The following is a 229671-nucleotide window of genomic DNA, read 5'->3' on the forward strand; positions in this document are numbered from 1 at the left end:
ACCTTAACGTCCTCCGCTGCTAGCGAAAATCCATACTTTGCTTGCAGCTGCTGATAGAGCTCTAGGTAGTTTGCTGCACTGGTTTGCAGCACTTCGCTGCTCCGCTGAGCCTGTTCCCGCAGCACTGCTACATATTGAATTGTTACGGTCTTACTTAGGACAGATTGAGTTACCATGGCTGCAACTACCCCAAACGGATTGGAAAGTGGCATACTCCTCGGCGGTATTGACGTTCATGAGCTCGACCTCATGGTTGGGGGTAACTAGGGTGCAGGGCTGCCTGCTGAGGATTTCCACAGGGCAGTACACCCCTTCCGCGTAAGCCCTTTCTAGTACCGCTGCAGCTTGAGGAGTATAGATGGCGCAAAGAGCTTCCGGGAAGCCGCGCTCGGGGTTAACATAGCAAGTTGCGATTGTTTCGGCTTGGTAGTGATCCAGCAGCTTTTGGATTGTTTCTGACCGAAGGTTCAGTAGATCACAGGCAACAACCAACCAGTTAGCTTCAGGATGAGTATTCAAGGCAGTCAATAGGCCACTGATCGGGCCAACGCTTTCTACTAGATCTGGTAGTGTGGGCAAGAGCTCTAGAGCTGTGCCCGACCACTGACCGGCACGCGCTGACAAGTAAACCTGCTGGCAGTAGGGCTGCAGCAGTTCATAGAGATAGGCGGCGTGGGGTTTGCCAAAAGGGTTCAGCAGCGCTTTATCGCGACCCATGCGCTTGCTACGTCCCCCTGTGAGCACCAAGCCATAGAGGGGACGTTCCAGGAGGGCGTTTTTGCCGCCGGACTTAGTTACTAGGCGGGTCTCCTGGATGCAGATATGGGGCGACACCGACTTGCACATGTCATAGATTGTCAGCGCTGCTGTTGCCGCACCACAGAGAGCTTCCATTTCAACCCCTGTCTTAGCGCTGGTCTTGACAGTGCAGTGGATGGTTACAAGCAAGTGATCATCAATTGTGATATCAAAGGTGCAGTCTTCAACAGGGATCTGATGACAAAAGGGGATCAGTTGGTCAGTTCTTTTAACAGCCATTGTACCGGCAATGGTTGCTGTCTGAAATACCGGTCCTTTTTTCAGGTGGATATCTTGGCCAACAACATAGGATCTGAGAGCAGGTGGCAGTTGAACTCTTGCCCGTGCTGTGGCCGTTCGCAAAGACACCGATTTGTGGCTAATATCTACCATATGCGGATGGCCTTGAGCATTAAGATGGGCCCATGTACGATCAGCTTTGTCCATAGAGCTAGCCCCCTAAGCCGTACATTGGGTGTGAGACCTGCTCAACCCGGCGCAGTGGTTTCATCCCCAAAAGCTGCTGGTAAATTTGCTGACGTTGGCCTGGTGTTTTGTCTCGAACCGAGAGACCCTCCTCACTAAATAGGCAGGCAAAGAGACGACCATCAGCTGTCAAGCGCCACCGGGAACAGCTGCTGCAGAAGGGCTGAGACTCAGAGGCAATAAATCCAACTTTAACATTCTCGTCGATTGTAAAGTAAAACGCTGTCGAATCAGGTGCCGCTGGAAGGGGGGTTAGAGTATAGCGTTCTTGCAGACGGGCAATGCACTCTTGTGCTGAAACGTAGTGTTCTTCATAGAGAGAGTTGGCATAGCCGACCCGCATCAGCTCCAGAAAGCGAACTGTCACGCCTGTCTTGCGGGCAAACTCAACGAAATCAAATAGCTCGCAATCGTTGATCCCCCGCATTACAACCGTATTGACTTTGAGGCTAAATCCCCGGGCAATACCCTCCTGGATATTACGGAGAATATCCGCCAGGCAGTCGCGACGGGCAATTGCAGCTTGGGTGGAGGGCTGTAGGCTATCGAGGCTAACATTAAGGTTGAGAACGTTGGCAGCCTTGAGAACGTCCCAGTAGCGGTGGAGCAGCAGGCCATTGGTTGTTAGGCTGAGGGACGGGATCTTCAGCTTGGCAAGTTCCTGAATGACTTCATCAAAGTCTTGCCGAACCAGAGGCTCACCACCTGTAATGCGAACTTCTTCAATGCCATAGTCCAGCAACTCGCCAATAATTTCTTTGTATTGCTGCGGAGTTAAGTAGCTACTTTTGTCCAGAAATTCTGGATGCAAAGGCATGCAGTAGCGGCAGCGAAGGTTGCATTGATCGGTTAGAGAAACCCTTAGCTTGCGAATGCGACGATTCCATTGATCCACTAGCTGCATCTTAGTACCACGGATAGAATTGGATGCTTTGCTCGGGGCTGAGGATAGTTTGAGCCGGGGGTAACTCTACAAAGCCATCGCTGTCTGTTAGAGCGATGAAGTCTCCGGAGTTGTTAGGCATAATCGGTGTAAAGACTCGGTTGGCGCTCATCTTAACGGGCACAAAAAGAGTGAGATTGGGTTTGAAGGTAATGACTTCACTTAGGTGCCCAGAGTCAGTGTTACGGTTGAGGAGATAACGATGCAAACATACAAGAGCTGAGATGGGGTTGCCTGGGAGGCCCCAAACTATAGTATTGGCCTGATGGTCGATGCCAAACCACATTGGCTTGCCTGGCTTTTGCGCCACGCCGTGGATGTAGGCAGTAACACCACAGCTTTGCCAGATGGCCGGCAAGTAGTCACACTTTCCCCTTGAAACACCCCCAGAGTAAATCAAGAGGTCGTAGTTTGGGGTATTGGCTTGGTAGTGGGTGGCAATGGCAGCAGGATCGTCCGGAAGGTGATCGGTCTCAACCTCGGTATACCCGTAGGCAAGAAGAGCCGCTCGGAGGGCCTCAGCGTTGGAGCGCCGCAGTTGGTAGGGTGCAGGGGTCTGCTCAATGGGAATCAATTCGCTGCCAGTTGCCACAACTTTGATGCGAGGAGTCCTCTCAACTTGGATGCGGCTGTAGCCAAAGGAGGCCAAGATCCCGACGTGGATGCTCTTGAGGGTAATGCCGGGGCGGAGAACCAGCGCTCCTGCAGAACAATCGCTACCTTGGGGATGAACAAAATCACCCCTGTTGCGTTCGACTTCCTGGGTGATGGTGGCAATTCCTCCCTCGATACGAATTTGCTCGTAGGGAATGACGAGATCACTACCCAGCGGCAGGGCACAGCCAGTCATCACTTCCAAGCACTGCTGCGGATCGGGCAGGGTGGCAGGGCTTGTCCCCGCAGGGGCTATGCCTGCAACAGCAAAGCTTCGCTGCCCAGCAGCATAAGCGGCATAGTTGATGGCGATACCGTCCATCAGGACCCGGTTAATTGGCGGGTAGTCCCGATCGGCGTAGATCGGCTCTGCCAAAACCCGGCCCACACAGCTTGCAATCGGGATCGACTCGGTTTTGGCTGGCAGCCAGTGGTCTTTAATAATGGCTTCAGCTTCCTGGACAGTGACCATAGGTGTGGGGTGCGGAAAATTCCTGAAAGGCGGGTAGGAAATTGCGGTTTTCGTGGCCAGGGCGACTGAGCTTAATGAGGGCAAAGCGCTGCAACGGGGTCAGCTTTTGCCATAGCTCAAGAGTCAGCACGACCCCCTTGGCTGCCGCCTGCTCAAGAACGCAGTCAGGGATGGTGGTAGCGTCTTCCCAGGCAGGGTTTGGATCAACAGTTACCTCAGCGGCCTGCTCTTGGCAGACACTTTCGATAAGGTGAATTAGGTAGGCGCGGTAGGCAGCTCGGTTGTCAGCGGTATCCGTTGGCAGGTCAACCAAACTTTGGCGCTGCTGGTAACTAAAACGCAGCCACTGATGTAACTTGAGCTTGATGCCGCACTGATCGAGCTTTAAGCGCACGATCATGGGAATGCAGCGAAGGCTGTCGGCAAAGTCTTGCTCAAACTTAAAGATCATTTTGGTGGCCGCTCGATGCGACTAAGCTTGACGGCACAGGCTTTGAGTTCAGGTTGCTTTGAGCTGGGGCAGGCAACCGGGTGGGTGAGAGCGTTACAGCTTGTATCATTGCCCCACAATGCCCCCCAGTGCATGGGCATGAACACTGTGCCAGGGCTGATGGCGCAGGTAATTTTAACCGGCAGGGTAGCCTTGCCGCGCCGTGATTCAATCCTCACCCAGTCACCCTCAGTTAGCCCTACCTTGCTGGCATCGCGGGGATGGATTTCGAGAAAGGGTTGGGGGTGCATTGCTCGGATTTTGGCGACATGTCCAGTGCGGGTTTGGGTGTGCCAATGGCCATAGAGACGTCCTGTGGTGAGGATGTAGGGATATTCAGGGTCGGGCGGCTCGGCAAGGCCGCGGGAATGGCTGGGGATAAAGCGGGCACGACCTGTGGGCGTTGGGAAACGGTGAAAGGACTCCGTCCCGCTGGCGCGATCGGTATAGAGGTTGCGGGTCTCCACTGAACCTGTGCGCGGATATGGCCATTGCTGAGGCCCCTGGCGCAGGAGCTCATGGCTGAGGCCAGACTGATCGCAGAGACGCCCGGCAGTTAGACCCACATATTCGGCAAAGACCTCAGCGCTATCGGCAAAGTCAAATGCCTTGGCAAAGCCCAGGCGGCGGCCTACTTCCGCCCAAATTTCCCAATCAGCCCGCGCTTCACCAGGAGGGTTACGCCAAGCTGGACAGAGGGTAACGCGGCGCTCCGAATTGGTCATGGTGCCTGTCTTTTCGCCTCACTGGGCAGCAGGGAGTACCAGATGGGCATAGGCAGTGCTTTCGGTGGGGAAGTAGGCGTCTTGGACAATCGTAAAGGGCGACCGCGCCAGAGCTGCTTCTACCCGACGTAGATCAGGCAGGCTCACCAGGGGATTGGTGGCGGCAATCCACAAAATATCGAGGGCATCGGCTTCGAGGGCACGGATCATCCCCAGCGCATCAAGGCCAGGTTCAGGGTTAATTGGGCCAAGCTGCCAGTGCTGCTCCACTGCTGCCCGATCCTCTGGATTCGTAACCTTGCGGTAGCCGGGCAATAGATGTGCCAAGCCGCCCGCTTCTCGACCGCCCATAGCATTGGGCTGACCTGTTAGCGAAAAGGGCCCTGCCCCTGCAAACCCTATCTGGCCGGTGAGCAAATGGAGATTGATGAGGCTGGTCACCTTGGCCGTGCCTTCGCTGGACTGGTTAAGCCCCATCGACCACATGGAAAGCGTTTTCTGCGACTGCTGCCACAGTCGCGCAACAGCAAGTACCTCCTCAACTTCTAGGCCACAGCGGCTGGCTACTTGCTCAGGGGTGTAGTCGGCAACCAGGGCAGCATAGGCTTCAAAGCCTTCGGTGTGCTGGGCAATGAAGTCATGGTTGATGGCGCCCCACTGAATGAGTAGGTGAGCAATGCCATTGAGCAAGTCAATATCGCTACCTGGAGTAATCCTCAGATACAAATCGGCCTCCTCAGCCGTCTGCGTACGACGGGGATCCACCACAACAATCTTTAGGCTTGGGTCGCTTTTGTGGCGCTTGCGCAAGCGATTGAACAGAATTGGGTGGCATTCAGCGGTATTGGTGCCGATCAAAAAAGCCAGCTCGCAGCTATCGAGATCCGTGTAGCTACAGGGGGGGCCGTCCGAGCCGAGACTCTGGCTGTAGCCCTCTACGGCAGAAGACATGCAGAGGCGGGAATTGCTGTCGAAGTTATTGCTTCCTAGACACCCCTTAAGTAGCTTTTGGGCAATGTAGTAATCTTCGGTTAGCAACTGCCCTGAGCCGTAGATGGCAATCCTTTCGGGAGAGGTCTGGCGAATGCGCTCGACAATTAAATCCAGCGCTTGATCCCAGCTCACCGGCTGGAAATCCTCGCTGAGGCTAGGGCGATAGAGAGGCACCGTAGCCCGATTGCAATCGAGGGTTTCCAGGAGAGTCGCACCCTTAACGCAAACCATGCCCTGGCTGGACGGATGAGCTCGATCGCCGCGAATTTTTGTGCCGTCGGCCAGAATTTCTAGGCCACAACCAACCCCACAGTAGGGACAAAGGCTGCGTACGTTATCCATGTTCCCCCTCTGTTGTTACTTGGCTTGGTGTGGGCAAGGCGGCCGTAGGGAAAGAAGCTAGGGGTGTTGGGCCTAAGGCCTGCTTATCTAGCTGTCCTTGCCGCGGTTCTCACAAGTTCCAACGCCCCAGCCTAGAGACATTGACCTGGAACTTTTGTAGCTTGCGTTACTTTTTGCTCCTCACTATGCGGAAACATCATAGGAGGAATGCTTGAGCAGCATAGCCACCTCCTGCCAACTGCGGTTAGGTCTCTAGGCAAAGCAAGAGAGAAACAGGCAAGGAGTGCTCCTAAAGGCTCCGTCCTGCTAGACGAGGCGAGGAAAGTTTTAGGTCTGTAAAGGGCAACCTGAGATCTGAGATCAAGCTGCATAGGGGAGAAAGGCCCCCGAGTCGTTTGCACTTGGATACTGACGCTCCAAAGGGGAAGCAGACGCTGCTATGAGCTGACTTTCTCTTCATAAAGCCTATCTAATGCTCTGCCGTCGAGCAACTAAAGCTCCGCACGTCATGACCTTGATCAAGCTGCTGGCGGTAATCGTAATTGTCGGCATTCTCTCTGCTATTAGCATTCCCAATTTTCTTAACCACATTCGCCGTTCCAGAGTTGCAGAAGCCCAGACAGCTCTAGCAGCTATCGGCGGTGCTTCAGAAGTTTTCCGAATGGACTTCATGGTTTATCCTCCTGCCTACGCCGATATTGAATTTGGCGGGATCCACAGGGATCGCTATTTGCAAGATCCTTGGCAAGCCCCCAACTATTCCTGGAGTTGTTCCTCCCACTGCCAGCTCAAGCGGCGTTCGTTGGATGACTGAGTCTCACACACATACAACTGTTAGTGGGGATCTCCTGCGCTGCGACCTTGGCTTAGGGGATCGCCAGCAAGAGGTTTTGGCCTCTGGCTACGACCTGCGCAGCTCTTGCAACCTCTATCGCTAGGAAGACAAGACTCGGGCAACTTGAGCTTGAGCTGCCGACTAGCTGTTCCATCGATTGGCCGGTTCTTAACCTGCTCGACAGGTGTTATCTTGAAAGCGCCTGTGAAAGGGGAAGCGGAGCTTTGGCCAGTAGCCTGCTGATCCGCAATGCCGAGCTGGTGGTACCGGAAGGGGATCCCTGGGTGGGAGATGTGCTGGTGCAGGAGGGGCGGATTGCCCAGATTGGCCAACATCTCTCCACAGAAGGGGTGGCTAGGGTCATCGATGCCAAGGGCCATACCCTGATGCCGGGGGTGATCGATCCCCAGGTTCACTTCCGCGAGCCGGGCCGGGAGCACAAAGAAGACCTACAAACGGGATCCTGGGCCTGTGCCCGCGGCGGGGTAACCAGCTTTTTGGAGATGCCCAACACTGACCCGCTGACGATCGACCAGGCAACGCTGGATGACAAGTTGGCCCGGGCCGCCAGCAAGTGTGTGGTCAATTACGGCTTTTTCATCGGCGCTACCGCCGATAACTTGAAGGAGCTGCAGACGGTGCAGGGGGCTTGCGGCATCAAGATCTTCATGGGATCCATGCATGGTCCCTTGCTGGTGGACGACCAGGCGGTGCTGGAGCAGATCTTTGCCGAGACGGATCCCCATTTTGTTATCGCTGTCCACGCTGAAGATCACTCGCGGATTCAAGCTCGGCGGGCCCTCTTTGCCGGACGCACGGACGTAGCCGTTCACTCGCAAATCCAGGACGAGGAAGCGGCGCTCATCGCCTCGCGGCGGGCTTTGGACCTGGCCACCCGCTATCGCCATCGCCTGCACATTTTGCACCTTTCCACCGGCTTGGAAGTGGAGCTGCTGCGCCGGCACAAGCCCGCCTGGGTCAGCGCCGAGGTCACCCCCCAACACCTGCTGCTCAGCACTGCCGACTACGCCCGCCTGGGATCCCTGGCCCAAATGAACCCGCCGCTGCGGGATCCGGCTACCCTCCCCCAGCTTTGGCAGGGGCTGCACGAGGGCATCCTGGATTGCATCGCCACCGACCATGCCCCCCACACCCTGGCCGAAAAAGCCCAGCCCTACCCCCACTCCCCCTCCGGCATGCCGGGGGTGGAGACGGCCCTGCCCCTGATGCTGACTGCCGCCCAGCAGGGCCGCTGTACCCTGCGCCAGGTGGTGCAGTGGATGTGCGAGGCGCCCGCCCGCCTCTACGGGATCCCCAACAAAGGACGGCTGCAGGTGGGCTACGACGCCGACCTGGTGCTGGTGGATCGCCACACGCCCAAGCCGGTGCGGCGGGAAGAGCTGCTCACCAAATGCGGCTGGAGCCCGTTTGAGGGCTGGGAGCTGGTGGGCTGGCCGCTGCTCACCATCGTGGGCGGGCAGATCGCCTTCCAAAATGGCCAGGTGGATCCCTCAGTGCGCGGCAGGGCCCTGACCTTTCGGCGCTAGGGGGATCCCCTTCGAGGTTGCACCTGTTCAAACCTTTCAAGATAGCGGTTGAACACTGGGCTGCTTTGGCTTCTCCCTACTTAAGCAAGAGGAGCAGAGCGCCGGATCCCATCTCAGTTTATACAAATAGCAGTGAAACGGTTCGTTACGTCGTTATTGCCACGCAACACTGTCGCGAACGCGCCGCTCTAACTCCCCTCTCCCTCTGGGAGAGGGGCTGGGGGTGAGGGCTGTCCCTCTGGGAGAGGGGCTGGGGGTGAGGATAGTGACGAGGAACGCTTGGGGAGTGTCTTACGCCCTTTCAGTAAGCCGTGCTACTTTGAAGGCGATAATCGATGATAATCAAGTTGGAAAACACCTAAGGAGCGACTATGAAAGTTGCCTACGTCTTCATCACCCCCCGCGGCGGCACCTACAAGCTGGGCCAGATGATCCTGCCCCAGCTAGAAGCAGGGGTACACGGCGCGGAAGTGGTGGGCATGTTCTTTTTCGACGACAACTGCTTTGTCTTGCGGCAGGGGGATCCCATCGGCGAGCGCCTGGCCAAGATTGCCGAAGCGCAGAACATTTTGCTGATGATGTGCGACATGTGCGCCCTGGAGCGCAACCTGGCGGAAGGGGAACCCAAGTGGTGCGACTCAAAAGGCCAGGGGCGCAAGGAGCCGGGCCATTGTGTTCCCAAAAACGTGGTCAAAGGGGTGCAGGTGGGCTGCTTCCCCGACCTCTACGCGGCCTTGCAAGACAACCCACCTGACCAGGTGATCAGCCTCTAGCCAACTGGCCTAGCTGACGGCTACAGCAGCAGGCGGCTCTTGGCGGGGCTGAGAGCCGATCTTGCGGAAGATCAGCCGCTCGTTGGCCACCTCCACCAGGATGCGGTCGCCGGGCAGGAACTCGTTTTCCAGCAGCTTGGTGGCGAGGGGGTTTTCGATCTCCCGCTGGATTACCCGCTTCAGCGGGCGGGCGCCAAACACGGGGTCGTAGCCCAGCTCGGCCAGGTAGTCCTTGGCCTCTTCGGTGAGGACAATTTCAATTTGCTGATCCGCCAGCAACTGCTCCACCCGCCGCATCTGCAGGCTGACGATCTGGCGGATTTGCTCTTTGGTTAGAGCGTGGAAGATGATCAGTTCATCCACCCGGTTGAGGAACTCCGGCCGGAAGTGGTGCCGCAGCATGGCCAGCACCTGGCTTTTCATCTCCTCGTAGCGGCTCTCGTCGCCGCCAATTTCCAGGATGAGCTCGCTGCCAATGTTGCTGGTCATGATGATGATGGTGTTTTTGAAGTCCACCGTCCTGCCTTGGGAGTCGGTGATGCGGCCGTCGTCCAGCACCTGCAGCAGGATGTTGAAGACATCAGGGTGGGCTTTTTCCACCTCGTCAAAGAGCACCACCGAGTAGGGGCGCCGCCGCACCGCTTCCGAGAGCTGCCCGCCTTCTTCGTAGCCCACATAGCCCGGCGGAGCCCCAATCAAGCGGGAGACGGAGTGCTTCTCCATGTACTCCGACATGTCGATGCGCACCATGGCCTCGGAGGTGTCGAAGAGGAACTCCGCCAGGGCGCGGGCCAGCTCGGTCTTCCCGACGCCGGTGGGCCCCATGAACAGGAACGAGCCGATGGGCCGATTGGGATCCTTGAGGCCGGCCCGGGCCCGCCGGATGGCGGCTGCCACCGCCGCTACCGCCTCGTCCTGGCCCACCACCCGCTGGTGCAAGTGGGCTTCCAGGCGCAGCAGCTTCTGCTTTTCCGACTCCATCAGGCTGGTGACCGGGATCCCGGTCCAGCGGGAGACGATCTCGGCAATGTCTTCGGGCGTCACCTGCTCCCGCAACAAGGGCTCGCCGTTGGCCTGCAGCTTGGCCAGGTGGGCCTCCTGCTCTTGGATCTGGCGCTCCAGCTCCATGAGCTTGCCGTATTTGAGCTCGGCAGCGCGGTTGAGGTCATATTTTTGTTCTGCCTGTTCAATCTGCAGCTTGACGGCATCCCGCTCGGCCTTGAGGTTTTGCAGCCGCTCGATGGCCTCTTTTTCCATTTGCCAACGGGCGCTCAGCTCCCGCTGCCGCTCCATCAAGTTGGCTAGCTCCTGCTCAATTTTGCCCAGGCGCTCTTTGGAGGCGGGGTCGTCTTCTTTCTTGAGGGAGAGCTCCTCCATCTGCAGTTGCATGATGCGCCGGTCGATTTCATCCAATTCGACGGGCTTGGAGGTGATCTCCATCTTCAGCTTGGCCGCCGCTTCGTCCACCAGGTCGATGGCCTTGTCGGGCAGGAAGCGCTCGGAGATGTAGCGGTTGGAGAGGACTGCCGCTGCCACCAGGGCCGAGTCGCTGATTTTGACCCCGTGGTGCAGCTCGTAGCGCTCTTTGAGGCCGCGCAGGATGGAGATGGTGTCTTCCACGGAGGGCTGATCCACATACACCGGCTGGAAGCGGCGCTCCAGGGCGGCGTCTTTTTCGATGTGCTTGCGGTATTCATCCAGGGTGGTGGCGCCAATGCAGCGCAATTCGCCGCGGGCCAGCATGGGCTTGAGCAGGTTGCCGGCATCCATCGCCCCTTCGGCCGCCCCTGCCCCCACCACGGTGTGCAGCTCGTCGATGAAGAGGATGATCTGCCCTTCCGATTCGGTGACCTCCTTGAGCACGGCTTTGAGGCGGTCTTCAAACTCGCCGCGGTACTTGGCGCCGGCAATCAGGGATCCCATATCCAGGGCGATCACCCGCCGGTTTTTCAGCGACTCCGGCACGTCTCCCCGGTTGATGCGCTGGGCCAGGCCCTCGACGATGGCGGTTTTCCCCACACCCGGCTCGCCGATGAGGACGGGGTTGTTTTTGGTGCGGCGGGAGAGCACCTGAATGACGCGGCGGATCTCGTCGTCCCGCCCAATCACCGGATCCAGCTTCCCTTCGCGGGCGGCCTTGGTCAAGTCGCGGCCATAGCGCTCCAGGGCCTCGTAGCGGGACTCGGGATTTTTGTCGGTAACCCGCTGTTTGCCTCGCACCTGTTGGATAACGGGCTTGAGGCGCTCGACCGTCAAGCCCAGGGGTGCTAGAACGCGCTTGCCCACCCGCTCGTCGTCCAGGGATCCCAAAAGCAAGTGCTCTACCGAGATAAAATCATCGCCATACTCTTTGCGAAACTCCTCGGCTCGATCCAGCGTGGTCTCCAGGCCGCGGCCTAGGTAGAGCTGATCCACCCGCGCCAGCTTGGGCTGCTGGTTGATAAAGCTTTCCACTCTATCCCGCACCAGCCTCGGATCGAGGCCGGCCCGCTGCAAAATGGTCTGGGTGAGACCCCCCTCTTGATCCAGAAGGGAGATCAGCAAATGCTCGGTTTCCAACTGTTGCTGCTGGTGCCGCCGGGCTACATCTTGGGATTGGACAATGGCGCTCCAGGCTTTCTCGGTAAATTGGTTGGGATTGGTGGGCTGCATAGGGGTTTGGCAGGAGTTTTTTTACAGTGTATAGGAAGACAATGCAGGGGGCAGCCAAGGGGCTCTCAGCCCTTGCTGCCGACTTGGGGAAGCGCTGCTGGCATCCTACGATCCAGGTATCGCCTATTTTGCCAAAGCCGGAGTTCGCAACAACCGTCCCCTCCTACCGCGATTGATGGACGGATCCCCGCCTTATTCCTCTTCTTCGTAGGGCCGTCCCTCGCCGATCACCGCCAGGTCAATTTGTTGGCGGTAGTAGTCTACGTTTTTAATCTGCACCTCCACCCGATCCCCCAGGCGGAACTGGCGCCGGCTTTTGCGCCCTACCAGGGCCTGCTGGCGGCTGCGGTATTCGTACCAGTCGTTTTTCAGGGTGCTGACCCGCACCAAGCCTTCCGCCAAGATGGGATCCACCTGCACAAAAAAGCCGTAGTTCTGGACGCTGACGATCAGGCCGGGGAACGTCTCCCCCAGGTGTTTTTGCATGAACTCGCACCGCTTCAAGCCCATCAGCTCCCGCTCTGCCTGTTGATGGAGCTGATATCCCGCCTGGATTTTGGGCAGTTGCGCTTGGAGAAAGGCCTGCCACTCCTCATGCACTTTTGGCGGCAGCACCTGCCAATCAATTTGGTCGTAGCTGCCGGGGCCATGCAGATCCACCACGGTTTTGGAGCGCGGGCTGCGGCGATCCCGTCCTTTGCTCAAGGCTAGGTGCAGAGCCCGCAAATTCAGCAAATCGGCATAGCGGCGCAAAGGGGCAGTAAAAGAGGCGTAGGGCTCTTTGAGGCCAAGGCCAAAATGGCCGAGCGGCTCCTGCAGCGGCTGCAGGCAATACTCGACGGGGGGCAGAGTAGCCAACAACTGGGCCACCAAGGCTGGGCTAGTCCCTGCGGCCAAGACATCGGGGGCGGTGATGCGGGCACAGATCCGCTGCCAATCGGCTAACGTCACAGCTTCTGGATCCTGCAAGTTCAGATCCAGCTTCATGGCGTTGGCCAGACGCAAAAAGTTCTGCAGGGCCTCAGCGGTGGGGGGCTTCTGCACGCGGGCCAACGAAGGGATCCCCAGCCGGCGCAAATGGTGGCCCAGGATTTGGTTGGCCAGCAGCAGAATTTCGGTCATCAGGGCGTGGGCGCCGAGGCGATCGCTGACCAGCAGGGGCCCATAGCCGCTTTCATCGGCAGAGTAGGGGGTGAGCAAATCCAACAGGGGCAGATCGAACCCGCCTGCCTGGTGGCGCTTGACTCGCAGGACTTGGCTGAGACGGAGCAGGTTTTGCAGCAGGGCCATCAACTCCGGCACCTCCTCATCGGGGCCCAGATCCGCGGCGGTGGCCAAGAGAGCCTGCACCTGACCATAGGACAGGTGAGCCCGCGATTGCACCAGGCTGGGGTGGATCTCGAAGTTGCGCACCACCCCTTCGGGGTCAATGGTCAGCAGCAGCGAGTAGGCCAGACGCTCCTGCTGCGGCAACAGAGCCAGGCGGCTGTGCACTTCCGGCGGGAAAAGGGGCAGCACCACGCTATCCAGGTAAACCGTGGCGGTGCGCCGCTGCGCCTCCCGCTCCAGGGGGTGATCCGGATCCAGCCAGTGGGCTACATCGGCAATGTGCACCCCCAGCAGCCAGTGGCCCTCTTCTTGCCGCTGCAGGGAGACGGCCACGTTGGGCTCGAGGCCGTGGGGGTGCTGCAAGTCCAGCGGCTCCAGCGTGACGCAAAACCAGTCCCGCAGATCGCGACGGTTCTTTTGGTCGGAGCGGCTCAGCTTTTTGGGCAGAGTTGCCGCAGCCTCCAGCACCGCCGGGGGAAACTCCTGGGGCAGGTCGTACTTGCAGCAGACCAGATCCGCATCGATGGACGCCTCCGGGCCATTGCCCAAGATCTTGCGAATCGTGCCCACGGGGGGCAAGTTGCCCAGCGGGTAGCGCTCCACTTCCACATAGGCCACCCGACCTTCCGCCAGCTCGGCAGGGGATCCCTCGGTCAAGGCCAGCTCGAACAGCAGCCGGTCATCCAGAGGCACCACCCGGAAACCCTCTTCCGTCTGTTTGAGGCGGCCCACGAGAGTGGGATTGGCCCGTTCCACAACAGCTACCACCTCTCCCTCTGGGCTGCGGCGGCGATTGCCTTCTTTGGTAATCCGGGCTATCACTTGGTCGCCGTTCCAAGCGCCGCTAAGGTTGCTGCCGTGGATATACACATCCTCTGCCCCCGGTTCATCCCGCACGGCAAAGCAAAAACCCTTGCTGGAACAGCGCAAACGCCCCACCACCAAGGATTCATCCGGCTTACGCCGATAGCGGGGCGGATCCCCTGTCCGTTCGAGAAACCCCGCCCGTACCAGACCATCGAGGGCAATCTCGAGCATTTCCGGCGCTTCTGGGTCTGAGGCTGGCAGGAGGGCAAGCAGCGCGTCTTTATCGGTCCATTGCTCGGCAGGTTGAGAGAAAAAGTGATGAAAAATCCGAGAGAAATCCATTGCGGGTATCCAGGGGGAATGAGAGCCGCGATTAAGGGACAGGCGCAGCCACTTGGATTAGTCGCGGTGGCCGGTGACGATAAAGGCTACTCGCTGACCGATGTTGGTGCAGTGGTCGGCCAGACGCTCTAGGTAGCGGATCGCCAGCAACATCAACAGGATAGGCTCGATCGATCCCTTGATGTCAGACTGCTGCGCCAACGTATTGTAAAGGTTGGTGTAGTCTTCATCAACGGCGTCGTCTTCCCGCTTCAGTTGTCGGCCCAGCTCGGCATCCAACTCCGTCAGGGCGGCCAGGCTGTGGCTGAGCATTTTCTGGCAGCGCTGCATCGTCAGGCGAATGCGGCCCAGCTCCGGGGGCGGCGGGTACATGACCAAGCGCAGGGCCACTTCGGCCAAATCTTTGGCGTAGTCGCCAATCCGCTCCAGATCGCGTACCAGTTGCATCAGGGTACTGATCCAGCGCAGATCCCGCGCCACCGGGGAGCGCAAGGCAATCAAATTAATACAGTCTTTCTCGATTTGGCGATAAAAGCGGTCAATTTGCTTGTCTTGGGCGATCACCTGTTCGGCGGCGGCCAAGTTCTGTTCAAACAGGGCCTGCTGGGCCAAGACCACCGACTTTTCCACCAGCGCCCCCATGCGCAGCACGTCCTGCTGTACCCGTTTGATGTGAAGTTGTAGCTCGGCTTGCCCCATGGCTTTCTCCCATGAATGTGGGCAGGGGGGAAATGTCTGCAGTCGTTTTGGATCACCAGAGCCAGTTGATCTCAATCATGGCAAACTTCGCCTGGAATAGAGGCAGGGAAGATGGCCAACTTGGGGGAAGATGAAAATAGCGGTTGCCCTTTGAGGGGGATTCGTCTGTCTGGAGTTCTCGGGTTGCTTTGTCATTGAGACGGTCTCATGGCTCTCCCCCCTATCGTTGTGTTGGACGATGATCCCACCGGATCCCAAACCGTTCACAGTTGCTTGCTCCTCACCCGCTGGGATCCGCAAACACTCAAGCTAGGGCTGCAGGATAGCTCGCCGATTCGCTTTATCCTCACCAACACCCGATCCCTGCCAGCGGCGGAGGCTGCCGAGGTGACGCGGTCGGTCTGCCGGGCCCTGAAGCAGGCCATGGGAGAGCTGGGGTGGGAGCGGGCCCTTTTTATCAGCCGCTCCGACTCGACGCTGCGCGGGCACTATCCCTTGGAGACGGATGTGATGGCGGCGGAGCTGGGGCCCTTTGATGCCCACTTCCTGGTGCCAGCCTTTTTTGAAGGGGGGCGCATCACCCGCAACAGTGTCCACTACCTACGGGTGGGGGAGCGCTGGGTGCCGGTGCATGAGACGGAGTTTGCCCGCGATGGGGTGTTTGGCTACCACCACAGCTATTTGCCTGAGTATGTGCAGGAGAAAACCCAAGGGCGGATCCGGGCCGAGCAGGTGGTGCGACTGACCCTGGAGCAGATCCGCGCCGGCTGTCTGGAGCGGCTTTTGAGGCTGGAGGGGAATGTCTGCTGTGTGGTGGATGGAGAAACCCAGGCGGATCTGGATCGTTTTGCCCAGGATGTCTGGGCGGCTCTGGAGCAGGGGAAGCGCTTTTTGTTTCGCAGCGCCGCCAGCCTCTTGACGGCTTTGGCCCAGTTGCCGCCACAGCCGGTTCTGCCAGAGCAGATGGGGCGGTTTGTCCGCTCCGACCGGCCAGGGGTGGTGATTGTGGGATCCCATGTGCAAAAGTCCAGCCAGCAGTTGGCTCGGCTGTTGCAGGAGCCAGGGATCCAGGGCATCGAGGTGGAGGTAAAGCGCCTGTTGGAAGCGGGGAGGGAAGCGGAGCTGCTGCCGGCCCTCTTGAGCCAAGTCCAGCGCGCCTACGAGCAGGGCCTGACGCCGGTGGTCTACACCAGCCGAGAAGAAGTGCGCTTTGAGGGCGCTGCCCCAGAGGCACGCCTGGCCTTTGGGCAGAGAGTTTCCCGCCTGTTGATGGCCATTGTGCAGGGGCTGCCGGAAGGGATCGGCTATCTCGTTAGCAAGGGCGGCATTACCTCCAACAACATCCTCAGCGTTGGCCTCAACCTGCCAGCGGTGCGGCTGCTGGGGCAGATCTACCCAGGGATCTCCATGGTGCTCACGCCGGCGGATCACCCCCGCTTTCCCAACCTGCCGGTGGTGCTGTTTCCGGGCAACGTGGGCGAGGCGGATACGTTGGTTTTAATCCACCGTCGCCTCCACAGCCGCGGGCTAGTCTAGCCTGGAGGAAATCACCATGGCTGAACTCATCTCCCCCCCTGAAGCTCTGCCTGCCTTGGAGGCCTGGTGGGGATCCCTGCGGCAGGGGCCAACGGTGTTGCCTCCGGCGGTGGTGCACCGCTGTTCTGAGCGCCTGGGCAGCCGGGATGCCGATGTGGTGATTGCCGGCGGCACCCTGGGGATTCTCTTGGGGGCGGCTTTGGCCCGGCGAGGCTGGCGGGTGATCCTGATCGAGCGCGGCATCTTGCGGGGGCGGGAGCAGGAGTGGAACACCTCGCGGCAGGAGCTGCAGGTGTTGTTAGAACTGGAGCTGCTCACCCCGACAGAGTGGGAGGCAATCCAGGTGACCCACTACCCCAGTGGGCGCATTGGCTTTGGGGAGGGTCCCACCTGGTGGGTGGAAGGGGTGCTGAATGTGGGCGTGGATCCGGTCGGCTTGCTGGAGTTCCTCAAGCAGCATTTCCTAGACTGGGGGGGCCAGGTGCGGGAGCAGACCGGGTTTCTCAGCGCCACGGTCCACCCCGATGGGATCCGCATCCAGACCACCGCCGGCCAGCTCAGCGCCCAACTCCTGGTGGATGCCATGGGGCACCGCTCCCCCATCGTGGCCCAGGCCCGCCAAGGGCAGCCGCCGGACAGCGTCTGTCTGGTGGTGGGATCCTGTGCCCAGGGGCTGCCCGACCAACCCACTGGGGATCTGTTCTACAGCTTTACCCCCGCCCAGAACGGCTACCAGCCCTTTTGGGAAGCTTTCCCCGCCCGCGATGGGCGCACCACCTACTTGTTTACCTACTGCGACCGGGATCCCCGCCGACCCAGTCTGGAGAGGCTGTGGCAGGACTACTGCCGGCTGCTCCCTGCCTACCAGGGGGCCGAGCTGGCGCAGATCCGCTGGGTGCGCAAGCTGGGTGGCGTTTTCCCCGCCTACCGCCGCAGCCCGCTGCAACTGCCCGGGGATCGCCTCTTGGCAGTGGGAGACAGCAGCGGCAGCCAGTCGCCCTTGAGCTTTGGCGGCTTTGGGGCGATGTTGCGCCACCTGGATCGCCTGCAACAGGGGATCCACGAGGCCCTGGCGCAGCGGCAGCTCGACCGGGCGGCCCTGGCCCTGCTGCAGCCCTACCAGCCCAATTTGGCGGTGACCTGGCTGTTTCAGAAGGCGATGATCCCCCCTTTGGCGGAGAAAAACTGGGATCCCAACAGCATTAACCGCTTGTTGAGCAGAGTGTTTGAGGCCATGATGGCCGCCGGCCCCCAGGTGGTGCAGCCCTTTTTGCAGGATGTGGTGCAGTTGGGCGGCTTGGCCCAAGCGCTGTGGGGCGTGATGAGGCGGGATCCGGCACTGGTGGCCGCGCTCCTGCCTCGGCTGGGGCTGCCGGAGCTGCTGGCATGGGCGGGCCACTTCGGCGCCCTCGGCCTCTACGAGCTTTTGCAAAGGCTAGCTGACCGCCCAGAAGCAACCCCGCAAGACTACTTTTGGAAGCGGCGGCGCGAGGCCTGGCGCTACGGCTGCGGCCGGGATCACCTCTCCTAGGTGTTCTGGCCGTACACCACCACCCCATAGGGCGGTATCTCAACGGGCTCCCCTTGGTTTTTTGCCGGCAGGGAGGATCCCTGGTCGCCGCTATCTAGAAGCTTCTGCCAACTGCCGCCGGGCCATTGGGCGTAGGTGACCACCTGGTCGGGGCTGAAGTTCAACAGGGCCAGGACAGCTTGGGATCCCTGGTGGCGGTGCAGGGCCAGGCCAGTTTGGGCAAACAGCTCCACCTCCACCGAGTTCCGCTCCAGGTTTTGCAGCGGCGCCAGGGTCTTGCGCAAGTGAATGAGGGTTTGGTACCACCGCCGCAAGACCTGGTGATGGCCGGCGTGGCCCAGTTCCCAGTTGAGCTTCGAGTGCAAGAAAGTCTCTTCCGCTTGGGGATCCGGCACCTCCCCTTGCCAGGCAAAGGCGCTGAACTCGCGGCGGCGTCCTTGGCGCACCGCTTCCACCAGGTCGGGATCCCCGTGGCTGACGAAGTAGAGAAAGGGGGCCACCTCCCCATACTCTTCCCCCATAAACAGCAGCGGCAACATAGGAGCTAGCAGCAGGGCAGCGGCGGCCAACTTGAGACCTTCAAAAGAAGTCAGCTGGCTGAGGCGCTCTCCCAGCCTGCGGTTGCCCACCTGGTCGTGGTTTTGGATGCAGATTACAAACTGGGATCCCGGCCTGCCGATGGCGGAATTGCCGTGGCGCCTGCCGCGGTAGGGGGAGTACTGGCCGGAATAGACGTAGCTTTCGCGGTAGGCCTTGGCCAGGTGCTCCAATTGGCCAAAGTCTTGGTAGTAGCCTGTCTTTTCCCCGGTCAGCAGGGTGTGAACCGAGTGATGGAAGTCGTCGCACCACTGGGCGTCTAGCCCGTAGCCCCCTTGCCTGCGGGGGGTGATGAGGCGGACGTCGTTGAGGTCGCTTTCAGCTACAAGCACCCTGGGCCAGCCCGTGCGCGCTTCTAGGGCATCTACCCGCTCCGCCAATTCTTGCAAAAAAGGGTGGGCGCTGAAGTCGTAGATGGCGTGCACCGCGTCCAGCCGCAGGCCGTCCAGGTGAAACTCCTCTAGCCAGTACTCGGCATTTTGCAGGAAAAACTCCCGCACGCCGTCGGAGGAGCGGTCGTCGAAGTTGAGGGCCTCTCCCCAAGGAGTGCGGTACTTGTCGGTGAAGTAGGGGCCAAAGTCCCGCAGGTAGTTCCCCTCCGGCCCCAGGTGGTTGTAGACCACATCCAAGACGACAGCCAGGCCCTGCTGATGGCAGGCGTTCACCAACGCTTTCAGGCCCGCTGCTCCCCCATAGCTAGTCTGCACGGCATAGGGATAGACGCCGTCATAGCCCCAGTTGCGCTCCCCCGGAAACTGGGCCACCGGCATCAGCTCCAGCACGTTGACCCCCAGCTCCACCAGGTGCGGCAGGCGAGGGATCAGGGCGGCAAAGGTGCCCTCTGGGGTAAAGGTGCCTACATGGAGCTCGTAGAGGATCCACTGGGAGAGCGGGATCCCCCGCCAGCCCTGATCCTGCCAGTCGAAGTGGGGATCCACCACCCGCGATGGGCCGTGGACGCCGTAGGGCTGGCAGCGGGAAGCGGGATCTGGCCGCTCCACCACCCCCGCTGCGGTGTGCAGACGGTAGAGGTAGTCCACCGGCCCCGGCGGGATCCCCTCCACCTCCGCCTGCCAATAGCCCTGCTCCTCCTGCTTGAGAGGGATAACCTGTTGGACAGGGCTGATTATCTTCAGCTCCACTTGTTCGACTAAGGGCGCCCATACCGAGAAGCGATAGCGGCCCTGCCCCAAGGGATAGGCGCCCATCCGTCCGAGCGGAGGAGAAGTCTGAAGCACGAAACCTGTCTGCACAACTTGGCTTCTACTATAGCGCCTTGCTCCCCTACACAAAAGGATAGCTTGGTAGCCCCGTACTTTAGTACGGGGCGGAAAAGCCCTTGAGCAACTTTAGTTGCTTCTTTTAGCTAGTACAGAGCTTCTCCAGGAAAACGACCTACTGCGGTGCAAAACCCGCGCGGCAATAACTAACCTGGAGGAACTTAAGTCCGAAGTAAGCAGAACTTTGAGGTTATGCCTCAAAGAACTGTCTAGGGGTGTGTTGAAAGCGCCTTCGCGAGTCCATTTTGAGCTGCGTAAGAATCCCCTGGGTGGGAGTGTCAAAGAACCTAAACTCTCCTGCTTCCCCTGCTGAGAAGGAGCCAGCCAGGCAAGAGGGCACCTGGCTCAAAAGAACCCTAGGGGAAGTTGCACCTGCAAACCCCCTCGGCGGATTCCCTTCTGGATGCAGGCGTGCTCAGCGCTATTCGGCGCTCCGCCCCCTTTCCTCCCTTGCCGAAGAGGTTTGCCGGCGAGAAACTGGTGCTGGAAGTTAAGGTGTTGAGCGGATCCCTGAAGGCTAGCCTCGTTGGGGATCCGAAAAACTAAGCCGAACCCTGGTTTGGCTACCTTGTATAGCCACAAGCCAAGTTCAGACTACTGAGAATTGCCTAGGCCATGGACTTACGGCGGTTGCGCCGCATGGCTACCGCTTTGCGCTTGCGCTTTTCCAGGTTGGTTTCAAAGTGGCGATGGTTGCGCAGATCCCGCAGAATGCCCGCCTTGGAGACCTGGCGCTTGAAGCGGCGCAGCGCCGATTCGATCCCTTCGTTTTCGCCAATCGTCACTTGAGTCATAAAGAAGCTATCTCCTCCGTCGATGAGTAGAACGAAAGCACAATCGGGATCCCTATCCTAAACCATCTCCGCCCTGCTGCTGACGGTTACAGGGCGCGGCTGCCAAAGTTGAGGCCCGAAACCGCCTCACCCTCTCTCAAATTTACGACAAACGAGGCCGTTGTTCCGGTGGAAGGCGGCGGAGAAGGCGTTGGCGCTGGGCTGGGGGCGCTGCCGATTACGGATTGTACAAAACCCACAAAGCTGGACACTCGCGTGTACACCCCGTAGAAATTGGGCTGGGCGCAACCTTGGCCAAAACTAGCAATCCCGGCTAGGGCAAAGCCACTGCTGGTAGGAACAACCAAGGGCCCACCGCTATCACCCTTGCAAGTATCCACACCCCCTTGAGGAAAGCCAGCGCAGAGCATGGTTTCCAAAATGGCGCCGTTGTAAGACTGGGGAGCATTGCACACCTCGTTGCTGACGAGGGGAACTTCGGCCTGCTGTAGAGCCCTGGGAAAGCCGCTGGGTTCTTGATCCAGGGCGCTGGGGAAGGTGGCTCCCCAGCCGAGGATGGTGGCGAGAGTACCAGGGGCTGTCAGGTTGGTTTGGTTGGGCTGCACCAGCGGCAGGGTAGGCAGGGCCACTGGCCGAGAGAGGCGCACCAGGGCAATGTCATTCCCCCCCTCTGTCCCTCGTCGGGGGTCGTAGTTGGGGTGGATAACAATTTGCGCAGCCTGAATTCGCTGGCCGGCACCGATTTGCAAGACGGTGGTACCCAACAGCAGATCCAGACTTTGGACATCCACGTCCGGCTCGCCTCGAGGGTCGAAAAAGCAGTGGGCGGCGGTAAGCACCCACTCCGGGGCAATCAGGGATCCCCCGCAAAACTGCGCCTGAAAAGGATCCGGTTCAGTCGCGTCTAGCAAGGCCACCATCCAGGGAAAGGCTCCCGGCTGAGCCGGCCTACCACCGACAATCCGCCCCGCTCCTGGGCGCGGCGTGGTGAACACTCGCCCTGGAGGCAAGATGGCAGTAACCCGGTAGGTGCCGGGGGACAAGTTGGAGAAACGAAAGTTGCCGTTGGCATCGCTGACAGTGCTGGGTTCCCCTGGATCGAGGCGTCCATTGCTGTTCAAGTCCAGAAAGGTGGTGATGCCCGGCAGCCCTGGTTCCCCTGGATCCCACAGACCATTGCCGTTGAGATCGTCGAAATGGGATCCCTCGATGCGTCCTGCAGGAGGGGCCGGGAGCGGCGGCAGGGGGCGACCGGAATTCCCTCCGCCACAGGCGCTGAGGCCCAGAGCCAGCCACAGCCCCACCACAGGAGACCAGGAGCGAGACTTTGAGGGATGGGCCATGCTCAGCTTCTCCGGGACGAGGAAGGGAGGTAGCGTCCGAGGGCGAGGGGCTGGGAGAGAGCCCGCAGTTCCTCAGCCGGCTTTGCCGACCAAGGATATCGTACCAGCGAAGCCCCTCGCGTGCGGAGAGAGGAAAACGTGATGCGGCGCTCGGATCCCCTCAGTTGCCCAAAACCCCAGGCTCCGGCGCGCGGATGCACAGCTTGCCTCTTTCCGCCTCTGGAAGTGGGCTGTAAAACCAGGTTGGGAGGGTGTGTGGCAGATGAATATCGCGGTCTTGGGGTTCAAAGGAGGTGTGGGCAAAACCACCACGGCGGTACACCTGGCCCTCTACCTTCAACAACGGTGCGCAGCCCAGGCAGGTACACCCCAGGTGTCGCTGCTGCTCGACGCCGATCCCAATCGCTCTGCTTCTCGCTGGGCAGAACGCGGCTCTCCCTTTCCTGTCTAAAGTGGTGGCCGGGGATCCCACCACGCCCACGCCCACGAGCTTTCAGCATACGCTGATCGACACCCCCGCCCGCCCCACCCCCGAACAGTTGAGCCTGCTGGCGGAGCGGTGTGAAGTATTGCTTTTGCCCTGTTCTCCAGATGCCCTGGCCCTGGATGCTCTGATGCTGACTGTTAACGCCCTGAACCGTTTGGGGGCAAAACACTGCAAAGTTTTGCTGACGCTGGTTCCCCCCTGGCCCAACCGGGATGGGGCCGAGGCCCGCAGCTTTCTCCAACAGGCCGGGATCCCGCTCTGCCACCATTCGATTCGCCGCACGGTGGCCTTTCAGCAGGCTGCCCTGGAGGGAGTCTGTGTCAACGAGATCCCGGATCCCAGAGCCAAGCAAGCCTGGTCAGACTACGTTGCGGTGGGAGAGGAAATCCTGTCATGAGCAAGTTTAAGCGCCTGCTCGACCGACAGCCAGAGGGGATCCCGGCTCGCCCTGCCCCCAAAAAACTGAGCACCCAAGCCTACAAGATCCCTGAGCCGCCGGAAGCAGGCGCCAAGCCCAACAGCTCTGAGTACGTCAAGCTGACGGCCTACATTTCCAAAGAGACGCACCGAGCTGTGAAGCGCCTCCTGCTGGAATCGGATCAAGACCTCTCGGAGTTGATCGAGGCTCTGCTCGCCCAGTGGCTGCGCTCTCAATCGGCTAAGGCCTGGCCCTCGGAGGATCCCTTGTCATCGAGAGGGCTGGCCTCAGGTGGAGCAGACCAGCCCAGATAGGAATAAGATGAGGGCGGGAGGCAGGCCTACCCCTCTGCGAGGTGGAGCGCTAGGGCACAATGCGCCGTAAGGGCAGCGGTTTTTTTGCGCTCCTTCTCCTCAAGTTGATTAAATTGACTGGTGCAAAAGGGATCCCTTATGCAAGCCATCACTCTGCTCGGCTCCACCGGCTCCATTGGCACCCAAACTCTGGATTTGGTGGCCCAGTATCCAGAGCGTTTTCGGGTTGTCGGCTTGACCAGCTACAGCAATGTTACCCTCCTGGCAGAACAGGTGTGGCGGTTTCGGCCCCAGATTGTGGCCATCGGTCGGGAGGAGCTGCTGCCGGAGCTGCGATCCCTGCTGACCGGGATGCGGCCGCTGCCGGAGCTGGTGGCGGGAACGGAGGGGCTGTGTCAGGTGGCGGCCCACCCGGCGGCCCAGCGGGTGGTGACCGGGATCGTTGGCTGTGCCGGCCTCTTGCCCACCTTGGCCGCTATCCGCGCCGGCAAAGACATTGCCCTGGCCAACAAAGAAACCCTGGTGGCAGGCGGCCCGGTGGTGCTGCCCCTGGTACGAGAGTACGGCGTCAAGCTCATCCCGGTGGACTCGGAGCATTCGGCCATCTTTCAATGCCTACAGGGGGTGCCGCCGGGATCCCTGCGCAGGATCTTGTTGACGGCTTCCGGGGGAGCTTTTCGGGATTGGCCTGCCGAAAAACTAGATCAGGTCACCTTGGCCGACGCCCTCAAACACCCCAACTGGGTGATGGGGCGCAAGATCACCATCGACTCGGCCACCCTGATGAACAAGGGCCTGGAGGTGATCGAGGCCCACTGGCTGTTTGGTTTGGATTATGACCGGATCGAGGTCCTCATCCACCCCCAGAGCATTGTCCACTCCTTGATCGAGCTGGCAGATACTTCTGTTCTGGCCCAGTTGGGCTGGCCGGATATGCACCTGCCCATCCTCTATGGCCTCAGTTGGCCGGAGCGCTTAGCCACCCCTTGGGATCCCCTCGATTTGGTCAAGCTGGGATCCCTCACTTTTAAGGCTCCGGATCACCGCAAGTACCCTTGCCTACAACTGGCTTATGCTGCTGGACAGGCAGGAGGAACCCTGCCGGCAGTGTTGAATGCCGCCAACGAAGCGGCGGTGGCCCTCTTCCTACAGGAGCGCATCCGCTTTTTGGACATCCCTCGCCTTTTGGAGCAGGTGTGCGAGCGGCACCAGGTCATCCCTGCCCCCAGCCTGGAGGACATTCTGGAAGTGGATGCCTGGGCGCGGCAACAGGTGGAGCTGCTGGCGCAGCAGGCCCCGGCCCAAGTTCTGGCCTGATCCCTACCGGGGGGATCCGGCACAGCGCTAGAGTGGGAAAAGGCTTGAGGAGCACCTGAGTGGCGGGATCCCATCTCCGACAACTGGCCCATTATCTGCGCCCCTATCGCCGGCAGGTGGCGCTGGGCATTGGATCCCTGCTGGTGGTAAACGGCCTGGGGGTGTTCCTGCCCTGGTACGTCAAGCTGGCCATCGACGATCTCAGCCAGAACTTGGCCGCCCTGTCGCCGCAGCGCATTGCACTTTACGCCCTGACGGTGTTGATCGTCTCCAGCCTGATGATGGGCATTCGCATTGCCTCGCGGGTGTGGATGTTTGGCGTGGGGCGGCAGGTGGAGTTCCGCCTCAAGCAGGCCATCTTCGAGCATTTGCTGACGCTGCAGCCTTCCTACTTTGCCCAGCAGACGCTTGGGGATATCCTCACCCGCATCACCAGCGATGTGGAAAATGTCCGCCGCCTGTTGGGCTTTGCCCTGCTCAACTCGACCAACACAATCTTTGCCTACGGCACCACCTTGCCGGCCATGTTTGGCATTGAGCCGCGTCTGAGCGCCCTGGCCCTATCGGTGTTTCCGGTGATGCTGGTGCTGGTGAAGTTGAGCAGCTCCCGTCTGCAGCAGGAGCAGCTCCAGGTGCAGCAGGAGCTGGCGGATCTAAGCGATCTCATCCAGGAGGACATGAACGGCATTGCCCTGATCAAGGTGTATGCCCAGGAAGAGCACGAGCAGAGGGAGTTTCGCCGCCGCAACGAGCGGCTGCTGCAGGCCAATTTGCGCCTGGCCCTCACCCGCAACCTGCTTTTTCCTTCCCTGGTGGCCTTGGTCAGCCTGAGCCTGCTGCTGCTGCTGGCGGTGGGCGGACCCCAGATTGCCGCCGGGACGCTGACGATTGGGGATTTTTCTGCCCTCACCCTCTACGTGGAACGGCTGGTGTTTCCCACCACTCTGCTGGGCTTTACCATCACTGCCTACCAGCGGGGCCAGGTCAGCCTGGAGCGGATTGACGCCTTGCTGCGGGTAGAGCCCACCATCCGCGATGCTCCCCAGGCTCTACCCCTACCTCTGGAACAGGTGCAGGGGCGTATCGAGGCCAGGGGCCTGACTTTTGCCTATGCCGACACAGGATCCGCAACGCCGGCGCTGCAGGATCTGCACTTTTGCGTCGAGCCGGGCCAATTGGTGGCGGTGGTGGGGCCGATTGGGGCGGGCAAATCCACCCTGGCCAATGCCCTTCCTCGCCTGCTGGAGATCCAGCCGGGGCAACTGTTTTTGGATGGGCAGGACATCACCCAGCTCCAACTGGGATCCCTGCGGCGGGCCATTGCCTACGTGCCCCAGGAGAGCTTTCTGTTCAGCGCCACGGTTCGGGACAACATCCGCTACGGCAAGCCGGATGCCGAAGACTGGGAGGTGGAATGGGCCGCCAAGGCCGCCCACATCCACGCCGAGATCCTCACCTTTCCCAAGGGCTACGACACTCTGGTGGGAGAGCGGGGCATCACCCTTTCTGGCGGCCAGCGGCAGCGGGTGGCCTTGGCCCGGGCTTTACTGGTGGATGCTCCCATCTTGATCCTGGATGACTCTCTCTCCAGCGTGGACAATCAGACGGCTCAGGCCATTCTCCGCCACCTGCGCCAGGCCAGGGCCCAGAAAACGGCGATCTTCATTACCCATCGCCTCACGGCGGCGGCGGAGGCGGATCAGATCTGGGTCATGGACAAGGGCCGCATCGTGCAGAAGGGATCCCATGCCCAGTTGCTGGCAGATCCCCAGGGGCTCTACGCCCGTCTCTGGGCCAAGCAGAAGCTGGAAGAGGCCCTGGCCTAGGTTTTCTCGGGGAGAGATCTGGCGGATCTATGGCCAGGAAGCCGGCTGAGCGGATACCGTAGGCGGCAAAGCATTGGGGTGAGAGGTGACATGGAGACTGCCGGGATCGTTGGCGTTAGCGGTGCGGAGCCTTCTCTAGGCCAATTGCTCAACCAAGCCGGGATCCAACCCCAGGTGGTTCAGGGATCCCTAGAGGGCGTGCAGGTCAGGGGTCTGTGTGCCGATTCGCGCCAGGTGCAGGCTGGGGATCTCTTCTTGGGCATGCCGGGATCCCGCGTTGACGGCGGCGAGTTTGTCCGCGAGGCGCTCACCCGAGGAGCCGTGGCGGCCCTTATTGCCCAGGAGGCTTGGGAGAAAGTTAGCGGAGAGGCTGGAGGAGGCAGTCAGCCCATTCTGGTTTTGCCCCGCAGCGGCATCAACAGGGCCCTGGCCCAGGTGGCGGCGGCCTTCTACGGCTTTCCCGCCCGCCAGCTTACCCTGGTGGGAGTTACCGGCACCAACGGCAAGACCACCACCACCCATCTCATCGAGCATCTGCTGCAGGCCGCCGGTCGCCCCACTGCTTTGCTGGGCACCCTCTACAACCGCTGGCCTGGGCACTGTGAAGTAGCCCCCCACACCACCCTGTTTCCGCTGGAGCTGCAGCGCAGCCTGAGACAAGCCAAAGAAGCCGGGGCGGAGGTGGCGGTGATGGAGGTCAGCTCCCATGCCTTGGCCCAGGATCGGGCCTGGGGGTGTAGCTTTGCCGCTGCCGTCTGGACCAACCTCACCCAGGATCACCTGGATTTCCACGGCAGCATGGAAAACTACTGGCAGGCCAAGGCCACCCTCTTCCAGCCGGAGTACTTGCAGGGGCGGGCGGTGGTCAACGCCGACGACGAGGGGGGACGGCGGCTGCTTGAGACCATCCCAGCCTCTCTGGAGCCCTGGGCCTATTCCCTGCAGCCCCTGGAAGGGATCCCTGCCCTCTGGCCCGGCGACGTTCAAGTTCACCCCAACGGCCTGCAGGCCACCCTGCACACCCCTCTGGGCACCTTGGCCGTGGCAGCGCCCCTGGTGGGATCCTTCAACCTGGCCAACCTGCTGGCGGCGGTGGGGGTGGCGCTGCACCTGGGGATCCCCCTTGAGCTCATCCAGGCGGCCCTGCCCCATTTTCCCGGGGTGCCGGGGCGGATGGAGCGGGTAACCTTGCCGGGGCAGGACATCACGGTAATCGTGGACTATGCCCACACCCCCGATGGGCTGGAGAACTTGCTCAAGGCCCTGCGCCCGCAAGTGCAAGGCCGGCTGATCTGCGTCTTTGGCTGTGGCGGGGATCGGGATCGGGGCAAACGCCCACAGATGGGCCGCATTGCCGCCACCTGGGCCGACCGGGTGGTGGTGACCTCGGATAACCCCCGCACCGAGGATCCACAGCAGATCTTGCAGGATATCCTGGCCGGGATCCCTGGATCCCCCTGGGCGGTGGAGGTGGATCGGCGCCAAGCCATCCGCCTGGCCATCCTAGAGGCCCAGCCGGGCGATACGGTGGTGATTGCCGGCAAAGGCCACGAGGACTACCAGATCCTGGGCAGGGAGAAAATCCACTTCGACGACCGAGAAGAAGCCCGTGCCGCCCTCGCCCTACGCCTCTGCTCCCCTCTCCCTTTGGGAGAGGGGCTGGGGGTGAGGGGCGGCTAACGCGAGCGGTTTTGCAGCATCAGCTCGACAAACTCCCGAAAGAGGTGGTCGGCATCGTGGGGGCCGGGGCTGGCTTCCGGGTGGTACTGCACCGAAAAGAGGGGCAACTGGCGGTGGCGGATCCCGGCCACGGTGCGGTCATTGAGGTTGAGGTAGCTGATCGCCACCCCATCCCCAGGGAGCGAAGCGGCCTCCACCGCAAAGCCGTGGTTTTGGCTGGTGATCTCCACTTCCTTCTCCAGCCCACAGGGGTGGTTGAGGCCGCGGTGGCCGAACTTGAGCTTGTAGGTGGATCCGCCCAGGGCCAGGCTGAGGATCTGGTGGCCTAGGCAGATGCCGAACATCGGCTTCCCGCTCTGCAGCAGCGCCTGGGTGGTGCGGATGGCCGTCGTCTCTGCCGCCGGATCCCCCGGCCCGTTGGAGAGGAGGATCCCGTCGGGGTTGTAACTCAAAATCTCCTCGGGGCTGGCGTGGGCCGGCAACACCATCACCCGGCAGCCGTAGCGGGCCAGGCGGCGCAAGATGTTGCGCTTGATGCCAAAATCCAGCGCCACCACCCGCAAGGGGGGATCCGGAATCGGGATCCCTTGGCTGCGGCCATAGTCCCAGTCGGCGGGGGTGGGCTCCAGCCACTCGTAGGGCTTAGGGGTTGTTACCTCTGCCACCAGGCTCAGCCCCTGCATGGAAGGGGCCTGGCGCACCCGCTCCAGCAACGCCTGCGGATCCAGGATCTCCGTCGAGATGGCCCCATTCATCACCCCCTGGGAGCGCAGCCGCCGCGTCAGGGCCCGCGTGTCCACCCCAGCAATGCCCGGGATCCCGTGCCCTTTTAGATATTCAGGCAGGGTTCCTGTGGCCCGCCAGGAGCTGGCCAGGCGCGACACGTTGCGGGCGATGATCCCGGCGGCCTGGGGCCGGGCCGACTCCTGATCCAGCTCGTTGATCCCGGTGTTCCCCAACTCCGGGCAGGTGAACGTGATCAACTGCCCCCGATAGCTTGGATCGGTAATCACCTCCTGGTAGCCGGTCATGCCCGTGTTGAACACCACCTCCCCCACCGCCGTGCCTGGCGCCCCAAACGACCAGCCGGGGAAGGCGGTGCCATCGGCCAGCACCAACAGAGCCGGCTGCCGAGCGTGCCAGGGGAAGACTTTTTCCGGAGCTTCAAGAGTTGAGGAGACCATAACCTGTGAACCTAGACAACCCCCCTCTCCCAAAGGGAGAGGGGCTGGGGGTGAGGGCAATGGACCGGGATCGGCAGCCTGCCTATCCTACCCCAACTAGACCTCCTCCGGCTCGTTGGCCACGTTGCCACACTCGGGGTTGTTGTCCTTGCGCAGGGTGCCGATCAACGTGCTCACCACCACGCAGCGGTTCTCGCCTTGGGAGTAGGTGCTGCTGACTACAAAGCGCCCCAACTGACGCGCCCGCCCCTCCGAGTCGAAAACGGCCCTTCCGCCGTTGAAGGTATTGCTGACAGTAACAAAATTATTCAGGCGCACCCACTGGCAAGGGGTGGGCTCATCGCAAAGGCCCTCCTCGTCCTGGATCACCAGCGTGGGGACATTGGGATCTGAGTTATCGATCCCGACCACCCAAGCGCGGCCCTGGAGAGAGGCTCTGGCGTTGGTGCGGGCGGTGCGCAGGGCTCGCTCCACCTTGTTTTGCGCGTCCTCCAGTTGGATGCGCGCCCAGATGTTGATCCCGGAGGGGACGGCCAGCCCGGCCAGAATGCCGATAATAACCACCACCGCCAGGACTTCTACCAGCGTAAAGCCCAGGGATCGAAGCGGCTGAGCTCGGCCAATTGTTTTTTTCTCCAAGGCCAACATACTGGACATTCCCCCTAGGAGAGCTGACGGTTGATAACGCCGCGGGCAAGAACCAGTGTTTGCATTGGCAGCAAGTAGCGCGACACCTCTGAGATATCGACGCTGGTGGCATTTCGGATGTAGCGACGGAAAAGGCCAGGGTTGGCCCGCTCCATGGCCGTGGCGGTGATGTTGATGATCACATCCTGCGGTCGGTCAGCGCCGACGCTTTGCCGCACGCAGACATAGAAGCCCACGTCGTTTTGGTTATCTTCCAGCTCTGGGAAGGTGACGCCGTTGGGCCTGCCGCCACCAAAGGCATAGCCCTGCGGGCAAGCGGGCGCAACCTGCGGACTTCCCTCTCGGCTGCTGAAGATGTTGGAGACTAGAGTTGTCAGGCGGGGGCCATCTGTCCTGCCGGCAATCGGGATCTGGCGTGCTCGGGCCTGCTCGGAAGGCCAAGCGAGAAAACCATCTCGGAAAGGATCGGGATCTTCGACAAAGAACGGGCTGCGCCCGGCGCAGTCGTTGTTCCCCTGCCTTGCAAAAGGTCTCAGCTCAAAACGCTCGATCCGCGCGTTGCCTTCCCAAGGGGTTGTCGAACCATCCGCCAAGTTGCCGGCGTTGTTGTAGTTGCGGCGCAGGTAATACACCACCAAGGTGTAGATGCCGCGGCGGCTGAGCAGCGTTTCCCAATCCGCATTTCTGCCGTTCTGGTCGCGCGGGAACCCATCAGGTGGTTGGTTGGGCAATCTAGCACGGCCTTCGCGAATCTGTTGCAAGGTGGGGTTGCCCGCGTAGCATCCCTGCGGGATCGGCTCCAGCTTCCAAAAGGCGACAACCGGGATAGCGCCCGCGGGTTGGCGGATCCAGCCGGGGGTGTAAAGCCGCTGGATAACATCCGGGATCCCGTCTCCATTGGGTTGTTCGGTGTCGTTGTAAATGTAGAGAGCCTCCGCCAGATCCTGCTGGATATATTCCATGGCTTGGGTCAGCTCCGCCTGCACCTGGGTGCGCCCTGTCTCCTCCCGATCCAGCCGCATCGTCTCGACGACGATCATCCCTGTGGCCAGGAGAAAGATGGAGGCAATCAGCAGCGAGACCAACAACTCAATGAGGGTAAACCCTCTGCTGGCTCGGCGGCGAAAACTCTTGAAAACCATAGGGAAACACCCCCATCTTCTCAACAGGTTTTGCGGGAAGGAACTTAGGCTCTACCTCACGGTGCAACAGGATTAACAGGCAGGGGGAAAGCCCGGCACCTCTCGACGGGATCCTCACCTCTGGCGATGGCTATCTGCCGGCAAACATCTCCCAAGTTGGCGGCGGGGTTGACTTCTACAAACGAGGCGGCCATGGGAAAGAGCCAGACATCGGCATTGGCCAAGTTCTGGTTGGCCGAAACCACCTCCGCCCTCAAGCCAGGCAGCGCTCGGCGAGTGTTTGGATCAAAAGAAAAGCGGTGGTAAACCCTCACACCCATGAGAAAGCTGCAGGGCACTCCCGCGATGATCTCATTTTGGCGCCGGTCGATGCAGGGTGCCCCCTCGTCGCGGAAGGTTTGGATGACGTACTCTTCCGGATTCCGCCCCGGCACTTGAACTTGGGCCAGGCGAAGAGAATACCTGTCTCTGTGCATGTAGTTGCCGGCATTTGCATCGGCGGGCATTTCGTCAGGGGGTGGGGTGTCTGCCAGCGGGTCGGCTCCTACCATAGGCAGTTGGGCCAACCGAACTGGATCCTGAAAAGCCCTTGGAGCAGCAGCCAGCTCGATATCCACCAGGGTGCGGATGCGATCCACCTCCTCCTGGGCCAGGCGATTGGCCAGCTCCACCCGCTCGCTCATGGCCCGCCGGTAGGCAACTAAGGTAAGGGCAGGGGCAAGAGCAGCCATGGCCAGGGCCACGAGGACGACCGAAGCCAAGACTTCAATGAGGGTGAAACCCTCCGCTTGGTGTTGCTGCCAAAGCCGCCACTTGTTCATGGATCCCTCCCTGCTTTGCCCCTACCTTGAATCTACCCCTGGCCGAACGGGTTGATATCAGTTGAACTCATTGCAGCCGCCAATCTGGGCAGACGGATCCAACGGCACATCCGGCTGGTTCTGAAGCTCGCAGCGCAGCCGCCGCACATACGGATCCTGTGGATCCAGCTCGCGCAAGAACTCGGTGCGCGTGTTGGAGGGGAATTGGAAGCGGGACGACACAGGGCCGGGGCGGCGGGCAATTTGCAAGCCCACGTCATAGCCGAAGCGGCGGTTGGGTGGGTAGTAGTAGTCGAAGCCCCGCACAAAGGTTGGATCGTCTACCAGAGCGGGTGGCTCAAAGCTGTGCTGCAGGAAGGGGCCGGTAGCATAGGTGCTGTAGTTGAGCTGGATCATCGAGCCGCTGAAGAAGAGGTTGGTATTTCTCCACAGCTCGTTGAGCCGCAGGAAGTTATGCATGCCGCCGGCAGTTTGATGCAGCCGCGAGGGCAGGGTACCGCTGATGGCAGTGGCGTTCACCCGCGTTTCCCTAGCTGGCTGCAGTTGATGGTTGTTTTCGCCAGTGTCGTTGCGGCGGCGCTGGTTTACATCCGCTGAGGCCAGCTCTTGGAAGCCGGGAATGGGAATAGGCCGGCGGGTTACTTCATCCAGGATCACCCCTAGCACTGGGTTGTCCCCAGCAAAGCCAGTGGTGGGCTTGTTCAGGTCCAGGGTGAAGGGCTCCACATCCACCCACTTCAAGTCGTCATTACTGCCACCTGCGCCACCGTTGAAGTCAATTTGCACCTGGATGGTGCTGCCGTTGGGCTTGACGTAGAAGCACAGGCCATTGCGGATATCTTCACTCCCTTTGTGGTCGATGTAGTAGCCGTCCGCGTACTTGGATGCGGGGGTGTAACCCTGCGCCGCAGCATTTTTGTTGACGCGGGCGTAGGGGTTGAGCGCCATCTGGGGCTGGATCTCTAGCCCTGGCTTGTTGGGATCCAAATCAAACCCAAACAGCGGATCCCGATCCAAAACGTTCGTCGGCTCGCCTGGATCCCAAGCGCCATTGCCGTTGAGATCCTCAAAGGTGGGATCAGCACCTCCGATGGTGCGCAACGTGCTGGGGCGGCTGGCACCGGTGTAGGCGGTGTACTTGAAGCGGTCGTTGAAGTTGGGGCGAAACACCCCCGGTACCCAGAAGCCACCGTCGGTGGGAGTGACCTTTTCTTCTGAGTCACAGCGAACAGTTCCATTGGGATTGAGCAATCGCCGCCGCAGTTGCCGCGCCCAGTCGTCGGTGCCTAGGCTAAGAGTTCCGGAAATCGGAGAAGCACCACTCTCGGCAGGGCGAATGCCGGGTTCTTTGCTGGGGTTGGCGATCTGGCTGGAGAGCAAATTGCCTCTCAGTCCGGCGCGGGCAGCATAGGCCGGTTCGCCAAACATCCAATTGAAGGCCGCCTGCAGAGCCTCGGCAGGGTTGGGCCACTTGGGCGGCTTGGGCACTCCCGCCTTCACCTCCAGCACCGGCGAGAGCTGCGGCTGCAGAGCAATGGTTACGCCCTCGGCAGGAGCCGCAGCCACCGTATTCACGCTGATGGTCTCCGGCTCCGGATCCGCTTGGATTTCCCAGACGGGGCGCAGATCCACCGTGTTGGGCTTGGCTGCCATCCACTCGCCCAAGGGGCTCTTGGAACGAGTTTCTGGGGCAAAGGTGCTCGACCCGCAAGGCCGACCTTGACAGGTCAAAGATTGTGTCTGCGTTGCAGTGCGCGAGCAGGTGGGGCTGCTGGTGCTGTCGATGAGGGTGCCCGTCCGGGTTTGGGTAAAGGTTTTGGTTGTGCCGCAGGCGATTTGGTCGATGACCTCATCGCAACTGGCCGGCGTCCAAGGCCCCCAGTTGTAGTTGCAGGTCTGCCGGCAGTCGACCGTCTGGGATTGCGTCTCGGTGTAGCTGGTTCCGCAAACTGCCACTGTGCAGGTGCGGCGGCGAGTTTGGGTGACTCTGGTGCCACCGTTGGCCACCGTACACTCAGGAGTCCATTCAGACCAAGCACCGCAGGTACCCCTCGGTTGGCAGGTAACCCGTCGAGGTGTTGGTGGCTGGCCTGGGCAGCCAGCAGGCAACGTTGCTGTTTGGTCAATGGTTACAGGCTGACAGATATTGGTCGGGCAGGGGGGATTCCAGATGGGATCGCAGGTCTTGCAATGCGCCTGGTTAGACTCAAGAGCCTTCTGAGGATCCGGCTGGCATGGCTTGTTGACCGGCGGCAGCGGCTTTAGGTAGCGCAGGTCGTAGTCTTCCCACTCGCTGCCATCGCGGGTAGCAAAGCGCAGCCGGGCGTTGCCAGTGTTTTCATAGGTTTGAATTTCTATCAAGTAGGGCGAGTCCTGGGAGGGATCCGCGCACTCCAGCTCCAATCGCAGGGCAACCTCGTTGGCGCGGCCATCTTGCCAGGCTTCGGCCCCTGCTGCGTTTGGCCCTAGGTTGAGGGGAGTTCCGTTCCAAACTCCGCGGTTCTCGAAAGTGGCATCGGAGCCGTCCCGCCGGCGAATGATCAGCCGCACACCATCATCGCCCTCGAAAATGCGGTAGGTCTGCAAGCCCGGCCAACGGGGATACAGCTCCCCTACCCAGCGCACCACGAAAAAGTCGTTGCCGTTGTTGTTGCCAGTCGGCCCTGCCCCACTTCTACGCCGCCAGCAGGAGCGCAGGAAGTTGAAGTGACCCGGGAAGTTGAGATCATCTGCGTCGGTCAGCAGATTCGTAAAGCCATTGTTGCCATCTGGCTCTCCGCAACTAGGCATCCAGAACCAGTCGCCGCGATCCCGTCGATCGGGGCTGACAGGCGGCACCGACAAGCGGCAAAGGGGCTGCAGGATGTCAACCAATGTGCCATTGCATTCGGGGGGATTATTGTACAGCCGCTGCTTGAAAGGCGAGTTGGAGTCTAGCGTTGTGCTGTTGCCGAAAAAGTACTGGAAGCCTCCCCACCAGGGAAAATCGCCGCCGCTGCGGGCAAAGCGGCCAAGGGGCCCTGAGTTGCTCGGGTCATTGATAGCATCGCGCACGCAGGCCCAGCGTTGGTTGGTGTTGGCGCTGCCCAGGTTGTCCTTGGGGGGGCAAGTGTGAGTACTGCTGGTAAAGCCGTTGTTAAACCGACCGAGGGCGTCAGGCACTCCTTGCGCCGGGAATACCGGATCGGGCCAGCGCACTGCCCGCAGGTAGGGCAGGTTGTCCCTTTGAGCCTCTTCGGCCAGGGGGCCTACGGCTCCGGTGTCCCCAAACCCTGTGTCGCGTTTGTACCGGTTCTGCGGGCTGGTCAGCCAGCCGTTGTAGTACTCGGCCAGCAACCCAGAGCCGCCGGGATCCGGGCAGGGTCCCAGCGGAGCCACCAGCACCCAGCGGGAGGTATCCAGCACCGGGTTGCCCAAAGCCGAAATGCGGGTGCCGAAGTTGGCATAGCCCACATCGGGTGCCCGCAAGGGCCGCACTGCCGGCACGCCACCGCCCGCCGTTCTGTCATCGTTATTGGGATCCGAATCGGCGTTGTTGAAGGGAGCCAGAATGGTGTCGCGGGCAAACACATCCGGCCAACCCGGTTGGTTGGTATTGTCGCCCAGGTTCTGGGCCCCGTTCGTGTTGTCGAAGCGCAGGACACCAGCACCATCTCTGTCGGGATCCGGAGCCGGCCAGTTGTTGCCGCGGATCACCAGCGCTTGGTTGAGGAAGGAGGTGTTGAATCCCAGGTTATCCCTGTCGTTCTCACCCCTGAGACAGCCGTAGTAATCCCACCGCCGAGGGGCTGATGCCCGCCCACCGTTGTAGTCCTGCCCGGGGTCGTAGTTAACGCCGCCGCCATTGAGGGTGCCATCCTGGACAAAGGCATCGTCGATGCTGCCATCGCAGAAATCGGCAGAGAGGATGTTCACCGCGTCGCCCAAGACCTCGCTGGGCCGCCAGAGATCCTCCGCCGCCCGGGCAAAGCGCCGGTCTTCCCGGTTTTCATTGGGTCCGGATCGCAGCCGCCCGTAGAAGTTTCTGTAGAGGCCAGTTTGCGGGTCGAACTCAAGGAGGGTGGTGAACTCCTCTAGCCGTCTCCCGTCCCTTGTCTGATGCAGGTTGAAGTCTCCTTGGATGTAGACGGGGTTATCAGAAACAAAGGAGAGACCAAAGACAGCTTCATCGAGGTTAAACCCGCCGCGGGCCAGCCTTGCTCCATTGCGCAGCCGGAAGCCGTAGGGCCGCCGATCCGGATCGGCATAGTAGTCCACCGGTTTGGGGCTGAGTCCACCTGGATCGGAAACAGGGGGATCCCAGACCGTTTGGCCATTGGCCGTGCCGCGACCCGGCTGGCCGGCGTTCATAATACCGGCGCTGCCCAAGTCACCGCTGGCATAGTCACTGCTGGCATTTCTGTTGCGCCAGCTGGTTAGGTAGCTATCAAAAGTGCCCAAGGGCGGGCGGGCAATGGCATCCTCCCGTACCGCATCTTCCCGGAAGGCGTAGAAAATGCCACCCTCGCGGCCTTCTTGCACACCGGCAGGCAGCCAAGTATCTCGCCAAGTATCTCCGTTGATCAACCCGTTGGCCTGTCCGTTGACGTTGTTGGTCAGCAGGGCCAGGTCGATGTTGAGGGTCCGCACCGCCATTGCCTCGCGGCCATCGTAAAAGACAGAATCTTTAAAGGGCACGCGGTAGCACTGGTTGCCAATCCGAATGAGATCAAATTGGTTGCTATTGGGGCCAGCAGCAGTGCAATTGGCTGGGGCATAGGGCAAAGCCCAGTTGCCAATTCCAGAACGGGGCTCCAGAGCAACCTCGTTTAAGTTGGTTACAGCCTGATAGCTGACTGTGCTCGGAAGGAAGGAGTAAGCGCTGCGCCGCTCCGTTTCCAGGGTATCCGTCTGGTTGAAACTGGTGGTCGGGAAGATGTAGCGCAGCGGCAGATAAAACCGATTGGCCGCCTCTCGGTTCCCAGCTCGGCTGGCTTGAATGTCGTTCCAGAGGGTTTGAGCCGCTGGATCCCCGGCATTGGCGGCCGCCTCAATGCGGAGCATGTTGTCGGCCAGCATGCCCAACATGCAGCCTGCCGTTTGCAGTGTCGATTGATCCGCCAAGCTGAGGTTTGTCGGGTTTTCAATGATTCGCCGCAGCTCCGAGAAGTTGCCAAAAGCCGTAATAAACGGATCCGGGTGAATGCGGCCCGCTTGTTGCTTGGGTGGATAGGCCCCGTCAGGATCGCCGGCAAAATTGGCCAGGTTGGTGAGGGCCGTCCACAAGGAGGTGCCCGGAGCTAGCCGAGCCTGCATCGGGGTTGGGTCATACTCCCAAACGTTGGTGCCCTCTCCAGTAAAGAAGTTGATGCCCAGTTGAGTACGCTGGTCGCCGGTAGGGAAGGTGGAAGCCCGCTGCAAGCTCCAGGGAGAGCCGGGGTGGGCTACCGTGGCCAGGCAAGCAATGGGGAAGCGCCCATCTCGGTGGCTGTAGTGGTAAACGGCTGTAGCCTGCACCGCCGCTGGGTTATCTCGCAGGGTTAGCCGTTGCCGCGCCTCGTTGCTGATGAAAATGGCCTGTAACTTGGTGGGATCGTTGGGATCCCCAGGCAGCACCAAAGGCAAAGGCAAAGAATCGGTGCGGGTTAGCTCCAGCCGCTGGCCCACGATCACCCGCAGACCTTCCACACGGGCCCGCCGCTCCCAATAGCCATCCAAGCCCACCTCGGAAAGGGCGCCTGGGGGTGGGTTGTCCTCGGTTAGAGATTCCCCCTGGTTGTTCCTGGCATCGGGAGGAATGGGATCACCGGCCTTAGCACGATACCTTTGCGCAAAGGTGTCCACGTCGCAGCCTCTCTGCGGGTCAGGAGTTACAGGCGGACGGTCGTAGCTGGCTTTGGGGCCAAAGCGGTTGTCAGCCCGATAGACATCGTCTACATAGGGAGGGCAGACCTGGTCGGCACCAGCCTGAAAACCACCGGCCTTGATCCGCCCAGGGCTGCGAGGGTTCTTGGCGTTGAGAGGAGATTTTGCCCATTCTCCTGCATCTTGCTGGTAATTCCCTCGGGGGCGGATGCGGCCAAAAAGGTGCAGCTCCAGCGGATCCAGGGCCACACTTTCCGGCTCTACCCCGTTTTGCACCGAGTCAGAGTTCAGGTTGTTTAGCTTAGGAGGCGGCTCGTTGGGCGGCACATCCGCCACGCCAGGGTGGGCATCGAAACTGAGAGAGTCGCTCACCCGCTGGCCGGCGTAGCCAATGGCTCCTGCCACCAGCTCCCCGAAGGCCGTAATCTCCGAGTTATCTGCAGGCATGTAGAAGCAGGATTCCTGGGAGCTGATCAGGAAAGCCCGGAACAAGTTGTTGGGGGCATAGCGGAAAAAGAGGCTGCCGCCGGCGTAGATGGCGCCGTTCCAGTTGTAGCCGGGGGTGAAAAAGAACTCTACATCGCCGCGGCTAAAGATCCCCCACTTGTTGAGCAGATCGCGCTTGCGATCCTGCTGGAATTGCAAAGCCGAGATGGCGCGGGTGGTGGAGTCGGCCCCTTGAATGGGCAAGGTGACCGCGAAGACCTGGAAAGGCTTGTACAGCGCCGATCCCACCTGGAACCAGTCTCCCACGTTGGGGTTGATCGTCTGCTGAAGGGGGTTATCGTTGCAGCCAGCCAAGGCCGAGCCCTGCAGGGGGCCACTGCGGATCATCAGGCGCCGCGCCCGCTCCGTATCCGTTAGCCGGCTGTCCTCAAAGTCCCTGCCGCCGGCCCGACGGGTGTTGAGAATGGTGTAGGCAGTTACGGAGTCGTCGACGCCGTTGTTGTCGGTGTCCACCAAAAACCACCAGGCCGGCGCCCGCACCGGCACGGGCAGGGTTTGCCCGGGGTTGTTGGGATCCTCTACCTCGATGTTGGTTGTAATTACGAACTGGGTTTCATCGGGGAGGATGTAGGGATCGTTCTCATCCCGCGGGATCAGCTCTCCCGCCCCATCGTTAATCAAAGCCTCAACCAATTGGGCATCGGTGGGGTTGCTTGCGGGCAGGCGGGGATCGCGTATCAGGTAGTCGATCTTGGCCCGTGCCCGGTCGATGGCGGCGTTCAGTTGCCGGCTAACCGTCTGCCCCGCCCGTTCCACCTGGGTTTGGATGTTGCGCTGGGTGGAGCGGGTCAGCAGGCCCACCGTGACCAAGCTCAACACCAGCACAATTAAGATGGCGACCGGCAGCACAAAGCCGCGCTCGCGGATCCTGCGCCGATCCACCGGGATCTTCAGAGAGCTGAGCAGGCGCAGGGCAAGTTTGAGCAACAGCGGGGAAGGAGCAGACATGGCTGTATCCCGGAGTAGGCGAGTGCCAAGATAGCAACAGTATGCAAGGGATCCCGAGTCTCAGACATCCCCACGGGTGGGGGGAAGGGACAGCCTGCTCTTTTCAGGATTCCCAAGCTTTTACAAAATCCCCAGTTGCTGCGCCTTGAGCAGGGCGGTGACACGGTCGCTAGCATCCAGCTTGCGGTAGGCGGCGCTGGCGTACTCTTTGACGGTTTCGATGCTCAGGCCCAGACGGCGGGCGATCTGTTTGTTGGCCAAGCCCTCTTTCATCAGTTGCAGCACACACAGCTCGCGGGGGGTGAGCTTGGGCAGCTCCTGTCGGGCAGGCAGCCAGTCTCGTTCGGGGTTGGACAAAATCTGACGGATGACGCGGGCCAATTCCGCCGGGTCGGTCTCTTTGGAAAGGTAGCCTTTGGCCCCGGCGCGGCGGGCTGCCTCAATCAGACCCGGCTCCTGAAAGGTGGTCATCATCACCACCACCACCGGCAGGCCCAGCTCGACAATCTGCTGGCAGGCCAGGATCCCGTCTCCATCCGGCATGCGCACATCCAAAAGGGCCACCTCGACGGGGCAACGGCGGCAGTACTCAACGGCCTGGGATCCCGTCTCGGCTTCGGCCACCACCTCAAATCCTTGCGCTTGCAGGGCAAACTTTAGCCCCAGCCGAAACAGGGGATGGTCGTCGGCAATCAGAACCCGGACAGGGGAACTCATGGCAGGGGATCCCGGCCTATGAGAGGGCTAAGCTTAATCTGCCCAAAAGAGGGAGCTAGCCCTCACCCCCAGCCCCTCTCCCTCAGGGACAGGGGAGCTAGTTTTTCACAAAGACCATGCCGCGGGCGCCGGGGTTCAGGGTGGGATCCAGTTGGGTTTGGGCGTTGTAGAGGGCGCCTGTCAGATCGGCTGCTTCCAAAAAAGCGCCGCGCAGGTCGGCCCCGCGCAGATCGGCCTGGCGCAGGTTGGCTCCTGTGAGGTCGGCACCGACGAGGACGGCCCCGCGCAAGTCGGCGCCGCTGAGGTTGGCCACCTGCAGGTTGGCGCCGGTGAGATTGGTCTGCTGCAGGTTGGTCTGGCTGAGATCGGCTTCCCACAGAAAGGCCCCGCCCTGATCCGAGCCGCGCAAGTTGGCGCCGCGCAAATCGGCCAAGTTGAGGATCGCCTGAGAGAGGTCGGCAGCTTGCAGGTTGGCCTGCCTGAGGATGGCTTCTTTCAGGTTGGCGCCGCTCAAATCCACTCCCGGCAGCTCGGCTCCCGTCAGATCGCAGGCGGGGCAATCTTTGCTGGGGGCAACAACCTGGGATCGGCCCAGTTGGGCATCCAGCTCCAGTTGGGCAAAAACAGGAAGTGCCGCGATCCCGACCACCCCGCCGAGGAGACCGACCCAGCACTGGGACCATGCCATTTTTTTCACGGGGATCCCTCCTGGCTGACCCTCACCCCCGGCCCCTCTCCCAGAGGGAGAGGGGAGCTGGAGATCAACCTAGAACTATAGCCGTTGGCGGGAGATACGCCATCAAGTCTCAACCCGGCCTGGAGGCGGCTGGCAGCGGGGGCAAAAGTGGGCCGAGCGGCCCGAGAGCTTACTCCGCTGAATGGGGGTGCCACAGAGGCGACAGGGATCCCCTTCTCGACCGTACACCCACGCCTGCCCCTGGTAGTTGCCGTTGAGCCCACGCAGATCCCGGTAATCCCGCAGGGTGGTGCCCCGCTGCTCCAGCCCGGCCCGTAACACCTGGATCAGGCTTTCTCGCAGGCGGCTCTTGGCAGCGTCGGAAAGCTGCGCGGCGGGTGTTGAGGGGTGGATGCCGCTCAGAAACAGGGCCTCGTCGGCGTAGATGTTGCCCACCCCCGCCACCAGCGACTGATCCAGCAAGGCGGCTTTGATGGGGCGGCGGCTCTTCTGCAAGGCAGCTTGGAAATAGGCCTCGGAAAAGGCCGGCGAAAGCGGCTCCGGCCCCAAGCTCTGCAGGGCAGGGATCACCGTCTCCGGCTCCACCCCGGCGGGCACCAGCCACATCTGGCCAAAGGTGCGCAGATCAACAAAGCGCAGCTCCCACCCCTGCTCCAAATGCAGCCGGACGCGAGTGTGGATCGGCAAAGGCGCGGATCCCTGAACCCAGAGCAGTTGCCCGGTCATGCGCAGATGCACGCCCAGAACCGCTCCAGAGTCCAGGGATCCCAGAAGATATTTGCCTCGCCGCTGCCACTGGGTCAAACAGCTGCCTGCCAGCCCCTGCGCAAACTCGTCTTTGCCGGGGTAGGCCACGGTGCGAGGGAGAAGCACCTCCACCGACAGGATGCACAGACCCAGGGTGAGGCGCTGCAGATCCCGCCTGACGGTTTCAACTTCCGGCAGCTCGGGCACAGGAAGAGGAAGCCAAAGAGCTTGGTTGAGTTGGCAGGGGCAGCCTTAGCTGGAAGCTTTGGCTTTGGGCTTGGGCTCCTCCACCACTTCCAGCTCATCTTCGCGGAAGTTGTTGGTGTTGATGTTGTAGTAGTTGATCTTGTCGAAGCGGACGATCACCGGGTAGAGAATGCCGCTGGTATCCACCGCCGCAACCGTTCCCACATCCCGATACCAGTAGGATTCTTTCCGCAACACCCGGACTTTGGCACCACGCTGAATCGCCATAGAGGTTCTCTCCATTGACCTGCCCTTCAGATTACCCTAGTCCGTGAGAAGGCTGCGATTTCCGAATTTTTGTAACGGGGATCCCTGTGGCTTCCCTGCAGGTGGGAATCTTCTGGACGCTGGTGCCGCCCCTGCGTTAGGGCAAAGCCCAGCCCCCAAGGCTGCCACTCCCCTGCTGCCGTCGGAAGCGGCTGGTGTTGCGATGTGAAGAAATGCAAACTATACTGAAGGGCAGGTGCTCCTCTTGTAGCCCTTCCCAAGCCCTAACTGGAGGTTTCCATGTCCAACCCCAACTTGTCTGAGCCCAAGTTTGGCTTTAACGAATATGCCGAGCGTCTCAACGGCCGCGCGGCCATGATCGGCTTTGTGTTGGCCATTGTCATCGAAGCGGTGACGGGCCAAGGCGTCGCCTCCTGGCTGGGCCTGATCTAGAAAACTCAGCTTGCCGCGCTATGGAGTCGCTCCCGAAGCGGTAAACGCGAGATTATGGGATCCCTGTGAGCAGAGAGGCAAGCTTGAAAGCCCTGCTCTCTCTGTTTTTTGTTGAGTTGAGGAAAAGCTTTGTTCTGGGGTCTGCCGGCCGGCAGGCCCTCATTCACAGAAAACATACCCGCACCCCTACCCCAATCCTTGCAGGAAAAGCGAAACCGGTTGCGCTCTCCCAACCCTCCTCTCCCTCTGGGAGAGGGACCGGGGGTGAAGGTCAACTGATCCCTTCCTGGCGTTTGGCAATGGGCATGCGCCAGCCGGTGCCAAAGGCGCGATCGGTCACGCGCAGGCCAGGGGGAGCCTGGTGGCGCTTGAACTCGGCACTCTGCACCAGGTGCAGCACCTGCTGCACCGTGTCAGGTTCAAACCCCTGGGCCACCAGCTCACCGGCCGACTGGTGCTGTTCGATGTGCCGCTGGAGGATAGCGTCCAGCAAGTCGTAGGGAGGCAGGCTATCGCTATCTTTCTGGCCAGGTCGCAGCTCTGCTGAGGGGGGCTTGGTGAGGATGGGGAGGGGAATCCGTTCCTGGTGGCGGTTGATCCAGCGGGCCAGGCGGTAGACCCAGGTTTTGGGCACATCGGAAATCACGGCCAGGCCACCGGACATATCCCCGTAGATGGTGCAGTAGCCCACCGCCAGCTCCGACTTGTTGCCCGTGGTCAAGAGCAGCCGGCCAAACTTGTTGGAGAGGGCCATGAGCAAGGTGCCGCGGATGCGCGACTGCAGGTTCTCTTCCGTGATGTCGGGGGGCAGGCCAGCGAAGGGCTCAGCCAGGAGGTGCTGGTAGCTCTCCATAATCGACTGGATGGGCAGCTTCAGGGTCGGGATCCCCAGGTTTTGCGCCAGTTGGTAGGCGTCCGTCAGGCTGCCGGGACTGGAATAGGGAGAGGGCATGAGCACCCCCAGCACCCGCTCTGGCCCCAAGGCGTCGGCGGCAATGACGGCAGTAACAGCCGAGTCAATCCCTCCCGACAGGCCCAGCAACACCTCGCGAAAGCCACATTTGCTGACGTAGTCGCGGGTGCCCAAAACCAGCGCCTCGTAGAGCTCCGCTTCCGGCTCCGCTGGCCAGCGGGATCCCTGAACTTCCGGGCCTTCCTCAGGAGGGTGAACCAGCGCCTCCACATCTACCATCAGGCAGTCCGGCTGAAAGGCAGCGGCTTGGGCCACCACCCGGCCCCGGCAGTCTAGGGCGCAACTGGCCCCGTCGAAAATGAGGTCGTCGTTGCCCCCCACCTGGTTGACATAGAGGATGGGCAGGGCGTGCTTGCGGGCCAGGGATCCCAGCATCTGCACCCGCAATTTTTGCTTGCCCAGGCTAAAGGGAGAGGCCGACAGGTTGATCAGCACATCGGCGCCGCAGCGGGCCATCTCTTCCACCGGATCCCGGTGGTAGCGGCGGTGTTGCCAAAAGTCGCGGTCGTTCCAGATGTCTTCACAGATGGTGAAGCCCACTCGGCGGCTACGGTACTCAATGGGCTGGGGCGGGGATCCCGGCTCAAAGTAGCGGTCTTCGTCGAAGACATCGTAGGTGGGCAGGAGCGACTTCTGGAACCAGTGGCGGATCTGCCCCCCTTCCAGCCAGGCCGCGGCGTTGTAGAGGGGTCGCCCCTCCGGCAGCGGGTTGGGCTGCACGGATCCCACCACCACCGGAATGCTCTCCCGCAGCCGGGCCGCCAACTGCTGCAAAACTTGGCCTACCCTCTCAATCAGGGCCGGGTAGAGCAACAGATCCCGGGGCGGGTACCCCAACAGGGCCAGCTCAGAAGTAATGGCCAGCTCCGCTCCTGCCGCTGCCACCGCCTCGACCGCCGCACGGATGCGCTCGGCATTGCCGCTGAGATCGCCAACGGTATAGTTGAGTTGCAACAGCGCTACCTTCACTTGGCCCCCTTGGCCGAGAATGGCGGACTCCACGATGATAGGCCAGCTCAGGTCGTTCGGCTTGCCCACAGGCGGGTCGGCTACTCCGCTGTTGCTGGCAACTCTGTTTCGGCTTCTGGATGGAAGTAGCGGTAGATCTGGCGGGCCAGCTTGGGGCCAATGCCTGGCACCTGGGCCAACTGCTCTTCCGTAGCCACTTGAATGCGGGCAAGGGAGCGAAACGCCTCCATGAGCAGCTTTTGCCGCTGCTTGCCTAGACCAGGGATCTCCTCCAGAACCGAAGCCTGTTGGCGTAGTTTCCGCTGCTGGCGATGGTAGGCAAGGGCAAAGCGGTGGGCCTCATCCCGCAGACGCTGCAACAGCAGGCGGGCCGGATCCTGGGGCGGCAGCCGCAGCGGCTCAGGATCCCCAGGCCGAAAGATCTCCTCTTCCCGCTTGGCCAGGGCAAAGACCGGCAGGTGATCCAGCCCCAGCTCTGCCAAGACGGCCATCACTGCTGCCAGTTGCCCCTTGCCCCCGTCGATGAGCACCAAGTCCGGCTGATCCTCGGAAGTCATCTTGCTGAAGCGACGCCGCGCCACCTCGGCATGGCTGGCAAAGTCGTCGGAGTGGCCAGGCCGCACCTGGGGGTTGCGAATCTTGTAGCGGCGGTAGTGTTGCTTGGCCGGCAGGCCATCGATAAACACCACCTGGCTGCCCACAGCGTCGGATCCCTGGATGTGGGAGATGTCGTAGGCTTCTAGGCGACGGGGCGGCTCTGGCAGATCCAAAACTTCCGCCAAGCGCTCCAGCGCTGCTGCCTCCCGCTCCGCCAGGCGCTGGCTGCGGGCTAGCTCTAGCTGGGCGTTCCGCTCCACCAGTTCGATTAGCTCGGCTTTGCTCTGCCGCTGCGGGGCAAGGAGGCTGACCTTGCGCCCCTTTTTCTGGCTCAGCCAAGATTCCAAAAAATCGCGATCCGGCAACTCATACTGGGTCAAAATCTCGGAGGGAATTTCCACCGGGTCGCAATATTGGTAATGTTCCTGCAAAACCCGCTGCAAAATAAGAGCCGGGTCGTCGCCGCGGTTTTCGGCCACAAACCCTAGCCGTCCCACCAACTTGCCCGCCCGCACCTGAAACAACTGGATGCAAGCCCGCGAGTCGTTCATGGCCAAAGCTATGGCATCGCGGCTGGCGGTAGAGTTGGGCAAAGAGACCTTCTGGGATTGGCCCAGTTGCTCTAGGCCGCGGATTTGATCCCGATAGCGCGCCGCCGCCTCATAGTTTTCTTGCTGCGCTGCCTGGGCCATTTTCTCCTTCAACTCACGGATAAGCTCGTCCGTCTGGCCTTGGAAGATCATCGCCACTTGAGCAACGGTCTTGCGATACGCTTCCGGGCTAATCAAGCCCTGACAGACACCAGGGCAACGCCCGATGTCATAGTTCAAACAGGGGCGGTCCTTGTAAAGCGGCTTGGGGCGCTGGCGCAAGGGAAAAATGCGCTTTACCAGACCGAGGGTGTAACGCAGCAGGCCCACATCGGTATAGGGCCCGTAGTACTTATCTTGATTTTGGTTGAGACGGCGGTGGCGGGTAATGTAAATCTGCGGGTAAGGCTCTGACCACGTAATGCACAAATAGGGGTATTTTTTATCCTCTTTGAGGAGAACATTGTAGGGCGGCTGATAGGTTTTAATGAGATTGTCTTCCAGGGCTAGAGCTTCGCTTTCGTTATCAGTGACGATAAACTCGATCTCGCAAACCTGAACTACCATGCGCTGAATACGAGGAGACAGGTCGCCGGTAAAGCGAAAATAGGATCGCACGCGAGATCGCAACTTTTTGGATTTGCCCACATAGAGAATCTGGTCGGTGGCATCCCGCATCAAATAGACACCAGGTTCGGCAGGAATCTCCTTAAGGCGGCTTTCTAGAACCTCAGGGTTTTGAATCAGAGGGACAGTCATACAGCTTCGCTCCAACAGGCAAAGCCAGGGATCCCAAGGCTTTCATTCAGTGATGACCAAGTCACTCCCATCTTAAAATCATCCCATCGCCCAGTTGGCTGCAGTTCATTTTCTGGCCGGCTAAGTGTAGCTATCACTCGACTGAAAAACCTCCCAAGCGTTTCGCAACGCTGCCGGGCCGCAGCCCTGCCGCCCCTAAGCCCGTTTCCTTCGGGGGAGGAGATGTGACAGACGGTTTCGCGACAGCTTGCAACGCTCCCACCGGGCACTTCCCCCTGGAGAAGGGGGAGAGGTTTTCTGTCAAGTTGTTAGAACTTGTTTGCCAAGGTCGCCTATTGAATGACTTGGCTCATGTAGTTTCTCCAAGTTTGGGCGGCGATGCTGCTGCTGCCGCGGGTGGGGCTGGCGTCGTCGTTGCCCAGCCAAATGCCGGTTACCAGAGGCGGATTGGGCGTGTAGCCGACAAAGAGCAGATCCCTGTTGGCGGTGGTGGTGCCCGTTTTGCCGGCCTCCCCGATCCCAAGGCGGGCGGCGGTGCCGGTGCCGGAGCGGATCACCCCTTGCAATACGGCGGTCATCTGCTGGGCGACGCTCTCCGACAAAACCAGCCGCTGCGAGCGGGGATCCTCGCGACCGGGGTAGATCTCGCGGCAGGTGCGAAAGTCGTCGGGGTTGGCGCAATCGCTGCTATCCAGGATGCGGCGGATGGTGTGGGGCCTAGACCAAAGGCCGCGATTGGCCAAAGGGGCAAAGGCCGCGGTCAGCTCCAGCAGGTTCACCTCCATCGTGCCGAGAACCAGGGAAGGATAGGGCTGTAAGGGGGATTGGATGCCCATTTGCCGCGCCATGGCCACCACCCGCTCCAGCCCTACCTGTTGGGCCAGCCGCAGGGCGATCACGTTTTCGGAGAGGATCAGGCCGCGGGCCAAGTCCATGGGGGCACTTCCCGAGCGGCAGCCCTGAAAGGTGAGGTTGCCCCAAGTAAGCGGCTCACAGGAGAGCACCTGCGACAGCGGGATCCCCTGGCTGAGGGCAGCGGCATAGGCGAAGACTTTGAAGGTGGATCCGGGCTGCCGTTGGGCTTGGGTGGCACGGTTAAAGGGGCTGGCGGTGTAGTCGATCCCGCCCACGAGAGCTAGGATCTCGCCGTTGCGGCTGTCGAGGCTGACCAAGGCGCCTTGGTTGAAGCCCAGGCGGGATCCCACCTCGCGCACCGTTTGGGCCAGGGCCTGCTCCGCCAGCCGCTGGTAGGGCAAATGCAGCGTCGTCTCGATGACGAAGTTGCCCTCTGCCGAGAGATCTTGCCCCAAAAGCTGCCGCAGCTCCTGGAAGACGGTGCTGTAGAAGTAGGGGGCAACTGTCGAGGTCTGGGAGCGCAGGTTGGGGTTGAGGGTGAGGCGGCTGCGCCGGGCCCGCCGAATCTCCTCTTCCGGGAAAACTTTGAGCTCGCTGAGGCGATCCAACACCCGATCCCGGCCCCGCACGGCGGCCTCGTAGTTGGCGACGGGGTTGAAGGCGTTGGGGGCGGGCAGAATGGCGGCCAGGGTGGCGGCTTCGGAAAGGCTGAGCTGGCGGCTGGGGATCCCGAAGTAGAACTGGGCGGCGGTCTCAAAGCCGTAGAGGCCGTTGCCCAGGTAGACGTTGTTGAGGTAGAGGGTGAGGATTTCGTCTTTGCTGTAGCGCCGTTCCAGCTTGAGGGCGGCGACGGCCTCCCGCAGCTTGCGGCCAAAGGTGTTGCCTGAGCCGGTGTAGTCGCGCAAGACGGTGCGAGCCAGTTGTTGGCTGATGGAGCTGCCCCCCTGCTGCACCTCCCCGGAGCGCAGGTTGACCCAAAAGGCGCGGGCAATGCCCAGCAGATCGACCCCGAAGTGGGAGTAGAAGCGGTGATCTTCGGCGGCCACCACCACTTTGGGCAGAATCGGGCCAAAGGCTTCCAGGTTGGGCAGCTCCCGGTAGAGATCCCCCTGGTGGCGGCGCAGCTCGGTTTGCCGATCCCCGGCCAGGACGATCAGGGGGTTGCGATCGGCGGCCAGCGGCGGTTCTACTGAGAACTTGCTCCACTCATGGCCGATCCAAAGCCTCGCCCCCAGCCCCAAGAGCGCCATCAGGATCAGGCAGCCGCGCACCCCGTACACCTGCGGCGGCGGTGGATCCAACACCTGAATAACCACGCTCTCCGGATCCCGGGGCGGGCCAAGGCTGAGTCGCTGGCCGTGGCGCAGGATCACCCGCCGCACCCGCTCGGCGCCGCCAAAGGGCTTGAGGCGAAAGACGCCGTTGGTGGAGTCTTGATCTTCCAGTTGGTAGCGACCAGCGTTCCACCCCAGCCAGTAGAGGAGGGGATGCAGAGGGATCCGCCACCCCAAGCCAGGCAGACGCCAGCCCGGACGCGGGCGAATGCGGGCGTGCAGATGGCTCACCGCAGGGGCGGGGATGCGGATGGTGGCCACCGTCTGGCTGCGACCAAGAATGTCGGATCCCTGCAGGACAAACACCTGGGGAGGCTCTCCTGGGCAGGTGATCTGCAGGCGCACCGGGCGTTTGGGGGGAGGGGGCTCGGCAGGCTTGAGGAGGGCCGTAGGCCCGACCGGAAAGGGCCTCGCCAGGGTCTTGAAGAAGCGAGCGACGGTGCCCCGTAGGGAATTCTTGTCTTCAGAAGCAGACATGGCTCAATCTCCCCGCAATTCGCGCGCGCGGCGCAGCAGCTCCTGCAGGGTCTGGCCGGGACGAGGGCCGGCGGCGGCTGGAGTGGCTCTGGGGGCTGGGCGGGGCTGGGCAACGGGGACGGTGGGCGGGGGATCCCAAACGGCCATGTAGAGGTGGCCCTGGGGGGTGCGCTCGACCACGCCAGACCAGGGGCCGACGCGGAACTGGACGCGCTCAGAACGGTTTTCCCGCACCGCCTGCAGTTCTCGCTGCAACTGGGGGGGCAAGGGGGCCTGCAGCATGTCTTCCAGCAGCCCTTCCGCCTGCGGGGCGGGCACGTCGTCGGCGACGGTGGCCTCGATTTGTTGCAGCGCCAGGCTGGATTCGTCGTAGGTGAGGCTCAAGTTCATGCTGCCCAAGCGGTACAGGTCGTAGACGGTGTTGGGCCGAGCGCCTCGCCCCTGCTGGCTGGGGGATCCCAGGGCGGCCCGCACCACCTCACGGGAAGTCTGGAGAGGGAAGGCGCGCAACACCGGCCCGCTGTAGGGTTCTAGCTCCGGTGCCGGATCCCGACGGGTTGCGCCCTCGTCCTGCCCAGCACTGCTGCCAAGGATATCCGGAACGAGAACTTCAGGGGCCGTATCGGGCTGCGCCTCCGCTCCTGGGCGCTCATCCTCTAACTCCGTGGCAGCTGGCGAGGGGCGAGAGCCGGAGAGCACCGGAGCCGCAGGGCGCTGCAGCAACCGTCCCAACCCCCAACTCACCAAGGCCAAGCCCAGCAAACTGCCCCCCAAGAAGGGGATCAGGCGGGCCCAGAGCAGGGATCCCCTGTTCTCGCTGGCCATTGTCGGGGGCGCAAGCCGCAGCGTGCCGGCCGTGGCCAGGGGGGGCGCCGAGGGAAAAAGCGGGCCAGAGGGGATCGCTGGAAATTGAAGGGCAACAGCCTGGGAAGCTCCTCTGGGGGATCCCTGCGCTCTGGCTTGGATGCGCTCCAGCTCCGCCAACACATTGGCCACCGTGGGCGGACGGGCGGCCGGATCTTTGGCCAAACAACTGAGGATCAGATCCGACAAACCGGCGGGCAGCGCCAACGGCAGTCCCAGCTCTTCCAAAGGCAGGGGACGCTGCTTGTGGTGGGCCTGGTACCAGCCCGGGAAAGATTCGGTGGTAGGCTGGAGGGGCATCTGGCCGGACACCATCTGGTAGAGCATGATCCCGAAGCTGTAGATGTCGGAGCGGGCATCCAGCGGCAACCCTTCCAGTTGCTCCGGGGAGGAGTAGGCCAGCGTCCCCAGGTAGGCGTGGGTAAGGCTGAGCGACTCGCGGGTGTTGAGCAGCTTGGCAATGCCAAAGTCCACCAGCTTCGCCAGCTCCCCCAAGCTTTCGTCGGCCAGCACGATCACGTTGGCCGGCTTGAGGTCGCGGTGGATCACCTGGATCCGCTGTCCTTCCAGGAGGATCCCTTCGTGGGCTGCTTTGAGCCCCAGGCCAATTTGGCGGGCCAGCCGAAAAAAGCGCTCCAGCGGCAGAGATCCCGTCGCCAGAATGTCCTTGAGGGTTTGGCCGTTGAGGTATTCCATCACATAGAAAGGCACCCCATCGGCAGTGATGCCGTAGTCGCTTACCTTGACAATGTGCAGGCTTTTCTGGCCCAAAGCGGCGCAGGCTTTGGCTTCCCGCTCAAAGCGCAGGCGGGCCTGCTCGTCCATCGCCGGCTGGGAGAGCAGCTTAACGGCCACTTCCACCCCGCCAAAAAGCAGATCCTGGGCCAAGTAGACCCGCCCCATGCCTCCTTGCCCCAGCAGATGGGTCAGGCGATAGCGCTGGGCCAAGAGGCGACCCAAAAAGGGATCCGACGCAGTAAACATAGGGAATCGCGGCGGTAGAGAGAACAGCGCAGAGCCCCCGCAGGGATCCGGCCAGAGTGGGCTACCTCTACCATAAGCACTGGGGCCCCAATAGGCTATGCTCACCCCCGTCGATCCGGTTGCTTGGAATGTCTTTGCCCGTCGTTTACCACCCCGACTACAGCGCCCCCCTGCCGCCGGGCCATCGCTTTCCCATGCCCAAATTCCGCCTCCTGCACGAGCTGCTGCTGCGGGAAGGGGTGATCCGCCCTCAGCAAGTGCATCAGCCGGAACTCCCCCCCCTGGCTTGGATCGAATCGGTGCACACGCCAGAGTACGTGCGGGCCTACTGCGAGGGATCCCTGGAGGCCAAACTGCAGCGGCGCATCGGCCTGCCCTGGAGTCCCGAGCTGGTGCAGCGCACCTGTCGCGCGGTGGGCGGCACCGTCCTGACCGCCCAATTGGCCCTGCGCCATGGCTTGGCCTGCAACACCGCCGGCGGCACCCACCATGCCTTCCCCGCCTACGGCTCCGGCTTTTGTATCTTCAACGACCTGGCCATTGCCGCCCAAGTCCTGCTGCAGCAGGGGCTGGTGCAAAAGGTTCTGATTGTAGACCTGGATGTGCACCAGGGCGACGGCACCGCCTGGATCTTCCGCTCCGAGCCGCGGGTGTTTACCTTTTCCATGCACTGCGCCGCCAACTTCCCCGCCACCAAGCAGGCCAGCGACCTGGACGTGCCCCTGCCGGTGGGCCTGGAAGACGAAGCTTATCTGCAAACCCTGGCCGACTACCTGCCCGATCTGTTGGCTCAGGTGCGCCCGGATCTGGTGCTCTATGATGCGGGGGTGGATCCCCACCGCGAAGATCTCTTGGGCAAGCTGGCCCTCAGCGACGAGGGGCTCTTCCGCCGCGATATGCAGGTGCTGGACACCTGCTTAAAGCGAGGCTACCCCGTTGCCTGCGTTATCGGCGGCGGCTACGGCAACGACCTCGCTCAGCTTGTCTACCGCCACTCGCTCCTGCACCGGGCTGCCGGCGAAGTGTACCGGCAATACCGTCTCTAGCTGGCCGCGAACTAGGCGTATTCGGCGATCACCACCGTGATGTTGTCCCGACCGCCCCGCTCTTTGGCCGCCTCGACCAACTGGCAGGCCAGTTGATCCAAATCCTCCACCTTCAGGCAGTACTCGGCGATGACCTCGTCATCTAGCTCTTCGGTGAGCCCGTCACTACACAACAGCAGGCGATCCCCAGGGCGCATTGTAATCGGCTGAACAGCAGGCGGCCCTGCATCGGGGCGGCCCAGGCAGCGCTCGAGAATGTGGCGCCAGGGGTGCATGCGGGCTTGCGCCTGGGTCAACTCCCCTTGGCGAACCGAGCGAGCTACCAAGGTGTGATCCTCCGTCATCTGCTGCATCTCAGATCCGCGGAGGCGGTAAAGGCGAGAGTCGCCGATGTGAGCGCTCCAGCAATTGTTGTTGGGATCCACCAGAGCCACCACCACGGTGGTGCCCATGTCGGCCCGCTCCGGGTTTTCTCGCTGGTCTTTAAGAATGGCCTCGTTGGCCGCTTCTATCGCCTCGCTGAGCAGCTTGGGCGCTGGCACGGTCTGCCAACCCCGCTCAAGGCACTCGCGAATGACCTCGACCGCCAACAGGCTGGCTGTTGCTCCGGCAGCGTGCCCTCCCATGCCATCGGCAACGATGAAGTAACGTCCTTCTGGATCACAGTAGTAGGCATCCTGATTGCTGCTGCGGACCTTGCCTGGATCCGTAGCGCAGGCATATCGTCGCATCACATCAGTGGCTCTGATCCATTTGCCTTTAAGAGTACCCTGACCAGCGCCAAAGCGGCGAGAACGGCCAAAGCCAGGGTGACGATCGCTAAAGTAGCATGCCCAGCCGAAAATAGCTGGGTTGCGCTGAGAAAAAAAGTTGCAAACAACACCGCGTAGATAACTCCCCGTCCGGTGCTGTTCAGCTTGCGCAGCAAACGCTCTGCCTCGCTGGATCGCACCCGCAGGCGTAGCTCCCCCTGTTCCAGCTTGCTCAAGGTCGCTTCAAGACGGCGGGGCAAGCTGAGGCTGCTGCTGGTGAACTCTGCCGCCTGGCGGCTGACCTGGGCTAGCAGAGTCTCCGTCTCCGGTTTGCTACCGTTCATCAGCTCCTCCGCGAAAGGCTTGGCCACTTCCAGGAAATTGAACTCCGGATCCAAGCTTTTCCCCAGCCCCTCCAACGTGGTCAGGGCCCGCATCACAAAGGTAAAGGTGGCGGGAAAGCGAAACGGCTGATCGTAGGCCAGCTCGTAGAGGTCTTCGCTGATGGCCATCACCGAGATCTCGTCGGAGCTGTTGGAAAAGGGCTTGTCCATGAAGTGATCCAACATGTACTGCACCGAGCGGCGTACTGGCGCCAGATCGGCAGTGGGCACCAACACGCCCAGCTCCACCAGCGAGGCCACCACCAGGTCGGCATTTTTGGCCACCACAGCCGCCAGCATGGCCACCAACTTTCCCTTGATGCCAGGGCGAATGCGCCCCATCATGCCGAAGTCGTAGAAGATCAGCGTGCCATCCGGCTTGACGGCAATGTTGCCAGGGTGGGGATCGGCGTGAAAAAAGCCGTCTTTGAGCAGTTGCCGCAAATAGGCCTCTGCCCCCAAGCGGGCCAAGAGCTTGCGATCCAGCCCCGCCGCGCTCAGGGCTTCGTAGTCGCTGATCTTGATCCCTGGCAGGTATTCCAGCGTCAGCAGGCGGGGGGAAGTGTAGCGCCAGTACACTTTGGGGACGGCAATTTGTGGCATGTCCCGAAAGTTGCGGCGAAAGGTGTCGGCGTTGCGGCCCTCGTTGAGGTAGTCCACTTCCTCCCAGAGGGTGCGCCGACACTCTTCGTAGATGCCGATCCAGTCGCGGCCCGGCCCGCCCCAACGGGTGTGGTACTGAAAGAACTCGGCAATACCGCGGCAGATCTCCAGATCGATCGTGAACAGGCGGGTCAGGCCCGGACGCTGCACCTTGACCACCACTTCTTCGCCGGTCTTGAGCTTGGCCCGATGCACCTGCCCCAAGCTGGCCGCCGCCAAGGGGGTGGGATCGAAATAGCTGTAGATCTGCTCAATGGGCTTGCCCAACTCTTGCTGCACGATGGCTGCCACCTGTTCGTAGCCAAAAGCAGGCACCCGATCCTGCAGCTTGGACAGCTCCTCGACGTACTCGGAGGGGAAGAGATCGGCCCGGGTGGAGAAAAACTGCCCCACCTTGATAAAAGTAGGACCGAGGTGGAGCAGCGTCTCGCGGATCCAGATGGCCCTGGCGCGGCGGCGTTTGGCTTTGCGCTCCGCTGTGGGCTGCCCCCCGTAGCTCCACGCCTGCTGATCCAGCCAGAGGTAAAACAGCCAGGTGAGCACAAATCGCCAAATATCAATGAGGCGGCCCCAGCGGGTGTAGTTTTCTCGGGCCCAACGGTAGGCGGTATAGGGCTTGGCGGGTTCGGATCCCAAAACGGCTCGGGATGGGAGTGTGCTGGCGTTCAAGCGTTTCGACTCCGATACTTCTGCAATTCGGAGCGCAACTGCGCCACCTCTGCCCGCAGGTCGTCTAGGGTTGCCTGCAGGTCTTCTGCCTTGAAGGGGGGTGCCGCCATTTCCTGGGCAGCTAGCGATGCTTCCGCCTCAGCCCGGGCCATGACATCCTGGGCAAAGGTCTGCCAGCCCTCTTGGAGCTCCGCCCACACCTTGCCCACTTCCCCGGCAAGGTCGGCAAGGGTGCTCTCCAGGCGCTCTCGCAGCACGTCGGCCACCGCCTTGCCGACAAAAAAAGCCCGCACAACTGGATTGTTCATGTAACCCAAGTGTTAAGAAGCATCACCCAGATTATAACGAATCTTGCCCCAACCAAGCCGAAGAGCCGATCCACCCGAACGGCGTCGGATGATCGGCTTGAGAGCTTGGCAAGGGCGCAGTGGGTAGGAGGCCGAACCCTCAGCGGCGGTTGGTGGTCATGTCGGGGATCTTCAGATCGAAGACGCTGATGTTTTGCCGCGCTGCCGGCTTGGGATTGAGCATGCGGGCCATGTTGAGGAAGTTTTCCGGATCCCCGGGCTTGGGAGGCCGAGTAATCCGGTAGGTGCGCACCACTTCCCGCGTCGAGCGCTTCACGCCGGAAACATCCCGCCACCGCGCCCCGTAGCGGGGGTTGAGCAAGTTGGTCGGCTTCTCGGAAAGGCGGCGGCGCTGGTAAGGCACCACATCGTCCCCGAAGGCGGCGTTGTACTCCTCACTGTCGACAACGGCGTCGATAAAGCCGTTCAGACCGCGGGTGGCCAGGATGATGGAGTACTTGATGCGCTCCTGCTGGCTGTAGGTGGGCCGGCCCAGGAAGCGCTGGAAGGTGATCTCGACGAAGCGGTAGTTGTCGTTAGGAACCATGACCAGATCCCGGTACACCTCCGACTTGCCCAGGCCACGGATAAACTCCTTCACCGAGATCGCCCCGTTGCGCAGCTGGGACTCCAGCGCTTTTTGCCGGTAGCTCTCCAGCATCAGGTGTTCGCTGAAGATCTGCCGGTAGGCGGCGCGGATGACATTTTCGATGCCCGTCGGGTCGTCGGGGCGATAGGCGGGCGGGGTTTCGTCGCTGGGTACAAAGTAGCGCTCCACCCGCACGCTTTGCGTGGTGGGGCGATCGGCAAGCAGCGGAAGAGTCATAGGTTATGCTCCTGAGGAAACGAAACAACAAAATGGCAGGGGTTATGGATCAGCAGCCAGCTCCTGCTGGCTTAGGCGGGCGCGTAGGGGAATCAAGGGATCCGCATCCTGCAAGGCCATTTGCAGGGCTGCCTCGACGGCAGATCGCAGGGACGCCTCTCCCAGCCGAGCCAAATCCGTCAGGGATCCGACGGCGGCATAGCGAACTCCCCAGTCGGCGTCGCCCAGGCATTGCCGCAACAGGTGCAAGGCTCGCTCTTGATCGGAGAGGGGCCGCCGTGCCGCTACCTGTCCCAGCCCACGGGCCGCCGCTCGCCGCACGCTAGGGGCGAAGTCCGCCACAATGGCTTCCGCCAAAAAGGGGTAGGCATCGCCGTGGCCGATACGGGCCAACGCCCGCACCGAATAGGCGCGCGCCCCATAGTCGAAGCCATCGATGTTGGCCAGCAAAGGCCCTACCGCCGCCTCCCCAAAGCGCAACACCTCTTCCAGCGCGGCCTCCCCCACGGCAGGGCGGTTGAAGCCAAAGGCGCGAATGAGCAGGGGGATCCCTTCCACGTGGCCCAAGGATCCCAGCGCTCTCACCACCCGCAACAGTTCTTCCGCTGAGGTGGCCTGTTCCAGTTCAGCGGCCAGTTGAGCCACAGCAGCGGGAAGCACTTGCGCAGCCGAGGAAGAGGACATAGACAACCCAGAGGCCAAGGTAAGTAAAAAACTAACGAAACATCCAAGCGAGCCAATAGGGGGGGAGAGCCCCAAGCCCTTTCACGTCTAGAACAGCCTGTCCAGTTGCGGGATGATCGCTGCTGCCACCCGATCCGGCGGCACTCGCCCTAACTGCAGCGCCACGTCGAACAGTCGCTTCAGAGCATTGATGCGCAGGTTAAGCGCCACATCGGCTGTCGCCAACAGCGGCGCCCCTGCCACCCAGCCGGATTCTGCCAGATCGAAAAGGGCCGCCTGGCGCAGGCTGAAATTGGGGTGGGCCAGCAGCGCCACCAGAACTTGGGTCAGCTCCTCGGCTTGTGTAAAGCGATAGAGCACCCAAGCGGCTGCCGAACGCACCCGCTCCGAGGGGTGGCTTAAGAAAGGCCGAATCGCCGCCTCGGCCTCGGTGGCGTTGAGCTGGCCCAGCGCTTCGATGAAGGCTTCCCAGGGCTGCTCCTGCTCCCGCGACTGCAGCAAGGCCAGCAAGGGAGCCACCGCCCGCCGGTCTCCCAACTGGGCCAGGGCATAGGCAGCCTCTTCCCGCACATGCAGATCGCTACAGCCAAGGGCCTCGATCAGGCCGGGCACGGCCCGCACGTCGCCAATTTGCCCAAGGGCTTTGGCCGCATTGCGCCGTAGCGGGTAGCCCCCCAAGGCGGTGCGATCCCGCTCATCTCGCAACGCCAACAGCAGTGGCTCTACCCCCCGCGGATCCCGAACCGTGCCCAAGTACCAAGCGGCATAGTACCGATCTTGCGGGTCATCCCCCTGCAGCCGCGCTATCGCCTGCTCCCAGGTGAGCGGCTGGGGCAGCACCGCTGTGTTGGATGTCATGGGAACCCTTGCAGAGCCGTCCATGGAATCGAGGCCACCTTGCCGATGACTGCCGTTGAGCAGAGGGATCCCTTACTCAGCAGCGCCGTTGCTCTGGGCAGGGGCCGCCGATAGAGCAGTGACCTGCACGATTTTGCCGCCCATCCGCAGAATGCGCTGCATCTCCGTGGACAGCCGGCTGTAAGGAACTGTGATGCTCATGGTACTGCGACGCACCTTAGCCGAGGTGGCCAGAGCATCGGGTGGGTTGAGCAGGCCAGTGTACTCAACCTTGTAAACCCGGCTGCCGGCTTCCGTCAAAGTTTCAGGGCCGCTGGTGCTTTGACCAAACATCGTTTTCCCCCGAGTCGAGTTCAACTTTGTGCGGCACCTGGGCACGAAGACCTCTTGACCGCCAGAGAGGCCGCAAAAGCCACCTCTAGAGGCAGAACTGTACCCAGGCACAAAAGCTTGGGAAGCAGGCAGACAACCTAGCTGGCTCGAAGAGAGCCGCGGCGCCGAAAACCTGGAAACGACCAGCTCAGCTCCACTTGGGCTGCTGCCTGCTCTGTAGGGGCACTCAATTGGAAGACGAAGAAAGAGATCGCTCCCCCAAAAACGGGATCTCTACTCTGGCATCCCTTAGCTAAGGGCGTTGATGGCGTAGTCGAAGTAAATGGCTGCTTCGTTCGCCGCTTGGCCCTTCAGCATGCCCAGAGCACGGCTCTTCATGTGCTGCAGAGCTACAATGTACCAGCTCGGGGAGAGGTTAAAGGAGCGGTTCACCTCCCGCAGGCCCGCCACCAGGTATTCATCGAGGGGGCCCGTGCCGCCTGCAACCAGCGAGTAGGTGATAAAGCGCAGGTAGTAGCCAATGTCGCGGGCACACTTGGCCTGAAACACATCGCCGTGACCCATTTCGCCCGGCTGGGTCAGGTAGGGGAAGCGCTTGAACACTTCCTGCACCGCTTCGCGCACCAGCGTTTGTTGGTTTTGGGTCAAGACACGGGCCGCTTCCAGAGAGGCAGCAGCGCGCTGGTAACGACCATTAACGGCCTGCAGCTCGCTGGCATTGAGAAAACGCCCTTGATTGTCAGCAGCGGCAATCGCTTCGGTAATGACAGTTTTCACCTTGCAACTCCTAAATGCGTTGACTGTTAGCAAAAGTCTTAGTTGAGCAGCCGGCACTCCTCCAAGTTGGGAATGCCTGTCTGCCTGTCGGAAAGAAGGGATCTAGGCGATCTCACGGAGCTTTAAAGAGGGACGACCGCTTTTAACTTAAACAATGGCGGCAGCCGCCTTGTCGAAGTAGCTGGCCACCTCGCTTTGCAGCGCCGAGCAGTCGCCAGGGGTGATGCCGTTCGGATCCATGATCTTGGCCAGGGCTTCCTTCTTCATGGCCGCAATGGCGTTGGCCATGGAGCTGGTGGGCACCCCCAGCGCAATGTAGGTCTCCCGCAGGCCGTTGAGGCAGCGATCTTCCAGCACCGAGCTATCCCCCGCCAAGGTGGCGTAGGTGATGTAGCGCAAGATGATCTCCATGTCCCGCAGGCAGGCGGCCATGCGACGGTTGGTGTAGGCATTACCGCCAGGGGCGATCAGATCCGGCTCCTGGGCAAACAGGGAACGAGCCGCGTTGGTTACGATTTGGGCGGCGTTGCTGGTCATGCGGTTGACAGCATCCAGGCGTTTGTTGCCTTCTGCCACCAAAGCCGCCAGACGGTCGAAGTCTTGATCACTTAAAAAGGCACCGCGTGCATCTGCCTGAGCGATCACCCGGGTAAAGGCGTCTTGCATGATGGATCTCCTTCTGGTCTTTCCAAAAAGCGATGGGCGACTGGCTGAACCTCTCAAAAGTGGGATCCCAAACTCTGTTGTTTGCGGGATCCTCCTTGCCCAAAAACCGGGGATCCTGTGGAGCGGGTTGCTCAAAACTACCCCCACCGAAGCCCCAGATTTTGAGACAGGTCAAGAACCTCTGCGACTTTCAGACAGCCGAGCATCCAGGTCAATTTTATAGCGTGGGAGGGATGAGTGTTTTGTGAAGATTTACAAATAAACAGGCACCAGAGTGTCTGCTTGGCCGCCAATCCTCTGGCTCTGTTGGGTCAGCAGGCCAGAAACTGGTCGGCGAGGGCAGTAAAAAAATGTAAACATTCGTTTCACTTGTTTTGAGATAAAGGCAAGCCTCTTGCCCACACACTGCAGCAGTCAATGTTGCGGGGTACCTATGCCTTGCAGGGCAGCTTTGAGATCCCGGCAGAAGTGGGCAATTTGTTGCAGCCCTTGGGCGGGGGTGGGGGCCTTGGCCAGCCGTTGCACAAAGGCACTGCCCACGATCGCCGCATCCGCTCCCCAGAGAGCAATCTGGCGGGCCTGGTCGGGGGTGGAGATGCCGAAGCCTACCCCAATCGGCAGGGAGGTGTATTGGCGCAGTTGCTGCAGCAAGGCCGGGATCCGCTGCTCCAGGGTGGCCCGTTCGCCGGTGACGCCGGTGGTGCTGACCAGGTAGATAAAGCCGCTGGACTGTTGGGCAATACGGCGCATTCGCTCGGCGGGGCTGGTGGGGGCCACCAGCAGGATGAGGTCGATCCCCTCCGCCTGCGTTGCTTCCCGCAGGGATCCGGCCTCTTCCAGGGGCAGGTCGGGGACGACCAAGCCGGCACAGCCGGCCTGGCGCAGTTGCCGCACAAAGGTGGGGATGCCGAGCTGGTGGATGGGGTTGTAGTAGGTGAACAGGACGAGGGGAGCCCGCAGCGAGAGGCCCCGCAAGCCCTGCAAGATGTCGCCCAAGGTGACGCCCCGGCTGAGGGCGCGGGTGGCTGCTGCCTGGATCACCGGCCCATCGGCCAGGGGATCCGAATAGGGCACCCCCAACTCGATGAGGTCGGCGCCGTTCTCCTCCAAAACTTGCAGGGCCGCAAAGGTGGTTTCCAAGTTGGGATCCCCGGCGGTGAGGTAGGGGATGAGGGCGGCTTCGCCGCGGCTGCGCAGCGCCTGAAAACACGCGGTGATCCGGCTGGGCATGGGATCTGTCCAAGCTGAGGAGATGGAGAGCACCCCCTACTGTAGCGCCTGCCCTAGGGGAGGGGCACAAAATCGTAGCCGGTGCCGGAGCGGTTGCCCCGTTCAATGCGCACCAGCACATGGGGAGCATCGCGGTCGCCGGAGGGCAAAAAGCGCACCTCCCCGGAAGCGCCGTCTGGCAAGCGGAAGTTGGGGTCGCCCAGGGCAGTGAGAATGCCGCTGCGGCTGGGGGATCCCTGCCGAATAGCCTGGAGAAAAACACGGGTGGCGTCGTAGGCCAGTGCCGTGCGCCAACTCACCTGCCCTCCCCACATCTGGGCTGCCTTCTGGGCAAAGCCGCGGTTGCGGGGCACGTCGGGATGCCAGGGCACCGCCACCACCAGCCCCTCTACTGCTGCCCCCCCTTCCTTGAGGGTGGTGAGACTAAACAGCACATCCCCCCCCACCAGGGCGAGGGGCTGGCCAAGGGCAGCGTTCTCGCGGGCAACGGCCAGCGCTTTTTCGGCCACGGAAGCCGTGGGCGCCAAGAAAGCCGCCTGAGATCCCTGCCCCAGAGCTGTCTGCAGGCTGGCCTGGGGGTTGAAATCGGCTGCCGACAGGTCGAAGGTCGCCAGCACAACGCCCCCTTCGCTGGTCAGGGTAGCGGCAAAGGCGTCGCGCAGGCTGGTGCTGTAGGCGCTGTTGGGGTTGTAGAAGATGGCCACCCTCTGCAGGCGCAGTTTGTTAAGGACATAGCGGGCCAGTTGCGTGCCAGCAATCTGGTCGGAGGGGACGGTGCGAAAGATGGCGTTCCCCAGCAGGCTGATGCGGGTGCTGGTGGAGGTGGAGGAGATCATGGCCAGGCCGGCAGACTGATAGATCTCAGCCGCCGCCAGGGTGGCATCGCTGGCGTTGTGGCCGATCACCCCCAGGATCTCGGGCTGGCCCACCAGGGCTTTGGCCACTGCCGCCGCTCGCTCTGGGTTATCCCCGTCGTCGGCAATCACCACCCGCAGCAGCCGCCCTGCAATACCCCCTTGCTGAAATAGCTCCTCTTGGGCCTGGGCCACGCCGCGCAGGGTCTCCTTGGCGCGGTTGGGGTTGCTGGAGATGGGCACCACCACGGCTATGCTCAAGGGGTTGCCCTGCTGCTGGGCGCGGGCGTTGTTGAGGAAAATGCGAGCTTCCGGGTCGTTGCGGTTGTTCTGTAGCCCCATCTCTAGGAGCGGGATCGCCGCGCCGAAATTGCCCTGGCGCAACAGCTCTGCTGCAGCCACGGCGGCGGGACTGCTATCGGCAAACAGGGTGCGCTCGCCGCTGGTTAAGAGCAGATCTTGGGCCCTACCGCCCAACCCTGGCAGAGGGATCCCTTCTGGCCAGCGGATGTAGCCCGCCTGCCAGGCGCGATGACCACCCCAGAGGAGCAATAGCCCTAGGGCAATGTAGACGATAGGGGGTGGAGACTTCGCAGCCATGGGCCCCAAGGAAGAGAACAGCAGAATCCGGACAGCAGGGGTACCGCTCACGCCTTCAGGAAGCTCTTGGACCCCCCCTCTTCAAGGATCTTCAAGAACTTTCTTGAAGTATACGCTAAGGATCGGGACGGTAGGAAGGGCTGTTGCGGTATTGGCGCTCCAGTTGCTCCACAATGGAAACAGGAACAGATGGGGTTGCCGGGGGCTCTTCTGGAGGTGCGCCGGCCTGTGGCTCGGTCTCCAAGTTAGCCGGCTGAGAGGTGGCCCAAACGACTCCTGCGATCAGCAAAAGAACCAAAGCGGCAGCGTAAAGAAATGCGGCAATGGCCATTGGGGCAAGACTCTAGCTTTCCGCTCCGAAAGACTTATGCAACGCTGAACAAAGCAGAACTTTGCCCAGCATCGCTGCTTTCTTCCTGCTTCAGCGACCCATGACTAGCGGCAGAGTTCACCCCTACCACCCCGCCAGAGGGATCTCCACAGGCGTCACTTCCCCCAGAGCTTGAGGTAGTTCTGTACCACCGCAACAGGTTTAGGGCTGCATTCAAGTCGCGGTCTAGCTCCAGACCACAACACGGGCAGCAGAACATCCTTTCCTGTAGCGGCATCTTCTGTCGGTGCCCACAGCGAGAACACAGTTGGCTGGACGGATAAAACCTATCCGCCACCACCACCTGACAGCCGTAGAGCCGGGCCTTATACTCTAGCTGTCGCCGAAACTCGTAAAAGCCACAATCTGACAGCGCTCCTGCCAGCTTGTGGTTCTTAAGCAGGTTCTTCACCTGCAAGTCCTCAATCACCACTACCCGATATTTCTTGGCCAGGTAGGTCGTTAGCTTGTGCAGATTGTCTTGCCGAATGTCTGCCACCCGCTTATGGGCCTTAGCGAGCTGGGCTACTGCCTTCTTACGGTTAGCGGATCCCTTCTGCTTACGACTCAGTCGCCGTTGCAGCCTGGCCAGACGCTTCTTCGCTTTGTAATAGGGCTTTGGATTCTCGAATACTTCCCCGTCGGAACAGGTGGCCAAGCGATTGATACCTAAGTCTACTCCCACAACTTCCCCGGTCTTCTCCACCTGAGGCGCCGGAGCTTCATACTTGAAGGAGACATACCAATGTCCAGCGCGAAGACTAATGACCACGTTCTTGGGTGTGGCAGTGGGGAGCAGCTCCGCACAGCGTAACCAACCAAGGATAGGTACCTTGATGCGGTCACCAGAGATGCGGATGCTACCTTCCAAGTAAAAGCTGTCTCGCACTCCCTTGCGTTTGAAGCGGGGGAACTTCCCCAACCCACTCCGCCAGCGCTTAAAGGCTTGCTCCAAGTTGCGGAGGGCCTGCTGAGGAGCGCATTTGGAGACCTGGTAGTACCAGGGATTTTCTTTCTTCACCTCGGCTACCAAGCGCTTGTGCAGGTCAATAGCCGTGGGTAGCTTCTGTTTGGATTCAACAGCCTGCTTGCAGATAGCCAGACCCCAGTTGTAGGCGTGACGAGCTACCCCTGCATGCTGAGCGGCCAAGGTCTTTTGCCGGTTATTTAGTTCCAATCGGGTGCAAAAACCTAGCAACATAACTTTGGGATAGCCGCGGCAGCACGCTTAATTCAGTATGGCTATTTTAGTTCCGTAAGACAATATGTTGTTCAGCAAATTCAGGACTAGAGGCTTTCCCTTCCCATGATAGAGGTTGTCGAAAACCCTTTGCCTCAGGATCCGCTCGAGCAAGCCCTGTGGGACTGGCACCGGGGCCAGGCGAGGGGATCCCTGCTCTTGCACGCCTACAGCGCCGAGGGGATCCCGCTGGCAGAGGAGCCCCAGGTGGTCTCGCCGGAGGTGTTCTTCACCCAAGAGCTGCCGGAGGTGGAGGCCCTGGCCTTAGAGCTCTGCCGCGGTCGGGTGCTGGACATTGGCGCCGGCACGGGCCGCCACAGCCTGCTGTTGCAGGAGGAGGGGTTTGCCGTAGCCGCCCTGGATCGCTCGCCGGTGGCGTTGCAGATCATGGCCGAACGGGGGGTGCATTGCCGCATCGCCGCCGACCTGTTCCACTGGGAGGGGCCGGAAGAGCCCTTCGATACGCTGCTGCTGCTGATGAACGGCGCCGGCCTGGTGGGATCCCTGGCGGGGTTGGAGCGCTTTTTAAGCTTGGCCCGCCACTGGGTTCAGCCCACCGGCCAGTTGCTTGTGGATTCCACCGATCTAGCCGATCTCAGTGAAGAGGGCGACGCGGCGGATCTGCCGCAGGTAGAAAGTTCAGCTAATTCTGAAGCCGAGGATCGGGAGAAGGGGAGAGACTGCAGAACAGCGGGCGAGGCAAAAGCCAGGGTGGTGAACTTTGTGGCCGAGTACGGCGGGCAGCGCGGGGATCCCTTTCCCTGGCTGTTTGTGGATCCGGAAACCCTGCTGCGCTGTGCCCACGCCAACGGCTGGCAGGGACAAATTCTCTACCAAGAGCCGGAGGGGGCCTTTCTGGCACGGCTTGCGCCTCTCTAAGCGCAGCCCCTTAGTGGGACAGGATCTGCGACAAGAAAAGGCGAGAACGCTCTTCCTTGGGGTTGCTGAAAAACTCTTGGGGGGTGTTTTCTTCCACGATCTTGCCGCGGTCGAAGAAGACAATCCGATCCGCCACCTCGCGGGCAAAGCCCATCTCGTGGGTTACACACACCATGGTCATGCCCGAGCGGGCCAGCTCCCGCATCACGTCCAGCACCTCTTTGACCATCTCCGGATCCAAGGCCGAGGTGGGCTCATCGAAGAGCATCACCGCCGGATTTATGGCCAAAGCGCGGGCAATCGCCACCCGCTGCTGCTGCCTCCCCGAAAGTTGACCAGGATACTTCTCGGCTTGCTCGGCGATCCCCACTCGTCTCAACACCTCCATAGCCCGTTCAACTGCCTCGGCCTTTTTCTATCTATTTCTATGAGCGCAACTGCTGAAGCGAGTGGAGCTAGCTTTCTGGCCCGCCATCGGCGGAACATCGCTGTCTCTCTGGCCCATCGTCTAGAAGCAGCCAGGGCAGCCAACAACACCCACCTGCTGGAGTTGCTGGAACAGGAGCATGACTCTAGTCAATAATAAGCTCAACTATACTGAAAATAATGTATAATATGTTCAGTACGGATTACTACCAGTTGATCTTTCTGTTTACTTTCGAGTCTGCCAACATGGTAGCCAAAGCAAAGCAGAAAATTGGTAGTAAGACGACACGGAAACTGCGCTTTGGGTATTCTACTCAAAGCTTTGCGGGATACCGCCATTCTGTTTGGACTCCGTCCCGCTAACGCGAATGGAAACAAGCAGAATGCTATCGCTGCATAGTTGAACAGTGATGTTCAGCAGTGTTCAGCGTAAATGTATCAGCAACGGCAACCAGCAGCAGAGTCCAGCGGCAGGGATCCCTCTGTTTCGGGTCTATGGCGCCACCTTTGGGAGGGTCTGAGCATCGGTTATCGGGCTTTAGGCGGAGGTGGGATCCGCTTGTTAGGATTGACCTAAATCACGGGAGAGGCGCGGGGATGGTTTGGCAATTGCTGACGTGGCCGGCCCAGAGCTTGCTGTGGTTGGCGGAGCAGATTCGCGAGCGGGCCGAGGCACAACTCGACAGCAAAGAAAACCTCCAGAAAGAACTCACCGCTCTCCAGATTCAGCTCGATCTGGGGGAGATCGATGAAGAGACCTATAGCCAGCGAGAAGAGGAGATCCTGCTGGCTCTGGAAGCCCTGGCCCAGGCCGAAGCCGGCAGTGCCGACGAGGATCCCTGAGTTCTGCGGGGGATCAGAACATGGGAGAATAAGCTTTGGTTGACCTCATTTTCCTACCCTGGGTTGCTTTCCATGGCCGAATCCCGCGAAACCTTAGTGCTCCGCGACGAGCAGAACCAGCCTCTGAAATGCGAGATCCTGAGGCAGGTGGTCATTGAGGAACAAGCCTATGCACTGGCCACGCCCGTGGACGCCGTGATCAAAGTTCTGGTTTGGGAGGGGGAAGAAGAGCCCGGCCAAGCGGTGAACGGAGATGCGGACATGGAAGGGATCCTGGATGAGCCGGATCCAGAGGAGCTCCAGGCTGCTATCCCCACCATCCAGGCCGTCTTGGAGGAGTTGAACTTGACTCTGCAGCAAAACGGCTTCGACATCCTGACGGTGCAGGGAGAGTTGCCCCCTGTTGAAGAGGAAGATGTGTTCGAGCTGGGCGAAAGCGAGGAAGATGCCCAGGAATTCCAACTGCTGGCTACCTTCTTCTACAAAGACAAGAAATACGGCATCTTTACGCCCCTCGACCCAGTTCTGGTCTACGTGGCCCTGCCTGACGAGGGGGATCCCTACCTACTGAACCCAGAGGACTCGCCAGCCCTGTTCGACCAACTCAATGCTGTGCTGCTCGATCTGGACGAGGTAGTGGAAGAGGAGGAGTACGATGATGAAGAATATGACGATGAAGACGAGGACTAGGCAGCTCGGGGTTTCTGCCTGAGAATTGAAGGCACCTGGGCCAAAAAGCCCAAAGGTGGAAGTACCAAGCCTCTTGCCCCAATGCAGCCCCTTGGTTGCCGCTCAAGTCGATTGGGCGGAGTCTTTTTGTTGCCAGCGCCAGCTAGGGGAGCGGCAGATAATGGAAGGAGGCCCTCGTTCAGTTCCCCAGGCGTTGCCCGATCCCAAGGAGCAGCAGGGATGCAACCGGTTGACCTGACCACCCTCCGTGCTGTGCTGGCAGATCTAAAAGGGGCTGAGGCCGGGGGGGATCCCTTGCTGCCTGCCCGCGTGGAGTGGATCCAGCAGACGGATCTGTGGACGGTGGTGATTGGCCTGCGCACCCTCAAGGCGCGTCCTTGCTTGCTACTGTCTTGGCATCCTCAGGCGGCCCGAGTTCACCTCTGTCAGGCTCCCCCCAAGGAAGCAGAGGACTTGCCCTTTAGCCAACACCTGCAACGGCACCTGCGGGGTTTGGCGCTGACGGAGCTGGCGCTGCTGGACGAGTGGGAGCGGGTGATTGACTTTCGCTTTGCCCCTCGCCCCGCGGATCCCCCTCAACGCCACCTTTATCTGGAAGTGATGGGCAAGTACAGCAACGCCATCTTGGTGGACGAGGGGGGCATGATCTTGGCCTGCGGCCACGGGGTAAGCGAGCGACAGTCGCGGGTACGGCCGGTGCAGCCGGGTCTACTTTACGAAGCTCCCCCTGCCCTCAGCGATCCCATCCCCCAGCGAGCCGAGCCCTTCTCCCAGTGGCAAGAGCGTCTTGCCCTAATCCCTGGCCCCATTGCTCAGCGGCTGCTGCGCTGCTACCGCGGCCTGAGCCGGCATTTGGCAGAGGCCATGTGCCTGCAGGCCGGGATCCCACCCCAAACCCCCAGCAACCAACTCTCGCCCCAGGAGTGGCAGGCCCTGTTTTTTTGGTGGCAGGACTGGCTGGCCCGCCTGGAAACGGCTCAGTTTAAGCCGGCCCTTACCCCCCAGGGGTACACTGTTCTCGGCTGGAGGGGCTCTGGCGGGGATCCCTCTACACCCAACTTGCATCAGCTCCTGGAAGCCTACTACCAAGCCCAGCTCAACCGCGAACGCTTTGAGCGAGAGCGGCAGCGCCTGGGGCAAAAGCTGGCTGCCCTGCTGAAAAAACTCCGCCAGCGGCAAGAGCACTTCGAGAGGATGCTGGCCGACTCGGCCCAAGCGGAAGCCTCCAAGCAGGCTGCCGATCTGCTCATGGCCCATCTCCACCTCTGGCGGCCAGGGCTGAGCTTGATGGAGCTGCCAGACTTTTTTAGCGGCCAGATGGTCAAGATCCCGCTGGATCCGGAGAAAAACGCTGTTCTCAACGCCCAGGCCTACTACCGCAAGCACCGCAAACAAAAACGAGCCCAGGAGGCCGTCCAGCCCTTGCTAGAAGCTGTAGCGCAAGAGATCCGCTACCTGGAGCAGGTGGAAGCGACCCTGCAGCATCTGGGAACCTATCGGGATCCCCAGGACTTGGCCGCCCTTCGAGAAGTTGAGACCGAGCTGATTCAACAAGGCTACCTAGAGAGCCCCAGCCGGGCAGAGGGATCCAGACGGGCCTCTTCAGCCAGCTTCAACCCCTATCGCTTCACTAGCCCCAGCGGCTTCTCCATCTGGGTGGGGCGCAACAACTGGCAAAATGATCGGCTGACCTTCCGCGTGGCCCAAGACCAAGATTGGTGGTTTCACGCCCAAGAGATCCCCGGTAGCCACGTGCTGTTGCGCCTGCCTCCGGGCGCGGTGGCCGAAAGTGAAGATCTGCAGGCGGCTGCCGATCTGGCGGCGTATTTTAGCCGCGGTCGCTTCAGCGACCAGGTACCGGTGGTGTATACCCGCCCTAAGTGCGTCTTCAAACCCAAGGGATCCCCACCCGGCATGGTGGTTTACCAGCAGGAGCAGGTGCTGTGGGGCCGTCCCAGCCGTGCCCAGTTGCTTGTGGAAAAGGAGGGGGCGCCCAAGCCGGAGGTTCCAGCAGAGCTACAGCCCTCTACTTGGGGTTGACTACGGATCCCATAAACAGCACAGTTTGCGCCTCCCGGTTGGCTCCGGAGGCCACAATGGCAAACCAGAAGGGGCGATCTGCTACGAACTGGAAGGGCTCTTGCCGGTCGCTGGCGGTGCGGGAGACGATGACCCCGGTGGCGGCTGCCGCCCCGGATCCCTTTTCATCTACTTCGATGGCCGCCTTGTGCAAGACTCTGCTGACCTGCGTCGGCTCTGGGGTCATCTGGCTGAAATCGGCCCGACGGGAAAAGGCGATCCCCAGGCCCAACTGCTGCAAAGCCGGCACCAGATCGGTCTCGTAGGCCAGCTTAAACTTGGGGAGCCGCAGCGAGCCGGGGCGGGTGGGCAGGGATCCCGTCCATTCTTGCCAAGTTTCTGGGCTGAGCTCCTGTCGCAGGGCTTCCAGGCTCACCCCTGGCTTGGGCAGCAGGATCACCATAGCCAGTTCCCCTTCCCCATAGGGCAGGCGCACCACCTGGAGCTGCTCGGTCTCCCGGTAGCCGTAGCGACCGGATTGGGCCATCAGCAGCACTTGGACACGGCGGCCATCTGGGCGGGTAAAGGGCTGGGGCTCTGTCAGGGCCGGATCGAAGGGTTGGGTCCACTCTCCCTTGAAGTAAATGGCGTTGAGCAAAACCAGCCTGTCTTCCCGGCTGAGGCGATCCACGATGCGGTCGATCTGGCCCTGGGTGCGCTCGGCTACCCAACGGTTAATCGCCTGCACCGTCTGGCGGGATCCCAGCTCCACCCGATTGGCCACTGCTTGGTAATAGGTGGCCAGCGCCTGCAAAAAGGGAGGCCGCAGGGTGAGGGTTTGATCGACCCAAAGGCCGTTGGCAATTTGCACCTGGATCGGCCCTTCTGCTTGGGATCGCTCCACCAGCCAGCGCGCCATCTGGGCATTGGTCCAGTTCAACTCATGGAGGGAGAGGTCTTGGGCCTCCAGCACCTCGGCCATGGCCGCCTGCGTTTCCCCAGCGGCGCCATTGTACAGCATGCTCAGAGCCAAGTGAATGCTCAAAGGAGAGAAAAAGAGGTTCTCTTGCGGCTGCTGCTGGAGCAGGCGATCAAACAGCTTTAGCGCAAAGCGACTTTGGGCTTGTTGGGCCACAGCCTCTTCTCCATAGCCTTCCCCATAGGTCACCGTTGGCTCAAAGGGAATCCGCACCGGGGTTTCCTGTGAACGGGATCCCATCCCGTGAGTGGGCCAGAGGCCCAGGCTCAGTAAACTCAGCAGAGCCAGAAGAGGGATCCGGCTCACCAAGGATCGATTAAACAGGTCTTTCATAGGGCTCTCCTGGCAGAGTCTATGGCTATGCTATCGGGTCGGTTGTGGACTTCCCTTGCCCAGGGCCGCCATTCCGGCTGCGCTCAAGGGGGAAAAGCACAGGCCGCTTCCGGCAAGCAAGAATTGGCAAGGCTCTCCCAGGGGGGAACTTCCTGCGTCTGGCTGGTCAAGTCGCAGCAGCAGCGTCTGGCGCGATAGGATGAAGCCTGCACAGGAGAGTGCCACATGGTTCTGTTCACGATACACGTTCCAAAAGGGTGCAGAGTCGCCTTGGGCCTGGCTCTACTGCTCCTGGGATCCGGCTTGGGATGTACTGCTGCCACGGAGAGATCTCCCGCCTCACAAACTCAGGTAACCGAAGCCATCTCTCCATCCCCCCCAGCCATAGGGCAGCCCCAGCAACTGCCGGTTGAAGCCGAAGTCACCCTTGCCGGCCAACGCTTTGAGCTAGAGGTGGCCCGCACCCCTGAGCAACAGCGCTTGGGCCTGATGTTTCGCACCGATTTGCCGCCGGATCGGGGCATGTGGTTTCCCTTTGATCCGCCCCAGCCAGCTTCTTTTTGGATGTTCAACACCCTGATCAACCTGGACATCATTTTCCTCTACCAAGGCAAGGTGGTGTACATTGCCGCCGATGTGCCCGGTTGCCCCGCCCAACCCTGCCCCGTCTATGGGCCACCCTCTGACCAGTTGGTAGATGGCGTGCTGGAGTTCCGCGGCGGGACGGCGGCGGCCTTAGGTTTGCAAGTGGGAGATACGGTTGAGATCCGCGAGCTTCCCAGCTCCGCCCCTTGATCTCTATCTCCCCTCTCCCTTTGGGAGAGGGGCTGGGGGTGAGGGAAGACAAGCTTGCAGAAGAGGTTGAGACCATGCTCCTGGGATCCCAAAAGCTGCCGTTGGCCGTCTTGCTTGCGGCCTGGGATGATCTTTTCAGGGATCTTTGCGATGATTTTTGAGGGTCGCCAACTGCTTTGAGATTGATGCCAAGAGGCGACCGCGAGCCCAGGATGGTTTGGCTACTGCCGGCAAAGCCCTATGGATGTTAGCAGCGTAACTCAGTGGCTGGGGGTTGGGGTCGTTGCCCTGGCTTCCGTCCTTTGGGCCGAGGTTGTGCGGGATGAGCGCCATTGGCTGGCCCACCAGTGGCCCTGGCTGATGCCCAAGCACACTCTGCACCACCGCCTGTTTCGCCCCGATCTCAGCGTGGTAGACCCGAAGCTGTACCGAGAATCCCAGTGGCACCACGATGTCCCCGAAGCGGCGACGATGATCCTGGCCGGGATCCCTTGGGTGGTGCTGTTGGGACAGGGATCCTGGCTGTATGGCCTAGCGGCGGCGGTGGGGGTACTCTACTCGGCCAGTTTTCTGGTTGCCGGCATGTTGCGCGGCTGGGGGCTGGCCCTGCAGACGGACATTACCCACCAACCCGGGCCTTTCCCTGCTCCTCCTGCCCAGTGGCATGTCAACCGCGCCTACCACTGGCGGCACCACTTCGACGATACCAACGCCTACTTTTGCGGCACCCTGACCTTAGTGGATCGGATCATGGGCACCAGTCTCTCCTTTAAAGGCAAGCGCGTGGCCGTCACCGGTGCCTCTGGCACTCTGGGCCGGGCCCTCTTGAAGCACTTTTCCCGCCATGGGGCCAAAGTCATCGCCCTCAGCTCCCATGCGGATTCGGTCGCCATCGAAGTGGACGGCCAGCCCCAGCCGGTGGAGACCATCCACTGGCAGGTGGGTCAGGAGGGATCCCTGGCCGGGCTCCTGGAACGAGTCGATATCTTGGTGATCAACCACGGCCTCAACGTGCATGGGGAGCGGGATCCCGAGTCGGTCCACCAGTCCTATGCTGTCAACACCTTCTCCGCTTGGCGCCTGATGGAGCTGTTTTTCCAAACGGTGCGCGGCAATCGGGAAATGGCCACCAAAGAGGTTTGGGTGAACACCTCCGAAGCCGAGGTCAGCCCTGCTTTTAGCCCTCTCTACGAGCTCTCCAAACGGGCCCTGGGCGATCTGGTTACCTTACGCCGTCTCGATGCCCCCTGTGTGGTGCGCAAGCTCATCCTCGGGCCCTTCAAGAGCCAGCTCAACCCGATTGGAGTCATGTCAGGCGATTGGGTGGCCGCCCAGATCCTGGCCCAGGCCAAGCGCGATTGCCGCAACATCATCGTTACCATCAACCCCCTCACCTACCTGCTTTTCCCGCTGAAAGAGTTGGCCGTCAGCACCTATTTCCGCTTGTTCAGCCGCCGCTCTTCTCGCCCAGCTCTTCTGGGTCCGGCCGCCGGGATCCCTTTGATTTAGGGGGGCCGCAAATCCTGCCCGGCTCTATGGCATCAGGCGCAAAACTGGGGTAAGACAAGAGCAGGTTCCTTGGCGGCAGGGGATGGGATCCCTTGCGCTAACCCGAACTTTTGGGGAGCGAGAGGGCTCTTCCGCTCGATCTCCCTTATGAACCCTGGGTGTGAGGAGTAGGAGTGAGTGTAAACATGGTGCGACAGTGGGTGAGCGCAGTCCTCTGCGTGGTGGGCGGGGCTTTAATGCCGGGGCTTTTGTCCGGCTGTGCCATCCCGATGCCTTCGGCATCCGCGGGAGTTTCTGAGATCCAGGTGCGCTTGGTGCATGTGGCCCCCAATGCCCCTCGGATCGACTTGGAAGTGGGAGGGGTAAGGGCTGCTCAAGGTGTAGCCTATGGCTCGGTGAGCGAGTACGTGCGTATGCCGGCGGGCGAGTACGACATTGTTTTGTTTTCAACCCCTGAGACGACCAGCCCTGGCCAGCCCGCGAGTTTTAAGGACTCCGTTCCGCTAGCGCGAACGGTTGCGGCCAGAACTGTGGCCAACCTCAGAGGCGGGGGAGTGTTCTCGGTGGTGGCTGCTGACGAGCCCAATCGCGTGACGGCCTTAGTTTTGGAAGACAACATCAACTCGCTGTTTGACCAAGCCCTGGTTCGGTTTGTTCACGCTGCCCCTGATGCGCCGGCCCTGCAATGGCAGGGGGAGCAAGGGCGGGTGCTGATACCTCAGTTGGCCTTCGGGCAAGTTTCCACCTTTCAAGCCATGCGACCCGGCTTTACCCAAATTCAGGTGGCCATAGCTCCTTCAGCCCCCGCGCCAGGTGGGCAGTCGTCTCCTGGCCGGAGCATTCCCTTGCAACGGTTTGACCTCCAGTTAGAGGCAGGGAAAGTCTATACCCTTTACGTGGCGGGGCTGATGCGCAGCAATCCGGGCCTAAACTTGGTGCTGGCAGAGGAAACGCGGGCTCGTAGGCTCCTATAGCAAGGCTGCTTGCGGCTTGATCCTCTCTATACTGTGAGACTAGCCAGTCGTCTCTAGCTTTGGGGACACAGCCCGTGGATGCCTTATTTCAAGTGGTGGTGCTCAGCCAAACCCCAGATCCCGAACGGGTGATCTACCAGGCGATGCACCAAGATCACAGCCCTGATTTTGTTACCCCAGAGAGCCGGATCCCGGAAAAATATGGCGAGGCCGTGGTGCGGCATCTGCTGGAGGGCAACCGTGGCCACTATGGGCCGCTGGAGCACCCTCAGATCACGTTTGGGGTAGGCTATTTTCCCCATGCTGTCATGCAACAGGCCCGTACTCATCGGGTGGGAATTTCTTTCGACGTTCAATCTTTTCGATATACAGGCCAGCAAATTGCCGATTTGGGCAAAAGACTCTTGTCTGGGCCCCGGAGAACGCCCCCCAACCCCCCGCCCGGCCCCCCCAACCAGCCCCCCAGCCCCCCGTATACGGGGGGCTGGGACGAAACTTCTGCTTTTGCCGACAAAACCGGGGCAGAGTTAGCTTTGCAAGAGTTGGAAACTCTATTTTACGTTCCCGCCAGCGTCAAGGAAGGCAAAGCCAAAACCCGCCAAGGCTTCAAGCCCATCTCTCCCGAGGCCCTAAACATCATTCTTGAGCAGTATCGCAGCCAGGCCATTGCCTATTATCGCCTGGTCGAAGAGTGTGGGGTGCCCTATGAGGATGCTCGTAACATCATCGGCTACGGGATCCGCCAACATTTTGTAGTGTCTTTTAATTGCCGCAGCTTGATGCACTTTCTGGATTTGCGGGCTAAGGAGGATGCCCAGCGGGAGATCCGCGAGCTGTGCGAGTTGATGTGGCCCCACTTCGAGGCTTGGTGCCCCCATGTGGCCGCCTGGTACCGCCAAAACCGCTGGGGCAAGGCCAGGCTTTCTCCCTAACAAGTTCCCAACCATTGGGGACGACTATGGATCCCAAAGCTTATGAACAAATGGCAGGCCTAGAGGATCGACATTGGTGGTTTGTGGGCCGCCGACAGATTCTCAGCCGGGTTATTGCAGGGATCCCTCTTCCTCCCTCAGCTTGTATCTTGGAAGCGGGATGTGGCAGCGGTGGCAACCTGGAAATGTTGTCTCAGTTTGGCCAAGTCTGGGCCATGGAAAGAAGCGAAATAGCATTGCCTTTGGCCCGGGCTCGTGGCATTGCGATTGTGGAAGAAGGCGAATTGCCGCATCGGATCCCTTTTGGCTCTCAACAATTTGATTTAATTGCTCTGCTGGACGTTCTGGAACATTTAGACGAAGACACAGCAGCTCTGGAAGCCCTCATCCAGAGGTTAAAGCCATCTGGCTACATGGTGATCACGGTGCCGGCTTATCCCTGGCTGTGGAGCGCCCATGACGAGCTCAATCACCACAAGAGACGCTACACAGCGGCACAACTTCTCTCCTTACTCAAGAGCGCCGGCTTGCAAATTCATACCTTTACCTTTTTCAACAGCTTTCTCTTCCCTCTGGCAGCAGGGATCCGCCTAGCCCAGAAAATACTTCGCCTGCGGGAAAGTCCAGACTTGAAAATGCCGCCCCTTTGGCTCAATCAACTTCTAGCAGAGATTTTTGCCGCGGAAGCCTATTTGATCCCCAAGTTTTCGTTGCCCTTTGGCCTGTCGTTGTTGGCGGTAGCCAGCCCTATTGCGGCAGCGGGACGGAGCCCTTTGAAAATTGCTCCTCTGGGAAACTGAGCCTCTTAATCCTCAACTTCTCGCCGTTATTACCAGTTTTTTGAGTCAACTTGGCCGATCGCGCTAGCGAGACGGAGTCCTTGCAGCCTCAAGGGGATAATCTTTTCATAAGATTGTTCCCAGTCTTCGTTTTTGGAGGAGATAGCTCTTGGCCGATCGCGCTAGCGGGACGGAGTCCTTTCGCACCAGGGAGACGGAACCTTTGCGCAGCTACGCCCTTCGCTTGGATCCGCATCGTCTGTGGGTGCCCCTAGCTTGCTTCGGGGATGGCCTTTGTATTTGGTTGGCCTTTGGGGCAGGTTACTGGCTGCGCAGCTTGCGCCCTCACCAGCTTTTGCCGTGGGATGTTTATGCCGGCCTGGGATTGCTGACCGTTCTCAGCTACTGGGGCGTTCAGGCCGGTTTGGGCGGATATGGCGAATCGAAGCGCCTATCCCGCTTTGAGGAATGGGCCAGTTTGCTGCTGGGGCTGGGGGTGACCTTTGGCCTGGTGTTAGCAGGGGCCTTCTTCGTGCGCTCTGTCTCGCTGTCGCGCTTGGTAGTGGGCTATGCCGGCCTGCTGGCCCTGCTCGGCTTGACAGTAATGCGGACAGCGCTGCGGCTGGGCATGGGCTGGCTCTACGCCCGCGGTCAGGGGAGGCGACGGGTCATCTGGGTGGGATCCGGCTTGCTGTTGGCCGAGGTGCTGGAGCGGCTAGAGCGCTGCCCGGCTTTGGGGTTTGAGATCAAGGCTTGGGCCGTGGCCGGGGATCCCTCGGCGCCAGAAGCGGGGCCTCTGCAAAAGCTGGAGCGCCTGGATCCCGCTCATCTGGTGGCCTATGTGCAAGCTCACCCTGAGATCCAAGAGGTGTGGTTTGGGCAGCCGGAGCTGGCCAACGCGCCCCTGCTTCTTACTTTGCAGGCTCTGTCGGTGCAGGTGCGCCTGGTGCCAGATATTCTTGGCTTCTTAACGGTTAACCTGCAGTTCCACTCTCTGGACGGGATCCCGCTGCTGACGCTGCGCCACCCCCCTTTGCGCTACGCCCACAACCGTTTCCTCAAGCGAGCTATGGACATCTTGGGAGCTTCCCTGGGCTTACTGTTGCTCAGCCCCCTGTTTGTGGTCATCGCCGTGCTGGTGGCCTGCAGCAGCCCCGGCCCCATCCTGTATTGGCAGGAGCGGGTGAGCTTGGATGGGCGTCGCTTTTGGATTGCCAAGTTCCGCACCATGCGGGTGGATGCTGAAGCACCCGGCCAGCCGCGCTGGACGCGCCCCGGGGATCCGCGCCGAACCAAGATAGGAGCCTTTTTGCGCCGCACCAACCTGGACGAGCTGCCCCAACTGTGGAACGTCCTGAAAGGGGAAATGAGCCTAGTGGGCCCCCGCCCAGAGCGGCCCTACTTTGTCGAGCAGTTTAGCCAGGAGATCCCCAAGTATCCGGATCGGCATTTGGTAAAAAGTGGCCTCACCGGCTGGGCTCAGATCCACGGCCTACGGGGGGATACCAGCATTGCCCGCCGCACCCAGTATGATCTCTATTACGTGCAAAACTGGTCGCTGTGGCTGGATCTGCGCATCTTGGCCATCACCTTCTGGCAAGGGATCCGCGGACGGCTGGCCGGATACTAGGGGTTAGCGTATGCCATTCTCCCCCCAAGAGCTGCTCTACGAGGGCAAGGCCAAGCGCATCTACCGCACTGCCGATCCCAGGGTTTATCTTTGCCAATACAAAGACGACGCCACGGCCTTCAACGCCCAAAAGCGGGGATCCATCGCCGGCAAGGGAGAGGTGAATTGCACCGTCTCCAGCCATGTGTTTGCCTACCTGGCGCAGCAAGGGATCCCCAACCATTTCTTGGCCCAAACCGGCCCCACCGAGATGCAGGTGCGAGCCTTGCACATCCTGCCTTTGGAAGTGGTGGTGCGCAACCGCACTGCCGGCAGCCTCTGCCAGCGCTTAGGCCTGGAGCAGGGCCTGCCCATCGAGCCACCCCTGGTGGAGTTCTACTACAAAAACGACGCCTTGGGAGATCCCCTGGTCACTCCCGACCACATCCGCCTGTTGCACCTGGCCACGCCGGAGCAGGTGGAGAAACTGGGATCCCTGGCTTTGGCAGTCAACACTCACCTTGGCAACTTCTGGCGGCGCTGCCGGCTGGAGCTGGTGGACTTTAAGCTGGAGTTTGGCCTGGACGAGGAAGGGCAGATTTGGCTGGCGGACGAGATCAGCCCCGACACCTGCCGCCTGTGGGATCTCCAAGGGACCGAGCCGCGGGTGCTGGATAAAGACCTTTTTCGCTTTGATCTCGGCGATCCGGCAGCCGGCTACCAAGAGGTGCTGCAGCGAGTGCTCCAGGCTACTGATCCCAATCTCCCCTCTCCTGCAGCGCGGGAGAGGGGCAGGGGGTGAGGGTGCCATGACTTCTCCCCGCCCCCCCGGCCCTGACGAGCGCTTCCGCCGCCAACTGGCCGACCTGTTGGACACCTGGGTGGAGCAGGGGCTCATCCAGCCGGCGCAGCGGGATCGCCTGCGCGAGCACTACCAACTGGACAGCTTGCCGCGAACAGCTGGCAGCCGCTTTGCCCTGTTGCTGCTGCTGTTGGGCGCCGTGCTGGTGGGCTTGGGGGTGATCTCCTTCGTGGCCGCCAACTGGGACGCCATTCCCCGCTCGGCCCGAGCCTTGGGATCCCTGGCCCTCATGGTGGGGCTGCAGGTGGCCGGCTTGCGGCTCTGGCAGCAGGGATCCCCGCGCTTAGGCAGCGCTTTGTTGATGGCCGGCGAGCTGTCTTTGGGGGCCGCCATTGGCTTGATGGCCCAGTGGGTTCAAATCGGGGGATCCCTGGCGGGCTTGTTTTTGGGCTGGGGGCTGGGCAGCTTGGCCGTGGCCTACAGCTTGGTCCACACCCCCAGCGGCATCTTGGCCTGTCTCTTATTCGCCCTGGCTGGGATAACTACCCTGTGGGAGGAGGGGATCGGCTCGGTTCTGGATCCTCTCTACCCCTGGCTGGCCCTGGGCCTGTTGCTGCCTCTTGCCTATGGGTGCCGCTCCCGCTGGATCTTGGCTTTGGCGCTGGTGAACTTCGGCCTGGCGCTACAAAGGTTGGCAGAGCGCTGGGACAGCTGGACCCTCTGGCTGCTGCTTGGCCTTGCCGTCGTCTGGGGGCTGGGAGTCGGGCACCAACGCCATGGGCACTGGCTAAGCCGGATCTGGACCGGAGAAGAGGGCCAGGGTGGCGAGCAGGAGCAGGGCTTGGATCTGATCCCGACGGCGGAGGGGCTGGCTTTGCTGGGGTTGGGCTTCTTGCTCTACATTTGGAGCTTTCGTGACGCCTGGGACTGGGATCCCAAACCCCTGCCCTTGTTCCAAGCTGGGGATCCCTGGGCGGGCCTGTCGGCAGCAGGATTGCTATTGCTAGCCGGTTGGAGCTGGTGGCAGGGCTGGCAGGCAAAGAGTTCCCAGCCCGTTTCTGCTTGGCTGAAGGATGCTGCCGTTCTGTTCTCGCTGGTTGCCTTGGTGCTTTTGCTGGGGATCCGCAGCGCCCTGCCTTTGAACCTAACCGCAAAGGTAGCCTTGGCCTTCTTTGCTCCCTGGATCGTGACCCTTTTGCTCGTGGGATTGTCGGTGGTGCTCTGCTGGGAAGGGCTGCAGCAGGGGCGGCGGAGCCGCTTCTGGCAGGGGCTATTGGGCCTGACCTTGGTGGTGCTGACCCGCTTTTTCGAGTACCAGACCAACCTGATGACCAAATCGGCGGTGCTGGTGGCCTGTGGGATCGGCGTGATCTGGCTTGGGCTGAAGTTTGAGCGGCGGATTTTCTCCCGTCTCTAATTCTTGCCCTTCTAGGAAGCCAAGCCCCGCTACATGATCAAGCAAAGGAAAAAGCTGGAATTGAGCTGGAATTCACAAGAATTTACAAAGTTTAAGGAACCTGCTTGTATTCCCCAACGTCTTTGCTAGTAGATTCTCAGCTTTGGCTTGAGCTGAGAAGGAAGTGGGCATCTCTATCAAGATTTGGAGAATACAAATGAAAGTAGGACTGCGTTTGGGCATTTTGGCTTTGCTACTTACGCCCCTTTGGGAGAGTGGTTCTCTTTCGGGTGTTGCCTTGGCTGAAGATCATCTTTTAGTGGCTCAGGCCCCGGAGCCAGCTAGGCGGCCTATGCCTTCTGTGCCTAGATCGATACCCTCCCTAGTTCCCATAGATCCCATAGCTCCGGCAGAATCCTCAGACTCCCCAGTTCCCATAGATCCCATAGCTCCGGCAGAATCCTCAGAAACTGTAGATGAGCTATTCCGCCAGGTTCCTTTCCCCCCTTCGCTAAGATCTCTGCCTGGCCTTCGGTGCTCGAGACCCATGGTGTTGCGCTCAGTAACCCTCAGCGCTCCTCCGCCAAACCCTGCTTCCCCCCTGCAATCGGAGGTTCACCCCAACATTTGGAAAAATCTCCAGGGCCGTTTCGGGACAGTCAAGTGGGGAGAGACCCAACCCGATAAACTCTTTGCTCATACCTTCCAATGGAGCCCCCCTTGTAAAGCAGGCTGCCGGATGGGAGGCACCCTTACGTTTACCTATCGCAATAACTTGCAGGCAACAAGTAACACAGCTCCTAATGCCGGGAACGACAAGTACTACATATACAACGGCGGGAATTTAACTCAAGCGGGGTTTTTGTATACTTTCTCAAGTCCGCCTTCCCCAATTCCGCCTGGCCAAACCTTCACCAAAACTCTAACCCTCTCGCCGGCAGAGATTGCCAACAACCGAGTGACCTTAGTAGTTCAAGATGATACGGCGGTTTTGGAAGCTAAGCTAGAGCTTAGATACTGCTGCTGTGAATGCGAGTTTCCCATTTGAAGTTGAGTGAAATTTGCCTTAGGGGGGACTTCCGTGCCCCCCTTTTCTTCAACTCCCCCTGGCTGCAGACCTCAAAGCTTACTCAGAAAGGGTGGAAAAGCCTAACGGCGGGCCTGGGCAAAAATGGCCTGCAAAATCTCGTCGGCCCCCTGCCGTTTTAGCTTTTCTGCAAGAGCCATCCCCACTGCCTCGGGATCGGCGGTGGATCCCGTCTGGGTATCGCGGATGAGCTGTCGCCCCTCCAGGTCGGCCACCATGCCGGTCAGGTGCAGCTCTTCCCCCTGGACTTGGCTGTGGACGCCGATGGGCACCTGACACCCCCCCTCCAAGGCCCGCAGGAAAGCTCGCTCGGCCAAACAGCGGGCTGTGGCCTCCGCATCGGCTAAGGGTCGGATGAGCTCCAGAATCCGCTCATCCCCCTGCCGGCACTCGATCCCCAGGGATCCCTGGCCAACCGCGTACAGAGACACACTGGGATCCAGCACCTCGTGGATCCGCTGTTCTTGGCCCAGGCGCTTCAGCCCCGCCACCGCCAAAATTAGGCCGTCGTACTCCCCCCGATCCAGCTTGGCCAAGCGAGTGTTGAGGTTGCCCCGCACATTCTTAAATTGCAGGTGGGGAAAGGCGTGGCGCAGTTGGGCCAATCGCCGCAAAGATGAAGTGCCGATCACCGTTCCTGCTGGCAGGGTGGCCAGTTGGTAGCCGCGCAGCTCTTCCCGCAGCACCAGCGCGTCCAAAGGATCCTCCCTCTGCGTAATCGCCCCCAGGACCAGGCCTTCCGGCAAACGGGTGGGCAGATCCTTAAGGCTGTGCACCGCTAGATCGCTGCTGCCGTTGAGCAGGCTGACCTCCAGCTCCTTGGTAAACAGGCCCTTATCGCCAATTTTGGCCAGCGCCACATCCAGGATGATGTCTCCCTGGGTGGAAAGGGTGTGCAGCTCTAGCGGCAATCCTGGATGGTGGGCCTGCAACTGTCCCATTACCCAGTAGGTCTGGGCCAAGGCCAGCTCACTTTTGCGGGAGGCGATCCGCACCGGCTGGGCAGCCCCTGCCGAGGGTTGCCAGGGAGTTGAGGCCAGTTCGCTCATGGCTGCTGCAAAATCCGAGAACACCGTCTTTCACGCTAACTGACTTTGCGGCGCCGCACGGCAGCGGCCTTCAAGATCCTTAACCAAAACTGCCATTTCCCCCCGATCCAGACTTTACTACGGGGATCCCAGCCGGTAGGATAAGTAGACGGATTCTCCGCCGCGGCGGGGAGAGTTGTGGTCTGTCAAGCCTCCTTCTCCAAGGTTGCTAGAGGACAATTCTCTGTAAGCACAGGGCCCCCTGATTTGCTTGGTAGTCTGCCTGGATAGGTCTTATGGAAGAAAACAACGTCGGCAACGGCACTCAGTTACTGCTCAAGCGCACCATCCCTGTCAAGGTGGTGGTCACCCCCCTTTGGAAGAAAGAAATGCAGGAGCAATTGGAGCGGCAGATCGAAGCCACCGATGCTCAGATGCAGCAACTGGAGTTTCAGGGCAAGCGGGCCATTGCCGAGCTGGAGAAGCAAAGCCCTAACCCCAACAGCCCCCAGGTGCTCCAACAGGTGGAAGCGGTGAAAAGCCGCGTGAACGAGCAAAAGATCAAGCTCTTGGATCAAAAAAACCAGTTGCTTCAGCAGATCAACCAACTGAACAACCTGGAGCTGAACCAAGAGGTGCTCCAGGGCAGCGTGGAGAGCTTCTTCCGCGTGCAAAAGGGAGACAACCTGATCCAGAAAATGCAGGTGGAGATCCTGCTGGAAGATGGGGTGATCAAGGAAATTCGCGGCAACCCATAAGCTCTTCATATCCTTTGGGAGGACAGGGATCCCTTGCTGTGGGGTAGCAGATCAAGACCTTTGGTCTTAACCCAAGTCGGTGGCAACACAATAGGTGACAATAATTAACGGCCTCTTAACAGCCGCTGGGCTCAAGCTTGGGACGGCTGGTGCGTACGGGCAAAGTTGTTACCTACGAGATGCTCGCCATGTCTGAGTTTGTCTGGTCAGAGCCTGCCCCCCTCGAGGACCTACATCTTCCCGATTGGTTGCTCACCTCGGCTCAGCGCCGCCGTCTCAAAGCTTTCCTGGTTCTGGCGACGGTGTGGGGGCTGGTCAGCCTGATGCACCAGGTAGCGGTAGCCCGCTGGTTTACCGTTGGCCTGGCCACCTTCATGGTCATCCACATCAACCGCCTGTTCCGGCTGCAACCGGCGGCTCTGCCGCCCCCCTTGAGGCTTTACCCTCCTGGAACAATGGCCTGGGATCCCGCCGCCGCCGAAACGGCCTCCCTGCCTTTGCCTGAGGTGGGCGGGGCTCAGCCCTTAGCGCTGGCGGGTTCTCCTCTGCCGCGAGTGGCGGTGTTGATCCCGGCCAAAAACGAAAGCGCAGTGCTGCCGCGGCTGCTGCACAGCCTCACCCAGTTGGATTACCCCAGCAGCCACCTGGAGCTGTGGGCCATTGACGATGCCAGCAGCGATGCTACCCCCGACATCTTGCAGGAAGCCCAAAAGCGGATCCCTCACCTGCGAGTTTACCGACGGCCACCAGGGCGAGGAGGCGGCAAGTCTGGCGCCCTCAACGAGGTGCTGCCCCTGACGCGGGGGGAGATTATCTTGGTCTGCGACGCCGACGCCATTGTGCCTCCGGATTTGCTGACTCGCACCCTGCCGCTGTTCGGCCAGACCCCCCGCCCCGGCAGACGGACAATCGGCGCCGTTCAGGTGCGCAAAGCCTTGAGCAACCCCAACGTCAACTTCTGGACCCTGGGCCAGGTGGCGGAGATGGCCTCCGATGCCTACTTGCAGCAGCAGCGGGTGGCCATCCGCGGGATTGGGGAGCTGCGAGGCAACGGCCAACTGGTGCGACGGGATGTCCTGGAAAAGTGCGGCGGCTGGAACGAGAACAGCCTCACCGACGACCTGGATCTTACTTTTAAGTTGCACCTGGCGGGGGTGGATATTGCCTTTTTGACGGAGCCGGCCATCGTCGAAGAGGGAGTCACCTCTTGGAAAAGCCTTTGGCACCAGCGTTGCCGCTGGGCGGAGGGGGGCTACCAGCGCTACCTCGACTACTGGCCAGGGATCCTCAGCCGCCGCCTGGGCATGGCCAAGACAGTCGATCTCTGGGCCTTTTTCATCTCTCAGTACCTGCTGCCGATGGCCTTAGTTCCCGATACCCTCTGGGTGCTGTTGACGGGCCACTCCTCGGTGCTGCTCCCCTTGAACGCCCTGGTCATGGGATCTGTGACGGTGGCCTTCTACCGCGGCCTGCGCCAGGTGGAGGGGCTGCGCGGGCGAAAACTCTGGTGGCGTACGGCTCTGGGCTTGGTGTACATGCTCCACTGGCTGCCGGTCATGATCGTGACCACGGCTCGTATGTGTGTGCAGCCCAAGCGGTTGCGGTGGGTAAAAACGGTGCACCATGGCCTCTAGTTCTGCTGTTGGGGATCCCCCAGATCCTGCTATCCTAATCAAACGCCAGCTCACCGAACTACCCAGCCCGACTATGGCCCGCCTCTACTACGACACTGACGCCAACCTGGATCTGCTGGACGGCAAGACCGTCGCCATCATCGGCTACGGCAGCCAGGGCCATGCCCACGCCCTCAACCTGCGCGACAGCGGTGTCAACGTCCTCGTCGGCCTCTACCCCGGCAGCCCCTCTTGGCCCAAAGCGGAGCGGGACGGGTTGACGGTCAAGACTGTAGCAGATGCTGCGGCTGCCGCCGACTGGGTGATGATCCTGCTACCGGACGAAGTGCAAAAGACCGTCTTCCAGAGCGAGATCCGCCCGCATCTAAAGCCGGGGAAGGTGCTCCTATTTGCCCACGGCTTCAACATCCACTTTGGCCAGATTCAACCCCCCCCGGATATCGATGTCATCATGGTGGCTCCCAAAGGCCCTGGTCACCTGGTGCGGCGCACTTACCTAGAGGGGCAGGGGGTGCCCTGTCTCTTTGCTGTCTATCAGGATGCCTCCGGGATGGCGCGGGAGCGGGCCATGGCCTATGCCAAGGCGATTGGCGGCACGCGGGCCGGCATTTTGGAGACCAGTTTCCGCGAGGAAACTGAAACAGATCTCTTCGGCGAGCAGGTGGTGCTCTGCGGCGGCCTCACGGCTTTGATCAAGGCGGGGTTTGAGACCCTGGTGGAAGCAGGCTACCAGCCGGAGCTGGCCTACTTCGAGTGTCTGCACGAGGTTAAGCTAATCGTGGATCTCATCGTCGAGGGGGGCCTGGAAAAGATGCGCCACAGCATCTCCAACACAGCAGAATACGGCGACTACACCCGTGGCCCCCGCATTATTACCGAGCAAACCCGCGCTGAAATGAAGCGGATCCTGTCAGAAATCCAAAGCGGCCAGTTTGCCCGCGAGTTTGTCCTAGAAAACCAGGCAGGTAAACCGGTGTTGACTGCGATGCGCCGCCGCGAGGCCGAGCACCCCATTGAGAAAGTGGGCAAGGAGCTGCGGGCCATGTTTAGCTGGCTGAAAAAGTAAGAAGTTCTTGCTAGGCAGGTCTTGTGCTGGATCTAAAGCTGCTGCGGGATCGTCCGGAGGAAGTACGCCAAGCCCTGAACAAGCGCGGGGCCGTCGCCGATTTGGACAGGATCCTAGAGCTGGATGGCAAGCGGCGCCAGTTGGAGACTCGGCGCGTTGCTCTGCAGGCCGAAAGCAACAGCCTGGGCAAGAAAGTGGGCGAGCTCATCCGGCAGGGGGCGGATCCCCAGGGAGCGGAAGTGACGGCCCTGCGGCAGCAAGGAGCAGATCTCAAGGCTGAGATTGCCCAGCTGGAACAGCGGGAGCGGGAGCTGGAGGAGGAGATGCAGACTCTTCTCCTCACCCTGCCCAATCTGCCCTTACCCAGCGTGCCGGTGGGCCAGGATGAGACGGAAAACGTGGAGGTGCGCCGCTGGGGGGATGCGCTAAAACCCACCCACCCCGTCCTTCCCCACGACGAGGTTGCCGAAAAGCTGGGCCTCCTGGAGGTTGGCCGTGCCGTCAAGGTAGCCCAGAGCCGTTTTGTGGCTATGGTAGGGGCAGGGGCGGCTCTGGAGCGGGCCTTGATCGCCATGATGCTGGAGCGCCACATTGCCGCTGGCTACACCGAGGTGATCCCTCCCTTTTTGGTCAACAGCGCTGCTCTGGAGGGGACAGGGCAACTGCCCAAGTTTGCCGCTGAGAGCTTCCGCTGTGCCGACGACGACCTCTGGCTGATCCCGACGGCGGAAGTGCCCCTCACCAACCTGTACCGGGAGGAGGTGATCCCAGCCGAGCGCCTGCCGCTCTATTTCTGTGCCTACACACCTTGCTTTCGCCGCGAGGCCGGCAGCTATGGCCGGGACACCAAGGGCCTGATCCGGCTGCACCAGTTTCAAAAGGTGGAACTGGTCAAAGTTACCCACCCCACCCAGTCGGAGGCAGAACACGAAAAGCTGGTGCAAGATGCCGAGGCCATTTTGCAGATGCTGGAGCTGCCCTACCGGGTAGTGGAGCTGTGTACCGGCGATCTAGGTTTTTCAGCAGCCCGCTGCTTCGATCTGGAGGTGTGGTTCCCCTCCCAAAACCGCTACCGCGAGATCTCCAGTTGCTCCAACTGCTGGGATTTCCAGGCCCGCCGCGCTAACCTGCGCTACAAAGAAGCAGGGCAAAAGGGCACCCACTTCGTCCACACCTTGAACGGCTCCGGCTTAGCGGTGGGACGGGCTCTGGCCGCCCTGTTGGAAAATCACCAGCAGCCGGACGGCTCGATTCGCATCCCCCAGGCGCTGCGTCCTTTCCTCAGCTCCCGCTTCCTCTCGGAAGACGGCGCTCTCCGGACTGCTCCCTGAGCCATTCTGCCGCGGTGCTCCAGCAAGCCATAGCTGTGGAGAGTATGAGAGTATGTCAATCTAGATAGGGATCCCTACCCTGCCAGGGTTTATGTTGCCCAAGCATCGTCCCAAGCAACTCTCACTAGGCCCTCTGGAATCCGAGATCCTCGATATCCTTTGGGAGCTGGGCAGTGCCAGCACCCGCCAAATCCACGAGCGCATCTTGGCCGATCCCGACCGAGAGTTGGCCTATGCCTCTGTAACTACCGTTTTGCGGCGCCTAAGCCAGAAGGGCTGGGTGAGCTGTGAACGTCGCACCGATGCAGAAGGGCGGAGTCTGCCGATGTTGTGGCGGCCCCGTCTTTCTCGCCAGGAAGCTGCCAGCCTCAGGGCCTTTGCCCAGTTGCAGCAGTTTTTGGCGGTGGGCGACCCAGACACCGTGGCAGCCTTTGCCGATAGCCTGGATCAGGCCAGCGTGTCCCAGTTGCAGGCGATTGCCGAGCGGTTGCGGGCGGCCCGCGAGGCCAGGAGGGATCCCCAATGAGCCACTTGGGCATGTTGCTGTTGGGTTTGGCCCTGAGTTGGCTGTGGCGGGCCCAGGTGCGGCTGGATCGAGCTGGTTCCTGGGCCCAGCGCTGGCAGTGGGCCTGGATCCACTTCTTGCTGCCGCCGCTGTTTTTGCTAATGACTGCCCTTGCTTTGGCTTGGATGGGGCCGTGGGGACAAATGGCCGGGGCAGGAGGCTGGTTCTGCTACGGCTGTGCGCTGCTGTTGCTGGCGCTGGCTGCAGGCGTGGCCCTGCGCTGGGCTTGGGAGTACTGGCGCGTCTGCCGACGCGCCCGCCTGCGGGCTCTGGCCCAAGTCAATTTGTATGGCTCTTCGGCCTATGTCTTGAATTTGGAGATCCCTTTTGCTGCCCAAGTGGGGGTATGGAAGCCGCAATTGGTGGTCAGTCGCGGCCTGCTGGAGCAGTTGGATGAAGAACACCTGCGGGCGGTGCTGGCCCACGAAGAGGCCCACCGCCACTACGGCGATACCTTGTGGATGTTTGCGGTGGGCTGGCTGCGCCATCTCAGCAGCTGGCTGCCGAATACAGAGGTCCTCTGGCAGGAATTGCTCACCCTGCGGGAGCTGCGGGCAGATCGCTGGGCGGCCCAACGGGTGGATCCCTTGGTGCTGGGAGAGGCTCTGGTGCAGGTGGTGGGCTATGGCATGGCGCAGCAACCGGCAGCGGCTTGGGTTGGCTTTGCCCTAGAAATGGGATCCGGTGCGGGGGGACGGCTGCAAGAGCGCATCGATGCCCTATTGCAGCAAGAGGAGTCAGGCCCGGTCGCCTCCCACCTTTCCCTGCAGGGTTGGGCCTGGCTGGGGCTGGCTCTCCTGCCTCTGTTGGCCATCCCCTTTCACAACTGAGGTTGACGCCATTCCCCAGCTTGCCTTGGCGCGCCGGTGGGCAGCAGCTTTACAGCCGCTTGAACCATGGCCTGGACAGAGCCAAGAATTTCTTCCTCCGCGGGAGTTGCTTGATGGCCTTTTTTTTCCTACGATGGAAAATACTTCGATCCTCGGTAGCTCAGCGGTAGAGCGGTCGGCTGTTAACCGATTGGTCGCAAGTTCGAATCTTGCCCGAGGAGTTGGGCGAGGGGATGCAAGCTTGATGTTCTCCTCAGCCCGAGAGGACGAGGATTCTTTCTCGCTTGTCGCAAGCTACGCGGACGGGCTGGCGCCGCTGCCACCGCGCCCCCTTTTTCCCACCCTATACGGGGGGATGAAAGGGAGGCCGGGGGCGCCATCACCCCGACTCCTGGGCGACGGCAGGGACATCGAAAGCGTGGGCAGTCGACTCCAGCCTGCAGGATGTCGAGATGGGGAGACTTATCTCCAGGACTAAAGTCCGGGGCTTGTGCCTCCCGACTTGCTGGTCACCCCTAGTTGGGGTTGGGATGCCGCTGCTGAAGGAACGCTTCGATTTATAATGCCCTCTGGCCGTTTCACCTATTCCGAGGGTAATTGCTGTGATCGACCTGTCGCGGATCCCTGCCCAACCAAAGCCAGGCCTACTTAACCTCCTGATTGAGATTCCGGGCGGGAGCAAGAACAAGTACGAGTTTGACAAAGACATGGGCGTAATGGCCCTAGACCGGGTGCTCTACTCTTCGGTGCAGTACCCCTACGACTACGGCTTTGTGCCCAATACGCTGGCAGGGGACGGGGATCCTTTGGATGGCCTGGTGATCATGGATCAGCCCACCTTTCCAGGGTGTGTGATTGCGGTGCGCCCGCTGGGCATGCTGCAGATGATCGATGCGGGGGAGCCGGATGAGAAGTTGTTGTGCGTGCCCGCTAAGGACCCTCGCTATGCTTCCGTAACCAGGCTGGAAGATATTGCCCAGCACCGCCTGGACGAGATTGCCGAGTTTTTCGCCACCTACAAGCGCCTGGAGAAGAAAGAAACCCAGATCTTGGGCTGGAAAGGCCTAGCCGAAACCGAGGCAGTGATCGCCAGCAGCATTGCCACCTACCAACAGTCCAAGTAGCTCCCCAACTTTTCTGGACTGAAGCTCCCAGTTGGCGCCAATCTGTTCTGGCTTGGATTCCTCGAGCTAGCTTAGGGTTGGACTCGATGGCTTCTGCTATGGCCGATACCCTTCAGCTTTGGCTTTACCACCTGGAACAATGGGCAACGCAACTTGTCCAAGGCCAACTGCAGCACCTTTCTCCGCTGAGCCTGCTGCTGGTGGGTCTGGCAGGTCTGGTCACCAGCCTTTCTCCCTGTATGCTCTCCCTGTTGCCGGTAACCATCGGCTACATCGGCGGCTACGCTCCCACTACCCCCGCCGCTGCCGGAGAAGTGCGCTGGCAGGTTTGGGTGCAATCGCTAGGCTTTGCGGCTGGCGTGGCTTTGACGCTCAGCGGGCTGGGCTTGGGAGCAGCTTTGCTAGGCCGGGTTTATGGACAAACCGCTGCCTTTGGATCCCTAGTGGCGGGAGGGATCGCCATCCTCATGGGCCTGAACCTGCTGGAAGTTGTCCCCTTGCGCTTCCCCGATTGGTTTAACCGGTTGGAGATCCCTGGCCAGTGGCCTGGGCTAGGCCGGTCGGTGTTGCTGGGATCCACCTTTGGCCTGGTAGCTTCTCCCTGCAGCACGCCGGTTTTGGTGGCCCTGCTCGGCTGGGTCTCCACCACAGGGCAGCCCTGGGTGGGGGGCGGGCTGCTGCTGGCCTATGCGCTGGGGCTGGTCTCGCCGCTGCTGTTGGCGGGGGTGTTCGCCGGCTCGATGAAGCAACTGTTGGCCTTGCGGCGCTGGTCGATCTGGTTTACCTATGCCAGTGGCGTGGTGTTGGTGGGCTTTGGCACCGTGACGATCCTCTCCGCTTGGGCCTAAGGGATCCCTGCTGCAAGCTAAGATGGGGCTGCCCTCCAGTTGGGGGGCAGTTCAGATCTTGAGCTGACAACTTCCCATGGTTATCCCCTCTCTGCCGCTGTCGCGGTGGCTTTCCCCCTTGCGTCGGTACTTTCGCCATGAGCTGCTGCCGCTGCTGGCGGATCTGCGTCTGGCCATCGGCCTTTTCTTGGCAATTGCCCTTTTGAGCGCGGTTGGCACGGTCATCGAGCAAGAGGAAACCGTGGCCTTCTATCAGGCCCACTACCCCGAGCATCCGGCCCTGTTTGGCTTTCTCACCTGGCGGCTGATCCTCAAGCTGGGGCTGGATCACGTCTATCGCACCTCTTGGTTTCTGGCCCTGTTGATCCTCTTTGGCAGCAGCCTGGCCGCCTGTTCTTTGACGCGCCAGTGGCCGATGCTCAAGGTGGCCCGTCGCTGGAGCTACCTCACCCGTCCCCACTCCTTCCAGCGGCTGCCCTTTTGGACCTATCTGCCCCAACGCTCCCTGCAGGGGCTGCCGCAGCGGCTGCGCCAGCGGGGCTATGCGGTGTTTCAGGACGGATCCCGACTTTACGCCCGCAAGGGTCTGATTGGGCGGTTTGGGCCTATCCTGGTGCACGTCAGCCTGCTGCTGATCCTGCTGGGGGCCATCTGGGGCAGCCTTGCCGGCTTCAAGGCCCAAGCGCTGATCCCCAGCGGCAGCGTCGCCGCCATTGAACAGGTAACCGGGGCAGGGGATCTGGCTCATCTACCCACCTGGCAAATTCGGGTCAACCGCTTCTGGATTGACTATGCTCCTGATGGCCGGGTGAAGCAGTTTTACTCAGATCTCTCGATTTTGGATGGGGGCCAGGAGGTCAAACGCCAGACCATTTCCGTCAACCATCCCCTCTCCTACCGGGGGGTGACCCTCTACCAGGCTGATTGGAGCATCGACAGCATCCGCATCCGCCTCAACAACAGCCCTCCCTTTCAAATCCCGGTGGTGCCGGTGCCCACCCAAGCGGGCAGCAAGCTCTGGGGCGCTTTTGTCCCCACCCGGCCAGACCTAAGCGAGGGCCTGACGCTGTTGTTGCCCGATTTGCAGGGGACGGCCCTGCTCTACGACACCCAAGGCCAGTGGATAGGATCCCTGCGCCAGGGCATGAGCCTGGCCCTGGACGAAGTTGCCCCCCAGCGCTTCCCCAACCGTCTTACCCTGCACCTAGACGAGGTTATCGGCGCCACCGGTCTGCAGATTAAATCCGACCCAGGGATCCCGCTGGTCTATCTCGGCTTTGGGCTGCTGATGCTGGGGGTGGCGATGAGCTATTTCAGCTACAGCCAAGTTTGGGCCCTGGAGACGGAAGCAGGGCTCTACCTGGGAGGCAAAACCAACCGCGCCCTGGTGAGCTTCGAGCGGGAGTTTGCCCGCCTGGTGGAGCAGCAACTGCTCTCCTCTCCCCCTTCGCCGGCAAAAGAACCCCCTCCTGCCGCTCGCGTCGGCGGGACGGAGTCCTTAGCCAACGGCTAGCCATGGCGGCTGTTTGACCGGCAACGCTGCCCAGGGTCATCTAGCTCCCCTCTCCCTGAGGGAGAGGGGCTGGGGGTGAGGGCGGAACTGCCCAAATCCGGCAGGCTGACCGCGAACAGGGTGCGGTTCTCGCCGCTTTCCACTTGCAGGATCCCTTGCAACAGCTCCACCGCCTTTTTCACCAGCGGCAGGCCCAAGCCGGTGCCCCCCTGGTGGGCGTAGTCCAGGTGCGGGATGCGGTGGAACTTCTCGAAGATGCGCGGCAGGTGCTCCGCTGGGATCTCGACACCGGTGTTGGTGACCTGCAAATGGAGACCCGACGAATCGACCGCCACTTCCAGATGAACCTGCTGGCCGGCAGGGGTGTACTTGGCGGCGTTGGCCAGCAACTCGCTCAAGATGCGGGTGAGCAGCCCCACATCGGTGTTGAACAAGATGGGTTCAGAGGGGGGGTAGGAGATAAAGGTGAGCTGGCGCTCTTGAAAGCGCAGGGCAAAGGGCGGCAACAGCTTTTCCAGCCACTCGCGCACCTCGAAGCGGGCGATCTCCAGACTGCGGCTGCCGGCCTCTAGCCGCTGCAAGTCCAGCAGGTCGTTGACCAAGTCCAGCTCTTTTTGCCACTCCTGTTTGAGGATGTTGAAATAGGGGATCTGCGCCTCGGAAAGGCCGCGCACTTCCAGCATTTTCAGGGCCATTTTCATGCTGGTCAGAGGCGTGCGCAGCTCGTGGGAGACCATGCTGAGAAACTCTTCTTTGAGCTCGTTGAGCTGCTGCAGTTGCTGGAGCTGAGCCTGGGTTTCCTGGTAGAGGCGGGCCTGGCGAATGGCGATGCTGCACTGGGTGGCCACCTGCTCGGCAAAGTGGATCTCGGCCTCGGTAAAGCCCTCCTGGGGCAGGCGAACTAACTTGAGAAAGCCCAGCAACGAGCCGGTGCCTGAGACAAGCTGCCCTTCTTGCTCTTCTACAACCAGGGGGCAGGCAAGCAGGGTACAGCGCCCCCGCAGCGGGTGATCCGTGCTGAGGTAGAGGGTCTGGCCTTGGCGGAGCTGGCGCAAAAGCACGGGATCCAAGGGCAGAGTGACCTTGCCCAGGGGGGGCAGGGATCCCGCCGCTTCGTAGGCCAGCGTGTAGGTCTGGGTTTCCGGATGGATGAGGGCCACACCGCAGGCGCCCAGTTGGAAAGCCTGGGTGAGCTCCCGCACCACGGTGGCCAAGATCTCCTGTTCGTCCAGGCTGGAGCGCACCTTGTCGCCAATCAGCCGCAGCAGTTGCTCGTATCTCACCCGCTGGGCCAGCTCGGCATTGCGCACCTCCACCTGGTAGCGCAGCTCGGCGTTGGCAGCTTGGAGTTGCTCAAACAGCTCCGCCTGTTGCAGCGCCAGCCCCAGTTGATCGGCAATTTGTCGCAAAAAATCCGGCATCCAGGGATCCCATTGTTTGGGGGCGCTGCACTGGTGGGCGATCAACAGCCCCCAGAGGCGGGCCGGCTCGCTGTCTTTGCCGTCAGGGCCAGCCGCCTGCAAAATGGGCACCACCAAGTTGGCCCGCACCCCCAAACCGGCCAGCAGCTCGCGGTGGCAGGGCTGGATGGGGGCGGTGTCGATATCTTCAATGGCCGAAATGCGGCCCTGCTGATAGGCCTGGTGCCACTGGCTAACAAAGCATTGATCTTCGATAACCAGGCCCAGCAGGCTCAACTCTGGCCGGCTGACCGATTGCATGGCGATCTCGCCCACCCAATTGGGGAAAAAGCGGTAGATCACCACCCGCTCCACATCCAACAAACGGCGGACTTCTTCTACGGCAAAACCCAGGATGGACTCCACCTGCAACGATTGCCGGATCCCTTGGGCGATGCGGTTGAGCAGCCGGGCTTGGTGGAGTTGCAGTTGAGCCTGCTCCTGGGCTCGCTTGCGCTCGGTAATATCGACAATGGAGGCAATGCCGTAGATTTGTTTGTCGGGAGTCTCCGCCACAAAAGACGAGAGGTCAACCCAGAGGATCTCGCCGCTTTTGCGGATGTAGCGTTTTTCCATGCGGTAGCCCCGGCGGCGGCCCGCTCGTATTTCTTCGACATAGATTGCCTCCTGCCGCAGATCCTCAGGGTGGGTGAGGTCGGCGTAATTCATGCTCAAGAGCTCGGCCTCGGTGTAGCCGGTGAGCTGGCAAAAGCTCTCGTTCACCTTGACGATCTGCCCCGCCGCATCCGTAACTGCCATGCCCACCGGGGCTTGCTCAAAGAGGTTTTGAAACAGATCTGGCTGATCGTGCAGCGAGTGCTGCCGTTTTTGTTGTGGGTTCTGCAACTCTTTTTCCTGGGTCAAATCCTGTACGCTGGCAATGCCGATTACCTTCCCCTGGGCATCCTGCCAGGGGGCATCCAAAATCCGCACCGGAAACCGCTCGCCGTTGCGACGCATAAAGGTCAGCTCCCAACCCTGCGGGGGCCGACCCTGAGCCAGCCCCTGGGCGAAGGCGGTGGCGATCTTCTCCATCTCCTCCGGGGGCCAATAGACAAAAGGGGGATCCTTAACGGCCAGCGGATCCCGGTAGTCGCCGGCGGCCAAGGTTACAACAGGGGCGGTCATCGCCTCAGCCAGGGTGGATCCCTGCCAAGATCGGTCGCTGGCCACCCACCGCAACACAAAAGGATAGCTTGGTAGCCCCGTACTAAAGTACGGGGCGGAAAAGCCCTTGAGCCACTTTAGTTGCTTCTTTGTTATAGTTAGTACAGAGCTTCTCCAGGAAAACAACCTACTGCGGTGCAAAACCCGCGCGGCAATAACTAACCTGGAGGAACTTAAGTCCGAAGTAAGCAGAACTTTGAGGTTATGCCTCAAAGGACTGTCTAGGGGCGTCTTGACAGCGCCTTTGCGAGTCCATTTTGGGCTGCGTAAGAATCCCCTGGGTGGGAGTGTCAAATCCACAGCCGTCAAAATGTCCACCACTCGGCCTGCATCCACCACCAAGGCGTAGGGCCGGGAGCCATTCTTTTGCGCCAACAGGGAGAGAACCTCGGCAAGGGGGCTGTCGAACCCGACCAAGAGTGGCATCTGGCCAAAGCACTGTTCCAGGGATCCCGATGAAGAGCGCAAGTCTTGCACCATGTTGGTGTCAGGGGATAACCGAACCTTAAATTGCAGTCAGAAAAATTTGCAAACAGTATGGCAGAGGGAAACTTTAGCCAAGACCAGACAAAATACTTACTTACGGACTTACTTGCAGGCAGTTTTAGCTTTAGGCATTTGATAGCTTTAACCCAAGCTTAACTTTACAAGTTAGAGTACCACGTTGCGCAAAGAAGTTTCGAATTTTGATATAAATCTTTACATCTATCTGCTGTTTAATTTGCTGGTGCCGAGACTTGGGGAGCAAGTTAAGCTCTTAGCTCGCTGTTAACAGGAATTGTCGATCTAAGTTGCAGCTCTTCCGGTTTATCGAGGTTTTTCCTTCATCTAAAAAGGGGCAATCGCCATCCTGTTGCTCTGTTTTTTTCAAGTATCTTCGCGTCATCGAGTTGAGCTTGGGTTGGTTTCATTGGAGACAGATTTGACAGATTTTGAGCGGCTGCCAGATTACTTGAGTTCAGCCCGTGCTGCCGCGACCCCTCTCAGCCCTCCGCTCCCGGCGAGGGAACTTGGGAAGCTGGCTGCATTCTAAGCCTCATCAAGTACCCATCTGTGGCTGTGCTGCCCAGGTGAGGAGTTTGCCCCCTACACTGAAATTGGGCAAGTTGATCCCGATAGCTAGGGGATCAGATGTTGCCGGCGTTTTGGGCTTAGCTCTTCTCGATGGCTTTTTCTCCGCCGCTGACAGATTTTCTCTCCGGCCAGGCCGCTCCTATTCCCATCCAAACTCCCTCGACGGTTCCAGAATTGGCGCAGCTCCTAAAAGAGTGCCGCGAGCGGAAGGTGCTGCCGCTCGGGCAGGGGAGCAAGTGGGGATGGGCTCCTCGCTTGGAGGCTGTGGATCTCATCCTCAGTACCCGTGGGCTGCGCCGCTTGATCGACCATGCGGCTGCCGACCTAACGGCGACAGTGGAGGCCGGTATGACCCTAGGGGAGCTACAAGCCATCTTGGCAGAGCGGGGGCAATGGTGGCCGGTGGATCCCCTTTACCCTGACTGGGCCACAGTGGGGGGCATCGTCGCCACGGCCGATACGGGCTCGCTGCGCTGGCGTTACGGTGGGATCGGCGATTTGCTGCTGGGCATCACCTGGGTACGGGCCGATGGGGAGGTGGCCAAAGCGGGTGGGCGGGTGGTTAAGAATGTGGCCGGCTATAACTTGACGAGACTGTTCGCCGGATCCCTGGGCAGTTTGGGGATCCTGACGCAGGCGACCCTACGGCTCTATCCCCTGCCGGCAGCCCAAGCAACTTTGGTGGCTACAGGATCCCTGCCCGATTTGGAAGCCTTGGCTCGGCAGGTGCTGAGGGCGCCGGTCAGCCCGGTGGGGGTGGATCTCTGGCTGAAGGCAGAAGGGCCCCAGCTCTGCCTCCATTTCCACGGCTCCGAGCGGGTAATTGCCCAACAGATGACCCAGGTGCAACAGCTAGCTCCTGCAGGATTGAGCTGGCAAGAGGCAAGACCTGAAGCCCCGCCTCTGCCCTCCCGCCGTGCGGGGATGGTGTTGGCCAAGTTCGGCTGCTTGCCTAGCCAGAGCCTGGCTACTCTAGAGCAGTTTCAGTCTCTATTTCCCGACGCTCAGGTGCAACTGCATCGCGGCTGTGGATTGGGGCGAGCCTGGATCTCCCAGCCTGAGGTGGGATCCCTGCTACAGTTACAGCGCCACCTCAAGTCGGTGGGCGGGTTTCTCCTGCTGCTGGAGGCACCGGCAGCCCTGAAGACAGCTCTGGCCCACGATTTCGGCCCGACGGCGACCCTAATGCGCAAGCTGAAGCAGCAGTTTGATCCCGCCGCCATCTTCAGCCCCAGCTTGATATAGCTACTCCAAATCACGCCGAAACGTGACATCCTCTCCCGCTAAGCCCTGACGGGCTGTAGACGGGAGCTTCCGAGAATCACTTCTCGGAGTTGCTGCTTCAACGGACTGGTAAACCAGGATCCTCCACAGCCAGAGAGCGGCAGTCCCACCGCCCCCCTATATCCCCCCGTATACGGGGGGACCTGAGTCCACGCTTCAAAATCTCGATAGCAGCGTTCAAGTCTCTGTCCCACGACCCGCAACGGGGGCAATCATGCACACGTTCCGACAAGGCCTTGGGAACACGCTCCTCACAAACACAACAATTTTGGGACGTACCACGGGGATCCACTCTCAACACCTGTTTGCCGCGTTTGACCGCCACTGCTGTCAGAATGTCAAGAAATTGTCCCCAAGCCGCATCCAAAATCGATTTAGCCAACCGAGTCCGTGCCAGCCCTCGGACGTTGAGATCCTCCACCACCAACAGGTCGTATTGCTCCACCAGCCAGTGCGCCACTTGGTAGTGGAACGCTTTGCGTTGTCGGGCAACGTGCAACTGCAAACAAGCAACTTTCGTGGCTTGTCTCTTCCAGTTGGCGGATCCCTTCACTTTGCGGCTCAGTTGCCGCTGCTGTCGAGCCAAGTGTTTTTGGGCTCGGCGGTAGTGCCGCGGGATAGGCACCACCTCCCCATCGCTGGTGGTGAGAAACCTATCCAATCCCACATCAATGCCCACCGCCTTTTTGACCGGCACAGGCTCTGGGAGAGGAACGCTTTTGTCCTCCAAGGTGATGCAGACATACCACCCATCGGCCTTGCGCACCACTGTGCAGGTTTTGGGCACGAACCCCTCTGGCAAGGGGCGGTGCAGCACCACAGGCATCGAGCCAATCTTGCTCAGCCGCAGAGTCTCCCCTTCCAGATGCGCTCCCGCCTTGGGGCAATTGATGCGGGGGAATGTGAAGGATCTCAACTCCCCCGCTTTTTTGAAGCGAGGCCGCCCCCGCCGTTTGCCTGTGCTATCCGGCACCTGCCACGCTTTCCACGCCTTGTCCAGCCGCATCAAGTTTTGCTGCAGCACCTCGGCGTAAATGCCCCGGTAGGCCGGGAACAGTTGCTTGATTTGTTTGAGGGATCCCGCCTGCCGATAATAATTCGGCTCCAGCGGAGCTTCTGACACAGGCAACGGACAAGAGACAAGGCTGCAGCGGTCAATTGGACAACGGGTTGCGGTCAGCCAATCCAGTCTCTGCCCCAGAGCGTCGTTCCACTGCCGCCGCAACAATTCCAGCCACTCGGTCATCAGAGCGGCTTGGTCGTCACTGGGCAGGATCCGGTACTCGTGGGTGATAATCATGAGACGGTTCTAGCATTTAGCGCAACGAGCTACAACATAGGCCATCGTTCTGTTTACAGCCTACAAATCCACTTGGTGCTGGTGACAAAGTACCGTCGTCGGGTGATAACTGCTCCAATGTTGCAGAGGCTGGAAGATATATTTCGAGCGACCTGCCAAAAGTGGCGCTGTTCCTTGGTGGAGTTCATTGGTGGAGTTCAACGGTGAGGCGGATTATGTGCATCTGTTGGTGAGTTTTCCGCCGGATGTCCAGGTCTCGAAGCTGGTGAACAACCTGAAAACAGTCTCCAGCCGGTTGATTCGCAAAGAGTTCGTCACAGAGGTGGCACGGTTCTACAGCAAGCCTGTATTTTGGACAGGGGCCTATTTTGTTGCCTCTTGTGGTGGGGTCACCGTTGAGGAGTTGAAGAAGTATGTCGAGCAGCAGGCAACGCCCAGATTGTGAGACTCAGGGGCATTGAACCCCTTCGTCTCACCGCCTATCCTCCATCCCGCCAAGCTGCGCTGTGGCAGGAGTACCCCGGAGGTTCTGATGGCGCCGTTAGCGGGCGTGCGCAGGGATCCCCAGCATTTCCAGCAAGGTTTTAGCAGCATCCTGGCCGGAGAGCCAGGCGCCTTCTACTCGCTCCCCGGCACACCAATCGCCGGCACAGACCAACGGCAACCCCTTGCCGGCACCGGCAGGGACGTGGGTGCCCAGGCTGGCCAAACCTATCGTTTCCACAGGAAAAGCGTAGCGCCAGCGATGCACCTGCATCCATTGCGGCGAGGCCAGCCAGGGATCCAGCCGTTTGGCGGCGTGATCCAGCAGTTCTCGACCAGCTTTTTCCAACTCGGCGGGGCCGGCATCCAGATACCGCGACGACCACTCCGCCCCCCCGTGCAAGACCACCAGCGGCGGCAAGGGCTGTAGGCGCTTGCTGCTGTCCAGGGCCAGCCAGGCCAGCATCGGATCCTGCAAACACTTGATCCCCTTCCAAGGCGGCAGCGGCGTGCTCTTCGAATAGCCGGCCAAAACGGCAATGCAGGGCTGGTAGGCGGCGGATCCCGGCAGAGAGAGCAGGTTGTCGGCAGGAGGGATCCCCTCTTGCAGCAAAGGCAACAACTGGGGAGCTGGGATTGCCATCACCACTGCCGCGGCCTCGTAGCACTGGCCGTTTTCGGCCTGTAATTGCCAGGTGGTTGCCAGCGGCCTGAGGCCGACCACACGCGTCTGGGTGTGGATGGACAAGGAGGTGGCTAGCTGTTTGGCCAGCGTCGTCATGCCCTGTGGGCAGATGTAGCGGGGTTTCTCGGCGTTGGAGTCCTCTGGGCGCAACCCCTCTCGATCCAGCAGGTGCAACGAGCGCGTCCATTCCCTCAGCAGCCCCAGGCCCAATAGCTCCTTCAGCCAGCGATAAAAGCTGTCGGAATCGGCGGTCAGGTATTGAACCCCGTGATCTACAGGCACTGTTTGTCCGGCATGCTCAACCCGCCGGGTGGCCATGCGCCCACCCAAACCCACCGATTTCTCCAGCACCAAGACCTCCAGCCCCGCCCGCCGCAGTTGCCGTGCGCAGGCTAGGCCAGCCACCCCGGCCCCGACGACAACGACGTCCGCCGACTTTGCGTTGCCCAGGCCTGGCCTTGCCCCCTGGAGATTTTCGTCTGACATACAGGGCCTATCGGCTGCAACCGGATCCCACCTTCAACTCCCGCTCTTGCCAAAGGGGTTGTTGCCCCTTTCGCCGAAGAGCTTGGCTTCCCCCTTGATGGCAGCCTTGATGATGTTGTAAGCGGCCCAGCCAACCACCAAAACAATGGGTGCCAGGACGATCAGCGGACGGAGATCCATATCCATAGTTTCATCCCCCTCTCATCAACGGAGTAACAAGAGCTTCCAGAGTTAGCAACTGCTGGGATCCCGAAGAGCGAAGCTTTTTTGGGGTTTGGGTTTCGCTTTGGGCGGGGTACAACTCCGGAAGAACGGCTATGTCCAGAATAAACCCAGGTATACCTTCTCCCGCTAAGCCCTGACGGACTGGGGCAAAAACCTCCGCTCACGCCAGCAGGACAGGATCCCTGGATGATTTCTCAGAGTTGCTGCTTACTCAGGATCTTCACACAGCCGGAGAGTGGCTGCTTCGCCGTTCCTAGCCCATTCTGCAGCAAGCCCGGCTTCTGGACAAGAGCTTGCCTTGTTGCCTCTTGCGGGGATGGGCCAATCGAGCTAGGCGAGAACGTCCGTCGCTGGCGCCACGTAGACTGCGCCCGAGAGTAGCGCGGAAGTTTAGCCAGCCAGGGAGTAGCGCTCCATCAAGTAGCAGAGGCAATCTTGGCGGATGATGCGGCTGTTGAGGGTGAGCATGCCGGGCATGATGGGCACGCGGGTGCGAATTTCGCCATCTTGGGCATAGAAGAAGCGATCCGCCACATCTTGGCCCTGCTCGTCTTGTACCTCCAGGTGGAAGCCGTTGTTCGTCCAGCCGATGCGGGTGTGGGGAGGGAGCTCCCGAAAATTGAGGAGATCCAAATCGGGGGGAAAGCGCAGGTGCGGGTCGCCCGCCTCTTCCCCAAAGCCGAAGCTTACCTCGTCTGGGATCTTGACGATGGCGACGCTGTGGAACAGGTCGATATCCTGGCTGAGGACGGGGCGTTGCGGCAGCGCCGACAGGTGCAGGCAGGCTTCCAGAAATTCGCAGGCATGTTGGGTGCCGTGGGGCTGATCCGGCTTGCCACATTCCAGGGTTACCGCCGGGCAGAAGCGCCCAAAGGCCATGCTCTGCACGCCTTCTGGCCGCCTGAAGTAGAGGACAGTGCGACCAAACAAGGTGGCCAGGTGCAAGGTGGAAGGATCTAGGTAATTGACACAGGCGTAATGGGGGTTGGTGCCCGTGTTGTTGTGGATGTCAACGCTGGCAAAGACGCCGCGTTGCCGCATCTGCCGCAAAACCGCCTCGGCCATGGCATGCTCGGGGGTGGAGCCGGGGACCCAAATGCGGTTGTAGTCTGGCTGGCCGTCCAGGCGCCGCTGCCCATAGCGAGCAGCCCGTACATTGCCGATGAAGAGAGACAGAGAACGGGGCAGTTCCCGCCGGGTGTAGCGGCGCAGAAGCTGTTGCACCGCCTGCCAGCCGGTGACCTCGTTGCCGTGCAGCAGGACGGATACAAACAGGGGGGGATCCCGCCGTCCCGCCAGATGGATAAGGGTCGGCCCGCCCAAGCGATCCTCCAGCTGATGGGCCTCTAGATCCAGGAGTTGATCCGGCAGGTGGTCGAGAACGGTGAGCATAAGGGTTGGGCAAGCACCTCAACGCAAACCTTTTGGCTGCTCAAGGGCAGAGGGGATCCGGGAAATCGAGCCCTCTCTCTAATTCAGAGCCCTCACCCCCAGCCCCTCTCCCAGCGGGAGAGGGGAGATGGAGATTGGGGTAGCGAACTGTCTCATCCCTAGCTGGAAATAAACAACTGGCTGCCGTGCTTGGGGCTTGGGTCGTCGCCCTGCCCTTTGAGAAGGCATCCCTTCCGATACAGGCATGCCCAGGCGGTGATCTGTCTCCCCTGCCATACAGGGAGAGCGCTTCCCTAGCCGAGATCCCAGGTGTGTACCGGCCGGCCTTGCCGCTGCCGTTCCCAGTAGGCACAGGTCAATTGTTGCATATCTTTACCATGCCGAGCCACGTAGCGGCGCTGCCAGGTGGCCCCATTCTGCCCCGACTCTACCCGGGCGCGGAGAATGCCCAGATACTCCTGGATATCCTGGGGGGCCAAGTCCAGTTGCGCCAAGCCCGCCTCTGCTTGCGGGATCAGCTCTTGCAGCAGCAATTGGCGCAGGGATCCCTGCCAACCGTTGAGCCAAGTGATGGGGGCCTCGAGGCCGAAGCGGGCGGCCGCGTAGAAATTGGCGCGGCACTGGGCAAAGCTCAGCTCCTGCTCCGGGGGAAGGGGTCGGGCTCCCAGGGCTTGCACCAGGCCAAAGTAGAAGGCTGCATTGGCGATCATGTCCGGCAGGGTGGGGCCTGCTGCGGCCACCCGCTGTTCGATGCGCAGATGGGGATAGGGATCCACCCCCACCAGAGGGCGGTTCCAGCGCCAGATGGTGCCGTTGTGGAGGCGCAGATGGGCCAGCTCCCAGGGAGAGGCGGCCAACGTTTGCGGCAGCACCACCGGGTAGCAGCGTAGATTTTCCCAGAACAACTCCATCAGGGACTCTTGCACATAGCCTTGCCCAAAGGTGACGCGAGGTTGGTGGGTGGGGGCAAGGGGGGGTGGGCCATCCAACGCCTGCTCAAACACAGGGATGCGGGTTTCCGCCCATAGGTCGTGCCCGAACAGATAGGGAGAATTGGCCGCCAGCGCTACCAAGGGGGCCGACACGAGCAGGGAAGCGTTGAAGTAACGGGCCGCTTGGTGGGGGGCCACCTGCAGATGGATTTGAAAAGAGGTGGTGGCTGCCTCCAGCATGACGTTTGGGTGGGTGACCCGCAGCAGGGTGGCAGGCCCTTCGATTGTCAGCCCCAGGGGCGGGATCCTGGAGGGTTGCTCGCGCCGGTGCAGGTTCAGGATCTGCTCGTTGAGGGCCAGATAGCGTTTGCGGGGGGAGATCATCTCCAAGGTTAGCTGCTGCTGCTGCAGCGTGGGTAAAATGCCGATGGTCATCAGCCCTGCCTGCAGTTGCTCGGCCACTCGGCAACAGCGATCCCACCTCTGTTCCAGCTCTTGGCGGAGCTGCTGCAGAGCGGATGCAACCAAAACCTGGGGCCGGCTGTTGAGCTCGATGTTGAAGCGGGCCAGTTCCGGCACCACCAGCGGGTCGTTGACGGCCTCCAGGTAAGCTGAGTTGATCGGGGCCGGATCTCCCTGGGGGGTGACCAGCCAAGCTTCCAGCTCAAACCCGCCCACCGGGGATCCCTGGGCAAAAGGCCGGCAAATGGGATCCAGCCCCGGCAGGCCGGCCAGCCAGCGGTCCAGCAGATCCGTCTCCTGCTGCAGCCGAGCTTTGAACTCGGCAAAGTCCTCTGCGCCAAAGCTGAGGGAGGCAATCTCTTGGCCCATCGAGACAACTCCGCGGCTTTCGTGGATGAGATCACTGCACTGCTGGTATCGGGCTTCAGCTTTCGACGAGAAAAATATGGGCCGGCATCGTCCAGGGATCCAGCTTGATGTAGTTGGTGGATCCCTGCCAGGAGTACTGCTGGCCGTCCAAGAGGTCGATCACCTTGAAAGTTTGCCAGTGTTCCAAACCCAAAGCCCCCAGGTTGAGGGTGACCCAGCCAGATTGAATGTGAAACGGATCCAGATTCACCGCCACCAAAATCCGGTTGCTGCCATCAAAGGTGCGCTTGGAGTAGCAGATCAGGGCCTCGTTGTCGGTGGGGTGAAACACCAGGCTCCAGTCGCTTTGCAAAGCCGGGTTTTGCCGCCGGATCTGGTTCACCTGCGCGATCAGAGGCCGCAAGTTATCCGGCGCGTCCAGATCCCAGTGGCGGATTTGGTATTTTTCTGAGTCCAGATACTCTTCGCTGCCGGGGCGGAGCGGGCGGTTTTCACAGAGTTCAAAAGCGGGGCCGTAGATGCCGTAGCTGGCCCCCAGCGTAGCCGCCAGGATGAGGCGCAGCATAAAAGCCGGGCGTCCCCCCTTTTGCAAAAACTCGTTCAGAATATCCGGCGTGTTGGGCCAGAGGTTGGGGCGGTAGTACTCCCGCATCGGGGTTTGGGTGAGCTCGGTGAAGTACTCGGTCAGGCCCCATTTGTCGTTGCGCCAGGTGAAGTAGGTATAGGATTGGGTGAAGCCCAGCTTGGCCAAGGATTTCATCAGCTTGGGGCGCGTAAAGGCTTCGGATAAAAAGATTGTCTCCGGGTGCTTGGCCTTGATCTCGCCGATGCACCACTCCCAGAAGCCAAAGGCTTTGGTGTGGGGATTATCCACCCGAAAGATGGTTACCCCTTGGTCGATCCAGTATTCGATAACGCTTTTTAACTCCTCCCAGAGGGCCTGCCAGTTTTCCGTCTCAAAGTCGAGAGGGTAGATATCTTGGTACTTCTTGGGCGGGTTTTCCGCATATTGAATGGTGCCGTCGGGCCGCTTTTTAAACCATTCCGGGTGCTCTTTCACATAGGGGTGATCTGGCGAACACTGGAAGGCGATATCGAGGGCGATGTCGATGTTGAATTTTTTGGCCTCCGCCACCAAGCGATGAAAATCCTCCAGGGATCCCAGTTGGGGATGGATGGCCTTGTGCCCGCCTTCTGGCCCGCCGATGGCCCAGGGGGAGCCCACGTCATCCGGCTCCGCCGTCATGGCGTTGTTTTTGCCCTTGCGGAAGGTGCGCCCGATGGGGTGGATGGGGGGCAGGTAAAGCACATCAAAGCCCATCTCGGCAATCTGCGGCAGGCGGGCGATCACATCCTGGAAGGTGCCGTGGGTGTGCTCGTCAGGGCCACAGGAGCGGGGAAACAGCTCGTACCAGGTGCTGAAGCGGGCCTTCTCCGGATCCACCCAGACCCGTCGCTCCGGGTAGGCGGTGACGAAGCGGCGCTCGCCGTAGAGCTGCATCAGGGATCCCAGCGTCGGGGAAAGGGCGATCTCGATAGCTGGATCCCCGCCTTGGCGGAGCATTTGGGCGTAGTTGCGCAACTTCGCCGCCAGATCCCCGCTTTGAGCCTGGGCGGCCCGCTCCACGAGCTCCGCCCCGATCAACAGCTCCACCGCCACATCCTGCTCGGCAGCCACCCGCTTGTGCAGATCCTGCTGCCAGGTTTTGAAGGGATCCACCCAGGCCAGAATCCGGTAGAAAGCTTGGCCGATTTGCGTGACCTGGAACTGGGCCCGCCAGCGGTCGTTGCCGAGGGGCTCCATGAAGATCTCCTCCCAGTCGGTTGCCCCGGCCTGGCGGAAACTGAGCACCGCCGAGAGTTGGTCGTGGCCATCGGCGAAGATGTCCGCCTCCACCACCACATACTCCCCCACCGTCCGCTTGATGGCGTAGCGCCCGCCGTCGATTTCCGGCGTCACCGCCTCGATGATGGCGCGTTGCCGACCTTCCGTTGGCCACATCATGATCCCTCAGCTTGCCTTTGCCTGCTCACAGGCTTGCCAGCCTGCCCTTTCAGAATGCCCAACCGACTTTACGTTAGCCCGCCGTTACCGATACATCTTCGATGCGCAGGGCGGGAAAAGCGGTGGTGCCGTTGAAAACGGTTACCTCTTGTGAGATGGCGGAGATATTGCGCAAACAATCGTAGAGGTTGCCGGCAATGGTGGTCTCCAGGATGGGGCGTTTTTCGCCGCCTTTAACCAAAAAGCCCCCCTTCACCACCCCGGAAAAATCGCCAGTGATGGGGTTGCTGCTGCCGGAAAGCCGGGTGACGATAATGCCCCGCTCCATCGCATACAGCTCAGACAAAGGGGTTGTCCCCGGGGCCACGCTCAAACAGGCCGGCCCCACGCCCGGCAAGCTGCCCGCCCCCCCTGTGGCATGGCCGTTGGACGGGATCCCGGCAGCCCGGCCTTCGTAGCTGTTGTACATGAAGTTGCAGAGGATCCCTTCATGGATCAGGGGGGTAATTTGGCGGGGGATCCCCTCGCGGTCGAAGGGCTCGATGGGGTAGCCAGGCAAGCCCAGCCCCTCGGAAACCAACGTCAACAGGGGGCTGGCGATCAGGGATCCCATCTTCTGCGCCAGCGGGCTTTTGCCTTTGCGCACCGCGTCCGCCCCCAGCACAAAGACGAGATCCCCCAGAAACTCTTCCACCACATCCGGCGGCAGGACGATGGGGCCGCGGAAGCTCTCTCCCTCGGTAGCTCCCAAGGCCCCCACACATTTCTGGACAAAGCGTTCAAAAGCCCGCTCCAGCGCCGGCACCAGATCCGCCCGCTTCTGGACGCTGTCGCCGTCGTAGGCAAAGCTGCCCACCTCGTCCCCATCGATGGCCATGCCGAACAGGGATCCGCCCGCCTCGACGCTGTGGTAGTTGGCGCGGATGCCGGTGGAAGAAGCAATGGCCACGGTATCCTCTTCTACGCTGAACGAGCCGCTGTCGATGGTGATGCGCGGGTCTTGGGAGCGCACCCACTCCACCAGTTGGGATCCCAGTTGCGTCAGCTCGGCGGCATCCAGTTCCAGCAGGCCTGGGTCAAGGGCAAAAGGCACCTGGGGCAGGGGCTGGGGATCTGGCAGGCCGTTGAGGGGATCCGCCGGCGAAGCCTTGGCCATGGCCACCGCCTCAGCAGCCGTCTCCGCCAGATCCTCAGGGCGGTTGGAGGTGGCAAAGCCCAGCCTGCCGCCGCAGAAAACCCGGATGCCGAACAGGGTCTCGCTGCTGCTGCGGGCCAGGTTGAGGTCATTTTTCTCAAAGGTGACTTCCGTCTCGCGGCCTGAGTTGGCGAACACCTCTGCTTGGTCAGCTCCGGCAGCCAAAGCCTTTTGCACACCCTGTTCGCAGAGATCCAGCAGGTTTTCAGGAGAAATGACGGAGCCGGCCATAGAAAACTTGAGATCCGCAAGAGAACAGTTCTATTATCGACCCTAGCAGCAAGGCCTGCCCCAGGAACGGGGCCCAGAAGAGCGCGCCTGTTTCAAGCGGTTCCCTCAGGCGCCGGGATCCGTTTGCCGGCGGTTTTCCGGATCCCTATCGGATCAGGGCTGCTCCAGGGGCTGATCTGAAAAAAGCAGGGGGGCAATGTTGGCTGCCTGGTTGAGCGGGATCTCGTCGTGGATGGCGTACTGATAGAACTGATCCAGCCGCTGACACAAACCTTCTGGGGTCAAAGCCTGCACGTTGGAGCTGATGATGTAGCTCTGGGCAGGAGAGGCCCGAAAGGCCTGAAAGGCTTTGCGACAAAAGGCCTGCTTGGCCTCAGGATCCGCCTGGCGCCACTCCGGCCCCGTCAGTTTGCCGGATAGTGCCGGCTGGGTGGCCGCCCAAGCGCTGGACGCGACCAGGGGCAGTCCTGTTGCCAAGATCAGGCCAGCCAGGATCAGAAACAGAAGGCCTCCCTTTAAAAATATCTGACGAGAAAAGAACTGAAGCCGTTGCCAGTGTTGCCCCATGGTTGGATAGGCTAAAGGTATCCCTTCGATCATACCGATCGCAGGAGAATCCAAAGCGGACAGCTTCTGCTCGTTTTGCCTGCTCCCCAGGGTTCTTGTAACCGTCAAAAAAGCTTGGCCGATCTCAAAACAATTGCCAGCACCCGTCCGTCCCGTGGCTCGCAGCAAACCCCGCCAAAAACAGCGTTTTCCCCACCTCCTCGGCTCCAAGTGGACTTCCGTTCAGCCGGTGATGGGTTGGCGACATTTTCAGGTCGCCGCCCGCCAAGAGGGAGAAGGGGGGCTGGTGTTTGCCGAGCTGAGGGCCGTCTGCGATCCCCAGGTGCGCCTCTGGGTCAACGCCGCCACCCTCAAGAACCGGGATCTCTGGCAGCCGGGCTGGGCACCGCTGGAAGACGGGATCCCTCTAGCGCTGTATCCTTAAGCAAGGGGGAGAAGTCTCGGAGAAAAAAGATGCCCAGGTGCGATGTCTGCGGGAAAGAGCTCAGCTACAGCGATTATCAGTGGGCCAAGCGCTGTACCAATCCCTACGGGAAATCCCACCTCATCTGCTTCGACTGCTACAGTGGCTCTTCTTGTCCCATCTGCTACTCCCCTCTCGAGTCGGCAGAATAGAGAGAGGTCGTTCTCAAAAGCCGCTTGTCCTCTCCCCGTGAGCCAAGCTCTTGGGAGGAAGTGGCAGAGGTCTCGATGGTTTTCCCAAGGGAGCCCGAACAGTGCGCATTGGCCAGGGCTATGACATCCACCGCCTCGTCGAGGGGCGCCCCCTGATCCTAGGTGGGATCCGGATCCCTTACGAAAAAGGGCTGTTGGGCCACAGCGACGCCGACGTGCTCACCCACGCCATCATGGACGCTCTCCTGGGGGCCGCCGCCCTGCGGGACATCGGCTACTACTTTCCCCCCGAAGACGAGCGCTGGAAGGGGGCAGACAGCATTCTCCTCTTGCAGCAGGTGGTGCAACTGGTAGGCCAAGAGGGCTGGCGCATTGCCAATGTCGATAGCGTCGTGGTAGCGGAGCAGCCTAAGCTCAAGCCCCACATCCCCGCCATACAGGCCCGCCTGGCCGAGGCCATGCAACTATCGCCCAAACAAGTAGGCGTGAAGGCCACCACCAACGAAAAACTGGGCCCCGTCGGCCAGGGAGAAGCCATGGCCGCCTTTGCCGTCGTCCTGTTGCTGGAACGCTGAGCCGCCGCTTTCTGGGAAGCACCTGGTCATCGCGCTGCCCAAGCTGCCAAACTGGCAAGCAACCGCTTCAAAAGTTTGCCCCAATTGCCGTGCAACCCCCTGCTGCCTCGATTGGGAGAGGGGCTGGGGGTGAGGGGCGCTGGCGGGCCCTTTCAAACTTGCTCGGATACTCAGCCAAGGAAATGGCAGGCCAAAACACCACCTCAACAGAGCAGCTCAAGAGAAGCCTTTTTGTTCCCCTATTCCTAGGGATCCTCCTCCTCTGGCTTGGCGCCTGTGCTGCTCCCGCCCGCCCGCCCCATCTCATTGCCACCGTTACCTCGGATCCCAAAACCTTCAACACCTATCTGGCCACCGAGAGCTCCAGCCGCGACGCCATCGCCTACCTAGAGGCGGGCCTGGTCACCCTCGATGAAGATACCCTCCTGCCCAAGCCGGAGCTGGCGGAAGGCTGGGAAGTGTCTGAGGACGGCTTGCGCTATGTCTTTACTTTGCGGGAGGGGCTGCGCTGGTCGGACGGGGAGCTCCTGACGGCGGCAGATGTGGACTTTACCTTCAACCGCATCATCTTCGACGAGCGGATCCCGACCTCGGCGCGGGATGTGTTGCGCATCGGCGAGGCGGGGGCGCTGCCCCAGGTGCGGGCCTTGGACGAGCGGCGGGTTGAGTTTGTCCTGCCGGAGCCCTTCGCCCCCTTCCTGTTGCAGGCCGGATCCCCTCTCTTGCCCAAGCACATTCTGGAGCCCACCGTGGAGCAGGTGGACGGCCAGGGCAACCCCCTCTTTTTGCAGACCTGGGGAGTTGACACGCCGGTGCAGGAATTGGTGGGGGCCGGCCCCTACGTCTTGCAGGAATATACCCCCGGCCAGCGGCTGGTGTACCGCCCCAACCCCTACTACTGGAAAGGGGAAGGGATCCCGCGCATCGAGCGGGTCATCCTGCGCATCGTGGACTCGGAAGATACGGCCCTGTTGCAGTTTCGCTCCGGCGAGACCGACGTGTTTTCGGTGCGGGGCAGAGACTTTCAGCTCCTGAAGCGGGAAGAAAAGCGGGATCAGTTCACGATTTACAATCTCGGCCCCACCCTCAACAACAATTTCTTTGCCTTCAACCTCAGCCGGGCCCGCAACCCCCAAACCGGACGGCCCTTTGTGGATCCCGTCAAAAGCCGCTGGTTCAACGATTTGAACTTCCGCCGGGCGGTGGCCCACGCCCTAAACCGCCAGTTTTACGTCGAGAGCGTCCTGCAGGGGTTGGGCGAGATCCAGCACTCGGTCTTCTCCCCCGCCAGCCCCTTCTACCTCAGCCCAGCAGAGGGCCTGCCCACCTACGACTACGATCCCGAGAAGGCGCGGCAACTGCTCTTGGCTGCCGGCTATACCTACGACGCCGAAGGCCACCTGCGGGATCCCGACGGCAACCGCGTCCGCTTCAGCCTGATCACCAACGCCGGCAACAACCAGCGGGAGGCCACCGGCGCCTTGATCAAGGCCGACCTGGCGCGGATCGGCATCACCGTGGACTTCACCCCCATCGCCTTCAACACGGTGGTGCAGCGCACCGACAGCCGCGACTGGGAAACCTTGTTGCTGGGCTTTGGCGGCGGCGGCACCGAGCCCAACAACGGCTCCAACATCTGGCGCAGCGATGGCCGCCTGCACCTGTTTAACCTGGGGGATCTGCCCGGCAACCCCGCCGAAGGGGTGGAGGTGAGCGATTGGGAGCGGGAGATCGACCGCATTTTTATCGCAGGGGTGCGGGAGCTGGACTTTGAAAAGCGCAAGGCCCTCTACGACCGCTTTCAAGTGATCATCCAGGAACAACTGCCCCAGATCGGCACCTTCAATCCCCTGGTGCTCTCGGCCCTGCGCAACCGCCTGCAAGGGGTGGATCCCCGCCCCATCCTCGGCCCTCTCTGGAACCTGGATCAGCTCTCCATCCAGGACGTGCTGCAGGAGCGGTAGCCTACCTCACCGTCAGCTCCACCTCCCCCGTGCTTCTAAGGACGTTGATCCCCACCCCTCCTGCCTGGAGATACAGGCCGATGTCCAGGGATCCGCGCCCCACCCGAATGTTTTCGAGGGTAACATGGGGCAGCCACAGGGGCAGGGTGGGCTGAGTCAGGTGCACCCGCTGGGCCAAGCCGTCGATCTCCAGGCCTAGGCAGGCCTGCAGCAGCAGGAACACGCTGGCCGCCGCCCAAGACTGGGGCAGACAGGCCACGGGGTAAAGGGTGGGGCCCTCCCGCTGGCGCCGGCGAAAGCCACAGAACAGCTCCGGCAGCCGCCGCAGCTCCAGAAACTGGCTGGCATCGAACAAGGCCGTCAACACCTGGGCCGCTTCCGCCTTGTAGCCATAGCGGGAGAGCCCGGCTGCAATGAGGGCGTTGTCGTGGGGCCAGATGGAGCCGTTGTGGTAAGACATGGGGTTGTAGCGCCCTTCCCCTTCCGCCAGCGTGCGGATCCCCCAGCCGCTAAAAAAAGCCGGCTCCACAAGTTGGCGGGCAATGCGCTCGGCATGCTGCGGGTGGGCGATCCCGGAAAACAGGCAGTGGCCCATGTTGGAGCTGCGCACGCGGCAGGGCTGCTTGCGCCCGTCCAGAGCCAGGACATACCCCCCCAGCTCCTCGCACCAAAACTGCTCCCAAAACCGCTGCTGCAGCTTTTCTGCTTGCTGTCGCAGCTGGGCTGCCTGCGCCTGCCGCCCCAACAGCTCCGCCATCTCCGCCGCCAACCGCTTGGCCTCGTAGGCGTAGCCCTGCACCTCGCACAGGGCAATGGGCGGCTCCGCCAGGGATCCGTCGGCATGGAAGATGGCGTCTTCCGAATCTTTCCAGCCTTGGTTGCGCAGGCCCCGCCGCGCCTTGCCGGCATACTCCAAAAAGCCGTCGCCGTCGGGATCCCCGTAGGTGTCCATCCAGCTCAGGGCTGCCTCGATATTCGGCCACAACTGCCGCAACAGCTCGAGATCGCCGCTGCGGCGCACATAGCGCCCCGCCAGCACCACAAACAAAGGGGTGGCGTCGATGCTGCCGAAATAATTGCCAAAGGGGATCTCGCGGGTCTTGGCCATCTCGCTGTAGCGCTGCTCGTGCAGGATCTTGCCCGGCTCGGCATCGCGGCTGGGATCCACCTCCTGGGCCTGGTGGGCCGCCAGGTACAGCAGCACCCCCCGTGCCAAATCGGGAAACCACCAGAGGGTGGCCAAGGCGGTGATCAGCGCGTCGCGGCCAAAGACCGTGGCAAACCAAGGTACCCCGGCGTGGGGATAGAGCCCGTAGGGGGTGCGGGCCAGCATCATCACCAGGTCGTCCCGCGAGGCGTTGAGCCACTCGTTAAACTGGGCGTTGCCAGTGTCGATGCGGTGGGCCAGAGCTCTTAGCGCCGCCCGATGCTCCCGCTCCGCCTGCAGGGCCTCCTGGTAGCTCAAGAGCGGGATCTCCTCGCCGCCATAGCTGCAGACTACCCGCACCTCCAAATCCCGCTCCTCCTGGGGCGCCAGCGGCACCCACCACTGCGCCAGCTTTTCCGAGACCACCTCCGGCGCAGGAGAAAACAAGATCTGGGTTTGCCGCTCCACCCCGTCCAGGCCGCGGTAGCGCAAAGTTACCCCTTCTGAGCTCACCTGGGGTGGCAGCACTTGTCCCCGCTGCGAGCGCCGGATGCCGCGAATCTCAAACATATCGGCAAAATCGGCCTCAAAGCGCAGGGTCAGCGGCACCCGAAACGGCTCCGAGCCGTAGTTGTGGATGCGAATCCGCTCGTAGGCCACGTTGTTCCACAAAAAAGTAGTCCGCAGAACATGCAGGGTATCTTGACCGATAAACTGCCCCTTCGAGGTGGTGAACTCGGGGTTGGTCAGATCCACCGCCAGAATATCCTTGTCTTCTCGCACCTCCGAGCTAAGCAACAAAAACTGCTTCCCCTGCAAATCCAAGACCAGCCGCGACAAAAAGCGGGTATCATCCCGAAACAGGCCGTGATCCCGGATGCCGAGGGGGCGCATGTTGCCCAGCCGGTCAAAGATGGCAAAGCAGTTGTCCTGCTTGAGGACGTGGGGACGCGCCTCCACCAGCGAAGCGCTGGCGCGGATGTAGTACTGATCCTGAATCTGGATAATGTCTTCGGCCATCTCGGTCTTCCCAATATCTGGCCCAAATAAGGCGAAAAAGCGGTTTTCAAACAGCACCAGCTTCCACTGGGCAGGGTCGGCATCTGTTAAGCCACCTTTTTCGAGATCTCCTGCCGCTCGTTCACCAGTTGCCGGTAGAGGGCCTCATATTCCGACACCATCCTCTCGACGCTAAACCGCTCCTCAAACACCTGCCGCACCCCGGCTCGGTCAAGGGATCCCACCTTTTCCAAGGCCTCCACTGCCTCTTCCACGGAGTCAACAATAAAGCCGGAGCGGCTGTCCGCCATCACCTCAGGCACCGAGCCAAAGCGGGTGGCGATCACCGGCGTGCCGCAGGCCATCGCTTCGATCATCACCAGCCCAAAAGGCTCCGGCCAGCGGATGGGAAACAGCACCGCATAGGCCTTGCCCAAGAACTCGCTTTTCTCCTGTTCGGTGATTTCCCCCACGATCTCCACATTGGGGTGGCGGCTGGCCAAAGGCTTAATTTCCAACTCGTAGTACTGGCGATCCACCGCGTCGATCTTGATAGCAGCTTTCAGCGGCATCCCTGCCCGCGCGGCAATTGCAATGGCCGTGTCCAGCCCTTTTTCCGGCGAAACCCGACCCAGAAAGGCCAGGTAATCCCCCTTTTCTGGATAGAAACGGTGGAGATCCAGGGGCAAACCATGGTAGACCGTCCCCACCCAGCGCGCCTGGGGCAGCGGCCGCCGCTGAGCATTGGAGATGGAGACCACCGGAATGTCCTGAAACTCGCTGTAGAGAGGCTGCAGCTCCGGAATGTCCAGTCGCCCGTGTAGAGTGGCCAAAAAAGAAACTTGAGGGTGGCGGCGGGCCAGGGCGTAGGGATAGTAGTCGATGTGGCCATGGATAATGTCAAACTCGTTGGCCATCTGAAAGGCCTTCTCCACCATCAAGATGTGGGGAGCCACCGTATCAATGGCCGTGGGATCCAAGCGCAAAGCCCGCTCCCGGAAAGGGATCAAGCGAGCCTGGGTCTGAGAGTCGCCGCTAGCAAATAGAGTCACCTCGTGCCCGCGCCGCACTAGCTCTTCAGTTAACCACGAGACCACCCGCTCGGTGCCGCCGTAGAGCTTGGGGGGTACACTTTCGTGCAACGGGGCAATTTGGGCAATGCGCATCGTTATCCTCCAAACCAAATTGGTAGCCGTTCGGGATTGTTGGTTGCGCCGAGCTAAAGGCGCTTCCCAGGTGCTGACCCCGGCAGCCCAGCCCTGTTACAGCTGGTTGCAGGATTTTCTTACAACCCCTTGGCTAAAGCCGGATGATAAAAAAAGAGGGAGCTAGATAGATCCAGCCTATGGGCTAGCTGGCTGGCTTTGTTGCGTTGGCTGGTGAGAAAATAGCCCATCCTCCAAGCCTAGCCGATTTCCAGCACGAATACAATCGCCTCATGGGCCGGCTATTTCTGCCGCGGCAAACAGAGGCAGAGTACCAAGCCCGAATTTTGGGTCGGCCTGCCTAAGGGATCCCACCATGCCCTACATGGTTATCTACGACGGCCTCTGCAACCTCTGTGCCACCGGCGTTCAGCTCTTGGAGCAACTGGATCGCGGACGGCAGTTTTGCTATGCCCCCATGCAAGATGCTTCTACCCTGGCCCAATGGGGGATCCCACCGGAGCAGGTGGAGCTGGGGATAATTCTCATCGATCTGGAGCACCCAGAGCGCCGCTGGCAGGGATCCGCTGCCATTGAACAAATTGCCGCCCTTTTGCCGGGTGGGGAGCTGTGGCTGGCTTTTTACCGCAACTTCCCTGGCTTGAAGCTTCTAGGGGACCGAGGCTACGAACAGATCCGGGATCACCGCTACGAGTGGTTTGGCCGCCGTAACACCCCATACCTATGCGCCCTTCTGGCGGCAGGGCATAGGGATCCGCAACAGAAGGTTAATGCCTGTGCACTCCAAGTCCTCCATGACCACCGTCGCTGTGCATTTTTGAGCGCCCTTTGGGTATACTTGAGACTAGACTCAAGGTTTGCCTTTGAGTTTCCCTGGGGTGAGCTAGGCAGCTCTTGCTAAAGACGTTGACCCTAGCAAGTTTTTGAAGGAGATCTGCCATGGCTTCCCGCAACTCAAAATCCCGCTTTCGTCACCCGATAGCTCCCTTGATTTTGGCTTCCTCCCTCGTAGGAGGAGTGGCTGCTTGTTCCCTTACTTCGGATCCTCCGGCTGTTACTCAGGTTCCCCCGACAATTTCAGCTCAGGCACCAGAAGCAGCAGTGCAGGGCTCTGAGAGCATTGCCTTCTACTACGACGGGGTAAAGACCTCAGTCACCGTCAAGGATGCAGCAATCCTTTTTGCCGCCTGCACTCTCAACACTAGCGACACAACCAAGATCGTAGGTTTTGTCAACAACACGCTTAAAGCAGGGCCGATTAAGGACAGTGATGTCACTGGGCTAGGTGACCCGCTGAAGCCCGCTATCTCTGACTTCACGGGCGACGGCACGGTTGACTGCAAAGATGCGGCGGTGCTGTTTGCCGTAGCCACGTTGGGCACGGAGGCGCCTGCGGCCAAGGTTAACGGCTTTTTGTCCGGCACCCTGAAGCTTCCCGAGGTGAATGTTACTCAAACTCAGTTGGATACCCTCTTCAAGACTCCAGCAACACCGACCCTGCCGCCGACCCCGACTCCGACACCGACGCCAACTCCCACACTTACTGTAACACCCACCCCGACTCCGACACCGACGCCAACTCCCACACTTACTGTAACACCCACCCCGACTCCGATGCCAGACATGGCAGGGCCGTTAGAAGCCAAGTTGCAAGAAGCCAACAAGGCCTTCCGCGATGCAGTTGCTTCTGAAATGCAAGTGGCTGCGCGTCAAGCGGGCGTGAAGATCTACACAGACAACTTCGTCGCCATTCCGCTTGATGATGGCAGCTCCGTCGTGGTGAATGCGGGCATCGCCGGGGTGGAGAACCTGACGCTTGAGCAATTGGCGCAGGGCGCCGATGTGCTCTTCACCTTCCTGCGGCTGCCGCAAGGCTCCCCTCTGCCTTCGGGCTTCTACACTGTGCGGTTTTTCCAAACGCCGGGGACAACGCAATGGAAGGCGCAGTTCAGGAACCTGGATGGACGGGTCGCGCTTGAGACCGATGCGCAAGTAGGGCCGGGAGACCCCGCACAGATAGAGATACCCAAACCCAAGCTAACAGGGGGCGTTTTTATAGACCCAAGAAACCCAATAACCGGCAGTAGAATTGAGATTGATATCCACTGGAAAAAGGGCAAGGCTCAGGCATCAGTGCGGCTGGGCACAGGTGGACCTGACCCAACCCCCTTGTCGGCAGAGGGTCAGGTAATCGCGCAGGCAACCGCGAACTTTTACGAGGCAGCCCGCAAAATAATCAACACGTACAAGGACAATACGTACAGGCAGGTCATCATTGGCTCAAGGGATGACAACTTGGTAGTCCACACGGTCTTCCAGGGCGTGGAAGAGCTGACGCTGGACGAGTTGGCCAAGGGGCAGGATGTGTTCTTTGCCTACTTCCGGGTACCGCAATCCTCTGGGCTTCCTTCTGGCTTCTACACGGTGCGCATCGCAAAATCTGCCACGGGCGAGTGGCTTGCACGCTTTGTAGATGCAAAGGGAAATACGGTGAAAGAGGTGCCAGCGACAGTGGGCCATGGGGAGACACCAGCACAAAACGGGAGGGGGAGGTTGACAATAGAAATAGGCCCGGGTTATAGCTGCATTGACTACCACCGCGGTAGACGTTTCATTAAGGTTTGTTGGGGTTAAGAGTTGAACGGCACCATCGCTTTCTCCACTGACGGAACTTTCTTCAAGGTCAGTGGCAACGGAACCTTCTCGGCGTCTTACCTCTCGTGCGGATGAGGACATTCAAGGGGGCATCGGGTGATCAGTCAACCGCTCGGTGCCCCTTCCTTATGTCTCAGGCAATCGCAGAGAAGTGTCATAACTTCGGACTTTGCGGATGTCGCCGACGCCCTGCAAATTCAGATTCCGTGCTTCTCCAAAAGCACCCACGAAATGCTGGCAAATAGCGGATGGCAATAGGAGGTATTACCATCCTAGCCGACTCTCTGAAGCCCAAACGCAAGCTCTTGATCTGGGATATTGTCTCTGGCTGGTCAGATAACGGTCAGAACAAGGGGCAATTGATGCCTGCCTTGAACCGCATCGGCACCATCAGAGAAGATGAAGCAGTGATTTGTGTCTTGAAAGACTTTAACCCTACCCTGAGAAATCCAGAACGCTCGGATAATTATCCCGTCATTCGCTACCTGAAAACTTTAGCTAGGCAGAGCCGCAGCAGCCGCAAATCCATTATTCTCATGGGGCCAGAAGCAGTTGTACCCTCAGACCTGAGATCCGAGCCTGCCAAGGGCTGACGCGGCAGCGCATTGAACGCATCCTGGCCCGCGCCTTAGCTGCCAAGGGCAAGGTCAGCGAGGGCGACATCGATCTGGTTTTGGAAGAAAAAAAGCAATACATCCGCCAAACGGAAATCCTAGAATTTTACAGCCCTTCGGAAACCTTGCAAAATGTCGTCGGCCTGGAAAACCTCAAGGCCTGGATTAGAGAACGCCGCAACAGTTTTAGCGCTCAGGCCCGCGACTATGGCTTGCCCAGTCCCAAAGGGATTTTGCTGGCCGGGATCCAAGGCACTGGCAAATCCCTCTGCGCCAAAACCATAGCCCGCGAGTGGCGCATGCCTCTGCTTAGGTTGGATGTGGGGCGGCTGTTCGGTGGGATCGTTGGCGAAAGCGAAAGCCGCGTGCGGCAGATGATCCAAATTGCCGAGGCGATGGCCCCCTGTGTCTTGTGGATTGACGAATTGGATAAAGCCTTTGGCGGCATCAACAGCGAGTTTTCTGGGGATTCAGGCACCAGCAAACGGGTCTTTGGCAGCCTCATTACCTGGATGCAGGAAAAGACCAAACCCGTTTTCATTGTGGCCACTGCCAACAACGTCCGCATCTTGCCGGCTGAGTTGCTGCGCAAAGGTCGGTTTGACGAGATTTTCTTTGTCAATTTGCCAAACCAACGAGAGCGGGAGGAGATCTTTACAAGTCCACATCCAGCGACTGCGGCCTAACCGCGTGCGGGATTTCTCCTACACCGAGCTGGCCGTGGCAACGGAAGACTTTAGCGGGGCAGAAATTGAACAGGCTATCTATGACGCCATGCACATGGCCTTTAACCAAGATCCACCCCGCGAGTTTACCCAAGAGGATATTCTCAAGGCCATTCGCCAAACCGTCCCTCTAGCCGCCATTGCTCGTGACCAAATTCAAGACTTGAAGGCATGGGCTGCTGAGTCGGGAGCTCGAACCGCCTCCCAGGATCAACGGTTGGTTCAAGAGCTGCAAACCCTGGCTCAAAAGAGAGGACTAGGCCCCATTGAAGTCGATAGCCCCTCTTCCGCTCTGAAAGACCTATAGCAACTTGGCAGTGACCTGCTCATCCCGGCGCAGTCGAGGGGGAAGTGGCTGGGCTCAGGCTAGACTGGTAGGTACAACCGGCAAGATGAGGATCCATGGCAGCGAAGGCGGGAGCAGAACCATCTTCAGCGCAAGCAGGGCTGCAAGAGCGACCTGCTGAATTCTGGAACAGCCAGGAAGGGCCCAAAGAGGCCTGCGGGGTGTTTGGCATTCTGGCTCCCGGCGAGGAGGTGGCCAAGCTGACCTATTTTGGGCTGTTTGCCCTGCAGCATCGAGGCCAGGAATCGGCGGGCATCGCCACCTTTGAGGGGGCCTTTTGCCGAGTGCACAAGGCGATGGGGTTGGTTTCCCAAGTTTTTGACCCGGTAAATCTGGGCCAACTGAGCGGCGACTTGGCGGTGGGCCACACCCGCTACTCCACCACCGGCTCCAGCCGCGCCGCCAACGCTCAGCCGATCATTGTGGAAACCCGCCTGGGGCCGCTGGCTTTGGCCCACAATGGCAATTTGGTCAACGCCGAAGAGCTGCGGCAAGAGCTGGAAGCTGCCGACCGCCACCTCACCGGCAGCACCGACTCGGAGTGTATTGCCCACGCCATTGCCCAGGCGGTCAATCAGGGCCAAGGCTGGGTGGAAGCCACCTGTCAGGCTCTGCGCCGCTGCCGCGGGGCCTTTAGCCTGGTCATCGGCACGCCAGAAGGGCTGATCGGGGCGCGGGATCCCTACGGCGTGCGCCCGCTGGTGTTGGGGTTTTTGAGCCGCAACCCCGCTAAGCAGGAGCTGCTGCAGCCGCAGATGCTGGGGATCCTCTGCAGCGACGGCAAGCCCAACCACCCCGAAGCCCAGCCGCTGCACTGCGTGTTGGCTTCGGAAACCTGTGCGTTGGATATCATCGGGGCGGAGTATCTGCGCCAGGTGGAGCCGGGAGAGCTGGTGTGGATCAGCCGGCAAGGGTTGCAATCGGTGCGCTGGGCCGAGGCCACCCCCAAGCTCTGCATCTTCGAGATGATCTACTTTGCCCGCCCCGACAGTTGCATGCACGGGGAGAGCCTCTACTCCTACCGGGTGCGGCTGGGGGAACAACTGGCCAAGGAAGCGCCGGCAGAGGCCGACTGGGTGATCTCGGTGCCCGATTCTGGCACGCCGGCAGCCATCGGCTATGCCCGCCAGGCAGGGATCCCCTACACGGAGGGGCTGATCAAAAACCGCTATGTGGGCCGCACCTTCATTCAGCCTACCCAGTCGATGCGGGAGCGGGGCATTCGCATGAAGCTCAACCCCCTGGAAGACGTGCTGCGGGGGCAGCGGATTGTGATCGTGGACGACTCGATTGTGCGGGGCACCACCAGCCAAAAGATCGTCAAGGCCCTGCGCCAGGCGGGGGCCACCGAAGTTCACATGCGCATCTCCAGTCCGCCGGTTACCCATCCCTGCTTCTACGGCATCGACACGGACAGCCAAGACCAGTTGATTGCCGCCAGGTATTCGGTGGCAGAAATTGCCGAGAAAATCGGGGTGGACTCTTTGGCCTACCTGAGCTGGGAAGGCATGCTGGCCGCTACGGGCCGGGATCCCAATTCCTTCTGCTCCGCTTGCTTTACCGGCCACTACCCCATTCCTGTCCCAGAGGGGCTAAAGCGCTCCAAGCTCGCTCTGGAGACAGCAGCCAGCCGCAAAAATCGCTAGCCAATGCTGGAGAGCCTGCGGAGGGAACATGACCTTGCGCCTGCGCCAACTGGGGGATCCCATCCTGACTCAAGTGGCTGAGCCGGTCGCCGAGTTTGGGACGCCGGCTTTGCAAAACCTAATTGAAGAGATGCTCGCCACTTTGAAAGAGGCCCAAGGGGTGGGCTTGGCGGCCCCTCAGGTGGGATTCCCCCTCCAGGTCATCATCGTAGCCTCCCGTCCCAACCCTCGCTATCCTGATGCACCCCAGATGGAGCCGCTGGTCATGGTTAACCCCCGCCCCCTAGCTTGCAGCGAGGAGCAGGTGCTGGGGTGGGAAGGGTGCTTGAGCGTGCCCAACTGCCGCGGCCTGGTGGCCCGTTCCCGCGAGGTGGAGGTGGAGTACCACACCCCTGAGGGATCCCGGCAGCGGGTGGTCTGGCGGGATTTTCCGGCGCGCATCTTCCAGCACGAATACGATCACCTCAGGGGCCGATTGTTCCTAGATCGGCAGCCGCAGCAACTGCTCTCTGAGGCCGACTACCAAGCCCAGATTTTGGCCCAGCCCCCTGCCTGAGGATCCCAACATGCCCTACATGGTTATCTACGACGGCCTCTGCAACCTCTGTGCCACCGGCGTTCAGCTCTTGGAGCGCCTGGATCGCGGCCAGCAGTTTCGCTACGCCCCCATGCAGGATGGAGCTACCCTGGCCCAGTGGGGGATCCCGCCAGAGCAGATGGAATTGGGGATGATCCTGATCGACCTGGAGCAGCCGCAGCGCCGCTGGCAGGGATCCGCTGCCATTGAACAAATTGCCGCCCTTTTGCCGAGCGGGGAGGTGTGGCTGGCTCTGTACCGCAACTTTCCTGGCTTGAAGGTTCTGGGGGATCGAGGCTACGAACAGATCCGGGATCACCGCTACGAGTGGTTTGGCCGCCGTAACACCCCATACCTATCTGTCTACCCTGCTTGTGTTTCCTGCCGGGATCCCTTGGCTGACAACCCATAATGCTTGGTAATGCTTGCCCTTATCCAGCTACCTCCAGCTACCTGAACTGAAGGAGGCCGATAGGAGAGGGGCTGTACTTAAGGGATCCCTTGACGAGGGATACATTACTCCTGAGTGTTTAATAATTTTTAACTCACCTCATTGGTAAACAGGATGTGTTTGTGTGTCAGGAACACCTTTTCGGCCCTGAGAAAGCTGGCCTAGGATGGAAATGTTATGACGTTGTCAAAGACCCTCTTTTAGGCTGGGTGGTCACTTGGTAAAAGGCTGCCGACAGCCAGAAAAGAACGCAAAGAGCAAATCTTTTTGCAAAAGGTCTGCTAAAGCGCGTCATCAACCATTGGAAAGTTCCTTGATGCTTTATAAGGAACAAAGAGAAACGGTCGTGACGAAGAAAAGGAGAAAGACGAAGAAAAGGAGAAACAACAATGAGAAAATCGTCTACTTTTGTTCTAGTTTTTGGATCGATGATGCTGGCGATGAGCGCCGCCATCGCGCACGCACAATCAAACTCTAATCCGGCCACTTCATGTCAGACTGGTGGTGTTACGCCAGGGCCCATCGCTTGTTGGCCGATGAATGATTCGAACGGAAGCACCGTCCTGCAGGAGGTAATCGGCGGTAACAATGCGGGACCAGTGAGGTCGCCTGTCGGCGCTGCACAAGCGCCGCAACCGATCGCAGGCCAATTCGGCGGCGCGATCGACTTCGTCAAATTCCCAGGATCAGGGTTAACCGGAGCTGTAGTTACCAACACGAGTGGGGCTTTGCCATTCATCGGACAGGGTGACTTCTCCATTGTTACTTGGATAAAATTCCCGCCTACTTCGGCTTCGGCGCCTCCTTCGGGTCCGGGTGGGCGACACTACATCCTCAACAAGTACGACGCCCCGCAGAAAAAAGGCTACGCGCTCTACGTCATCCGTCCCTCGGGTAGCAATTCATCCTATTTAGAGTTTCTATGGGGGGACGGCGTCAGCACCTCGCCCCAAACGTTGCAATCAAGCACGCCGATCACGCCCAATCAGTGGCACTTGGTCGCCGTGACCTTTGCGCGCAACGTCGGCAGCAATTCGCTCGTCGTCACCTTGTACGTGGATGGCGCGCCGAATGGCACCTATATGAGCACGGCGCCGTGGGGTTCGCTCGTCAACAACCTCGCCATCATGATGGGCTACCAACCGAGTTCGGTCGACGAACCCATCGCCCTCGACGAATTGCAGATTTATAACCGTGCACTGACAGCGAATGAGATTTCTCAGATATACAATGCTGGTTCAGGCACGCAGCCGCCTTGCGTGCAACCGCCGTCGGGTATGGTCGCGTGGTGGCCGCTGGATGAGACCTCGGGAACAACGGCTGCCGATATTGCAGGATTCCCCAACAACGGAACGCATGTGAATGGTCCGACGCCAGTATCCGGAAAGGTTGCTGGTGCGCTCCGATTCGATGGCGTAAATGACCATGTGCGCGTACCTGACCATGCCGAGCTGAATGTTGGCACTGGCAATTTCACGCTGGATGCGTGGGTGCGCACAGGTTCTTCAGGCCTGATCGTGCTCGTGGACAAGCGTAGTGGTCCCACACCGCAGGGGTACTCGCTCTTCCTCGTCAATGGCCGATTGGGATTCCAGAGAGCTAATGGTGTTGGGAGTTCGGTTTGCGCCGCCACCCCTACACCAGGTCGTGCGTGCGTAAACTACGTTGCTCCACCGACGAGCCCAAATGTCGCTGATGGTCAGTGGCACCATGTGGCGGCGGTGGTGGATCGGGCGAACGCAACCAGTGGTGTGCGCCTCTACGTGGACGGTGTCCAGGTGTTTGCCGGTTCGCCACTGACGGGGAATCTGGACAACACAAGCGACCTGTATCTGGGCATGCGAACGCCAGCCCAAAATGGCGGCGGCTTCCTCCCTGGCGATCTTGACGAAGTAGAGCTCATCAAGCGTGCGCTCACGCAGCAAGAGATTCAAGCGATCTTCAATGCCGGCTCTGCGGGCAAGTGCAAATGCGTGCAACCGCCGTTGGGTATGGTCGCGTGGTACCGGATGGATGGGAATGCGAACGATTCCGGAGGCTCCAACAATCCTTCGGCGACCAACGCAATCAGCTTCGTCGCGGGCAAGGACGGTCAAGGCGTGACGTTCAGCCCGGGCGGTTACATCGAGATCCCGCACTCGCCCGCGCTGGCCCCCCAGCGGTTCACCATCGACGCATGGGTCAAGCCGCAAGGCCCCGGACCGAACAATGACTTCTGGGGGAGCGTCATCGTACAGAAGGGTTTGCCGCTGCCAGCGGGGCACACGGCCCAGTCCGTCTCCCTTTGGTGGAGCTCGAACCAGCAAAAATTCCTCTTCGGAATTGGGACCTCCTCGCCGCCAACGAACGTTGCTGTTTCATCCAACACGTTCCCAGCTACGAATACAAATTGGTACCACGTCGCCGCAACCTACGACGGCAGCACCATGAAGCTCTATGTCAACGGCAACCTCGAAGCGTCGAAGCCGTTCACATCGTCCATTACTTACGACCCTTCGATTCCCTGGACCATCGGCTCGACAGCGGCTCCATACCGCGCCCTCGGTGCCCCGCGCACCTTCAACGGTGTCATCGACGAGGTGGAGATCTTCAACCGGGCACTGTCGCAAGCGGAAATTCAAGCCATCTACAAATCCGGGAAGTGCAAATAAATTCAAGAAGGTGTTCGATCCGACACAGTTTCCGACGAACCGAAGTGGAGGATATGCTCTCTTAGTTCGTCTCAGTCGGAACAGGAACAACACTCCCGTAAGATCATTACGGAGTTTTGGGAAACAACAGATAGTTCACGGCCAAGGGTTTCTCGGTCACTATGCAACCTACTTCCAACAATTAGTGATGCCAGAGAAACCCTTGGTTGTGACAACTGCCACATAGCGTGCAAAACTCAAACGTTAGGAGGTGTCATCATGAAGAGAATAACAACTATAGCTTTGCATTCCGTGTTTCTCGTAGCTCTTGTTTTCAGCACGGGGTATACCCTTGCACAGAAAGAAACACAAGAAAGGCATCAGACCGAAAAGAGGCAAGCGCCCGTTCAATCAGTACCACGTCCGTTGCCAGACATGACAAGGCGGGTGCAAGAAGCCAACAAGGCTTTCCGCGATGCAGTTGCTTCTGAAATGCAAGCGGCTGCGCGTCAAGCGGGCGTGAAGATCCGCACAGACAACTTCGTTGCCATTCCATTTGATGACTCGGGCACGGTTATCGTAAACTCGATGATCGAAGGTGCCGATAGAGTGAGCATCGAGCAACTTGCTAAAGGTGCGGATGTTCTCTTTATCTATTCAGGTGCGAAGCTGGGATTTGCCGGAAGAGAAATTGACCCGGGATTCTATGTAGTGCGTATCTCGCAAAATCCTGCCAGTGGGCAGTGGATCGCCCAATTCAAGAACTTGCAAGGCAGGGTTGTCTTGGAAACCGAAGCAATCGTAGAAAAACCAGACTCAAATGCTGCCAAGATGCAACCAATGTGCACGCTTGGACCAAAAGGCGAACTGATTCTCTTTGACGAGCACGACCCATTCAAAAATATTACACTATCGGTCAGTTCGAAAGGGCTTCCTTCGCGTAACGGGCAGAGTATTATTCGTGGAGGGTTCAGTATTATTTCTCACTCCAGGACACTACGCGAGGCAGCATGGCAGCTTGTTAAAGAGGTCGCGAAAGAGCCCGTCTCTATAGAACAGGTGGTTCCTGTAAGTTTTGGACATATCCCCCAGCCCGATGAGTACATCCTCATGAACTGCGGCACGAAACAAAAACCAGATTGGTGCGCTTGTAATCTAGTAGAAAAAGGACCCCATCCAACTGGAGAACATGTTTACTATTATGTCTGGAGTTGTATTGGCATTTATAGTAAGAAGTGGTATGTATTTCTCATATGGTAAATAGATGGAGGTATAGCTATGCCAAACGGAACAAGCACTGCAGTAACTGAGGCAACCCGCCTCACCGATATTGGGTTTCCAGAATTTACCGCCAAGCTGGTGAAGGATGTCTTCGATGCGCTCCTTGCGGCAACACTTGCTCACGTCTAACAAAAATAGGAGGTATTACCATCCTAGCCGACTCTCTGAAGCCCAAACGCAAGCTCTTAATCTGGGATATTGTCTCTGGCTGGTCAGATAACGGTCAGAACAAGGGGCAATTGATGCCTGCCTTGAACCGCATCGGCACCATCAGAGAAGATGAAGCAGTGATTTGTGTCTTGAAAGACTTTAACCCTACCCTGAGAAATCCAGAACGCTCGGATAATTATCCCGTCATTCGCTACCTGAAAACTTTAGCTAGGCAGAGCCGCAGCAGCCGCAAATCCATTATTCTCATGGGGCCAGAAGCAGTTGTACCCTCAGACCTGAGAGAAGAAATGGTGGTCTGTGACTTTCCCTTGCCCAGCACTTCTGAAATTGAACGAATTATCACCAGCGTTATCCCTCCTAATCTACTGCAGGTGAGCGGTCTTGCTCTTGAGCAACTGATCCGAGCCTGCCAAGGACTTACCCGACAGCGTGTCGAGCGGATTCTGGTCCGCGCCTTGGCTGCCAAGGGCAAGGTCAGCGAAGGGGATATTGATCTCGTTTTGGAAGAGAAAAAACAATACATCCGCCAAACTGAGATTCTGGAGTTTTACAATCCCTCTGAGACTCTGCAAAATGTCGGAGTGGAAAACCTCAAAGCTTGGATTAGAGAGCGCCGCAACAGCTTTAGTGTCCAGGCCCATGCCTATGGCCTACCAAGCCCCAAAGGGATTTTGCTGGTTGGCATTCAGGGTACTGGCAAGTCCCTATGTGCCAAAACCATCGCCCGCGAGTGGCGCATGCCCTTGCTCAGGCTGGATGTGGGGCGACTCTTCGGCGGGATCGTCGGCGAAAGCGAAAGCCGCGTGCGCCAGATGATCCAAATTGCCGAAGCCATGGCCCCTTGTGTGTTGTGGATTGATGAGTTGGATAAAGCCTTTGGCGGCGTCAACAGCGAGTTTTCAGGGGATTCGGGCACCAGCAAGCGGGTCTTCGGCAGCCTGATCACCTGGATGCAGGAAAAAACCAAACCCGTTTTTATTGTTGCCACCGCCAACAATGTCCGCATCTTGCCGGCCGAGCTGCTGCGCAAAGGCCGGTTTGACGAAATTTTCTTCGTCAATTTGCCCAACCAACGGGAGCGGGAGGAGATCTTCCAAGTCCACATCCAGCGGCTGCGGCCCAACCGCGTGCGGGATTTTGCCTACCCTGAGCTGGCCATGGCCAGCGAAAACTTCAGCGGCGCAGAAATTGAGCAGACCATCTACGATGCCATGCACATGGCCTTCAACCAGGATCCGCCCCGCGAGTTTACCCAGGAGGATATTCTCGGCGCCATTCGCCAAACCGTTCCCCTGGCCGCCATCGCCCGCGACCAGATTCAAGACTTGAAAGCGTGGGCTGCCGAGTCCGGGGCCCGAACGGCCTCCCGAGATCAACACCTTGTGCACGAGCTGCAAACCCTGGTGCAAAAAAGAGGGCTGGGCCCCATCGAAGTCGACAGCCCCTCCTCATTTAAGTTTTCTAACTAAGGCAGCTCTACCGAGGTGGGCTTGGAGGCGTAGGTTAGGCCCCAGCCCAATTTCTCCCGCATGACGCGGAAAAACTCCGGTCGGCGTAGGCGAATCAAATCTGTGCAGTAGGGGGCGCGGACAACGCGAATTTGGTCTTCTGGCAGGATGTAGCAGCCGGCATTGCCGTCCGCTACCAAAACCAGCGGCTGAGGGCTGGCGGGGCTGATCCATACCTCTTCCGAATCGGGAAAGACCAGAGCCCGTGAGGCCATCGAGTGGGGACAGATAGGGATCAACTGCAACACCGGCAGGCCGGGAGTGATGACCGGCCCTCCCGCAGAAAGGGCATAGGCGGTGGAACCGGTGGGGGTGGCTAAAATAATGCCGTCGGCAGCCACATCCAGCGGTGAGTGATCCCCAATGGTTACTTCAAAGTGGCACATGCTGGTCAAGGGCTCGCGGTGGAGCACCATCTCGTTGAGGCTGAGCACCTCCCAGCGCAATTCGTTGCCGCGGTAGGCCTGCACCAGCAACATGCTGCGGCGATCGAGAATGTACTCGCCAGCAATGGCTGCCTTGGCCGCCTCCTCCAGGTGGGTTAGGTAGGTCTCTGTCAGAAAGCCCAGGTGGCCCGTGTTCACGGCCAGCAAGGGGATCCCTTTGGGGGCCAGTTGCCGGGCTGCTGCCAAAACGGTGCCGTCTCCCCCCAGCACCACGGCAAACTTCATGCTCTCGTCAAAGCCGGCGGGGGCCAGGCTGTCCACCTTGGTCAAGCAGACGGGACTGTCGGGCTTGGCGTAGCCAAGGATGCCGCCCCAGTTGGGTGCGACACAGACTTCCCAACCCTGTTCCTGAAACCAGCGGGACAGGGTTTCGCTGCTGCGCTTGGCGGCGGGCTTGGCGTCGTTGTAGAGGATCCCGGCTTTGGGCTTGCTCATGGGGCAGTGGTGAGGCAGAGGGTGCCAAAACTCTATCAGTTCTGGATCGGCTCTGGGATCCCTTCTGTAACCAGGACGGCAGCGGTCTCGGGTTTTGGTGAAGTAAACCTAGCTTCCGTTCCGGGGTGCCCTGGGCTCGCCTCCAGCTTCGCCCTTGGGCTGGGCAGCGGATCCCGCTTTGCGGGCGCTTTTGCAGCAAACGGTGGCCGGCCCGATGGCCATAGCCAATCCCATGCTGTTTCCTCCGCCCAGGGATCCCTTGCCTTAGAATCAGGCTGGAAGGCCTCCCCAGCAAGGTCTGGTTTCCCCTTGGTTTGGACAGGCTGAGGGGAGTTGCTGTCAACCTCGCTCCTTTCCCCATGCAAGCCTGTACCCTGATTGCCCGCGCCAAGATCAATCTCTACCTAGAAATCCTCGGCTCCCGCCCCGATGGCTATTCCGAGGTGGCCATGATCCTACAGAGCATCACTTTGGCGGATCGCGTGCATCTCCAGCGCCGTCCCCACGGGATCCTCTTGATTTGCGATCACCCGGAAGTGCCGGCAGATGCCCGCAACCTGGCCTACCGCGCGGCTGAGCTGCTGCAAAGGGAATGTCGGGCTGAGCTGGGAGTGGAGATCCAGCTGGAAAAACAGATCCCAGTAGCAGCGGGCTTGGCGGGCGGCTCAGCGGATGCGGCGGCAGTTTTGGTGGGTCTGAACCAGCTTTGGGGCCTGGGCCTGACGGTAGGAGAACTGCAGAGCTTGGCGGCCCGTTTGGGATCCGATATTCCCTTTTGTGTGCAGGGGGGGACGCAGTTGGCTACGGGACGGGGAGAAGTTTTACAGCCGCTGGCCGACTGGGAAGGGATCCCGCTGCTGTTGGCCAAGCCCCGGCATCTAGGGGTTTCCACCGCCTGGGCCTATCAGGCCTTTCGCGCTCACCGTGCCGCTTCCTTGCCTTCTGCTGGAGCCTCTCTGCCGACCTTGCCCCAAGTCCTCGCTGCTCTGGAGCGTCGGGATCTGCTGGCCTTGGCCCGCAGTTTGCGCAACGACCTGGAGCAGCCAGTTTTGGCCGAGCACGCTATCGTGGGAAAATTGCGCCAGGCCTTGCTCGAGGCAGGAGCGCTGGGATCCCTGATGTCGGGCTCAGGGCCGACGGTGTTTGGGATCATGGCCAGCCTGGAGAGGGCCGCCCAAGCCCGTGACAGTCTGTGCCACCACTTTCCAGAGGTGGATTTCTGGGTAACCCAGTTTGCTCCCACCGGTATTCTGCTGGAGCCGGATCCCCAGGCCCTCCGTCTCCCCTAGGGCCGGTCAGCTCAACTGGGCTAGCCCGGCCTTGGGAAAGGTGCTTTGCCCGCCCCGACCTCTGACTTGACAAGCTTTGGTAACAAGTAGGACATTGAAGCTCTACGGAAAGCAGCTCAAAACTGGCTTGGCCGCAGGCCGGAGAGGAAGATGAGCGAGAGGACGTTGTTCGACAAAGTCTGGGACGCCCATACGGTGCGGGTTTTGCCCTCGGGGCAGACGCAGTTGTTCATCGGCCTGCACCTCATCCACGAGGTCACCAGCCCCCAGGCTTTTGCCATGCTGCGGGAGCGCAATCTGCCAGTTCTTTTTCCAGAGCGGACGGTGGCGACGGTAGATCACATTATCCCCACCGACAACCGGACGCGACCTTTTGCGGATCCCTTGGCAGAGGAGATGATCCAGGAGCTGGAGCGCAACTGTCGCCAATATCGCATCCGCTTCTACAACAGCGGCTCCGGCCAGCAGGGGATCGTGCATGTGATTGCGCCGGAGCAGGGGCTGACGCAGCCGGGGATGACCATTGCCTGCGGCGATAGCCACACGTCTACCCATGGGGCCTTTGGGGCCATTGCCTTCGGCATCGGCACCAGCCAGGTGCGGGACGTGCTGGCCACCCAAACTCTGGCCTTGTCCAAGCTCAAAGTGCGCCGCATCGAGGTGCACGGCAGGTTGGGGCCGGGGGTTTACGCCAAGGATGTGATCCTCCACATCATCCGCAAGCTGGGGGTCAAAGGCGGGGTGGGCTACGCCTACGAATACGGCGGCAGCACCATCGAGGCCATGAGCATGGAGGAGCGCATGACCCTCTGCAACATGTCCATCGAGGGGGGAGCCCGCTGCGGCTACGTCAATCCCGACGCGGTAACCTTTGAGTATCTAAAGGGACGGGAGTTTGCTCCTCAGGGATCCGACTGGGAGGAGGCAGTGGCCTGGTGGCAAAGCCTGGCCAGCGGCCCCGACGCCGTCTACGACGACGTGGTGGTGTTTCAGGCCGCAGAGATCGCCCCCACCGTAACCTGGGGAATCACCCCTGGTCAGAGCATTGGGGTGGACGAGCGGATCCCGGCACCGGAAGAGCTGCCGGAAAGCGAGCGGGAGCTGGCCAAGGAAGCCTATGCCTACATGGGCTTGCGGCCGGGGGATCCCATCGTGGGCACGCCAGTGGATGTCTGCTTCATTGGCAGTTGCACCAACGGCCGCTTGAGCGATTTGCGGGAGGCGGCCAAGATTGCCAAAGGACAGCGAGTAGCGCCTGGAGTGAAGGCGTTTGTCGTGCCCGGCTCGGAGCGGGTCAAGCAGGAGGCGGAACGCGAGGGCCTGCGCGAGATCTTTGAGGCGGCAGGGTTTGAGTGGCGGGATCCCGGCTGCTCCATGTGTTTGGCCATGAACCCAGACCGCCTCGTAGGCCGGCAGATTAGCGCCTCTTCTTCCAACCGCAACTTTAAGGGTCGCCAGGGATCCCCCAGTGGGCGCACCCTGCTCATGAGCCCGGCCATGGTGGCGGCGGCGGCCGTGAGCGGCAAAGTGGTGGACGTGCGGGAACTGCTCTAGCCAGCGGGGCCGTTCAACCTCCCCCGGCAGCCTGAGCGGCTGCCGGCTGCGAAGAAGGGGGCTAAGACTGGAGAAGCGGGTAGAAGTGCCCCACCGGCCCTTGTCCTGCGCCGATGGCCAGAGGATGCCGCAGGGCTTCGGTAACATAGGCCTTGGCTGCTAGCGTCGCCGCCAAGGGATCCTTGCCCCAAGCCAGTTGCGCCGCAATGGCTGCCGAGAGGGTACAGCCGGTGCCGTGGGTGTGGCGGGTGGGGATGCGCTCGCTTTTGAGGATCTCCAGCCGCTCGCCGTCAAACCACACATCCACCCCCTGCAGTTCCCCTGGCATACCTCCCCCCTTGACCAAAACCGCCTTACAGCCCAGGGCGTAGATGCGGCGGCCCGCCTCCTCCATATCCGCCAATGACTGCAGCTCCATCCCTGCCAAAATCTGGGCCTCGTAGCGGTTGGGGGTAACGACCTGGGCCAGCGGGATCAGCCGCTCGCGGATGGCCTGGATGGCGTCTTCTGCCAGCAGCTTGGCCCCGGTGCGGGAGACCATCACCGGATCCACCACCAGCGGCTGCAGGGCCCACCGCTCCACTTGGCGGGCCACCTCCCGCACGATCTCGACATTGAGCAACATGCCGGTTTTGATCCCTTGCACCCCGATATCCTGCACCACCGCCTCAATCTGGGCGGCCACCGCCTCCGGCGGCAGCGCATCCACGCGGTTGACCCCGAGGGTGTTTTGGGCAGTTACGCAGGTGAGGGCGGAAGTGCCGTGGACGCGCTGGAAGGCAAAGGTGCGCAGATCCGCTTGAATGCCCGCTCCGCCGCCGCTATCGGATCCGGCAATGGTGAGGGCAACAGGGGGATGCTGCTCGGCCAACATTGGAGCCGACATTGGTTCAGATGTGGGGACAGACATTGGCCAAAGGACAAAAACTGCCGAGGGTACCGCTAGCCATTTCTGTCCTTCAGCGTAGCAACGAAATGATTCCCGCTAGCCTCTGAGGTCTTGGGAAAACTCTTTCAGACCCGATAGGCAACGCAGTTGCGAACGCGCCGGCGGCGCGGGCGCTATCCCCAACTCCCCTCTTCCTAAGGAGAGGGGTGGGCTGTCTTCAATCGGAATGGCCATCGTCGGTAGTAGCTACTACCTCCACCCAAGCCCTATCCCCCTCCACCGCCGTCAGGCTCCAGCGCAGAAGCTGAGCTGGCTGTCCTAGCTCCTGGGCCACCTGCTCGGTAAGGGATCCCTCCAGTCGAGCAGCAGAAACCGGCAGGCTTAGGGGCAGGGAAAGGCGGAGAAAGTGCAGCTTCACAGGCCGTTAGAACTCCTTTGAGTAACCCGCACAGAATTGCCCTCAACGGGGGTGGATATCCAAGCAGGGCTAGGAGCCAAACTGGAGACGATAGACCTCCTCCTCTTGGTCCGTCTCCACCTCTAGATTGGAAGTAGGATAGGCTACACACAGCAGCACAAAGCCCTGAGCCTTGAGTTCCGGCCCGATCCCCATGGCGTCAGGCTGGGCCACGGATCCCGACTTCAGCCTCCCTGCACAGGTGGTACAGACTCCCGCCTGGCAGGAAGAGGGCAGCTCTAGGCCGTGTTCGAGAGCCGCCTGTAAAACTGTCTGATCTGCCGCCGCGGTAAACCGGTAGGTTTGGCCCCGGTGATGAACGGTTACCTGGTAAACCATAGCCGTCATCAGGAACGAACCCGCGAAGGAGTGCGGACCACCGTCAGCGACTGCGGCTGGCGCATTTTCTTTATCTGAACCTCGATCTTCTCAGCCCCCTCCGCCTTCAGGTCGGCGATGTAGCGACCTTTATGCGCCTCTGCTTCTTTCTCGCTGGCGAAGGGGCCGTAGTAATAGGTGCAGTCGTCGGTGGTGATCTCAACCCAGACTGCTAGGCCCCGCAGCCTATCCAACAGCCAGACCAAAGGGTTGCCCACGGGATCCATCCCCCCTATTAAGCGCAAAGGATGACTCAGGATCTTTTGCAATCACCTAGATTCTACTGCCTTCGTTGAGGATTTGTTGAGAAATGTTTCGACCTCGGTGGGGGGAGCGCTGCCGGTGGATCTCGTAGAGGGCGATGCCCGCCGCCACCGAAGCATTCAAACTTTCCGTGCGGCCCGCCAAGGGGATCGACAGCAGTTGGTCGCAGTGGCGCTGGGTGAGCAAGCTGATGCCTTCCCCTTCGGATCCCACCACCAAGGCAATAGGTCGGCGAAAGTCGGCGCTGTAGATAGGGGCAGCCCCCTGGCTGGTGGTGCCATAGACCCAAAACCCCTGCCCTTTAAGATATTCCAGGGCGCGATTTAAGTTCACCACCCGCGCCACCGGCAAAGTAGAGAGGGCCCCCGCTGCCACCTTCATCACCGTCGCAGTGACGCCTGCCGCCCGCCGCTGTGGGATCACCATCCCCTGCATGCCAAACGCCTCCACGCTGCGGGCAATAGCCCCCAGGTTGTGGGGATCCTGGATCCCGTCCAGCACCACCAGCACCGGATGGGGGCCGGACTGGCGGCTCTGTTCCACCAGCTCTTCCAGATCCACATAGCGGTAAGGGGTGGCCTGGGCGGCGATCCCCTGGTGGTTGGCTCCAGCGGTGAGAAGGTTTAGCCGCTGGAGAGACACCTCATCGATGACGGTACCCCGTGCTTTGGCTTCTTCCAACAAAGACCAAAATTGGGGGCTGTAGCGCAACCGCGGCAGCACCCACACTCGGTTAAGGGTGGCCTGGCTTCTCAGCGCAGCCAACACGGTTTGGCGACCGTAGATGATCTCTTGTTCAGGTTCGGCTTCGGGATCCCGGTTAACCTGCAGCTCCCCGTCTTCTGGACTGGCAACGGGAGGGCTGGGATTTGGCTGGGGGCGCTCCTGCTCAGCCTTGCGACGAAGCGGCTTTACGGGCGGCTCTTGCGCCGCCGGCTGGAGATGGAGCGGGGAGCCCCCCTCGCGCCGTTTGGTCTGCTTGGGCTTGTTGAAGGGTTGCCCCGCCCCTTGCCGCTGCAGCTTGCTCCGGCGAGACAGCCGTAAGGGAGGTTTGCATTGGGAAGGCTTGGGCATGGGCAGAGAACGGTGCAGAGTAAAAGCCGATCTTAACCTTCCCCCTCGCCTATCGTCTTGGCCAAAACATCGGTGAGAGCGAGAATGTGGCGTAGCCGCTCGGGATCGGTGAGGTAAAGGTAGCCCAAGATGGTTTCCAGGCCACTGGCATTCTGGTAGTCGGCCAAGGGCAAGTGGCGGGGTGGACGACCGCAGCCGTTGCGGCCCCAGCGGACGATCTCCCGCTCTTCAGGGCTGAGATAGGGCAAAAGCGCCAACAACAATCTGGCCTGAGCAGATCCGCGTACCCGCCTTACCACCTGCCGATGGTAAAGCTCTGGCCGAGTGGGAGGAAACAACTGCTGCCGTCGCACGTGCAGTTCGTAAATGGCATCTCCCAGGTAGGCCAGGGCTGCAGGCGACAGGCGACCGATCTCAGCCAAAGAGAAGCTTGCAGAAGTGGGATCGGACAGGAGATCGCTCACGACAGCTTACAAAAACTATTTGGCTATTTGGAAAAATGCCTAGAACCGCTGCCGTCGGTTCATAGCAAATTCGAGACTCCACTGGCTGGCTCAGTCTATGCTAGGGCAAGCTTCCTGCCTTCTGCCAGTCTCACTGCTGCCCTGAACTTTTCCCTCGCCTGCTCAGGTTATTGGATCACAAAGACGCTGCAAGCCTTGAAAAGCCAGCTGAAACCCCGTCAAGAAGCTGGAGAGCAAAATCCAGGGAAGCTGTGGGCAAGCGGGCCGGCATCAACGCGAAAAGCTGGAAAGCAGAGCCCATCTGGCCAAGCCGCCGCTCAGCAGAGGATGGAGAGACTCGCAAGGCCGTCCAAGACAAGGGGATGGATGGAGAGGGGAAGCCGCTTAACCAAAATTGGGAAACAACAGATCTCCATTGAGCAGAAGCAGGTAGGCGACGATTGCCCCGCCCATGCCCCCTACCAAAAAGCCGGCGGCCAGTTCGCTCCAAGATTGGGATCCCTGCACCGGCCCGTCGTTGCGCTGCGGGGAGACGGTGCCGTAGAGAGAGAGAGCTGCCGTCATGATTAAGATCAGGCCACAGGCTCCCAGGAAACCGCTCAGCAGGCCGATGGGCTCGCTGCGCAGCGGCCCCAGCTTGGCAAAAGGCCCCACCAACCAATAGCCGTGGGCCATGCCAATTTCCAAACCCCGCCAAATGGAGCTCAATCCCGGCCGGTTGATGGGCAACCAGTCTATCAACAGACGGACAACAGGCGCGTGGTTGATCGGCGTCCAGAAATCGCCAATCTGCGGATCCCCTTCCGGGACGGCGATATATCCCCTATTAGGAGAAACGGTATCGGCAGTGGGTTCAACCATGTCGGCAACTCTGGTTCCAGTGCAAAAAGGGTTAGAAAAACCTCAAATTCCAAAAAGTCTGGCTCAAAAGACCAGGGATCCCTGTGGGTGTTGCTGGCGCGGCTGGGGATCCCTGGCTTGCGAGTTCAGAACGTCAAAATGTCGGGGAAGAAGCGGTTGATCTCGATGAACAGCGCAAAAACGAAGCTGGAAAACAAGATAAAGGCCACTGGAGCCGTGGTGAGAAACTTGGTGAAATCAGACATACATACCTCTCAAGTTGGATGGGTGAAGCTAAGCCAAAAGCCGAGGAGAAGCCCCTTCTTCAGCGAGGAGAGATGGGCACGGCCTCTTCCGGCTCCTGAATTTCGCCGCTGGCAATTTCCTTGAAAGCAGCGGCAGGCCAGGCCAAAGCCGTGAGGAAACAGCGCAGCGCCAAGGGGACGTCGATGATGCTTTCTTTCATCTCCGGCTCGTCGCTATTCCGGACAGCAATCAGATAGGAGCGCCCAGCCCAGCCCAGCCAGCCGGCGATGTAGAGGAAAAGCAGGCCAGGGATGAGAAACTCGCCTGCATGGCTCCAGCGGCCATCGGTAACCAGGTGGGGCAAGCCTTCTTCGCCACAGAGCAGCTTGCTGTAGCGCTCAAAGCGCTTCTCGGTTTGGGCCAACTTTTGCTGGTAGAGAGGAGCCAGGTTAGGGCTGGCATTGAGGATCTTCTCTTCGAGGCTGCTCAGCCGTTCGTTCATCAGGGCCTGAAAAGCGGGAACTTCGCTGCAAGGCTTCAGACCGATCAAGGGCTCTGCCTGCACAGCCTGGGCGAGGCCAAGCGCCAGGCAAAGGGCTAAAAGGAGACTCAAAAGGGTTCGCATAGCAGGATGTGTCCTTAAGCTAGGGGTCTAGGTCTGTTAAATGTGCAGGAATGCTAAGTGCAGCAACGGGCACTAAACGGTTAGTATCATACTCCCGAGTACCTCGCTCCAACGGATTGCGAGTTTTAGCTCACACAATTCTTAAGGAAACTCCCGCCTTTCCTCTATGCTCCGCCTCCTCGCCATTGAAACCAGTTGTGATGAAACAGCTGTGGCTGTGGTGGAGGCAGATGCGGCCTGGCCGACCTTTGCCCCACGGCAGCTCAGCTCTGTGGTGGCTAGCCAGATCGACCTCCATGCAGCCTACGGGGGCGTGGTGCCGGAGGTGGCTGCCCGCCGCCATGTGGAAACTCTGCCCTTTGTGCTGGAGTCCGCCCTGCAGCAGGCTGGGCTGGGCATGGCCGAGGTGGATGCTGTTGCCGTCACCTGTGCGCCGGGCCTGGTGGGATCCTTACTGGTGGGGCTGATGGCGGCCAAGACCTTGGCGCTGCTCTACAACAAACCTTTGATCGGGGTGCACCACCTGGAGGGCCACCTGTTCAGCGGCTTTTTGGCAGCAGCCGACTTGCGTCCCCCCTGCCTGGGCCTTTTGGTTTCAGGAGGCCACACCAGCCTGATCTGGATGAAGGACTACGGGGAGTACCAGACGATGGGCCGCACCCGCGACGACGCCGCCGGCGAAGCCTTTGACAAGGTGGCGCGGCTGTTGGGGCTGGGCTATCCGGGCGGGCCCCAGATCGACCGCTGGGCGCAACAAGGGGATCCCGATCGCTTCCCTTTGCCCGAGGGCAAACTGGATCACCCCTACGACACCAGCTTCAGCGGCCTGAAGACAGCGGTGCTGCGCCTGGTCCAACAGTTGCAGCAGGAAGGCCAGGAGCTGCCTGTGGCCGATATTGCCGCCAGCTTCCAGGCCTGCCTCACCCGCGTGCTCACAGAAAAAGCCGTGGCCTGTGCCGAGGCGCTGGGCCTCTCGACGCTGCTGGTTACAGGGGGGGTGGCCGCCAACCGGGAGCTGCGCGCTCGCCTGCTGGAAGCGGGCCGCCAAAAGGGCCTGCGGGTGGTGATCCCGCCCCCAAACCTCTGTACCGACAACGCCGCCATGATTGGGGCAGCTGGCCTTTGCCACTGGCTGCGGGGAGAGACCTCGCCCCTGGAGCTGGGGGTGGCCTCGCGCCTGACCCTGGAAGAGATCCCTGCCCTCTACGGCCAGGGGAGCGGCGGCTGCGGTCAGGCCCCGACGGGAGCTGCAGCAGCCGTCTTCTGACGTTGTCTCACCTCTAGGTAGATGAGCAGGGCATTGATGTCGGCGGGGTTGACGCCGCCAATGCGAGCGGCCTGGCCTACGGTCAGAGGCCGGACTGCTGCCAGTTTCTCCCGCGACTCTTTGGAGAGGGTGGGGATGGAGTGGTAGTCCAGATCGGGGGGCAGGGGGCGGTGGTACTGCTTGCTCACCTGCTCGATCTGGGCTTGTTGCCGCTGGATGTAGCCGCTGTATTTGACAGCAATTTCTGCTGCCTCCTGCTCAAAGGGATCCAGCTCCTCATTTCCCAACCCCAGCTCTAGCAGGTCGGCGTAGTGGATCGGGTTGCGGCGCAGGAGCTCGGCCAAGGTGGCGGATCCTTTGATCCCCTGGCCGGTCAGTTGGCTGAGGTGGATCCCGGCGGGGTCGTGGGCCTTAACCCGCTGGGTTTCCAGGCGCTCGATCTCGGCGGCAATGCGGGCCTGCTTGGCCTGGAAGAGGGCCCAGCGGCGGTCGTCGATGAGGCCCCATTCCCGCCCCAGGGGGGTGAGGCGTTGGTCGGCGTTGTCGGCGCGTAGGATAAGGCGGTATTCGGAGCGGCTGGTGAGCATGCGGTAGGGCTCCCGCAGCTCTTTGGTGCAGAGGTCGTCGATGAGGGTGCCGATGTAGCTGGACTCCCGCGGCAGCGTGACTAAGGGTTTGCCTTGCACCAACCGGGCGGCGTTGATCCCGGCAATGAGCCCCTGGGCTGCTGCTTCTTCGTAGCCGGTGGTGCCGTTAATTTGGCCGGCACAGAACAGCCCCTGCACCTTCTTGGTCATCAGGGTGGGGTAGAGCTGGGTGGCCGGCAGATAGTCGTATTCCACGGCGTAGGCAGGCCGCAGCATGACGCACCGCTCCAGGCCGGGCAGGGAGCGCAGCATCTGGATCTGGATCTTTTCTGGCATCCCCGTCGAGAACCCCTGGATGTAGAGCTCCGGCAGATCCCGCCCCTCTGGCTCAATAAAAATTTGATGGCTTTCCTTGTCGGCAAAGCGGACGATCTTGTCTTCGATGCTGGGGCAGTAGCGGGGCCCCTTGGCCTCCACCCAGCCGCCGTAGACCGGCGTCTCGTGGAGGTTTTCGCGGATGATGCGGTGGGTCTCCGGCGTGGTGCGGGTGAGATAGCAGTCCATCTGCTCCCGCGGCACCCACACCTCCGGGTCAAAGCTAAACCAGCGCAGGTCGGGATCCCCTGGCTGCCGCTCCATCACGGAAAAATCGACGCTGCGGCGATCCACACGGGCAGGGGTGCCCGTCTTCAGCCGACCTGTCTCAAAGCCCAGTTGGCGCAGGGTGTCGGTCAGGCCTTCGACGGCAAATTCCCCCGCTCTGCCAGCAGGCTGCCAGTGGCGGCCAATCCAGATGCGCCCTCCCAGAAAGGTGCCCGTGGTCAGGATCACCGCCCCACAGCCGAAGACGCTGCCAAAATGGGTAACCACGCCCACCACCTCATCGTTGCGCCCCAGCACCAGGTCGGTAACAGTGCCCTCGCGGATGCTCAGATTGGGCTGGTTTTCCACCACCGAGCGCATTACCCGCGCGTACTCCCGCTTGTCGGTTTGCGCCCGCAAGGCCCATACCGCCGGCCCCCGCGAGCGGTTGAGCACCCGCTTTTGCAAATAGGTGCGGTCGGTAACTTTGCCCATCTCGCCGCCAAGGGCGTCGATTTCGTGCACCAGTTGCGACTTGGCCGGGCCCCCCACAGCGGGGTTACAGGGCTGCCAGGCGATCTTGTCCAGGTTCAACGTCAGCATCAAGGTATTACAGCCCAGCCGCGCTGCCGCCAGGGCCGCTTCACAGCCAGCGTGTCCCCCACCCACGACGATCACGTCGTAGTGGTCGAGAAAGTCCACATTGTCCCGTCCAACTTTGAGCATAGGATCGCCCCCGCGGAATACCGGGATCCCCTATCCCAATTAGGTTGTTACAGCTTGTTTCTCCAGTCTAGCGACGGATAGAGGGCTATCCCCAAATCTCGGCAAGAGAAAGCCAGACCTCCACCAGTCTGCCGCTCCGAGGTTGCCCAAACCGGCTAGGATCCCGCTCTCCCCAGCCGGATCTAATTCAGACTATTTTAGTCGGGTTTAGTTGACGGGGTCGATCGCGGGTGATAGGATTGCCCTCGACGACGGGTAAACAAGATCCAGCCCTTTCTCCTGTCTGAGGCTTCCTATGACCCAAACCCTTTCCCACCGCCCGCTCAGCCCTGCCGATTTGCCGCCCAGCTCGGCCTTGCGCACCCTCCAGGTGGGCTTTAGGCGCTTGCGCTGTCGGGAATGTGGGGCCGAGTATGAGCCGGTGGCCAAGCACGTGTGCGACCTGTGTTTTGGCCCCCTGGAAGTGGTCTATGACTACGACTGGCTCAAGAGCGTTGTCAGCCGGCAGAGCATCCAGGCCGGGCCGCTCTCCATCTGGCGCTACCGACCTTTCCTGCCGGTCCTTTCGGAGCGGCCCATCGATGTGGGCACCGGCATGACGCCGCTGGTGAAGGCGGAGCGGCTGGGCCGGCGGCTGGGGTTAAAAAACCTCTACCTCAAGAACGACGCCGTCAACATGCCCACCCTCAGCTTTAAGGATCGGGTGGTGTCGGTGGCCCTGACCCGCGCCAAGGAGCTGGGCTTTACCACCGTTTCCTGCGCCAGCACGGGCAACTTGGCCAACTCCACGGCTGCCATCGCCGCCCACGCCGGCCTGGACTGCACCATCTTCATCCCGGCGGATCTGGAGGCGGGCAAGGTGCTGGGATCCCTCATCTACAATCCCACCGTCATGGCCGTGGAGGGCAACTACGACCAGGTCAACCGCCTCTGCGCCGAGGTGGCCGATCGCTATGGCTGGGGCTTTGTCAATATCAACCTGCGCCCTTACTACTCAGAAGGCTCGAAAACCCTGGCCTACGAGGTGGCGGAGCAACTGGGGTGGCAACTGCCGGATCAGGTGGTGATCCCGCTGGCGTCGGGATCCCTGTACACCAAGGTTTACAAAGGCTTCCAGGAGTTTGTGAAGGTGGGGCTGGTGGCGGAGAAGCCGGTTATCTTCCACGGCGCCCAGGCGCAGGGATGTTCGCCCATTGCCCAGGCCTTTCGCGAGGGGCGGGATTTTGTTACTCCGGTTAAGCCGAATACCATCGCCAAGTCTATTGCCATCGGCAACCCTGCCGACGGCATCTACGCCCTGGAGATTGCCCGCAAAACCGGCGGCCAGATCGCGACGGCCACGGATCCCGAGATCGTGGCCGGCATCAAGCTCTTGGCCGAGACCGAGGGCATCTTCACCGAGACGGCTGGCGGCACCACCATTGCCGTGCTCAAACGCCTGGCCGAATCGGGCCAGCTTGATCCTGAGGCGGTTACGGTAGCCTATATTACCGGCAATGGCTTGAAAACCCAGGAGGCGGTGCAGGCGCACGTGGGCCATCCGCTGGTGATCTCGCCCAAGCTGGAGAGCTTTGAACAGGCATTGGAGCGCGCCCGCACTCTGGAGCGGCTGGACTGGCAGGAGGCTTCGGTTTGAAGCGAGAGGGATCCCCCTGGGCTCTTAACGGCGTCTTAGTGAAGAACTGTTACGATCCCTGGCACAGACCCACTCGCTCAGGAGCTCTGCACCATGCCTATCCTCCGTTCTGTCCGTCACTTTGCGCGTCGCTGCTTGCCGGTGGCAGTGGCGGTGTTGACCCCCCTTGCTTTGGCTCCCACGGCTCGGCCTCAGGGGCTGAACACCATTGCCGTTGAGCTGGAAACTTTGCCCAGCAGCTACTCGACGTTGGCGACGGCTTTGCGGGCGGCGGGGCTGAACACGGCGTTGGCGGGGCCGGGGCCGTTCACGGTCTTTGCCCCTTCCGATGTGGCCTTTGGGCAACTGCCGCCGGGCACCGTGGAGACGTTGTTGCAGCCGGCCAATCGGGATCAGCTCACCCGCATCCTCACCTATCATGTGGTGCCGGGGCGGATTACCTCGTTTGACCTGCGGCCTGGCCAATCGGCCACTCTGACCACCTTGGCGGGGCTGCCGCTGCGGGTGCAGGTGGGAGCCGATGGCAGCATCCGGGTCAACGGGGCCAATGTGAACTTGGCGGATATTCCGGTTGCCAACGGGGTGATTCACGGCATTGACGGGGTGCTGCTACCCTAGTCTTCTAAGGTTGGTCGCTGGACGAAGCATTGGCTTATGGCAGTCAAGGTGTTAATTCCCACCACGCTGCGGGTGCTCACCCGGGATCAGGAGGTGGTAAGTTGCGAGGGATCCACCGTTCGGGAATTGCTGGAGGCCTTGGAGCAGACCTATCCGGGCATCAAGGCGCGGCTGTGCGATGAAAAGGGGGAATTGCGCCGCTTTGTCAATCTCTATGTCAACAGCGAAGACATTCGCTTCCTCCAGGGATCGGACACGCCTCTACAGGATGGGGATGAGGTGAGCATCGTCCCTGCTGTTGCCGGGGGATGAAAGTTGCCGAGCCGGCTGTGGCTGCTTGGGAGTGGTTAAGCAAGCCGGCGCCGCTGGTGGCGCCTACGTTGCTGGGCATGGTGCTGGTGCGGCAATTTGCCGATGGGCTGCAGGTGCGGGCGCAGATTGTGGAAACGGAAGCCTACACCGCCGGCGATCCGGCATGCCACGCCTATCGCCGCAAGACCCGCCGCAACCAGGTGATGTTCGGGCCGCCCGGCCATCTCTACGTCTATCGCATCTACGGCCTCTACCACTGTCTCAACATCGTCACCGAGGCGGAAGGGATCGCGTCAGCGGTTTTGATCCGGGCAGCCCAGTTGGATTGCCTGCCGGAGTGGATCCCGGCCAACAAGCGCTTGAAACCGGCGCGGGTGGCGGCGGGGCCGGGCCTGCTCTGCCAAGCGCTGCGCATCGACGGATCCCACAATGGCTGGCGGCTGGAACCGGTGGCAGCCGGCCAGGAAGGCATTTGGCTAGAGGGATCCCCTGCTTGGGAGGCACAGTTCCCCATTGTCCAAACTACCCGCATCGGCATTACCCGCGGGGTAGAGCTTCCCTGGCGCTGGTACATTAAGGGGCATCCGGCGGTGTCGCACTATTAGTGGGGGCAAGCCGACAATGCTGCCGCAAGGCAAAGACTCCTGGCAAAGGCTGTCTGGGCTGGTCAGCGGCGTTGTGCTGCTCCTGCCCGCGTTGGCCCAGCCGGTTGCAACTTCTCCAGGACTCTTGACAATGCAAGCCCAGCGCCACTCCCCCTATCGCACCAGGTTGCAGCGCTGGCATGCCCCCCAAGGTTTTCAGGGCTGGTCAGCCCGCGGGATCCGGCTGAACGCCCAAGGGCAATTGGTCTTAGATCCAGAGAGCTGGCGGCAAGAAGTCAGCCTTGAGGAGCCGCAGTCGCCATTGCGCGGACGTCCTTTTCATCCCCCCGGCAGCTATTGGGTGGGAGAAGCCATCAGCCCGGAAGTTCCCGCCAGCTTTCCTCTGGTGGAAGCAATCGTCTCCTGGAATGCCACCACCCCTCCCGGCACCTGGCTAGAAGTGGAGATCCGGGCCAAGCTTGCGGGGCGCTGGACGAAGTGGTATCACGCCGGCGTGTGGGCTGCCGATCCGCCCACCCTGGCCAGCCACTCCGTGCGCGGGCAGGAAGACGCAGATGGCAACCTGCACACGGACTTGTTGGTGCTCAAGGATACCCACAACGGGGCAGAGGCTTTCCAAGTCAGGGTGCGCCTGTTCACGCAAGAGGCGGGCCGCTCTCCCCTGGTGGATCAGGTGGCGGTTGCCTTTTCCAACCAGCCGGCCCAGCCCGACCGCCTCTCCCCTGGGGATCCCAGCCGCTGGGGCCAGGTCTTGGAGCTGCCCTTGTGTTCCCAAATGGTCTATGCCGACGGGGGAGCAGCTTGGTGCAGCCCCACTGCCTTGGCGATGGTGATGGCCTACTGGCAGCGGGATCCCCCCCCCTGTGAGCCGTTGGTGCGCGCCGCGGCGGCCGGGGTGTACGACCGGGTTTACCAGGGCCACGGCAACTGGGCCTTCAACGTGGCTCATGCCGCCGAGCGGGGTTTGGCCGGCGTGGTGGCGCGGCTGCAGAGCCTGGCCCAGGCAGAAGCCTGGATCGCGGCCGGCGTGCCGGCTATCCTCAGCTATGCCTGGGGCGAGGGCGAGCTGGAGGGGGCGCCGATCCCCAAAAGCAACGGCCATCTGGCGGTGCTGGTGGGGTTCGACCGCCAAGGGGATCCCATCCTCCACGATCCGGCGGCCAAGACCAACGAAGAAGTTCGCCGCACCTACCGCCGCGACCAGCTAGAGCCTTTGTGGTTGGCCCACTCCGGGGGTACCGTCTATTTGATCTATCCGCGAGGGTGGCCAATTCCGGACCCATAGGTTAGCCCCGGCCTTCCACCGGGCTGGAGGCTTCTGCTCGAAGAGGCTGGGATATCGAGCGGACAAAAACGAACATGGCTTGGCGAGCATCCGATTGCCATCTGGCTTTTCGACGGGGATTTGAGTAAGGATATTAAGAAGTGAGGAGTGCAACTCACCCTTGGGTGAGACGGCTTAAGCATGGATAGGGTTAGGGTTCAAGGCCTGCGAGGCTGGCTGAGGGGTTTCCCTATGCCGAGCAGGCGGTGGGGCGCGGCTGTCCGCAGAAAAAGTAGCGGGGCAATTTCTGCCGGCTTTTACGTGAGTTGCTATCGACATGGAGGTTTGGGTTCCCGCCGCTTCCCAGTTTGTGGGAGAGGATGAGCTGCATCATGCCACGACGGGCTTCCCCTGCACCGCTATCTTTGCCGGCGCTGAGTGCTCTGGTGCTGGCCCTCTCGGCCTGCGGCGAGCTCTCTTCCTCTAATTTGTCTCCCAGCGTCGTTTCCCCTTCTGCCCTGCAGCCGGTTTCCACCCCAACTCCCCTCGCCCCCGCCGCTCTCACACTCGAACAGGCCCGCCAATCGGGTTTGGCGGTGCCCAACAACCGCATCGTCCTGCTCCTCCAGGAACAAGGATCCGATCTGGTGGCCCAGCTCCCTGCCTCCGAGGTGGATCGCTGGCTGGCTCGTACCCCCACCTGGCCGGGGGTGGAGGGGATCGATCTCAGCATTACCCTGGGCAGCTATCGCCAGACCGCCAACGCGCCCCTGCGCCTAGGGCAGCCGGCCACCTTCACTTTTACCAACCCACCTGCCGGGGAAGCGGAGCTCAGCGCCATTGCCTACCGGGGATCCACCACCTTGGCACAAGGAAAGGGATCCCTGACCCTTTCTGCCCGTTCTGGGGGCTCTGGCGGTGCCAATCGCCGCCTTTCTATGTTGGTGCTCTCCGGGGTAGAGGTGCCGCTGCTGCACACGGGATCGGGGGTGCCGGCGCCCGGCCAGCCGTTGCTGCTGTCGGGGGAAAATCTGGAGCGGGCAGAAACGGTTCTCTTCGCTTCAGCCGCCAATCCCGAGCGCAGCTGGAGAGGGGAGATCCGCTCCCGCAGCAACGACCGCCTAACGGTGATGCCGCCGGCCTCCCTTGCCGGCACTGTTTGGGTGGCCGTTGCCGATGCTGCAGGGCAGGGGTTGGGAACCCTGGTTTACGAGTGGCCGGCCCCTACCCCCTCACCCACCCCTACTGCGGCAGCAGCCTCAGCCTGGCGGGTGGAGACCTTGCTGCATGGCCGCACCTCCTCGGCAGTTAACCCCGGGAACAGCGCCTCCGATAGCGGCGGCGAGTCCAGACTCTCCCTCGGACAGATCGGCGGCATTGCCGTCGACCCGGAAGGATTCTTTTACTTAGCTGACCCGGCCCAGCACCGGATTTTTCGGCTTTCTCCCGAAGGGGAACTGGAGGTGTGGGCGGGCAGTGGCAAGGCCGGCCATCGAGACGGAGCAGCGGATCAGGCGCAGTTCGACTCTCCCCAGGGGCTGCTCTGGGATCCCAAGGGAGGATTGTGGGTGGCCGACAGCGGCAACCACTGCCTACGCCACATCAGCCGCCAGCGACAGGTCACCACCTTTGCCGGCACTTGTGTAGCCGGCTACCGCGACGGGGAGCGCGACGAGGCGCAGTTTCGCGAGCCCTTTGGCCTGGCCTTGGGTCTAGACGGCAGCCTTTACGTGGCCGATCGCGCCAATCGTCGCATCCGCCGCATCACTCCCACGGGCAAAGTGACGACGGCCGCTGGCACCGGCCAGCCGGGATCCGCCGATGGGCCGGCAGACCAAGCTCAGCTCTTGCAACCCACGGCCCTAGCGGTGGACAGGGAAGGGAATCTCTGGATTGCAGACCGGCATCGCCTGCGCCGGCTCTCTGCCGACGGGCAACTGACCACCCTCTCGCGGGCGGAAGCAGGCTACCGCGATGGCCCCTTGGCGGAAGCCCGTTTTCAAACTCTTGCAGGGCTGGCCTTCGACAGTGCGGGGATCCTCTGGCTAGCCGACCGAGACAACCATCGCTTGCGGCGCCTGCAGCCCAATGGACAGGTTTCCACCTTGGCCGGACAGGATGAGCCAGGCTGGCAGGATGGCCCTGCTTCTGTGGCTCGGTTTGAACAGCCCGGCGATTTGCTCGTTTTGCCAGATGGCAGCGTGGTGGTGGTGGATGCAGGTTTGCCTGGCCTGCGCCGTCTTAGCCGCCTCCTCCCCCCGCCCGCTACTCCCGTTTCCAGGGGATCCCCCTAGCCGCGGCGGTAGCGGGCCAGGGCCGCTTCGTAAGCCCGCCGACTGGCCTGCAGGGACTTTCCCAAATCCACCACGGGGCGGGGATAGTCTACCCCCAGCCGCACGCCAAACTGCTTTTGCTCAGCGGCGCTGAGGCGGTAGGGCTCGTGGATCTTGTCCCCCGGGATCCCGGCCAGCTCCGGCAGCCAGTGGCGCAGGTAGTGGCCCTGGGGATCGTAGTCGCGGGATTGCTTGGGAATGTGGAAGTAGCGAAAGCCGCGGGCATCGTTGCCCACGCCGGCGGTGTAGTTCCAGTTGCCGTAGTTGCTGGCCACGTCGTAGTCAATCAGCAGCGATTCAAACCATTCCGCCCCCAGACGCCAGTCGATCCCCAGGTTTTTGGTGAGGAAGCTGGCCACATTCTGCCGCCCGCGGTTGGACATGAAGCCGGTGGCGGCCAACTCCCGCATGTTGGCGTCCACCAGGGGGTAGCCGGTCTCGCCGCGGCACCAAGCCTGGAAGCGATCCCCGTCCTGCTGCCAGGGGATGGGGATCCCCTGGATCCCTGCGGGGCAAAACAGCTTGGCGCCATGCTTGGCCAGGATGAAGCGAAAGTAATCCCGCCACAGCAGCTCGAAGACCAGCCAGTAGGTGGATTCGTTGCGCACCCGCTCCTCCTCGTAGCGCTTGACTTCGGCATACACCGTGCGAGGAGAAAGGCAACCCAACGCCAACCAGGCAGAAAGACGCGAGCTGTCGTTGGGATCCAGCATGCCGTTGCGGGTTTCTTTGTAGACGCGCAGCCGGTCCAGATCCCAGATATAGGTCTGCAGGCGGGCCTGGGCGGCGGTGCTGCCGCCGGCATAGACAAAGCGGGCGCGGGGATCCGGCGGCGGCAAGCTCAACCCCAGCTCCGCCAGAGTGGGCAGAGGGCCAGGGTCCAGCCCTGGCGGCAGGGGCGGCAGGGAGGGGATGGGCAGGGGAGCGCGAATGGCGGCCTTGGCTTCCACCTGCTGGCGGAAGCGGGTGAACACCTCCGGCAGGTCTGCCAGGGCAAAGGGGAGGTCAGCAGGATGGTAGAGAGTGTGGCCCCACTCCAGGTGCAGCGGGATCCCTAAGGGCTGAAGCGCTTGCTGCAGGGCCCTGGCAACCGCCTCCTCCTCCGTGCCCACCTCTTCGTGGGCATAGACAGCCTTCACCCCCCACTCCCGCGCCAGGGCCGGGATCACCTGCTCCGGCTGGCCTTGGCGGATGACCAGATCAGAGCCGCGGGCCCGAAGCTGCTGCCGCAGGTCAGCCAGGCTTTCCAGCAGGAACTGGGCGCGGAAAGGACCGGTCTTAGGAAAGCCAAAGGCCGTCCGGCCAAAGTGGCGCGGATCCAGGCAGTAGAGGGGAATGAGGAAGGATCCCTGCTGGCAAGCCCGCGTCAGCGGCTGGTGATCCAGCAGGCGCAAATCGGTGCGAAACCAAAGCAGAACAGCCATTCTAGACGGATGGCGGCGCTTCCAGATCCCCTCGGCGTTCTCTCCTAGGGTGTCCCAGCTCCGGGCTGGGGACAAAATAGGGCACTTGGGCAGCCGGGATGTGGACAGGAGCCTTAGTGCGGGGGTGATAGGTTTGCCGGGCCGGACGGGGCCGCAGCAAGAAGGTGCCAAAGCGCGCCAGCCGCACGGATCCTCCTTCCGCCAGACATTGGCTGATGCTGTCTAGCATGGCCTCTAGGGCAGCGGCAGCCATTTTGACGGTCAGGCCATCCACTTGCGCAGCCATCTGGCGGGCCAACAAACGGCGATTTAGATGGGGAGAAGCCACAGCCACCTCCCAAAACGGCAAGATATTATAAGCTTCCCTAGCTCTACAACGGCGCCGAAGCTGGCTACCAAGCCGAAACACCAGCATGGGGAAGCCTGCTTGGCTGCCTCCAGCGCTTCAGCGAGCCTTCTCCTGCGTCGGGTTAGAATCGACCTCCTCCACCTCACTTTCGAAAAACCAGTGCCGCGAGCGGTCAGGAAACTCCAGGATATAGCCAATCCCGCTGCCATCGACCACCCGCCGCGCCAGGACCACGCCCTCCTTGCCCACCAGGGCGCTCACCTCTTCCTGCCCGCGATCGCGAATGGAGCGCACCCTAACTTTATCGCCAACTTTGATCACCATAGCAACAGGGGTAACCGCGAAGAGCTTCACCACTCAAGATGGTACGGCAAAAATGGCCACCCCTTTCCCGAAACTGGCCTGCGCCGGCCGACGCAGACGGCCATTGCTAAGATCGACAAGAGCGTTGTGCGCCGGGAAGACCGCCCCTGTGATTGCCCTGTCCCTAAAACCCGCCCATTGCTCCTGGAGCGTTATCAGCTTTCCCTCCACCCTCTACACGCAGCCGATTCTGGATCTGTTGGTTGCCAAAGTTCCTCCTCCCTGGAGGGCAGAGGTACGCCTGGGCCTGCAAGAAGCCCTCATCAACGCTGTCCGCCATGGCAATGGTCTGGATCCCAACAAGAGGGTGATCGTCGAATACGCCAGCTCCGAGCCGTTTTATCAGTGGCTGGTGCGGGATCAGGGATCCGGCTTTCGTCCCCAGGAGGAGCTAAACCGCTGCCGCTGCGGCATCCTGGAAACGGAAGAGTCAGGGCGGGGAATGCTCCTGCTCACCCAAATTTTCGACTTTGTGCAGTGGAACGAGACGGGCAACCAGCTCTACTTGGGCAAGTACATTCACCCCGGCTGCCGGGATCCCTGGATAGTTTGACGGGCTCCACTCAGTACCACTGCCAAAATAGCTTGCCCCTCTGGAGGAGCCAGTGCCCCCGATCCGGATAGGGAGCCTCGGACAGCGTCAGGGCAGTGGTGGCGAAGGCCAGGCGCGTGGACGACCAGCGGGATCCCTGCAGTTGGGGCAGCCAAGTTTCCGGTAGAACCCCCAGGGATCCGTACCCATAGCCCAGGTTGCGGTGGGGCAGGGGGGCCACCAGGCGGCGCCAGGCGCGGCTGGCGCTCAAGGGAGGATCCGCCAGGGCCGCTTCCAAAGCCGCCAAAGAAGAAGCCAGGTAGGAGTAGCCTTCCCGGTCGGTGTGGTACACCTGGGCCGAGAGAGGCGATGCTTCCGGGATGGCGGGCAGGGCTTGGGGAAGAGCCTCTGCCGCCTGCACCCGGGGAGAGCCTCCCCTGCCGCTGACCTGCAGCAGCCCACCGGCCAAGAGGGGGATGTCTTCTCGCGGCGTGGAGTGGCTTGGCTGGGGTTGCGGCTGGGCCGCCGGCTTGCTCCAGACAGTGGCGGTGCCATGCTTAGTTGCAATCGACACCACCTGCCAGCCCTGGGCGATTGCCCGCTCATCCAGCGTTGGCGCATCCGGCCTCTTGCCAACCCACAGCCAGGCCAGTTCCCCATCCGTGGGCAAAAAGGCAAGGGCAAACTCTCCCCTTTCCGGCAACAAGTGCTGCCAGTCCAGCTCCACCTGCAATTGCAACTGCTGCAGCCATTGGCCGGGATCCAGCCGCAGGCCGAAGAGGCTCAGGGGTTGCATCCGCCCCAAGCTCTGCCAAAGGTTGGCCCAGTTCTGTCCGGAAATTAGCGCTAGCGTCTCGTCGGGCAGATGCCGAATAACCTGCGGATGAAAAGCTTCTACCGTCGGCAAAGCGAACTCAGCAGGCGTATGCCAAAGGGCGGCAGTTTCGGCCACCAACCCCCGAAAGTTGACCCCTAGCCCCAGCCCCACTGCCTGCAACGCCAGAGCGTCGGGAGAGGGCGATTCCGGATTTTGCCAGAAAGCCCAACCCACATGCGCCTCCTGTAGCGGCTGGATCACCTGCCGAAACTGCGGCTTGCTCACCAACGACAACTGCGGCAACTGCCACGCATCGATGGCGGCGCGAATGGCAGCAGCCTGTTCTGCCAGCAGCACATAGCGCTCGCCGAAAAGGGCTGCCGTGAACCCCTGCAACTCCGGAAGCGGGCTGGACACCACCTGAATGCCCTTGTAGGTATCCACCTGCACTGGCAAGCCGGCCAAGCTCTGCCGCTCCCACAACAGGTTCAGCTCGAATTGGGCAAGCGCCGCGTCGCGAGTTTCCAAGGCAACCAAGGTGCCCCACTCCGGCAAGCTGGCCAAGAGGGTGCTTTTCCCCAGCCAGGGCTGCACCTCCCGCTCGAAATCCAGGGCTCCCCCGGCCAGCATGGCTCCCAACCAGCCCGGGCCTGCGCCGGAGAAAAACTTCCGCCACTGCTGACGAGTGGCGCGTCGCTGGGAAGCGGGGGTTGCCGCTTGCCAAAATGCCTGCAAATCCTCGAGAGGGGCGGCCAGCAGCAACAGCGCCTGGGTGGAACGGGGAGCTAGGCCCACAATCGGCGGCAGCGCCGGGCGAGATAGCAACAAAGCCAGAGGGCTTTGGGTGAGCAGCCAGGTGATAGCCCACACCACCAGGGCAGCCAGAAGGCCCAGACCGATCAGGATCCCGCGCAAGAGTTGCCGTTGTCCCATACCCACATCCACAGCCTGAAAGACGCGCCGTCTTGCCTCGATGCCAGTACCTCGGCACGGCGTAACCATCTTACCTGCGAGGGGAAGTTTGCGCGCCTTGCTTGCCTTTGGCCCGAACTCGGAGTGAGCGATAATGGGTGCGGCGTTTGCAGCGATGGCTCAGCGATGCGCATTTCCTTGAAGTGGCTGCGGGAATTGGTGGACTTTGAGCTTTCCCCGGAAGAATTGGCAGAAGCCCTCACTCTGGTGGGGTTTGAGGTGGAGGAGATTGAAGATCGCCGCAGTTGGGCAGAAGGGGTGGTGCTGGGCAGGATCCTAGCCGCCGAGCCCCATCCCAATGCTGACAAGCTGCGCGTTTGCCAGGTGGACTTGGGATCTGAGCAACCGGCCACCATCGTCTGCGGAGCGGCCAACGCCCGCGCCGGCTTGCTGGTTCCTGTGGCCACGCCGGGCACTCATCTGCCCGCTGTGAACCTGACCATTGCCAAAGCGGAGAAACGGGGAGTGCTCTCGGAAGGCATGATCTGCTCTTTGGCCGAGCTGGGGCTGGAGAGGGCTTCGGAAGGGATCCACGAATTTCCGCCTGATTTGGATCTCAAGGCCCACCCGCTGGGGTCTGACGCCCGCCCGCTGCTAGGCCTGGACGATGTGGTGTTGGATCTCACTTCCACCGCCAACCGCGCCGATGCTCTGAGCATGGTGGGGATCGCCCGCGAGGTGGCCGCCCTCACCCGCAACCCGCTGCGCCTGCCGCCGGTTCAGCCCCTACAGGCCAAGCCCATCCCCAACTTCAACCTGCGCATTGCCGACGCCAAGGCCTGCCCCGCCTACAGTGGCGTGTTGATCGAGGGAGTGAAGGTCGGCCCTTCTCCCGACTGGCTCAAGCATCGCCTGGCCGCCGCTGGCATGCGCTCCATCAACAATGTTGTCGATGTTACCAACTTGATCTTGCTGGAATGGGGCCAGCCCCTGCACGCCTTCGATTGGGATCGCCTGCTGCAGGTCATGGGCAAGAAGAAGCCCACTATTGAGGTGCGCTTTGCCCAGGCGGGAGAAACCCTGAAAACCCTGGACGGCCAAACCCGCACCTTGCACCCTGAAAGCCATCTCATCGTGGCCGGCGGCCAGCCGGTAGCCCTAGCAGGTGTGATGGGGGGAGAAGAGACAGAAGTGAGCTCGGCCACCACCAGCATTTTTTTGGAGGCCGCCCTCTTCGACCCGGTGGTGACGCGCCGCTCGGCCCGCTCGCAGGGACTGCGCACGGAAGCCTCGGCCCGCTATGAGCGGGGGGTTAATTTTGCCACCCTCGACCTGGCGCGGGATCGGGCGGTGCAGTTGATTTTGGAGCTGGCGGGAGGATCGGTGGTTGGCCTCACCACCTTTGACCAACGGCCACCGCTGGAGCGGACGCTGAAGCTGCGGCTGTCGCGCCTCATCGACGTGTTGGGGGAAGAGGTGCGGCCAGAGGATGTGGAGGAGATCTTGCCGGCCTTGGGCTTTCAGCTTTCCCGCTGTCAGGCAGTTGCCCCGGAGGCTCCCCCCCTCCCTGCTACGGAGACAGCGGGCGTGGCCGGCTGCGTTTGGCAGGTGTCTGTTCCCCCCTACCGCCTGCGGGATGTCGAACGGGAGATCGACTTGATTGAGGAATTTGCCCGTCTCTACGGCTACGACCGCTTCTCGGAAACCCTGCCCACGGAGCCGCAGGTGGGATCCCTCTCTGCACGGGAAACTTTGACCCGGCAAATTCGCGAGGTGATGCGGGGCATCGGCCTGACGGAGGTGTACCACATCTCCCTCTGTCCGGCAGAGGAGGACAGCTCCTTGGTCAAAATCGCCAATCCGCTTTCCCCCGAGTACTCCGCTGTGCGCAAGGCGCTGTTGCCGGGCTTGGTGGAGGCTTTTCGCTTCAACTGGGATCAGGGCAACGGCCCGCTGCAGGCTTTTGAGATTGGCCACGTCTTTGCCTATGCCCCTCCCTCCAGCCCTGAGCCCTATCAGGAGGCGGAGCACTTGGGCGGCATCCTGGGCGGGGACCTCAACCCCAATGACTGGCGGCACCACAGCCGGCCCATGGACTGGTTTGAGGCTAAGGGGCTCTTGGTCTCGGCGCTGGAGCGGCTGGGGTTTACTTCTGAGTTTCGCCCCGATCCCCCCGAGGCGCAATCGCCGCTGTTGCACCCCGGTCGCCAGGCCGGCATCTGGATCGAGGGATCCCGCATTGGCCTATTTGGGCAGTTGCACCCCCGCCTTTGCCAGGAGAAGGATTTGCCGGAGGAGGTCTATGGGTTTGAGGTGGATCTGGATCCCTTGTTGGCCAGCCTGGAGAAGCGGGGCCTAGTGCAATTTTCCCCCTTTTCGCCTTTTCCGGCCTCGGATCGGGATATCGCCTTCTTTGCGCCGCTGGAGCTGTCGGTGGCAGACATCGAGAAAGTAATCCGCCAGGCGGCAGGCCCTCTGCTGCAGTCGGTACAGCTTTTCGACGAGTACCGCGGCCAAGGGGTACCGCCGGGGCAGCGCAGCCTCGCCTTCCGACTGGTGTACCGCGCTCCGGATCGCACCCTCACCGATGCCGAGGTGGAAGCTGCGCAAAACCAGGTGAGGGCGCAGCTAGAAAAACACTTTCCCGTTACCCTGCGCAGCTAATGGCTTGCTGTTTTTGGCAGTGGCCGGCGAGCGCCTTGCTGTTTGGCAAAGAGAGGGGCTGCCGCTTGCAAAAAACCTAACCCGGAGCCCGACGTTTGTCTGCAGGCAATATTACGATCTTCTGGGTCAAGGTTTCGTGTTGTGAGGGACGTCCGGCAGTGCAGACCAACGCTTCTCTTCCCGCGGCGACCGGTTCGCAGGCTGTGGCCTGTGATCCCCTGACGCGGGCGCAGATCCTCATCGAGGCTCTGCCCTACATCCAGCAGTACCAGGGCCGTGTCATTGTCATCAAGTACGGGGGCGCCGCCATGGTGCACCAGGAGCGGCGGGCCGAGGTGCTGCGGGATATTGTTTTTCTGGCCTGTGTCGGCATTCGGCCGGTGCTGGTGCATGGCGGGGGGCCGGAAATCAACAGTTGGCTCCAGAAGCTGGACATCCCCTTCAAGTTTGTGGACGGCCTGCGGGTGACCGATGCGGCCACCATGGAGGTGGTGGAGATGGTGCTGGTGGGCAAAGTCAACAAACAGATCGTGCAGCTCATCAGCTTGGCTGGCGGATCGGCGGTGGGGCTGTGCGGGCGGGACGGCAATTTGATTCGAGCCCGCTCCCAGGGCCGGGCGGAAATCGGCTTTGTGGGGGAAGTCAGCAGCATCAACCCCCAGTTGGTGCAAACTCTGTTGGAGGGCGGCCAGATCCCGGTGATCTCCAGCGTGGCCGCCGACGAGACAGGCCAAGCCTACAACATCAACGCCGATACTGTGGCGGGAGAGCTGGCGGCCTCTCTGGGGGCAGAAAAGCTGATCCTTCTCACCGACACCCCTGGCATTCTCAGAGACCCTGAGGATCCCAGCTCCCTGATTACGCTCCTGGATATCGAGACGGCCCGCCAGCTTATCCAGACAGGGGTGGTCAGAGGGGGAATGATCCCCAAGGTGCAGTGTTGCATTCGCGCTCTAGCGCAGGGGGTGCGGGCTGCCCACATCCTGGACGGGGGATCCCCCCACTCTTTGTTGTTGGAGCTACTGACCGATGCCGGGGTGGGCACTAAGCTGATCCCCTCTCAGTTTTCTGCCCAGTTGCGGGAGCAGAGCAACGGCTTCCGCTAAGGCTTGTCTTCTAGGCCTCTTTGAAACCTGCCCCGGCAGGCCCTGAAACCGCCGGTTTTCCATCTGTCCCCCAGCAACAAGCGGCGCCCCCAACCCCCCTCTCCCAGAGGGAGAGGGGACGGGGGTGAGGGCCAAGCCTCATCAGGGAGAGAGCTTAGAGTAGATCAGGGCTCTCCATGAGTCGTCTTCATCTTTTTGGGTGTAAGTCCGTGAGCCTTGCCACCTCTTCCCCCGATGCCGATTTGAGTAGGGATCCCCGCAGCGACTGGCGGCTGCTGCGGCTGCTCTGGCCCTATGCCCGTCGGCACCTGAAGCTGTTGTTGGCGGCCTTGGCCTTTTTGCCGCCCCTGGCCCTAGCCGATGCGGTGCAGCCGTTGATCCTGCAGCGGGCCCTGGACGGCCCCATCGCCCAAGCGCTTGCCCAAGGCGACAGTGGGATCCTCGCCGGCCTCTGGCCCTACGCGGGCCTGTTGATCCTCACCCTGCTGGCCCGCTGGGTTTTTCAGGCCCTGGAAGGGTATAGCAGCCAGAAGCTGGGGCAGTTGATGACCCGCGACATCCGCAACGATCTCTTCGCCCACGTGCTGGCCCTGCCGGCCCAATTTTTCGATCGCACCCCGGTGGGCAAGTTGATCACCCGCATCACCAGCGATGTGGAGGCCTTGGGAGATGTGTTTTCCACCGGCGCGGTCGGCATCGTCAGCGACCTCTTTACCCTGCTGGTAATCGGGGTGGTGATGCTCAGCCAGCGCTGGGATCTGGGCCTGCTGCTGATCCTCATCGTCCTGCCAGCCAGCGCTGTAGTGGTCGAGCTGCAGCGCCGCTTTCGCGATGCCAACTTTCGCGTGCGGGAAGAGCTCTCTAAGCTCAACGCCTGGATCCAGGAAAACGTCTTGGGCATTGCCGTGGTGCAACTGTTTCGGCGGGAGCGGCTCAACAGCGAGATTTTTCAAACCATCAACCGCCGCTACATCCAAGAGGTGGATCAGACCATCCTCTACGACGCTGCCCTTTCCGCCGTTTTGGAGTGGGTTGCCTGGCTGGCGGTGGCCGCTCTCCTCTGGGTGGGCGGGCAGCAGGTGCTGGCAGCCGGCAGGGGGGAGTGGCTGGGATCCCTGCCCCGAGAACCTCTCACCTTCGGCAGCCTCTACGCCTTCATCCTCTTTTCCCAGCGCTTTTTCAACCCGCTGCGCCAGTTGGCGGAAAAGTTTACCGCCCTGCAGGCGGGGTTCACCGCCGTGGAACGCATCGACCACATCCTCCGCCTGCCCGTCGCCATCCGGGATCCCGTCAGCCCCCGCCACCTGCCCCCAACCGCCAAAGGAGAGGTGCAGTTCGAGCATGTTTGGTTTGCCTACAACCCCGGCGAGTGGGTGCTCAAAGACCTCAGCTTCACCATCCGCCCCGGCGAAAAGGTCGCCCTCGTGGGGCCCACCGGCGCTGGCAAAAGCTCCATCATTCGCCTACTTTGCCGCCTTTACGAAGTAACTCGCGGCTGCATCCGCATCGACGGCGTGGACATTCGCCACCTGCCTCAGGCCGAGCTGCACCGTCACCTGGGCGTGATCCTGCAAGATGGATTCTTGTTCTCTGGAGATATCCAGCAAAACATCACTCTAGGAGAGGAGGGCGAGCTGGCAGAAGTGGAGCGGGTGGCCCGTCAACTCCACCTGCACGAGCTCATCCGCGATCTGCCCCAGGGCTACGCCACCCCCGTGCGGGAGCGGGGCAGCAACCTCTCCAGCGGCCAAAAACAGCTCATCAGCTTTGTGCGGGCCCTGTGGCGGGATCCGAAAATCTTGGTCTTGGACGAGGCCACCGCCAGCCTAGATGTGGGCACCGAGGCCCTGATCCAATCCGCCCTGGAAACCCTGCTGCGGGATCGCACCGCCCTGATCATCGCCCACCGCCTCTCCACCATCCGCCACGTGGATCGCATCCTCGTGCTGCAGCGAGGGGAACTGAAAGAACAGGGATCCCACGCCGAGCTCATGGCCCTCAACGGGCTCTACGCCCACCTCTACCGGCTGCAAGATTTGGGCAGCTAGCGACCAGAACCAAAGCGAGACCGAAGCGCCCGCAGGGTGGTGAAGCTGGCATCCGCAAGCGCGATGCGGGCTTTGCAGAGGAGCAGATTGCCATTATCTAAAGCCGTGTCTTTCAGGCTGGCCAAACCGTCGCCGGCCTGCACCAGAAACCGACGGCTCCAGGTGGAGAAGTTTTTGCTGAAGGTGTTGATCAGGCGTTCCATGGGGACTGCTCGTTCCGCTTTGAGTCTCCTACTTAGCCTACTCCGCCGGCAAGCGATCTCCGCAAGCCTGAGCAATTCCCGAGAAAATTGTTACAGATTATTAAAAACTTGCTGTCAAGGCGGCAGACTAGCTATCATGAACCGCAAGTCCGGCATACAACGAGAAACAGTTAGCCATGAGTCAGCGGCCAGAGGTTCTGGAAGGCGCAGAGGCCAAGCAAAAGGTGACGTTGTATCTCCCACCCGAGTTGCACCGGAATCTGAAGATTCGGGCTGCCGTGGAGCGGGAGCCGATGTCGGCAGTAGCGGAGAAGGCCCTCACCTTCTACCTGCTTCACCCGGAGGTCATCGAAGGGGTGCAAGGCAGCGCCTACCGCGTCCACCGCTGCCCTGAGTGCGGCCATCCGTTTGTCATCCGCAATGGGGAGGTGGTTTCGCTTCACCAGCAGTCCGCTTCTGAAGCCATCCTCGAAGAGGTGGAGCCGGAATACTGGGGAGCGGCCTCGGCCTCCGAAGAGCAACGACAAGACGAGCTGGTGCCCTGCTAAGGCTTTTTGCGCTGTTTCAAAGGTATGCCTCTTTGTGAGCTTGAGCAGACAGGAGGCGTATAAAACAAGGGTTAGTAAAGAGCAAGTCAGGATATCTCAAGTACTTTGAAGACAGGCAAACTCCAGACGCCGTTTTCCTTCCTTTCTGTCGGTTTCGCTTAGATTTCCCTCCGCGCAGTTGGTGTTTCCCATGCAAGAGCTCAGCATTCTCATCCAAGCTCAATACCCACTGCTCTACCTGGTCACTCCAGAGGAAGAACGGGCGGAGGCAGCTCTGGCGGCGATCGCTCGCACCCTCAAGCCGCAGCGGCGCCTGTTTGTCTGGACGGTTACCCACGGCATTGTTGAATACGGCAACCCCCGCAGCCTCACCCAGCACAACACCCAATCCCCCCAGCCGGCTATTCAGTGGGTGATGGAGCAAAAAGATCCCGCCATCTGCGTCTTCAAAGATCTGCACGACTTTTTGGACAACACCGAAGTCAAACGCTGGCTGCGCGATGCCATCGCCAGCTTGAAGGGATCCCACAAAACCATCTTGCTGATGTCGCCGGTGCAGGTAATTCCCGTCGAGCTGGAAAAAGACATTTGCGTGGTGGACTTTCCCTTGCCGGACATGGCCACCCTGGAGCGCACCCTCAACCGGCAGTTGGAGCAGCTTCCCCGCGGCGGATCCCTGAGCCCTGAGGCGCGGGAAAAGCTGGTCAAGGCAGCCCTTGGCCTAACGCAAGACGAGGCGGAAAAAGTTTACCGCAAGGCGGTGGTGATGCACGGCCGCCTCAGCGAGGCAGAGGTGGATATCATCCTCTCTGAGAAAAAGCAGCTGATCCGGCGCAACGGCATCCTCGAATTCATCGAAGAAGACGAGACCATCGACGCCGTCGGCGGCCTAGAGGAGTTAAAGCGCTGGCTGCTGCAGCGCTCTGAGGCCTTTACCGAGCGGGCCCGCGCCTATGGCTTGCCTCAGCCCAAGGGACTCTTGATTCTGGGCGTACCTGGCTGTGGTAAGTCCTTGATCGCCAAGACCACCGCCCGCCTCTGGGGCCTGCCGCTGCTGCGCCTGGATATGGGCCGGGTCTACGATGGCTCTATGGTCGGCAAGTCGGAGGCCAACCTGCGCAGCGCCCTGCGCACTGCTGAATCGCTGGCGCCGGCCATCCTTTTTATCGACGAGCTGGACAAAGCCTTCGCCGGAGCGGCAGGTTCCAGCGACTCCGACGGCGGCACCTCCAGTCGTATCTTTGGCTCCTTTCTCACTTGGATGCAGGAGAAGCGCTCGCCGGTGTTTGTCATGGCCACGGCCAACCGCGTGGATCGCCTGCCGGGCGAATTCCTGCGCAAAGGCCGTTTTGACGAGATTTTCTTCGTGGATCTGCCCAACATTAACGAGCGCATGGAGATTTTCCGGATCCACCTGAAGAAGCGGCGGCGCGACATCAGCCGCTTTGATCTGCGCCAGCTAGCCGCCGCCTGCGAGGGCTTCTCCGGCGCGGAGATCGAACAAGTTTTGATTGCTGCCATGTACGAAGCGTTTGCCCAGAACCGCGAATTTACCCAACTGGACATTTTGGCAGCAACGAAAGCAACTCAACCGCTATCTCGCACCATGACGGAGCAAGTGGTAGCGTTGAGGGAATGGGCCCAGCAGCGGGCTCGGCCTGCAGCAGCCTCTGTAGCCGAGTACCAGCGGCTGGAGTTCTAGCAGGGGGGTGAAAGGCCAGAATCGCCTTGGCAGAGGCAGAGACGGCTAAAGCTTAACCTTCCCCGCTAGGCGTTGCCCATTGTTTGTGTTGATGTTCCAACCCCTACACATACACAAAGGAGAGAAACACCATGTCTCATTTTAGCACCTTGCGCACCAAGATCACCGATGGCCAGATCCTGGTTAACTCCCTGCGCGATCTCGGCTACACCGTTAAGCTGAACGCCGATGTGCGTGGCTACAACGGCCAGCGTGTTCGTGCCGACATCGTGGCCCAGTTGGAGGGCGACTACGATCTGGGCTGGTCCAAGAACCCCGACGGTTCCTACGACCTGATCGCCGATCTGTGGGGCGTGGCCAAGAAGCACAACCAAACCGAGTTGATCAACTCCATCAACCAGAAGTACGCCGTCAACAAGACCTTGGCCGAGGTGAAGCGCCCTGGCTTGAACAACGCCAACGTTAAAGTGGTGATGCACTAAGCCGGATCCCGTCTCGCCATTGCTGCGGCCATCTGCGCCGAGCAGATTAAAAGAGGGGCTGAACTCAGCCCCTACTTTTTTGCTTTTTGCTGCTTTTGGGTTAATGAGCCGAGCTACCCTACGCTTCGCTAAGGGCGGCGATGCCGGGCAGCTCTTTGCCTTCCAGCAGCTCCAGGCTGGCGCCGCCGCCGGTGGAAATGTGGGTCATTTTGTCGGCTAGGCCCACTTTTTCCACAGCCGCCACCGAGTCGCCGCCGCCGATAATAGTGATGGCACCGGCCTGGGTGAGGTCGGCCAGGGTGCGGGCAATGGCTTCTGTGCCAGCGGCAAAGCGGTCGAACTCAAACACACCCATCGGCCCGTTCCAGACTACGGTTTTGCACCCTTGCAGGGCGGCCTGGAAGGCTTTGACCGATTCGGGGCCGATGTCCAGGCCCATCCAGTCTTCCGGAATGGCGTGGATGGAAACCGTCTGGGCGTTGGCGTCTTTGTCAAACCTATCGGCGACCACCACGTCCACCGGCAGCAGCAGCTCCACGCCCCGCGCTTTGGCCTTCTCCATCAGGGAGCGGGCCAGATCCAGCTTGTCGGTTTCCACCAAAGACTTGCCGGTTGGGATCCCTTGGGCTTGGTAGAAGGTGAAGATCATGCCGCCGCCCAGCAGAAGCTTGTCCACTTTTTCCAGCAGGCGCTCGATGACGCCAATCTTAGTAGAGACTTTGGAGCCGCCGATGATGGCCGCTAGCGGTCGCTGGGGGTTCTCGATGGCGCCTGATAAAAATTGCAGCTCCTTTTCCACCAGGTAGCCGGCCACAGCGGGCTGGAGGTAGGCGGTGACGCCGGCAGTGGAGGCGTGGGCGCGGTGGGCGCTGCCAAAGGCGTCGTTGACAAACAAGTCGGCCAGGGAGGCCAGCTTGCGGGCAAATTCTGGATCGTTGGCTTCCTCTTCGGGGTGGAAGCGGACGTTTTCCAGCAGGGCCACCTGGCCGTTTTCCAGAGAGCTGACCACGGCTTCGGCCTCAGGGCCAATGCAATCGGGGGCAAAGGCCACCGGCTGGCCCAGGAGCTGGGCAAGGCGGACGGCCACAGGGGCGAGGCTATTGCCCTCGCGGGCGATCTGGATGGCGCCGGTCGCCTTGTCTTTCTGGATGGGGCGGCCCAGGTGGCTGGTGAGGATGACCTTGGCGCCCGCCTGGGCCAAGGCTTGGATGGTGGGCAGGGAGGCGCGAATGCGGGTGTCGTCGGTGATGTTGCCCTGGGGATCCAGAGGGACGTTGAAGTCGGCCCGCACCAGCACACGCTTGCCCTTGAGATCAAAGCCGGATGACAGCAGGGATCCCAGTGTTTGTTTGGCCATCGTCGTCCCTCCCCCTGGAGCCAAGAGAATTTTTTTCTAGTTTTTCTCCCGTATCCTACCAGGGATCGGATCCCGGCGGGAAACCCGGGCTCTGGAAATCCTCTCCTCCCTGCCTGCGGCCTGAGCGATTGTAACGGTTTGCAAATAGAATGAAAGTGTTGCTTGATCGTCATCATCATGCGTGTTGCCATTGCTGGGGGAGGGCTGGCGGGGCTGGCCTGTGCCAAGTATCTCTGTGATGCCGGGCATCAGCCGCTGCTGTTTGAGCGGCGGGAGGTGCTGGGGGGGCTAGTGGCCGCCTGGAAAGATGCCGACGGGGACTGGATCGAGACGGGGCTGCACAACTTTTTCGGCGCCTACCCCAACACCCTGCAACTGTTCCGGGAGCTGGGCATCTCCGACCGCCTGCAGTGGAAGGAACACAGCTTGATCTTCAACCAGCCGGACAAGCCGGGCACCTACTCCCGCTTTGACCTGCCGGACATTCCCGCTCCCTTTAACGCCATTGTCGGCATCCTGCGCAACAACGACATGCTCACCTGGAGCGAAAAGGTGAAATTTGCCCTGGGGCTGGTGCCGGCCATGGTGCGCGGCCAGCGCTACGTGGAGCAGATGGATCGCTACAGCCTCTTAGAATGGCTGCGCCGGCAGGGCATCGATGAGCGGGTCAACACGGATATTTTCATTGCCGTCTCCAAGGCGTTGGCGTTCATCAACCCGGACGAGATCTCGGCCATGGTGCCCCTGACGGCTCTGAACCGCTTTTTGCGGCAAAAGGACGGCTCTAAGATTGCCTATCTGGATGGCGCCCCGCCGGAGCGGCTTTGCCAGCCGATGGTGGACTCCATCGTGGCCCGCGGCGGCCAGGTGCATTTGAATGCGGCATTGCAGGCCATCGACCTCAACCCCGATGGCAGCGTGGCTGGCTTCCGCTTCGCCACCCCTGCCGGGCCCTTGCAGGTCACTGCCGACGCCTACGTGTCGGCCCTTTCGGTGGATGCGCTCAAGGAGCTGCTGCCGGCTCGGTGGTGGGAAATGCCCTATTTCCAGCAACTGCGCGAGCTGGAAGGGGTGCCGGTGATCAGCCTGCAGATTTGGTTTGACCGCAAGCTCACCCACATCGACCACTCGCTCTTTTCCCGCTCGCCGCTCTTGAGCGTGTATGCCGACATGAGCAACACCTGCCGCGCCTATGCGGATCCAAAGCGCTCGATGCTGGAGCTGGTGCTGGCCCCGGCTGCCGAGTGGATCGAGCGCAGCGATGAGGAGATCTTTGCCGCCACGCTGGAGGAGCTGAAAAAACTCTTCCCCCAGCACCTCACCGGCCCCAACCCCGCGCGGGTGCGCAAATGGGTGGTGGTGAAAACGCCGCGCTCGGTCTACAAAGCCACGCCAGGTCGGCAGCAATACCGCCCCACCCAAGTCACCCCCATTCCCAACTTCTTCCTGGCCGGCAGCTACACCTTGCAGCCCTTTCTGGGCAGCATGGAGGGGGCTATCCTCTCCGGCAAGTGGGCGGCTGAGGCCATCAGCAAAGGGATCCCGTCTCAGCCAGCTTCTGCTTCGCCTGCGAGCTTGGCGACAGCAGGGGTTTAATGCCGCCGAAAGGCAATTTCCTGGAACTTGAGCGTCTGGGCTATCCAGCCTGTCCGCTTTCCCGTAGTGTTGAGATGTGCCCTCGCTGTCCCCATCTGGCCCCGCGCCCCTGGAGATAAGCCCGATGAGTCCGCTGGAGCAATCTTTTGCCCTCTGTCGCCAGATTACGGCCAAGCACGCCAAGACGTTCTATTTGGGATCCCTGCTCCTGCCCCGACCTAAGCGGCGGGCCATCTGGGCTATCTATGCTTGGCTGCGACAGACGGACGAGCTGCTGGACGGGCTGGAGGCCAGCCAGGCTGAGGTGGAGGTCACCCGCAGCAAGCTGGAGCAGTGGGGATCCCACCTGGAATCTTTGTTCCAGGGGGGGGAGCCGCAAGTTCCCACCGACCTGGCCCTCATCCACACCATCCGCACCTACCGCCTCTCGATTGAGCCCTTCCGCGAGATGCTGCGGGGGCAGAGCATGGATCTGGACATTCGGCGCTATGCCACTTGGGAAGAGCTGCGGGTCTACTGCTACCGGGTGGCCGGGGTAGTGGGCCTGATGTGCTCGGAGATCATGGGGTTTGTGCCGGGCCGGGATGGCCGCGAGGAGGCGGTGGCCTTGGGGATCGCCATGCAGCTCACCAACATCTTGCGCGATGTGGGGGAAGATGCCCGCCGCGGGCGGATCTACCTCCCTCTAGAGGATCTGCGCCGCTTCAACTACTCGGAACGGGATCTGTTTAACTACGTCATCGACGAGCGCTGGATGGCCCTGATGGACTACGAGATCCGGCGGGCTAGAGAGCTCTATGCCCAAGCGGAACGGGGGATCCCCACGCTGCAGCCGGACTCCCGCTGGCCGGTGGCGGCATCTCTGATGCTCTACCGGCAGATCCTCAACGCCATTGAGCGCAACCACTACCAGGTGTTTCGCACCCGCGCCTATGTGTCTACCCTGAGCAAGGCGCTGGCGCTGCCGGTGGCCTGGTGGCGGTCGTGGCGCTCCAACTACTACGGCTACTAGCTGCGCTGGCAAGAGGAAGATCTATGCTGAACCAGGCCTTGCACCGACCCTATCGGCAAATCTGGGAAGACAGTTTAACCATCTTCTGGCGCGACTGGCTGGATCTGCGCGGGCGGGTCTGGCAGGTGGTGGCTTCGGGGCTGGTGGCCCCCCTCATCTACATCGTCGCCTTTGGGGTCGGGCTGGGCGGATCCCTGCGGGCCGAGGCTTTGGCCGACGTGGCCGGAACCACCGCAGCCGGTTCTTACTTGCGCTTCATTTTGCCGGGGATGGTGGCTCTTTCGGCCATGACCATCAGCTTTGCCGGCACCACCTTCTCCATTTGCGGATCGCGGCTGTTTACCAAAAGCTTTGAGGAATTGCTGTTGCTGCCGGTACACCCGCTGGCGCTGCATTTGGGCAAGGTGCTGGCGGGCATTGTCCGCGGCTTGCTCACGGCTTTGGGGGTGTTGGCGGTGGGGGTGCTGGGCACCGGTGCTTGGGGCCTGCTCCATCCCCTGTCGCTGCTGGTGCTGCTTTTGGATTGCGCCGTCTTTGCCGGCATTGGGGTAATCGCCGGCTTGAAGGTGCCCAGCCTGGAGAGTGTGGGGGTGCTGACTAACTTTCTGATTACGCCCATGTCCTTTCTGGGGGCCACGTTTTTTGATCCCAGTCAGTTGCCAAGTTACCTGCAGGTCTTGGTCTATTGCCTGCCCCTTTCCTACGCCAGCATCGGCATGCGGGCAGCCGCCTACCAGCCCCTGGCGGAGTTCCCTTGGTACACCGTGGCGGTGCTGGCAGGGTTGGCGGCCATCCTGGCCCTGGTGGGAGCTTACCTGTTTTCCCACCAGCAGGATTAGTTGCCCTTGCCAAACACCTCTGGGTAGCGAGCCAGTTGCTCCCGCAGGTCTTGGTCGTAGCGCAGGGCAATTACTCGGTAGCCGTGCCCCAAAAGCTGAGAGCGCAGTTGGCGATCCTGGGCAGCCTGGGCGGGATCGTCGTGCACTGCGCCGTCGCAGAAGATGCAGATGTTGGGATCGTAGAAGAAGTCGGCCACGCAGCGGGGCTCGGCGAGGGCTTTCTGGGCCTCATCGGGAAGGCGATAGCCCCCTTCGGCCAGCAGCTCCAGGAAGCGGCGCTCCAATTCGGAGCGAGGGTCGAGGAGCTGGCGCAGCCACTCCAGTTGCTCTTGGCGGGAGCGGCCCAGGGGACGCAGCTCGGTGCGGCTATGGGCCAGCTCCCCCAGAAGATCTCGAATCTTGTATCGGTCGAGCTCCAGCGCCTCCCGTTGGTTGGCGTAGCTGAGCAGACACTCGTAGCAGGCTGCGCGGCACTCGGGCCGCAGGTCTTGGATCCCGGCTTCTGAGAGCTGGAAGTGGCAGATCTCTAGCGCCGCCTGGGCCACTTCGGCAAGGGCCTGGGGTTCCTCCACCAGCCGCCGCAGGACGCCGGCTCCCCCTTCTGCCGTCTCGTAGAACAGCAGGGCCCGATGGGATCCCTGGCCGATGGACTCGGCGGCCAGCTCCGTCTCTTCCAGCTCAAAAGTCTCTTCGATCCCCCGCTTGAGGGCGTAGCGCAGGCTGGTTGCCAAAGCTTGGGGATCCCCTAAACTTGGCTGAACCAGGCGCACCAGCAAGAGGTTTTGGGTGCTGCGCACCGCCAGGCGAATGGACTGCAAGGGAGCTGGATTGGACGAGCTTACGCCATTGCGCTCAAGCTGAGCTCGCGAGGGAACTTCGCCTGTGTCAAAGTTAACCAAAAAACCCCGCCCTCCACTTCCCCGCCAGCCGTGGTTGATGCGCAGCAGGGTGGCCGCCGGGGCATAGCGCAACTGCAGCAGGGGGGTTTGTCCGCTCAGCACATCAGCTTCTTGGATGCGGTAGCCAGAGCTTTCGGGAGCGAACTGGAAGAAGGTCTGCAGTTCATAGCCCTGCCGCCGCCGCTCCTCTTCGTCAGCCGTGATGCGATCCCGCCGCCGCATGCGCACATTAGGCATTTCCAGAAGCTGCGTTAAAAGGCTATTTTGCCCATCGAACTGGGTGCCGCAGACGGGGCAGCAATCCAGGTGGGGATCGGCAAAGGCCCCACAGCTAAAACAGAGCTTGTGGCTACTTTTGCGCTCCTCCAGGCCGCCGGGCGGAGCCTGAAAGGCCACCGATTCCCACTGGCAGCCCTCGTGGTAGAGGAAGTTGTGGGGGGCAAACTCGCGAATGGCCAAAAACCGGGGCCGGGCGATAAACTCCCCTTCGCTGCCGCGGGGCACCCAGGCGCGCACGGGCAAGGCAGGGAAGTTGTAGCCGGGCAGGAACCCTTCGCTGGCTAGGTAGCGGTAGGGGTAGAAGTCGCTTTCCTCCCGCTGGGTATCGATTTGCAACAGCAGGTTCCGCTGGCGCAGAGCCTCCTGCTGGCGGCGCCTGGCTTCCTGCTGGTCTTCCCGACGGCGAGCCGTCTGCAGTTGCTGGTTAGCGGCTTCCAACTGTTGCGTGGCGGCCCGATAGAGCTCCCGCCAGCGGTCAAAAGCGCGGTCAAAGGCGCGGGGGGCTTCTTCAATAACCTGCTGGATCCAGCGCCGGCTAAACCAGCCGCTGCGCTCTAGCACTTCCCGGTCAGCAGCCAAGAGCGCCTCCACCCGCTCCGCCACCTCTTGGCGGGCTGCCTCCCCTAGCTGAATGGAAGCAACCACCTCTTCCCGCAGGGGCAACTCTGGCCGATCCAAGTTGATGACCGTTTCGATGGAGTTGCCCAAGGGCAGGCGCACCTGGGCCAGCCAGACGGCGTGGATGTGGGCCCGCAGCAGCGACTCATTGGCCAAGTCCAGGCGGGGAGGTCGCACCCGTCCAGCCACCATTTCGGCCCGGCGGCGAAAGTAGTACTGGTCGTGGCTGTTGAAGGCGCCGCAGTAGCTGAGGATGAGCCCCGGCTGCCCCTGGCGACCGGCCCGACCGCTGCGCTGGGCGTAGTTGGCTGGCGTTGGGGGAACGTTGCGCAGGTGCACCAGATCCAGATCGGCAATGTCGACCCCCAGCTCTAGGGTGGGAGAGCAAATGAGGTAGGGAAGGCGGCGCTCCCCGGGCTCATTGCGGAAGCGTCTCTCTCGCCGCTCCCGCTCTCCTGGCCGAACCACTTGGGCAGTGTGCTCCCTAGCCTCCAGGGATCCCAGCCCTGCTGCCCCGGCCTGGTAGAGGCCCTGGAAAAAGAGATTAACGGGGCGGCGGGCAGAGGAGTAGCCGCTCTGCTCGGCCCGGCGGGAATACAGAGGATCTGGCGGCGGCGAGCCATCGCCCAGGCACCAGCGCAGACAGCCAGCGTTGAGCTGGTAGGCTTCCTGGCCATTCTCCGAGTGGCGCCGCAGCAGGTCGTAGCTAACTAGGAGAGAAAGCAGGGATCCCAGAAGCTCGTCGTAAGCTTCTCTGGTCAGCTCGAGATACTTGATGAGAAAGCGCCCAATAGCGCTGCGGTGGCCCAGGCTGAAAGTTGTTATGTCCTTTCCGTCGCAGCTTTGGCGGGCAAACCAGGTGGCCGTCCGCAGCTCGTCGTACTCTTCTAGGCCCCAAAACTCGTTGAGATGTTGCTCGGCCCGCCGGCGCAGCGTTCTCTGGGACTCGGCTTTGAGCAGGCGCACATCGATGGCCAATTTCCGCCGAAACTGATCCAATACGGCCCGCAGCAGGCCCTCTCGCTCGCCAACGGTTGCTTGGCCAAACCAGGGGTGAAGGGAAGCCAGGGCAGGGCTTTGGCAAAGCTCTTTGAGCCCGCGGTATTCGATTTTCAGCAGCCCCACCTGTTCCAGGTTGGGATGGGTGACCCGCCAGCCGCGCCGCAGATCTTCGTAGAGACGGTATTCTGTCAGGTCTGTAAAGGTCTGCCAAACGTCCTGAGCAAGGGAAGACTGGGGATCCAAATCGGGGTTTTGGGTAATGTCGGCAAGGCTCAAGCCTGAGGCCTGCACCACTGCCGGGGCTACCTCTGAGAAGTCCAGCTCTTTTTTCTCCTGCAGGGCAGCATAGAGCGAGGCCCGCAGAAGGGCCACATGCACAAAATCGTTGAAGTGGCCGGCCTGCAGGGAGGCGTCCTGGCGGTTGTCGGTAAAAGTCAGCAGCTTGCTGCAAGCGGCCTGGGTTTGCTCGGCATGGCGCAGCAGGGAGGTGGCAAGGATGGTGGTGGCGCTGGAGCGGCCTTCGCTGGAGAGGGAAGCCAGCTTGACAAACTCCCGCTCGCGGCCACGGTAGTACTCGCCGCAGGCCAGGCACAGGGAAAAGGGGTGGGGCTGCCACCACATCTTCTGCGCCTCCGCCTGGGGGTACTCGGAAAAGGAGCCATCCGGGCGCACCCAGACGGCTTGGGGGACGCGCTTTCCCCAGTTGGACCTGAGTCTGCCCTCAGGGGTGTACCAGTCTTCGGGGATCTGCTCCAGCGACCACTCGTTGTCAATGGGATCCAAGCTGAGGTAGCCGGCCTGCTGGTCTTCGCCTTCCTCAACCTCTTCCCCCAGAGGATAGGGCAGGAAGTGAGTCTTTGACCTGAGGACGTGGTAGTAGTCCTGGCCACAGTGGCGGCAGAACTTGACGGGGAAAAACAGCTTTCCTTCCCCTGCTTGCACTTGTCCTTCCAGGGAAAACTGCCGCTTGTCCCGACTTTCCAGGGTGGCATAGAGGGTGCGGCCCTGGGAGATAAACTGGTGCAACTTCAAGGCCGGGCCGCGGCTAGAGCCCTCCCGCAGGCTGCTGGCGTGGGCCAGAAACTGGCGTAGGGACTCGGTGCAGCTCTCAGGGGTAGTGCTGGTCAGCTCTGCCAGTTGGGCAGCAACTACGGAAAGCTTCCAGGGCAGGCGGCGCCTGAGGCTGCCGTCAGGACTCCGCTCCAGGCCCAGCTCATACTCTAGCCAGCGCATTAGGGGGTGGCGGCGCAGGGTGGCCAGGTCTGTTGGCCAGGGCGGATCGAGGGCGTTCTTTAGCTCTGCTGGGGTGGGGGGGCCGCCTTCGCTGAAGGGAGCCAGGGTTTCTTCAATAACATCCTCCAGCTCAAAGCAATGGCCGAAAAAACGGCTGGCAAAGGCGGCTACAGTCTGGCGGCGCTCCTGGGCGTCGGCTTCTGGTCGGGAGATCATGGTGGCGCTGGTGCCGATGTGAACCAAGTTCTTGGCGGCGCAGCGCTCCTTGAGGCGGCGCACCAGCATGGCCACATCCGCCCCTTGCCGACCCCGGTAGGTGTGCAGCTCGTCAAAGACCAGAAAGCGCAGCCCTCCCATCTCGGGATTCAAAAACCGCTGATCTTCAGGACGAACCAGGAGGAGTTCTGCCATCACATAGTTGGTGAGCAGAATTTGAGGTGGATCCCGCCGTAGCTGGTCTCGTTCGTTTTCCGAAGTTTCCCCGGTGTACTTGGCAAAGCGCAGCGGAAAAGGGCGATGGTAGTTGCGCTCGTACCGCTCGCACAGGGCTTGCAAAGACTGGTATTGAGAGTTCACCAAGGCATTCATGGGGTAGACCACAATGGCCACCACCTGATGACGGGATCCCCCCTGGCGAATCCAGTTGTCAATGATGGGCAAGAAGTAGCAAAGGCTTTTGCCAGAGCCGGTGCCGCTGGTAACGACAAAACTCTTGCCTGCTAGGGCCTTGGCAACAGCTTCCTCCTGGTGGCGGTAGAGGCGGAAGGGTCTGCCATCCTCAAAGCGGAAAATGCGGGCTGTTTCTTGGGCAATGCGCCCCGCCTCGGCCAGCTCGTCAACGGTTGGACCAGATACATAACTAGGGCTGAGCTGGAGGAGGGGTTCTGGCCAGAGGTGGATCCCTTCCTCTAGCGCTTGCTCTACAAACGCCTGGGCTTGGGGATCGGCAATGAGAAAAAAGGAGCGGACAAAATTGGCGTAGTCCTTTAGAACCCTCTCGTGCAGGTCAAAAATGGTGGCCATCGGGGCTCTCCAAAGCCATTTTGGCTAGGTTAAGCCTAGCAGGTGTTCTAGCGACTGCAAGAGGATCGCCCTGAGGCTTGGGCTGGGAGATCTTAGGGAGAGGAGAGGCGTTGCTCGTGCAGATCTCCCTCCCATTTCAACTTGCCGCGTAAGTTGCGGATCTCGGCTTGCTCGTAGAGCCGAATGAGGGTGCGCAGCGCTTCGTGAATTATCTCGCGCTTGGTCTTGAGGCCGGTTAGCTGGCGAGCCCGCTCGATCAACTCGATCAGCTCGTCATCCAAGACAACGTTAGTCCGCATGGGAAGCTCCCCTGTTTACGCATAATGACTAGTGTTGCGCCAGCTTCTCCCACGCTTCTAGCACCAGCCGCCGGGTGCGGTATTCGCCGTATTGACGTATCTCCTTCTCCTTCAGCACGCGAAAGGTTTCGCCGGGGAAGGTGCTAGCAGCAGCGCGGGTAGTGTAGCCAGCCGGGTCGAGCGGGTCTGCCACCTCTTCCCGCGGGTCGAGTATGTCTTCCAGTTCGCGTTCGGTGAGGTCTGCCGGGTCGAGGATGTAGCGCAGTTGCTTGCGGGTGAGGCCGTAGAGCCGGGCGTAGTACGCATCCAGTTCAGCGCGGAGGATGGCGCGGCGTTCCTCGTTCCAGGTGAACGGCGGGAAGGGGAAGCCCTCACCCAGTGCTGCGGGCGAGGGGGTCGGGGGGTGAGGTCTAATCACAGCCCGCAATCCTTCGTCTGCCTCTCGCCATACGTCGTCGGCGAAGGGCTTCATGTCCCAGGAGGTGTAGACCAGCTCCAGCACGCGCGGGACGATGAAGCGCAAATCTTCGGCGCGGTAGGCGCTCGGCGGCAGGACAGGGAGTTGTTTCATCGTGAAATACTTCAGCGATACTCCACCAACTTTTTGTCTAGACACGTAATCAAATGGCAAACAGGCCATAAGACTCATAAGCGCACAAATCCTTATTGCATCTAATTCTGGAAGCATGAGTAAAAACTTATCACCATATCCAGCACATGGGACAATGCTCGCTACAACAGTGCGCTCATCCGTAGAACGTGCCACATCGCGCCAGCCGAGCAGCCAGCCGCGTTGCCACTCGCCCAGGCGGGCTGCGACTTCTTCCGCGGGCACCCAGTACCAGGGCAGAACGACGAAGTGCGGGTCAGCGTGCTGGTGCTCATCAGGCGTGGGCAGTTGGGTGCTGCTCCGGTCACGCACGCCCTCATAGGTGCCGTAGCGGTGGTCGTAGTGCCAGATCATCTTGGCTTCGTAGAGGGGGAGGTAGCGGCCCTCACCCCCGGCCCCTCTCCCAAGGCTTTGGGAGAGGGGAGAAGGATGCTCGTAGGAATGGGCAGTGACATAGGCAGCAATTTCTTGGAGGACTTGTTCTGTGCGGTCGAGTATCTGGTCATTGGTAAAGCGCAGAATGGCAAAGCCATGTTCGCGCAGGATTTCCTCCCGCAAACGGTCGCGTTCCTGCTGAGTGGGTTCGCGGTGCACAGCGCCATCTATCTCAATGATCAGGCGGGCATCGTCACAGAAGAAGTCGGCGATGAATTGTCCAATCGGATGTTGACGTCGGAATTTTCGGCCTAGCAGCCGACGGTCACGCAACAATTCCCAGAGCAGGCTTTCGGCGGTCGTCGCCTCGCGACGCAACTGCCGCGCCCTGGCAATCAGTTCCCGGCTGGCCCTGGGTAATTCGTACCCTCCTTCTCCCGCAGCGCGAGAAGAGAGGTCGGGGGCTGCGATCCTTCCCCCCTCTCCCGCAGCGTGGGAGAGGGGGTTAGGGGGTGAGGGCACAAACACATTCCCCATCAGCCGGTAACCTTGCTTTTCCAGCTCTGCACGGGTGCGGAAGAGGTGCGAGTCGTTGGACATGTGGAACATCGCCATGAAGCGCACGTCCCAAGGGTTTTCACCCGTGCGTTCGTTCACCAACACCGGCACGCGCTGATAGATGGCGCGGGTCAGGTCGGCATCTTGCCGGGTACGGAAGACCGGCAGGGTGCGGGTGTTGGGGTTGATGCGGGCAATGTCGTCGGCGGTTAGGGTGAATACACGGCGTGGGTCGCGCAGGTGTTCGGTGCGAGTTGCAAAGAAGGTGAAGGTAGGGGTGCTCTCCGACGTGCTTCTGCTGCGGATGGTAAGCAGGCAGAACTTCATGCGACTATCTACTGCTGGAAAGATTTTTTCGCGGTTTTCAAAATCAAACAGGCTAACTAGCTGCCCCTTTTCCACCAGGTCGGCGAAGAAGAATTGGTTGGTGGCGTCGGTGGCGATGCCGGTGGGGACGATGAGGCCGGCTTGTCCCTTAGAGTTAAGGAGGCTTCGCACGCGCTCGGCAAAGACCGAGTAGGTGTTGATGTCCCCGCGGCCGGTGAGGGGGTATTGTCCGCTGCCGCGCAGGAAGCGACTGGCGCTTTCGGCGGCATGCAGGGCGCGCTGATAGGCTTCCCACAGGGCAGGGTTGGTCTGCGGCAGGGCGGCGATCAGCCGTTTGCGGGCGGCGGCGTTGGCGGCGCGGGCAATCTGCGGGTCGCGGACGGCGAAGAACTCTTCTTCCTGCAATTTGATGCGCTCCCAGGGCGGGTTGCCGAGGATGATGTCGAAGCCGCCCTCACCCCCCTGGCCCCCCTCTCCCAAGGCGTTGGGCGAGGGGGTAAGGTGAAACACCTCCGGGAACTCCAGCGGCCAGTGGAAGAAGTACTGCTCGCAGGCCAGGGCTACGGCGGTGGCCAGAGCGCGGGAGTTGGCTCGATTTTGCAGCCGCTCGCTGACTGCTTTCGTGGTAATGGCCGCCGAGAAGTCTGAAGTCAAGTGCTGGAAAAAAGCCGCCGTCCAGAGGTTGCAGGCTTCTGTCAGTTTCTGGTGTTCTGGGTTTTGACAGTAGCGAGTGTAGAGCTCCTGCTTGCGGCGTACGTTGGCTGGCGAGTCGTCCTGGATGGCTTCGAGCTGCTGGAGCTCCTGGCTGAGCTGGGCCACCACTTGGTCCGCCTCAAGAGAAAGAGAAAGCTGGCCCGTTTCCAAATCCCTGCGCTCGGCGCGATTTCGCCTCTTCAGAGAGCGGGCAGCCTCCCTGGAGTGGGCACTCACCGCCTCGAAAGCAGCGTCGGGAAGGCCCTTGTCCAGAACTTTTAGATCCAACATCCCCACCAGCGAGTCGCCGCATTTGATGCGGTGGTCGAGGAAGGTAAGCGGCTTGCCGGCACAATGGGCCTCCAGCCAGAGGGCCACGCGGCAGAGCTCCACTGCCAAGGGGTTTTTGTCCACGCCGTAAATGCAGTGGGCCACCACGTCGCGGATGGCCTCGCGCACGGTCTCAGGGGCAGGCTCCTCTTCCCCGGTGCGAACCTTGGCCAGCTCCTTGCCCAGACGCCGGGCAGCCGCCAGGAGAAAATGTCCAGAGCCACAGGCGGGATCCAGAACTCGCAGCGAGAGGATGGCCCGTTCCTTTTCCTCGCGGCTGGCTGCAGACTTCAGCCGCTCCTGTAGCACCGGCTCTAGGGCCGAGCGGACAAGTTCCGCCACCAGATCTGGCGGGGTGTAGTAGGAGCCGGTGCTTTTGCGTTCGGAGCCGTAGCTGAGCTCAAACTGAGGCGTCGCCTGCGCAGTAAACAAGATCTGGGGCCGGTAGTCGAGCAGGCTTTCGTAGACGGATCCCAGCTCTTCCACATCGAGAGCGGCATAGTTAACCCGGCGCGGCGGGGAGGTCGCGTTTTCTCGGTAGTAGGCCAGATGCCAGAAGGCCTGCAGCAGATCCCGGTTGCTCAGGCTGCACTCATCCAGCTCCAAAGGGGCAAACAGCTCGCCGTTGAGAGGCGCAGCCCCCAAAAGCTGGGCCAGCTCCTCTTGGGAGAGCACCCGCCAGAGCACTCGCAGGCTGCACCAGAGATCCTCATGTTCCGTAAAGGCGCTCCGCCGCTCCAAAAGCTGCCGCAGCCGACCCACGCCGTAGTGATCCCGGTAGAGAGGACTGGCGCTGATAAGCCCCCGCTCCTCCGAGACCAAGAGAAACAAAAAGCGATAGACCAGCCGCAGCAGTTGTCGGTAGAACTCCTCCGGGGTGAGGCGGTTCAATCCAGAAGAGGCCAGCCGCTCCCGCAGTTGGGAGTTTTTGGGATGGGCAAGAAAGCCGTTGGCCAAGCCCTTGAGGCATTCTTCCACCCCATCCCGCAGCCGCTCGCGGACTCGCCCCCCCTGTTCCAGAGCTTGCTGGTAGTACTTCTCCAGCCAACACTCCCGCGCCTGCTCCGCCCTTTGGGGCAGGTGGCTGCGGTGCAACAGGCGAAACAGGATGGCAAAGTCGTTAAAGCGCTGCTCCTCCAGGATCTGCTGCAGGTCAAACTCCACATAGGCCTGCCGACGCACATAGGTGGAGTCGCGCAAAAGGCGCAGGGTCACGCCGTTGGTGACGATGCCCCAGAGGTGCTCGCTGCGGTTGAGATACTCCTGCAGCAGCGAGTGAGGGGCTAGACGCGGCCTGCCAGTAGGAGCCAGCCGTCCCAGCTCCTGGCGCACCCCCACAATGTGCACCGGCGGAGCGTCCTCTGCTTCGCCAGCTCGGTGGGAGATGGCAAAGGTGGCGCCGTCAATCTCGTAGGCCCGCTGGTTGTAGCGCAGCTCGTAGCCCAGAAGGCTGAGAAAGGGAATGACCCAGGCATCGCGGGTAACCGACGTGGCCGGATCCCCTTCTGGCAGACGGGCCAGCCGACGGCGGAAAACTTCCCACTGGGTGCGGGCATCGGCAAAGACGCTGGCCATCTCCTCGGTCAGGCTGCGCTTGTCGTCTAGCCCAAAGTCTCTCGGCTTCTGGCCCGGCAGCTCGCCGGCCAAAAGCTGCTCCAGGATGTCCGGCCCCAAGAGGCCCCCTTCAAGGCGTAGTGCAGGAAATTGGCTCATCTGGACAGCAGAGGTTGTAGGACAAGAATTCCCAGCAGATCCGGGGGAAACTGCGGCTTAACCTCCAGCCCGCGCACGCGCTGGGAGATAGCCTGTCGGATGCGCCTGTGGGCATCAGCCAGCTCGCCAGCCCGCCGGCAAATGGCCTCCCGGATCCCTTGCTGAAGGGGGTGTCCTAGGCCCCAGTTTTCTGCAGTCGGCGGCCAGGGGCTGAGGCTGTCTAGCACATGCTGCACCAACTCCTGCTTTTCCGCGAGCGGCAGGTTGGCATCTGGCGTGGCTTTGGCCAAAAGCTGGAGCGCTGCCCCAGTTTCCAGCCAGCGGGCTGCGCCTCTTTCCAGGCCAACCCCTCCCAGCACCAGCACCTCCTCCGCCAGCAGAGGCTGAGCCAGCGGCTGCTCCACCAGGTAGCGCACGCGCAGCAACAAGAGGGTGGTGAGCTCGGCCACAGCCCGCGTCCGCACAACCCCGCAGCGGGAGACGACGGCCTCTTCAGGATTATCTAGAGCCTTCTCCAGCAAAAAGTGGGCCAGGGCAGCGATGAGGCGGTGGTTGCGGCCAACGTACTCCGCTCCTTCTGGCGTGGGGGAGACAAAGCTAATCCGCCAGTGTCCACCCTTGGGCTGGGGCAGGGCTGAACGAATGGCCTCCGGCAGGGTTGCCGTGCCCTCTCGGCTGAGGTTGACCTGGAAGACTCCAGACTGCCGGTCAGGGATCACGGCCAGGCCCAGGCGCTGGGCGGCAGCGAGAAAAAATTGCTGTACTGCCTGCGGATCCCCCAGCACGGCGTCTGTAGCCTCCAGTTCCCGCTGCACTTCTTCAGGCTTGAGGGATCGCTGGGCAAAACGGGTGCGGTTGCGCCGCTCCTGCTCGGCAGAGCGATCCCACCGGGCGTGAAACCGGCTCACCTCTGCCATCCCCAGATCCAGCTCCAACTGGCGCTCCCCTGAGCCGGATCCCTGGCGCAAAAAAAGCGCCTCCAGCACCGCCTGGGTAACGCTTTCACTCGCTTCGGGAACAGGCACGTGGGTGCCAAGGGTGCGGCGAATTTCCCGCACCTTGTTCAGCAGCACCTTTAGCACCACGCCGTCCACAGGGTTATCTCGCCCAAAAAAACGAATGACCTTGACCCGGGGGGCCCGTTGGCCGTAGCGATCCACCCGCCCCTCCCGCTGCTCCAGCCGGTTGGGGTTCCAGGGCAGGTCGTAGTGGATGACGGCTGTCAATTTTTCCTGCAGGTTGATCCCTTCCGAGAGGCAGTCGGTGGCCACCAGCACCCGTGGCTGGTCAACGGCCATTTCCGCAATCTTGGCCTCCCGCTCCTCGTCGCCCATGCGGCCGGTTACGCAGGCTACCTGAGTTGCGGATCCCAGGTGTTGTCGAAGGTGGTCGGCAAGATACTCCGCCGTGGCCACATAGCGGCACCAGAGAATGGGGTGAAAGCTCTCTTTGAGGAGCCGCTTCACTAGCTCGATGGCCCGCGCCAGCTTGGTGTCTTGGTCTACGCCACGCAGTTGACCAGCCAGGCGGGCGAGCTCGCGCAGCCGGCGGCGGTCGCTGTCGGGCAGAGTTTGATCTGCTGCTTCGAGGGCTGGCAGCGGTAATTCGTCGTCAGTACGCTCTTCTGCTGACTCGAACACCCAGCGGCTAAAGCTCTCCTCGGCCTCTTCAGCTTCTTCCTCCCGGGAGCCTGCACCGCGATTGGCCAGCGCTGCCAAGGCCGCTGCCGGACTGGACATGACACAGCGCAAAAGAGCCAGCGCCCCCCAGTAGCGTACTCGCCGCCGCCGCTGTTCCATCTGCTGGCCGGTGCGCACCAGCTCCGCGCAGAAGGCATAGGTGCGCTCAAACAGCTCGCGGTAGCGGGGCGAAAGGTCATAGGTCTCATCTTCAGCTTCTCGGCTTGGGAAGCAGGCGGTTTCTTGCCAGGTCTCCTTAATGTCCCGCCGCGTGCGCTGGACAAAGTGACGGGCCAGCTCGAGGCGCTGGCTCTCAGTGAGATCCTGAAAGTCCCACGCCTCAAACTCAGGCCGCAGCAGCCCCAGCAAGGAACGGAAGGCCTCTGGGATGCCGCTGTGGGGAGTAGCCGTCAGCAGAATCAGGTGGCGGTTGGGCGCTTGGGCAATGGCTCTCAAAAGGGCATGCCGCTCCTGCTGAGCTCTGCCGGAACTGGCCGCCGCCGCACCGTGCACTTCGTCGGCAATGATCAGCTCAGGACAAAACTGTAAAAATTGAGGGCGGTTGCGCTCTGTTTTGACAAAATCAATGCTGGCCACCTGCACCGGGAAGTATTCGTAGAGGCTCTGTCCCAGCGGGGTTTGCCGCTCCAGTTGCCCTACCGTCCCCGAGCGGATAACTACCGGCTCGAGGTGAAACTTCTCGGCCAGCTCCCTGGCCCACTGCTCGCACAAATAAGGCGGGCAAAGGACACAAAAGCGCCGGATCTCGCCGCGATCCAGAAGTTCTCTGGCTATCAGCAGCGCTTCGATGGTCTTGCCCACTCCCACGTCGTCGGCAATAAACAGCCGCACCGGATCAAGGCGCAGCGCCATGAGCAACGGCACAAACTGGTAGGTTCGGGGCCGGATGGAGATGCGCCCCAGCGAGCGAAAGGGAGTGGCGCCCTCGCGCAAGATAAGCCGCGCTGCCTGCCAGAGGAGATGGGCGGCTGCAGCATCGGCAACTCGGTCGGCGCAGGGCAGCGGGAAGAAGGCCGGCTCGATGCGCTCAAAGGGCAAGGTGCCGCCTACAAGGTTCATCAGTTGTCGGTGAATGTGAATCGCATCCTCTGGCGTACCAGTAAGGGGCCGCAGCACTACCCCTTCTTCGGAATCAGCGGGGAGCACCACCCACTCGCGGTGGCGGCAGCAAACAATTGAGCCAGGCTGCATCGATCGGGATCCCTAGAGAGCTTTCTCCATTTGAGATTTGTATACATCTTTGCCGCTTTCCGGGAATGACTGCCGAGCTTCTGCGGCTTTTTTGAGAACCCCCTACAGCCTGCCTGGACAGAACTTCTGCCGGCGCCATGGCCGGCAAAAATTCTACGTGTTGGAAAATGGCCCAGTTGGGTCTCGCCCAAGCCTTTTGCAGGGATCCCTCCTACCCAAAACGTGGGGTGACGGTAGGATGAAACAGAGCTGGCCCCAAGCACTTCCAGCCGCTTGCCCGATGAGCAGCAGCCGTTATCCGTTTGAGCGCGTTCGCGAGCACTTGCTCTTTCAGTCTTTGGAAGATGCTGAGTGGAAGGCATTGACGGCTGCCCTACTGCCCAGCCGCTTTTCCCCCGGCCAGGTGATCTTCCAAGAAGGGGATCCCAGTAGCGACCTATACGTAGTTCTCAGCGGGATCGTGGAGCTGCGTCGCCAGTACATGCGCCATCCCGGCGATTATTGGCTGGCCACGCTGCATGCCGGGCGCGTGTTTGGGGAACTTTCCTTGCTGACGGGACGGCGACGTTCCTTTACCGCGGTGAGCCTGACCGAAGTGCAAACCCTGCGCCTCTCCCGCGAGGGGCTGCTCCTATTGCCCCTGGAAGTCCAGCTGAAGCTCTACCGCGCCTGGACCCAGATCATCGGCGAGCGCGTCTTTTGGCTCGACAGCATGTTCGCGGATCTGCTGGAACAGCGGGGAGCCGAAAACGTGGCCTCGGCTATGGCCTTGCTGCAGCAGCGCTACCCCGCTTGAGGAAAGCCAACCCCTGCAGGCAGGCCGGGATCCCTAAAGTTAAATATCAGTTGATACTACTCAAAAAAGAGGCCAGAAATAAATCAAGCGGTGGGATCCCAAATTTTATCTTCAGAATAGCCAGGGGTTGCGGTATTATGTGCTAAGCAGCCCCAAAGCACTTCAAGCAGCGAGGTTAAGAGCAGTGGTCAGGGTAGCCATCAACGGATTTGGTCGTATCGGTCGCAACTTTTTGCGGTGTTGGCTGGGTCGCTCCCAGTCCAATCTCGATATTGTTGCCATCAACGACACATCAGACGCCCGCACGGCTGCCCATCTGCTCAAATACGATTCCATTCTCGGGCCGCTGCAAGGGGCGGAAGTGGAGGCCGTCGAGGGTGGCCTGCTGGTTAACGGCAAGCATATCCACGCCGTTTCCGATCGCAACCCCAGCAACCTGCCCTGGAAAGAGTGGAAGGTGGATCTTGTTATTGAAGCTACAGGGGTGTTCGTAGACTATCAAGGGGCCTCTAAGCACCTTGAGGCGGGAGCCAAAAAAGTAGTGATCACCGCTCCGGCCAAGGGGGGCGACATTCCCACGTTTGTATATGGCGTTAACCAACACACCTATGACCCGGTGCGGCACAACATTGTCAGCAACGCCAGTTGCACCACCAACTGCCTTGCCCCCATCCTCAAAGTGTTGCTGGACAAGTTCGGCGTCTTGCGGGCCACGATGACCACCACCCACAGCTACACCGGTGACCAGCGGATTTTGGATGGCGGCCACCGCGATCTGCGACGGGCGCGGGCGGCGGCGTTGAGCATGGTGCCCACCACCACCGGGGCGGCCAAGGCGGTGGCGCTGGTGATCCCCGAACTGAAGGGCAAGCTGAACGGGGTGGCGGTACGGGTGCCCACGCCCAACGTGTCGCTGGTGGACTTGGTGGTGCAAACGGAGCGGCGCGTGATTGCCGAGGAGGTGAACGCGGCTCTCAAGGACGCTTCAGAGACCACGATGAAAGGGATCATTGCCTACTCCGATATCCCCTTAGTCTCCATCGACTACCGCGGCCACGACTGCTCGGCGATTGTGGATGCCGAGATGACCAGCGTGCTGGACGGGGATCTGGTGAAGGTGATGGCCTGGTACGACAACGAGTGGGGCTACTCGCAGCGGGTGCTGGATCTAGCTGAATATATGGCTGCTCACTGGGTTGAGTAGGCTGTTGTTTCCTGCCTCAATCCCTCAGAGGCGGAGAGGGAGAATTCGGCAAAAACCTGCCAGCGCTTGCCGTCATGGAGGAGGAGGGTCAGGGCAGAGGCGAGAAAGGATCCCTGGAAGAGGCGAGCCTTGAACTGCGGCCAGGCGGCGCGGAACTGGGCCGGCTGGAGATCCCGGAAGGCCACAGTCATGTGGGGCACAAAGGGACGGGCTGGAGCCGTTGCTTCTTCTTGCTTGAGAAGGAGGCTCATGTGCCGCTGGGCCTTGGCCTGAAGCTGTTGCAGCTCGGGGGAGGGCTCGACGTGAATATAAATAACCCGTGGCGGGAAGGCGCCGAAGCCACAGAGCTCAACGGCAACTGGCGCCTGCTCCTTAGCAAATGCTTCTAGGGATCCTGTCAGGGCCGCCAGCTGGGCAGTGGGCCACTCGAAAGGAGGCACCAGGGTGATGTGAGGGGGCGAGCGCAGGGCTGCGCGGCTGGCGAATTGCTCGGCAAACTGTTGTTTAATGGCGGTCACTTGCTCCTGCAGGTCTGGTGGGGGAAGGAGGGCGAGAAATAGCCGCTGTTGGGGAGCATCGATCAGCATTGCCGGACAGGTGAGGGATCCTTTTATCCAGGCTAGGGCAGCACATCCCCAGGCCTCTACCCCATTTCCTAGGGGTCAGAAGGTTTGTCGGGATGCCCGACGTCTTCTTTAACTACTCATATAATTATCTAGTGATTATTCGGTGGCAGTAGGAGACACGGATCCTCACATGACCCAGCTTTCCGCTCCCCTTCCCACGCCGGCAAGCCCATCTGCAGAACCTCAGCCGGATCCGATTCCGTCTTACCATTGGCATCTGTTCCTCTGCGCCGACCAGACCAAGCCCAAGTGCTGTGAAAAGGCGGTGGGGCTGGAAGCCTGGGAATACCTGAGGCTGCGGATCCAGCAGTTGAACCTGGAGCTGGCGGGCGTGGGCCCTCTGCGCGTCAACCGCACCAAGGCCAATTGTCTGCGGGCCTGCAACTACGGTGTTCCTGGGCCGGTGTTGTTGGTGTACCCCGGCGGGTTCTGGTACCACTCGGCCACGCCGCCGGTGATAGAGCGGGTGCTGCAAGAGCACATCTTGGGGGGAAAGCCGGTGGCCGAGTATCTGGTTGCTCAAGATACTCTGATTGCCCCTCAGCGCCCCTGATCCAGGAGGGCATGGATGGCCTCCACGCAGGCCGCGGTTGCCTGCTGCAGCTCAGCTTTGTCGCTGGAAGCCGGCGGGGGGATCAGCCTGCCGATGCGCACCGTGATGGGGCAAAACAAGCGCGGCCAGCGGGATCCCTTGGGCAGCACCTTCTCGGTGCCCCAGAGGGCTACGGGGAGCAAGGGTGTCTGGGTGCGCGCTGCCACCAAGGCTGCCCCCAGGTGAGGCTGGGGGATGCGGCCATCGGGGGTGCGGGTGCCGTTGAGAAAGATCCCTACCGCCCAGCCCTGGGCCAGGGCTGCCTCTGTGGCCCGCAAGGCGCTGCGATCCGCACCTCCCCTTTTGACCGGGTAAGCCCCGTAGAGCCGGATCACCTGCTTCAGCACCGGCACCTGGAACAGCTCTTCTTTGGCCATGAAGGCTACCGGGCGGCGCACCGCATTGGCCACCAGCGGCGGATCCAAGTGGCTGGCGTGGTTGCTGACGATGATCAGGGATCCGTGGCGCGGCACGTTTTCCTGGCCATAGGTGCGGCCAAAATACAGTCCCCGAAATAAAGGGTTGACCACCAGCCACTTGAGCAGCCAGTAGGCCAACCAATCGCGGCGGCGATAGCCCATCTGGACGATTTCCCAACTTAAGGGTAGCTCCCTCTTGAGTGTAGGGGAAAGGGGGGGATCCCTAAGGACTTTGGAGACAGGTTTTCCGAAGACCTTCACCTAGGGTGGGATGCGGCGAGGGGAGACGCCGGGAAAACGTTGCGCCAAGTTTTAGCTAATCCGCCGTTCGCGCTAGCGGGACGTAGTCCTGGAAGCCCCGCTCTGTACCCCCCAGTCCCCCAGCCCCCCAGTCCCCCCGTATACGGGGGGATATAGGGGGGCGGGCCGGTCAGAGTCGGGATGAGAGGCGGGAGCGTTCAACAGGTACAATGCATTCATCATGAGAACCGCTTACCAGTACCGCTTGCGCCCCACTGCTAGCCAAGTCGCCCTGATGGGTGAGTGGCTGGAGCTGCTGCGTAAGCAGTACAACTATCGCCTGGCGGAGCGCTTCCGCTGGTGGGAGCAGAATCGCTGCAATATCCATGCCTGCTCCTTGACAGTCTGCCATCTGCCTGTGTTGAAAGACAAGCCCACCTTCGACTCCCAGAAACGAGACTTGGTAAACACAAAGGCTCTCTTCCCCGAATACCAAGCGATTCATTCCCAGGTGCTCCAAGACTGCCTACAGCGGGTACAAAGGGCCTTTGACCGATGGCTAAAAGGTGACCGCAACGGCAAAAGGGCAGGCAGGCCCAGGTTTAAGGGAGTAGGGCGGTATCGCTCCTTCACCTTCCCTCAGATGAAGCAGGACTGCATTCGAGGGCAGTTTATCCATCTGCCCAAGGTTGGGCCGGTCAAGCTGGTCCAACACCGCCCTTTGCCCGACGGTTTTACAAAGTAGCCAACCAGCGCAAAGATTTTCACTACAAGATGGCAAAGAAGTTGTTAAGTAAGGGGAAGCACATTGCTCATGAGGCGCTTACTATTAGGGGTCTGGCTAGAAGCAGACTAGCCAAATCTGTTGATGATGCTGGGTGGGGTGAGTTCCTGCAAATTTTGGCAGCCAAGGCTGAAAGAGCTGGGCTGTTGACGATTGCAGGGGATCCCCGCGGCAGCAGTCAAGGGTGCTCGGGGTGTGGTCGTGAGGTGCCCAAAGAGCTGCATGAGCGGTGGCACGATTGTCCGCACTGTGGGTTGAGGATTGGCAGGGATCACAGCTCGGCGAGGGTCATCAAATCCAGAGCGGTGGGGCGTCCCGTTCTTCAAGCTCAGGAAATGTCCTGCCATTGGGCAGGAGTCACTGGGAAGCCTGCACTCTATGCGTCAGCATAAGTGCGGGAGTACGTCACCTCTCCAGATCCGGATCCTCGCCCAAAGCCCGCAACCTTGCTGCCAGACGCTCGGCCCGCTGGCGTTCCTGTTCGGCTCGTTGGCGTTCCAGCTCGGCCCGCTCATCTCCCGTCAAAAGCAACTGCCCTTTGGCATCGCACCAGCGCAGCCAGCGGGCTTGTTTCCCCTCGAAAACTCCGTCCCACAGCCTCAGGCCCAGCTCCACCTGTTCCAGCCAGGTCTCGGTCATTTCCGCATAGTGGCGGCCCCGCAGCTCAAAAAGGCGCAGCTCCTCGGATCCCAGCTCGTGGTTGGGATCAAAAACCACGTAGTAGCTGACCCGCATCTGCTCGTAGCGGCTGAACTTGCCACCTAGCTCGTCGCCTTCGCGGTTGGAGACAATCTCGATCACCACATCCGGCGGCTTGTCAAATTGCCAGAGCAGATAGCACCGGTTCTGCTTCTCCCACCATTGTTCCGGCACCGTGACATCCAGGCTGAGAAAAACATCCGACACAATCGGGGGGCGACTGGGGGTTGTGTAGATCCCGACATTGGCTGCTGCCAGGAAGGTTTTGTGGGGCAGAGAGCTGTAGAGCGAGCCAGTCAGGAGGCGCTGTTGCTTTTCAGAGGCAAAGTTATCCGCCGGGGTATCGTCCTCAGTGACCAGATCAGCGACATCGGGCAGCAGCAGTTCAGTATCCATGGGCAAAGGCAGTCGGGGATGTCGACATCTTCGCCGTTTCCCCTACTTTTTGCCGCAGAGGACAAGGGCGGCAAAGCTGGCCGCTCTCCAGAAGGGATCCCGCCCGCAGAATGGGGTATCACGGCAAAAGGGCTCTCTTTGAGGAGGAACCTTGAACTGCGACGTTTTGGTGATCGGCTGTGGGGTGGTGGGCTGTGCCATCGCCTACGAATTGGCCACAGCAGGGCTATCGGTGGTTGGGATCGACGCCAGGGATCCGGCCTCAGGCGCCACCGGGGCCTCGTTGGGGGTGTTGATGGGGATCTGCAGCCGCCAGCCAGATGGGGAGGTGGTGCAGTTGCGCCTGAAAAGCCTGGAGCAGTTCGATCCCCTGATTGCGCGGCTGGAAGCCGACTTGGGTCGGACTTTGCCCGTCAATCGGCACGGCATCCTCAAGCTCCTCCGGGAGGAGGAAGTGGACGCTTGGCAAGCAACCCTGGCGGCTCGCCGGCAAGCAGGTTACCGCCTGGAGTTTCTCAGCCCTGGCGAAGTGGGATCCCTGCAGCCAGGTTTGCGCAGCGACCTGGGGGGAGCCCTCTACTCTCCCCAAGATCGGCAGATCCAACCCCGCCTCCTTACGCAGGCGCTTGTGGAAGCAGCCCAACGCAGAGGCTGCCGCTTCTTCTTCCATCAGCCGGTTCAGAAGATGCAGCGCAGCCCGGATCCTCCCTTTCGCCTACAGGCAGTTTATACGCCAGCCTTCGCCTTCTCGGCAGGCCATGTCGTTCTCGCTGCCGGCCTGGACAGCTCCCCTCTGGCCGAGGAGCTGGGCTTGCGGATCCCTCTGCAGGCGGTCAAAGGCCAGGCTCTGCGGGTCAAAGCGGCGGGGATCCCCCTGGGGCCGGTGGTCAGCGACGAGGATCTGCATCTGGTCCCCCTGGGGGATGGATCCCTGTGGGTGGGGGCAACCGTGGAGTTTCAGGCCCCCCATCCCCAGCCGACGCTGCTGGCCTTACAGGATCTGCTGGCCCACGCCATCGGCATCTGCCCGGCCCTAGCCGAAGCCACCCTGCTGGAGCACTGGGCCGGCCATCGACCCCGACCGCTGGGGCAGCGCGCCCCCATTCTGGGGCCGGCTCCCGGCTATGTCAATCTTTTGGTTGCCACCGGCCACTACCGCAATGGAGTGTTGCTGGCCCCGATTAGCGCCGCCATCCTGAGGGATTTGGTGCTGAAAGGGGAAACAGCCCTGTGCGATCTAAGCGCTTTTGCCCCAAGACCTAAACAGGGCTGAGCTGGCCTATCCACTGAGGTAGCAAGACTTATGTCAGAATAGAAGGTTGCCCGGCTCAGGCCGGGCCAGTGTGTGATCTGTCGAGTCCTGCAAAGGAGAAAAGAGCCTTGCCGAAATTTGCCCTGAAAGCCCTCTGGCTGGAAAACGATTTGGCCATCGCCGTGGATCAGGTGGTGGCCAAAAACCGCAGCCCCCTCACCCGCTACTTTTTCTGGCCGCGGGATGACGCCTGGGAACAGCTCAAAGCCGAGCTGGAGAGCAAAACTTGGATCAGCGAGGAAGATCGCATCACTCTACTCAACCAAGCCACTGAACTGATCAACTACTGGCAAAACGGCGGACGCGAGCGCCCCATCAGCGAAGCCCAAGCCCAGTTCCCCGACATCCTCATCGGCGGCAACGCCTAGCTCTCCCCTCCCCGCCGAGGCCGCGACTCCAAACCCAACCCATCTTGATGGGGATCCTGCTTTTGGGCTAGATTAGCACTCGGGATTTCAGAGTGCTAACTTTGGGCTCGGCCAAGCCAATGGATCGCCGGGGCCCTTCTGGGATCCCACTCCGCCTGGCAGCGCTAAGCGGCCCAGTTGAAACTAAGAGGATCGGGGATTCTATGGCAAAACAGATTCTGTTTAGGGAAGAGGCCCGCAAGGCATTGGAGCAGGGCATCAATCAACTGGCGGATGCAGTTAAGGTTACCATTGGCCCGAAAGGGCGCAACGTCCTTCTGGAGAAAAAGTTCGGCGCCCCCCAGATCGTCAACGACGGGGTCACCATTGCCAAGGAAATTGAATTGGCGGATCCTTTGGAGAACACCGGTGCCCAGCTGATGCGGGAAGTGGCCACCAAGACCAACGACGTGGCCGGAGACGGCACCACCACAGCCACCATTTTGGCCCAGAGCATGGTGCAGGAGGGGTTGAAGAATATTTCGGCAGGAGCCAACCCTGTAGCTTTGCGGCGCGGCATCGAGAAGACCACTGCCTACCTGGTGGAGCAAATTGCCGCTCAAGCTAAGCCTGTGGAAGGCCGCAAGAACATCGCCGAGGTAGCTACCATCTCTGCCGGCAACGACCCGGAAGTGGGGGAGATGATCGCCAGGGCCATGGATGCCGTGGGGCGAGATGGGGTGATTACGGTCGAAGAGTCCAAGTCCTTGGAAACCCAATTGGAAGTTGTCGAAGGGATGCAGTTCGACCGCGGCTACATTTCCCCCTATTTCGTCACCGATACGGAGCGGATGGTGGCCGAATACGAAAATGCCTATCTGCTCATCACCAGTAATAAGCTCTCCAATCTTCAGGATCTGGTGCCTGTTCTGGAGCGGGTAGCGCGAGAGGGACGGCCGCTGCTGGTGATTGCCGAGGATGTGGAGGGAGAAGCCCTGGCCACTTTGGTGGTCAACAAGCTGCGGGGGGTGTTGAACGCGGTGGCGGTGAAGGCGCCGGCTTTTGGGGATCGGCGCAAGGCCATGTTGGAGGACATTGCCATCCTCACCGGTGGGCAGCTCATCTCCGAGGATATCGGCATCAAGCTGGAGAACGTCACCCTGGACATGATGGGGGTGGCCCGCAAGATTACCGTTACCAAAGACAAGACCACCATTGTGACCGACGGCAGCACCAAGGCGGCGGTGGAGAAACGGGTGGCCCAGATCCGCAAGCAACTGGAGACCACCGATTCCGAGTACGACCGCGAGAAGCTGCAGGAGCGGATCGCCAAGCTGGCCGGTGGGGTGGCGGTGATCAAGGTGGGAGCTGCCACTGAAACGGAGCTTAAAGACCGCAAGCTGCGCATTGAAGATGCCCTCAACGCCACGCGGGCGGCAGTGGAGGAAGGGATCGTCCCCGGTGGCGGGGCAACGTTGCTGCACCTTTCCAAAGGGATCCCGGCCTTCAAGGCCAACTTGAACGCAGAAGAACAGGTGGGGGCGGACATTGTCTGCCGGGCTTTGCAGGCGCCGCTCTATCAGATTGCCCACAACGCTGGCCTGGAGGGGTCGGTGGTGGTGGAAAAGGTTCTGGAGAAGGAGATGCCCTTTGGCTTTGATGCCCTGACGGGCACCTATGTGGACATGTTTGCTCAGGGGATCGTGGATCCGGCCAAGGTCGTACGCTCGGCGCTGCAGAATGCCGCTTCCATCGCCGCCATGTACCTCACCACCGAAGCCATTGTGGTGGAAAAGCCCGAACCCAAGACGAAAACAGGAGCGAGCCGCTCCGGCGGTGCGGGGATGATGTAACTCCCCTAAACCATGCCCTTGTGGCCTAGGCCCCTATTCAGGGGCTTTCTCCCGTCTCCGGTCGCAGCAGGGGGAAGGCGATGACATCGCGGATGCTGGCAGCGTCGCACAGCAGCATCGCCAGACGGTCGATGCCGATGCCCAGGCCACCGGTGGGGGGAAGGCCGTACTCCAGGGCAGTGAGGAAGTCTTCGTCCAAAAAGTGGGCCTCTTCGTCTCCGGCTGCCTTCAGGGCCGCCTGGGCCTCCAGCCGCTGCCGCTGATCCACCGGGTCGGTCAGCTCCGAGTAGGCGTTGGCCGTCTCCCGCCCGACGATAAACAGCTCGAAGCGCTCCGCCAACCCCGGCTTGCTGCGGTGGGGCTTGGTGAGCGGACACACCTCCAGGGGATAGTCGAGAACAAAGGTCGGCTGGCGCAGGCGGCTCTCGCAGCAGTGCTCGAAGGCTTTGACCAACAGCTTGCCAGGGGAGTCGTGGGGGGAGAGATCGGGGATCCCCTGCTGGGCCAGGGCGGGCAAGAGCTCGGCGGTGGATCCCTTTTCCACGTCGATGAAGATGCCGGTGGCCTCCTCCACCAACTCCTGGATCGTTACCCGCCGCCAGGGTGGGGTGAGGTCAATGGTCTCCCCTTGGTAAGTAATTTGCAGGGATCCCCGCACTGCCAGGGCGGCGTTGCAGACCAGGGCTTCGGTCAGCTCCATCATCGTGTGGTAGTCGGCAAAGGCTTGGTAGGCCTCCAGCGAGGTAAACTCCGGGTTGTGGCGGGTGGAGATGCCCTCGTTGCGAAAGACTCGCCCAATTTCGTACACCCGCTCGATCCCGCCCACCACCAGCCGCTTCAGGTGCAGCTCGGTGGCAATGCGCAAGTAGAGATCTAGATCCAGGGCGTTGTGGTGGGTGATGAAGGGACGCGCCTCCGCCCCGCCGGGGATCACCTGCAGCACCGGCGTCTCGATCTCCACAAAGCCCCGCTCCTCCAGGGTCTGCCGCAGGGAGCGGACGATCTTGGCCCGGTCGAGCAAGGTTTGCTTGACCTCGGGGTTGACGATGAGGTCAACGTAGCGCTGGCGGTAGCGTTTCTCCACATCCCGTAGGCCGTGCCACTTATCGGGCAGGGGCAGCAGGGCCTTGGTCAGCACCTGGTACTCGTCCACCCGCACCGACAGCTCCCCTTTCTCGGTGCGCTTGAGACAGCCCTTGGCCCCCAGCCAATCGCCCACGTCAAGCAGCTTGTCCAGGTTCTTGAAGGCCAGCTCCCCCATGTGCTGCGTCAGCCGTTGCTTTTCCAGGTAGAGCTGGATGGTGCCAGAGCGATCCTGCAGGGTAAAGAAGGCCAGTTTGCCCATGACCCGCCGCGCCCGGATCCGCCCGGCCACCGCCACCTGCACATCCTCCCGCTCGGCGCCGGGCTCGAGATCGGCAAATTGCGCCTGCAACTCGGCAGCCAAGTGGGTAACCGGGAAAGAATAGGCGTAGGGCAGGATCCCTTGCTCCTGCAGGTGGCGGGCCTTTTCCAGGCGGGCGGCCCGTTGGGCAGCTTCGCTGCTGCTGGGGAGAGTGGACATAGGGGTAAAAGGGATAGAGGATTTCAGGGACGGACGGGATCCTTTTTTACGCTTCCAGCGGCGCGATCCCGTGGGAACGCAGCAGCTCCAAAAGTCTTTCGGCCCGTTGGCGTTCTCTTTCAGCCCGTTGGCGCTCTCTCTCGGCCCGCTGCTGCTCTAGGGCGGCCTTTTCGTCGCCGGTGGGTAAAACTTGGCCCTCTCGGTCACACCAGCGCAGCCATTCCGTGTTGACGCCCTCGAAGGATCCCTGCCAGAGGGTCAAGCCCAGGCCAATCTCCTCCAGCCAGGTGGAATCGAAGGGAACCAACTCTCCCCCCCGCCGCTGAAAAAGAACCAGTGGGGATCCCTGCAGCTCCCGCAGTTGCCGCAAAGGATCGTAAACCCCGTAGTAGCCCACGCCGGCGCGGGCGTAGTCCCTGAGTTTGCGGCCCAGCTCTTCTCCCTCGCGGTTGGAGACAATCTCAATGACCACGTCGGGAGGCTTGCCCATCTCCCAGACAAAGTAGGTGCGATCTTCCTTGCGCTCGAAGCTGGCGGGGGGAGCTACCTCCAGGCTGAGCATGACATCGGGCACGAGCGGCGGCTGCTTGAGGGCGTAGAACAGGCCGACGTTGGCCGTGGCCAGGAAGGGGATCGGCTCGCCGCTGTCTTTGGCTCTGGGCTGAAAGGAGGCGTAGAGGGCGCTCGTGAGCAGGCGCTGCAGCTTCTCCGAGTAGATGCTGTCCACAGGCTGGTCGTCCTCGATCACCAGGTCACTGATATCGGGTGGGGGCGGCGGTGGAAACTCCGCTGCCGGCGTCGAGGGCTTGAGGGGGCTAGAAGGTGCAGAAACCATGATGCCGGGATCCTTTGCAGGGCCGCTGCTAGCGACTGCTCGGTTGTTGGTCAATCGAGCCGATATCGAACCATCTCGAGGGTAGCAAAGGTTTTGGGGAAAAAGGCGACCAGAGAGCTTCTCCAATCCACACCAGAGATAGAAGCCCAACCCTGGGCCGAGGGCCTGCCTCCTGGAGCGGGGCAAGAGACAAAAAATCCTGCCCGACCTCCTCAGCTTTGGCCGGATCCCTTTTGGAAAGCAGCTAGCGCTCCGCCTGGGCGTTCAAGCTGGAGACGATCAGGTACACCACGAAAAGAAACAGGGCTACCAACGCCATAGGTCGATCCTTAGGTCAGTCTCTTGCGCCAGGGTCTGTAGGATAGTGTGCCCATCCGGGCCGGGATCCGGTTGCTGTTGTCGCACAAACCTTTATTCTATGACATTTTCCCGTAGCTTGGTTCTTGGCGGAGCTCGACCGCCCAACTGGGCAAGTTGGGGATCCCTTCTCACTGGCCAGGCTCGGAGCTGGGCAGAGCCACCAGCAGAGCTTCCAACACCCGCTGCACCCGGCTCAAGCGCAGGCCAGAGTCGGCCAAAACGGGGCTGTTGGGGATGATGGCGTGGCGGAACCCCAGCTTGGCGGCTTCCTTGAGGCGCTGCTCCAACTGCGCCACCGGGCGCACCTGTCCCCCCAGGCCCACCTCGCCGATCAAGACCGTAAAGGGATCCACCTGGCGATCTCGGAAGCTGGCGGCCACGGCCACCGCCACCCCCAAGTCGGCAGCTGGCTCGGCCACCTGGATGCCGCCGGCGGAGGCAATGTAGGCGTCGTATTTGGAAAGCGGGATCCCCACCCGTTTTTCCAGCACCGCCAAGATCTGCAAAAAGCGGTTGAGCTCGATGCCGGTGGCGGTGCGGCGGGGGGAGCTGTAGCTGGTGGGGCTGACCAGGGCCTGCACGTCCACCACCAAGGGGCGGGTGCCCTCACAGGCGACGATGGTGGCCGTTCCCGGCGTGGCCTGATCCCGGCTGCTCAAAAAAAGCTGCGAGGGATTGTCCACCTCCACCAAGCCAGAGGCGGTCATCTCGAAAACGCCGATTTCCTGGGCCGCCCCAAAGCGGTTTTTGACGGCGCGCAGCAGGCGGTGGCTCTGAAAGCGATCCCCCTCAAAGTACAAGACGGTGTCCACCAGGTGCTCCAGCACCTTGGGCCCGGCCAGGGATCCATCTTTGGTAACATGGCCAACGATGAGCAGGGCCACCCCCAGTTTTTTGGCCACTCGCATCAAGAGGCCGGCGCATTCCCGCACCTGGGAAACGGATCCCGGCGCCGAGCTGAGCTGCCCCCAGAAGATAGCCTGGATGCTGTCGATGATCGCCACCTGGGGCTGTAGGGCCTGGATCTCGGCCACAATGGCCTCCAGGTCGGTTTCCGCCAATAGGTAGAGCTGCTCGCTTTCTATCCCCAGCCGCAAGGACTCCGTCCCGCTAATGCGAGCGGCGCGCAGCTTGATCTGCTGGGCCGATTCCTCCCCCGACACGTACAAGATGGGCCCCCGCTTGGCGAGATGCGCAGCAGTCTGCAGCAGCAGGGTGCTCTTGCCAATGCCTGGATCGCCGCCGATCAACACCAGGGATCCCGGCACGATGCCACCTCCCAACACCCGGTCGAACTCGCCGGAGCCAGAGGAGAGGCGGGGGTGGCTCTCCGAGGAGACTTGGGAGAGGGGAAGGGCCGACAGGGGCATCCCGTTGCCGCGGCTGCGCTGGGGAACGAGCCGCTGCGGTGGCCCAGACTTAGAAGAGGGGGCGACGACCACCTCCGTCAGCGTGTTCCAGGCGCCACAGTTGTCGCAGCGGCCCAAAAACTTGGGGTAGCGCTCGCCGCACTGGCTGCACTCCCAGACGGTTTTGGCCTTGGCCATGAACAGGGATCCCGCCTCTTTCTTAGGATACAAGGACTCCGACCGGCTGCCGCTAGCTGTGGGGCAGGGGAACGGCGGGAATGGGCACCTCTGGCAAGGCCAGGGATCGGCACTGGGCGTGGTGGCGCAGCAGATGGTCACAGAGCACCAAAGCCACCATCGCCTCCACCATCGGCACCGCCCGCGGCAGCACGCAGGGATCGTGGCGCCCCCGCGCCGCCAAAACCGTCTCCTGCCCGTCGAGGGTGACGGTGCTTTGGGGCTGGCGAATGGTGGCGGTGGGCTTGAAGGCCACCCGCAGGACGATGTCTTCCCCGTTGCTGATGCCCCCCTGGATGCCGCCGGAGCGGTTGCTGCGGGTGCGCCAGCCGCTGGGGGTCATGTAGAACTCGTCGTTGTGCTGCTTGCCCGTCAGGTAGGTGCCGGCAAACCCCGAACCGATCTCAAACCCCTTGCTGGCCGGCAGCGACATCACCGCCTTGGCCAGGTCGGCCTCCAATTTGTCGAACACCGGGCAGCCCAGCCCGCGGGGCACATTGCGGGCCACACATTCCACCACTCCCCCGAGAGAATCTCCTTCCCGCGCCGCTGCTTCAATTTTTTCAATCATCGCCGCCGCCGCGGCTGGATCGGGGCAGCGGACGATGTTGGCTTCCACCTGCTCCGCCGTCACGGAGCTGGGATCCACCTGGGCCTCTACGTCTTGGACCCGCTGCACATAGGCCAGGATCTCTACCCCTGCTGCCAGGCGCAGGATCTTCTTGGCGATGGCCCCGGCGGCCACCCGGCCAATGGTCTCCCGCGCCGAGGCCCGCCCTCCCCCCTGCCAGTTGCGGATGCCGTACTTGGCCTGGTAGGTGGCATCGGCATGGGAAGGGCGGAAGGTGGTGGCCATCTCGCTGTAATCCTGGGGGCGGGCGTCCTGGTTGCGCACCAGGATGTGGATGGGGGTGCCGAGGGTAAAGCCTTGGAAAACCCCGGAGAGGATCTGGCAGCGATCCGCCTCCTGGCGCGGCGTGGTGATGTGGCTCTGGCCGGGACGGCGCCGATCCAGCTCCGCCTGGATGTCGGCCTCGCTCAAGGGCAGCCGCGGCGGGCAGCCGTCCACCACCACCCCCACCGCCCCCCCGTGGGACTCGCCGTAGGTGGTGACGCAAAACAAGACGCCGAAGGAGTTGCCGTTGGCCATGGGATCCCTGAGCAAGAAGCTGCCCGCTCGCAGGCGGCTGGGAGAGACTGTCTTCTATTCTGCACCAGAAGGCTTGCGGACGACGCGGTGCAACTGACGGCAGCCGGCAATCCCCCGCAACACCAGGTGGGGATCCCAGCGCAGCTCTGCGTCAAGGGGCCGCAGGTGGGGGTAGAGTAGCTCGCCATCGCCGCCGGTTACTAGCAGCGGGCCTTGGGGAAAGCGGCGGCGCCAGTCGGCCAGAAAATCCCGCAAGCCGGCCAGCAGGGTATGAAGAATGCCGCTGCGGATGGCGGCCCCAGTGTTCCTGGCCCAGCGGGGGGGTATGGGAGCGCCGGGATCCCACTCCACTTTGGGCAGCCGGGCGGTGTGGTCGGCCAGCGCCTGCGCCTGCAACCCCAGGCCGGGCAGGATCGCTCCTCCCACCAGGGATCCCTCGGCGTCAGCTCCCGTCAGGGTCAAGGCGGTGCCGGCGTCGATGACCAAGCAGGGCCAGCCGTAGCGGATCCCGGCGGCCCACAGAGCTAGTGCCCGATCCAGCCCCAGGCTTGGGTAGGGATCCCGCAGCGGCACCTGGGAGAGCTCAAGGCAATGCACCCAGGGGGATCGGGGCGGCAAAGGGGCAGAGCCAACGGCAGCTAGCCACAGCTCCGTCTCTTCTGGCCAGGATAGGGGTTGGTGGGCGGGAAACTGCTCCACCTTCACCAAGCTCTCGCCAGCAAACCAGCCCCAGCGCACGTGGGTGTTGCCCACCACGGCGGCCAGCCACCGCTCTGCCTCAGAACTCATGCAACAGCTCCGCCTCCACGCGAAACAGCTCCACCGGCTGATCGGCAGGGATCCCGGCCAATTGCTTGGCGGTGGAGAGCTGCCAGGCCGTCGTCAGAGCCTCTCCGGGCAGCAACACCGCCCCCCGTGTCCCCGCGCGAATGAACAGGCCCATGCGGGTGGGATCCACCTGCTCCAGAGAGGGGATGGGCACCACCCGTCGCACGATGGCCACCTGAATAGAAGCCGACTCCAGCTCGCCGGGTTGCAGGGGCCGATAGCGCCAGTCGCGAGTAACAGCTCCCACCGCCGCCCGGATGGTGGCCCTGGCCAGATCCTCGCCGCCGGGATCCAAGCTGCCCCAACAGCCGCGGGGCCGTCCCTCCCTGGTCACCGTAACAAAAACTCCCGCCGGGCGCCGCCAGTGGGGCGGGATCTCTTCTGGAGCAGGCAGCACCTGGCCAGTGGCGAAGTAGTGGGCGATGGCCTGCCGCGCCAGGGCCGGCAGCGTCTTGGGCAAGGGTTGCGGCTGGACGGGAGCAGGGATCCCCTCCGTCCCGCCGTTGCGGGGCAAGGCGCCTGCCGGGGAACTCGTGGCCGGGGACGGGATCCCGCCAACGCGCCCAGAAACCTCTGGCCGGGATCCGGCCAGCAGCCCTAGCCCTGCCCCCAGAAACAAGGCCAGCAGGCTGAGCGATCGAATGGCAAAGGTGGACACGAGCTGAGGATCTTGCCAACCCAACTCTAGGCTAGGCTATGCCCCCGCTTCTGCAAGTACTTGAAAACGGTGTTCAGATCCTTGTCGCCCCGCCCGGAGCAGTTGACCACCACCCGCTGCTGGGGGCCAAGCTGGGGGGCCAAAGTCTTCAGGTAGGCCAGGGCATGGGCCGTCTCCAAAGCCGGGATGATCCCCTCCAGGCGCGACAGCAGCAGCAGCGCCTCTACCGCCTCGTCGTCGGTAACGGCGTAGTACTCGGCTCGCCCAATTGCTTTTAAGTAGCTGTGCTCCGGCCCCACGCCGGGGTAATCCAAGCCGGCGCTGATGGAATGGGCCTCCTGCACCTGGCCTTCTTCATCTTGCAGCAGGTAGCTCATGGCCCCGTGCAAGACCCCAACGCGACCGCGGCTGAGGGTGGCGGCGTGGCGGGAGGTGTGTAAGCCCTCCCCGGCAGCCTCGATGCCGATGAGCCGCACCTGGGGATCGCGGACAAACTCGTTGAACAGACCCAGGGCATTGGAGCCGCCGCCCACACAGGCCAGCAACACGTCTGGCAGCCCTCCCCATTTCTCCTGACACTGCTGCCGCGTCTCCTGGCCGATGACATCGTGAAAGGTCCGCACCAGCTTCGGGTAGGGGTGGGGTCCGGCCACCGTGCCAATGACGTAGTGGGTGGTCTCCACGTTGGTTACCCAGTCGCGGATGGCCTCGGAGAGGGCGTCTTTGAGGGTGGCTGTGCCTGATTCGACCCCCCTTACCTCAGCGCCCAGCAGGCGCATCCGCTGCACATTGGGGGCCTGCCGCTCCATGTCCACTGCCCCCATGTAGATGACGCATTCCAACCCAAAACGAGCACACACCGTTGCCGTGGCCACCCCATGCTGGCCAGCGCCAGTCTCGGCGATGATCCGCCGCTTGCCCATGCGCACCGCCAGCAGCACTTGGCCGAGGGCGTTGTTGATCTTGTGGGCGCCGGTGTGGTTGAGGTCTTCGCGCTTGAGGTAGATCTGGGGGCCGTCGTAGTGCTCGGTCAGCCGCTGGGCAAAGTAGAGGGGGCTGGGCCGACCGACAAAATCCCGCAACAAGCTGTGGAACTCGGCGCGAAACTCGGGATCCCGCCAATGCTGCTCAAAGGCTTCCTCCAGCTCCGTCAGGGCGCTCATCAGGGTTTCCGGCACAAAACGGCCCCCAAAGGGCCCAAACCGGCCCCGAGGATCCGGACGCACCTGCGGGTCAAGGGGATCCCAGGTGGCAGGGGCAGCAAGAGGAGTTGAGGTCATGGCAAATGGATTGGCGCGGGCTTGACAGCCGGCAATAGGAGACAAGTTTCCCTATTCTACAGAAGATGGAAACTCGGGAAGGCCACTGTCCAAGCTATCTTATTTGCCGCCCTGGATGGTGGGATCCCGCCGAAATCACCTTTGAACAGGGGGCTTCCAAGGATTTTTACGATCAGGCCGTCCGATTTTGGGGGCGGCCTTTATGGACAAGCATCTGCAAGAGTTGCTCCAGCAAGAAGATCAAAAGCGCAGGGACGAAGAGCTGCGCCGCACCTATGCCCTTTCTCAAAAGTCTCAGGGAGCGGCAGTCTTTTTGTCGTTATTGCTGGCTTTTGCGGCCTACATTTATACGCGGCGATGGAAAGCGCTAATGATCTTTTTGGGGTGGTGTATTTTTGTCGGCGTGTTGTTTAGCGATGAAGAAGGAGAAGTTTCTCTCCCTGGACTTTTTCTGGCCTCCACCTGGGCAGCGGTGGACAACTGCGCCGCCATCCAGCGAGCTAGAGAAAAAATTGAACTGCTACGCTCCGGGCAAAGCCCCGATAGCAACCGGCAGACTTAATCGACCTCAAATCAACAAGCTGGAAACCCTTCCTTACTCCCCTCTCCCTGTGGGAGAGGGGCTGGGGGTGAGGGATCCCTTTGCCAGCAGCAGGTTAGGACAAGGGAGCCTAGAATGGCCGCAGATCCGAGGAAACCAAAACCATGAAGTCTGCTGCTTGCCTAGCCTGTCTGCTCGCCGGTCTCCTTGGGGGGGAAGGGATCCCGGCCCTGGCCTCACCCGCTCTTTTGGTGCTGGCCCAGTCCGGCTTTCAGCCCTACATCAATGTCCGCTTTGGCTATCGCCTCGACTATCCGGCTGATTTTGTCCCCCAAGGGGAATCCGACAGCGGCGACGGCCAGGTGTTCATCGGCAAAGAGGGGGCCGAGCTGCGCGTTTGGGGTGGGTACAATATTCTTCATGCAACGCCCGCCAGCGCCCTGCAAGAGGAGCTGCAGCGCAGCCGGGAAAGCCGACGCCGGGTTACCTATCAAGTTGCCGGTCGGGATTTTTTCGTGGTCTCCGGCTACGAGCCAGACGGCCAGCGGATTTTTTACCTCAAAAAGCTCGTCAGCCCCTCTCTACAGGCTGGCTTTGAATTGGTCTATCCGGCCAGCCGGCGCGAGCGCTACGACCGGGACGTGGAAGCCATAGCCCGCTCCCTGCGCTTTGTGGATCCCTGACCCAGGCCCAAGTTGGGGCATGATCGTAGGGATCCCTGGCAAAACCCCATGGCCGAGAGACCGCTGGACAGTTGGCTGCGGGAACGGATGCAAGCCGTTGGCCTCTCCTCTTGGCAGGCTCTGCAAGCCCGGGCGGGGATCAGCCGCCGCGCCCTCGATCAGGTGCGCCAAGGGCAGTGGGGATCCCTGCGCCTGGAGCAACTGCAGAAGCTGGCTGCCGCTTTAGAGTGGGAGTTGGGATCCCTGCTTGGCGGTGGCGACCCTAGTCCAAGGGGCTCGAACACTGCAGAAGCGATCTTTTCCCTGCTGCAGCCGCTGCTGACCAGCTACCCCACCGTCCGCGAGATTGCCCGGCGCAAGCCCGATTGGCCGGCCCAAAACGTGACGGCCCTCTTCCGGTCGCTGGATGCCCTGCTGCAGCAGTGGGGGTATGAAGCCATCGGCAGCCCTCTTGAGTCCGTCCCCTTCGACCCGCAACTGCACCAGCCGGATCAGCCGGACATTCGGCCAGGGGATCCCGTCTACATCCGCTTTGTCGGCTACCGCCGGAAAGACTACATCCTCTGCCCGGCCAAAGTCAGCCGCTCGCTGCCCGGAGGATTGAGCTGATGGCACCTGTCCCCAAAGCAACGCTGGCTATCGATTTCGGCACCAGCAATACTGTGGTGGCAGTTTGGGATCCCGTCCAAGAAGCGCCCCGCCTGCTCAGCTTTCCCGGCCTTTCCCGCCCGGGCTACTCGGCCATTCCCAGCCTGGTCTATGTCAAGGGAAAAGGCCAGCTCTTGGTGGGGGAAACGGTGCGGGCCGGGCGTTGGGGGGCAGTGGAGCCGCAGCGGCTGTTTCAGGGCTTCAAGCGGGATCTGGTGGCGGAGTTTGTCCCCCCACCGCGGATTCTCGATGGGGAGCGCTACGACGCCGAGAGGGTGGCTCAGGCTTTTTTGCAGGCGGTGATGGAAGCCGTCCAGCAAGAATACCTGCAGCCGCAACAGGTGGTGTTTACCGCTCCCGTCGGCTCCTTTGAGCGCTACTTGAACTGGCTGCGGGGGGTGGCCGGGGATCCCGTTCAAATTGTGGACGAGGCCACTGCCGCTGCCCTGGGCTATGCGGTCGGCCAGCCGGGATCCGTGGTGCTGGTGGTGGATTTCGGCGGCGGCACCCTGGATCTCAGCCTGGTGCGCACCCTTGCCCCCCAGCCGGGCAACCCCGTCCTCAAGGCAGAGGTGATCGCCAAGGCCGACGCCTACGTGGGCGGGGTGGATATCGACATCTGGATAGCCGAATACCTGCTGGGGCAACTGGGGCTGAGCCGGCAGCAGCTGGGGGCCCTGAGCTGGATGACGCTTTTGGAGCAGGCAGAACAGCTCAAGATCGCCCTTTCTGCCCAGCCGGAGGCTGTGGGCAGTTGGTTCGACGACGAGACTCTAACTGCCTATGAGCTGCGCTTGAATCGGCAGGCGCTGGAGGAGATTTTAGAAACCCACCAGCTCCTCGACCAGATCCGCCAGTGCCTAGACGAGGTGCTGCTCAGCGCCCAGGCAAGGGGAGTGGGCAAAAGCCAAATTGAGCAGGTGCTCCTGGTGGGAGGCAGCTCCCAACTGCCGGCAGTCCAAGAGCTGCTCCGCTCCTACTTCGGCAAAAAGAAAGTCCGCTGCGAGCGCCCCTTCGACGCCGTGGCCCTGGGCGCTCTGCAGATGGGCCGCCAGGTCAAGCTCGAGGATCGCCTGCACCACAGCTACGCCATCCGCCTCTGGGATCCCTGGCAAAAAAGTTACATCTACTATCCCCTCTTCGAGCGGGGCAGCCCCTACCCTTGCCGACGCTCCGAGCCCTTGATCTTGCAGGTGGCCAACGATGGCCAGACCGAAATTCGACTCGATGTGGGGGAAGTGGCCCAGGTGGCCCAGGCTGAGGTGGTCTATGACGAGCTGGGGCGCATGAGCAGCCGCCAACTTACCCGACAAACCGATTTTCGATCCCTGGGTGCTGAGCCGGCTTGTCTGGCCCGCCTGCAGCCCCCAGGTCGGGCAGGAGAAGATCGCCTCAAGGTGGAATTTGCCGTCGATGCCTCGCGGCGGCTGTTGGCCACTATCTTCGACTTGCAAACCCAGCAGCTTTTGGTAGAAGCCCAGCCCGTAGCCACCCTGAGTTAGAGAAAGGCACTCAGCTTCTTTATCGCGCCAAAACCCAAACAGTGCCGCCTGGCCCTTCTCCCCCCTGGGAGAGGGGCTGGGGGTAGTCGCAATGGCAGCGTGGAGCGCTTGGGCGGATCCCTTGTTGAACAATCGCCTATTTTGCTGTAAAGCGCGGGGGAAAAGTCTTAAGCTCATCCAGAATGACTGTATATCCCCTGCAGTGGCTTTGTAATGACTTGACAGATATAGTCATTTCAAATAGATGCAACGTTTCTCTACGTCGTTATTGCTACGCAACGCTGTCGCGAAGGCGCCGGCAGCGCGAAGCACTATCTCTAGCTCCCCTCTCCCCCTGGGAGAGGGAATGGGGGTGAAGGCCGACTCCCCTGAGCTCAATCTCTCAAGAATTAGAAACGACTGGCCCTACTGCTGACAGGTAAACTAGCTTCCCGTCGTAGAACAGCGCTGAGCCTTGGTCGCCTTGCTGCGAGTCTGCCCGGTACTGATACATTTACGCTGAACACTGCTGAGCATTACTGCTCAGCGGTGAAGCGATAGCATTCTGTCCGTTTCCGTTGTTACTACGCGATGCTGACGCGACCGCGTTAGCGGGACGGAGTCCAAACAGAAAGGCGGTATCCCGCAAAGCCCTGAGCATAACGCCCAGAGCGCCTTGCCAATCTCGTGGTAGCCTATGGTTGCACTTTGGGCATCGAAACACCTTTGCGCCACCCAACTTAGTGTGGATGTGCCCGCACTTGGTACAGGTTTTGCTGGTGTACGCTTCCGATACTTCCACGACAACCACGTTTTTCTTCTTGGCTTGAAACTTCAGGAACTGCTTGAACCGGTAGTGCGCCCAGGTGAGCATCGCCCTTGCTGTCTTGCTACCAAACTTCCTCCCTGCCTTGGCAACCATCTTGGCTGACTCGAAAGTGGGGAGGAATATCAATCGGTAGTTATCCGTTAGGAACGCCGCTACCTTGCGATGGCACTCGTCCACCAAGTTCCTGATTCTCTCCCGCAGACGAAACGCCGCTTGCCGCATTCGCCTACGCTTGGATCTCGGTGCTTTACTCAGCCTAGATTGCAGATCGTCTAGGTGGTAGCACAGCCGAACGATCCTGCCAAAGTCCCCCTTGGCGATATCTACAAAGCCCGCCCCATCAAACCCTGTAAGGAAGCTTCTTACTCCAGGATCAAGTGCGATCACCCCCTTTGCTAACGAACACTGCTCGTTCACGGGCTCAGGAAAGATGGCATACCATCTGTCTTTCACCCGCATTAGCTCAGTTCCGCGTGCCCATTCTCTGGGCATCTCCTCGGATGCACGGAACGCCAAACCTCGGGTGAGTTTCGGATACCACGTCCCATTGCGAAAGTTGCCGGCGTTGAATTGCAGCGTATGCGACCTGTCCCGCACACTGCGAAACCTCGCGTCTTTGCTTCGGCGGAACGCCAACCACGCCTCGACGACCGCGTTCTGCTTGATGTGGCAAGGGACGTCCTTCACCCACCCGGGCAGGTCGGAGCGCAGGATGATGTCCCGCAGCTTTCTGGCCGTTTTTGGGGCACCATGCTGGCGCTGATAGGCAATCGCTTGGTTGTAGCAGTACCGGCACGCCGCTTGCCACCGCTTCCAAACTTTAGCCAGCGCTGGCTCCGGATAAATCCGTATCTTTCTCGATTGCAGCCCGGTATTTTCTGAGTCCGTAGAGCCGACTGCTGAAGCAGTGCAGGATGGTGAGGATATCCTCAACCAGTTCCTGTTGGGGAGAAAGGTGATCGTCATCGAGAACCAAGATTTCGCACCCGTATTGACGGCAGTACCACTCAACGAACTCAAATCCAAACCGGCAGAGTCGATCCCGGTGAGCGACCACAATCGTTCCGATATCTCCTGCACGAACTCGTTCCAATAAGGCAAGGAACTTTGGTCTTTTGAAGTCGAGACCGCCGCCAACCTCTCCGACCACTTCGGCTCCAGGATAGAGGTCAACCAGTCTTGCAATCTGTCTCTCCAAGTCTGGTTTCTGCCCTCGACTGCTGACTCGGGCGTACAAAACGACTCGTTTGTCCTTCTTGGGCGCTCTGTTCGCGTCAGCGGGCCGGAGGCCAATGTAGCTGTCGAGGTCATACCTTCTCGCTCTACCAGATGGTGTACGTACTGCATGGATCCAGCCCTTCTGTTCCCATCGCCTCAAAGTGTGGAGACACACCCCAAAATAATCCGCCGCTTCTCTCGGTTTTACATATCTAGCCATACCAAGCGGCCATACTGAACATACTGTACATTATTTTCAGTATAGTCCAGCATATCATTGACTAGAGTCATGCTCCCTTGACATAGCTGATGTCTTCGCGGAACCCTTTCAGCTCCTCCTCGTAGGCTGCATAGGCAATCAGCAAGGGCGGCAGTAGGGGAGCTAACCTCAAGCCTGAGGTGAAGACGGGCAACGTTGACACTCCCACCGCCTAAAGGCGGGGGATTCTTACGCAGTCCACAAAAGAACCCGTAACGGCGTTGTCAAAGCGCCTCTAGACAGTTCCTGAAGGCAAAGCCCCAAGGTTCTGCTGACTTTCTTAAGCAGGTTGGCGGCAGCATTTGCCTCAGCGTTGACCAACCACCCCTTTGCCGTTTGGTACAGGCCCCGCTTGACACGCCTTCCAGAGGGTCTCCACCCGTCGGGTTTTTCACCATAACTAGGTAGCTCATCTCCATCTAGGAAGCTTGCCTGCGAGCTGTACCTCTACCTCAATAAACTCGATGCCATAATGCTGACATAATTCTCCTTGAACCGACCTGTTGGGATGAAAACAAAGTTTCGGTTATTGACCTTCCCTAAACCGCATTCTTGTTTTTGTTCTTTGTTCCAACCTAAGTAAGCGATAGTGCGAGAGGAAAGTCAACGGTACAATCACTACAACCATGGTGTGGGGCTAGCGGTTGTTTATCTCATTTTTTGGCCAAAGAGAAGGAAAAAGGTCTTGGTAGGAGAAGTCAGGAAGAGGTTGTTTGAGCTATGAAACTATATCAACGACCCCCATCATGGGTAAGCGACTAAAGTGGCTAGCGGGCTTTTCCGCCCTGCACTAAAGTGCGGGGCTACCCAGCTATCCTTTTGTGTTAGTGTCTGGGAGGTTGCCAGGAGGAGGGGCAATGCAAACCGGAGCAGAAGCTCAAGTCCAACAGCGAAAAAAGGAGGCAGGATCCTGGAGAGACATTCGGCTGTTGGTATTGGACATCGACGGCACGATTGCCGGGCCTTCCAACCAGGTTTCGGAGCCGGTGCGGCAGGCCATTCAAAAAGCCAAGGCGGCAGGCGTGCGGGTAGCCATTGCTACAGGTCGGATGCATCGCTCTGCTGAGCGGTTTCACTACGCCATTGGGGCCGATATGCCCCTCTGCAGCTATCAGGGGGCGCTCATTCGCGATCCCGACAGCCAAAAGACCTTGAAGCATTGGAGCCTGGACTGGTCGCTGGCGGAGGAGCTGCTGCAGGTGCTGCAGGATCAGCCGGTGGGGGTGCACCTCTACATCGACGATCAGCTCTATTTGCGGGAGCTCAGCCCCCTCAGCCAAGCCTATGCCGAGCGCTCCCAGGTGCCGTTCCAGATGCTCTCCCCCGCCCAACACGGGAAAAGCCCCACCAAGATCCTGGCTGTTTCGGAGGATACGGAGTTTCTGCAGCAACTCCAGGGATCCCTGCGGCAGCGGTATTCTCCTGAGCAGATCTACCTCACCCGCTCGGAGCCGATTTTTTTGGAGGCCACCCATGCGGCGGTGAACAAGGGCAATGCCGTTCGTTTTCTGGCGGAAGAGCTGCTGGGGGTGTCGGCGGATCAGGTGATGGCCATCGGCGATGGCGACAACGACATCGAGATGCTCCAGTATGCGGGGATCGGGGTAGCCATGGGGAACGCCTCGCCGGCTCTGCTGCCCCACGCTGATTGGGTTGCTCCCCCCGTCACCGAAGATGGGGTGGCGGTGGCCATTGAGACCTTTATCCTCGGCTAGTTGCGGATGCAATGGTGAGCTTGGCAGATTCTCCTTTTCCCCAAGTCACGTTGCGTCCAGAACAGCAACGGGCATTGGCGTATCGGTCGGGGCCTCTGGGGATCGCGGCAGTTCCGGGGAGCGGCAAGACGTTTATCCTGGAGCTGCTAATCGCCGATCTCATCCTGAATCGCGGCGTTCCACCGGAGCGCATTGGGGTGTTCACCTACATGCGTTCGGCGCGAAGCAATTTGATCAACCGCATCAACCAACGCCTGCAACAGGCGGGCTATCCGGATCGCTTTACCCAAGCCTTCACCTTGCACTCGCTGGCGCTGCGGGTGTTGCGGGAGGTTCCCGGCCCTTGGGAAGAGCTGTCCATCCTGGAGGAATATGAACAGGAGCGCCTGCTCAGCCGTCTCTGCCGCGCCTGGCTCGCCCACCACACCCACCTCTGGGAGCCCTTGATCCCTGCCGAGAAGCCCCACAAGGTGGTCCGAAACCGGCTGCGGTTTCGACGCAGCTTCCAGCAGATGGTGCGGGCGGTGATCAGCACGGCCAAGAATCTGCGTCTGGGGCCGGAGGCGATCCCCACAACTACTCAGGGCTATCTGGGCTGGGCGGCCCCCATCTATGCTGCCTACCAAGCGGAGCTGCGTCGCCTGGGCAAGCTGGACTACGACGACCTGGGCTGGCAGGCAGTGGAGCTAATCGAGCGCGACCCGGCCCTGCGGCAGCAGGTGCAAAATTGGTACGACTACCTATTCGAGGACGAGGCCCAGGACAGCTCCCCCCTCCAAGAAGAGCTGCTGCGGCTGCTCAGCCAGCGCACCGGCAACCTGGTACGGGTCGGGGATCCCAACCAAAGCATCATGGGCACCTTCACCACCGCCGAGCCGCGGCTGTTTCGCGCCTTTTGTCAGGCCAATCCCCAGGTGACGTTGAAAGAGTCCAGCCGCAGCGCCCCCCAGATCCTGGAGTTGGCCAACCGCCTGGTGGACTGGGTGAACCAGAAGCACCCCATCCCAGCCCTGCGCACCGCCCTGGCTCCCCAGCACATTTGCCCGGCCAGCGCTGGCGGCCTAAATCCCCCGGCCAGCGAAGGGGAGGTGGTGTTTCGCCGGGTAGTCGGATCCCCGGAGCAGGAGCTGCAGGAGGTGACGCGGTGGGCCCTGGCAGCCGCCCAGGCTTTTCCCGACCAGACGGTGGCCATTCTGGTCACCACCAACGAGCTGGGGGGCAAGGCCCTCGACTACCTGCGGGAACTGGGGGCAGAGCAGGTGATCGATCTGTTGCGGGGCAACCCCAGCCAGCGGCGGGTGTTGCTGCAACTCAAGGGAATCATCGACTGGTTGGCCCAGCCCATTTCCTCTGCCCGCTTGGCCGCTGCTGTGGATCACCTGGCCGACTGGGCCGGGATCCCGCGCCTGGAGCTGGGGCCGATGCTGGACTGGATCCGCGCCTCGCTGCCGGAGCGGCTGCTATTTCCCCAGTTTGGGGAAGCCCCCACTTTGCCGGATAGCCCCTCTTGGCAAAACTTGGGCAGGCTGCTGCGCATCCTTGCCGGTTGGCTGCGGGCCGGGCGCTCCCCTTGGCCGGAGGTGCTCAATGTGATTGTCCAAAGCCTCTACCGCAAGCCGGAAGAGCTGTTTGTGGGTTGCTACGTCATCGACCAGTTGGAGCAGGTGCTGGGATCCCTGCCCGAGGTCGATTGGCAGGAGATTGCCCAAGAATTGCGGGTGATTCTGGATCGCCGCCTCAACAACCTGCCCTCGGAGATCTTTGCCTTCAACCCGGAGCCGGGCAGCATCACCGTTACGACTCTGCACCGCGCCAAGGGCTTGGAATGGGATCAGGTGTTCATCCCCCAGGTGTCGGCCTACGAGTTTCCCACCTACTCTGAAGAGCGACCGGTGGGGCTGAGGTTTTTGGAGGATGTCGATATGAGAGCAGAAGCCCTGGCCCAGTTGCGGCAGCTCAGCCGCAGAAGTTGTTGGGAGCAGCAGGCCGACTCGGCCACCGAGCAAGCCTTTTTGGATCTGGCCGCAGAGCGGCTGCGGCTGCTGTACGTGGGCATCACCCGCAGCAAACGGCGGCTTACCCTCTCCGTCTCCAGCCAATCTCGCTTTGGCGAAGAGCAGAGTGCATCGTTGGTGTTTCGCGTGTTGAGCCGCCCTTGCGAGGCAAGTTGACAGCGAGGCGCCCGGGCCTCTGGTTCTTCATTGCCCCGCGGCAGGCTGCTAGCATGGCTAAGCCCGATAGCGCCGCCTTGCGCGATGGGGCAGTCGTTTAAAAACATGGGTATTCTGCAATGCAACCTCGGCGTGTTGCCCGCGAACTGGCCCTGCTGGGGGTCAACCAACTGCCGGCCACAGCGGCCAAACTGAGCGAAAAACAACTGGAGGACTTGCTGCTGGCAGCCATCCGCGCTCTGCAGGAAGAGACCCATGAAACTCTCTCCACAGCGGCGGCGGAGATCCAGCGCAGCGATCGCCTGTTGCACGAGAGCGATCCCCTGTTATTGGCCGCTTCTGATGCCAAGGAAGAGGGCGGAGCTCGCTCTCTTACTGTCCGCCTTCAGCAGGCCCAACGACATCTGCAACGCTTGGAAACGGCTCTGAAGGAGGCCAACGCCGGCGACACCGTGCAGGGAGAATTGCTGGAGCTGGCCCACCAAGCCCAAGTGGCCCTCAGCAACGCCGGCCAAGCCCTGGAACACCTGGAACAGCGGCTGTACAGCGTCCGCCGCATCCTGGATGAGGTCGTTCAGTTGTCCCAAAAGGCGGTCAACCGGCTGGGAGTTGCCCTCTCCATGCCGGAGCTGTTGCACATTGCCCAAGCTCAAGAGGTACGCGCCTACGCTCTCCAACTGTTGACCGCCCTGCGCACCCATAAGGAGGCTATCGACGCCCGTTTGCAAGGGGTTTTGGTAGGCTGGCAACTGAAGCGGGTGGGGCGGATCGAGCGCGATATCCTGCGCCTGGCGGTAGTGGAAATGGAGATCCTGCGCAGCAGCCCCGACAAGGTCGCCATCAACGAAGCTGTAGAATTGGCCAAAAAATACGGGGATCCGGAGGCCGCCGCTTTTGTCAACGGGGTGCTACGGCGGCTGGTGGACAGCCGCATGGAAGCCCCTTTCGGTCGGAATCCTTCGCCAGCCGGGGATCTCAGAAGCTAGGCTCCTCACTGCCTTAGGGTGAAGGCCCTGCGTGGGGCAGATTGTTTGACCCTCCTACCGCCCAGGGGATTTTTACGCAGTCCGCAAGCGGACTCACAGAGGCGTTGTCAAGACACCTCTAGACAGTTCCTGGAGGCAAGGCCCCAAGGTTCTGCTGACTTTTCTGATCGCGTCAGCGGGACGGAGTCGTTGCAGGTTGGCTGAGACGGCAGTCTCTTCCGGACGCTTGCCACCGGTCGGGTTTTTCACCGTCTTAGGGGCTCGCCTGGGAACGGCACGCCTCGGTGATAACTATGCCATTGATGAGCAGCTAAAGTTGCTCACGGGCCTTTCCGCCCCGCACTCAAGTACGGGGCCAGCCAGCTATCCCTCTGTGTTTTCGATGGGGAAGCGGGCGATGAGATTCGAACTCACGACATCCAGCTTGGGAAGCTAGCGTTCTACCACTGAACTACGCCCGCAGGGATCCAGGCTCGACAACCTGGAGACTTTCCTAACGCATAGTTTAGCATTTCTTGGACGGGATCCCTGGTACAACAGAAGCAGCGTTCTACTTCTTTTGTTGATCCATGCCGGCCATCCTCCTGCTCTCCGGTAGTCCTGGCCCTCTTTCTCGGGAAGCCGCTGGCCCGCCACCGCGGTCGGAAGCGATTTTGCACCACGCTGCCGGGATCCTGTCCGGTCTGGGATTGACGACGGAGTTTGTCTCGGTGCGGGATTTGCCGCCAGAGGATCTGGTGCGGGTTAACTTTGAGAGCCCTCACCTCCAGCAGATTCAGGAAAAGGTGGCCCAGGCTGCCGGGATCGTCATCTCTGCTCCTGTCTATAAAGCTTCTTATCCAGGCGTGTTGAAGGCGCTGCTGGATTTGCTAGACCAGGATGCTTTTACCGGCAAGGTGATTCTCCCCATTGCCACCGGGGGAACCCTGGCCCACCTGCTGGCCATCGACTTTGCCATGAAGCCGGTGCTGGCCGTGATGGGCGCAACCCATATCTTGAAAGGGATCTACATCCTCAGCTCGCAGATCCAGTTTGAGGCCGACGGCACCCTGCGGCTGGAGGCCGACATTGAAGAACGTCTGCAAGCAGGGATCCGGGCGCTTGCCCAGGCGGTGAAATAAGGATTTTTCGTTCATGCGGAAGCGCCCAGCCAACAACTGAAAGGCAACTCTCCGGTGCAGCCTTCAGGGATCCCTCAACAGCACCGTCGCAGTCACAGCGGCACTTTGTCCCAACCGGTCGAAAACCCGTAAACTGAGCAGGTAAGAGCCGGGCACCAAGTTCAAAGGGGGGCGGATGCGGAAGCGAGTAGTGCAGGACACGTTGCCGGAGACACAGTTGACCTGGGCTGCTGACAGCGTCTGCACCTCGATCCCCGACCATGACACCTGAAACGCCAGCTCCGCTGGGAGCCGCCCCGGCACCGACACCGAGACCCCAACCTCCAAAAAGCCGCCCCGGCTAACGGCGGCAGGAATGTCGCTGCTGGTGATTAGCGGCGGCAGAGGGGGGCTGGCAGTGAGCGCGGCGGCACCACAACCGACCAGAGCCACGCCCAGCAGGGCCAGCGTCAACCCCCAAGGTTTGGATCCCAGCTTGATCACAGGGCTCCCGCTTCAGAACTCCATCCCCCAAGTATAGAGGATGGAGGCAACATCTCTAGCGTTAGTTTTGGGAGAACTCAAAAATTCACGCTATAGGTGGTGTCAAGCTGGATATTTGCCCGGAGCATCTGCTAGAGTAAAGCCCATAATCTGTCGAGCAGCCGGGCTATGGAAGTGGAAGAGGAGCTGAAAGCTTTGCGGGCGCGCGTGCGCAACTTGGAGCGATCCCTAGCAGAGTCAGAGGCACTGTCATTGCAGCAGATTGAATGTACCCATCGCCTGGAACAGCAACTGCTGGAAGCGCAGGCCCAACTGCAGGAGCGGGAGCAAGCTTTGCAGGCTTGTCAAGAGGAGAAGGCGCGGCTGGAACAACGTCCTACCCTGGAAGCTTTTCAGCTCCAACAGCAGCACATTGAAGAGTTACAAAATCTTCTCTGGGAAATGGAGCGCCGACCCACGCTGGAGCACTACCAGATCCTGCAGCAACAGTTGCAGACCAGCCAAGCAGAAATCGAAACCCTGAAGGCAGAACTGCAGCGGCGCGTCGATCCGGCCCGGTTCTATCAACTGCAGCAGGAGCTCTGGGAGCTGAAACAGCAGGCCAACCAGTTGGGGGAATACGCCGTCAAGTTGCCGCAGGTACAGCTTTTACAAGCCCAATCGCAGCTCCGCATTCAAGCGCTGGAGGAAGAGAAGGCGCAGTTGCAGGCGCAAATCCAGGAGCTGGCCGCTCGGCCCTCTGCGCAGGAAATGGAAGCCCTACGGGCGGAGCTGGAGGCGGCCCACCGCCAGGCCGAGGCTGAGGGGCAGCGTCTCAAAGCCGAGCTGGAAAGCGAAAAGGCACGCCTGCAAGCCGACCTGAATGCAGCGCAGCAACGTCTTCGCGAATTGGAAGAACGCCCTTCGCAGGAGCAATGGGCAAGCTTGCAAGCGGAGCTGAACCAGTTGCGCCAACAAGCCTCTTTTGCCAAGGCCGAGCGAACCACCTTGCTGGCGGAGCTGCAGCAGAGCCAGCAGCGCCAGGCAGAACAGGCCCAGCAAATTGCCAAACTGGAGGCGGAGCTGCAGGCTCTGCGCCAAGAGCGAAAAGCCCAAGTGGATCCCAGCGGCGAGGCGGAGTCTCTGCAGACGCAGCGGCTCCTTGCTCTAGAAGAGCAAGTGCAGGCTCTCACCCGGGAGCTCGACGCCTTGCGGGCCGAACGGGATCAGCTTCTCCAAGAGCTGGCTCAGCGGCCCACCCTTGTCCAGTGGCAGGAAGTGCAGCAGCAGCTTCGGGAGCTGGCCCAGCGACCAACTCGGGAAAGCCTGGAAGAAGCCCGGCGGGCACAGGAGCTGGCGGAGGCCCATCATCTGGTTAGCCAGAAACAGATCGAGAAGCTGCAGCAGCAGGTGGCGACTTTGAAAACCGAGTGTGTGCAGGCCCACGCCTATGCCCAAACTCAGGAAAAAGAGGTGGCCCTGTTGTTGCAACGCAATCAGGAGCTGGAGGAGCAGCTAGCCGCTCTGCGGCAGTCGTCTGCGGCTCCTCCCCAAGCAGGTGTCGAGCTCAGGTCTGGCCGCCCGGCTCAGGAACGGGTTCAGGCGGCAGCTGAAGGGCCTGCTCCCTCCCCAGCGGTGGCTGCCGCCCCACCCACCAGCCGACCCACAACTGGGAGAACGCCCGCTGGTGGGATCCCACCCCTTGCCCTTGAGGAGCGGCAGGATCGGGCGGAGAAGCTGCTGAGACGCTCCGCCTTGGCGGCTGCACGGGCTGGGGGAGAAGGGGGCAGCCGCAGCCGCATCGAGTTGCCGGCTTTTGTACAGCGGCGGCCCTACTGAGGCTGCCATTCTTGCGGATCCAAGCGCTCTCCCGCCTGGAAACGGGGCCAGGCCCAGCGCAGCAGGGATCCCAACTGGGCGTGGAACCGCTCCGGCGCAAATTGCAAGGCATGGGTCCGAATCCGCTGCGGATCCCATTCCTGGCGCTCCGCCTGGCGCAGCCCTTCGACGAGGGCTTCCACCCTGGCTTCGGGGATGAGGATCCCCGTCTGGCCGTGGATGACGGTCTCGCGGGTGCCTCCCCGGTTCAGGGCGACCACAGGACGACCACAGGCTTGCGCCTCCACCGCCACCAGGCCAAAATCCTCTTCCCAGGGAAACAGCAGCAGCCGGCAATTGGCCAGCAGCTCCTGCAGGCGGTCTTGGGGCTGGTGGGGCAAAAACTCCACTTGCGGCCCTGCCAGTTGCTTCAGTCGCGGCAGCTCCGGCCCTTCCCCCACCACTACCAGGCGGCGGCCCAGCTGCTTACAGGCAGCGATCGCCAAATCCACCCGCTTGTAGGGCACCAGCCGGCCCACCACCAGGTCGTAGTCGGCTTGGGGATGGGTTACCGGCTCAAACCCCTGCAGCGGCACCGGCGGATAGATAACCACAGCCTCGCGGCGGTAGAGCTTGGCCAGGCGCCGGCGGATGTGCTGCGAGTTGGCAATCAATAGGTCTGGCCGCTGGGCTGCCACAAAGTCCCACTGGCGCAGGCGGTGCAACAGCCAGCGGCTGAGGGCGGCAAGCGGGCGGATCCCCGTCAACCCCTCCCGCTCCAGATAGAGCTCCTGGTTTTCCCAGAGGTAACGGGGCGGGCTGTGGATGTAGCTAAGGTGCAGAGTGGAAGGCCCTGTCAGGATCCCTTTGGCAAAGGCATGGCTGCTGGAGATGACGCAGTCATAGGCGGAGAAGTCAAAGCTCTCGTAGGCCAAGGGCATCCAGGGCAGCAGGTACTTAAGGCGGCTGTGATAGTTGCGCCGCAGCACCCCCAGCCAGCGGGCCCAGCCCTGCAAAAACGAGGTGTAAACCGACCGCTGCTGCCAGCTCGGCGGCAAGGTGTGGGACGAGAAGAGGCTGACGTAGAGAGGTGCCTGTGGGGCAAAGGCAAGGAGCTCCTGCAAAACCTTTTCCGATCCCCCTGGCCAGATCAAATACTCGTGCACCAGCGCCAGGCGCTGCGCCCAGGAGGGATCCCAAGCAGGCATGGCTAGGCTTGGGTCGAGGGGGACCTTTTGCCGATGGGCCCGCTTACTTGCCTGGCTTTCTCGTCCAGCCGTTCGCTGATGTAGGCGTAGATCTCGCGGAAGCGGGGCACTGCCCGCATCTCTAGGCGGCTGCCGTCTTTGAGGGTGAGCACCATATCGCCCCAGGTGCCTAGGCCCCGTGGCACCGTCACCACCTTGGCAATCTCTTTGTAAATGACATCAGAGCGCTCCTTGCCGCCCCAGCCGCCGATCACAGTGATGCGACGGTTGGTTATCCGGTAGTGAACCCAAAGCTTGCGCACCAGGGCGCCCACAAACAGAGGCAAGCCAACGAGGGTGAGGCCGAGGAAGGAGTTCAACACCAGATCGCCCGTGTGAGGGCCGCCCTCAAAAAAAACTTCTTCTTTGATCGCCATGCTCAGCCCACCTAATGTCGAATGTCAGCATCAACAATGCTAAAAACAATCTTAAGCTAAACGGTTTCTCACCCCAACTGTCTGCCGAGTTAGCGGTGGATGCGGGATCGAGTCAGTTTTTGGAGGGCTTGCCCCGAGCGGTAGGTAGCCAAGATCAGGTGAACAAACAACACCATCACCACCAGCGCCACCGCCCCGACATTGCCCAGCCAGCCCCACCCTTCCAGACCTGTCAGAGCCACCAAAGCCCAAGAGGCAGGGTGCAGCATTCCCCCCAAAAGAAGAATCTGGGAGAACAGGTGCCCGGCTGTGAAGCGGGATCCCAACGCCACCAGCGCCAGGCCGCCGCCGATGTTGATCAGCCCCATATTGCCCAAAAAGGCGTAGCAGATGTGCCAGGCGTACTTTTGTTTGGGCACCTCTTGCCAGGAAAGGGGTTCCCTAGGGATCCCTGGCAAATCTTGCGGAGCGGGCAGCAGCGGCTGAACCTGACTGAGGATGAGGCCCAGGACGATGGCTGCCAGCAGCATCACCACTCCCGCCTTTACATTGAGCTTGCCAGGGATGGCCAATTCAGGATGTGCCAACATTGCAGGTTCTCTCGATCCCGTCCTAGCCTATCCTGTCTTTGCCCCCAACCGGCAGATTGGCCAGCGGACTGCTGGCTGGAGAGGCTTGGCTATCCGGATAGAGCGGCGTGCCGCAGCGCTTACAAAACTGGGCATCCTCATCGTGCTGGGAGAGGCCGCATCCCGGGCAGGCCCACTGCAGCGAGGTGCCGCTTTTCACCAGTTGCTTGATCAGCTCCCCTACTTGCCAAGGGATCAGGGCCACGCCCGTCAGGATCATCAGCACCGTCAACAGCCGGCCCAGCTCAGAGGTGGGGGTGAGATCCCCAAACCCTACCGTGGTCATGGTAACAACCGAAAAGTAGAAAGCATCCAAAAAGGTGGCAAAAGCGCCGGGATTGGCCGGATGTTCCACCTGGTAGATGAGGCCAGAGTAGACGAAGACAATCGCAAAGAGAGTAAAAAGGATGCGCAACAAGATGCGGGTGTCGGCGGAGATGACCTGACCAAAGAGGGTCTTGCCCTCCACCAGGCGCAGCAGCCGCAAGATACGAAACCAGCGCAAGAGGCGGATAAAGCGAATATCCGTCAGCCCGGCAAAAAAAGGCAAAATCGCCAGCAAGTCAATGAGCGAATAGAGGCTGAAGACGTAGCGCAGCTTCTGCAGGGCCGCTGCCCAGCGCAGTAGATATTCCACCACGAATAGGCCGAGGATGAGGCGATCCAGCCGCTCCAGCCCAAGGCGGAGTTGGGGGGGAATGGGGTAGGTCTCCACTACAAAAAAGGCAGACGAACAGAAAACCAGCACCGCCACCAGCCAATTGACCCAGCGGCTTTCGGGTGTGTCCTGATCCCCCCAGTAGCGCTGGAGGAGGCCAGCAGGGGCAAGCTCAGTTTGGGTGGCCTGGGAGGGTAGGGTGGTCACAGACGGGATCCCGTTGGGAAGAGATCGAGAGGGTTTCCCTTGAGCGCCTATCGGGCGTACCTTGACTAGGTTAATGGAAACTAGTAGTAGAGCAAACTTCAGTCCTGCAAACGTCTAGGCTTGAGTTGAGCATTGAATCGATGTTGCCTCCCATTGTCCTGGCTTCGCAATCTCCTGCCCGCCGCCAATTGTTAGAAGCTGCCCGGATCCCTTTTCGCGTTCAACCCAGCTACTTTGACGAAAGCCAAATCCAGAGCCCGGATCCGGTGGAGCTGGTGCAGAAGCTGGCTGCGGCCAAAGCCGAAGCGGTGGCGGCTCAGCAACGGGAGCCCGTCTTGGTGATCGGGGCTGACTCCGTGCTCTACCTAGGGGGGGAGATCCTGGGCAAGCCGGCCAATGCTCTAGAGGCGGAACGGCGCCTGCGGCAAATGCGGGGCGAAGTGGGAGAGCTCTACACGGGCCATGCCTTGATTGACACGAGGCAGAACCGCCGCCTCGTCCACTATGCGGTAACACGGGTGTTTTTTGCCAAGCCCAGCGACGAGGAGATCCGCACCTACGTAGCCACCGGCGAGCCCCTGAACTGTGCCGGCTGTTTTGCCATCGATGGCCGTGGCAGCCTGTTCGTAGAGCGGATTGAAGGGTGCCCTGGCAACGTCATTGGGCTGAGTTTGCCGTTGCTGCGGCGCATGATCCAGGAATTGGGCTATTCCCTCACCGAAGCCTGGAATTAGCCGTCTAGATGCCGCTTGAGCAGCTCGTTGGCCAGCTTGGGATCCGCCCGTCCTTGGGTTTTTTTCATCAGTTGCCCGACAAAGTAGCCGAAGAGCTTGGTTTTGCCCTCCCGGTACTGCTGCAGTTGCTCGGGGTTCTCGGCCAGCACCTCGGCGATCATTGGCTCCAAGAGGCTGCTATCGGAGATCTGGGTCAGGCCCTTGGCCTCCACCAGGGCGCGGGCCGAGCCGCCTTTTTCCAGCAGCTCCGGCAGGATCTCCTTGGCAATTTTGCTGGAAATAGTGCCTTGCTCGATGAGGCCGATTAGCTCAGCCAGGGTTTCCGGCTTCAAGGCGATGTCCGGGTAGTCCAGCTTGTGGGTGTTGAGGTAGCTGGCGATGTCGCTCATCATCCAGTTGGCGGCTGCCTTCGGGTCGGCGCCGGCAGCAACCACGGCCTCAAAGTACTCGGCGGTGTTGCGTTCGTCGCTGAGGTAGCGGGAGTCATACACCGAGAGGCCGTACACCTGTTGGTAGCGCCGCCGCTTCACACTGGGCAATTCCGGCAGCTCCGCCTGCCAGCGGGCTTTTTGCGCTTCCGTCACACGAATGGGCGGCAGATCCGGCTCCGGAAAATAGCGGTAGTCGCTGGATCCCTCTTTCTTGCGCATGCTGATGGTGCGCTGGCTGTTTTCTTCCCAGAGGCGGGTCTCCTGTACGATGGGCTCGCCTGCTTCCACGGCCTTAACTTGGCGGTTGAACTCGTACTCGATGGCCCGCTGGATGGCGTTGAAGGAGTTCATGTTCTTGATTTCCACCTTCGTGCCAAAGGTCGGGGAGCCCAGCGGGCGCACCGAGATGTTGACGTCGCAGCGCAGGGATCCCTCCTGTAGGTTGCCATCGCACAGCCCGGCGTAGCGGAGGATGCGGCGCAGCTCCTGTACATACTCGGCTGCTTCTTCCCCAGTGCGGATATCCGGCTCGCTGACGATCTCGATGAGGGGAACTCCTGCCCGGTTGAAATCCACCAGGGAATAGCTGGATCCCGACAGCCGATCGCTGCCGGCATGCACCAATTTGCCCGCGTCTTCTTCTATGTGCAAACGGGTGATGCCGATGCGCTTGCTGCGGCCGTCGCTGAGCTGGATCTCGACCCAGCCGTGGGTGGCAATGGGCAGGTCGTACTGGGAGATTTGGTAGTTTTTGGGCAGGTCGGGGTAGAAGTACTGCTTGCGGTCGAACTTGCTGTAGGGGGCGATGGTGCAATTGAGGGCCAGGCCAGCCTTGACCGCGTATTCCAGCACCTTCTCGTTCAGCACGGGCAGGGTGCCGGGCAGGCCCATGCAGACAGGGTCAATTTGGGTGTTGGGGGGAGCGCCAAAGGCCGTCGCGCTGCTGGAGAAGATCTTGGAGCGGGTGCTGAGCTGGCAGTGCACCTCCAGCCCAATCACAGCTTCGTATTCCACTTTGGCAGGGGCAGCAACCGTCATGGCCAAACGAGAAAGAGTAGGTTTTCCCATTCTAGTGGGATATCGCTAGCTGCTGAGCTGCTGCCTCAAACGGTGGGGCGGATCTCGAAGGTGGAGAGGCCTTCGGGTGGCTCGAAGCGGTGTTCGACGGCCTCCACCCGCGAGCCGGGGCTGCCCTGCTGGCACCAGCGCAACATCGCCTCCACCGCCGCCGGGGATCCTTCAAAAACCGCCTGATACATTTACGCTGAACACTGCTGAACATCACTGTTCAACTATGCAGCGATAGCATTCTGCTTGTTTCCATTCGCGTTAGCGGGACGGAGTCCAAACAGAATGGCGGTATCCCGCAAAGCTTTGAGTAGAATACCCAAAGCGCAGTTTCCGTGTCGTCTTACTACCAATTTTCTGCTTTGCTTTGGCTACCATGTTGGCAGACTCGAAAGTAAACAGAAAGATCAACTGGTAGTAATCCGTACTGAACATATTATACATTATTTTCAGTATAGTTGAGCTTATTATTGACTAGAGTCATGCTCCACCCGGCCATCCCGCAGATTGCGCACCCAGCCGTGGACGCCGGCGTTGCGGGCCATGGCTTCGGTGTAGGCCCGAAACCCCACTCCCTGAACCCGCCCGCGCACCCAAACGTGAACGCGAACCCTGTCGCTCATGCTGAGGGGGATCCCTCCGAGGTGTTGCCAAGTTCTGAAGCCGAGGGCGACTCGGCTGGCTGGGCCGTAGCTTTCTCCGCCTGCTGCTCTAGGCGCTGCCAGAGAAAGTTGACAAGGGCAACCAGTCCCACGATCCCCAGCGAGATCCCGCCGGCGTACCCAATGGCTTGCCACAGCACAGGAGACATAGGCCAACCTCGCTGGTGCAGAAAGCTCCCTTCTGACCTTACCAGACGGAAACCCCAGAGAGAGGGGATCCCTGGCGGCTTGGCCCTCTCCTCGACAACGCCCTCCAAGCTGGACAAGATTCGGCACAATGGGGAGAAGTGTTGCTAGCGAGCAGTTGAGAAGAGGCCATGGCCCACAAACTCTGGATCTACGGCCAATGGGTTGACAGCCAAGGGGGAAACCTGATGGTCATCGAGAACCCGGCTACGGGCGAGCAATTGGCGGAGGTGGTGGACGCCAGCCCTGCCGATGTGGATCGGGCGGTGCAGGCGGCCCACACGGCTTTCTACGATGGCCGTTGGTCGAAGCTCACCCCCGGCGAGCGATCCCTGGCCCTCTGGAAGTTGGCGGATCTCATCGAAGCTCGCGCTGCCGAGCTGGCCCGTCTGGAGTCGGAAAACACCGGCAAGCCCTACGAGCTGGTCAGCTTGGGAGGGGATCTGGCCTTTGCGGTGGATAACCTGCGTTTCTTTGCCGCTGCCGCCCGCGACATCCATGGTTTGAGCGCCGGAGAATACGCCAGAGGTTACACCTCGCTATTTCGCAAGGAGCCAGTGGGGGTGTGCGCGCAAATTACCCCTTGGAACTACCCGCTGCTGATGGCCGTCTGGAAGATCGGCCCCGCCCTGGCTGCCGGCTGCACAGTAGTGCTCAAGCCCGCTCCCACCACCCCTCTGACTACCCTGATGCTGGCGGAGCTGACTGCTGAGGCCGGGATCCCGCCGGGGGTGGTCAACATCGTTACCGGAGGCGATGCTACCGGCCAAGCCCTGGTGGAGCACCCGCAGGTACGCATGGTCAGCCTCACCGGCTCTACTGCCACTGGCAAGCAGGTGATGCGGACGGCGGCAGACACTCTCAAGCGGGTGCATCTGGAGCTGGGAGGCAAAGCCCCGTTTTTGGTTTTCGAGGATGCCGACGTGGAGACTGTGGCCGCCAAGGCTGCTTTTGCCGCCACCTTCAACAGCGGCCAGGACTGCACGGCAGCCACCCGCCTCTATGTGCACGAGAGCAAGCTGGCGCAGATGCAAGAGGCCATCGTCGAGGCGATGCGCAAAGTAAGGCTGGGATCCCCTTTTGAGGCGGGGGTGGAGATGGGGCCCTTGGTCTCGGCAGCCCAGCGGGAGCGGGTGAGGGGATTTGTGGAGCGGGCCAAAGCCGAGGGAGCCAAGGTGCTGACCGGCGGGCGGATCCCTCCTCAGTTTGACCGGGGCTACTACTACGAACCCACAGTGATTACCCATGTCGATCAAAAAGCGGAGATCGTGCAGAGTGAGGTTTTTGGGCCGGTCCTCACGCTCGGCTCGTTCCGCGAAGAAGCGGAAGCGCTACGCCTGGGCAATGACGTCCTATACGGGCTGGCGGCTTCTGTGTGGACTCAAGACCTCGGACGAGCCATGAAACTGGCCGCCGATCTGGAGTTCGGAACCGTCTGGATCAACGATCATCTCCCCATCGCCTCCGAGGCTCCCCACGGCGGCTTCAAGCAATCGGGATTTGGCAAAGATCTCTCGGCAGAGGCCGTGCGAGAGTATCAAATTGCCAAGCATGTGATGATTGCTACTTGTTGAGGGGTGGCTCTGGCAACCTCGTTCGAGGAAGAGGCTAGCGGTAGCCAGTTGGCAAGGCTCCGGGAAACTCCTACAAGCGATAGACTTGAGTGCATGTCTCCCTACCTCGAGCCCCTATCGTGCCGATGGCCACGTTCTACTCCTCAACCTCAGGATCGGCAGCTCTAGCCCCTCCCCGCACTTTCCCTCTTACCGCCGTGGTCGGCCAGCAAACCGCCAAGCTGGCTCTCCTGTTGGCGGCGGTGGATCCCAGCTTGGGAGGAGTGGTGCTGGTGGGGCCGCGCGGCACGGCCAAGTCGGTCTTGGCCCGAGGGATCCACGCCCTGCTGCCCCCCATCGAGGTGATTGCCGGCTCCTATTGCAACGACGACCCGGCGCGGCCCGAGACCTGGTCGGACTGGGCCAAGGCCCGCTACCCCCAGGGAACGACACCCCCCACCCAGGTGATAGCCCCTCCCTTTGTCCAAGTGCCTTTGGGGGTGACCGAGGATCGGCTCTTGGGATCCGTGGATGTGGAGGCCTCGGTGAGGCAGGGGGAAACGGTTTTTCAGCCGGGGCTCTTGGCTGCCGCCCACCGCGGCGTGCTCTACGTGGATGACATCCACCTCTTGGACGACGCCATCGTCAACCTGCTGCTGACGGTGGTGGGAGATGGGGTCAACCGCCTGGAGCGGGAAGGGCTGAGCCTGCAACACCCCTGCCGGCCTCTCTTGGTGGCCACCTACAACCCCGAAGAGGGATCCCTGCGCCCCCACCTGCTGGATCGCCTGGCGCTGGTGGTGCCGGTGGGGCAGGAGCTGAGCCTGGAAGAGCGCAGGGAAATTGTCCAGCGGGCAACGCAATTTGTCGACGCTCCCGAGTCCTTTCTGGCGGAACACCAAGCGGAACTGGAGGAAATCCGCACCCGCATTCTCCTGGCGCGGGAGTGGCTGCCCCAGGTCAAGCCCAAGCGGGAACAGATCCTCTACCTGGTGCAAGAGGCCATCCGCGGCAACGTCCAAGGCCATCGAGGGGAGCAGTTTGCCCTGCGGGCCGCCTGTGCCCTGGCCGCCCTGGAGGGACGGGATCGCCTGGTGGCCGAGGATCTGCAACAGGCAGTGCAACTGGTGCTGCTGCCCCGCGCCCGCTACGATCCCGACCAACCCCCGCCGCCACCCCAATCGCAACAGTCGGATCCCCAGCCGCCAGAGCCCGATAAGGAGGGGGAAGACAGAGAAGAGACGGAGCCCCAGCCGGAAAATCCCAGCCTGCCCCAGGAGTTTTTCTTCGATCCCGAACAAGTGGCCCTCGACCCGCGCCTCTTGGCCTTTGCCCAATCCCTCAACCAACAAGGGAAAACGGGATCCCGCAGCCTGGTGTTCAGCGCCGACCGGGGCCGCTACGTCAAGCCCATCCTGCCCCAGGGCGCCAATCCCCGCATCGCCGTCGACGCCACTCTGCGGGCGGCTGCCCCCTACCAGAAAAGCCGCCGCCAGCGGCAGCCGGGGCGGGCCGTCATTGTTGAGCCCGGCGACATCCGCGCCAAGAAGCTGGCCCGCAAGGCAGGGGCCTTGGTGATCTTCGTGGTAGACGCCTCCGGCTCCATGGCCCTCAACCGCATGCAGGCGGCCAAAGGCGCCGCCCTGCGCCTGCTCACTGAGGCCTACCAAAACCGCGACAAAGTTGCCCTGATTGCCTTTCGCGGCGAGGCTGCCGAGGTGCTGCTGCCCCCCACCCGCTCCATCGAGCTGGCCCGCCGCCGCCTGGAATCCCTGCCCTGCGGCGGGGGATCCCCACTGGCCCATGCCCTCACCCAAGCGGTGCGCCTGGGGGTGAACGCCCGCGCCAGCGGCGACGTGGGAGAGGTGCTCCTGGTAGCCCTCACCGATGGCCGGGCCAACATCCCCCTCAGCCGCTCCCTGGGACGCAGCGAAAGCGATCCCATCGACCTGAAGCAGGAGCTGCGGGAGATCGCCCTGCGCATCCGCGCCCTGGGATTGAAGCTGCTTCTCATCGACTCGCAGAGCCGCTTTGTAACCACCGGTTTCAGCGCCGAGCTGGCGGAACTGGCGGGCGGACGGTACTTTCATCTGCCCCGCGCCACCGACCAGGGGATCGCAGCCGTGGCCCGCTCGGCCATGCAAGAGGGACGCCCATACCCTTGAGAGAGCAGCTCTCCCTCGGTAGGAGCTGTAACTTTTCTTAATGGTTGGTTATGATCCCTGTAGGCGCTCTTAGCTTGCCCTATGGTCACAGGACTCCTGCCAGAACTCTCTTTGCCTCATTCCATGCTTACTGACTGGGTCAGCCGGGGAGTGAGCGCAGCCATTCGCGCTCTCTTCAAGCAGGCAGAGCGGCTGGAGGCGCGCGTGCGGGCAGAGCCCATCGCCAAGCTGTTGCAAGGACGCATCGACAGCTTTGAGCTGGTGGGCCAGAACCTGCAGATGTACAACGGCCTGCGGCTTTCGCTTTTAGAGCTGTTTTGCAACGCTGTAGCCATTGACTTTAGCCAAATCTGGCAGGGTCGGATTAAGCTGCGGCAGCCGGTGCAGGCCAGGATGCGGGTGGTGCTGAGCGAAGCGGATCTGGCGCGATCCTTTAACACGCCTTTTGTGCTGAACAAGCTGGCTCAGGTGGATCAGGGGGGCAAGCCGCTCTCATTTCATCAGGTCGAGGTTCACCTCACCCCAGAGCAGCGGTTGCGATTGCAGGCCGAGGTTCAGCCAGGGGGAGAAAAGCCCTTGCAGGTGGGCTTTTCCGCTCGCATCGAGGTGCTAGAACGTCGCCGCATTTGCCTTGCCGATCCGCTGTTTGAGGGCGACACGGAGGAGGGGCGGGCCCTGAGCCGAGCCTTGGTGGATCACCTGAATGCGCTCCTGGATTTGGATCGGCTAGCCCTGCAAGGGAGCAAGCTGCGAGTAGATCGGGTGTGCCTACAGCCTCACCAGATGATCCTCTACGGCAGCGCTGCTCTGGTGCGGTTTCCCACCCGCTAGCCCCCCTGGGAAAATGCTTGACAACCTTTTGGAAGGCGGGTACGCTCAGGGGTGGTGAGGAGTGAAGAGAAGAAGCCTCTGGGGTCGAAACACGGACAGACGCCCAGAGGTTTTTTCATGACCTGCTCAGCCTCAACGGGGACACCGCCATCCCTACCTAGCCTCCGAAGTTTTAACTATTCTCAACCACAGGGGATGGGGGACTTTTCCCAACACCCTGGCCTCTTGCCCCAATTGGGAAAAAGCCTGTCCCCCCAAACTGGCTACGACCCTTTGAATTCAGGCTGGGACATAGCACCTGCCACAACTTTTTTTGCTCGAAAAGGTTCCAAAGAGTCTCCCCTGAGCCTCAGGGGTCTTGGTTCAGTTGCAAGTCCCCTCCCAGGTCATCGCCTGCCAGAAGGCCGCAGAAGGTTGGTGCAACACAATGCGATTGCCATCGGGATCCCGGAAGTCCACCTCCTGGCCGTGAAAGGCCTGCCGCAGCGGCGAAACGGAGATCTGGTGCTCCGCCAACACCGCCGCCAGGGATCCCAGGCATGCCGCCAGATCCTGCACCTGCAGGCAAAGACTTGCTGCTCCCGCCTGGGCGGCAAACTCTGGATGGAGACTGCGGTAGAGGCCCAGTCGCAGGCCAGGCAGGCGAAACTCCACATACACTGGCTCTCCCTCCCTGGAGAGCTGGACTTGGGGCGGGATCCCCAAGAGGGCCTGGTAAAAGTGCAACAAACGGGGCAAATTGGGGGTGGCCAAGCTCAGCAAAGCTGCAGCAATCTGCATCGCAACCGGAAAAAGGAAGCCACTCATTCTAATCCGAACTTCCGCTGATAGCCAGCCCTAACTGCGCCACTCGGAAAGGGATCCCCGCCTCTCCTAGGATTGGACTATAGTAGGTAGCGAGACTTGCTGCTCTTTCTTCACGAATAAAAACTGGAGCAACCTACCGTGGGGCTATTCAGCCGATTTTCCCGTGACATGGGCATCGATCTGGGCACGGCCAACACCCTAGTCTATGTGGCTGGCCGCGGCATTGTCCTACAGGAGCCCTCTGTCGTCGCCATCGACCAAAACACCAAACAACCGCTGGCCGTGGGGGAAGATGCCAAAAAAATGTTGGGCCGTACCCCGGGCAACATCGTGGCTGTGCGTCCTCTGCGGGATGGGGTGATCGCCGACTTCGACACGGCGGAGATGATGCTGAAGCACTTCATCCAGCGGGTGCATGGAGGTCGTTACTTGATCGCCCCGCGCATCGTCATCGGGATCCCAAGTGGGGTGACCGGCGTAGAGCGACGGGCAGTGATGGAAGCGGCCCTGCAAGCCGGCTCGCGGGAGGTGTATTTGGTGGATGAGCCGGTGGCAGCAGCCATCGGCGCGGGGCTGCCGGTGCAAGAGCCCACCGGGAACATGATCATCGACATCGGCGGCGGCACCACCGAGGTGGCCGTCCTCAGCTTGCAAGGGATCGTCCTCAGCGAGTCGGTGCGGGTGGCAGGAGACGAGCTGAGCGAGGCCATCATTCAGTACATGAAAAAAGTTCACAATCTCACCATCGGGGAGCGCACTGCCGAAGAGATTAAAATTCAAATCGGCTCTGCCTACCCAACTCAAGAGGAGATGACCATGGAAGTGCGGGGGCTGCATTTGCTTTCGGGTTTGCCCCGCACTGTGACGGTGAAGAGCACTGAGATCCGTGAGAGCATGGCCGAGCCCCTCTCGGTCATTGTGGAGGCCATCAAGCGCACCCTGGAGCGCACGCCGCCGGAATTGGCGGCAGACATCATCGACCGCGGCATTATGTTGGCGGGAGGGGGGGCGTTGCTCAAGGGGCTAGACGCCCTGATCAGCCATGAGACCGGGATCCTGGTTCACATTGCCCCGGATCCCCTCAGTTGTGTGGTGCTCGGTACAGGGCGGGTTTTGGAGGATTTCAAAACCTTGGGTCGAGTGTTGAGCGGCAGCTTCAAGGGTTAGAGGAGTTTCCTCTGAATCCCTGATTCGAGGTGTGAGTCGAGTGGGTTAGAGAGGTATTGCTTGAATCGGCTACACCAGTGGTGGATGCGTTATGGTTTGGGGTTGCTCCTGTCTGCTTCGGCGATAGGAGGGGCGTGGGCTTTGCGCCAGACCCAGGGATCCCTGCTGGTGGAGCTGTACAGTTGGCTCACCGCACCCATCCGTCCACCTGTGGATCCTGACGCCGTACTTAGCCAGGCCGCCACCCGCGAGCTACAGGCCCTGGTGGCCGAGCTGCGGCACCAAAACCGCGAGCTGAAGCGCCTGCTGCAATTTACCGAGCAAATGCCCCAAGCAGGGATCCCGGCGGCGGTGGTGGGCCGCAGCGCCGATCACTGGTGGCAACAGCTCACCCTCAGCCGCGGCAGCCAGCATGGGGTCAGGGTAGGAGATGTGGTTATGGCACCGGGGGGATTGGTCGGGCGGGTTGAGGCGGTAACCCCCAACACCAGCCGCGTGCTGCTTATTAGCGATCCCACCAGCCGTGTCGGGGTGATGCTCAGCCGCAGCCGGCACATGGGCATCTTGCGGGGCACCGGCACCCAGAACGCCATCTTGGATTTTTTCGATAAGGATCCCAAAGTGGAAGTGGGGGATGTGGTGGTAACTTCGGGCCTGAGCAGCTTCTACCCGGCGGGGGTTGTGGTGGGAACGGTTCGAGCCATCAACCTGGATGCCAGCCCTGCCCCACAAGCCACAGTCGAATTGTCGGCGCCCCTGGGCCTCTTGGAGTGGGCCTTGATTTACCGCTATGCTCAACCTTAAGTCTCGCCTCAATTGGCTGGTCACCGCCTTGTCAGGGCTGTTGGCGGTGGTGGCCCCTTGGTGGCGGGGGCCGGGCTTGGAGCTGGCGGGCCTAACCCCCGATTGGCCCCTGATCTGGGTGGTGTGCTGGAGCGTGCGGCGCAAGGCTTGGCAGGGGGCTGTTGCCGGGATCACATTGGGTTTTCTGCAGGATGCCCTGACCAACCCTTATCCTACCCATGCCCTGGGGTTGGCGGTGGTCGGGATCCTCACGGCCAAGTTGCAGAAGCAGCGCTACATGCAAGAGGACTTCATCTCCGTGGCTTTGATCGTCTTCGGCATGGTGGTGATTGCCGAGACGCTGATGGCGCTGCAATGGATGTGGCTGACGGCCTCTCAGGGATCCGCTGGCCTCGAGCCGGCGGAAATGGCAACTTGGTTGGATGGGTTGGCAAACTCCTCGCCCGCCGCCGGCGCCATTGGCGGCGATGGCCCCCGTTCTCTGGAGAGCATCTGGTGGAACCATCAGCGCAATGCCCTCACGTCGGCCATTTTAAGCAGCCTGTGGGCCCCCGCTCTCTATTGGCCCCTCAGCCGTTGGTGGCAATCTCAAGAGCAGGATTTGAGAGAGACCTAGCTGCAGGTTCTGCCGCCAGTGATCTGCATTCCCCACAGCCGCTGCCGGGCGCGATGGGACATCGGTTGCACAGCTACTGCTCCCAACGGCGGCAAAACGGTTCCTTGCCCCATTTCCTCTCTCCCTAGGAGAGGAACGGGGGGTGAGGGCTTGGGGTCGCTCTCAGAGGGATCCGTTTTCGCCTAAAATGACAAAGCCCTCTGCCACCCACTGCCAACGGGCCAACAGACTCTGGGCCAAGCGGATGGGAAGGTGTTGAGGTTGACTCGATTGAGGGAGAGGGATCCATGCCTCATACCATCGTCACCGATATTTGTGAAGGCGTTGCCGACTGTGTGGAGGCCTGCCCCGTCGCCTGCATTCACCCTGGGGACGGCAAAAATGCCAAAGGCACCGACTACTTCTGGATCGACTTTGCCACCTGTATTGACTGTGGCATCTGTCTTCAGGTTTGCCCTGTGGAAGGGGCGATCCTGCCGGAGGAAAAACCGCACCTGCAGCGAGTGCCCAACTAGCCCGGCGGGCTGCTTCTTCCCAATTTTGCAATTGCCTTTCAGCCCAGAGAAGCCAAAGCCACAACGGCGCTGGTCAACCAGTTCAAGGACAGGAGCCCGCCCAGGAAGGCCAACGGGATCAGACCCGCCAGGCGCCACCACTCCAGATCCAGCGCCACCGCTGCCGCCCGCACCTGCCAAACCACAAACCACAACAGCGCCACGAACCCCAACAGGGATCCGGCCACTCCGCCCAAGGATTGGGCAGGTCCCAGCAGCAGCCAGGGCAGGCCAGCAAAGCCCGTCAGGCAGAGGAGCGACGCAAAAGAAGGGGCAGCCCGCCCAAAACAAAAGGCCAGCGCCTGCAGCAGGGCCGCCAGGCTTACCCATCCCAGGAAGCCTGCCAGCAGCGCCAGCACCATGCTCGGCAGGTTTACCCCGAAACGACGCACAGCCTCGAGAATGTTCAGCAGCGCCACCACCCCAAAAGCTTGCCAGAGAACAGGCTGTTGCCGCAGCGAGCGAAAGGTGGGCTCCGGCAGAAACCAAGCGCCGTAAATGTTATCCAACAAAGAGTCGAGCATGGCCGGCAAAAAGTCGGTCTGCCCTCCTATCCTAGCCCAACGACAAGAGGGCTCCTCCAAAGCCAAGCAAATGCCGATCCCGTCCTTGGCAAAGCCCTGATGAGCACTTGACAAGCACGGCCCGCAGATGCGGTATGATGGGCTAAGGATTCTGAGGCGTTGGTGACTGCCGTTACGTTTTTGCGATCGATACCCTTCGACAATTAGGACGGGTGTGGATGTGAGAGCAGTAAGCCAAACTCGATTTGGAAACTATCGATAGTCATCCCCGATGTCCTACACTGGCTTTTCCAGGTCGAAAACCACGGTAAAACGGCGCAATAGGATCCTCAAGAAGGCTCTCGCTGGAGGGCCTTCTTGCTCTTAATGGCTGCACGGGATCCCTCGTCAGGCAAGTTTTGAGGGGAGCTGAGGTGGTTGTGGGATGGGGGTTAGGCGGCCTGTTGTTTGGCCTGTTGGCAATTTTGAACGGCAGGGATGCGGCGCCAATTTAAGTTAGCAAGCACCAGGGCGCTGAGGGGACGGGTGTGAGCCAGCAGCCCGGCAAGGAGCAGCAGCCAACGGCTCAAGGCAGAGCCGGCCAACAGCCAATGGATGAGCAGAGCTGCCCCTCCTCCTTCTACCCCTGCCGCCAAGACCCAGGCCCAGGCAACTTTCCCATGCCGGGACAGGAGGATCCCTTGCAATCCACCGACGCCAAGCCCCACCAGCAAGCCACGCAGCGGGCTGGCCATCGCCTGCAAGGCGTTCTGCAGCCAGGGATCCCTGGGATCGAAAGCGAAGGTTGCCATCCCCGCCTCCAGGGTATCTGCTGCTACCCAACCCAAAGCCGTGGCCAGCAGCGTGGCCGCCACCCACCGCCAAGAGACCTGCCGCCGCAATACCGCCCACTGGAGTAGCCCCATCCCCAAGCCCAGGCCGGCCCCGGCCACCGCTCCTTGGAGCGAACCCAAAGCAGCCAGCAGGGGAGCTGCCGCCCCCAGCCCCAGATAGCCGATCCCAGCCGCCGCCCAATTGGCCAGGAGCCAGCCCAGGGCCAATCCTTTGCGCTGGCGGGGCTTGCCTGAGGTGGGGAGGGTGGGCTTCTGGTGGGGGCTAACCTGTTCCTGGCCGACCTGCTGTTCGACCTCGCGCAGCCCCTGTTCTGCCGAGGGGTTACCCGGCTCCAGCCGCAGCACTCCTTGATAGTCCATCTGGGCAAGGCCCCAATGGCCCTGCCGCTGGTGGGCCAGGCCGCGGTATAGGTAGTAGCGGGCTTCGTTGGGGGCACTCTGGATCAGCTTGTTAAGCAGGTGGACAGCCATTTTGTATTCGCCTGCCTCGATCAAACGCACCGCCCGCTGCAGCTCTTCTTCCTCAGCTTCCGAAACAGGGGCGGCTCGGCTCTGCTGGGTGGCTTGCTGGCCAAAGCCGGCAGGGATCCGCTGCAGAGGAGCCTTTTGAGGGGGAGGCGGGATCTTGTCCCCATAGACGGCTCGGAGCTGCTGGGCCAGCTCCTCCATGGTGGCCGGGCGAAGGGCAGGGTCTTTCTCCAAGCAACGCAGCACCACCTTTTCTAGGGCCTCAGGGATGGGGTGGGGCAGCGGATGGTCTTGAAAAGGGCGGGGCTTTTGAAAGTTGTGGACGTGGTACCAGCCCTGCAGGGTGTCGGTCTCTGGCTCGAAGGGCAACGCACCGGTTAACAGCTCGTACAAAACCACCCCCAGGGAATAGATGTCGGAGCGGCCATCCAGCTTCTCTCCCCGCATCTGCTCCGGCGAGGCATAGACCATCGTGCCCAAAAAATACCCGGTTTGCGTCAGGCCACGAGAGGTTTCCCCCATGAGTTTGGAAATGCCAAAGTCCAGGAGCTTGACCCGTTCTTTGCCATCGGGCCCTTTTTGCACAAAGATGTTGCTGGGCTTGATATCGCGGTGGATGACCCCTCGAATCGAGTGTTTGCCCAGATCCATGTGAAAGTTGTGGGCGTGGTGCAGGGCCGAGCAAATTTGCAAAGCCAAGTTCACCACCCGCTCTGGGTGCAGGGGACCTTCCCGTGCCAACACATAGTCCAAGCCCTGGCCCGTGTAAGGCTTGGCCTTCAGGTACTCCATCACCAGGTAGGGCTGGTTTTGGTACAGACCGTAGGAGCGCACCTGCACAATGTTGGGGTGCTCGCCCAACAGGGCGCTGACCCTGGCCTCGTCCAGGAAGCGCTGCTGCAGTTGCTGGTAATACTCCGGCTCCATGTCTGGCGGCGGCGGGCGCAACAACTTAACGGCCACCGGCTCGTCATTCAACTGGGTATCCACCGCCTCGAACACATTGCCGTAGCCACCCTCGCTGATGTGGTGGGTCAGTCGGTAGCGGTTGCCGATCAGTTGTCCAATTAGGCGCTGGTTCATGGAGGAGGAGGGCCAGCCGAGGGGAGGGTCTACCTAAAATGATTCTAGTCAGCTTGAGGGCGCAAGACCTGTGGGTGAGGGATCCGCCCTTTTTCGCCCCAGAAGTCAGGGATCCCGCTAGGATTGGGGCATGGGTGCTTCTCCTGAAACCGCTTCTCTCCCGCCCTTCTGGCTGGAGGTTACCGAGTTTGCCCTGCAGGCCACGGCAAAGGTCGGAGCGCAGCTCTTGGCAGACTTTGGCCAGGCCTCCTCTACGGAAAAAGCGGACGGCAGCTTGGTGACCGCTTCTGACCAATGGGCGGATCGCGCCTTTCAGGAGGCAATTGCCGCGGCCTACCCGGATCACGGCTGCCTGAGCGAGGAGTCCAACCACATTTTCCTGGAGAAAGAGTGGTGCTGGGTGGTGGATCCCCTGGATGGCACCACCAATTTTGCCCACGGGATCCCCATCTGGGGCAGCTCGCTGGCGCTGTTGCACTGGGGTGTGCCTGTGTTTGGCTGTGTGCATCTGCCCCCCATCCGCCAGACTTTCTACGGCTACTGGCCTCAGTTTCCCGACGACGCGCCGGCAGGAGCTTTTCTCATCCGCCACGACCGGGATCCCGTCCGTCCTCAGCCCATTGGCCCCAGCACCGCCCCACCCGGACCCAACCAACTGTTTAATTTTTGCTCCCGCAGCAGCCACTGGATTAGCCCGCAATTTCCCTGCAAAGCCCGCATGCTGGGCGGCGCTGCCTACAACCTGCTGGCGGTGGCCGGCGGCAGCCTTTTGGGGGCGGTAGAACGCTCGCCCAAGATCTGGGATGTGGCGGCGGTGTGGGCCATTGTCAAGGGGGCCGGCGCCGTTTGGGAACCCCTTGGCCCTGCCGACCCGGATCCCGGAACGCCCTTGCTCCCCGGCAAGGACTATGGTCGGCTGACCTATCCGACCCTGGTGAGCGCTCAGAACAGGTGGATCCCCGTGTTTCGGGCTTTCATCGCTCTGTAGCTCTCGTAAACCGCCTGGACGTTGTACCAGTTGAGGAAGAAAACCCGACACAGCTCCAAGGCCAACTGCGAGCGGCCCTGCCGGATCAACCAGCGCAGCAGCGGCTCTAAGCGCTTCTCGTTCAGCCACCCCCCCAGCGACAGAAGGCCCCACAGGCATTGATGCAGAGGCGTCAGTTGGATCATCAGGCGCACGGCCCAGGTGGGGTGCTTTTGGTAAAAGAGGATGCCCATGCGGCCCCGCTGCCGCTCCCGCTCGATAAGGGCTGGGATTTGCGCCAGCTCGAAGGGCGGATGCCAATGGTAGCCGGTGGCTTGGGGGCACTTGACCAGGCGCAGGCCCAGGCGCTTTAGCCGCACCCCCAGCTCCAGGTCTTCCCAGCCGTAGAGGTGAAACCGCTCGTCAAAGGGGCCGGCAGGGGTTTCACAAGCCCGCTCCAGCCAATGGCGGGCAATGGCCACGTTGCCGGTGGCAAAGAAGGCTGCCGAAAAATCGGTGGGCTTGAAGGGCTCGGAGCAGGGATCCCGAAAATTGCAGGTGTTGATTACCCGCCCGTAGGTGAAGACCTTGGCCTCGTGGGGCGAGTCGGGATTGCCGGTAACCCCGTGTCGCCGCAGCATCTGGGCATGAGCGGCCAAAAAGTGCTCCACCACCACCAGGTCGCTGTCGATAAAGACAATGATGGATCCCTGGGCGTGGCGAAACCCCAGGTTGCGGGCGGCAGCAGGGCCGCGGTGTTCTTGGCACAAAAGCCTGATCGGCGGCAAATCTGGCGGCTGGCTCTGCAGCCATTCCAGCGTGCCATCGGTGGAGCCGTCGTCCACCACCACCACCTCGTAGCCGTCGTAGGGGCCAGGCTGCTGCTGCGCCAAGGCCTGCAGACATTTCTGCAAGATGGGACGGCGGTTGTAGGTGGGGATGATGACGCTGATGTACACCGGGGATCCCTGGCTCGTAAGGCAAACCCTACCCCTAAAGTCAAGGGGTTTTTCCATACGGCTAGAGAGCTTTGAGCAGCTCTGCCGCCTGGCGCACCGTCTCGAAAAAGTGATGGACATTGGCCTCCGGAGTGGTGTGGTGCACGCCGTGGCCCAGGTTCATGATGTGGCCGCGAGATCCCGCCTTTTGAATCACCTCCAGGGTGCGCTGCCGGATGAATTTCGGGGATCCCAGCAACACCATCGGGTCGAGATTGCCCTGCACCGCCAGGGATCCCAGGCGGGCCCTGGCCTCGGCCATATCGCTCATCCAATCGAGGCTGAACACATCGATGCCAGCTTTGCCCACCCGCTCCAACAAAGCAGCGCTGCCGTTGATGTAGAGAATGAGCGGCACCTGCGGGCACCGAGCTTTCACCTGATCCACAATTTGCTTTTGGTAGGGCAAGGCCCAGGTTTCGTAGTCGCCGGGGCTGAGCTGGCCGGCCCAGGTGTCGAAGAGCTGCACCACCTGGGCGCCGCACTCGATCTGGTAGATCACGTAGCGGGCAATGCTATCCGCCAGCTTACTCAGCAACTGATGCAACACCTGCGGCTGAGTGAAGGCCAGGCTCTTGATATGGGCATAATCTTTGGAGCTGCGGCCCTCCACGGCGTAGCAGGCCAAGGTCCAAGGGGAGCCGACAAAGCCCAGCAGCGTCGCCTTCCCTTCCACCTCGCGGCGCAGAGTGCTGAGGATGGTCTTGATAAAGGGCAGGCTTTCTTCCGGCTCTAGCAGTCGGATTTGCTCAACTTGGGCCTGGGAGCGGATCGGCGGGTCGATGATCGGCCCCTGCTGCTCCACCAACTCAAAGGGGATCCCCATGCCCTCGAGGGGGGTGAGGATGTCGCTGAACATAATGACGCCGTCGGGGGCAAAGGCGCGAAACGGCTGCAGCGAGATCTCAATCGCCAGCTCCGGGATCTCGCAGCGCTGCTTGAAGGTGTATTTGCTCTGCAGCTCGCGGTAGGCCGCCATGTAGCGACCCGCCTGGCGCATCATCCAAACGGGGGGACGATCTACCACTTCCCCGCGGGCCGCCCGCAGCAGACGGTCGCCATCGCCGACGGAGGAAGGAGAAGCGCTGAGCTGAGCAGGTGAGTGGGACATGGGAAGACCAAGCCGGTTCAAGATCCTCAATGCATCCTGACATTGGGGGGACGGCTAGCGCAAGCTCGCGGCCCTTCCTCTTGACCCTTTCCTTAGGGGTTGCAACTTGCTTTCACCGGCTGAGGAAGGCGGATCCCGACCTAGAGTGGACATGAGATAATGTCAGCTTGCAGGCCTGTTGTAGAACCCCTTCCCGCCGTTGCTGAGTTGAGAGGAGCCCTCCCTTGGTTGCCCAAACCTTCAACCTGGACACCTACTTGAGCCAACGCCAGCAACAGGTGGAAGAGGCGCTTTCTGCGGCATTGGTTCCCGCCTATCCGGAGCGCATTTACGAGGCGATGCGCTACAGCCTGCTGGCGGGGGGGAAACGCCTGAGGCCGATCCTCTGTCTGGCGGCCTGTGAGTTGGCCGGCGGCTCTGTGGAGCAGGCCATGCCCACCGCCTGCGCCCTGGAGATGATCCACACCATGTCGCTGATCCACGACGATCTGCCGGCGATGGACAACGACGATTTTCGCCGCGGCAAGCCCACCAATCACAAGGTATTCGGCGAGGATATCGCCATTTTGGCAGGAGATGCCCTGTTGGCCTATGCCTTTGAGCATATCGCCAGCCAAACGCGGGGGGTGCCGCCGCAGTTGGTGCTGCAAGTCATTGCCCGCATTGGCCATGCTGTGGCGGCAACCGGCTTGGTAGGGGGCCAGGTGGTGGATCTGGAGTCCGAAGGCAAAGCCATTTCCCTAGAAACTTTGGAGTACATCCACAGTCACAAGACGGGTGCTCTGCTGGAGGCCTCGGTGGTTTCGGGAGGGATCCTGGCAGGGGCCGATGAGGAGCTGCTGGCGCGGCTGAGCCACTACGCTCGGGACATCGGCCTGGCTTTTCAGATCGTGGACGACATTTTGGATGTTACTGCCACCAGCGAGCAACTGGGCAAAACGGCAGGCAAGGATCAAGCTGCCGCCAAAGCCACCTACCCCAGCTTGTTGGGCCTAGAGGCTTCCCGGCAGAAAGCTGAGGAACTGATCCAATCGGCCAAGGAGGCGTTGCGCCCCTACGGATCCCAGGCCGAGCCCCTGTTGGCTCTGGCCGATTTCATCACCCGCCGCCAGCATTGAGACAAGAGGACAAGAAGGTAGATGGGATCCCTGTCCACCCTGTCGGAGACCCTGGTCGCGTTCTGGTGCCGGAGAGCCCTATGCTGCAGCAGTTGATGGCCAACCACGTTCTCTGGGTTGCTCTGCTGGCCAGTGTCTTGGCCCAGGCCATCAAGCTGATCCTGGCCTATGTGCGTTCGGGCAAGCTCAACCTGCGGGTTTTGGTGGAGACAGGGGGGATGCCCAGCTCTCACGCAGCGCTGGTAACGGCTTTGTCGGTGGGGGTGGGGCTGGAGGAAGGCTGGGACAGCCTGCTGTTTGCGGCAACGATGGTCTTTGCGCTGGTGGTGATGTACGATGCCGCCGGGATCCGTCAGGCTGCCGGCAAGCAGGCGCGGGTGCTGAACCGCCTCATGGAAGAATGGTTTGAGGAGAAGGGTGCAGATCGCTTCCAGGAGCCCTACTTGAGGGAGTTGCTGGGCCATACGCCCGTCCAGGTGATCGCCGGAGCAGCCTTGGGGGCAGCCTGTATCACGTTATCTTTTGTCCTGGGAATCAACTGAACGCAATTGGGGCATGCTAGAGCAGGAGCATCACGGGTGGTCATGGCCTCCAGTTCTCAACCTCGTCCGATCCAGCGCTGCCCGGCCTGTGGCAAGCCGATCCCGGCCTATCGCTACAAGTCCCCCTACTGCGACCACTGCGGTTGGCGGGCAACCCCGGCAGGGCAAACCCCTCAAACAGGCGGATCTGGGGGCCAGAGATCCGGAGCTCAGGGGAGTAGGATTCAACAACACATTCAGCGCCTCGGCCTGCCCCCTCTGTTGCAGCCGCTGTTGAAGTTCGACTTTTACCTCTATCTGGGCTGGGGGATCAGCCCTCTGTTTCCGCTAGTCGTGGATCGACCGCTGCTGGCCGAATCCAATTACCTGTTGCTGCTCCCGCTCCTGTTGAGCTGGGGGCTGCTCTACTTGGCAGTGCGGGATCGGCCGTTGCCCCAGGATTTGCGGCTGCCGCGGCTGCTGCTGGATGTGGCGTTTATCCTGCTGCCCTTCTTCCAAAAAATCAACGTTTCCAAGGCCCCCAACCGGCCCTACTGGAATGCTCTGCTCATCTGGGTCATCGGGCTCCTCCTGTTTGCCGCCGTGGGGCTGTGGAGCTTTAGCCTGCTTCTGACGGCATTGACGCTGCTGTTGACCAGCTTCTGCACGCTGCTGTTCTAGCCGAGATGGTTGACAAACACTCCAGCCTCCCATGAGCATTCCTGCTGCCCGCCAACGCTTCCTCCAAGAAATTCAAGCGGATCCCATCGATCTGGACCGAGCGGCCCTCTGGATCGCCCAAGAAGCCTATCCCGACTTGGATGTAGAAGAGTATTTGGCCGCTTTGGATGAGATGGCCGCAGAAGTGCAAGAGCGTCTTCCTCCCGAGCGCTACCCCCTGCGCGTCATCCGGATTTTAAATCGCTATCTCTTTGAAGATCTGGGCTTTTGTGGCAACAGCGAAGACTATTATGACCCGCGCAACAGCTTTTTAAACGAGGTGATCGATCGGCGCACCGGGATCCCGATCACTCTTTCTCTGATCTATCTAGAGCTGGCGCGGCGGATCGATTTTCCCATGGCAGGGGTAGGCATGCCCGGCCACTTTCTGGTGCGGCCCCTGTTTGCAGACGCGGAGATTTTTGTGGATCCCTTTCATCAGGGAGAAATTTTGTTTCCCGAGGACTGCCAAGAGCGTTTGGCACAGATCTACGGGCCCAGGATCCCTTTACAAGATCATCACCTCCGCCCCACCCCTCCTCGCCTAATCTTGGTGCGGCTGCTCAACAATCTTAAGCAGATTTACTTGAGCCGCGCCCAGCTAGAGCTTGCCTTGGCAGCGGTGGAGCGCATCTTGTTATTGATCCCAGAGTCCTTGCCCCACCTGAGGGATCGGGGCTTGCTCTGTTACCAGTTGGGGCGTTGGCAGCAGGCCTGTCAGGATCTGAGGCACTACCTCAACCAGGCGACCCTCCACCCAGAGCTCAGCGGCCCCGACGAGCATTTAATCCAAGAGATCCTACAAAGGCTAGAAGCTTACTCTGACTAAAGTCAGGTGCAGCAATTGCTCGAAAAAATCCTCCAATCGAGAGCTGGCCACCTAAGCAATACGGATCTCACCTGAGATCTCGCCTTGCCATCTTTGGGTGTCGCTGGGGCTTTTGCAAGAGTCTGGAGCAGCTTTCACCTCCTGGCGAAGAATTGCCTCTACCAGCTCGTCTAAAGCTTCCAGGTCAGATAGGTTGTAGTCTTTTTCCCGAAGGATTTTGTTAATAGAAAACTCCTGCTGCAGCGTCAGGGTCGAGGATCGTAAGACCTCGTCGATAATCTCGCGAATGCTCATTACAACCTCACAATCTGATGGCAATCTCAGCGGAGAATTTGTTATCTGAGCTCATAAACCTAGAATGCAAGAAATACTTGACGTAGCCATCCTGAGGATCACGTATTTTGGCCAAGATCTAGGGCCGCCCATGCTAAGGGAAACTGCCAAGGGTACTTTCACGGGGCCTCGCCGAGGCTTGGGAGCTCCCCAGGGAGGCTTGTCCGGTTCGCCTTTCCCAATCTTTTGCGAAGGGGGTGGGAGTGATGGGTTCACCCGATAGCTGCTGCAGTTTTGGCGACTTTGGGGCCAGTCGCGCCACGAGTGAGTTGCTTGGTCTAGGATCCCGGGGGGCGATCCACTAGTC

201 protein-coding genes, 2 tRNA genes and 4 pseudogenes (1 of these 207 cut by a window edge) are annotated in these 229671 nt (G+C 61.1%); 105 read left to right on the forward strand and 102 right to left on the reverse strand.

Features of this window, described 5'->3' with window-relative positions; translation table 11 throughout:
• From CYA_RS13900 to CYA_RS00835, 6 genes and pseudogenes are all read right to left on the reverse strand, one after another.
• On the reverse strand, positions 1–212 hold the 5' portion of the coding sequence (locus CYA_RS13900; protein ID WP_369781430.1) for a MoaD/ThiS family protein. It extends 88 nt beyond the left edge of the window; the window shows 212 of its 300 coding nt (coding positions 1–212); it begins with the start codon at positions 210–212; its stop codon lies off the left edge, out of view.
• Positions 151–1245, reverse strand: coding sequence for a cyclic pyranopterin monophosphate synthase MoaC (gene moaC, locus CYA_RS00815; RefSeq protein ID WP_011429090.1), 1095 nt, complete (start codon positions 1243–1245; stop codon positions 151–153). The genes CYA_RS13900 and moaC overlap by 62 nt, the downstream gene beginning before the upstream one ends.
• Before the next feature lie 4 nt (positions 1246–1249).
• On the reverse strand, positions 1250–2188 hold the full coding sequence (gene moaA / locus CYA_RS00820; RefSeq protein WP_011429091.1) for a GTP 3',8-cyclase MoaA: 939 nt from the start codon (positions 2186–2188) through the stop codon (positions 1250–1252).
• Between the two features lies 1 nt (position 2189).
• Positions 2190–3353: a molybdopterin molybdotransferase MoeA gene (locus CYA_RS00825; protein WP_011429092.1), complete on the reverse strand. Its 1164-nt coding sequence runs from the start codon at positions 3351–3353 to the stop codon at positions 2190–2192.
• A complete protein-coding gene (locus CYA_RS00830) occupies positions 3331–3804 on the reverse strand; it encodes a nitrate reductase associated protein (RefSeq protein ID WP_011429093.1) in 474 nt (157 codons plus the stop codon). Before CYA_RS00830 ends, CYA_RS00825 begins: the two co-directional genes overlap by 23 nt.
• Positions 3801–5903: pseudogene (locus CYA_RS00835) on the reverse strand (molybdopterin oxidoreductase family protein). Before CYA_RS00835 ends, CYA_RS00830 begins: the two are co-directional and overlap by 4 nt.
• A gap of 508 nt (positions 5904–6411) precedes the next feature.
• On the opposite strand from CYA_RS00835, the gene CYA_RS13650 reads away from it, so the two are divergent.
• The 3 genes from CYA_RS13650 (at position 6412) to CYA_RS00850 (ending at position 9058) form a co-directional block, all read left to right on the forward strand.
• Positions 6412–6717, forward strand: coding sequence for a type IV pilin protein (locus CYA_RS13650; RefSeq protein WP_049749698.1), 306 nt, complete (start codon positions 6412–6414; stop codon positions 6715–6717).
• A gap of 245 nt (positions 6718–6962) precedes the next feature.
• Entirely contained in the window at positions 6963–8285 is a 1323-nt protein-coding gene (locus tag CYA_RS00845; RefSeq protein ID WP_011429095.1) for a dihydroorotase, read from the forward strand.
• Positions 8286–8656: 371 nt separating this feature from the next.
• Positions 8657–9058, forward strand: coding sequence for a SaoD/DsrE family protein (locus tag CYA_RS00850; RefSeq protein ID WP_011429096.1), 402 nt, complete (start codon positions 8657–8659; stop codon positions 9056–9058).
• 9 nt (positions 9059–9067) lie between these two features.
• Here CYA_RS00850 and clpB read toward each other — a convergent pair whose 3' ends face one another.
• The 3 genes from clpB to phoU form a co-directional block, all read right to left on the reverse strand.
• A complete protein-coding gene (gene clpB, locus CYA_RS00855) occupies positions 9068–11710 on the reverse strand; it encodes an ATP-dependent chaperone ClpB (protein ID WP_011429097.1) in 2643 nt (880 codons plus the stop codon).
• 192 nt (positions 11711–11902) lie between these two features.
• Complete coding sequence (locus CYA_RS00860) at positions 11903–14188, reverse strand: ribonuclease R family protein (protein ID WP_011429098.1); 2286 nt, start codon at positions 14186–14188, stop codon at positions 11903–11905.
• A gap of 57 nt (positions 14189–14245) precedes the next feature.
• Positions 14246–14887 (reverse strand): phosphate signaling complex protein PhoU, encoded by a 642-nt coding sequence (gene phoU / locus CYA_RS00865; protein ID WP_011429099.1) that lies wholly within the window; start codon positions 14885–14887, stop codon positions 14246–14248.
• A gap of 207 nt (positions 14888–15094) precedes the next feature.
• Here phoU and CYA_RS00870 point away from each other — a divergent pair, with 207 nt between their 5' ends.
• Positions 15095–16423 carry a four-carbon acid sugar kinase family protein gene (locus CYA_RS00870; RefSeq protein WP_011429100.1) on the forward strand — a complete coding sequence of 443 codons (1329 nt, stop codon included), beginning with the start codon at positions 15095–15097 and terminating at the stop codon, positions 16421–16423.
• Positions 16424–16439: 16 nt separating this feature from the next.
• A complete protein-coding gene (locus CYA_RS00875) occupies positions 16440–17954 on the forward strand; it encodes an oxidoreductase FAD-binding (RefSeq protein WP_011429101.1) in 1515 nt (504 codons plus the stop codon).
• On the opposite strand, the gene treZ is transcribed toward CYA_RS00875, so the two are convergent.
• A complete protein-coding gene (treZ, locus tag CYA_RS00880; RefSeq protein WP_011429102.1) occupies positions 17951–19759 on the reverse strand; it encodes a malto-oligosyltrehalose trehalohydrolase in 1809 nt (602 codons plus the stop codon). The two genes, CYA_RS00875 and treZ, sit on opposite strands and share 4 nt — an antisense overlap.
• Positions 19760–20197: 438 nt before the next feature.
• On the opposite strand from treZ, the gene CYA_RS00885 reads away from it, so the two are divergent.
• A complete protein-coding gene (locus tag CYA_RS00885; RefSeq protein ID WP_011429104.1) occupies positions 20198–20377 on the forward strand; it encodes a hypothetical protein in 180 nt (59 codons plus the stop codon).
• A 62-nt stretch (positions 20378–20439) separates the two neighbouring features.
• Here CYA_RS00885 and rpsU read toward each other — a convergent pair whose 3' ends face one another.
• Positions 20440–20625 (reverse strand): 30S ribosomal protein S21, encoded by a 186-nt coding sequence (gene rpsU / locus CYA_RS00890; RefSeq protein ID WP_011429105.1) that lies wholly within the window; start codon positions 20623–20625, stop codon positions 20440–20442.
• 86 nt (positions 20626–20711) lie between these two features.
• A complete protein-coding gene (locus CYA_RS00895; RefSeq protein ID WP_011429106.1) occupies positions 20712–21968 on the reverse strand; it encodes a trypsin-like serine protease in 1257 nt (418 codons plus the stop codon).
• Between the two features lie 262 nt (positions 21969–22230).
• On the opposite strand from CYA_RS00895, the gene CYA_RS15170 reads away from it, so the two are divergent.
• The 6 genes from CYA_RS15170 to CYA_RS00920 all read left to right on the forward strand — a co-directional run bounded on the left by CYA_RS15170 (position 22231) and on the right by CYA_RS00920 (position 28010).
• Positions 22231–22419, forward strand: coding sequence for a ParA family protein (locus CYA_RS15170; RefSeq protein WP_168175280.1), 189 nt, complete (start codon positions 22231–22233; stop codon positions 22417–22419).
• Between the two features lie 4 nt (positions 22420–22423).
• On the forward strand, positions 22424–22852 hold the full coding sequence (locus CYA_RS00900) for a ParA family protein (RefSeq protein WP_168175279.1): 429 nt from the start codon (positions 22424–22426) through the stop codon (positions 22850–22852).
• Entirely contained in the window at positions 22849–23187 is a 339-nt protein-coding gene (locus CYA_RS00905; protein ID WP_011429107.1) for a hypothetical protein, read from the forward strand. Before CYA_RS00900 ends, CYA_RS00905 begins: the two co-directional genes overlap by 4 nt.
• 138 nt (positions 23188–23325) lie before the next feature.
• Complete coding sequence (locus CYA_RS00910; RefSeq protein ID WP_011429108.1) at positions 23326–24504, forward strand: 1-deoxy-D-xylulose-5-phosphate reductoisomerase; 1179 nt, start codon at positions 23326–23328, stop codon at positions 24502–24504.
• 59 nt (positions 24505–24563) lie between these two features.
• Positions 24564–26330 (forward strand): ABC transporter ATP-binding protein, encoded by a 1767-nt coding sequence (locus CYA_RS00915; RefSeq protein WP_011429109.1) that lies wholly within the window; start codon positions 24564–24566, stop codon positions 26328–26330.
• A gap of 90 nt (positions 26331–26420) precedes the next feature.
• Positions 26421–28010, forward strand: a complete 1590-nt coding sequence (locus tag CYA_RS00920) for a UDP-N-acetylmuramoyl-L-alanyl-D-glutamate--2,6-diaminopimelate ligase (RefSeq protein WP_011429110.1) — start codon at positions 26421–26423, stop codon at positions 28008–28010.
• Here CYA_RS00920 and carA read toward each other — a convergent pair.
• The 9 genes from carA to CYA_RS00965 form a co-directional block, all read right to left on the reverse strand.
• The gene (carA, locus tag CYA_RS00925) at positions 28007–29194 is read right to left on the reverse strand and encodes a glutamine-hydrolyzing carbamoyl-phosphate synthase small subunit (protein ID WP_011429111.1); all 1188 of its coding nucleotides are present in this window, start codon (positions 29192–29194) and stop codon (positions 28007–28009) included. The genes CYA_RS00920 and carA overlap by 4 nt on opposite strands.
• Before the next feature lie 96 nt (positions 29195–29290).
• Complete coding sequence (locus CYA_RS13655; RefSeq protein WP_011429112.1) at positions 29291–29842, reverse strand: GspH/FimT family pseudopilin; 552 nt, start codon at positions 29840–29842, stop codon at positions 29291–29293.
• A gap of 14 nt (positions 29843–29856) precedes the next feature.
• The gene (locus CYA_RS00935) at positions 29857–30984 is read right to left on the reverse strand and encodes a PulJ/GspJ family protein (protein ID WP_011429113.1); all 1128 of its coding nucleotides are present in this window, start codon (positions 30982–30984) and stop codon (positions 29857–29859) included.
• A gap of 56 nt (positions 30985–31040) precedes the next feature.
• A complete protein-coding gene (locus CYA_RS00940) occupies positions 31041–31805 on the reverse strand; it encodes a prepilin-type N-terminal cleavage/methylation domain-containing protein (RefSeq protein WP_011429114.1) in 765 nt (254 codons plus the stop codon).
• A 57-nt stretch (positions 31806–31862) separates the two neighbouring features.
• Positions 31863–39104, reverse strand: a complete 7242-nt coding sequence (hpsA, locus tag CYA_RS00945) for a hormogonium polysaccharide biosynthesis protein HpsA (protein ID WP_011429115.1) — start codon at positions 39102–39104, stop codon at positions 31863–31865.
• A gap of 120 nt (positions 39105–39224) precedes the next feature.
• Positions 39225–39821, reverse strand: coding sequence for a response regulator transcription factor (locus CYA_RS00950; protein ID WP_011429116.1), 597 nt, complete (start codon positions 39819–39821; stop codon positions 39225–39227).
• A 97-nt stretch (positions 39822–39918) separates the two neighbouring features.
• Positions 39919–40509, reverse strand: a complete 591-nt coding sequence (locus tag CYA_RS00955; RefSeq protein ID WP_011429117.1) for a pentapeptide repeat-containing protein — start codon at positions 40507–40509, stop codon at positions 39919–39921.
• Positions 40510–40620: 111 nt separating this feature from the next.
• Complete coding sequence (locus CYA_RS00960; protein ID WP_011429118.1) at positions 40621–41472, reverse strand: DNA-formamidopyrimidine glycosylase; 852 nt, start codon at positions 41470–41472, stop codon at positions 40621–40623.
• 45 nt (positions 41473–41517) lie between these two features.
• Positions 41518–41739: a photosystem I reaction center subunit IV gene (locus CYA_RS00965; protein WP_011429119.1), complete on the reverse strand. Its 222-nt coding sequence runs from the start codon at positions 41737–41739 to the stop codon at positions 41518–41520.
• Positions 41740–42018: 279 nt separating this feature from the next.
• Here CYA_RS00965 and CYA_RS13905 point away from each other — a divergent pair, with 279 nt between their 5' ends.
• Positions 42019–42171 (forward strand): chlorophyll a/b-binding protein, encoded by a 153-nt coding sequence (locus CYA_RS13905; RefSeq protein ID WP_011429120.1) that lies wholly within the window; start codon positions 42019–42021, stop codon positions 42169–42171.
• A 271-nt stretch (positions 42172–42442) separates the two neighbouring features.
• On the opposite strand, the gene CYA_RS00975 is transcribed toward CYA_RS13905, so the two are convergent.
• The 4 genes from CYA_RS00975 to CYA_RS00990 form a co-directional block, all read right to left on the reverse strand.
• Positions 42443–44113 carry an NAD+ synthase gene (locus CYA_RS00975; RefSeq protein WP_011429121.1) on the reverse strand — a complete coding sequence of 557 codons (1671 nt, stop codon included), beginning with the start codon at positions 44111–44113 and terminating at the stop codon, positions 42443–42445.
• An 80-nt stretch (positions 44114–44193) separates the two neighbouring features.
• A complete protein-coding gene (uvrC, locus tag CYA_RS00980; protein WP_011429122.1) occupies positions 44194–46059 on the reverse strand; it encodes an excinuclease ABC subunit UvrC in 1866 nt (621 codons plus the stop codon).
• Between the two features lie 332 nt (positions 46060–46391).
• Complete coding sequence (locus tag CYA_RS00985) at positions 46392–48725, reverse strand: transglycosylase domain-containing protein (protein ID WP_011429123.1); 2334 nt, start codon at positions 48723–48725, stop codon at positions 46392–46394.
• A 3-nt stretch (positions 48726–48728) separates the two neighbouring features.
• On the reverse strand, positions 48729–50573 hold the full coding sequence (locus CYA_RS00990; protein WP_011429124.1) for a serine/threonine-protein kinase: 1845 nt from the start codon (positions 50571–50573) through the stop codon (positions 48729–48731).
• A gap of 128 nt (positions 50574–50701) precedes the next feature.
• Here CYA_RS00990 and CYA_RS00995 point away from each other — a divergent pair, with 128 nt between their 5' ends.
• The gene (locus CYA_RS00995) at positions 50702–51619 is read left to right on the forward strand and encodes a histone deacetylase family protein (protein ID WP_011429126.1); all 918 of its coding nucleotides are present in this window, start codon (positions 50702–50704) and stop codon (positions 51617–51619) included.
• Positions 51620–51630: 11 nt separating this feature from the next.
• Here CYA_RS00995 and CYA_RS01000 read toward each other — a convergent pair whose 3' ends face one another.
• From CYA_RS01000 to CYA_RS01060, 13 genes are all read right to left on the reverse strand, one after another.
• On the reverse strand, positions 51631–52350 hold the full coding sequence (locus CYA_RS01000; protein ID WP_011429127.1) for a Stp1/IreP family PP2C-type Ser/Thr phosphatase: 720 nt from the start codon (positions 52348–52350) through the stop codon (positions 51631–51633).
• On the reverse strand, positions 52350–54053 hold the full coding sequence (locus tag CYA_RS01005) for an ABC1 kinase family protein (protein ID WP_187147161.1): 1704 nt from the start codon (positions 54051–54053) through the stop codon (positions 52350–52352). Before CYA_RS01005 ends, CYA_RS01000 begins: the two co-directional genes overlap by 1 nt.
• Positions 54054–54082: 29 nt before the next feature.
• Entirely contained in the window at positions 54083–54394 is a 312-nt protein-coding gene (locus CYA_RS01010; protein WP_011429129.1) for a DUF6825 family protein, read from the reverse strand.
• Positions 54395–54533: 139 nt separating this feature from the next.
• Entirely contained in the window at positions 54534–55259 is a 726-nt protein-coding gene (locus CYA_RS01015; RefSeq protein WP_011429130.1) for a phycobilisome rod-core linker polypeptide, read from the reverse strand.
• 42 nt (positions 55260–55301) lie between these two features.
• The gene (locus CYA_RS01020) at positions 55302–55943 is read right to left on the reverse strand and encodes a HEAT repeat domain-containing protein (protein ID WP_099812571.1); all 642 of its coding nucleotides are present in this window, start codon (positions 55941–55943) and stop codon (positions 55302–55304) included.
• An 87-nt stretch (positions 55944–56030) separates the two neighbouring features.
• Positions 56031–56801, reverse strand: coding sequence for a HEAT repeat domain-containing protein (locus CYA_RS01025; RefSeq protein WP_228375394.1), 771 nt, complete (start codon positions 56799–56801; stop codon positions 56031–56033).
• 72 nt (positions 56802–56873) lie between these two features.
• Positions 56874–57134 carry a phycobilisome linker polypeptide gene (locus tag CYA_RS01030; RefSeq protein ID WP_011429133.1) on the reverse strand — a complete coding sequence of 87 codons (261 nt, stop codon included), beginning with the start codon at positions 57132–57134 and terminating at the stop codon, positions 56874–56876.
• Positions 57135–57422: 288 nt separating this feature from the next.
• Positions 57423–57911 carry a phycocyanin subunit alpha gene (locus CYA_RS01035; protein ID WP_011429135.1) on the reverse strand — a complete coding sequence of 163 codons (489 nt, stop codon included), beginning with the start codon at positions 57909–57911 and terminating at the stop codon, positions 57423–57425.
• Positions 57912–58058: 147 nt separating this feature from the next.
• On the reverse strand, positions 58059–58577 hold the full coding sequence (locus tag CYA_RS01040) for a phycocyanin subunit beta (protein ID WP_011429136.1): 519 nt from the start codon (positions 58575–58577) through the stop codon (positions 58059–58061).
• 414 nt (positions 58578–58991) lie between these two features.
• A complete protein-coding gene (gene trpA / locus CYA_RS01045) occupies positions 58992–59807 on the reverse strand; it encodes a tryptophan synthase subunit alpha (RefSeq protein ID WP_011429138.1) in 816 nt (271 codons plus the stop codon).
• A gap of 53 nt (positions 59808–59860) precedes the next feature.
• Complete coding sequence (locus tag CYA_RS01050) at positions 59861–61261, reverse strand: ABC transporter substrate-binding protein (protein WP_011429139.1); 1401 nt, start codon at positions 61259–61261, stop codon at positions 59861–59863.
• Positions 61262–61376: 115 nt separating this feature from the next.
• Positions 61377–61592 (reverse strand): hypothetical protein, encoded by a 216-nt coding sequence (locus CYA_RS01055; protein ID WP_011429140.1) that lies wholly within the window; start codon positions 61590–61592, stop codon positions 61377–61379.
• Positions 61593–61626: 34 nt separating this feature from the next.
• Positions 61627–62832: an RNA-guided endonuclease InsQ/TnpB family protein gene (locus tag CYA_RS01060; RefSeq protein ID WP_011429141.1), complete on the reverse strand. Its 1206-nt coding sequence runs from the start codon at positions 62830–62832 to the stop codon at positions 61627–61629.
• Positions 62833–62937: 105 nt separating this feature from the next.
• Between CYA_RS01060 and CYA_RS01065 the strand changes: the two genes are divergently transcribed.
• On the forward strand, positions 62938–63750 hold the full coding sequence (locus CYA_RS01065) for a class I SAM-dependent methyltransferase (RefSeq protein ID WP_011429142.1): 813 nt from the start codon (positions 62938–62940) through the stop codon (positions 63748–63750).
• A gap of 10 nt (positions 63751–63760) precedes the next feature.
• On the opposite strand, the pseudogene CYA_RS01070 reads toward CYA_RS01065, so the two are convergent.
• Positions 63761–64162: pseudogene (locus CYA_RS01070) on the reverse strand (amino acid ABC transporter ATP-binding protein); the annotation flags it as partial.
• 15 nt (positions 64163–64177) lie between these two features.
• Between CYA_RS01070 and CYA_RS14950 the strand changes: the two are divergent.
• From CYA_RS14950 to CYA_RS01085, 4 genes are all read left to right on the forward strand, one after another.
• On the forward strand, positions 64178–64333 hold the full coding sequence (locus tag CYA_RS14950; RefSeq protein ID WP_168173320.1) for a hypothetical protein: 156 nt from the start codon (positions 64178–64180) through the stop codon (positions 64331–64333).
• A gap of 440 nt (positions 64334–64773) precedes the next feature.
• Positions 64774–65019 carry a gas vesicle protein GvpG gene (locus CYA_RS01075; RefSeq protein ID WP_011429145.1) on the forward strand — a complete coding sequence of 82 codons (246 nt, stop codon included), beginning with the start codon at positions 64774–64776 and terminating at the stop codon, positions 65017–65019.
• A 72-nt stretch (positions 65020–65091) separates the two neighbouring features.
• Positions 65092–65709, forward strand: a complete 618-nt coding sequence (locus CYA_RS01080; protein WP_011429146.1) for a DUF3727 domain-containing protein — start codon at positions 65092–65094, stop codon at positions 65707–65709.
• Between the two features lie 219 nt (positions 65710–65928).
• The gene (locus CYA_RS01085; RefSeq protein WP_011429147.1) at positions 65929–67749 is read left to right on the forward strand and encodes an Rqc2 family fibronectin-binding protein; all 1821 of its coding nucleotides are present in this window, start codon (positions 65929–65931) and stop codon (positions 67747–67749) included.
• On the opposite strand, the gene CYA_RS01090 is transcribed toward CYA_RS01085, so the two are convergent.
• Complete coding sequence (locus CYA_RS01090; protein WP_011429148.1) at positions 67736–69040, reverse strand: serpin family protein; 1305 nt, start codon at positions 69038–69040, stop codon at positions 67736–67738. The genes CYA_RS01085 and CYA_RS01090 overlap by 14 nt on opposite strands.
• Before the next feature lie 21 nt (positions 69041–69061).
• Here CYA_RS01090 and CYA_RS14955 point away from each other — a divergent pair, with 21 nt between their 5' ends.
• From CYA_RS14955 to CYA_RS01130, 9 genes are all read left to right on the forward strand, one after another.
• Positions 69062–69238 carry a hypothetical protein gene (locus CYA_RS14955; protein ID WP_187147162.1) on the forward strand — a complete coding sequence of 59 codons (177 nt, stop codon included), beginning with the start codon at positions 69062–69064 and terminating at the stop codon, positions 69236–69238.
• A gap of 72 nt (positions 69239–69310) precedes the next feature.
• Entirely contained in the window at positions 69311–69835 is a 525-nt protein-coding gene (locus CYA_RS01095) for a DUF192 domain-containing protein (RefSeq protein WP_228375395.1), read from the forward strand.
• A 240-nt stretch (positions 69836–70075) separates the two neighbouring features.
• A complete protein-coding gene (locus CYA_RS01100; protein ID WP_011429150.1) occupies positions 70076–71344 on the forward strand; it encodes a bifunctional sterol desaturase/short chain dehydrogenase in 1269 nt (422 codons plus the stop codon).
• 173 nt (positions 71345–71517) lie between these two features.
• The gene (locus tag CYA_RS01105; protein WP_228375396.1) at positions 71518–72318 is read left to right on the forward strand and encodes a DUF4397 domain-containing protein; all 801 of its coding nucleotides are present in this window, start codon (positions 71518–71520) and stop codon (positions 72316–72318) included.
• A gap of 74 nt (positions 72319–72392) precedes the next feature.
• Positions 72393–73250 carry an FAD-dependent thymidylate synthase gene (locus tag CYA_RS01110; RefSeq protein ID WP_011429152.1) on the forward strand — a complete coding sequence of 286 codons (858 nt, stop codon included), beginning with the start codon at positions 72393–72395 and terminating at the stop codon, positions 73248–73250.
• 26 nt (positions 73251–73276) lie between these two features.
• Positions 73277–74050 carry a class I SAM-dependent methyltransferase gene (locus CYA_RS01115; RefSeq protein WP_049749699.1) on the forward strand — a complete coding sequence of 258 codons (774 nt, stop codon included), beginning with the start codon at positions 73277–73279 and terminating at the stop codon, positions 74048–74050.
• 148 nt (positions 74051–74198) lie between these two features.
• Positions 74199–75659 carry a sugar transferase gene (locus CYA_RS01120; protein WP_011429154.1) on the forward strand — a complete coding sequence of 487 codons (1461 nt, stop codon included), beginning with the start codon at positions 74199–74201 and terminating at the stop codon, positions 75657–75659.
• 10 nt (positions 75660–75669) lie between these two features.
• Positions 75670–76440 (forward strand): phosphoribosylaminoimidazolesuccinocarboxamide synthase, encoded by a 771-nt coding sequence (purC, locus tag CYA_RS01125; protein ID WP_011429155.1) that lies wholly within the window; start codon positions 75670–75672, stop codon positions 76438–76440.
• A gap of 7 nt (positions 76441–76447) precedes the next feature.
• Complete coding sequence (locus CYA_RS01130; RefSeq protein ID WP_011429156.1) at positions 76448–77857, forward strand: DUF2157 domain-containing protein; 1410 nt, start codon at positions 76448–76450, stop codon at positions 77855–77857.
• 1128 nt (positions 77858–78985) lie between these two features.
• Here CYA_RS01130 and hemC read toward each other — a convergent pair.
• Positions 78986–79972, reverse strand: coding sequence for a hydroxymethylbilane synthase (gene hemC / locus CYA_RS01135; RefSeq protein ID WP_071813488.1), 987 nt, complete (start codon positions 79970–79972; stop codon positions 78986–78988).
• A 275-nt stretch (positions 79973–80247) separates the two neighbouring features.
• On the opposite strand from hemC, the gene CYA_RS01140 reads away from it, so the two are divergent.
• From CYA_RS01140 to CYA_RS01190, 10 genes are all read left to right on the forward strand, one after another.
• Positions 80248–80709 carry a YlqD family protein gene (locus CYA_RS01140; RefSeq protein WP_011429159.1) on the forward strand — a complete coding sequence of 154 codons (462 nt, stop codon included), beginning with the start codon at positions 80248–80250 and terminating at the stop codon, positions 80707–80709.
• A 149-nt stretch (positions 80710–80858) separates the two neighbouring features.
• Positions 80859–82343, forward strand: coding sequence for a glycosyltransferase (locus CYA_RS01145; RefSeq protein WP_228375397.1), 1485 nt, complete (start codon positions 80859–80861; stop codon positions 82341–82343).
• Positions 82344–82416: 73 nt separating this feature from the next.
• A complete protein-coding gene (gene ilvC / locus CYA_RS01150) occupies positions 82417–83409 on the forward strand; it encodes a ketol-acid reductoisomerase (protein ID WP_011429161.1) in 993 nt (330 codons plus the stop codon).
• 23 nt (positions 83410–83432) lie between these two features.
• Positions 83433–84740, forward strand: a complete 1308-nt coding sequence (gene serS, locus CYA_RS01155) for a serine--tRNA ligase (RefSeq protein ID WP_011429162.1) — start codon at positions 83433–83435, stop codon at positions 84738–84740.
• Positions 84741–84831: 91 nt separating this feature from the next.
• Positions 84832–85266, forward strand: a complete 435-nt coding sequence (locus CYA_RS01160) for a BlaI/MecI/CopY family transcriptional regulator (RefSeq protein ID WP_011429163.1) — start codon at positions 84832–84834, stop codon at positions 85264–85266.
• On the forward strand, positions 85263–86135 hold the full coding sequence (locus CYA_RS01165; protein ID WP_011429164.1) for a M56 family metallopeptidase: 873 nt from the start codon (positions 85263–85265) through the stop codon (positions 86133–86135). Before CYA_RS01160 ends, CYA_RS01165 begins: the two co-directional genes overlap by 4 nt.
• 149 nt (positions 86136–86284) lie before the next feature.
• Positions 86285–86356 (forward strand) — tRNA-Asn (locus tag CYA_RS01170).
• Positions 86357–86740: 384 nt separating this feature from the next.
• Positions 86741–87259: an inorganic diphosphatase gene (locus CYA_RS01180; protein WP_041438773.1), complete on the forward strand. Its 519-nt coding sequence runs from the start codon at positions 86741–86743 to the stop codon at positions 87257–87259.
• 98 nt (positions 87260–87357) lie between these two features.
• A complete protein-coding gene (locus CYA_RS01185) occupies positions 87358–88107 on the forward strand; it encodes a cytochrome c biogenesis protein CcdA (protein ID WP_011429166.1) in 750 nt (249 codons plus the stop codon).
• A 76-nt stretch (positions 88108–88183) separates the two neighbouring features.
• Complete coding sequence (locus CYA_RS01190) at positions 88184–89620, forward strand: cytochrome c biogenesis protein (RefSeq protein WP_011429167.1); 1437 nt, start codon at positions 88184–88186, stop codon at positions 89618–89620.
• Here the strand turns inward: CYA_RS01190 and CYA_RS01195 are convergent.
• Entirely contained in the window at positions 89617–92265 is a 2649-nt protein-coding gene (locus CYA_RS01195; protein WP_049749700.1) for a PAS domain S-box protein, read from the reverse strand. The two genes, CYA_RS01190 and CYA_RS01195, sit on opposite strands and share 4 nt — an antisense overlap.
• A 1146-nt stretch (positions 92266–93411) precedes the next feature.
• On the opposite strand from CYA_RS01195, the gene CYA_RS01200 reads away from it, so the two are divergent.
• On the forward strand, positions 93412–94566 hold the full coding sequence (locus CYA_RS01200) for an FAD-binding oxidoreductase (RefSeq protein ID WP_011429169.1): 1155 nt from the start codon (positions 93412–93414) through the stop codon (positions 94564–94566).
• A gap of 97 nt (positions 94567–94663) precedes the next feature.
• On the opposite strand, the gene CYA_RS01205 is transcribed toward CYA_RS01200, so the two are convergent.
• A complete protein-coding gene (locus CYA_RS01205) occupies positions 94664–95905 on the reverse strand; it encodes an RNA-guided endonuclease InsQ/TnpB family protein (protein WP_228375398.1) in 1242 nt (413 codons plus the stop codon).
• Here CYA_RS01205 and tnpA point away from each other — a divergent pair.
• A pseudogene (gene tnpA, locus CYA_RS01210) lies at positions 95861–96350 on the forward strand (IS200/IS605 family transposase). The gene CYA_RS01205 and the pseudogene tnpA sit on opposite strands and share 45 nt — an antisense overlap.
• A gap of 96 nt (positions 96351–96446) precedes the next feature.
• On the opposite strand, the gene CYA_RS01215 reads toward tnpA, so the two are convergent.
• The 7 genes from CYA_RS01215 to CYA_RS14545 all read right to left on the reverse strand — a co-directional run bounded on the left by CYA_RS01215 (position 96447) and on the right by CYA_RS14545 (position 104847).
• The gene (locus tag CYA_RS01215; RefSeq protein WP_011429170.1) at positions 96447–97559 is read right to left on the reverse strand and encodes an NAD(P)/FAD-dependent oxidoreductase; all 1113 of its coding nucleotides are present in this window, start codon (positions 97557–97559) and stop codon (positions 96447–96449) included.
• Positions 97560–97592: 33 nt separating this feature from the next.
• Positions 97593–97745, reverse strand: a complete 153-nt coding sequence (locus tag CYA_RS01220; RefSeq protein WP_011429171.1) for a photosystem II protein Y — start codon at positions 97743–97745, stop codon at positions 97593–97595.
• A gap of 429 nt (positions 97746–98174) precedes the next feature.
• Positions 98175–99176: a M14 family metallopeptidase gene (locus CYA_RS01225; RefSeq protein WP_011429173.1), complete on the reverse strand. Its 1002-nt coding sequence runs from the start codon at positions 99174–99176 to the stop codon at positions 98175–98177.
• A gap of 293 nt (positions 99177–99469) precedes the next feature.
• A complete protein-coding gene (locus tag CYA_RS01230; RefSeq protein ID WP_011429174.1) occupies positions 99470–100939 on the reverse strand; it encodes a glutamate-cysteine ligase family protein in 1470 nt (489 codons plus the stop codon).
• A 55-nt stretch (positions 100940–100994) separates the two neighbouring features.
• Positions 100995–102944 carry an alpha-1,4-glucan--maltose-1-phosphate maltosyltransferase gene (locus tag CYA_RS01235; protein ID WP_206336957.1) on the reverse strand — a complete coding sequence of 650 codons (1950 nt, stop codon included), beginning with the start codon at positions 102942–102944 and terminating at the stop codon, positions 100995–100997.
• A 73-nt stretch (positions 102945–103017) separates the two neighbouring features.
• A complete protein-coding gene (locus CYA_RS01240; protein WP_011429176.1) occupies positions 103018–104370 on the reverse strand; it encodes a TldD/PmbA family protein in 1353 nt (450 codons plus the stop codon).
• A gap of 153 nt (positions 104371–104523) precedes the next feature.
• A complete protein-coding gene (locus CYA_RS14545) occupies positions 104524–104847 on the reverse strand; it encodes a hypothetical protein (RefSeq protein WP_143596990.1) in 324 nt (107 codons plus the stop codon).
• A 244-nt stretch (positions 104848–105091) separates the two neighbouring features.
• Here CYA_RS14545 and CYA_RS01250 point away from each other — a divergent pair, with 244 nt between their 5' ends.
• From CYA_RS01250 to CYA_RS01260, 4 genes are all read left to right on the forward strand, one after another.
• Positions 105092–105361 (forward strand): TIGR02450 family Trp-rich protein, encoded by a 270-nt coding sequence (locus tag CYA_RS01250; protein ID WP_011429178.1) that lies wholly within the window; start codon positions 105092–105094, stop codon positions 105359–105361.
• A 29-nt stretch (positions 105362–105390) separates the two neighbouring features.
• Positions 105391–105552: a hypothetical protein gene (locus CYA_RS14960; RefSeq protein ID WP_187147163.1), complete on the forward strand. Its 162-nt coding sequence runs from the start codon at positions 105391–105393 to the stop codon at positions 105550–105552.
• A 101-nt stretch (positions 105553–105653) separates the two neighbouring features.
• The gene (gene ispF / locus CYA_RS01255; protein ID WP_011429179.1) at positions 105654–106127 is read left to right on the forward strand and encodes a 2-C-methyl-D-erythritol 2,4-cyclodiphosphate synthase; all 474 of its coding nucleotides are present in this window, start codon (positions 105654–105656) and stop codon (positions 106125–106127) included.
• A gap of 182 nt (positions 106128–106309) precedes the next feature.
• A complete protein-coding gene (locus CYA_RS01260; RefSeq protein WP_011429180.1) occupies positions 106310–108091 on the forward strand; it encodes an ABC transporter substrate-binding protein in 1782 nt (593 codons plus the stop codon).
• 1 nt (position 108092) lies between these two features.
• Here CYA_RS01260 and CYA_RS01265 read toward each other — a convergent pair whose 3' ends face one another.
• Positions 108093–110258 (reverse strand): amylo-alpha-1,6-glucosidase, encoded by a 2166-nt coding sequence (locus tag CYA_RS01265; protein WP_011429181.1) that lies wholly within the window; start codon positions 110256–110258, stop codon positions 108093–108095.
• A gap of 86 nt (positions 110259–110344) precedes the next feature.
• Positions 110345–111403 carry a glycosyltransferase family 4 protein gene (locus CYA_RS01270; RefSeq protein ID WP_011429182.1) on the reverse strand — a complete coding sequence of 353 codons (1059 nt, stop codon included), beginning with the start codon at positions 111401–111403 and terminating at the stop codon, positions 110345–110347.
• 355 nt (positions 111404–111758) lie between these two features.
• Between CYA_RS01270 and CYA_RS01275 the strand changes: the two genes are divergently transcribed.
• The 11 genes from CYA_RS01275 (at position 111759) to CYA_RS01315 (ending at position 123968) form a co-directional block, all read left to right on the forward strand.
• Positions 111759–112304: a thiol-disulfide oxidoreductase DCC family protein gene (locus tag CYA_RS01275; protein WP_011429185.1), complete on the forward strand. Its 546-nt coding sequence runs from the start codon at positions 111759–111761 to the stop codon at positions 112302–112304.
• A 38-nt stretch (positions 112305–112342) separates the two neighbouring features.
• Entirely contained in the window at positions 112343–114037 is a 1695-nt protein-coding gene (locus CYA_RS15175) for a hypothetical protein (RefSeq protein ID WP_011429186.1), read from the forward strand.
• A gap of 383 nt (positions 114038–114420) precedes the next feature.
• On the forward strand, positions 114421–114651 hold the full coding sequence (locus CYA_RS15180; protein WP_228375399.1) for a hypothetical protein: 231 nt from the start codon (positions 114421–114423) through the stop codon (positions 114649–114651).
• An 80-nt stretch (positions 114652–114731) separates the two neighbouring features.
• On the forward strand, positions 114732–115358 hold the full coding sequence (locus CYA_RS15185; RefSeq protein WP_049749702.1) for an AAA family ATPase: 627 nt from the start codon (positions 114732–114734) through the stop codon (positions 115356–115358).
• A gap of 4 nt (positions 115359–115362) precedes the next feature.
• The gene (locus CYA_RS15190) at positions 115363–115704 is read left to right on the forward strand and encodes a hypothetical protein (RefSeq protein WP_049749703.1); all 342 of its coding nucleotides are present in this window, start codon (positions 115363–115365) and stop codon (positions 115702–115704) included.
• Between the two features lie 95 nt (positions 115705–115799).
• Complete coding sequence (gene purF, locus CYA_RS01290; RefSeq protein ID WP_011429187.1) at positions 115800–117389, forward strand: amidophosphoribosyltransferase; 1590 nt, start codon at positions 115800–115802, stop codon at positions 117387–117389.
• 28 nt (positions 117390–117417) lie between these two features.
• Positions 117418–117945, forward strand: a complete 528-nt coding sequence (gene def / locus CYA_RS01295; RefSeq protein ID WP_011429188.1) for a peptide deformylase — start codon at positions 117418–117420, stop codon at positions 117943–117945.
• Positions 117946–117955: 10 nt separating this feature from the next.
• A complete protein-coding gene (locus tag CYA_RS01300) occupies positions 117956–118378 on the forward strand; it encodes a thiol-disulfide oxidoreductase DCC family protein (RefSeq protein WP_011429189.1) in 423 nt (140 codons plus the stop codon).
• A gap of 428 nt (positions 118379–118806) precedes the next feature.
• Complete coding sequence (locus CYA_RS01305; RefSeq protein ID WP_011429190.1) at positions 118807–121068, forward strand: LamG domain-containing protein; 2262 nt, start codon at positions 118807–118809, stop codon at positions 121066–121068.
• A gap of 258 nt (positions 121069–121326) precedes the next feature.
• A complete protein-coding gene (locus CYA_RS01310; RefSeq protein ID WP_011429191.1) occupies positions 121327–122307 on the forward strand; it encodes a hypothetical protein in 981 nt (326 codons plus the stop codon).
• A gap of 263 nt (positions 122308–122570) precedes the next feature.
• Positions 122571–123968: an AAA family ATPase gene (locus tag CYA_RS01315; protein ID WP_011429192.1), complete on the forward strand. Its 1398-nt coding sequence runs from the start codon at positions 122571–122573 to the stop codon at positions 123966–123968.
• On the opposite strand, the gene CYA_RS01320 is transcribed toward CYA_RS01315, so the two are convergent.
• The gene (locus CYA_RS01320; RefSeq protein ID WP_011429193.1) at positions 123965–124888 is read right to left on the reverse strand and encodes an NAD(+) kinase; all 924 of its coding nucleotides are present in this window, start codon (positions 124886–124888) and stop codon (positions 123965–123967) included. The genes CYA_RS01315 and CYA_RS01320 overlap by 4 nt on opposite strands.
• A 359-nt stretch (positions 124889–125247) precedes the next feature.
• Here CYA_RS01320 and ispE point away from each other — a divergent pair, with 359 nt between their 5' ends.
• Both ispE and leuC read left to right on the forward strand, forming a co-directional pair.
• On the forward strand, positions 125248–126177 hold the full coding sequence (gene ispE, locus CYA_RS01325) for a 4-(cytidine 5'-diphospho)-2-C-methyl-D-erythritol kinase (RefSeq protein ID WP_011429195.1): 930 nt from the start codon (positions 125248–125250) through the stop codon (positions 126175–126177).
• A 150-nt stretch (positions 126178–126327) separates the two neighbouring features.
• Complete coding sequence (gene leuC, locus CYA_RS01330) at positions 126328–127731, forward strand: 3-isopropylmalate dehydratase large subunit (RefSeq protein WP_011429196.1); 1404 nt, start codon at positions 126328–126330, stop codon at positions 127729–127731.
• 61 nt (positions 127732–127792) lie between these two features.
• Here the strand turns inward: leuC and thiD are convergent, their stop codons facing one another.
• The 9 genes from thiD to CYA_RS01375 all read right to left on the reverse strand — a co-directional run bounded on the left by thiD (position 127793) and on the right by CYA_RS01375 (position 132968).
• Positions 127793–128617, reverse strand: coding sequence for a bifunctional hydroxymethylpyrimidine kinase/phosphomethylpyrimidine kinase (thiD, locus tag CYA_RS01335; protein WP_228375400.1), 825 nt, complete (start codon positions 128615–128617; stop codon positions 127793–127795).
• A 220-nt stretch (positions 128618–128837) separates the two neighbouring features.
• Positions 128838–129038, reverse strand: coding sequence for a hypothetical protein (locus tag CYA_RS01340; protein WP_011429198.1), 201 nt, complete (start codon positions 129036–129038; stop codon positions 128838–128840).
• Positions 129039–129107: 69 nt separating this feature from the next.
• On the reverse strand, positions 129108–129425 hold the full coding sequence (locus tag CYA_RS01345) for a 2Fe-2S iron-sulfur cluster-binding protein (RefSeq protein WP_041438053.1): 318 nt from the start codon (positions 129423–129425) through the stop codon (positions 129108–129110).
• Positions 129425–129682: a DUF1816 domain-containing protein gene (locus tag CYA_RS01350; protein WP_011429200.1), complete on the reverse strand. Its 258-nt coding sequence runs from the start codon at positions 129680–129682 to the stop codon at positions 129425–129427. Before CYA_RS01350 ends, CYA_RS01345 begins: the two co-directional genes overlap by 1 nt.
• Before the next feature lie 46 nt (positions 129683–129728).
• Complete coding sequence (gene rlmB / locus CYA_RS01355; protein WP_011429201.1) at positions 129729–130793, reverse strand: 23S rRNA (guanosine(2251)-2'-O)-methyltransferase RlmB; 1065 nt, start codon at positions 130791–130793, stop codon at positions 129729–129731.
• Positions 130794–130825: 32 nt separating this feature from the next.
• Positions 130826–131257: a ribonuclease III domain-containing protein gene (locus CYA_RS01360; RefSeq protein WP_011429202.1), complete on the reverse strand. Its 432-nt coding sequence runs from the start codon at positions 131255–131257 to the stop codon at positions 130826–130828.
• A gap of 384 nt (positions 131258–131641) precedes the next feature.
• Positions 131642–132118: a photosystem I reaction center protein subunit XI gene (locus CYA_RS01365; RefSeq protein WP_011429203.1), complete on the reverse strand. Its 477-nt coding sequence runs from the start codon at positions 132116–132118 to the stop codon at positions 131642–131644.
• 125 nt (positions 132119–132243) lie between these two features.
• A complete protein-coding gene (locus CYA_RS01370; protein ID WP_011429204.1) occupies positions 132244–132363 on the reverse strand; it encodes a photosystem I reaction center subunit IX in 120 nt (39 codons plus the stop codon).
• 59 nt (positions 132364–132422) lie between these two features.
• The gene (locus CYA_RS01375; RefSeq protein ID WP_011429205.1) at positions 132423–132968 is read right to left on the reverse strand and encodes a photosystem I reaction center subunit III; all 546 of its coding nucleotides are present in this window, start codon (positions 132966–132968) and stop codon (positions 132423–132425) included.
• Positions 132969–133134: 166 nt separating this feature from the next.
• Here CYA_RS01375 and tsaD point away from each other — a divergent pair, with 166 nt between their 5' ends.
• Positions 133135–134235, forward strand: a complete 1101-nt coding sequence (gene tsaD / locus CYA_RS01380) for a tRNA (adenosine(37)-N6)-threonylcarbamoyltransferase complex transferase subunit TsaD (protein ID WP_011429206.1) — start codon at positions 133135–133137, stop codon at positions 134233–134235.
• On the opposite strand, the gene mnmG is transcribed toward tsaD, so the two are convergent.
• Complete coding sequence (gene mnmG / locus CYA_RS01385; protein WP_011429207.1) at positions 134199–136130, reverse strand: tRNA uridine-5-carboxymethylaminomethyl(34) synthesis enzyme MnmG; 1932 nt, start codon at positions 136128–136130, stop codon at positions 134199–134201. The two genes, tsaD and mnmG, sit on opposite strands and share 37 nt — an antisense overlap.
• A 295-nt stretch (positions 136131–136425) precedes the next feature.
• Between mnmG and thrC the strand changes: the two genes are divergently transcribed.
• The 6 genes from thrC to CYA_RS01415 all read left to right on the forward strand — a co-directional run bounded on the left by thrC (position 136426) and on the right by CYA_RS01415 (position 142859).
• Positions 136426–137766 (forward strand): threonine synthase, encoded by a 1341-nt coding sequence (gene thrC / locus CYA_RS01390; RefSeq protein WP_011429208.1) that lies wholly within the window; start codon positions 136426–136428, stop codon positions 137764–137766.
• Positions 137767–137859: 93 nt separating this feature from the next.
• Positions 137860–138384, forward strand: a complete 525-nt coding sequence (locus tag CYA_RS01395) for a fasciclin domain-containing protein (protein WP_011429209.1) — start codon at positions 137860–137862, stop codon at positions 138382–138384.
• A 36-nt stretch (positions 138385–138420) separates the two neighbouring features.
• Positions 138421–138696, forward strand: a complete 276-nt coding sequence (locus CYA_RS01400; protein ID WP_011429210.1) for a ubiquitin-like small modifier protein 1 — start codon at positions 138421–138423, stop codon at positions 138694–138696.
• Complete coding sequence (locus CYA_RS01405; protein ID WP_049749704.1) at positions 138693–139301, forward strand: DNA-3-methyladenine glycosylase; 609 nt, start codon at positions 138693–138695, stop codon at positions 139299–139301. The genes CYA_RS01400 and CYA_RS01405 overlap by 4 nt, the downstream gene beginning before the upstream one ends.
• Positions 139302–139317: 16 nt before the next feature.
• Positions 139318–140586, forward strand: a complete 1269-nt coding sequence (locus CYA_RS01410; protein ID WP_011429212.1) for a peptidase C39 family protein — start codon at positions 139318–139320, stop codon at positions 140584–140586.
• A gap of 371 nt (positions 140587–140957) precedes the next feature.
• Entirely contained in the window at positions 140958–142859 is a 1902-nt protein-coding gene (locus CYA_RS01415; RefSeq protein WP_148203170.1) for an NHL repeat-containing protein, read from the forward strand.
• On the opposite strand, the gene CYA_RS01420 is transcribed toward CYA_RS01415, so the two are convergent.
• From CYA_RS01420 to CYA_RS01430, 3 genes are all read right to left on the reverse strand, one after another.
• Complete coding sequence (locus tag CYA_RS01420; protein ID WP_011429214.1) at positions 142856–144322, reverse strand: DASH family cryptochrome; 1467 nt, start codon at positions 144320–144322, stop codon at positions 142856–142858. The two genes, CYA_RS01415 and CYA_RS01420, sit on opposite strands and share 4 nt — an antisense overlap.
• 1 nt (position 144323) lies before the next feature.
• The gene (locus tag CYA_RS01425; protein ID WP_228375401.1) at positions 144324–144656 is read right to left on the reverse strand and encodes an HU family DNA-binding protein; all 333 of its coding nucleotides are present in this window, start codon (positions 144654–144656) and stop codon (positions 144324–144326) included.
• Positions 144657–144767: 111 nt separating this feature from the next.
• Positions 144768–144995 carry a cytochrome b6f subunit PetP gene (locus tag CYA_RS01430; protein WP_041438789.1) on the reverse strand — a complete coding sequence of 76 codons (228 nt, stop codon included), beginning with the start codon at positions 144993–144995 and terminating at the stop codon, positions 144768–144770.
• 148 nt (positions 144996–145143) lie between these two features.
• On the opposite strand from CYA_RS01430, the gene CYA_RS01435 reads away from it, so the two are divergent.
• Positions 145144–145587 carry an ATP-binding protein gene (locus CYA_RS01435; RefSeq protein WP_011429217.1) on the forward strand — a complete coding sequence of 148 codons (444 nt, stop codon included), beginning with the start codon at positions 145144–145146 and terminating at the stop codon, positions 145585–145587.
• Between the two features lie 10 nt (positions 145588–145597).
• Here the strand turns inward: CYA_RS01435 and CYA_RS01440 are convergent, their stop codons facing one another.
• Positions 145598–147385: a DUF3352 domain-containing protein gene (locus CYA_RS01440; RefSeq protein ID WP_228375402.1), complete on the reverse strand. Its 1788-nt coding sequence runs from the start codon at positions 147383–147385 to the stop codon at positions 145598–145600.
• A 96-nt stretch (positions 147386–147481) separates the two neighbouring features.
• Here CYA_RS01440 and pheT point away from each other — a divergent pair, with 96 nt between their 5' ends.
• The 3 genes from pheT (at position 147482) to CYA_RS01455 (ending at position 153113) form a co-directional block, all read left to right on the forward strand.
• The gene (gene pheT, locus CYA_RS01445) at positions 147482–149959 is read left to right on the forward strand and encodes a phenylalanine--tRNA ligase subunit beta (RefSeq protein ID WP_011429219.1); all 2478 of its coding nucleotides are present in this window, start codon (positions 147482–147484) and stop codon (positions 149957–149959) included.
• 203 nt (positions 149960–150162) lie between these two features.
• Positions 150163–151065 (forward strand): acetylglutamate kinase, encoded by a 903-nt coding sequence (gene argB / locus CYA_RS01450; protein ID WP_011429220.1) that lies wholly within the window; start codon positions 150163–150165, stop codon positions 151063–151065.
• A 209-nt stretch (positions 151066–151274) separates the two neighbouring features.
• Positions 151275–153113: an ABC transporter ATP-binding protein gene (locus CYA_RS01455; protein WP_011429221.1), complete on the forward strand. Its 1839-nt coding sequence runs from the start codon at positions 151275–151277 to the stop codon at positions 153111–153113.
• Here the strand turns inward: CYA_RS01455 and CYA_RS01460 are convergent.
• Positions 153110–153316: a hypothetical protein gene (locus CYA_RS01460; RefSeq protein WP_041438058.1), complete on the reverse strand. Its 207-nt coding sequence runs from the start codon at positions 153314–153316 to the stop codon at positions 153110–153112. The genes CYA_RS01455 and CYA_RS01460 overlap by 4 nt on opposite strands.
• A gap of 176 nt (positions 153317–153492) precedes the next feature.
• Between CYA_RS01460 and CYA_RS01465 the strand changes: the two genes are divergently transcribed.
• The 3 genes from CYA_RS01465 (at position 153493) to CYA_RS01475 (ending at position 156048) form a co-directional block, all read left to right on the forward strand.
• A complete protein-coding gene (locus tag CYA_RS01465; protein ID WP_011429222.1) occupies positions 153493–153864 on the forward strand; it encodes a hypothetical protein in 372 nt (123 codons plus the stop codon).
• A gap of 190 nt (positions 153865–154054) precedes the next feature.
• Positions 154055–155566: a stress-responsive protein Ycf46 gene (locus tag CYA_RS01470; protein WP_011429223.1), complete on the forward strand. Its 1512-nt coding sequence runs from the start codon at positions 154055–154057 to the stop codon at positions 155564–155566.
• A 131-nt stretch (positions 155567–155697) separates the two neighbouring features.
• The gene (locus CYA_RS01475; protein WP_011429224.1) at positions 155698–156048 is read left to right on the forward strand and encodes a DUF1257 domain-containing protein; all 351 of its coding nucleotides are present in this window, start codon (positions 155698–155700) and stop codon (positions 156046–156048) included.
• A gap of 118 nt (positions 156049–156166) precedes the next feature.
• On the opposite strand, the gene pgk is transcribed toward CYA_RS01475, so the two are convergent.
• Positions 156167–157405, reverse strand: a complete 1239-nt coding sequence (gene pgk, locus CYA_RS01480) for a phosphoglycerate kinase (RefSeq protein WP_011429225.1) — start codon at positions 157403–157405, stop codon at positions 156167–156169.
• A gap of 177 nt (positions 157406–157582) precedes the next feature.
• Between pgk and pds the strand changes: the two genes are divergently transcribed.
• The 3 genes from pds (at position 157583) to CYA_RS01495 (ending at position 160852) form a co-directional block, all read left to right on the forward strand.
• The gene (gene pds / locus CYA_RS01485) at positions 157583–159001 is read left to right on the forward strand and encodes a 15-cis-phytoene desaturase (protein ID WP_011429226.1); all 1419 of its coding nucleotides are present in this window, start codon (positions 157583–157585) and stop codon (positions 158999–159001) included.
• A gap of 124 nt (positions 159002–159125) precedes the next feature.
• A complete protein-coding gene (locus CYA_RS01490; RefSeq protein WP_041438059.1) occupies positions 159126–160013 on the forward strand; it encodes a phytoene synthase in 888 nt (295 codons plus the stop codon).
• Positions 160014–160036: 23 nt separating this feature from the next.
• The gene (locus CYA_RS01495; RefSeq protein ID WP_011429228.1) at positions 160037–160852 is read left to right on the forward strand and encodes an ABC transporter permease; all 816 of its coding nucleotides are present in this window, start codon (positions 160037–160039) and stop codon (positions 160850–160852) included.
• On the opposite strand, the gene CYA_RS01500 is transcribed toward CYA_RS01495, so the two are convergent.
• The 4 genes from CYA_RS01500 to CYA_RS01515 all read right to left on the reverse strand — a co-directional run bounded on the left by CYA_RS01500 (position 160849) and on the right by CYA_RS01515 (position 173702).
• Complete coding sequence (locus CYA_RS01500) at positions 160849–165906, reverse strand: DEAD/DEAH box helicase (RefSeq protein ID WP_011429229.1); 5058 nt, start codon at positions 165904–165906, stop codon at positions 160849–160851. The genes CYA_RS01495 and CYA_RS01500 overlap by 4 nt on opposite strands.
• Positions 165907–165998: 92 nt before the next feature.
• Positions 165999–166205: a type II toxin-antitoxin system VapB family antitoxin gene (locus CYA_RS01505; RefSeq protein ID WP_011429230.1), complete on the reverse strand. Its 207-nt coding sequence runs from the start codon at positions 166203–166205 to the stop codon at positions 165999–166001.
• Between the two features lie 28 nt (positions 166206–166233).
• Positions 166234–170811, reverse strand: a complete 4578-nt coding sequence (locus CYA_RS01510; protein WP_011429231.1) for an endonuclease domain-containing protein — start codon at positions 170809–170811, stop codon at positions 166234–166236.
• Positions 170808–173702: a helicase-related protein gene (locus CYA_RS01515; RefSeq protein ID WP_011429232.1), complete on the reverse strand. Its 2895-nt coding sequence runs from the start codon at positions 173700–173702 to the stop codon at positions 170808–170810. Before CYA_RS01515 ends, CYA_RS01510 begins: the two co-directional genes overlap by 4 nt.
• A 280-nt stretch (positions 173703–173982) precedes the next feature.
• Here CYA_RS01515 and CYA_RS01520 point away from each other — a divergent pair, with 280 nt between their 5' ends.
• Positions 173983–174498, forward strand: a complete 516-nt coding sequence (locus tag CYA_RS01520; RefSeq protein ID WP_011429233.1) for a cyclic nucleotide-binding domain-containing protein — start codon at positions 173983–173985, stop codon at positions 174496–174498.
• Between the two features lie 184 nt (positions 174499–174682).
• Complete coding sequence (gene gap / locus CYA_RS01525) at positions 174683–175702, forward strand: type I glyceraldehyde-3-phosphate dehydrogenase (RefSeq protein WP_011429234.1); 1020 nt, start codon at positions 174683–174685, stop codon at positions 175700–175702.
• Here the strand turns inward: gap and CYA_RS01530 are convergent.
• On the reverse strand, positions 175687–176289 hold the full coding sequence (locus CYA_RS01530) for a 2'-5' RNA ligase family protein (protein ID WP_011429235.1): 603 nt from the start codon (positions 176287–176289) through the stop codon (positions 175687–175689). The genes gap and CYA_RS01530 overlap by 16 nt on opposite strands.
• A 169-nt stretch (positions 176290–176458) precedes the next feature.
• On the opposite strand from CYA_RS01530, the gene CYA_RS01535 reads away from it, so the two are divergent.
• Positions 176459–176881, forward strand: a complete 423-nt coding sequence (locus tag CYA_RS01535; protein ID WP_011429236.1) for a (2Fe-2S) ferredoxin domain-containing protein — start codon at positions 176459–176461, stop codon at positions 176879–176881.
• Here CYA_RS01535 and CYA_RS01540 read toward each other — a convergent pair.
• Positions 176869–177501 (reverse strand): lysophospholipid acyltransferase family protein, encoded by a 633-nt coding sequence (locus CYA_RS01540; protein WP_011429237.1) that lies wholly within the window; start codon positions 177499–177501, stop codon positions 176869–176871. The genes CYA_RS01535 and CYA_RS01540 overlap by 13 nt on opposite strands.
• A 319-nt stretch (positions 177502–177820) precedes the next feature.
• On the opposite strand from CYA_RS01540, the gene CYA_RS15195 reads away from it, so the two are divergent.
• The gene (locus CYA_RS15195) at positions 177821–178324 is read left to right on the forward strand and encodes an RNA-guided endonuclease InsQ/TnpB family protein (protein ID WP_228375403.1); all 504 of its coding nucleotides are present in this window, start codon (positions 177821–177823) and stop codon (positions 178322–178324) included.
• Positions 178325–178353: 29 nt separating this feature from the next.
• Entirely contained in the window at positions 178354–178755 is a 402-nt protein-coding gene (locus CYA_RS15200) for a transposase (RefSeq protein ID WP_228375404.1), read from the forward strand.
• Between the two features lie 13 nt (positions 178756–178768).
• On the opposite strand, the gene CYA_RS01550 is transcribed toward CYA_RS15200, so the two are convergent.
• The gene (locus tag CYA_RS01550; protein WP_011429238.1) at positions 178769–179458 is read right to left on the reverse strand and encodes a Uma2 family endonuclease; all 690 of its coding nucleotides are present in this window, start codon (positions 179456–179458) and stop codon (positions 178769–178771) included.
• A gap of 151 nt (positions 179459–179609) precedes the next feature.
• Between CYA_RS01550 and CYA_RS01555 the strand changes: the two genes are divergently transcribed.
• The 3 genes from CYA_RS01555 (at position 179610) to groL (ending at position 182970) form a co-directional block, all read left to right on the forward strand.
• Positions 179610–180731 carry an NAD(P)/FAD-dependent oxidoreductase gene (locus CYA_RS01555; RefSeq protein WP_071813491.1) on the forward strand — a complete coding sequence of 374 codons (1122 nt, stop codon included), beginning with the start codon at positions 179610–179612 and terminating at the stop codon, positions 180729–180731.
• A gap of 68 nt (positions 180732–180799) precedes the next feature.
• The gene (locus CYA_RS01560) at positions 180800–181138 is read left to right on the forward strand and encodes a 30S ribosomal protein PSRP-3 (protein WP_346426047.1); all 339 of its coding nucleotides are present in this window, start codon (positions 180800–180802) and stop codon (positions 181136–181138) included.
• Between the two features lie 203 nt (positions 181139–181341).
• Complete coding sequence (gene groL / locus CYA_RS01565) at positions 181342–182970, forward strand: chaperonin GroEL (protein ID WP_011429241.1); 1629 nt, start codon at positions 181342–181344, stop codon at positions 182968–182970.
• 37 nt (positions 182971–183007) lie between these two features.
• Here groL and lysS read toward each other — a convergent pair whose 3' ends face one another.
• From lysS to trpB, 7 genes are all read right to left on the reverse strand, one after another.
• Positions 183008–184534: a lysine--tRNA ligase gene (gene lysS / locus CYA_RS01570; RefSeq protein ID WP_011429242.1), complete on the reverse strand. Its 1527-nt coding sequence runs from the start codon at positions 184532–184534 to the stop codon at positions 183008–183010.
• A gap of 46 nt (positions 184535–184580) precedes the next feature.
• Positions 184581–185369 (reverse strand): Uma2 family endonuclease, encoded by a 789-nt coding sequence (locus tag CYA_RS01575; protein ID WP_099834681.1) that lies wholly within the window; start codon positions 185367–185369, stop codon positions 184581–184583.
• Between the two features lie 488 nt (positions 185370–185857).
• The gene (radA, locus tag CYA_RS01580; protein WP_011429244.1) at positions 185858–187276 is read right to left on the reverse strand and encodes a DNA repair protein RadA; all 1419 of its coding nucleotides are present in this window, start codon (positions 187274–187276) and stop codon (positions 185858–185860) included.
• Between the two features lie 52 nt (positions 187277–187328).
• The gene (gene aroC / locus CYA_RS01585; protein ID WP_011429245.1) at positions 187329–188465 is read right to left on the reverse strand and encodes a chorismate synthase; all 1137 of its coding nucleotides are present in this window, start codon (positions 188463–188465) and stop codon (positions 187329–187331) included.
• Positions 188466–188519: 54 nt separating this feature from the next.
• Positions 188520–189254, reverse strand: coding sequence for a pantothenate kinase (locus CYA_RS01590; protein WP_011429246.1), 735 nt, complete (start codon positions 189252–189254; stop codon positions 188520–188522).
• Entirely contained in the window at positions 189244–189951 is a 708-nt protein-coding gene (locus CYA_RS01595) for an AMMECR1 domain-containing protein (protein WP_228375405.1), read from the reverse strand. The genes CYA_RS01590 and CYA_RS01595 overlap by 11 nt, the downstream gene beginning before the upstream one ends.
• 26 nt (positions 189952–189977) lie before the next feature.
• Positions 189978–191231, reverse strand: coding sequence for a tryptophan synthase subunit beta (gene trpB / locus CYA_RS01600; protein ID WP_041438793.1), 1254 nt, complete (start codon positions 191229–191231; stop codon positions 189978–189980).
• Positions 191232–191433: 202 nt separating this feature from the next.
• Here trpB and CYA_RS01605 point away from each other — a divergent pair, with 202 nt between their 5' ends.
• From CYA_RS01605 to CYA_RS01620, 4 genes are all read left to right on the forward strand, one after another.
• Complete coding sequence (locus CYA_RS01605) at positions 191434–191793, forward strand: hypothetical protein (RefSeq protein ID WP_011429249.1); 360 nt, start codon at positions 191434–191436, stop codon at positions 191791–191793.
• A 143-nt stretch (positions 191794–191936) separates the two neighbouring features.
• The gene (locus CYA_RS01610; RefSeq protein WP_011429250.1) at positions 191937–192455 is read left to right on the forward strand and encodes a hypothetical protein; all 519 of its coding nucleotides are present in this window, start codon (positions 191937–191939) and stop codon (positions 192453–192455) included.
• A gap of 48 nt (positions 192456–192503) precedes the next feature.
• Positions 192504–193064, forward strand: coding sequence for a helix-turn-helix domain-containing protein (locus CYA_RS01615; protein WP_071813492.1), 561 nt, complete (start codon positions 192504–192506; stop codon positions 193062–193064).
• Positions 193064–194605 (forward strand): Hsp70 family protein, encoded by a 1542-nt coding sequence (locus tag CYA_RS01620; RefSeq protein WP_011429252.1) that lies wholly within the window; start codon positions 193064–193066, stop codon positions 194603–194605. Before CYA_RS01615 ends, CYA_RS01620 begins: the two co-directional genes overlap by 1 nt.
• Positions 194606–195098: 493 nt before the next feature.
• Here CYA_RS01620 and CYA_RS01625 read toward each other — a convergent pair whose 3' ends face one another.
• The 3 genes from CYA_RS01625 to CYA_RS15530 all read right to left on the reverse strand — a co-directional run bounded on the left by CYA_RS01625 (position 195099) and on the right by CYA_RS15530 (position 197053).
• The gene (locus CYA_RS01625; RefSeq protein WP_148203172.1) at positions 195099–196346 is read right to left on the reverse strand and encodes an RNA-guided endonuclease InsQ/TnpB family protein; all 1248 of its coding nucleotides are present in this window, start codon (positions 196344–196346) and stop codon (positions 195099–195101) included.
• Complete coding sequence (locus tag CYA_RS13920; RefSeq protein WP_011429255.1) at positions 196234–196851, reverse strand: IS607-like element ISSoc2 family transposase; 618 nt, start codon at positions 196849–196851, stop codon at positions 196234–196236. The genes CYA_RS01625 and CYA_RS13920 overlap by 113 nt, the downstream gene beginning before the upstream one ends.
• Before the next feature lie 67 nt (positions 196852–196918).
• A complete protein-coding gene (locus tag CYA_RS15530) occupies positions 196919–197053 on the reverse strand; it encodes a hypothetical protein (RefSeq protein ID WP_011429256.1) in 135 nt (44 codons plus the stop codon).
• A 426-nt stretch (positions 197054–197479) separates the two neighbouring features.
• On the opposite strand from CYA_RS15530, the pseudogene CYA_RS14565 reads away from it, so the two are divergent.
• The 4 genes and pseudogenes from CYA_RS14565 to nusB all read left to right on the forward strand — a co-directional run.
• Positions 197480–197611, forward strand: a pseudogene (locus CYA_RS14565) (IS200/IS605 family transposase); the annotation flags it as partial.
• Positions 197612–197747: 136 nt separating this feature from the next.
• Positions 197748–198605, forward strand: a complete 858-nt coding sequence (locus CYA_RS01630; RefSeq protein WP_011429257.1) for a Cof-type HAD-IIB family hydrolase — start codon at positions 197748–197750, stop codon at positions 198603–198605.
• A gap of 11 nt (positions 198606–198616) precedes the next feature.
• Entirely contained in the window at positions 198617–200776 is a 2160-nt protein-coding gene (locus CYA_RS01635; protein ID WP_041438062.1) for an ATP-dependent helicase, read from the forward strand.
• A 119-nt stretch (positions 200777–200895) separates the two neighbouring features.
• On the forward strand, positions 200896–201762 hold the full coding sequence (gene nusB, locus CYA_RS01640) for a transcription antitermination factor NusB (protein ID WP_011429259.1): 867 nt from the start codon (positions 200896–200898) through the stop codon (positions 201760–201762).
• Positions 201763–202151: 389 nt separating this feature from the next.
• On the opposite strand, the gene CYA_RS01645 is transcribed toward nusB, so the two are convergent.
• Positions 202152–202223, reverse strand: a tRNA-Gly gene (locus CYA_RS01645).
• 108 nt (positions 202224–202331) lie between these two features.
• Here CYA_RS01645 and ssuE point away from each other — a divergent pair.
• Positions 202332–202883, forward strand: coding sequence for an NADPH-dependent FMN reductase (gene ssuE, locus CYA_RS01650; protein WP_011429260.1), 552 nt, complete (start codon positions 202332–202334; stop codon positions 202881–202883).
• 63 nt (positions 202884–202946) lie between these two features.
• Here the strand turns inward: ssuE and CYA_RS01655 are convergent, their stop codons facing one another.
• On the reverse strand, positions 202947–203366 hold the full coding sequence (locus CYA_RS01655) for a hypothetical protein (RefSeq protein ID WP_011429261.1): 420 nt from the start codon (positions 203364–203366) through the stop codon (positions 202947–202949).
• Between the two features lie 168 nt (positions 203367–203534).
• Here CYA_RS01655 and CYA_RS01660 point away from each other — a divergent pair, with 168 nt between their 5' ends.
• A complete protein-coding gene (locus CYA_RS01660; RefSeq protein WP_011429262.1) occupies positions 203535–205184 on the forward strand; it encodes a hypothetical protein in 1650 nt (549 codons plus the stop codon).
• On the opposite strand, the gene CYA_RS01665 is transcribed toward CYA_RS01660, so the two are convergent.
• From CYA_RS01665 to CYA_RS01680, 4 genes are all read right to left on the reverse strand, one after another.
• Positions 205178–206371 carry a glycosyltransferase gene (locus tag CYA_RS01665; protein ID WP_011429263.1) on the reverse strand — a complete coding sequence of 398 codons (1194 nt, stop codon included), beginning with the start codon at positions 206369–206371 and terminating at the stop codon, positions 205178–205180. The two genes, CYA_RS01660 and CYA_RS01665, sit on opposite strands and share 7 nt — an antisense overlap.
• 2 nt (positions 206372–206373) lie before the next feature.
• A complete protein-coding gene (locus tag CYA_RS01670; protein ID WP_011429264.1) occupies positions 206374–206787 on the reverse strand; it encodes a PH domain-containing protein in 414 nt (137 codons plus the stop codon).
• Positions 206788–206876: 89 nt separating this feature from the next.
• Positions 206877–207377 (reverse strand): hypothetical protein, encoded by a 501-nt coding sequence (locus CYA_RS01675; protein ID WP_041438065.1) that lies wholly within the window; start codon positions 207375–207377, stop codon positions 206877–206879.
• A 22-nt stretch (positions 207378–207399) separates the two neighbouring features.
• Positions 207400–208281 carry an ion transporter gene (locus CYA_RS01680; protein WP_011429266.1) on the reverse strand — a complete coding sequence of 294 codons (882 nt, stop codon included), beginning with the start codon at positions 208279–208281 and terminating at the stop codon, positions 207400–207402.
• A gap of 140 nt (positions 208282–208421) precedes the next feature.
• Between CYA_RS01680 and CYA_RS01685 the strand changes: the two genes are divergently transcribed.
• Positions 208422–209015: a nucleoside triphosphate pyrophosphatase gene (locus tag CYA_RS01685; protein ID WP_011429267.1), complete on the forward strand. Its 594-nt coding sequence runs from the start codon at positions 208422–208424 to the stop codon at positions 209013–209015.
• Here CYA_RS01685 and gatB read toward each other — a convergent pair.
• The 4 genes from gatB to CYA_RS01705 form a co-directional block, all read right to left on the reverse strand.
• Entirely contained in the window at positions 209012–210484 is a 1473-nt protein-coding gene (gene gatB / locus CYA_RS01690; RefSeq protein ID WP_011429268.1) for an Asp-tRNA(Asn)/Glu-tRNA(Gln) amidotransferase subunit GatB, read from the reverse strand. The genes CYA_RS01685 and gatB overlap by 4 nt on opposite strands.
• Before the next feature lie 65 nt (positions 210485–210549).
• Complete coding sequence (locus tag CYA_RS01695; protein ID WP_011429269.1) at positions 210550–210705, reverse strand: acylphosphatase; 156 nt, start codon at positions 210703–210705, stop codon at positions 210550–210552.
• A gap of 276 nt (positions 210706–210981) precedes the next feature.
• Positions 210982–211137 carry an acylphosphatase gene (locus tag CYA_RS01700; RefSeq protein WP_011429270.1) on the reverse strand — a complete coding sequence of 52 codons (156 nt, stop codon included), beginning with the start codon at positions 211135–211137 and terminating at the stop codon, positions 210982–210984.
• Positions 211134–211325 (reverse strand): hypothetical protein, encoded by a 192-nt coding sequence (locus tag CYA_RS01705; protein ID WP_041438067.1) that lies wholly within the window; start codon positions 211323–211325, stop codon positions 211134–211136. Before CYA_RS01705 ends, CYA_RS01700 begins: the two co-directional genes overlap by 4 nt.
• 168 nt (positions 211326–211493) lie before the next feature.
• Between CYA_RS01705 and CYA_RS01710 the strand changes: the two genes are divergently transcribed.
• The 3 genes from CYA_RS01710 (at position 211494) to CYA_RS01720 (ending at position 215911) form a co-directional block, all read left to right on the forward strand.
• Complete coding sequence (locus CYA_RS01710; RefSeq protein WP_011429272.1) at positions 211494–212936, forward strand: gamma-aminobutyraldehyde dehydrogenase; 1443 nt, start codon at positions 211494–211496, stop codon at positions 212934–212936.
• A 125-nt stretch (positions 212937–213061) separates the two neighbouring features.
• On the forward strand, positions 213062–215080 hold the full coding sequence (gene bchD / locus CYA_RS01715; protein WP_011429273.1) for a magnesium chelatase ATPase subunit D: 2019 nt from the start codon (positions 213062–213064) through the stop codon (positions 215078–215080).
• Between the two features lie 81 nt (positions 215081–215161).
• Complete coding sequence (locus CYA_RS01720; protein ID WP_011429274.1) at positions 215162–215911, forward strand: LmeA family phospholipid-binding protein; 750 nt, start codon at positions 215162–215164, stop codon at positions 215909–215911.
• Positions 215912–216274: 363 nt separating this feature from the next.
• On the opposite strand, the gene CYA_RS01725 is transcribed toward CYA_RS01720, so the two are convergent.
• On the reverse strand, positions 216275–216691 hold the full coding sequence (locus CYA_RS01725; protein ID WP_071813547.1) for a VOC family protein: 417 nt from the start codon (positions 216689–216691) through the stop codon (positions 216275–216277).
• 165 nt (positions 216692–216856) lie between these two features.
• On the opposite strand from CYA_RS01725, the gene CYA_RS01730 reads away from it, so the two are divergent.
• From CYA_RS01730 to CYA_RS01745, 4 genes are all read left to right on the forward strand, one after another.
• Positions 216857–217885, forward strand: coding sequence for a rod shape-determining protein (locus CYA_RS01730; RefSeq protein ID WP_011429276.1), 1029 nt, complete (start codon positions 216857–216859; stop codon positions 217883–217885).
• A 60-nt stretch (positions 217886–217945) separates the two neighbouring features.
• Positions 217946–218689, forward strand: coding sequence for a rod shape-determining protein MreC (gene mreC / locus CYA_RS01735; RefSeq protein ID WP_011429277.1), 744 nt, complete (start codon positions 217946–217948; stop codon positions 218687–218689).
• Positions 218676–219305 (forward strand): rod shape-determining protein MreD, encoded by a 630-nt coding sequence (mreD, locus tag CYA_RS01740; protein WP_011429278.1) that lies wholly within the window; start codon positions 218676–218678, stop codon positions 219303–219305. The genes mreC and mreD overlap by 14 nt, the downstream gene beginning before the upstream one ends.
• Before the next feature lie 287 nt (positions 219306–219592).
• Positions 219593–219820 (forward strand): indolepyruvate ferredoxin oxidoreductase subunit alpha, encoded by a 228-nt coding sequence (locus CYA_RS01745; protein WP_011429279.1) that lies wholly within the window; start codon positions 219593–219595, stop codon positions 219818–219820.
• Positions 219821–219858: 38 nt separating this feature from the next.
• Here CYA_RS01745 and CYA_RS01750 read toward each other — a convergent pair whose 3' ends face one another.
• Together CYA_RS01750 and CYA_RS01755 are read right to left on the reverse strand one after the other, a co-directional pair.
• Positions 219859–220383 carry a YIP1 family protein gene (locus tag CYA_RS01750; protein ID WP_011429280.1) on the reverse strand — a complete coding sequence of 175 codons (525 nt, stop codon included), beginning with the start codon at positions 220381–220383 and terminating at the stop codon, positions 219859–219861.
• A 431-nt stretch (positions 220384–220814) separates the two neighbouring features.
• The gene (locus CYA_RS01755; RefSeq protein WP_011429281.1) at positions 220815–222767 is read right to left on the reverse strand and encodes a serine/threonine-protein kinase; all 1953 of its coding nucleotides are present in this window, start codon (positions 222765–222767) and stop codon (positions 220815–220817) included.
• Positions 222768–222897: 130 nt separating this feature from the next.
• Between CYA_RS01755 and CYA_RS01760 the strand changes: the two genes are divergently transcribed.
• On the forward strand, positions 222898–223755 hold the full coding sequence (locus CYA_RS01760; RefSeq protein ID WP_011429282.1) for an inositol monophosphatase family protein: 858 nt from the start codon (positions 222898–222900) through the stop codon (positions 223753–223755).
• Here the strand turns inward: CYA_RS01760 and CYA_RS01765 are convergent.
• On the reverse strand, positions 223710–224693 hold the full coding sequence (locus CYA_RS01765) for a glycosyltransferase family 2 protein (protein ID WP_011429283.1): 984 nt from the start codon (positions 224691–224693) through the stop codon (positions 223710–223712). The genes CYA_RS01760 and CYA_RS01765 overlap by 46 nt on opposite strands.
• Before the next feature lie 61 nt (positions 224694–224754).
• Positions 224755–225843, reverse strand: a complete 1089-nt coding sequence (hemE, locus tag CYA_RS01770) for a uroporphyrinogen decarboxylase (protein WP_011429284.1) — start codon at positions 225841–225843, stop codon at positions 224755–224757.
• A gap of 224 nt (positions 225844–226067) precedes the next feature.
• Between hemE and crtE the strand changes: the two genes are divergently transcribed.
• From crtE to CYA_RS01790, 4 genes are all read left to right on the forward strand, one after another.
• On the forward strand, positions 226068–226961 hold the full coding sequence (gene crtE, locus CYA_RS01775; protein WP_011429285.1) for a geranylgeranyl diphosphate synthase CrtE: 894 nt from the start codon (positions 226068–226070) through the stop codon (positions 226959–226961).
• A gap of 80 nt (positions 226962–227041) precedes the next feature.
• A complete protein-coding gene (locus CYA_RS01780) occupies positions 227042–227503 on the forward strand; it encodes a divergent PAP2 family protein (RefSeq protein WP_041438070.1) in 462 nt (153 codons plus the stop codon).
• A 42-nt stretch (positions 227504–227545) separates the two neighbouring features.
• Positions 227546–228163 (forward strand): hypothetical protein, encoded by a 618-nt coding sequence (locus CYA_RS01785; protein ID WP_011429287.1) that lies wholly within the window; start codon positions 227546–227548, stop codon positions 228161–228163.
• A gap of 31 nt (positions 228164–228194) precedes the next feature.
• A complete protein-coding gene (locus CYA_RS01790) occupies positions 228195–229031 on the forward strand; it encodes a SirB1 family protein (protein WP_011429288.1) in 837 nt (278 codons plus the stop codon).
• A 51-nt stretch (positions 229032–229082) separates the two neighbouring features.
• On the opposite strand, the gene CYA_RS01795 is transcribed toward CYA_RS01790, so the two are convergent.
• Complete coding sequence (locus CYA_RS01795; RefSeq protein WP_041438072.1) at positions 229083–229325, reverse strand: hypothetical protein; 243 nt, start codon at positions 229323–229325, stop codon at positions 229083–229085.
• Between the last annotated feature and the right edge of the window lie 346 nt (positions 229326–229671).

This window comes from Synechococcus sp. JA-3-3Ab (genome assembly GCF_000013205.1).
Classification (GTDB): Bacteria; Cyanobacteriota; Cyanobacteriia; order Thermostichales; family Thermostichaceae; genus Thermostichus.

Coding starts and splice junctions, on each gene's coding strand:
- moaC (WP_011429090.1), bottom strand. CDS start 1,245: ATGGACAAAGCTGATCGTACATGGGCCCATCTTAATGCTCAAGGCCAT.
- moaA (WP_011429091.1), bottom strand. CDS start 2,188: ATGCAGCTAGTGGATCAATGGAATCGTCGCATTCGCAAGCTAAGGGTT.
- CYA_RS00825 (WP_011429092.1), bottom strand. CDS start 3,353: ATGGTCACTGTCCAGGAAGCTGAAGCCATTATTAAAGACCACTGGCTG.
- CYA_RS00830 (WP_011429093.1), bottom strand. CDS start 3,804: ATGATCTTTAAGTTTGAGCAAGACTTTGCCGACAGCCTTCGCTGCATT.
- CYA_RS13650 (WP_049749698.1), top strand. CDS start 6,412: ATGACCTTGATCAAGCTGCTGGCGGTAATCGTAATTGTCGGCATTCTC.
- CYA_RS00850 (WP_011429096.1), top strand. CDS start 8,657: ATGAAAGTTGCCTACGTCTTCATCACCCCCCGCGGCGGCACCTACAAG.
- clpB (WP_011429097.1), bottom strand. CDS start 11,710: ATGCAGCCCACCAATCCCAACCAATTTACCGAGAAAGCCTGGAGCGCC.
- CYA_RS00860 (WP_011429098.1), bottom strand. CDS start 14,188: ATGGATTTCTCTCGGATTTTTCATCACTTTTTCTCTCAACCTGCCGAG.
- phoU (WP_011429099.1), bottom strand. CDS start 14,887: ATGGGGCAAGCCGAGCTACAACTTCACATCAAACGGGTACAGCAGGAC.
- CYA_RS00870 (WP_011429100.1), top strand. CDS start 15,095: ATGGCTCTCCCCCCTATCGTTGTGTTGGACGATGATCCCACCGGATCC.
- CYA_RS00875 (WP_011429101.1), top strand. CDS start 16,440: ATGGCTGAACTCATCTCCCCCCCTGAAGCTCTGCCTGCCTTGGAGGCC.
- treZ (WP_011429102.1), bottom strand. CDS start 19,759: ATGGGCGCCTATCCCTTGGGGCAGGGCCGCTATCGCTTCTCGGTATGG.
- rpsU (WP_011429105.1), bottom strand. CDS start 20,625: ATGACTCAAGTGACGATTGGCGAAAACGAAGGGATCGAATCGGCGCTG.
- CYA_RS00895 (WP_011429106.1), bottom strand. CDS start 21,968: ATGGCCCATCCCTCAAAGTCTCGCTCCTGGTCTCCTGTGGTGGGGCTG.
- CYA_RS15170 (WP_168175280.1), top strand. CDS start 22,231: ATGAATATCGCGGTCTTGGGGTTCAAAGGAGGTGTGGGCAAAACCACC.
- CYA_RS00905 (WP_011429107.1), top strand. CDS start 22,849: ATGAGCAAGTTTAAGCGCCTGCTCGACCGACAGCCAGAGGGGATCCCG.
- CYA_RS00910 (WP_011429108.1), top strand. CDS start 23,326: ATGCAAGCCATCACTCTGCTCGGCTCCACCGGCTCCATTGGCACCCAA.
- CYA_RS00920 (WP_011429110.1), top strand. CDS start 26,421: ATGGAGACTGCCGGGATCGTTGGCGTTAGCGGTGCGGAGCCTTCTCTA.
- carA (WP_011429111.1), bottom strand. CDS start 29,194: ATGGTCTCCTCAACTCTTGAAGCTCCGGAAAAAGTCTTCCCCTGGCAC.
- CYA_RS13655 (WP_011429112.1), bottom strand. CDS start 29,842: ATGTTGGCCTTGGAGAAAAAAACAATTGGCCGAGCTCAGCCGCTTCGA.
- CYA_RS00935 (WP_011429113.1), bottom strand. CDS start 30,984: ATGGTTTTCAAGAGTTTTCGCCGCCGAGCCAGCAGAGGGTTTACCCTC.
- CYA_RS00940 (WP_011429114.1), bottom strand. CDS start 31,805: ATGAACAAGTGGCGGCTTTGGCAGCAACACCAAGCGGAGGGTTTCACC.
- hpsA (WP_011429115.1), bottom strand. CDS start 39,104: ATGTCTGCTCCTTCCCCGCTGTTGCTCAAACTTGCCCTGCGCCTGCTC.
- CYA_RS00950 (WP_011429116.1), bottom strand. CDS start 39,821: ATGAGTTCCCCTGTCCGGGTTCTGATTGCCGACGACCATCCCCTGTTT.
- CYA_RS00955 (WP_011429117.1), bottom strand. CDS start 40,509: ATGGCATGGTCCCAGTGCTGGGTCGGTCTCCTCGGCGGGGTGGTCGGG.
- CYA_RS00965 (WP_011429119.1), bottom strand. CDS start 41,739: ATGGCGATTCAGCGTGGTGCCAAAGTCCGGGTGTTGCGGAAAGAATCC.
- CYA_RS13905 (WP_011429120.1), top strand. CDS start 42,019: ATGTCCAACCCCAACTTGTCTGAGCCCAAGTTTGGCTTTAACGAATAT.
- uvrC (WP_011429122.1), bottom strand. CDS start 46,059: ATGACTGTCCCTCTGATTCAAAACCCTGAGGTTCTAGAAAGCCGCCTT.
- CYA_RS00985 (WP_011429123.1), bottom strand. CDS start 48,725: ATGTCTGCTTCTGAAGACAAGAATTCCCTACGGGGCACCGTCGCTCGC.
- CYA_RS00990 (WP_011429124.1), bottom strand. CDS start 50,573: ATGTTTACTGCGTCGGATCCCTTTTTGGGTCGCCTCTTGGCCCAGCGC.
- CYA_RS00995 (WP_011429126.1), top strand. CDS start 50,702: ATGTCTTTGCCCGTCGTTTACCACCCCGACTACAGCGCCCCCCTGCCG.
- CYA_RS01000 (WP_011429127.1), bottom strand. CDS start 52,350: ATGCGACGATATGCCTGCGCTACGGATCCAGGCAAGGTCCGCAGCAGC.
- CYA_RS01010 (WP_011429129.1), bottom strand. CDS start 54,394: ATGAACAATCCAGTTGTGCGGGCTTTTTTTGTCGGCAAGGCGGTGGCC.
- CYA_RS01015 (WP_011429130.1), bottom strand. CDS start 55,259: ATGACTCTTCCGCTGCTTGCCGATCGCCCCACCACGCAAAGCGTGCGG.
- CYA_RS01020 (WP_099812571.1), bottom strand. CDS start 55,943: ATGTCCTCTTCCTCGGCTGCGCAAGTGCTTCCCGCTGCTGTGGCTCAA.
- CYA_RS01025 (WP_228375394.1), bottom strand. CDS start 56,801: ATGACATCCAACACAGCGGTGCTGCCCCAGCCGCTCACCTGGGAGCAG.
- CYA_RS01030 (WP_011429133.1), bottom strand. CDS start 57,134: ATGTTTGGTCAAAGCACCAGCGGCCCTGAAACTTTGACGGAAGCCGGC.
- CYA_RS01040 (WP_011429136.1), bottom strand. CDS start 58,577: ATGCAAGACGCCTTTACCCGGGTGATCGCTCAGGCAGATGCACGCGGT.
- trpA (WP_011429138.1), bottom strand. CDS start 59,807: ATGCCCAGCCGGATCACCGCGTGTTTTCAGGCGCTGCGCAGCCGCGGC.
- CYA_RS01050 (WP_011429139.1), bottom strand. CDS start 61,261: ATGGCTGCGAAGTCTCCACCCCCTATCGTCTACATTGCCCTAGGGCTA.
- CYA_RS01055 (WP_011429140.1), bottom strand. CDS start 61,592: ATGGCCATTGCCGCATTTCTTTACGCTGCCGCTTTGGTTCTTTTGCTG.
- CYA_RS01060 (WP_011429141.1), bottom strand. CDS start 62,832: ATGTTGCTAGGTTTTTGCACCCGATTGGAACTAAATAACCGGCAAAAG.
- CYA_RS01065 (WP_011429142.1), top strand. CDS start 62,938: ATGATAGAGGTTGTCGAAAACCCTTTGCCTCAGGATCCGCTCGAGCAA.
- CYA_RS14950 (WP_168173320.1), top strand. CDS start 64,178: ATGAGCGCAACTGCTGAAGCGAGTGGAGCTAGCTTTCTGGCCCGCCAT.
- CYA_RS01075 (WP_011429145.1), top strand. CDS start 64,774: ATGGTTTGGCAATTGCTGACGTGGCCGGCCCAGAGCTTGCTGTGGTTG.
- CYA_RS01080 (WP_011429146.1), top strand. CDS start 65,092: ATGGCCGAATCCCGCGAAACCTTAGTGCTCCGCGACGAGCAGAACCAG.
- CYA_RS01085 (WP_011429147.1), top strand. CDS start 65,929: ATGCAACCGGTTGACCTGACCACCCTCCGTGCTGTGCTGGCAGATCTA.
- CYA_RS01090 (WP_011429148.1), bottom strand. CDS start 69,040: ATGAAAGACCTGTTTAATCGATCCTTGGTGAGCCGGATCCCTCTTCTG.
- CYA_RS14955 (WP_187147162.1), top strand. CDS start 69,062: ATGGCTATGCTATCGGGTCGGTTGTGGACTTCCCTTGCCCAGGGCCGC.
- CYA_RS01100 (WP_011429150.1), top strand. CDS start 70,076: ATGGATGTTAGCAGCGTAACTCAGTGGCTGGGGGTTGGGGTCGTTGCC.
- CYA_RS01115 (WP_049749699.1), top strand. CDS start 73,277: ATGGATCCCAAAGCTTATGAACAAATGGCAGGCCTAGAGGATCGACAT.
- purC (WP_011429155.1), top strand. CDS start 75,670: ATGCCATTCTCCCCCCAAGAGCTGCTCTACGAGGGCAAGGCCAAGCGC.
- CYA_RS01130 (WP_011429156.1), top strand. CDS start 76,448: ATGACTTCTCCCCGCCCCCCCGGCCCTGACGAGCGCTTCCGCCGCCAA.
- hemC (WP_071813488.1), bottom strand. CDS start 79,972: ATGAGCGAACTGGCCTCAACTCCCTGGCAACCCTCGGCAGGGGCTGCC.
- CYA_RS01140 (WP_011429159.1), top strand. CDS start 80,248: ATGGAAGAAAACAACGTCGGCAACGGCACTCAGTTACTGCTCAAGCGC.
- ilvC (WP_011429161.1), top strand. CDS start 82,417: ATGGCCCGCCTCTACTACGACACTGACGCCAACCTGGATCTGCTGGAC.
- CYA_RS01160 (WP_011429163.1), top strand. CDS start 84,832: ATGTTGCCCAAGCATCGTCCCAAGCAACTCTCACTAGGCCCTCTGGAA.
- CYA_RS01165 (WP_011429164.1), top strand. CDS start 85,263: ATGAGCCACTTGGGCATGTTGCTGTTGGGTTTGGCCCTGAGTTGGCTG.
- CYA_RS01185 (WP_011429166.1), top strand. CDS start 87,358: ATGGCCGATACCCTTCAGCTTTGGCTTTACCACCTGGAACAATGGGCA.
- CYA_RS01190 (WP_011429167.1), top strand. CDS start 88,184: ATGGTTATCCCCTCTCTGCCGCTGTCGCGGTGGCTTTCCCCCTTGCGT.
- CYA_RS01200 (WP_011429169.1), top strand. CDS start 93,412: ATGGCTTTTTCTCCGCCGCTGACAGATTTTCTCTCCGGCCAGGCCGCT.
- CYA_RS01205 (WP_228375398.1), bottom strand. CDS start 95,905: ATGATTATCACCCACGAGTACCGGATCCTGCCCAGTGACGACCAAGCC.
- CYA_RS01215 (WP_011429170.1), bottom strand. CDS start 97,559: ATGTCAGACGAAAATCTCCAGGGGGCAAGGCCAGGCCTGGGCAACGCA.
- CYA_RS01220 (WP_011429171.1), bottom strand. CDS start 97,745: ATGGATATGGATCTCCGTCCGCTGATCGTCCTGGCACCCATTGTTTTG.
- CYA_RS01225 (WP_011429173.1), bottom strand. CDS start 99,176: ATGCTCACCGTTCTCGACCACCTGCCGGATCAACTCCTGGATCTAGAG.
- CYA_RS01230 (WP_011429174.1), bottom strand. CDS start 100,939: ATGGGCCAAGAGATTGCCTCCCTCAGCTTTGGCGCAGAGGACTTTGCC.
- CYA_RS01235 (WP_206336957.1), bottom strand. CDS start 102,944: ATGATGTGGCCAACGGAAGGTCGGCAACGCGCCATCATCGAGGCGGTG.
- CYA_RS01240 (WP_011429176.1), bottom strand. CDS start 104,370: ATGGCCGGCTCCGTCATTTCTCCTGAAAACCTGCTGGATCTCTGCGAA.
- CYA_RS14960 (WP_187147163.1), top strand. CDS start 105,391: ATGCCCAGGTGCGATGTCTGCGGGAAAGAGCTCAGCTACAGCGATTAT.
- CYA_RS01260 (WP_011429180.1), top strand. CDS start 106,310: ATGGCAGGCCAAAACACCACCTCAACAGAGCAGCTCAAGAGAAGCCTT.
- CYA_RS01265 (WP_011429181.1), bottom strand. CDS start 110,258: ATGGCCGAAGACATTATCCAGATTCAGGATCAGTACTACATCCGCGCC.
- CYA_RS01270 (WP_011429182.1), bottom strand. CDS start 111,403: ATGCGCATTGCCCAAATTGCCCCGTTGCACGAAAGTGTACCCCCCAAG.
- CYA_RS01275 (WP_011429185.1), top strand. CDS start 111,759: ATGCCCTACATGGTTATCTACGACGGCCTCTGCAACCTCTGTGCCACC.
- CYA_RS15175 (WP_011429186.1), top strand. CDS start 112,343: ATGGCTTCCCGCAACTCAAAATCCCGCTTTCGTCACCCGATAGCTCCC.
- CYA_RS15180 (WP_228375399.1), top strand. CDS start 114,421: ATGCCTGCCTTGAACCGCATCGGCACCATCAGAGAAGATGAAGCAGTG.
- purF (WP_011429187.1), top strand. CDS start 115,800: ATGGCAGCGAAGGCGGGAGCAGAACCATCTTCAGCGCAAGCAGGGCTG.
- def (WP_011429188.1), top strand. CDS start 117,418: ATGACCTTGCGCCTGCGCCAACTGGGGGATCCCATCCTGACTCAAGTG.
- CYA_RS01300 (WP_011429189.1), top strand. CDS start 117,956: ATGCCCTACATGGTTATCTACGACGGCCTCTGCAACCTCTGTGCCACC.
- CYA_RS01305 (WP_011429190.1), top strand. CDS start 118,807: ATGAGAAAATCGTCTACTTTTGTTCTAGTTTTTGGATCGATGATGCTG.
- CYA_RS01310 (WP_011429191.1), top strand. CDS start 121,327: ATGAAGAGAATAACAACTATAGCTTTGCATTCCGTGTTTCTCGTAGCT.
- CYA_RS01315 (WP_011429192.1), top strand. CDS start 122,571: ATGCCTGCCTTGAACCGCATCGGCACCATCAGAGAAGATGAAGCAGTG.
- CYA_RS01320 (WP_011429193.1), bottom strand. CDS start 124,888: ATGAGCAAGCCCAAAGCCGGGATCCTCTACAACGACGCCAAGCCCGCC.
- ispE (WP_011429195.1), top strand. CDS start 125,248: ATGCAAGCCTGTACCCTGATTGCCCGCGCCAAGATCAATCTCTACCTA.
- leuC (WP_011429196.1), top strand. CDS start 126,328: ATGAGCGAGAGGACGTTGTTCGACAAAGTCTGGGACGCCCATACGGTG.
- thiD (WP_228375400.1), bottom strand. CDS start 128,617: ATGTCGGCTCCAATGTTGGCCGAGCAGCATCCCCCTGTTGCCCTCACC.
- CYA_RS01345 (WP_041438053.1), bottom strand. CDS start 129,425: ATGACGGCTATGGTTTACCAGGTAACCGTTCATCACCGGGGCCAAACC.
- CYA_RS01350 (WP_011429200.1), bottom strand. CDS start 129,682: ATGGATCCCGTGGGCAACCCTTTGGTCTGGCTGTTGGATAGGCTGCGG.
- rlmB (WP_011429201.1), bottom strand. CDS start 130,793: ATGCCCAAGCCTTCCCAATGCAAACCTCCCTTACGGCTGTCTCGCCGG.
- CYA_RS01365 (WP_011429203.1), bottom strand. CDS start 132,118: ATGGTTGAACCCACTGCCGATACCGTTTCTCCTAATAGGGGATATATC.
- CYA_RS01370 (WP_011429204.1), bottom strand. CDS start 132,363: ATGTCTGATTTCACCAAGTTTCTCACCACGGCTCCAGTGGCCTTTATC.
- CYA_RS01375 (WP_011429205.1), bottom strand. CDS start 132,968: ATGCGAACCCTTTTGAGTCTCCTTTTAGCCCTTTGCCTGGCGCTTGGC.
- tsaD (WP_011429206.1), top strand. CDS start 133,135: ATGCTCCGCCTCCTCGCCATTGAAACCAGTTGTGATGAAACAGCTGTG.
- mnmG (WP_011429207.1), bottom strand. CDS start 136,130: ATGCTCAAAGTTGGACGGGACAATGTGGACTTTCTCGACCACTACGAC.
- thrC (WP_011429208.1), top strand. CDS start 136,426: ATGACCCAAACCCTTTCCCACCGCCCGCTCAGCCCTGCCGATTTGCCG.
- CYA_RS01395 (WP_011429209.1), top strand. CDS start 137,860: ATGCCTATCCTCCGTTCTGTCCGTCACTTTGCGCGTCGCTGCTTGCCG.
- CYA_RS01400 (WP_011429210.1), top strand. CDS start 138,421: ATGGCAGTCAAGGTGTTAATTCCCACCACGCTGCGGGTGCTCACCCGG.
- CYA_RS01405 (WP_049749704.1), top strand. CDS start 138,693: ATGAAAGTTGCCGAGCCGGCTGTGGCTGCTTGGGAGTGGTTAAGCAAG.
- CYA_RS01410 (WP_011429212.1), top strand. CDS start 139,318: ATGCTGCCGCAAGGCAAAGACTCCTGGCAAAGGCTGTCTGGGCTGGTC.
- CYA_RS01415 (WP_148203170.1), top strand. CDS start 140,958: ATGCCACGACGGGCTTCCCCTGCACCGCTATCTTTGCCGGCGCTGAGT.
- CYA_RS01420 (WP_011429214.1), bottom strand. CDS start 144,322: ATGGCTGTTCTGCTTTGGTTTCGCACCGATTTGCGCCTGCTGGATCAC.
- CYA_RS01430 (WP_041438789.1), bottom strand. CDS start 144,995: ATGGTGATCAAAGTTGGCGATAAAGTTAGGGTGCGCTCCATTCGCGAT.
- CYA_RS01440 (WP_228375402.1), bottom strand. CDS start 147,385: ATGGTTACGCCGTGCCGAGGTACTGGCATCGAGGCAAGACGGCGCGTC.
- pheT (WP_011429219.1), top strand. CDS start 147,482: ATGCGCATTTCCTTGAAGTGGCTGCGGGAATTGGTGGACTTTGAGCTT.
- CYA_RS01460 (WP_041438058.1), bottom strand. CDS start 153,316: ATGGAACGCCTGATCAACACCTTCAGCAAAAACTTCTCCACCTGGAGC.
- CYA_RS01465 (WP_011429222.1), top strand. CDS start 153,493: ATGAGTCAGCGGCCAGAGGTTCTGGAAGGCGCAGAGGCCAAGCAAAAG.
- CYA_RS01470 (WP_011429223.1), top strand. CDS start 154,055: ATGCAAGAGCTCAGCATTCTCATCCAAGCTCAATACCCACTGCTCTAC.
- CYA_RS01475 (WP_011429224.1), top strand. CDS start 155,698: ATGTCTCATTTTAGCACCTTGCGCACCAAGATCACCGATGGCCAGATC.
- pgk (WP_011429225.1), bottom strand. CDS start 157,405: ATGGCCAAACAAACACTGGGATCCCTGCTGTCATCCGGCTTTGATCTC.
- pds (WP_011429226.1), top strand. CDS start 157,583: ATGCGTGTTGCCATTGCTGGGGGAGGGCTGGCGGGGCTGGCCTGTGCC.
- CYA_RS01490 (WP_041438059.1), top strand. CDS start 159,126: ATGAGTCCGCTGGAGCAATCTTTTGCCCTCTGTCGCCAGATTACGGCC.
- CYA_RS01495 (WP_011429228.1), top strand. CDS start 160,037: ATGCTGAACCAGGCCTTGCACCGACCCTATCGGCAAATCTGGGAAGAC.
- CYA_RS01500 (WP_011429229.1), bottom strand. CDS start 165,906: ATGGCCACCATTTTTGACCTGCACGAGAGGGTTCTAAAGGACTACGCC.
- CYA_RS01505 (WP_011429230.1), bottom strand. CDS start 166,205: ATGCGGACTAACGTTGTCTTGGATGACGAGCTGATCGAGTTGATCGAG.
- CYA_RS01510 (WP_011429231.1), bottom strand. CDS start 170,811: ATGAGCCAATTTCCTGCACTACGCCTTGAAGGGGGCCTCTTGGGGCCG.
- CYA_RS01515 (WP_011429232.1), bottom strand. CDS start 173,702: ATGCAGCCTGGCTCAATTGTTTGCTGCCGCCACCGCGAGTGGGTGGTG.
- CYA_RS01520 (WP_011429233.1), top strand. CDS start 173,983: ATGAGCAGCAGCCGTTATCCGTTTGAGCGCGTTCGCGAGCACTTGCTC.
- CYA_RS01530 (WP_011429235.1), bottom strand. CDS start 176,289: ATGCTGATCGATGCTCCCCAACAGCGGCTATTTCTCGCCCTCCTTCCC.
- CYA_RS01535 (WP_011429236.1), top strand. CDS start 176,459: ATGACCCAGCTTTCCGCTCCCCTTCCCACGCCGGCAAGCCCATCTGCA.
- CYA_RS01540 (WP_011429237.1), bottom strand. CDS start 177,501: ATGGGCTATCGCCGCCGCGATTGGTTGGCCTACTGGCTGCTCAAGTGG.
- CYA_RS15195 (WP_228375403.1), top strand. CDS start 177,821: ATGAGAACCGCTTACCAGTACCGCTTGCGCCCCACTGCTAGCCAAGTC.
- CYA_RS15200 (WP_228375404.1), top strand. CDS start 178,354: ATGGCAAAGAAGTTGTTAAGTAAGGGGAAGCACATTGCTCATGAGGCG.
- CYA_RS01550 (WP_011429238.1), bottom strand. CDS start 179,458: ATGGATACTGAACTGCTGCTGCCCGATGTCGCTGATCTGGTCACTGAG.
- groL (WP_011429241.1), top strand. CDS start 181,342: ATGGCAAAACAGATTCTGTTTAGGGAAGAGGCCCGCAAGGCATTGGAG.
- lysS (WP_011429242.1), bottom strand. CDS start 184,534: ATGTCCACTCTCCCCAGCAGCAGCGAAGCTGCCCAACGGGCCGCCCGC.
- CYA_RS01575 (WP_099834681.1), bottom strand. CDS start 185,369: ATGGTTTCTGCACCTTCTAGCCCCCTCAAGCCCTCGACGCCGGCAGCG.
- radA (WP_011429244.1), bottom strand. CDS start 187,276: ATGGCCAAGGCCAAAACCGTCTGGGAGTGCAGCCAGTGCGGCGAGCGC.
- aroC (WP_011429245.1), bottom strand. CDS start 188,465: ATGGCCAACGGCAACTCCTTCGGCGTCTTGTTTTGCGTCACCACCTAC.
- CYA_RS01590 (WP_011429246.1), bottom strand. CDS start 189,254: ATGAGTTCTGAGGCAGAGCGGTGGCTGGCCGCCGTGGTGGGCAACACC.
- trpB (WP_041438793.1), bottom strand. CDS start 191,231: ATGACCTCAACTCCTCTTGCTGCCCCTGCCACCTGGGATCCCCTTGAC.
- CYA_RS01605 (WP_011429249.1), top strand. CDS start 191,434: ATGGACAAGCATCTGCAAGAGTTGCTCCAGCAAGAAGATCAAAAGCGC.
- CYA_RS01610 (WP_011429250.1), top strand. CDS start 191,937: ATGAAGTCTGCTGCTTGCCTAGCCTGTCTGCTCGCCGGTCTCCTTGGG.
- CYA_RS01615 (WP_071813492.1), top strand. CDS start 192,504: ATGGCCGAGAGACCGCTGGACAGTTGGCTGCGGGAACGGATGCAAGCC.
- CYA_RS01620 (WP_011429252.1), top strand. CDS start 193,064: ATGGCACCTGTCCCCAAAGCAACGCTGGCTATCGATTTCGGCACCAGC.
- CYA_RS13920 (WP_011429255.1), bottom strand. CDS start 196,851: ATGGCTAGATATGTAAAACCGAGAGAAGCGGCGGATTATTTTGGGGTG.
- CYA_RS01630 (WP_011429257.1), top strand. CDS start 197,748: ATGCAAACCGGAGCAGAAGCTCAAGTCCAACAGCGAAAAAAGGAGGCA.
- CYA_RS01635 (WP_041438062.1), top strand. CDS start 198,617: ATGGTGAGCTTGGCAGATTCTCCTTTTCCCCAAGTCACGTTGCGTCCA.
- nusB (WP_011429259.1), top strand. CDS start 200,896: ATGCAACCTCGGCGTGTTGCCCGCGAACTGGCCCTGCTGGGGGTCAAC.
- ssuE (WP_011429260.1), top strand. CDS start 202,332: ATGCCGGCCATCCTCCTGCTCTCCGGTAGTCCTGGCCCTCTTTCTCGG.
- CYA_RS01660 (WP_011429262.1), top strand. CDS start 203,535: ATGGAAGTGGAAGAGGAGCTGAAAGCTTTGCGGGCGCGCGTGCGCAAC.
- CYA_RS01665 (WP_011429263.1), bottom strand. CDS start 206,371: ATGCCTGCTTGGGATCCCTCCTGGGCGCAGCGCCTGGCGCTGGTGCAC.
- CYA_RS01670 (WP_011429264.1), bottom strand. CDS start 206,787: ATGGCGATCAAAGAAGAAGTTTTTTTTGAGGGCGGCCCTCACACGGGC.
- CYA_RS01675 (WP_041438065.1), bottom strand. CDS start 207,377: ATGTTGGCACATCCTGAATTGGCCATCCCTGGCAAGCTCAATGTAAAG.
- CYA_RS01685 (WP_011429267.1), top strand. CDS start 208,422: ATGTTGCCTCCCATTGTCCTGGCTTCGCAATCTCCTGCCCGCCGCCAA.
- gatB (WP_011429268.1), bottom strand. CDS start 210,484: ATGACGGTTGCTGCCCCTGCCAAAGTGGAATACGAAGCTGTGATTGGG.
- CYA_RS01695 (WP_011429269.1), bottom strand. CDS start 210,705: ATGTATCAGGCGGTTTTTGAAGGATCCCCGGCGGCGGTGGAGGCGATG.
- CYA_RS01700 (WP_011429270.1), bottom strand. CDS start 211,137: ATGAGCGACAGGGTTCGCGTTCACGTTTGGGTGCGCGGGCGGGTTCAG.
- CYA_RS01705 (WP_041438067.1), bottom strand. CDS start 211,325: ATGTCTCCTGTGCTGTGGCAAGCCATTGGGTACGCCGGCGGGATCTCG.
- CYA_RS01710 (WP_011429272.1), top strand. CDS start 211,494: ATGGCCCACAAACTCTGGATCTACGGCCAATGGGTTGACAGCCAAGGG.
- bchD (WP_011429273.1), top strand. CDS start 213,062: ATGGCCACGTTCTACTCCTCAACCTCAGGATCGGCAGCTCTAGCCCCT.
- CYA_RS01720 (WP_011429274.1), top strand. CDS start 215,162: ATGGTCACAGGACTCCTGCCAGAACTCTCTTTGCCTCATTCCATGCTT.
- CYA_RS01725 (WP_071813547.1), bottom strand. CDS start 216,691: ATGCAGATTGCTGCAGCTTTGCTGAGCTTGGCCACCCCCAATTTGCCC.
- mreD (WP_011429278.1), top strand. CDS start 218,676: ATGCTCAACCTTAAGTCTCGCCTCAATTGGCTGGTCACCGCCTTGTCA.
- CYA_RS01745 (WP_011429279.1), top strand. CDS start 219,593: ATGCCTCATACCATCGTCACCGATATTTGTGAAGGCGTTGCCGACTGT.
- CYA_RS01750 (WP_011429280.1), bottom strand. CDS start 220,383: ATGCTCGACTCTTTGTTGGATAACATTTACGGCGCTTGGTTTCTGCCG.
- CYA_RS01755 (WP_011429281.1), bottom strand. CDS start 222,767: ATGAACCAGCGCCTAATTGGACAACTGATCGGCAACCGCTACCGACTG.
- CYA_RS01760 (WP_011429282.1), top strand. CDS start 222,898: ATGGGTGCTTCTCCTGAAACCGCTTCTCTCCCGCCCTTCTGGCTGGAG.
- hemE (WP_011429284.1), bottom strand. CDS start 225,843: ATGTCCCACTCACCTGCTCAGCTCAGCGCTTCTCCTTCCTCCGTCGGC.
- CYA_RS01780 (WP_041438070.1), top strand. CDS start 227,042: ATGCTGCAGCAGTTGATGGCCAACCACGTTCTCTGGGTTGCTCTGCTG.
- CYA_RS01785 (WP_011429287.1), top strand. CDS start 227,546: ATGGCCTCCAGTTCTCAACCTCGTCCGATCCAGCGCTGCCCGGCCTGT.
- CYA_RS01790 (WP_011429288.1), top strand. CDS start 228,195: ATGAGCATTCCTGCTGCCCGCCAACGCTTCCTCCAAGAAATTCAAGCG.
- CYA_RS01795 (WP_041438072.1), bottom strand. CDS start 229,325: ATGAGCATTCGCGAGATTATCGACGAGGTCTTACGATCCTCGACCCTG.